This is a genomic window from Adhaeribacter terreus (assembly GCF_042657365.1).
Taxonomy (GTDB): domain Bacteria; phylum Bacteroidota; class Bacteroidia; order Cytophagales; family Hymenobacteraceae; genus Adhaeribacter_A; species Adhaeribacter_A terreus.
Window position 1 is genome coordinate 1 of the sequence record NZ_JBHSKT010000005.1, and the last position, 230,686, is coordinate 230,686.

General features: G+C 44.7%; 206 protein-coding genes, 2 tRNA genes and 1 pseudogene (1 of these 209 cut by a window edge). 86 read left to right on the forward strand and 123 right to left on the reverse strand.

Going from position 1 to position 230,686, the window contains the following annotated elements:
* Positions 1 to 240 precede the first annotated feature (240 nt).
* Positions 241 to 792, forward strand: a complete 552-nt coding sequence (locus tag ACFPIB_RS09495; protein WP_378017214.1) for a DUF1697 domain-containing protein — start codon at positions 241 to 243, stop codon at positions 790 to 792.
* Positions 792 to 1,391 carry a YdeI/OmpD-associated family protein gene (locus ACFPIB_RS09500; RefSeq protein ID WP_378017215.1) on the forward strand — a complete coding sequence of 200 codons (600 nt, stop codon included), beginning with the start codon at positions 792 to 794 and terminating at the stop codon, positions 1,389 to 1,391. Before ACFPIB_RS09495 ends, ACFPIB_RS09500 begins: the two co-directional genes overlap by 1 nt.
* Before the next feature lie 273 nt (positions 1,392 to 1,664).
* On the opposite strand, the gene ACFPIB_RS09505 is transcribed toward ACFPIB_RS09500, so the two are convergent.
* Positions 1,665 to 2,606, reverse strand: coding sequence for a MauE/DoxX family redox-associated membrane protein (locus ACFPIB_RS09505; RefSeq protein ID WP_378017216.1), 942 nt, complete (start codon positions 2,604 to 2,606; stop codon positions 1,665 to 1,667).
* Positions 2,607 to 2,673: 67 nt separating this feature from the next.
* Complete coding sequence (locus ACFPIB_RS09510; protein WP_378017217.1) at positions 2,674 to 2,898, reverse strand: hypothetical protein; 225 nt, start codon at positions 2,896 to 2,898, stop codon at positions 2,674 to 2,676.
* A gap of 458 nt (positions 2,899 to 3,356) precedes the next feature.
* Between ACFPIB_RS09510 and ACFPIB_RS09515 the strand changes: the two genes are divergently transcribed.
* The 3 genes from ACFPIB_RS09515 (at position 3,357) to ACFPIB_RS09525 (ending at position 5,868) form a co-directional block, all read left to right on the forward strand.
* A complete protein-coding gene (locus ACFPIB_RS09515; RefSeq protein ID WP_378017218.1) occupies positions 3,357 to 4,268 on the forward strand; it encodes a bestrophin family protein in 912 nt (303 codons plus the stop codon).
* 54 nt (positions 4,269 to 4,322) lie between these two features.
* Positions 4,323 to 4,952: a carbonic anhydrase family protein gene (locus ACFPIB_RS09520; RefSeq protein ID WP_378017219.1), complete on the forward strand. Its 630-nt coding sequence runs from the start codon at positions 4,323 to 4,325 to the stop codon at positions 4,950 to 4,952.
* 151 nt (positions 4,953 to 5,103) lie between these two features.
* A complete protein-coding gene (locus tag ACFPIB_RS09525) occupies positions 5,104 to 5,868 on the forward strand; it encodes a PH domain-containing protein (protein ID WP_378017220.1) in 765 nt (254 codons plus the stop codon).
* A gap of 122 nt (positions 5,869 to 5,990) precedes the next feature.
* Here ACFPIB_RS09525 and ACFPIB_RS09530 read toward each other — a convergent pair whose 3' ends face one another.
* Positions 5,991 to 6,923, reverse strand: coding sequence for a hydrogen peroxide-inducible genes activator (locus ACFPIB_RS09530; protein ID WP_378017221.1), 933 nt, complete (start codon positions 6,921 to 6,923; stop codon positions 5,991 to 5,993).
* Between the two features lie 358 nt (positions 6,924 to 7,281).
* On the opposite strand from ACFPIB_RS09530, the gene ACFPIB_RS09535 reads away from it, so the two are divergent.
* The 5 genes from ACFPIB_RS09535 to ACFPIB_RS09555 all read left to right on the forward strand — a co-directional run bounded on the left by ACFPIB_RS09535 (position 7,282) and on the right by ACFPIB_RS09555 (position 11,866).
* A complete protein-coding gene (locus tag ACFPIB_RS09535) occupies positions 7,282 to 7,836 on the forward strand; it encodes a peroxiredoxin (RefSeq protein WP_378017222.1) in 555 nt (184 codons plus the stop codon).
* A 220-nt stretch (positions 7,837 to 8,056) separates the two neighbouring features.
* Positions 8,057 to 8,641 carry a carboxymuconolactone decarboxylase family protein gene (locus tag ACFPIB_RS09540; protein WP_378017223.1) on the forward strand — a complete coding sequence of 195 codons (585 nt, stop codon included), beginning with the start codon at positions 8,057 to 8,059 and terminating at the stop codon, positions 8,639 to 8,641.
* Between the two features lie 86 nt (positions 8,642 to 8,727).
* The gene (locus ACFPIB_RS09545) at positions 8,728 to 9,780 is read left to right on the forward strand and encodes a DUF6929 family protein (protein WP_378017224.1); all 1,053 of its coding nucleotides are present in this window, start codon (positions 8,728 to 8,730) and stop codon (positions 9,778 to 9,780) included.
* An 86-nt stretch (positions 9,781 to 9,866) separates the two neighbouring features.
* Positions 9,867 to 10,370, forward strand: coding sequence for a hypothetical protein (locus tag ACFPIB_RS09550; protein WP_378017225.1), 504 nt, complete (start codon positions 9,867 to 9,869; stop codon positions 10,368 to 10,370).
* 143 nt (positions 10,371 to 10,513) lie between these two features.
* On the forward strand, positions 10,514 to 11,866 hold the full coding sequence (locus ACFPIB_RS09555) for an HTTM domain-containing protein (RefSeq protein ID WP_378017226.1): 1,353 nt from the start codon (positions 10,514 to 10,516) through the stop codon (positions 11,864 to 11,866).
* A 708-nt stretch (positions 11,867 to 12,574) separates the two neighbouring features.
* Here the strand turns inward: ACFPIB_RS09555 and ACFPIB_RS09560 are convergent.
* The gene (locus ACFPIB_RS09560) at positions 12,575 to 13,660 is read right to left on the reverse strand and encodes a DnaJ domain-containing protein (RefSeq protein ID WP_378017227.1); all 1,086 of its coding nucleotides are present in this window, start codon (positions 13,658 to 13,660) and stop codon (positions 12,575 to 12,577) included.
* Between the two features lie 159 nt (positions 13,661 to 13,819).
* Between ACFPIB_RS09560 and ACFPIB_RS09565 the strand changes: the two genes are divergently transcribed.
* The 3 genes from ACFPIB_RS09565 to ACFPIB_RS09575 are packed head-to-tail and all read left to right on the forward strand — an operon-like array spanning position 13,820 to position 15,643.
* Positions 13,820 to 14,206: a phage holin family protein gene (locus ACFPIB_RS09565; protein ID WP_378017228.1), complete on the forward strand. Its 387-nt coding sequence runs from the start codon at positions 13,820 to 13,822 to the stop codon at positions 14,204 to 14,206.
* 2 nt (positions 14,207 to 14,208) lie between these two features.
* Entirely contained in the window at positions 14,209 to 14,889 is a 681-nt protein-coding gene (locus ACFPIB_RS09570) for a hypothetical protein (RefSeq protein ID WP_378017229.1), read from the forward strand.
* Positions 14,870 to 15,643, forward strand: a complete 774-nt coding sequence (locus tag ACFPIB_RS09575) for a phosphoglycerol geranylgeranyltransferase (RefSeq protein WP_378017230.1) — start codon at positions 14,870 to 14,872, stop codon at positions 15,641 to 15,643. Before ACFPIB_RS09570 ends, ACFPIB_RS09575 begins: the two co-directional genes overlap by 20 nt.
* A gap of 51 nt (positions 15,644 to 15,694) precedes the next feature.
* On the opposite strand, the gene ACFPIB_RS09580 is transcribed toward ACFPIB_RS09575, so the two are convergent.
* The 8 genes from ACFPIB_RS09580 to panC all read right to left on the reverse strand — a co-directional run bounded on the left by ACFPIB_RS09580 (position 15,695) and on the right by panC (position 23,439).
* Positions 15,695 to 16,525 (reverse strand): hypothetical protein, encoded by an 831-nt coding sequence (locus tag ACFPIB_RS09580; RefSeq protein ID WP_378017231.1) that lies wholly within the window; start codon positions 16,523 to 16,525, stop codon positions 15,695 to 15,697.
* A gap of 187 nt (positions 16,526 to 16,712) precedes the next feature.
* Positions 16,713 to 17,639 carry a helix-turn-helix domain-containing protein gene (locus tag ACFPIB_RS09585; protein ID WP_200506246.1) on the reverse strand — a complete coding sequence of 309 codons (927 nt, stop codon included), beginning with the start codon at positions 17,637 to 17,639 and terminating at the stop codon, positions 16,713 to 16,715.
* Positions 17,640 to 17,804: 165 nt separating this feature from the next.
* Positions 17,805 to 18,947, reverse strand: a complete 1,143-nt coding sequence (locus ACFPIB_RS09590) for an acyl-CoA dehydrogenase (protein WP_378017232.1) — start codon at positions 18,945 to 18,947, stop codon at positions 17,805 to 17,807.
* A 349-nt stretch (positions 18,948 to 19,296) separates the two neighbouring features.
* Entirely contained in the window at positions 19,297 to 19,974 is a 678-nt protein-coding gene (locus ACFPIB_RS09595; RefSeq protein WP_378017233.1) for a zinc metallopeptidase, read from the reverse strand.
* Positions 19,975 to 19,983: 9 nt separating this feature from the next.
* Positions 19,984 to 20,472 carry a D-glycero-beta-D-manno-heptose 1-phosphate adenylyltransferase gene (gene rfaE2, locus ACFPIB_RS09600; RefSeq protein WP_378017234.1) on the reverse strand — a complete coding sequence of 163 codons (489 nt, stop codon included), beginning with the start codon at positions 20,470 to 20,472 and terminating at the stop codon, positions 19,984 to 19,986.
* The gene (locus ACFPIB_RS09605; protein ID WP_378017235.1) at positions 20,456 to 21,511 is read right to left on the reverse strand and encodes a lysylphosphatidylglycerol synthase transmembrane domain-containing protein; all 1,056 of its coding nucleotides are present in this window, start codon (positions 21,509 to 21,511) and stop codon (positions 20,456 to 20,458) included. Before ACFPIB_RS09605 ends, rfaE2 begins: the two co-directional genes overlap by 17 nt.
* 144 nt (positions 21,512 to 21,655) lie before the next feature.
* Positions 21,656 to 22,540: a T9SS type A sorting domain-containing protein gene (locus ACFPIB_RS09610; RefSeq protein ID WP_378017236.1), complete on the reverse strand. Its 885-nt coding sequence runs from the start codon at positions 22,538 to 22,540 to the stop codon at positions 21,656 to 21,658.
* A 50-nt stretch (positions 22,541 to 22,590) separates the two neighbouring features.
* A complete protein-coding gene (gene panC / locus ACFPIB_RS09615; RefSeq protein WP_378017237.1) occupies positions 22,591 to 23,439 on the reverse strand; it encodes a pantoate--beta-alanine ligase in 849 nt (282 codons plus the stop codon).
* A 142-nt stretch (positions 23,440 to 23,581) separates the two neighbouring features.
* Here panC and ACFPIB_RS09620 point away from each other — a divergent pair, with 142 nt between their 5' ends.
* From ACFPIB_RS09620 to glmS, 3 genes are read left to right on the forward strand one after another with little or no spacing between them, the layout of a single operon-like run.
* Positions 23,582 to 24,394: a glycogen/starch synthase gene (locus tag ACFPIB_RS09620; RefSeq protein WP_378017238.1), complete on the forward strand. Its 813-nt coding sequence runs from the start codon at positions 23,582 to 23,584 to the stop codon at positions 24,392 to 24,394.
* Positions 24,378 to 25,784 (forward strand): DUF4270 family protein, encoded by a 1,407-nt coding sequence (locus tag ACFPIB_RS09625; RefSeq protein WP_378017239.1) that lies wholly within the window; start codon positions 24,378 to 24,380, stop codon positions 25,782 to 25,784. Before ACFPIB_RS09620 ends, ACFPIB_RS09625 begins: the two co-directional genes overlap by 17 nt.
* A gap of 59 nt (positions 25,785 to 25,843) precedes the next feature.
* Positions 25,844 to 27,679, forward strand: a complete 1,836-nt coding sequence (glmS, locus tag ACFPIB_RS09630) for a glutamine--fructose-6-phosphate transaminase (isomerizing) (protein ID WP_378017240.1) — start codon at positions 25,844 to 25,846, stop codon at positions 27,677 to 27,679.
* 406 nt (positions 27,680 to 28,085) lie between these two features.
* On the opposite strand, the gene ACFPIB_RS09635 is transcribed toward glmS, so the two are convergent.
* Complete coding sequence (locus ACFPIB_RS09635) at positions 28,086 to 28,760, reverse strand: 3-hydroxyacyl-CoA dehydrogenase family protein (RefSeq protein WP_378017241.1); 675 nt, start codon at positions 28,758 to 28,760, stop codon at positions 28,086 to 28,088.
* A 134-nt stretch (positions 28,761 to 28,894) separates the two neighbouring features.
* Between ACFPIB_RS09635 and ACFPIB_RS09640 the strand changes: the two genes are divergently transcribed.
* Entirely contained in the window at positions 28,895 to 29,275 is a 381-nt protein-coding gene (locus tag ACFPIB_RS09640; RefSeq protein ID WP_378017242.1) for a RidA family protein, read from the forward strand.
* Positions 29,276 to 29,449: 174 nt separating this feature from the next.
* On the opposite strand, the gene ACFPIB_RS09645 is transcribed toward ACFPIB_RS09640, so the two are convergent.
* Positions 29,450 to 30,430 (reverse strand): YihY/virulence factor BrkB family protein, encoded by a 981-nt coding sequence (locus ACFPIB_RS09645; RefSeq protein WP_378017243.1) that lies wholly within the window; start codon positions 30,428 to 30,430, stop codon positions 29,450 to 29,452.
* Positions 30,431 to 30,658: 228 nt separating this feature from the next.
* Here ACFPIB_RS09645 and gltX point away from each other — a divergent pair, with 228 nt between their 5' ends.
* The 6 genes from gltX to ACFPIB_RS09675 all read left to right on the forward strand — a co-directional run bounded on the left by gltX (position 30,659) and on the right by ACFPIB_RS09675 (position 40,182).
* Positions 30,659 to 32,206 (forward strand): glutamate--tRNA ligase, encoded by a 1,548-nt coding sequence (gene gltX, locus ACFPIB_RS09650; RefSeq protein WP_378017244.1) that lies wholly within the window; start codon positions 30,659 to 30,661, stop codon positions 32,204 to 32,206.
* A 730-nt stretch (positions 32,207 to 32,936) separates the two neighbouring features.
* A complete protein-coding gene (locus ACFPIB_RS09655) occupies positions 32,937 to 33,536 on the forward strand; it encodes an RNA polymerase sigma-70 factor (RefSeq protein WP_378017245.1) in 600 nt (199 codons plus the stop codon).
* Positions 33,537 to 33,643: 107 nt separating this feature from the next.
* Complete coding sequence (locus tag ACFPIB_RS09660) at positions 33,644 to 34,666, forward strand: FecR family protein (protein WP_378017246.1); 1,023 nt, start codon at positions 33,644 to 33,646, stop codon at positions 34,664 to 34,666.
* A 197-nt stretch (positions 34,667 to 34,863) separates the two neighbouring features.
* Positions 34,864 to 37,500, forward strand: coding sequence for a carboxypeptidase-like regulatory domain-containing protein (locus ACFPIB_RS09665; protein WP_378017247.1), 2,637 nt, complete (start codon positions 34,864 to 34,866; stop codon positions 37,498 to 37,500).
* A 4-nt stretch (positions 37,501 to 37,504) separates the two neighbouring features.
* Positions 37,505 to 38,395, forward strand: coding sequence for a DUF4249 domain-containing protein (locus tag ACFPIB_RS09670; protein ID WP_378017248.1), 891 nt, complete (start codon positions 37,505 to 37,507; stop codon positions 38,393 to 38,395).
* Between the two features lie 149 nt (positions 38,396 to 38,544).
* Positions 38,545 to 40,182, forward strand: coding sequence for a T9SS type A sorting domain-containing protein (locus ACFPIB_RS09675; RefSeq protein ID WP_378017249.1), 1,638 nt, complete (start codon positions 38,545 to 38,547; stop codon positions 40,180 to 40,182).
* Between the two features lie 57 nt (positions 40,183 to 40,239).
* Here the strand turns inward: ACFPIB_RS09675 and ACFPIB_RS09680 are convergent, their stop codons facing one another.
* Both ACFPIB_RS09680 and ACFPIB_RS09685 read right to left on the reverse strand, forming a co-directional pair.
* The gene (locus tag ACFPIB_RS09680) at positions 40,240 to 41,127 is read right to left on the reverse strand and encodes a DUF4249 domain-containing protein (RefSeq protein ID WP_378017250.1); all 888 of its coding nucleotides are present in this window, start codon (positions 41,125 to 41,127) and stop codon (positions 40,240 to 40,242) included.
* A 200-nt stretch (positions 41,128 to 41,327) separates the two neighbouring features.
* Positions 41,328 to 43,613 carry a TonB-dependent receptor gene (locus ACFPIB_RS09685; RefSeq protein WP_378017251.1) on the reverse strand — a complete coding sequence of 762 codons (2,286 nt, stop codon included), beginning with the start codon at positions 43,611 to 43,613 and terminating at the stop codon, positions 41,328 to 41,330.
* Between the two features lie 268 nt (positions 43,614 to 43,881).
* Between ACFPIB_RS09685 and ACFPIB_RS09690 the strand changes: the two genes are divergently transcribed.
* The 4 genes from ACFPIB_RS09690 (at position 43,882) to ACFPIB_RS09705 (ending at position 48,192) form a co-directional block, all read left to right on the forward strand.
* Positions 43,882 to 45,531 carry a T9SS type A sorting domain-containing protein gene (locus ACFPIB_RS09690; protein ID WP_378017252.1) on the forward strand — a complete coding sequence of 550 codons (1,650 nt, stop codon included), beginning with the start codon at positions 43,882 to 43,884 and terminating at the stop codon, positions 45,529 to 45,531.
* A 161-nt stretch (positions 45,532 to 45,692) separates the two neighbouring features.
* Positions 45,693 to 46,790, forward strand: a complete 1,098-nt coding sequence (locus ACFPIB_RS09695; protein ID WP_378017253.1) for a hypothetical protein — start codon at positions 45,693 to 45,695, stop codon at positions 46,788 to 46,790.
* Positions 46,791 to 46,936: 146 nt separating this feature from the next.
* Positions 46,937 to 47,341, forward strand: coding sequence for a hypothetical protein (locus tag ACFPIB_RS09700; RefSeq protein ID WP_378017254.1), 405 nt, complete (start codon positions 46,937 to 46,939; stop codon positions 47,339 to 47,341).
* 86 nt (positions 47,342 to 47,427) lie between these two features.
* Positions 47,428 to 48,192, forward strand: coding sequence for a TIGR00266 family protein (locus ACFPIB_RS09705; protein WP_378017255.1), 765 nt, complete (start codon positions 47,428 to 47,430; stop codon positions 48,190 to 48,192).
* Between the two features lie 102 nt (positions 48,193 to 48,294).
* On the opposite strand, the gene ACFPIB_RS09710 is transcribed toward ACFPIB_RS09705, so the two are convergent.
* The 7 genes from ACFPIB_RS09710 to ACFPIB_RS09740 all read right to left on the reverse strand — a co-directional run bounded on the left by ACFPIB_RS09710 (position 48,295) and on the right by ACFPIB_RS09740 (position 54,777).
* Positions 48,295 to 48,546, reverse strand: coding sequence for a hypothetical protein (locus tag ACFPIB_RS09710; RefSeq protein ID WP_378017256.1), 252 nt, complete (start codon positions 48,544 to 48,546; stop codon positions 48,295 to 48,297).
* Positions 48,536 to 50,062 (reverse strand): GH3 auxin-responsive promoter family protein, encoded by a 1,527-nt coding sequence (locus ACFPIB_RS09715; RefSeq protein WP_465251496.1) that lies wholly within the window; start codon positions 50,060 to 50,062, stop codon positions 48,536 to 48,538. The genes ACFPIB_RS09710 and ACFPIB_RS09715 overlap by 11 nt, the downstream gene beginning before the upstream one ends.
* Positions 50,063 to 50,103: 41 nt before the next feature.
* Entirely contained in the window at positions 50,104 to 51,252 is a 1,149-nt protein-coding gene (locus ACFPIB_RS09720; RefSeq protein WP_378017258.1) for an acyltransferase family protein, read from the reverse strand.
* A gap of 17 nt (positions 51,253 to 51,269) precedes the next feature.
* On the reverse strand, positions 51,270 to 52,001 hold the full coding sequence (gene lptB / locus ACFPIB_RS09725; RefSeq protein WP_378017259.1) for an LPS export ABC transporter ATP-binding protein: 732 nt from the start codon (positions 51,999 to 52,001) through the stop codon (positions 51,270 to 51,272).
* A 248-nt stretch (positions 52,002 to 52,249) separates the two neighbouring features.
* Positions 52,250 to 53,338 (reverse strand): sensor histidine kinase, encoded by a 1,089-nt coding sequence (locus ACFPIB_RS09730; RefSeq protein WP_378017260.1) that lies wholly within the window; start codon positions 53,336 to 53,338, stop codon positions 52,250 to 52,252.
* Positions 53,339 to 53,633: 295 nt separating this feature from the next.
* Positions 53,634 to 54,095 carry a YybH family protein gene (locus ACFPIB_RS09735; protein ID WP_378017261.1) on the reverse strand — a complete coding sequence of 154 codons (462 nt, stop codon included), beginning with the start codon at positions 54,093 to 54,095 and terminating at the stop codon, positions 53,634 to 53,636.
* A 148-nt stretch (positions 54,096 to 54,243) separates the two neighbouring features.
* Entirely contained in the window at positions 54,244 to 54,777 is a 534-nt protein-coding gene (locus ACFPIB_RS09740) for a YMGG-like glycine zipper-containing protein (RefSeq protein WP_378017262.1), read from the reverse strand.
* A 372-nt stretch (positions 54,778 to 55,149) separates the two neighbouring features.
* Between ACFPIB_RS09740 and ACFPIB_RS09745 the strand changes: the two genes are divergently transcribed.
* Positions 55,150 to 56,427, forward strand: a complete 1,278-nt coding sequence (locus ACFPIB_RS09745; protein ID WP_378017263.1) for an acetyl-CoA hydrolase/transferase family protein — start codon at positions 55,150 to 55,152, stop codon at positions 56,425 to 56,427.
* A 233-nt stretch (positions 56,428 to 56,660) separates the two neighbouring features.
* Positions 56,661 to 57,245 carry a TMEM175 family protein gene (locus ACFPIB_RS09750; protein ID WP_378017264.1) on the forward strand — a complete coding sequence of 195 codons (585 nt, stop codon included), beginning with the start codon at positions 56,661 to 56,663 and terminating at the stop codon, positions 57,243 to 57,245.
* A 28-nt stretch (positions 57,246 to 57,273) separates the two neighbouring features.
* Here the strand turns inward: ACFPIB_RS09750 and ACFPIB_RS09755 are convergent, their stop codons facing one another.
* From ACFPIB_RS09755 to ACFPIB_RS09765, 3 genes are all read right to left on the reverse strand, one after another.
* Positions 57,274 to 58,113, reverse strand: a complete 840-nt coding sequence (locus ACFPIB_RS09755; RefSeq protein WP_378017265.1) for a hypothetical protein — start codon at positions 58,111 to 58,113, stop codon at positions 57,274 to 57,276.
* Between the two features lie 163 nt (positions 58,114 to 58,276).
* Positions 58,277 to 59,203 carry a T9SS type A sorting domain-containing protein gene (locus ACFPIB_RS09760; RefSeq protein WP_378017266.1) on the reverse strand — a complete coding sequence of 309 codons (927 nt, stop codon included), beginning with the start codon at positions 59,201 to 59,203 and terminating at the stop codon, positions 58,277 to 58,279.
* A 41-nt stretch (positions 59,204 to 59,244) separates the two neighbouring features.
* Positions 59,245 to 59,871: a hypothetical protein gene (locus ACFPIB_RS09765; protein ID WP_378017267.1), complete on the reverse strand. Its 627-nt coding sequence runs from the start codon at positions 59,869 to 59,871 to the stop codon at positions 59,245 to 59,247.
* 333 nt (positions 59,872 to 60,204) lie between these two features.
* Here ACFPIB_RS09765 and ACFPIB_RS09770 point away from each other — a divergent pair, with 333 nt between their 5' ends.
* On the forward strand, positions 60,205 to 60,723 hold the full coding sequence (locus tag ACFPIB_RS09770; RefSeq protein ID WP_378017268.1) for a GreA/GreB family elongation factor: 519 nt from the start codon (positions 60,205 to 60,207) through the stop codon (positions 60,721 to 60,723).
* A 117-nt stretch (positions 60,724 to 60,840) separates the two neighbouring features.
* On the opposite strand, the gene ACFPIB_RS09775 is transcribed toward ACFPIB_RS09770, so the two are convergent.
* Positions 60,841 to 61,221 (reverse strand): VOC family protein, encoded by a 381-nt coding sequence (locus ACFPIB_RS09775; RefSeq protein WP_378017269.1) that lies wholly within the window; start codon positions 61,219 to 61,221, stop codon positions 60,841 to 60,843.
* A gap of 57 nt (positions 61,222 to 61,278) precedes the next feature.
* Complete coding sequence (locus tag ACFPIB_RS09780; protein ID WP_378017270.1) at positions 61,279 to 62,334, reverse strand: hypothetical protein; 1,056 nt, start codon at positions 62,332 to 62,334, stop codon at positions 61,279 to 61,281.
* 206 nt (positions 62,335 to 62,540) lie between these two features.
* Between ACFPIB_RS09780 and ACFPIB_RS09785 the strand changes: the two genes are divergently transcribed.
* The 4 genes from ACFPIB_RS09785 to ACFPIB_RS09800 all read left to right on the forward strand — a co-directional run bounded on the left by ACFPIB_RS09785 (position 62,541) and on the right by ACFPIB_RS09800 (position 66,992).
* The gene (locus tag ACFPIB_RS09785) at positions 62,541 to 63,248 is read left to right on the forward strand and encodes a YebC/PmpR family DNA-binding transcriptional regulator (RefSeq protein WP_378017271.1); all 708 of its coding nucleotides are present in this window, start codon (positions 62,541 to 62,543) and stop codon (positions 63,246 to 63,248) included.
* 418 nt (positions 63,249 to 63,666) lie between these two features.
* Positions 63,667 to 64,590, forward strand: a complete 924-nt coding sequence (locus tag ACFPIB_RS09790) for a hypothetical protein (protein WP_378017272.1) — start codon at positions 63,667 to 63,669, stop codon at positions 64,588 to 64,590.
* Between the two features lie 130 nt (positions 64,591 to 64,720).
* The gene (locus ACFPIB_RS09795) at positions 64,721 to 65,602 is read left to right on the forward strand and encodes a T9SS type A sorting domain-containing protein (RefSeq protein WP_378017273.1); all 882 of its coding nucleotides are present in this window, start codon (positions 64,721 to 64,723) and stop codon (positions 65,600 to 65,602) included.
* A 172-nt stretch (positions 65,603 to 65,774) separates the two neighbouring features.
* Positions 65,775 to 66,992, forward strand: a complete 1,218-nt coding sequence (locus tag ACFPIB_RS09800; RefSeq protein ID WP_378017274.1) for a right-handed parallel beta-helix repeat-containing protein — start codon at positions 65,775 to 65,777, stop codon at positions 66,990 to 66,992.
* Positions 66,993 to 67,709: 717 nt separating this feature from the next.
* On the opposite strand, the gene recJ is transcribed toward ACFPIB_RS09800, so the two are convergent.
* The 11 genes and pseudogenes from recJ to ACFPIB_RS09855 form a co-directional block, all read right to left on the reverse strand.
* On the reverse strand, positions 67,710 to 69,428 hold the full coding sequence (recJ, locus tag ACFPIB_RS09805; RefSeq protein WP_378017275.1) for a single-stranded-DNA-specific exonuclease RecJ: 1,719 nt from the start codon (positions 69,426 to 69,428) through the stop codon (positions 67,710 to 67,712).
* Between the two features lie 972 nt (positions 69,429 to 70,400).
* Positions 70,401 to 72,233 (reverse strand): tetratricopeptide repeat protein, encoded by a 1,833-nt coding sequence (locus ACFPIB_RS09810; RefSeq protein WP_378017276.1) that lies wholly within the window; start codon positions 72,231 to 72,233, stop codon positions 70,401 to 70,403.
* Between the two features lie 176 nt (positions 72,234 to 72,409).
* A complete protein-coding gene (locus ACFPIB_RS09815; protein ID WP_378017277.1) occupies positions 72,410 to 74,518 on the reverse strand; it encodes a peptidylprolyl isomerase in 2,109 nt (702 codons plus the stop codon).
* An 89-nt stretch (positions 74,519 to 74,607) separates the two neighbouring features.
* The gene (locus ACFPIB_RS09820; protein ID WP_378017278.1) at positions 74,608 to 75,888 is read right to left on the reverse strand and encodes a hemolysin family protein; all 1,281 of its coding nucleotides are present in this window, start codon (positions 75,886 to 75,888) and stop codon (positions 74,608 to 74,610) included.
* 15 nt (positions 75,889 to 75,903) lie between these two features.
* Positions 75,904 to 76,092: a hypothetical protein gene (locus tag ACFPIB_RS09825; protein WP_378017279.1), complete on the reverse strand. Its 189-nt coding sequence runs from the start codon at positions 76,090 to 76,092 to the stop codon at positions 75,904 to 75,906.
* Between the two features lie 202 nt (positions 76,093 to 76,294).
* A pseudogene (gene lptC, locus ACFPIB_RS09830) lies at positions 76,295 to 76,747 on the reverse strand (LPS export ABC transporter periplasmic protein LptC); the annotation flags it as partial.
* Positions 76,748 to 76,948: 201 nt separating this feature from the next.
* On the reverse strand, positions 76,949 to 78,229 hold the full coding sequence (locus ACFPIB_RS09835; protein WP_378017280.1) for a hypothetical protein: 1,281 nt from the start codon (positions 78,227 to 78,229) through the stop codon (positions 76,949 to 76,951).
* A complete protein-coding gene (locus ACFPIB_RS09840; RefSeq protein WP_378017281.1) occupies positions 78,222 to 78,941 on the reverse strand; it encodes a type III pantothenate kinase in 720 nt (239 codons plus the stop codon). The genes ACFPIB_RS09835 and ACFPIB_RS09840 overlap by 8 nt, the downstream gene beginning before the upstream one ends.
* A 91-nt stretch (positions 78,942 to 79,032) precedes the next feature.
* Complete coding sequence (locus ACFPIB_RS09845) at positions 79,033 to 80,976, reverse strand: pseudouridine synthase (protein ID WP_378017282.1); 1,944 nt, start codon at positions 80,974 to 80,976, stop codon at positions 79,033 to 79,035.
* Between the two features lie 59 nt (positions 80,977 to 81,035).
* Positions 81,036 to 81,602 (reverse strand): SMC-Scp complex subunit ScpB, encoded by a 567-nt coding sequence (gene scpB, locus ACFPIB_RS09850; protein WP_378017283.1) that lies wholly within the window; start codon positions 81,600 to 81,602, stop codon positions 81,036 to 81,038.
* 120 nt (positions 81,603 to 81,722) lie between these two features.
* Positions 81,723 to 82,106 carry a TraR/DksA family transcriptional regulator gene (locus tag ACFPIB_RS09855; protein ID WP_200506294.1) on the reverse strand — a complete coding sequence of 128 codons (384 nt, stop codon included), beginning with the start codon at positions 82,104 to 82,106 and terminating at the stop codon, positions 81,723 to 81,725.
* A 506-nt stretch (positions 82,107 to 82,612) separates the two neighbouring features.
* Between ACFPIB_RS09855 and ACFPIB_RS09860 the strand changes: the two genes are divergently transcribed.
* Positions 82,613 to 83,527, forward strand: a complete 915-nt coding sequence (locus tag ACFPIB_RS09860) for a hypothetical protein (RefSeq protein WP_378017284.1) — start codon at positions 82,613 to 82,615, stop codon at positions 83,525 to 83,527.
* A 679-nt stretch (positions 83,528 to 84,206) separates the two neighbouring features.
* Here the strand turns inward: ACFPIB_RS09860 and ribH are convergent.
* From ribH to pdhA, 3 genes are all read right to left on the reverse strand, one after another.
* The gene (gene ribH, locus ACFPIB_RS09865) at positions 84,207 to 84,683 is read right to left on the reverse strand and encodes a 6,7-dimethyl-8-ribityllumazine synthase (protein ID WP_378017285.1); all 477 of its coding nucleotides are present in this window, start codon (positions 84,681 to 84,683) and stop codon (positions 84,207 to 84,209) included.
* 207 nt (positions 84,684 to 84,890) lie between these two features.
* On the reverse strand, positions 84,891 to 85,637 hold the full coding sequence (locus tag ACFPIB_RS09870) for a tetratricopeptide repeat protein (protein ID WP_378017286.1): 747 nt from the start codon (positions 85,635 to 85,637) through the stop codon (positions 84,891 to 84,893).
* Between the two features lie 65 nt (positions 85,638 to 85,702).
* Positions 85,703 to 86,734, reverse strand: a complete 1,032-nt coding sequence (pdhA, locus tag ACFPIB_RS09875) for a pyruvate dehydrogenase (acetyl-transferring) E1 component subunit alpha (RefSeq protein WP_378017287.1) — start codon at positions 86,732 to 86,734, stop codon at positions 85,703 to 85,705.
* Between the two features lie 134 nt (positions 86,735 to 86,868).
* Between pdhA and recF the strand changes: the two genes are divergently transcribed.
* The 3 genes from recF to ACFPIB_RS09890 all read left to right on the forward strand — a co-directional run bounded on the left by recF (position 86,869) and on the right by ACFPIB_RS09890 (position 89,979).
* Positions 86,869 to 87,969, forward strand: coding sequence for a DNA replication/repair protein RecF (recF, locus tag ACFPIB_RS09880; RefSeq protein WP_378017288.1), 1,101 nt, complete (start codon positions 86,869 to 86,871; stop codon positions 87,967 to 87,969).
* Between the two features lie 789 nt (positions 87,970 to 88,758).
* Positions 88,759 to 89,088, forward strand: a complete 330-nt coding sequence (locus ACFPIB_RS09885; RefSeq protein WP_378017289.1) for a DciA family protein — start codon at positions 88,759 to 88,761, stop codon at positions 89,086 to 89,088.
* Between the two features lie 111 nt (positions 89,089 to 89,199).
* On the forward strand, positions 89,200 to 89,979 hold the full coding sequence (locus tag ACFPIB_RS09890) for an energy transducer TonB (protein WP_378017290.1): 780 nt from the start codon (positions 89,200 to 89,202) through the stop codon (positions 89,977 to 89,979).
* 6 nt (positions 89,980 to 89,985) lie between these two features.
* On the opposite strand, the gene ACFPIB_RS09895 is transcribed toward ACFPIB_RS09890, so the two are convergent.
* Positions 89,986 to 90,381, reverse strand: a complete 396-nt coding sequence (locus ACFPIB_RS09895; RefSeq protein WP_378017291.1) for an SET domain-containing protein — start codon at positions 90,379 to 90,381, stop codon at positions 89,986 to 89,988.
* A 292-nt stretch (positions 90,382 to 90,673) separates the two neighbouring features.
* On the opposite strand from ACFPIB_RS09895, the gene ACFPIB_RS09900 reads away from it, so the two are divergent.
* The 4 genes from ACFPIB_RS09900 to ACFPIB_RS09915 all read left to right on the forward strand — a co-directional run bounded on the left by ACFPIB_RS09900 (position 90,674) and on the right by ACFPIB_RS09915 (position 96,139).
* Positions 90,674 to 93,604 (forward strand): T9SS type A sorting domain-containing protein, encoded by a 2,931-nt coding sequence (locus ACFPIB_RS09900; protein WP_378017292.1) that lies wholly within the window; start codon positions 90,674 to 90,676, stop codon positions 93,602 to 93,604.
* Between the two features lie 78 nt (positions 93,605 to 93,682).
* Complete coding sequence (locus ACFPIB_RS09905; RefSeq protein WP_378017293.1) at positions 93,683 to 94,237, forward strand: acyl-CoA thioesterase; 555 nt, start codon at positions 93,683 to 93,685, stop codon at positions 94,235 to 94,237.
* Between the two features lie 160 nt (positions 94,238 to 94,397).
* Positions 94,398 to 95,381, forward strand: a complete 984-nt coding sequence (locus tag ACFPIB_RS09910; protein ID WP_378017294.1) for a T9SS type A sorting domain-containing protein — start codon at positions 94,398 to 94,400, stop codon at positions 95,379 to 95,381.
* Between the two features lie 149 nt (positions 95,382 to 95,530).
* Positions 95,531 to 96,139 carry a hypothetical protein gene (locus tag ACFPIB_RS09915; RefSeq protein ID WP_378017295.1) on the forward strand — a complete coding sequence of 203 codons (609 nt, stop codon included), beginning with the start codon at positions 95,531 to 95,533 and terminating at the stop codon, positions 96,137 to 96,139.
* Between the two features lie 585 nt (positions 96,140 to 96,724).
* On the opposite strand, the gene ACFPIB_RS09920 is transcribed toward ACFPIB_RS09915, so the two are convergent.
* From ACFPIB_RS09920 to ACFPIB_RS09930, 3 genes are all read right to left on the reverse strand, one after another.
* On the reverse strand, positions 96,725 to 97,186 hold the full coding sequence (locus tag ACFPIB_RS09920; RefSeq protein ID WP_378017296.1) for a fasciclin domain-containing protein: 462 nt from the start codon (positions 97,184 to 97,186) through the stop codon (positions 96,725 to 96,727).
* A 108-nt stretch (positions 97,187 to 97,294) separates the two neighbouring features.
* Positions 97,295 to 97,918 carry a rhomboid family intramembrane serine protease gene (locus ACFPIB_RS09925; RefSeq protein WP_378017297.1) on the reverse strand — a complete coding sequence of 208 codons (624 nt, stop codon included), beginning with the start codon at positions 97,916 to 97,918 and terminating at the stop codon, positions 97,295 to 97,297.
* A 441-nt stretch (positions 97,919 to 98,359) separates the two neighbouring features.
* On the reverse strand, positions 98,360 to 99,331 hold the full coding sequence (locus ACFPIB_RS09930) for a polyprenyl synthetase family protein (RefSeq protein WP_378017492.1): 972 nt from the start codon (positions 99,329 to 99,331) through the stop codon (positions 98,360 to 98,362).
* A 176-nt stretch (positions 99,332 to 99,507) separates the two neighbouring features.
* Here ACFPIB_RS09930 and ACFPIB_RS09935 point away from each other — a divergent pair, with 176 nt between their 5' ends.
* The gene (locus tag ACFPIB_RS09935) at positions 99,508 to 99,813 is read left to right on the forward strand and encodes a GIY-YIG nuclease family protein (RefSeq protein ID WP_378017298.1); all 306 of its coding nucleotides are present in this window, start codon (positions 99,508 to 99,510) and stop codon (positions 99,811 to 99,813) included.
* A 128-nt stretch (positions 99,814 to 99,941) separates the two neighbouring features.
* Here ACFPIB_RS09935 and ACFPIB_RS09940 read toward each other — a convergent pair whose 3' ends face one another.
* From ACFPIB_RS09940 to ACFPIB_RS09980, 9 genes are all read right to left on the reverse strand, one after another.
* A complete protein-coding gene (locus tag ACFPIB_RS09940) occupies positions 99,942 to 100,361 on the reverse strand; it encodes a hypothetical protein (RefSeq protein ID WP_378017299.1) in 420 nt (139 codons plus the stop codon).
* Positions 100,362 to 100,455: 94 nt separating this feature from the next.
* Positions 100,456 to 102,912, reverse strand: coding sequence for a ribonuclease R (gene rnr / locus ACFPIB_RS09945; RefSeq protein ID WP_378017300.1), 2,457 nt, complete (start codon positions 102,910 to 102,912; stop codon positions 100,456 to 100,458).
* A 231-nt stretch (positions 102,913 to 103,143) separates the two neighbouring features.
* On the reverse strand, positions 103,144 to 105,105 hold the full coding sequence (locus ACFPIB_RS09950; RefSeq protein WP_378017301.1) for a hypothetical protein: 1,962 nt from the start codon (positions 105,103 to 105,105) through the stop codon (positions 103,144 to 103,146).
* 108 nt (positions 105,106 to 105,213) lie between these two features.
* Positions 105,214 to 107,022, reverse strand: coding sequence for an ABC transporter ATP-binding protein (locus tag ACFPIB_RS09955; protein WP_378017302.1), 1,809 nt, complete (start codon positions 107,020 to 107,022; stop codon positions 105,214 to 105,216).
* A gap of 36 nt (positions 107,023 to 107,058) precedes the next feature.
* Complete coding sequence (locus tag ACFPIB_RS09960) at positions 107,059 to 107,475, reverse strand: hypothetical protein (protein WP_378017303.1); 417 nt, start codon at positions 107,473 to 107,475, stop codon at positions 107,059 to 107,061.
* 409 nt (positions 107,476 to 107,884) lie between these two features.
* Entirely contained in the window at positions 107,885 to 108,505 is a 621-nt protein-coding gene (locus ACFPIB_RS09965) for a lipoprotein signal peptidase (RefSeq protein WP_378017304.1), read from the reverse strand.
* 171 nt (positions 108,506 to 108,676) lie between these two features.
* Positions 108,677 to 112,024: an isoleucine--tRNA ligase gene (gene ileS, locus ACFPIB_RS09970; RefSeq protein ID WP_378017305.1), complete on the reverse strand. Its 3,348-nt coding sequence runs from the start codon at positions 112,022 to 112,024 to the stop codon at positions 108,677 to 108,679.
* Positions 112,014 to 114,503 (reverse strand): efflux RND transporter permease subunit, encoded by a 2,490-nt coding sequence (locus tag ACFPIB_RS09975; protein ID WP_378017306.1) that lies wholly within the window; start codon positions 114,501 to 114,503, stop codon positions 112,014 to 112,016. Before ACFPIB_RS09975 ends, ileS begins: the two co-directional genes overlap by 11 nt.
* 242 nt (positions 114,504 to 114,745) lie before the next feature.
* Positions 114,746 to 116,245: a glycine--tRNA ligase gene (locus ACFPIB_RS09980; RefSeq protein WP_378017307.1), complete on the reverse strand. Its 1,500-nt coding sequence runs from the start codon at positions 116,243 to 116,245 to the stop codon at positions 114,746 to 114,748.
* 206 nt (positions 116,246 to 116,451) lie between these two features.
* On the opposite strand from ACFPIB_RS09980, the gene ACFPIB_RS09985 reads away from it, so the two are divergent.
* Complete coding sequence (locus ACFPIB_RS09985; RefSeq protein ID WP_378017308.1) at positions 116,452 to 117,855, forward strand: inorganic phosphate transporter; 1,404 nt, start codon at positions 116,452 to 116,454, stop codon at positions 117,853 to 117,855.
* Positions 117,856 to 118,102: 247 nt separating this feature from the next.
* On the opposite strand, the gene ACFPIB_RS09990 is transcribed toward ACFPIB_RS09985, so the two are convergent.
* The 10 genes from ACFPIB_RS09990 to ACFPIB_RS10035 all read right to left on the reverse strand — a co-directional run bounded on the left by ACFPIB_RS09990 (position 118,103) and on the right by ACFPIB_RS10035 (position 129,846).
* Entirely contained in the window at positions 118,103 to 118,561 is a 459-nt protein-coding gene (locus ACFPIB_RS09990; protein ID WP_378017309.1) for a hypothetical protein, read from the reverse strand.
* Between the two features lie 520 nt (positions 118,562 to 119,081).
* Complete coding sequence (locus ACFPIB_RS09995; RefSeq protein ID WP_378017310.1) at positions 119,082 to 120,686, reverse strand: Ig-like domain-containing domain; 1,605 nt, start codon at positions 120,684 to 120,686, stop codon at positions 119,082 to 119,084.
* Between the two features lie 229 nt (positions 120,687 to 120,915).
* Positions 120,916 to 121,803, reverse strand: a complete 888-nt coding sequence (locus ACFPIB_RS10000) for a class I SAM-dependent methyltransferase (RefSeq protein WP_378017311.1) — start codon at positions 121,801 to 121,803, stop codon at positions 120,916 to 120,918.
* The gene (gene mnmG / locus ACFPIB_RS10005; RefSeq protein ID WP_378017312.1) at positions 121,804 to 123,666 is read right to left on the reverse strand and encodes a tRNA uridine-5-carboxymethylaminomethyl(34) synthesis enzyme MnmG; all 1,863 of its coding nucleotides are present in this window, start codon (positions 123,664 to 123,666) and stop codon (positions 121,804 to 121,806) included. It lies immediately after the preceding gene.
* Between the two features lie 50 nt (positions 123,667 to 123,716).
* Positions 123,717 to 124,148: an rRNA maturation RNase YbeY gene (gene ybeY / locus ACFPIB_RS10010; RefSeq protein ID WP_378017313.1), complete on the reverse strand. Its 432-nt coding sequence runs from the start codon at positions 124,146 to 124,148 to the stop codon at positions 123,717 to 123,719.
* A complete protein-coding gene (locus tag ACFPIB_RS10015; protein ID WP_378017314.1) occupies positions 124,141 to 124,548 on the reverse strand; it encodes an ATP-binding protein in 408 nt (135 codons plus the stop codon). Before ACFPIB_RS10015 ends, ybeY begins: the two co-directional genes overlap by 8 nt.
* A gap of 42 nt (positions 124,549 to 124,590) precedes the next feature.
* Positions 124,591 to 127,911 (reverse strand): DUF4175 family protein, encoded by a 3,321-nt coding sequence (locus ACFPIB_RS10020; protein WP_378017315.1) that lies wholly within the window; start codon positions 127,909 to 127,911, stop codon positions 124,591 to 124,593.
* Positions 127,912 to 128,064: 153 nt separating this feature from the next.
* Positions 128,065 to 128,829, reverse strand: coding sequence for an exodeoxyribonuclease III (locus tag ACFPIB_RS10025; protein ID WP_378017316.1), 765 nt, complete (start codon positions 128,827 to 128,829; stop codon positions 128,065 to 128,067).
* On the reverse strand, positions 128,810 to 129,181 hold the full coding sequence (locus ACFPIB_RS10030) for a hypothetical protein (protein WP_378017317.1): 372 nt from the start codon (positions 129,179 to 129,181) through the stop codon (positions 128,810 to 128,812). The genes ACFPIB_RS10025 and ACFPIB_RS10030 overlap by 20 nt, the downstream gene beginning before the upstream one ends.
* A 323-nt stretch (positions 129,182 to 129,504) precedes the next feature.
* Positions 129,505 to 129,846, reverse strand: coding sequence for a carboxymuconolactone decarboxylase family protein (locus tag ACFPIB_RS10035; RefSeq protein ID WP_378017318.1), 342 nt, complete (start codon positions 129,844 to 129,846; stop codon positions 129,505 to 129,507).
* A gap of 104 nt (positions 129,847 to 129,950) precedes the next feature.
* Here ACFPIB_RS10035 and ACFPIB_RS10040 point away from each other — a divergent pair, with 104 nt between their 5' ends.
* The gene (locus ACFPIB_RS10040) at positions 129,951 to 130,640 is read left to right on the forward strand and encodes a ComF family protein (RefSeq protein ID WP_378017319.1); all 690 of its coding nucleotides are present in this window, start codon (positions 129,951 to 129,953) and stop codon (positions 130,638 to 130,640) included.
* A 147-nt stretch (positions 130,641 to 130,787) separates the two neighbouring features.
* Here the strand turns inward: ACFPIB_RS10040 and gldJ are convergent, their stop codons facing one another.
* Both gldJ and ACFPIB_RS10050 read right to left on the reverse strand, forming a co-directional pair.
* Positions 130,788 to 131,972 (reverse strand): gliding motility lipoprotein GldJ, encoded by a 1,185-nt coding sequence (gldJ, locus tag ACFPIB_RS10045; RefSeq protein ID WP_378017320.1) that lies wholly within the window; start codon positions 131,970 to 131,972, stop codon positions 130,788 to 130,790.
* Positions 131,973 to 132,038: 66 nt separating this feature from the next.
* Positions 132,039 to 133,055, reverse strand: a complete 1,017-nt coding sequence (locus ACFPIB_RS10050) for a PorP/SprF family type IX secretion system membrane protein (RefSeq protein ID WP_378017321.1) — start codon at positions 133,053 to 133,055, stop codon at positions 132,039 to 132,041.
* A 232-nt stretch (positions 133,056 to 133,287) separates the two neighbouring features.
* On the opposite strand from ACFPIB_RS10050, the gene ACFPIB_RS10055 reads away from it, so the two are divergent.
* Positions 133,288 to 136,263, forward strand: coding sequence for an AsmA family protein (locus tag ACFPIB_RS10055; protein WP_378017322.1), 2,976 nt, complete (start codon positions 133,288 to 133,290; stop codon positions 136,261 to 136,263).
* Positions 136,264 to 136,748: 485 nt separating this feature from the next.
* Positions 136,749 to 137,561, forward strand: a complete 813-nt coding sequence (locus tag ACFPIB_RS10060; protein WP_378017323.1) for a DUF4382 domain-containing protein — start codon at positions 136,749 to 136,751, stop codon at positions 137,559 to 137,561.
* 170 nt (positions 137,562 to 137,731) lie between these two features.
* Here the strand turns inward: ACFPIB_RS10060 and ACFPIB_RS10065 are convergent, their stop codons facing one another.
* From ACFPIB_RS10065 to ACFPIB_RS10075, 3 genes are read right to left on the reverse strand one after another with little or no spacing between them, the layout of a single operon-like run.
* Positions 137,732 to 138,205 carry a DinB family protein gene (locus ACFPIB_RS10065; protein WP_378017324.1) on the reverse strand — a complete coding sequence of 158 codons (474 nt, stop codon included), beginning with the start codon at positions 138,203 to 138,205 and terminating at the stop codon, positions 137,732 to 137,734.
* A 5-nt stretch (positions 138,206 to 138,210) separates the two neighbouring features.
* Positions 138,211 to 138,612 (reverse strand): DUF6970 domain-containing protein, encoded by a 402-nt coding sequence (locus ACFPIB_RS10070; protein ID WP_378017325.1) that lies wholly within the window; start codon positions 138,610 to 138,612, stop codon positions 138,211 to 138,213.
* Positions 138,613 to 138,658: 46 nt separating this feature from the next.
* Positions 138,659 to 139,060: a diacylglycerol kinase family protein gene (locus tag ACFPIB_RS10075; protein WP_378017326.1), complete on the reverse strand. Its 402-nt coding sequence runs from the start codon at positions 139,058 to 139,060 to the stop codon at positions 138,659 to 138,661.
* Between the two features lie 317 nt (positions 139,061 to 139,377).
* Between ACFPIB_RS10075 and ACFPIB_RS10080 the strand changes: the two genes are divergently transcribed.
* Complete coding sequence (locus tag ACFPIB_RS10080) at positions 139,378 to 140,046, forward strand: alpha/beta fold hydrolase (protein WP_378017327.1); 669 nt, start codon at positions 139,378 to 139,380, stop codon at positions 140,044 to 140,046.
* A gap of 77 nt (positions 140,047 to 140,123) precedes the next feature.
* Here ACFPIB_RS10080 and ACFPIB_RS10085 read toward each other — a convergent pair whose 3' ends face one another.
* Complete coding sequence (locus ACFPIB_RS10085; RefSeq protein ID WP_378017328.1) at positions 140,124 to 140,804, reverse strand: hypothetical protein; 681 nt, start codon at positions 140,802 to 140,804, stop codon at positions 140,124 to 140,126.
* Here ACFPIB_RS10085 and ACFPIB_RS10090 point away from each other — a divergent pair.
* Positions 140,782 to 141,375 (forward strand): hypothetical protein, encoded by a 594-nt coding sequence (locus ACFPIB_RS10090; RefSeq protein WP_378017329.1) that lies wholly within the window; start codon positions 140,782 to 140,784, stop codon positions 141,373 to 141,375. The two genes, ACFPIB_RS10085 and ACFPIB_RS10090, sit on opposite strands and share 23 nt — an antisense overlap.
* A gap of 441 nt (positions 141,376 to 141,816) precedes the next feature.
* Here ACFPIB_RS10090 and fumC read toward each other — a convergent pair whose 3' ends face one another.
* The 9 genes from fumC to ACFPIB_RS10135 form a co-directional block, all read right to left on the reverse strand.
* On the reverse strand, positions 141,817 to 143,211 hold the full coding sequence (fumC, locus tag ACFPIB_RS10095) for a class II fumarate hydratase (protein WP_378017330.1): 1,395 nt from the start codon (positions 143,209 to 143,211) through the stop codon (positions 141,817 to 141,819).
* A gap of 201 nt (positions 143,212 to 143,412) precedes the next feature.
* Positions 143,413 to 144,201, reverse strand: a complete 789-nt coding sequence (locus ACFPIB_RS10100) for a hypothetical protein (protein ID WP_378017331.1) — start codon at positions 144,199 to 144,201, stop codon at positions 143,413 to 143,415.
* Positions 144,202 to 144,303: 102 nt separating this feature from the next.
* Entirely contained in the window at positions 144,304 to 145,143 is an 840-nt protein-coding gene (locus ACFPIB_RS10105) for an outer membrane beta-barrel protein (protein WP_378017332.1), read from the reverse strand.
* A 271-nt stretch (positions 145,144 to 145,414) separates the two neighbouring features.
* The gene (locus ACFPIB_RS10110; RefSeq protein ID WP_378017333.1) at positions 145,415 to 146,203 is read right to left on the reverse strand and encodes an outer membrane beta-barrel protein; all 789 of its coding nucleotides are present in this window, start codon (positions 146,201 to 146,203) and stop codon (positions 145,415 to 145,417) included.
* Positions 146,204 to 146,329: 126 nt separating this feature from the next.
* Positions 146,330 to 147,181 carry an outer membrane beta-barrel protein gene (locus ACFPIB_RS10115; RefSeq protein WP_378017334.1) on the reverse strand — a complete coding sequence of 284 codons (852 nt, stop codon included), beginning with the start codon at positions 147,179 to 147,181 and terminating at the stop codon, positions 146,330 to 146,332.
* Positions 147,182 to 147,292: 111 nt separating this feature from the next.
* Positions 147,293 to 148,126, reverse strand: a complete 834-nt coding sequence (locus tag ACFPIB_RS10120; protein ID WP_378017335.1) for a hypothetical protein — start codon at positions 148,124 to 148,126, stop codon at positions 147,293 to 147,295.
* A gap of 221 nt (positions 148,127 to 148,347) precedes the next feature.
* Positions 148,348 to 148,875 carry a hypothetical protein gene (locus ACFPIB_RS10125; RefSeq protein WP_378017336.1) on the reverse strand — a complete coding sequence of 176 codons (528 nt, stop codon included), beginning with the start codon at positions 148,873 to 148,875 and terminating at the stop codon, positions 148,348 to 148,350.
* Between the two features lie 113 nt (positions 148,876 to 148,988).
* Positions 148,989 to 150,092 carry a hypothetical protein gene (locus ACFPIB_RS10130; RefSeq protein WP_378017337.1) on the reverse strand — a complete coding sequence of 368 codons (1,104 nt, stop codon included), beginning with the start codon at positions 150,090 to 150,092 and terminating at the stop codon, positions 148,989 to 148,991.
* 220 nt (positions 150,093 to 150,312) lie between these two features.
* Positions 150,313 to 150,624 (reverse strand): YMGG-like glycine zipper-containing protein, encoded by a 312-nt coding sequence (locus ACFPIB_RS10135; protein ID WP_378017338.1) that lies wholly within the window; start codon positions 150,622 to 150,624, stop codon positions 150,313 to 150,315.
* 715 nt (positions 150,625 to 151,339) lie between these two features.
* Between ACFPIB_RS10135 and ACFPIB_RS10140 the strand changes: the two genes are divergently transcribed.
* On the forward strand, positions 151,340 to 152,557 hold the full coding sequence (locus tag ACFPIB_RS10140; protein ID WP_378017339.1) for a T9SS type A sorting domain-containing protein: 1,218 nt from the start codon (positions 151,340 to 151,342) through the stop codon (positions 152,555 to 152,557).
* A gap of 634 nt (positions 152,558 to 153,191) precedes the next feature.
* On the opposite strand, the gene ACFPIB_RS10145 is transcribed toward ACFPIB_RS10140, so the two are convergent.
* The 4 genes from ACFPIB_RS10145 to ACFPIB_RS10160 all read right to left on the reverse strand — a co-directional run bounded on the left by ACFPIB_RS10145 (position 153,192) and on the right by ACFPIB_RS10160 (position 155,884).
* The gene (locus ACFPIB_RS10145; protein ID WP_378017340.1) at positions 153,192 to 153,383 is read right to left on the reverse strand and encodes a cold-shock protein; all 192 of its coding nucleotides are present in this window, start codon (positions 153,381 to 153,383) and stop codon (positions 153,192 to 153,194) included.
* Between the two features lie 263 nt (positions 153,384 to 153,646).
* Positions 153,647 to 153,718: transfer RNA gene (locus ACFPIB_RS10150), tRNA-Glu, on the reverse strand.
* Positions 153,719 to 153,794: 76 nt separating this feature from the next.
* Positions 153,795 to 153,867 (reverse strand) — tRNA-Met (locus tag ACFPIB_RS10155).
* A 70-nt stretch (positions 153,868 to 153,937) separates the two neighbouring features.
* Positions 153,938 to 155,884 (reverse strand): POTRA domain-containing protein, encoded by a 1,947-nt coding sequence (locus tag ACFPIB_RS10160; RefSeq protein WP_378017341.1) that lies wholly within the window; start codon positions 155,882 to 155,884, stop codon positions 153,938 to 153,940.
* A 250-nt stretch (positions 155,885 to 156,134) separates the two neighbouring features.
* Here ACFPIB_RS10160 and hemW point away from each other — a divergent pair, with 250 nt between their 5' ends.
* The 5 genes from hemW (at position 156,135) to ACFPIB_RS10185 (ending at position 160,234) form a co-directional block, all read left to right on the forward strand.
* Entirely contained in the window at positions 156,135 to 157,271 is a 1,137-nt protein-coding gene (gene hemW, locus ACFPIB_RS10165; RefSeq protein ID WP_378017342.1) for a radical SAM family heme chaperone HemW, read from the forward strand.
* 31 nt (positions 157,272 to 157,302) lie between these two features.
* Entirely contained in the window at positions 157,303 to 158,055 is a 753-nt protein-coding gene (locus tag ACFPIB_RS10170; RefSeq protein ID WP_378017343.1) for a hypothetical protein, read from the forward strand.
* Positions 158,056 to 158,117: 62 nt separating this feature from the next.
* Positions 158,118 to 158,876, forward strand: a complete 759-nt coding sequence (locus ACFPIB_RS10175; RefSeq protein WP_378017344.1) for a cyclase family protein — start codon at positions 158,118 to 158,120, stop codon at positions 158,874 to 158,876.
* 524 nt (positions 158,877 to 159,400) lie between these two features.
* Positions 159,401 to 159,874, forward strand: coding sequence for a hypothetical protein (locus ACFPIB_RS10180; protein ID WP_378017345.1), 474 nt, complete (start codon positions 159,401 to 159,403; stop codon positions 159,872 to 159,874).
* 12 nt (positions 159,875 to 159,886) lie between these two features.
* The gene (locus ACFPIB_RS10185; RefSeq protein ID WP_378017346.1) at positions 159,887 to 160,234 is read left to right on the forward strand and encodes a hypothetical protein; all 348 of its coding nucleotides are present in this window, start codon (positions 159,887 to 159,889) and stop codon (positions 160,232 to 160,234) included.
* A gap of 326 nt (positions 160,235 to 160,560) precedes the next feature.
* Here ACFPIB_RS10185 and rpmA read toward each other — a convergent pair whose 3' ends face one another.
* Complete coding sequence (rpmA, locus tag ACFPIB_RS10190) at positions 160,561 to 160,833, reverse strand: 50S ribosomal protein L27 (protein ID WP_150903174.1); 273 nt, start codon at positions 160,831 to 160,833, stop codon at positions 160,561 to 160,563.
* Between the two features lie 75 nt (positions 160,834 to 160,908).
* Positions 160,909 to 161,214 carry a 50S ribosomal protein L21 gene (rplU, locus tag ACFPIB_RS10195; RefSeq protein WP_378017347.1) on the reverse strand — a complete coding sequence of 102 codons (306 nt, stop codon included), beginning with the start codon at positions 161,212 to 161,214 and terminating at the stop codon, positions 160,909 to 160,911.
* A 379-nt stretch (positions 161,215 to 161,593) separates the two neighbouring features.
* Here rplU and ACFPIB_RS10200 point away from each other — a divergent pair, with 379 nt between their 5' ends.
* The 9 genes from ACFPIB_RS10200 to ACFPIB_RS10240 all read left to right on the forward strand — a co-directional run bounded on the left by ACFPIB_RS10200 (position 161,594) and on the right by ACFPIB_RS10240 (position 168,217).
* Positions 161,594 to 162,553 carry a ribonucleoside-diphosphate reductase small subunit gene (locus ACFPIB_RS10200; RefSeq protein WP_378017348.1) on the forward strand — a complete coding sequence of 320 codons (960 nt, stop codon included), beginning with the start codon at positions 161,594 to 161,596 and terminating at the stop codon, positions 162,551 to 162,553.
* Between the two features lie 276 nt (positions 162,554 to 162,829).
* Complete coding sequence (locus ACFPIB_RS10205) at positions 162,830 to 163,009, forward strand: hypothetical protein (RefSeq protein WP_378017349.1); 180 nt, start codon at positions 162,830 to 162,832, stop codon at positions 163,007 to 163,009.
* Between the two features lies 1 nt (position 163,010).
* A complete protein-coding gene (locus ACFPIB_RS10210) occupies positions 163,011 to 163,343 on the forward strand; it encodes a hypothetical protein (RefSeq protein ID WP_378017350.1) in 333 nt (110 codons plus the stop codon).
* On the forward strand, positions 163,340 to 163,681 hold the full coding sequence (locus tag ACFPIB_RS10215; protein ID WP_378017351.1) for a hypothetical protein: 342 nt from the start codon (positions 163,340 to 163,342) through the stop codon (positions 163,679 to 163,681). Before ACFPIB_RS10210 ends, ACFPIB_RS10215 begins: the two co-directional genes overlap by 4 nt.
* Before the next feature lie 199 nt (positions 163,682 to 163,880).
* Entirely contained in the window at positions 163,881 to 166,274 is a 2,394-nt protein-coding gene (locus ACFPIB_RS10220; protein WP_378017352.1) for a ribonucleoside-diphosphate reductase subunit alpha, read from the forward strand.
* 155 nt (positions 166,275 to 166,429) lie between these two features.
* Positions 166,430 to 166,906, forward strand: coding sequence for a hypothetical protein (locus tag ACFPIB_RS10225; protein WP_378017353.1), 477 nt, complete (start codon positions 166,430 to 166,432; stop codon positions 166,904 to 166,906).
* A 4-nt stretch (positions 166,907 to 166,910) separates the two neighbouring features.
* Positions 166,911 to 167,300 (forward strand): helix-turn-helix domain-containing protein, encoded by a 390-nt coding sequence (locus tag ACFPIB_RS10230; protein WP_378017354.1) that lies wholly within the window; start codon positions 166,911 to 166,913, stop codon positions 167,298 to 167,300.
* 8 nt (positions 167,301 to 167,308) lie between these two features.
* Positions 167,309 to 167,782 carry a hypothetical protein gene (locus ACFPIB_RS10235; RefSeq protein WP_378017355.1) on the forward strand — a complete coding sequence of 158 codons (474 nt, stop codon included), beginning with the start codon at positions 167,309 to 167,311 and terminating at the stop codon, positions 167,780 to 167,782.
* 153 nt (positions 167,783 to 167,935) lie between these two features.
* Positions 167,936 to 168,217 (forward strand): hypothetical protein, encoded by a 282-nt coding sequence (locus ACFPIB_RS10240; RefSeq protein ID WP_378017356.1) that lies wholly within the window; start codon positions 167,936 to 167,938, stop codon positions 168,215 to 168,217.
* Positions 168,218 to 168,304: 87 nt separating this feature from the next.
* Here ACFPIB_RS10240 and ACFPIB_RS10245 read toward each other — a convergent pair whose 3' ends face one another.
* Positions 168,305 to 168,643, reverse strand: a complete 339-nt coding sequence (locus ACFPIB_RS10245; protein WP_378017357.1) for a type II toxin-antitoxin system HicB family antitoxin — start codon at positions 168,641 to 168,643, stop codon at positions 168,305 to 168,307.
* A 35-nt stretch (positions 168,644 to 168,678) separates the two neighbouring features.
* Positions 168,679 to 168,924, reverse strand: coding sequence for a type II toxin-antitoxin system HicA family toxin (locus ACFPIB_RS10250; RefSeq protein WP_378017358.1), 246 nt, complete (start codon positions 168,922 to 168,924; stop codon positions 168,679 to 168,681).
* A 249-nt stretch (positions 168,925 to 169,173) separates the two neighbouring features.
* Between ACFPIB_RS10250 and ACFPIB_RS10255 the strand changes: the two genes are divergently transcribed.
* Positions 169,174 to 170,454, forward strand: coding sequence for a T9SS type A sorting domain-containing protein (locus ACFPIB_RS10255; RefSeq protein ID WP_378017359.1), 1,281 nt, complete (start codon positions 169,174 to 169,176; stop codon positions 170,452 to 170,454).
* Between the two features lie 86 nt (positions 170,455 to 170,540).
* Here the strand turns inward: ACFPIB_RS10255 and ACFPIB_RS10260 are convergent, their stop codons facing one another.
* From ACFPIB_RS10260 to ACFPIB_RS10295, 8 genes are all read right to left on the reverse strand, one after another.
* Positions 170,541 to 171,440, reverse strand: coding sequence for an SdiA-regulated domain-containing protein (locus tag ACFPIB_RS10260; protein WP_378017360.1), 900 nt, complete (start codon positions 171,438 to 171,440; stop codon positions 170,541 to 170,543).
* 88 nt (positions 171,441 to 171,528) lie between these two features.
* Positions 171,529 to 171,966 (reverse strand): PepSY-like domain-containing protein, encoded by a 438-nt coding sequence (locus ACFPIB_RS10265; protein WP_378017361.1) that lies wholly within the window; start codon positions 171,964 to 171,966, stop codon positions 171,529 to 171,531.
* A 798-nt stretch (positions 171,967 to 172,764) separates the two neighbouring features.
* The gene (locus tag ACFPIB_RS10270; RefSeq protein ID WP_378017362.1) at positions 172,765 to 174,051 is read right to left on the reverse strand and encodes a sensor histidine kinase; all 1,287 of its coding nucleotides are present in this window, start codon (positions 174,049 to 174,051) and stop codon (positions 172,765 to 172,767) included.
* A 9-nt stretch (positions 174,052 to 174,060) separates the two neighbouring features.
* Complete coding sequence (locus tag ACFPIB_RS10275) at positions 174,061 to 174,738, reverse strand: response regulator transcription factor (RefSeq protein WP_378017363.1); 678 nt, start codon at positions 174,736 to 174,738, stop codon at positions 174,061 to 174,063.
* A gap of 413 nt (positions 174,739 to 175,151) precedes the next feature.
* On the reverse strand, positions 175,152 to 175,982 hold the full coding sequence (gene ygiD / locus ACFPIB_RS10280) for a 4,5-DOPA-extradiol-dioxygenase (protein WP_465251497.1): 831 nt from the start codon (positions 175,980 to 175,982) through the stop codon (positions 175,152 to 175,154).
* Between the two features lie 259 nt (positions 175,983 to 176,241).
* The gene (locus ACFPIB_RS10285) at positions 176,242 to 176,895 is read right to left on the reverse strand and encodes an NAD(P)-dependent oxidoreductase (protein ID WP_378017365.1); all 654 of its coding nucleotides are present in this window, start codon (positions 176,893 to 176,895) and stop codon (positions 176,242 to 176,244) included.
* 94 nt (positions 176,896 to 176,989) lie between these two features.
* Positions 176,990 to 177,397, reverse strand: a complete 408-nt coding sequence (locus tag ACFPIB_RS10290; protein WP_378017366.1) for an RrF2 family transcriptional regulator — start codon at positions 177,395 to 177,397, stop codon at positions 176,990 to 176,992.
* Between the two features lie 204 nt (positions 177,398 to 177,601).
* Positions 177,602 to 178,072: a thioredoxin family protein gene (locus tag ACFPIB_RS10295; RefSeq protein ID WP_378017367.1), complete on the reverse strand. Its 471-nt coding sequence runs from the start codon at positions 178,070 to 178,072 to the stop codon at positions 177,602 to 177,604.
* A gap of 205 nt (positions 178,073 to 178,277) precedes the next feature.
* On the opposite strand from ACFPIB_RS10295, the gene ACFPIB_RS10300 reads away from it, so the two are divergent.
* From ACFPIB_RS10300 to ACFPIB_RS10315, 4 genes are all read left to right on the forward strand, one after another.
* The gene (locus ACFPIB_RS10300; RefSeq protein WP_378017368.1) at positions 178,278 to 178,658 is read left to right on the forward strand and encodes an Hsp20/alpha crystallin family protein; all 381 of its coding nucleotides are present in this window, start codon (positions 178,278 to 178,280) and stop codon (positions 178,656 to 178,658) included.
* A 299-nt stretch (positions 178,659 to 178,957) separates the two neighbouring features.
* Positions 178,958 to 179,440 (forward strand): Hsp20/alpha crystallin family protein, encoded by a 483-nt coding sequence (locus ACFPIB_RS10305; protein ID WP_378017369.1) that lies wholly within the window; start codon positions 178,958 to 178,960, stop codon positions 179,438 to 179,440.
* Positions 179,441 to 179,597: 157 nt separating this feature from the next.
* Positions 179,598 to 179,903 (forward strand): hypothetical protein, encoded by a 306-nt coding sequence (locus ACFPIB_RS10310; RefSeq protein ID WP_378017370.1) that lies wholly within the window; start codon positions 179,598 to 179,600, stop codon positions 179,901 to 179,903.
* Positions 179,876 to 180,283 (forward strand): hypothetical protein, encoded by a 408-nt coding sequence (locus ACFPIB_RS10315; RefSeq protein ID WP_378017371.1) that lies wholly within the window; start codon positions 179,876 to 179,878, stop codon positions 180,281 to 180,283. The genes ACFPIB_RS10310 and ACFPIB_RS10315 overlap by 28 nt, the downstream gene beginning before the upstream one ends.
* A gap of 9 nt (positions 180,284 to 180,292) precedes the next feature.
* On the opposite strand, the gene ACFPIB_RS10320 is transcribed toward ACFPIB_RS10315, so the two are convergent.
* The 4 genes from ACFPIB_RS10320 to ACFPIB_RS10335 all read right to left on the reverse strand — a co-directional run bounded on the left by ACFPIB_RS10320 (position 180,293) and on the right by ACFPIB_RS10335 (position 182,241).
* On the reverse strand, positions 180,293 to 180,559 hold the full coding sequence (locus tag ACFPIB_RS10320; RefSeq protein ID WP_378017372.1) for a hypothetical protein: 267 nt from the start codon (positions 180,557 to 180,559) through the stop codon (positions 180,293 to 180,295).
* A 95-nt stretch (positions 180,560 to 180,654) separates the two neighbouring features.
* Positions 180,655 to 180,879 (reverse strand): hypothetical protein, encoded by a 225-nt coding sequence (locus ACFPIB_RS10325; protein WP_378017373.1) that lies wholly within the window; start codon positions 180,877 to 180,879, stop codon positions 180,655 to 180,657.
* Between the two features lie 212 nt (positions 180,880 to 181,091).
* Complete coding sequence (locus ACFPIB_RS10330) at positions 181,092 to 181,358, reverse strand: hypothetical protein (protein WP_378017374.1); 267 nt, start codon at positions 181,356 to 181,358, stop codon at positions 181,092 to 181,094.
* 598 nt (positions 181,359 to 181,956) lie between these two features.
* On the reverse strand, positions 181,957 to 182,241 hold the full coding sequence (locus ACFPIB_RS10335; RefSeq protein ID WP_378017375.1) for an SH3 domain-containing protein: 285 nt from the start codon (positions 182,239 to 182,241) through the stop codon (positions 181,957 to 181,959).
* 405 nt (positions 182,242 to 182,646) lie between these two features.
* On the opposite strand from ACFPIB_RS10335, the gene ACFPIB_RS10340 reads away from it, so the two are divergent.
* From ACFPIB_RS10340 to ACFPIB_RS10355, 4 genes are all read left to right on the forward strand, one after another.
* Entirely contained in the window at positions 182,647 to 183,150 is a 504-nt protein-coding gene (locus tag ACFPIB_RS10340; protein WP_378017376.1) for a thioredoxin family protein, read from the forward strand.
* 55 nt (positions 183,151 to 183,205) lie between these two features.
* Positions 183,206 to 183,586, forward strand: a complete 381-nt coding sequence (locus tag ACFPIB_RS10345; protein WP_378017377.1) for a septal ring lytic transglycosylase RlpA family protein — start codon at positions 183,206 to 183,208, stop codon at positions 183,584 to 183,586.
* Positions 183,587 to 183,753: 167 nt separating this feature from the next.
* Positions 183,754 to 184,119 (forward strand): hypothetical protein, encoded by a 366-nt coding sequence (locus ACFPIB_RS10350; protein ID WP_378017378.1) that lies wholly within the window; start codon positions 183,754 to 183,756, stop codon positions 184,117 to 184,119.
* A gap of 218 nt (positions 184,120 to 184,337) precedes the next feature.
* Positions 184,338 to 187,910, forward strand: coding sequence for a DUF7948 domain-containing protein (locus tag ACFPIB_RS10355; protein WP_378017379.1), 3,573 nt, complete (start codon positions 184,338 to 184,340; stop codon positions 187,908 to 187,910).
* A gap of 228 nt (positions 187,911 to 188,138) precedes the next feature.
* Here the strand turns inward: ACFPIB_RS10355 and ACFPIB_RS10360 are convergent, their stop codons facing one another.
* The 9 genes from ACFPIB_RS10360 to nadC all read right to left on the reverse strand — a co-directional run bounded on the left by ACFPIB_RS10360 (position 188,139) and on the right by nadC (position 196,951).
* Positions 188,139 to 188,867: a hypothetical protein gene (locus ACFPIB_RS10360; RefSeq protein WP_378017380.1), complete on the reverse strand. Its 729-nt coding sequence runs from the start codon at positions 188,865 to 188,867 to the stop codon at positions 188,139 to 188,141.
* A gap of 154 nt (positions 188,868 to 189,021) precedes the next feature.
* Positions 189,022 to 190,941 (reverse strand): hypothetical protein, encoded by a 1,920-nt coding sequence (locus ACFPIB_RS10365; RefSeq protein WP_378017381.1) that lies wholly within the window; start codon positions 190,939 to 190,941, stop codon positions 189,022 to 189,024.
* Positions 190,925 to 191,425 carry an RNA polymerase sigma factor gene (locus ACFPIB_RS10370; RefSeq protein ID WP_378017382.1) on the reverse strand — a complete coding sequence of 167 codons (501 nt, stop codon included), beginning with the start codon at positions 191,423 to 191,425 and terminating at the stop codon, positions 190,925 to 190,927. Before ACFPIB_RS10370 ends, ACFPIB_RS10365 begins: the two co-directional genes overlap by 17 nt.
* An 848-nt stretch (positions 191,426 to 192,273) precedes the next feature.
* Positions 192,274 to 193,050 carry a ZIP family metal transporter gene (locus ACFPIB_RS10375; protein WP_378017383.1) on the reverse strand — a complete coding sequence of 259 codons (777 nt, stop codon included), beginning with the start codon at positions 193,048 to 193,050 and terminating at the stop codon, positions 192,274 to 192,276.
* Between the two features lie 86 nt (positions 193,051 to 193,136).
* Entirely contained in the window at positions 193,137 to 193,871 is a 735-nt protein-coding gene (locus tag ACFPIB_RS10380; RefSeq protein WP_378017384.1) for a class I SAM-dependent methyltransferase, read from the reverse strand.
* A gap of 125 nt (positions 193,872 to 193,996) precedes the next feature.
* Positions 193,997 to 194,284, reverse strand: coding sequence for a heavy metal-binding domain-containing protein (locus tag ACFPIB_RS10385; RefSeq protein WP_378017385.1), 288 nt, complete (start codon positions 194,282 to 194,284; stop codon positions 193,997 to 193,999).
* Between the two features lie 96 nt (positions 194,285 to 194,380).
* Complete coding sequence (locus tag ACFPIB_RS10390) at positions 194,381 to 194,728, reverse strand: hypothetical protein (RefSeq protein ID WP_378017386.1); 348 nt, start codon at positions 194,726 to 194,728, stop codon at positions 194,381 to 194,383.
* A gap of 41 nt (positions 194,729 to 194,769) precedes the next feature.
* Entirely contained in the window at positions 194,770 to 195,213 is a 444-nt protein-coding gene (locus ACFPIB_RS10395) for a YcxB family protein (RefSeq protein ID WP_378017387.1), read from the reverse strand.
* Positions 195,214 to 196,087: 874 nt separating this feature from the next.
* A complete protein-coding gene (nadC, locus tag ACFPIB_RS10400; RefSeq protein ID WP_378017388.1) occupies positions 196,088 to 196,951 on the reverse strand; it encodes a carboxylating nicotinate-nucleotide diphosphorylase in 864 nt (287 codons plus the stop codon).
* A gap of 179 nt (positions 196,952 to 197,130) precedes the next feature.
* Between nadC and ACFPIB_RS10405 the strand changes: the two genes are divergently transcribed.
* The gene (locus ACFPIB_RS10405; protein ID WP_378017389.1) at positions 197,131 to 198,525 is read left to right on the forward strand and encodes a T9SS type A sorting domain-containing protein; all 1,395 of its coding nucleotides are present in this window, start codon (positions 197,131 to 197,133) and stop codon (positions 198,523 to 198,525) included.
* 118 nt (positions 198,526 to 198,643) lie between these two features.
* Here ACFPIB_RS10405 and ACFPIB_RS10410 read toward each other — a convergent pair whose 3' ends face one another.
* Positions 198,644 to 199,048 (reverse strand): DUF4783 domain-containing protein, encoded by a 405-nt coding sequence (locus ACFPIB_RS10410; RefSeq protein WP_378017390.1) that lies wholly within the window; start codon positions 199,046 to 199,048, stop codon positions 198,644 to 198,646.
* A 140-nt stretch (positions 199,049 to 199,188) separates the two neighbouring features.
* On the opposite strand from ACFPIB_RS10410, the gene gpmI reads away from it, so the two are divergent.
* From gpmI to ACFPIB_RS10435, 5 genes are all read left to right on the forward strand, one after another.
* The gene (gene gpmI / locus ACFPIB_RS10415; protein WP_378017391.1) at positions 199,189 to 200,715 is read left to right on the forward strand and encodes a 2,3-bisphosphoglycerate-independent phosphoglycerate mutase; all 1,527 of its coding nucleotides are present in this window, start codon (positions 199,189 to 199,191) and stop codon (positions 200,713 to 200,715) included.
* A gap of 117 nt (positions 200,716 to 200,832) precedes the next feature.
* Positions 200,833 to 201,423 carry a hypothetical protein gene (locus ACFPIB_RS10420; RefSeq protein ID WP_378017392.1) on the forward strand — a complete coding sequence of 197 codons (591 nt, stop codon included), beginning with the start codon at positions 200,833 to 200,835 and terminating at the stop codon, positions 201,421 to 201,423.
* A gap of 209 nt (positions 201,424 to 201,632) precedes the next feature.
* A complete protein-coding gene (locus ACFPIB_RS10425) occupies positions 201,633 to 204,752 on the forward strand; it encodes a PKD domain-containing protein (protein WP_378017393.1) in 3,120 nt (1,039 codons plus the stop codon).
* Between the two features lie 181 nt (positions 204,753 to 204,933).
* Positions 204,934 to 206,427: a M43 family zinc metalloprotease gene (locus ACFPIB_RS10430; protein WP_378017394.1), complete on the forward strand. Its 1,494-nt coding sequence runs from the start codon at positions 204,934 to 204,936 to the stop codon at positions 206,425 to 206,427.
* A 38-nt stretch (positions 206,428 to 206,465) separates the two neighbouring features.
* Positions 206,466 to 207,005, forward strand: coding sequence for an O-acetyl-ADP-ribose deacetylase (locus ACFPIB_RS10435; protein ID WP_378017395.1), 540 nt, complete (start codon positions 206,466 to 206,468; stop codon positions 207,003 to 207,005).
* A gap of 88 nt (positions 207,006 to 207,093) precedes the next feature.
* On the opposite strand, the gene ACFPIB_RS10440 is transcribed toward ACFPIB_RS10435, so the two are convergent.
* The 7 genes from ACFPIB_RS10440 to ACFPIB_RS10470 form a co-directional block, all read right to left on the reverse strand.
* Positions 207,094 to 210,084 (reverse strand): InlB B-repeat-containing protein, encoded by a 2,991-nt coding sequence (locus tag ACFPIB_RS10440; protein ID WP_378017396.1) that lies wholly within the window; start codon positions 210,082 to 210,084, stop codon positions 207,094 to 207,096.
* Between the two features lie 452 nt (positions 210,085 to 210,536).
* Complete coding sequence (locus tag ACFPIB_RS10445; protein WP_378017397.1) at positions 210,537 to 213,299, reverse strand: InlB B-repeat-containing protein; 2,763 nt, start codon at positions 213,297 to 213,299, stop codon at positions 210,537 to 210,539.
* Between the two features lie 622 nt (positions 213,300 to 213,921).
* Complete coding sequence (gene rpiB / locus ACFPIB_RS10450) at positions 213,922 to 214,359, reverse strand: ribose 5-phosphate isomerase B (RefSeq protein WP_378017398.1); 438 nt, start codon at positions 214,357 to 214,359, stop codon at positions 213,922 to 213,924.
* Positions 214,349 to 215,161, reverse strand: a complete 813-nt coding sequence (gene tatC / locus ACFPIB_RS10455; protein ID WP_378017399.1) for a twin-arginine translocase subunit TatC — start codon at positions 215,159 to 215,161, stop codon at positions 214,349 to 214,351. Before tatC ends, rpiB begins: the two co-directional genes overlap by 11 nt.
* Before the next feature lie 181 nt (positions 215,162 to 215,342).
* A complete protein-coding gene (locus ACFPIB_RS10460) occupies positions 215,343 to 216,617 on the reverse strand; it encodes a serine hydroxymethyltransferase (RefSeq protein ID WP_378017400.1) in 1,275 nt (424 codons plus the stop codon).
* Positions 216,618 to 216,802: 185 nt separating this feature from the next.
* Positions 216,803 to 218,863, reverse strand: coding sequence for a T9SS type A sorting domain-containing protein (locus tag ACFPIB_RS10465; RefSeq protein WP_378017401.1), 2,061 nt, complete (start codon positions 218,861 to 218,863; stop codon positions 216,803 to 216,805).
* Between the two features lie 457 nt (positions 218,864 to 219,320).
* Positions 219,321 to 219,557, reverse strand: a complete 237-nt coding sequence (locus tag ACFPIB_RS10470) for a hypothetical protein (protein ID WP_378017402.1) — start codon at positions 219,555 to 219,557, stop codon at positions 219,321 to 219,323.
* Positions 219,558 to 219,768: 211 nt separating this feature from the next.
* Between ACFPIB_RS10470 and ligD the strand changes: the two genes are divergently transcribed.
* Positions 219,769 to 220,680, forward strand: coding sequence for a non-homologous end-joining DNA ligase (gene ligD / locus ACFPIB_RS10475; protein WP_378017403.1), 912 nt, complete (start codon positions 219,769 to 219,771; stop codon positions 220,678 to 220,680).
* 37 nt (positions 220,681 to 220,717) lie between these two features.
* Here the strand turns inward: ligD and ACFPIB_RS10480 are convergent, their stop codons facing one another.
* The 3 genes from ACFPIB_RS10480 to ACFPIB_RS10490 form a co-directional block, all read right to left on the reverse strand.
* Positions 220,718 to 221,299, reverse strand: coding sequence for a sugar O-acetyltransferase (locus tag ACFPIB_RS10480; protein ID WP_378017404.1), 582 nt, complete (start codon positions 221,297 to 221,299; stop codon positions 220,718 to 220,720).
* Between the two features lie 116 nt (positions 221,300 to 221,415).
* Positions 221,416 to 221,808, reverse strand: a complete 393-nt coding sequence (locus tag ACFPIB_RS10485; protein WP_378017405.1) for a hypothetical protein — start codon at positions 221,806 to 221,808, stop codon at positions 221,416 to 221,418.
* Positions 221,809 to 221,953: 145 nt separating this feature from the next.
* Positions 221,954 to 222,811 carry an SDR family oxidoreductase gene (locus ACFPIB_RS10490; protein WP_378017406.1) on the reverse strand — a complete coding sequence of 286 codons (858 nt, stop codon included), beginning with the start codon at positions 222,809 to 222,811 and terminating at the stop codon, positions 221,954 to 221,956.
* Between the two features lie 325 nt (positions 222,812 to 223,136).
* On the opposite strand from ACFPIB_RS10490, the gene rsmI reads away from it, so the two are divergent.
* The 6 genes from rsmI (at position 223,137) to ACFPIB_RS10520 (ending at position 228,860) form a co-directional block, all read left to right on the forward strand.
* Positions 223,137 to 223,817, forward strand: coding sequence for a 16S rRNA (cytidine(1402)-2'-O)-methyltransferase (gene rsmI, locus ACFPIB_RS10495; protein WP_378017493.1), 681 nt, complete (start codon positions 223,137 to 223,139; stop codon positions 223,815 to 223,817).
* Positions 223,795 to 225,450: an apolipoprotein N-acyltransferase gene (gene lnt, locus ACFPIB_RS10500; RefSeq protein ID WP_378017407.1), complete on the forward strand. Its 1,656-nt coding sequence runs from the start codon at positions 223,795 to 223,797 to the stop codon at positions 225,448 to 225,450. Before rsmI ends, lnt begins: the two co-directional genes overlap by 23 nt.
* Complete coding sequence (locus ACFPIB_RS10505) at positions 225,428 to 226,219, forward strand: inositol monophosphatase family protein (protein ID WP_378017408.1); 792 nt, start codon at positions 225,428 to 225,430, stop codon at positions 226,217 to 226,219. The genes lnt and ACFPIB_RS10505 overlap by 23 nt, the downstream gene beginning before the upstream one ends.
* A gap of 604 nt (positions 226,220 to 226,823) precedes the next feature.
* Positions 226,824 to 228,092, forward strand: a complete 1,269-nt coding sequence (locus ACFPIB_RS10510; RefSeq protein ID WP_378017409.1) for a carboxypeptidase-like regulatory domain-containing protein — start codon at positions 226,824 to 226,826, stop codon at positions 228,090 to 228,092.
* A 46-nt stretch (positions 228,093 to 228,138) separates the two neighbouring features.
* Positions 228,139 to 228,312 (forward strand): FeoB-associated Cys-rich membrane protein, encoded by a 174-nt coding sequence (locus ACFPIB_RS10515; protein ID WP_378017410.1) that lies wholly within the window; start codon positions 228,139 to 228,141, stop codon positions 228,310 to 228,312.
* 212 nt (positions 228,313 to 228,524) lie between these two features.
* Complete coding sequence (locus ACFPIB_RS10520; protein WP_378017411.1) at positions 228,525 to 228,860, forward strand: hypothetical protein; 336 nt, start codon at positions 228,525 to 228,527, stop codon at positions 228,858 to 228,860.
* A 198-nt stretch (positions 228,861 to 229,058) separates the two neighbouring features.
* On the opposite strand, the gene ACFPIB_RS10525 is transcribed toward ACFPIB_RS10520, so the two are convergent.
* From ACFPIB_RS10525 to ACFPIB_RS10535, 3 genes are all read right to left on the reverse strand, one after another.
* Positions 229,059 to 230,060: a mechanosensitive ion channel family protein gene (locus ACFPIB_RS10525; RefSeq protein WP_378017412.1), complete on the reverse strand. Its 1,002-nt coding sequence runs from the start codon at positions 230,058 to 230,060 to the stop codon at positions 229,059 to 229,061.
* A 147-nt stretch (positions 230,061 to 230,207) separates the two neighbouring features.
* Entirely contained in the window at positions 230,208 to 230,444 is a 237-nt protein-coding gene (locus ACFPIB_RS10530; protein WP_378017413.1) for a putative signal transducing protein, read from the reverse strand.
* 173 nt (positions 230,445 to 230,617) lie between these two features.
* Positions 230,618 to 230,686, reverse strand: partial view of an SPASM domain-containing protein gene (locus tag ACFPIB_RS10535; RefSeq protein WP_378017414.1) — the final stretch only. 954 nt of this gene lie beyond the right edge of the window; 69 of the gene's 1,023 nt are visible here — the last part of the coding sequence; the start codon falls outside the window, past its right edge — the gene reads right to left on this strand; its stop codon occupies positions 230,618 to 230,620.

Consider the following 230,686-nt stretch of genomic DNA (forward strand, 5'->3'; position numbering starts at 1 on the left):
CAGCCGTTTTTGCTCAGATCGCTTGGATATCTCTTCCGTTTTTCTTTCTTTTGATGGGTACTCACCGAGGTTTTGAATAGTTGGTCGAATAACTTTCTTAACCAAAGTGGGTACTTTTTTTATCCCGATAATTCACTTTTAAAACAGTTTCTAAGGAAGGTTTGCCTTTTTAAAAGACAGCATTTGCGTTTCAGGTTTTGTTTCGGCAATTTCAAAACCGAAAAAAATGGTTCTGAATTTATGCAAACTTATATTGCCTTGCTGCGCGGCATAAACGTGAGCGGCCACAAAAAAATAAAAATGCCCGAACTGAAAGCGATGTTCGAAGAGCTCGGTTTTACGAACGTACGAACCTACATCCAAAGCGGCAACGTAGTTTTTGAAAGCGAAACTTCGGAAGATCTGGAAAGTAAAATATCGGCCAAAATTCAGGAACAATTCGGCTTCGAGGTTTCGGTTATTTGCAGAACTTCGGCTGAAATGAAACAGGTAATTGCGCGCAATCCTTTTGAAAAAATGGTAGGGTTTGAGCCCGAAAAACTCTACATTACTTTCTTACAGCAAACGCCTTCCGCAGAAAAACTCGAAGCATTGCAAGCCTTTACTTTTGAGCCGGAAATGTATACCGTTTCGGGCAAAGAAATTTACGTGTATTGCTTTAATGGTTACGGCAACACCAAACTGGAAAATGCTTTTTTCGAGAAGAAGCTGAAAGTGGCTGCTACCACCCGCAATTGGCGCACAGTAAATAAATTAATTGAAATGAGCCAACCCGAAACTACCGCTAACTGATGGAAAAAGTATTTGCTAAAAACCGGCAGGAATGGCGCAACTGGCTGGAACAAAACCACGATAGCGCGTCGGAAATTCACCTGGTTTTCTACAAGCTCAGCACTAAAAAGCCAACGGTTACTTACGAAGAAGCTGTGGAAGAAGCGCTTTGTTTTGGCTGGATAGACGGCGTGCGCAAAGGCATAGACGAGGAAACTTACATGAACCGTTTTACGCCGCGCAAACCCAAAAGCACGTGGAGCGTGGTAAACAAAGACCGCGTAGAAAAGCTGTTGGCTGCCGGAAAAATGACCGAAGCCGGACTGAAACTGGTGGAAATTGCGAAGCAAAACGGGCAATGGGATGCGGCTTACCAACTCAGCGCCAAACAGGAAATTCCGAAAGACCTGGACGATGCTTTGGAAGCCAACGAAGCAGCCTTGATTTTCTTTAGAAGTTTGAGTAATACCAATCAGTTCACCTACATCCGGCAAATTGAAAAAGTAAAATCTCCGGAATTACGGGCCGCACGGTTAGCCCGCATCATCAAGCTTTGCGAACGGGAATTAAAACCTTACGCCGACGGCAAAAAAGTGCTTTCCGATTCTATTAAACTGTGAGTTTTTCAGGCGAAAAGCATAGCGTTTTTCATCGGGGAAATCGAATCAGAATACGTGGATCCTCCCCCTACCCCCTCCAAAGGGGGACAATCAGGAATGCGTATTTTAAATTCCGGGAATACATTATCTGATAAAAGTACCCCTTTGGAGGGGGTTAGGGGAGGACTTTTTCTGCTGAAAACTATACCGTTTAAAAATCCCTTCTCTTTTTCGGGCAAAAAACGGTAGCATTTCAGGTCCAAAAAGTGGCAGTTAAGATATTCGCAAAGCAGATCAGGGTTTCTTTAACCAGGCCTCGATCTTAGTCTGGTTCAGAGTGAAGTAAGAACTTTTATTTTCTACTACTGAGTTATTTACCCAAAAGATCTGCGGAAGGCTGGCGCCGGCCATTTTCATAAACTTATCAGCACCGGTAAACATCGACCAGGAAATATCGGAAGCGCGGGTATTATCGAAGAATGGCTGCAGGTTTTCATCGTCGCCGTTCAATATCATGTGTACCGGCAGGCCTGGATTTTGCTGTTTCATTACGTGCAGCTTTTTTGCGGCAATTTTACAATGCGGGCAGGTTAAGCTGAAATAAGCAATTATCCACTTTCCTTCGCGCAACGCAACTTTTGGCGGTTCATTTGTAGCATCTTCGTAAAGCAATTCCAGGGGAAGTTTGTAATGCAGTTTGCCGCTGTAGTTATTCTCGGAGACCTGCAGATCTACAGGATTCAGAATAAACGGCAATGCAAGCGAAACAATTACCAAAGCGCCGGTAACCAGTTTAATTTTCCGGAAAACAAAACCCCGGTGATAACGATAAATAAAAGCGGCCGCAACCAGCATCGCTACATTTTTTAAAATGCCTTCGAGCGGTGTAAACTTAAAAAATTCGCCGAAACAACCACAATTACCCTGGTTCCCGAATTTAAAGATCTGAATAAGCAGGTAAATATTAAACAGCACCAGCACCAAAGCTACCAGCGGAATGGTAAACCGTTTGAGCCACAGATTAAAAAGCAGCAGCACGCCGCAGGCAAACTCAAACCCAATAAACAGCCGTGCCACAAAACCCGAAAATTGCCAGTTGGTAATACCAAATTCCACAAACGTGTATTCGAAAGGCTCAATGGGGTAAAGTTTGGTATAAGCCGAAAGAAGAAAGATAAGGCCTAATATTGCCGATAAAATTATAGCCGGTATAGCAGTTTTTTGTTCAGAAATCATAATAAAAAAGCAGGGCGACAAGTATTTTGTCGCCCTGCCGGAATAATTGCAACTAAAGTAAGCCTACTTATTTAATTTTGCAAGAAGCAGTTACGGTAGTACCGCCAGAAGTAGCGCTAGATTTACCAGAGCAAGCACTTTCAGCATCTTTTTTAGTAGAGTGGATTGTTACAGAAGATTTGTAATCGCCGCCTTGTCCATCAGAAGTAGTACACTCGCAAGTATAATCTTTTTTACATGCGCTAAAAGCAACCAGCACTACAAGTGCACTTGAGTAAAGAACTTTTTTCATTGTGTTGAGATTTTTGAATGATTTAGAGTCTCAATGTTATAAAATATTATCCAATTCTAAAAGGCGCTTACTGCGCTTAACAACCAGAAATATTTTTCCACACTATTGTTAAAACATCAAAAATTACAGGTCAAAACAAGAAATAGCAGTTATTTACTGATAGTAATGACCAAACCCATTGACTATGGAAATCAATCATTTCTTTATCAATCACTTATAATTTACACCGGCAAAAGTCGCCTATTTCAGCACAAATTATTTAGAACTTTTATAAATTATAACACCTAAGAAAGCAGCCGCTCAACCATATAATTATTCAAATACTTTATTTCACCAATATCCGTATTTTCAGGAAAAGTCTGAGGAACTTCAGGCGAAGCAATTAGAAATCTGGTTCAACATATTTTCCCGGCTACCGTTTTATCTATCCGGATCAAAATTAACCAGCCAGCTCCTTTATGCTCGTAAAACAGAAACTTCCCTTAAGCTACCTCTTCAACATGATAAAAGTAGATGTGGTGCGGGTGTTTTTCTTTTCTATAACCTTCAACATTTTCAAGTTCTTTTTCAGCGACTACCTGCCTTCTATGCCAGCGCAGCTGCCTACGGTTTTGGGTACGGCTATTTCGCTGGTACTGGCTTTTAAACTGAACCACTCTTACGACCGCTGGTGGGAAGCCCGCAAGATCTGGGGCTCCATTGTAAACGATTCGCGGACGTTAATTTTGCAGTTGAAAACTTACATTCAGACCGATGTGCTGGGTTATGATGAAACGGGAAAGTTTATTCAGAAAATGGCAAACCGGCAAATTGGCTGGTGCTACGCGCTGGGCGAATCGCTCCGGGGCCTGGACAATCAGGCTACGATACACCAGTATTTAATTCCCGCCGAAGCCGGTTATGTGTTGCCGCAAAATAATAAGCCATACGCCATTCTCGCACTACACATGCGCGACTTTAAAGAGCTACTTAACAAGCAAGCCCTGAATCCTTTTCAACAGGTGCAACTCGATAGCACGGTTTCGCGGCTTGTGGGTTATATGGGCATGGCCGAACGTATAAACAGCACCGTTTTTCCGGTTACGTACCGCGTTTTCGTGCATTTTTTCATTTATCTGTTCCTCATTATTTTATCGCTTGGCCTGGTAGAAACGTTGGGCCCGCTGGAAATTCCGATCCTGATCGTGATTGCTTCTACCTTCTTTTTAATTGAGAAAACAGCTACTTATTTGCAGGATCCTTTCGTGAATATGCCCACCGATACGCCGGTAACCGCCATTGCGCGCACCATCGAAATCAATATAAAACAACTTCTGGAAGAGCCTGATGTGCCGGAACCGATAACGCCGGAAGATTTTTATTTAAAATAAAAACCCCAAATTTGTCAAATCAAATCTTCGAAAACCAGCAAAAAACTAATCTTAATGAGAACACATACCCTGGAATCGCAAAGCAGCTTAACGCCTGAAATGGCTATTACTTTTTTGCAGGAAGGCAACGAACGCTTTGTAAATAACCTGAAGGCGAACCGCAATTTGCTGCAGCAGGTAAACGAAACCGCCGCCGGCCAATTTCCTTTCGCCGCCATTTTAAGCTGCATCGATTCGCGCACTTCTGCCGAATTAATTTTCGACCAGGGCCTGGGCGATATTTTCAGCATTCGGATTGCAGGCAATATTCTGAACGAAGATATTCTGGGCAGCATGGAATATGCCTGTAAAGTAGCTGGCTCCAAGCTGGTGGTGGTGCTGGGCCATACTAATTGCGGCGCCATTATAGGAGCCTGCAATAACGTAGAGATCGGCAATATTACCACGCTGCTGCACAAAGTAAACCCCGCCATTGCGCTCGAAACCCAAACCACCGAGAACCGCACCGGCAGCAATACGCCTTTTGTAAACCGGGTAACGGCAAATAACGTGCACCTTACCATGGCGCGCGTACGTAAAGAAAGCCCGATCTTAGCCGAAATGGAACGCAACGGCGAGATCCGGATCATTGGCGGCGTGTACGATGTAGAAACCGGCAAAGTAGATTTTTACCTGCAAGATTAACGCTACTTTTTACGCCCGAAACCCTACCGTTTTTTCAGCTAAAAACTTCCGGCGGCGTTGTTTATTCGTCAGAAAAACGCGCTGCCGGCTAAGGGTAAAGCTGCGGCGCGTTGTCTTACAATTACTACTACTAAAAACGGTAGCCTTTTGTATGAAAAAAGTAACGCTTTATCTGTTGGTTTCGCTTGCGGTTTGCAGCTGCACTTCTTCCGTTAAAATGGCTCTGAACGAAAGCCAGTGGCAGCAGAAAAAGGAATATGCCGTTGTAAACCAGAAACCTTTATTCAAACAGCAATCGCTGGCTTTTGCCCAATATAAAACGCAGGAAGTAAAACGGTCCTGGACGAAAGGCACCAAAGGTTCGAGCGGTTTTAGTGTGGGCGGCGCCAGCATTTACGTAGATCATTTAACCAAAAAACAAACGTTCCGGTTTAAGCTGCAGGATGGTTCACAGATTTCTGAAGCTTATTGCGCCACCAATATTAAAGCCAAAGACCTGGTTTTAGGAAACAGCAATTCCGGCTTCAACCAGGTTTTAGATCTGCTCAGCATTGGCATTGAAACCGACAATCAGTTCTACGCCAAAATTATTCCGGAAACCAACACCCAACCCTGGGAGCTTTTCTTCGACAACATGGCGGCGCAACGTTCCAAAACCTATGCCGGCTCGCTGGTTCAAAGCCCCGATAATTACTACACCATTGTGCCCATAAATAAACTGCAAGGCAAAAACGGACCAGTTGCGTTACCTTTCGGCGCCGTTGGTTTTGAGTTCCGCAACATGCAGGGGCAACCCGTAGCCGCCATTTCAACCATCAACAAAGGCATGGTTTATATGAGTGAAGTACCGCCCGCAGAAAAATTTTTATTAGCCAACGCCTGCGCCGCCCTGCTTTTACAAGCGAATGACCTGTAATCTGAATTTGAGTTTTCAGGGCAAAAAGCATAGCGTTTTTTTTAATGATTGAATGTGAGACTGACTGAATGCGAGAATGAAAATGTTGAAATTATTCTCTAATTCAGTCGTTCAATCATTCGCTAAATCTCCAGTACACTTTTCTTTTTACGGTCCAGTTCAAACGGAATTACGGCCATGATTTCGGTTTTCAGGTTCTGAAGCATTTTCTTGCGCGGATACGATCTGGCTACTACCAAACTGATCTCGCGCACCGGTTTTGGGTCGGCAAATTCATGGATGTTTTCTTTCTGAAGCGGCGTTAAATTGAGCGTGGCAAAATGCGGAATAATGGTCAGACCTTCGTATCTATCTACCAAGTTTATAAGGGTTTCGATGCTGCCGGCTTCGTAGTGTAAATTATCGGCTACAGCCTCCTGTTTCTTGAGTTCGCAAAGGTTAAAAACCTGGTTACGCAGACAATGCCCTTCTTCCAAAAGCCACAAATGTTCGAGGTTTATTTCTTTTGGCGCGAGGTATTTTTTCTTACCTAGTTTCTCGCTTTTAGAGGCATAAGCAAAGAATTCTTCGTAAAAAAGCGGGTGTTCGGCAAGTTGAGGTTCGTGGATTGGTGTGGCTAAAATTCCCATATCCAAGTCGCCGGTTTTCAACTTCGCAATAATATCATTCGTTACCATTTCCTTGATGTAGATCTTCAGGTTTGGGTATTTCTGTGAGAACGGTTTCAGGAAAAGCGGCAGTAAATAGGGCGCCAGCGTGGGGATAATTCCCAAATGCAGTTCGCCGGTAATTTCACCTTTCAGTTCGACCGCATATTCTTTCAAATACCCAACTTCGGCCAACACCTGTTTCGCGCGCAGAATAATTTCCTCTCCTTCTCTGGTTGGTTCTACGGGTTGCTTTTTTCGATCGAAAATTTTCACGCCCAGTTCATCTTCCAGCTTCTGGATCATCATGCTGAGCGTAGGCTGGGTTACAAAACTGGCATCGGCGGCGCGCGCAAAATGCCGGTGTTTTTCTACTGCTACGATGTATTCTAATTGCTGCAGGTTCATGTTTTGGTTTTTGGTTGTTGGTTAAACTCAGACCAGATATTTTAATCGGGAATGCTTGAAATAACCACCCCAACCCCTCCTTGAAAAAAGGAGGGGAGCTGCTGCATTGCTCATTTTTAGCTTTAGTTGTTAATAGCAAGCTTTCTAAAACGCTATACCTACAGGCTCAAAAACTCAAATACAGCAGAAAAGAAAAGCTCCCCTCCTTTTTTCAAGGAGGGGCCGGGGGTGGTTATTTTACATATTCCGATTGGGTCTAATAAATTTCATCTATACAAAGATAGAAAATATCAGTTTGATTGATAAACGTAATCGCCGCAACTTTGCATCATCAGAAACCAAAAAACATATATAAACCATGCAAAACAGAATCTTATCTATCGGCTCAACTTTTCCGGATTTCAAAAAAACGGCAGCAGTTTCTATCGAGAAGGGCAAAGAATTTTACGAACTGAATTCCGAAGAAATTAAAGCTTCCGGCAAATGGCTCGTGATGTTCTGGTGGCCGAAAGACTTTACGTTTGTTTGCCCAACCGAAATTGCCGAATTCAACAAGCATTATCTGGACTTCGTAGATCGCGATGCACAATTAATTGGGACTTCTACCGACAACGAATTTGTGCACGTAGCCTGGCGTAAAAACCACGACGACCTGCGCGACCTGCGTTTCCCGATGCTGGCCGATACTTCTAAAAGCTTAGCTGAAGAACTGGGTATTTTAGAGCAGAACGAAAAAGTAGCTTTGCGCGCCACCTTCATTGTTGATCCGCAAGGTATTATCCGTTGGGTATCTGTAAACGACCTGAATGTAGGCCGCAACGTGAACGAAGTGATCCGCATTCTGGATGCTTTACAAACCGATGAGCTTTGCCCTTGCAACTGGCAAAAAGGCGAAGCGACGATTGAAGTTTAATTCAATTTGAAGATTTGGAGATGTGAAGATTTGAAAATGATTCTTCACATCTCCTGATTTCAAAGCAAATTTTAGCTTCAACTTGAACTTATCCTCCCCCTACCCCCCTCCAAAGGGGGACTTTTATCAAATAACGCATTTTGCGATTGTCCTCCTTTGGAGGGGGGTAGGGGGAGGATTTTATCATCTTCAAATTTCCAAATCTTCAAATCTGAAAAAAATGTTAGAAATAAAAAACGAAACGCTGGATCGGTTGCTGACCGATTACAATTTAACTGAAGCGCCACTGAGCGAGGGCCTGCAACTGCTCGCCGATAAAGACCACCGCTACCTGAAAGACCTGCGCATTAACTTAAACAACGCGCTTGCTTACCAGAATTTAACCAGAAAGGAAAGTTATTTGCTGGCTTTGGCCGTAGCTATAAACGAAAAACACGAAAACGTAAAACTGGCTTTCACGCAACTGGCCGCTACCGAAGGCGCTACGCCGGAAGAAATTACGGAGCTTCATGCGCTCGTTTCTTTAATGAACGTGAACAATATTTTTTACCGTTTCCGTCATTTCACCAATAAAGAATATTACAACAACACGCCGGCCGGTATCAAAATGAGCATCATGATGAATCCGGTTTTAGGCAAGGAATTTTTTGAGCTGGCAAGCCTGGCAATCAGCGCGGTAAACGGTTGCGAAATGTGCGTAAATGCTCACGAAGAATCGGTGCTGAAACACGGCGCCACTGAAGCCCGCATTTACGATGCCATTCGTTTAACGGCTGTAGTAAAAGGTTTTATTAACCTGATGTAAGTTTTTGCTCTCACCTTAAAAGTGCTGCTGGTGCCTGTGGTTTCCCATGGTTTCCGGCGGCACTTTTTGTTTTATAGCTTAGAGCCGTGGCAAAACCCGTTTCAGAAAATGGCGTTAGCTTTTCCATGAACCCGAAACATTTACTTTTTGCGGCCATTACCCTAGCGTTTTTAAGTTGCCAGTCCGAAAATAAATCCCGCGAAACCAAATCTGCGGCAACAGCCACAACTGCATCCGGAAAAATGAAAGCTATCGTAGAAAAGGCCATCGAACTCGATTCCATTCCTTCCGGCTCCGGCCTGGTTAAAACAGGCGAAAACTTCTACCTCATTTCCGATGATTCGCCATACTTTTTCAGGCTCGATTCTAAATTCAATTTGCTCGAAAAAAACGCTATCCCCCATTACCAAAAAAGTCAGGATTACCGCATTCAGAAAGCCATCAAACCCGATTACGAGAGCGCCGCAACCGGCGAAATGAACGGACAGGAATATTTACTGGCTTTTGGTTCGGGCTCTAAATCGCCGGAGCGCGATTCGCTGTTGCTGATAAATTTAAACGATCTGAAAAGCCCGCAAACGTATTCCCTGAAACCGCTTTACGACCTCATAAAGCAGCAAGCCAACCTGCCCAGTGCCGAACTAAACATGGAAGGCAGCGCGATAATTGGCGAAGAACTTTACCTTTTTAACCGCGGGCAAAATGTGCTGGTGCAAACCAACTGGCCAAAAACGCTATTGTTTTTAACTCAAAAAGCCGCGGAACCGGAAATAAAAACTTACCGCGTACGGCTACCGCAAATAAACGGCATCGCCCCCGGTTTTTCCGGTGCCTGCCGGCTAGGCAACGACAACAAAATCCTGTTCACGGCTTCGGTAGAAAACACGAAAAACTGGATAGAAGACGGTGAAATACTGGGCAGCTTTATCGGTATTTTAGACGTAGAAAAACTTGCTGAAGATCCGTTGGAAAACGTAGCTTTATTAACCAATAAAAACGGCGAACCGGTTATAGAAAAAGTAGAAAGCGTAGAATTTCTGCAGCTCGAAAATAACGGCAATTTAAAAGCGCTTTGCCTTACCGACGATGACCAAGGCGGCTCGAAAGTCCTGGAAGTAACCTTGCGGCAAAGCACCTAATAAACGCCGGTAACAAGCTTTATTTATCCGGCAATTTTCGTATCTTCAACTGAAAGCAATTTTTCCGTCCTCTAAACCTTACAACTATGGCAAACAATATCCTCTTCTCCGAAAAGCAACGCTTTACGCAATGGTGGCTCTGGCTTATTTTGCTGAGCACTTTCGCCATGCCATCTTATCTCATGTATGAGCAACTCCAGGAACCCGCGCCTTTCACCGATCCGGAAAAGAACACCGCGATTGTTTTGCTGGTTGTAATTATGGTGCCCGTAATGCTCTTGTTTGCCCTGATTAAACTCGAAACGCAGATCAGCGAAGACGGCATTTCGGCGCGCTTATATCCGTTGCATTTAAAATGGCGGCATTATTCCTGGCCCGAAATTGAGGACGTGTACGTGCGCGAATACAGTCCGTTGAAAGAATTCGGCGGTTGGGGTTTACGTTATGGCTTCGGTGGCATGGCTTACAACATTTCCGGCAACCAGGGCATTCAGATCGTATTCAAAAGCGGCAAAAAACTCCTCCTCGGTACCCAAAAACCCGAAGCAGCGACCAAAGCATTGAAGCAGGCGCAGGTTCTGGCGCAGTAGTTTCCTGAATTCCTGATTCTCTAAAGACCTGACTTTTCCGGCTTCGGCACATACCATTTTCAGCGCAATCCATAAAAAACAATTGTCCTGAAAATCTTTGAATCTTTAAAATCCTGATCGAAAACTGGTAACTTAGGCCGCGTATGCAGCGCCTGAAACAACAACTTTTCAAACCGATCGATATTGCTTCGCTGGTCTTTTTCCGGATCGTGGCGGGCATTTTGCTGGCAGGTGAACAGATAAACCAGTTCCTTACCGGCGATTATCTGAATTATATTCAGCCCAAATTCCATTTCTCGTACCTGTTCTTTCCCTGGCTCAAACCGTTTCCGGAAACCGGCATGTATGTGCTCTGGGCGGCAACGATCCTGGCTGGTTTGCTGGTGGCAGCCGGCGCATTTTACCGCATTTCCGCTACGGCTCTTTTCCTCGGATATTCGCTCCTGTTCTTAATGGAGGAAACCGAATTTGTGAACCATTTTTACCTCTATTGCCTGCTTTGTTTCTGGCTCATATTTGTTCCGGCGCACCGGGCTTTTTCAGTAGATGTATGGCGCAAACCTGAACTAAAACGCAGCTACACGCCAGCCTGGACGGTTTATTTGTTCGTTTTCCAGATCAGCCTCGTTTATTTTTATGCGGGTTTAGCCAAACTTCACACAGACTGGCTTTTAGCCAAACCCCTGAAGATCTGGATGAGCTACAAAGCTTCCAAACCGGTTATCGGGGGAATTTTAGGGAATGCATTTACGCCTTGGATCATGAGTTACGCCGGCCTGCTTTTCGACCTGCTTTTTGCACCGCTGTTACTTTACCGCCGCACGCGCTGGCTGGGCTTCGCGCTGGCGGCAATGTTCCATTTATCGAACGTTTTCATCTTCGGGCTGGCTACTTTTCCGTGGTTTTCGCTTACGCTTACGAGCCTTTATTTCAACCCCGGCTGGCCGCGCAAACTTCCTTTTTTCCGCCGTTTCATTCCGGCATTTGTTCCCGAAAAAGCAGCTGCAGAAACGGTATCAAATCGGCATCAAAAACTCGTTATGTATTCCGTGCTTACTTACGCAGCCTTGCAGATACTCATTCCATTCCGGCATTTCCTCTACCCCGGCAACGTGAACTGGACCGAAGAAGGACATAAATTTTCGTGGCACATGATGCTGCGCGCCAAAGACGGCATGGTCAATTTTCAGGTAAAAGCGCCAAAAACCGAAGGCCAGGAAGAAACACGTTTTTCCATTCATCCGGAAGATTATCTAACCCAAAACCAGATCAACAAAATGGCCGACCAGCCGGACCTTATCCTGCAGTTCGCTCATTTCCTGAAAGCCGAATACGAGAAAAAAGGCTATAAAAATCCGGAAGTGTACGTAGGCAGCCAATGCAGTTTGAACGGCCGCGCCGCCCAACCACTCATAAGCCCGCAAACGGATTTAGCCGCGCAGGAAAGAAGCTTAAAGCATTACGATTGGATCTTGCCTTTGCAGGAAAAATGGTAGGGTTTGGCATAGAAAAAGTATGCACCCTTAAACGGATTGTCTGAATTGGGATTCGTCCGATTTGGGGATGTCTTGAACAGGATTTATATGATTTTTGGGATGGACAGGATTTGATTTTCAATCAGGTTTCATTCTTAAAGCAAGCTATACAGCTGTTCAACCACCCCAACCCCTCCTTATCAAGGCGGGAAGCTTTAAAACCGTTAGCTAAAGCAAACGGCAATGAAATTAGTCTGAACTGTGATTTATTTGATTCTTGTGATTTCCTAAACTATGATTTCACGCATTCCGCCAGCGCAGCGTCCATTGAAACGCTACAAAAGATAAAAAGCCCGCTACGGAGGAAAGCCATACCAGTTTCTGTGAGAGCGGCCTCCGCACTTTCCGACTTTTGCTTTAGCAAAATTGCGTAAGCAAAGGAAAGGGTGCAGCCGCGAACGCAGAAACTGAAGCCGCCCGGCTTGAGGGAATAAATTGCCGATGGAAGTAAAAAAGTCAGATGTTTAGCAGAAAAGGTGTTTCAAAAAACGGTATCCTTTTTAGTTGAAAAACTACTTCCCGCCGACAAGGTCCTTCGCTAGTGCTCAGAAAGACATAAAAACGCTATCCTTTCAGGCTCAAAAAGTCAATAGCAAATAAGATTACCAACTTGAAGATATCTCACCTATCGAGATGACGAACTAAGGACGAAAAAAATTCAGGTAAAAACTATTTTCCCCTGCACAAAGTCTCCCAATCTAAAATCGCCGGTTCATACCCTAATTTATACGCCTGCATAAAACTAGAACACGCCGAAACCTCATCGTGCTGCGAAAATTTTGCTTTCCCTAATAAATAATACAAACGCCCGTTGGCCGCATCGGTTTTTAAAGCTGCATCATAATCCTGAATGGCGGCATTGTAATCATCGAGCAGGTAGAAAGCGAAACCACGGTATAAAAGCGCTTTGTTCTTTGCGTCTTTTTCAGCTGGTCTATTCAGGAAAACGGTCAGATCGGTTACGGCTTTTTGCCAGGCATTCAGCTCCAGTAAACGCAATTCTCCGCGGCTAAAATAAGCAGCCTGGTAATTTTTATCTAAACCAATGGCGGTGGTAAAATCAGCTTCGGCCTGCCGGAAACGATGCAGACTGGAATGGCATTGTCCGCGCATAAAATAAGTTTCGGCCTGTGGAGCATCCCCGAATCGTAAAGCTGCGCTGTAATCATAAATAGCAGCTTCGTAATCGCGGTACACATTCTGGTTTATAAAGCCGCGTTTGGCGTACGCTTCCGCAAATTCGGGTTCAAATTCAATTGCCTCTGTAAGTAAACTATGCGCTCCAGACCATTGCGCTTGCTCCATAAAAGCCTCCGCTTTGCGGTAACGGGTTTTTGCGGTTATAAAATCCATGGTAAATTTTACGGCCAGGCTAAAAAGAATTAAAGCCACAAAAAAACCAATGGTGATCTGCCAGTCGCGGCGCGAAAACCGGCGTTTTTTAGAAATGGTGCGGTAATAGCGTTCGTTTACTGAAGCCGGCCGGCGCTGCTGCGTATGATAGGCCCGCTGCTGTTGCTGCACGCGTTGCTGTTGCACCACGTATTCCAGTTTCAGATCGTAAAGGCGGCGTTTCTGCGGATTGCTTAATATCTGGTAGGCTTCGCTAACCTGCTTGAACTGCTCTTCGAAATAAGTGTTGCCCTGGTGCTTATCGGGATGGTACTGAATAGCCAGTTTTTTATAGGCCGACTTTATTTCCGGCAGCGTTGCCGTTCGTTTCAGGCCAAGTATGGAATAGTAATTCAGTTGCACCAGGTTTCCCTTTATTAAGCTTTAAAATTAACAAAAAATGGTATCGTTTCAGCCCTAAAAACTTAAACTTCGTAATTCCTTCCGAAGCCGCCATTTAAGGTTATCATTTTTCTTTCCGGAACCGTATACTTTGCTCAACCAAAACTATGAAGCTTTTTTATGACCAACACCGATAACCCGAACGATAATTCCAGATCTGGTCGCCCGGCCGATATGATCAGCAACCTGATGGGGTATATTGATACCCGCATCGATCTGATACGGCTCGATATTCAGAATAAAATGAAAGCGGGCTTTGTGGGAATTCTGCACGCCTTAATGCTGGGTTTTACCGCATTCATGGCCCTGATCTTCCTCAACATTTTTCTGGGTCTGCTCCTGAACGATCTCCTCGACAGCCAGTTCTGGGGCTTTGGCATATTAACCGCTTTTTACATCATTCTGTTCCTGATCTTTTTCTTCGGGCTCGATAAAAAAACGTTCCAGGGCGTGGCCGATAAAACTTTCGAAAATACCATTTACAAAAACGATAAAACCGCAAAATAAATATGAGCGATTTGCAGAATCCGATCTTTGATGATGAAAAAGAATTTCTGGAACGCCAGAAGCAGGAATATAAAAATGCGTTGCTGAACGATGTAGAAGGCTTAAAAGAACAAACTACGCAACTTGGAAAAGGTGCGCTGCTGCTGGGTGGCGCGGTGGCCGGCGTCTGGATGATCAGTAAATTAATTTCCGGCGGCAGCAAAAAGAAAAAAAAGAAGAAAAAGAAAGCCGCTATAAAACTGTTGCAAAGCCAGAGCCACAACCCGCGTTCCGGTTTTTATTTAGAAAATCCCGCCCCGCAAACGTTTCAGCAGCCTGACGATGAAGTGAATTTTGGCTCGCCCTTAGATTTCAACCAACCCGTTACCGACGAAGGCGACAGCACATTATACAATACATCGGCTAAATACTTCGACCCGAACAAGCAGAGCATGCCTTCGCATTATGCGCTGCACCAGCATTACCACGCTCCCAACGGAAACGGGGAGAAATCCGGCTCTTTCTTGGAATCTGATTTTGTAAAATCGCTGGCTACGCAGGCTATGGCTTTTCTTTTGGTGTATCTGAGTAAAAAAGCCGAAGAATTTGTGCTTAAAAATGTCGATATTGCTACGGAAAAGGGTAAATACGCCCAGGATGTTGACTATACCGACCTGAACTCCGATGCAGGCACGCATTTATAAGAACCAGCTGTTAAAAACCGAAAGCAACCAAAAGGCCTTTGCCGTTTTGCTCGATCCCGATAACCTGACCCGCGAAAGCTGTCTGGAAATTCTGGCTTTGAGCGAAGCGCACGCGGTAGATTATTTTTTCATAGGCGGCAGTCTGGTTACCACGCAAAACCAGGCCGCGCTCATTCAGCTTATCAAAGAAAATTCGCAGATTCCGGTCATCCTTTTCCCGAGCAACAGCCTGCACATAGATCACCAGGCCGACGGCATTTTACTGCTTTCGCTTATTTCAGGCCGTAATCCGGAGTTTTTAATTGGTCAGCATGTTTTAGCCGCGCCGCTTTTAAAAGAAAGCCCGCTGGAAGTTATTCCTACCGGTTATATGCTGGTAGATACCGGTCGCCAAACCACCGCCAGTTATATGAGCGGCACCACGCCTTTGCCTTACGATAAACCTGCTATTGCCGCCTGCACTGCCATGGCCGGCGAATTGCTGGGCATGAAATTCATTTACATAGACGGCGGCAGCGGTGCACAAAAACCCGTAAGCCCCGAAATGATTGCTGCGGTAAAGAAATCCATCGAAATTCCGTTAATAATTGGTGGCGGCATCAATACTAAAGAAAAAGCGGAAGCTGCTTTAAAAGCCGGCGCCGATGTAATTGTAATTGGTAACCAAATCGAGAAGGATTCAAATTTCTTAGCTGAAGTTTCGGAAGTGGTGAGAAGTTTTGCCGTGACAGAAATCCAGCACCTGGAGCAATAGGTTTTAAGTGCTTAAAACTGTATACGCTTTTTATAGAAATCTGGAACCAGCTTAAAAATACTGATAAGTGATCCTGGTAGTCTGACCCAATCTTCCGTCTGAGAAAGCAGATATTTTAATTGGGTAATCATGGGCGTTGTATTCATACTGATATGTAACTTGTAATACTGAGCCGTTGTTTTTTGTTTCTTTTATTGAAGTAATATTGTGTTTTAAAGGAGAAAATAAATACACATAACCAGTCCTCCAGTCACGGCTAAGACCAAATTCATTCACCCCCTTCTTAGCATCGTATTCATATTCTATTTTCCCTCCATACCAAGGCTTGCCATTGCCAGTACTTTCAGCTGCTATAAACGAGCTATCTATAGCGATCAGACCTGCTGCATAATAAGTGAATGTATTAAGGGTATGGTAAGGAGGATTTCCAAAACGATTATCGAATCGAATACTATGGATTTTAATTAGTTTCCCGGCAGCGTCATATCCAAATATCTCTTCACCGCTTTTAAAATTAACATCATCCGGATTATAATACAGGTGAATTTTATAAAGTTGCCCTTGCACATTATACTCCCTTTGTTCTAAAACCCTTTGAGCAGTCATAATTTTAAAAACCCTACCCAGATTATCGTAAACTAAATCTATAGGATAGCCCGGAGAAGTTCCATCGGAACGAATGAACTGAACCAATTTCCCGCTATTGTCATAAACATGCCTAGTAGAATCGGTGATCTCGTTATAATACGAATCCCGCGATGTTGAGCCGACAGGCAAGTATATTCCTAACTTCGGATCAACTTTTGGCTCTCTCTCTTTATCACATGAAAGAAGAAGCATACAGCCTAAAACTGCAGATATAATACCGTAAAACTTATTCACAGCCCAGTGATTAACATAGGAGGAAGTTATAAATAATTTTCTAATTCTAAGACTTACTGTAACAATTTTTACCCACCCACCCACACATCATCACGACTTTTCAGCCCGGAACCCTACCGTTTTTACAAAACAAAAAACCCTGACTTCTTCCGAAATCAGGGCTTTTTTAATTTCATTATAAGTTTGCTTAGCTGTTCTGAGCAGATTCGCGGCGGCGCATTTTACCGGCCGGAATACCGAACATCATTTTGAAACGACGGCAGAAGTAAGCAGTATCTTTGTAACCCACATCTTTACCAATTTCGCGGATGCTTTTCTTGGTAGTTCTTAGCAAGAATACAGCACGCTCCATACGCTGGTATTCGATATAATCCTGCGGGTTGATACCAGTCAGCATTTTGAAATACTGGCCAACGTAATCTTCCGAAACGTTCGCTACGTTAGAAAGCACCTTGTTCGACAGATCGCCGCCCAGGTTTTCTTTAATGTAGTTGAACAGATCGATCAAACGCGGATCTTTGAAGTAAGTAGAGTTGGTTGCCAGCTGCTCCACAAACATCTTGTTCTTTAAGATGTAGCGGATAATTTCAACCACGATCTGCTCGGTGTAAAGCGTAATTACACGCTCTTTGCCCGGCAGGTCCTGCATGGTTTCTTCCACCACTTTAATGATCAGGTTCGCCAGTTTCGAGTTGTTCGAGATCAGGAACGCCGGAACATCCAGGGAAGCAAAGAAGTTAACAGAATCAAAAACTTTGGCTTCGAAACTTACAAAACTGTGGCTTTCGTCAGCTTCGCCAATGGCATCCAGATCGTTGTTGTTGCGGAAGAATTTATCGCGGTTATTGATCAGGTCATCATTGGAGATCGGCTTCGTAGTTTCTGCGTTACCGTAATAAATTTTGGTGCTGCGGCCACCCGGAATGAAAAGTAATTCGCCTTCCTCTACTACCTGCTGGTCATCGCCGAACGCTAATTTACCGTTGTGAAGTAAAATGATATTATTGCCAACATCGTAAAAATTGCGCACACCAAACGGTTGCTGCAATACCTGATTTTTGGCTTTGATGTAACGAACGCCGAGCGATTCAATTACCTTATTGTAATCTTCCATGATTCTGAAGAATTAAGTAGAACGTCTGCAAATGTAAAAATCTGCCCTAAAACTAATTATATTTCGTTAACAATGCAAAAACTATTAAAAAATAATTATAATTGCAAATTAACAATATAACTGCTTCAAGGCAGATTTACAGGATTTTAAGCCCTAAAGCCGCAATTAAGCTTTCAAAAGCTCTCTCGAAATTACTATTTTCTGTATCTCGGAAGTACCTTCATAAATTTGTGTTATTTTAGCATCGCGCATTAAACGCTCTACATGGTACTCTTTCACAAAACCGTAACCACCGTGGATCTGAACAGCTTCAACGGTAGTGTCCATCGCGGTTTTAGAAGCAAATAACTTCGCCATCGCGCCAGATTTACCGTAATCGCGGTGGTTGTCTTTATCGTCGGCAGCCTGCAAGCAAAGCAAACGCGCCGCATCGATATTAGTAGCCATATCCGCCAGTTTGAACTGAATAGCCTGGTGCTGCGAAATCTCTTTACCGAACGCTTTACGCTCTTTCGAATATTTCAAAGCCAGTTCAAAAGCACCGGAAGCAATACCCAACGCTTGCGCAGCAATACCAATTCTACCGCCAGAAAGCGTGCTCATCGCAAATTTGAAACCGAAGCCATCTTCGCCGATGCGGTTTTCTTTCGGCACTTTCACGTCGGTAAACATTAATGAGTGCGTATCAGAACCACGAATACCCAATTTGTTTTCTTTCGGACCAACCACAAAACCTTCCATGCCGCGCTCTACAATCAGGGCATTAATGCCACGGTGACCTTTGGCTACGTCGGTTTGCGCAATTACCAAATACACAGAAGCAGTGCTACCATTGGTGATCCAGTTTTTGGTACCGTTCAGCAGGTAATAGTCGCCTTTGTCTTCGGCAGTGGTGCGCTGGCTCGTAGCATCAGAACCGGCTTCCGGCTCAGAAAGACAGAACGCACCGATGATCTCGCCGGTAGCAAGTTTAGTCAGGTATTTCTGTTTTTGCTCTTCGTTACCGTATTTTTCCAGACCCCAGCAAACCAGCGAGTTATTCACGCTCATTACCACCGAAGCCGAAGCATCTACTTTGGAAATTTCTTCCATGGCCAGCACATAAGAAACGGTATCCATGCCGCTGCCGCCGTATTTCGGGTCTACCATCATGCCCAGGAAACCCAGCTCGCCTAATTTCTTGATTTGTTCGGCCGGAAATTTCTGGTGCTCATCGCGCTCAATTACGCCCGGCAGCAATTCGGTCTGGGCAAAATCGCGGGCCGCAGCCTGTACCGCCAATTGCTCTTCGGTTAAGTCAAAATTCATATTCAGATGCTTATAAAATTTTCAGAATAAATTCGATGTGCAAAAATAGAAATTTTCTTCAGAAGAAACCCGATTAAATGCATTTGCCGAAATCACGACTTTTTAAGACCAAAACCATAGCGTTTTGGACAGGGAATCTCAACGACAAAAAATTGTAGAGACGCAATACGTTGCGTCTCCATCTGGGCAGAAAATTCCCAAACCCACAAGAAGCATTACAGAAAGATGAAAATGAGACGCAGAAAATATACCGCAAAAAAAAAAGAGACGCAACGTATTGCGTCTCTACAAAGGAAAAATCTGTAAGGTTAACAGCCAGAAAACGCTATGGTTTCGGGCCGAAAAAGTCTTAATCGCGGCGACCGCCTAAGAGCATAGAAGCATAATAAAGCAGCGTTGCCAACGAACCTAAAGCCGCAACTACGTAGGTTAAAGCTGCCCATTTCAAAGCATCTTTGGCCATGCCGTGTTCCTGCGTCGTTACGATGCCTTTCTGATCGATCCAAGCCAACGCGCGGCGGCTGGCATCAAATTCTACCGGCAGGGTTATAAAGCTGAATAATGTAGTCATTGCGAATAACGCTACACCAATTGCCAACGGAATTGGGGTGGTTTGCAGCATAAAGATACCAATCAGGATGATCCATTGCATGTAACGCGAAGCCACACTTAAAGCCGGAACCATTGCCGAACGGAATTTCAGCATACCGTAAGCCGTAGCGTGCTGCACGGCGTGGCCGCATTCGTGGGCAGCAACGGCAGCGGCAGCTACACTTCTGGAAGCATAAACGCCTTCACTTAAATTTACCGTTTTATCGGCGGGGTTGTAATGGTCGGTAAGTTGGCCTTCGGTGGAAATTACGCGCACATCGGTAATGCCATTATCGGCAAGCATGTGTTCGGCTATTTCTTTACCGCTCATGCCATTCTGAAGCCCCACTTCGGAGTATTGAGCAAATTTGGAACGCAAACGCCACTGAACCAGGGCGCTGGCACCAAAAATTACGATCATTAAAATAATTGCCATGTTCTGAAATTAATTGTTTACCTGTTTTTTGATCTTCGCAACAATGTTGCTGGTTGAATACCCTTTTACGAGTGAAACGGTTTTTACGTCTCCGCCTTTCGCTTTAACGATGTCGTAACCCACAATATTTTCCGGAGCATAATCATCGCCTTTTACTAAAATATCGGGCTGCACCAGTTTTATCAGGTTGTAAGGCGTTTCCTCGTCGAAGAGTATTACTGCATCTACGAACAACAAGCTTGCCATGATGCGGGCACGTGCCATTTCGTCTTGTAACGGCCGCTCCTCCCCTTTCAGGCAACGGATAGACCTGTCAGTATTGAGGCCTAAGATCAGTTTATCGCCTAAAGCCCGGGCTTTTTCCAGGTAATCTACATGGCCAAGATGCAAAAGATCGAAACAACCATTGGTAAACACAATTTTCTGGTTTTCGGCCCGCCATTTTTGCAGTACCGGCTCCAGCGTTTCAGTTGTATAAATTTTATCCGCGGAATTCATGAGCAATATTGAGTTCGTTTGCATCGGTTTCTAAAGTTTCCTGCGGCTGCCGCCGGCTTTTCAGCATGCTCATTACAAAACTAATGCCGCCCATTATTACTACCAGCAGCGTTTGCGAAGTATGTACAATCAGAGCATATGCCATACCGGCTTCTTTTCCAATGCCATAAAGCAGCAACGTAGATTGTACCATCAGGTGAAAAATCCCGATACCGCCCTGCACCGGCGCCGCCATACCCAGACCACCGATCACAAAGAGCGCCAGCGCCACATTCATACCCAGACCGTTGGTAGCATCGAGGGCAAAGAAAGCGATGTAACCCATTATATAATAGGTAAACCATACAAAAAGCGTATGGAATACAAATTCGCCTTTGTTTTTGAGTTTAGCAATGCTGAATACGCCTTCCAGAATTCCACGCACAAACGTTACCATTTTCATAAAGAAAACATTCTGGCGCAGGCGGTTTAAATAAAGGATCAGTAACACTACAGCCACCAACGTAAGCAGCAGCATAATTCCTAAAATACTGTAGATCAGGAAGCTGTTTTGCTCGAAAGAGGCATATTTATCGTTGAAGTAGTTCAGGAAAAAATCGTGCAGCTTATCGAATTCCACGAAAAATGTAAGCGTAACCAAGCTCAGCAAAATCACCAGGTCAATAACGCGCTCGGTAATTACGGTGCCCAAAGAAACTTTTACCGGAATTTCGTCGGTACGTTTTAAAACGCTGCAACGCACTACTTCTCCGGCGCGCGGCAAAACCAAATTGGCCAGGTAACCAACCATCATGGCATTATAAACCGACCAGAAACCAACTTTATGCCCGGTAGGCTCGATCTGCATTTTCCAGCGGTGCGCCCGGCTGAAATAACCCAACGTTGCAATTGCTAAAGAAATACCGATCCAGAAATAATTAGCCTGTTTTAACTGAACCAGAACCAGCTGAAAATTGATGCCTTTGAGCGCGTACCACATCAGAAACATGGATAAAGCAAAAAGCAGAAAGTATTTAATAATGTTAAGCAGCTTCTTCATGCAAAAGGCAAAGTAATAAAACGGTAGGCTTTCAGCCCGAAAAACTCAGAACGCTTTTCTGGTTAAAAACTTACAAAGATAATTATTTTAAAAGAAACCCCGTTTTAGTGGAATTTTCAGTGAGTAAGACCGGATAAACAGGTTTTAATGTTGCTTTACAAACTTTTGCCGAAACACTTTCCCGTTATTGACCTGAAGCTGCAAAACGTACAACCCGGCCGACAATGCACCAATATCGATCGAATTATTAATTTGAATTTCCGGCTCCGCAACTACTTTCCCGAGAGCATTCATAATCTGGCAGGTTTGGACTTTTGTTTTGGAAGCTAATTTGAAGCAAAGCTGATTTTGAGCAGGATTTGGGTAAATTGAAATGCGACCATCGGGTACATCTTCTGAAATTCCAGTAACTGAACAATTTCCCTGAAAAGCTTTATTGTCGTAAGACGTTTTGACTCCATCCTTATAAGAGCAAAGCAAATATTGATTCGTTAAGGCTCCATTATATTGCTTCCAGATCACGCCATATGTCCCACCAATTCCTTCTATCATCGTAAATGGCTCTATTAGCGGCCCCTTAAATTCAATGTGCTTTTGGTCATTCTGGTAATATACCCGTTTCACCACGTTAAAGGAGTCTTGAAAACTTACATTCAATCCGTAGCCTGCACCAGAAATATCAAAGGCATCCCCAACGGCCAAGCTATAATCGAACGCCAGGAATTCTGTAGTATCAGGAAACATTGGATTTCTTGGGAATATACTTTTAAACCAGACTTTGCCGGTAATAGTATCTTCTCTCAACAATCCGCCTTTATAAGTCCAATTATTCGAAAGAACTTTCTTATATAGTAAGCCGTTTACTATGGTATCCTTTTGCACCATAATAGTACTTTGTGTCCATCCCCATAAATTGTTCGAGGCTATCTCCCAAGAAGTGGTTTGCTTTCCAAAAATGGATTGGTAATGCTGCGCCTGAACGGTGAAGTGCAGAAATACCAGCAAAACAATGATGAATAGTCTTTTCATAGATTATATTCCAGCTATTTGATTTGCAGATATTCCTCAGACACAATCTCTTATTTCAAAACCAGCACCAGATTATCGATCAACCGCACTTCACCCAGAAATGCCGCCAGACACAAAGCTACTTCCTGTTCCAGCTTCAGTTCGGTTAACGGTTGCAGCGTATTGGCATCGGCAATTTCAAAGTATTCCAGCTTTACTTCCGGGTAATTTTGCAGATGCGCTTCCGCGGCACTTTTTGCTTCCGAAAGACTACCATTTTGCAGTTTTTCGGCAGCTAAGCATAGCGTTTTATAAAGTTGCGGCGCAATTTGCAATTGTTCCGGAGTTAAACGGCGGTTGCGGCTGCTCATGGCCAATCCGCTTGCTTCGCGCACGATCGGAAAACGGACCAACTTCAGGTTAAAATTCAGATCTGTAACCAATTGCCTGATTATTGCGTACTGCTGCAGGTCTTTCTGTCCGAAATACGCCTTGTGCGGTTGCACCACATGAAAAAGTTTGCTCACAATTAAAGCCACGCCGTTAAAATGGCCCGGCCGGTGCGCACCTTCCATTACGGTTTCCAGCTCGCCGAAATTAAAATTGGTTTTGGCAGGCGCGGGGTACATTTCAGCGGCAGAGGGCAAAAACAAATAAGTGCAATTGGCATTTTCCAGCAAAGCGGCATCTTCCTGCTCAATTCTGGGGTAAAGCCGGAAATCTTCTGCGTTGTTGAATTGAGTGGGGTTCACGAAAATACTGCAAACCGTTACATCGTTTTCTGCTACCGAAGCCCGGATCAGTTCCAGGTGGCCTTCGTGCAGCGCGCCCATGGTGGGTACAAAGCCAATTGTTTTACCCGCCAAACGCAACTTTTCTGCCTCGGCGCGCATTTCATTAATGGTAGTAATTTGTTTCATTTAAGATAAAACGGTACCTAAAACTGCATAAAAAGTCATATCTACACTGTTAAGAATACCAAAATTTGAATTTCAGAGATTTTTTTTGTAATTTTGCCTTACCAATACTATTGCCCAAAAGTAATTTAACCTTTCAAAGCCTATGTCGAAACTTAGAATCCTTTACGTCGCTACAGAAATCAATCCGTTCTTACAGACTACAAAAGTAGCAGACTTTCTGAGAATGTTGCCGCAGGCCATGCAGGAAAGAGGAATGGAAATCCGGATTTTTGTGCCACGTTTCGGGGTAATCAACGAGCGTAAGAACCGTTTGCACGAAGTAGTGCGTCTTTCCGGGATCAACATTGCCGTAGGTGAAGAAGAAAAACCGCTTGTAATTAAAGTGGCTTCTATTCCGAATGCCAAATTACAGGTTTATTTTATTGATAACGACGATTATTTCCACCGCAAATCTGCGCTGGTAGATAAAGACAATAAATTCCACGCCGATAACGACGAACGCGCTATTTTCTTCTGCAAAGGCGTACTCGAAACCGTCAAAAAGCTGGGCTGGTCGCCGGACATTGTACATTGCTATGACTGGATGACAGGCCTGATTCCGATGTACTTAAAATCGACTTACAAAAAAGACCCGATCTTTAAAGATGCGAAATCTGTATTTACGGTTTGCAACAACGAATTTTCTCATAAATTTGAGGGCGATTTGCTGGAAAAAGTAAAAATGCTGGATATTGAAGACAGCATGCTGGGCAACCTGCAATCGGCCGACTGCGATGCTTTCGTGAAGATTGGTATGGAATATGCGGACACGGTATTAAAATCGGACGATGATTTCAGCGATAACATGAACGCTCTTTTCAACGAATTCCAGCTAACTAAAAAGATCAATGATATCGGGCAGAACGAAAGCCAGCTCGATTCTTACTACAACCTGTATAATGAGCTTGCGAACTAATTCCCTGTATTTAAGCTTTTTTTTTCTACTTACTTTAGTTTCCTGCGAAAAACCTTCTGATATCGGCTTAGGCCTGCAAGGCGAAAGCAATCTGCTTGGCACCACGTTCGAAAAGATGAACGTGGAAGCCAGCACGGTTGTGCAACCAGATTCTATTGTGGCTTTCAAAAACAACCCGGTTCTGGTAGGTAAAGCTGCCGACGGTGAATTTGGAACGATTTCCGCCGCGCATTATACCGAAGTTGGCCTGAACGGCACCGGCGTTTCTTTCGACATTGCCCCCAATACTCCAGCCGATTCTATGGTTCTGGTTCTGGCTTATACCGGCTATTACTACGGCGACACCACCACTACCATGAAGGTAAACGTGCTTAAACTGGATGAGAATTTCAAAGACGCACAAACTTACTTCACCACAAGCACTATTCCTGGCAACACTGTTTTAGGCAGCCTTGATTTTAAGCCGCGCTACCACCGCACCAAACTGAAAGGCAAACCCAGCAGCCGCCTGTTGCGCATTAAGCTGGACCAGAATTTTGCTTCTCAGGTATTAGCCAAATCAGGTCAGAATGATTTAAGCACGCAGGAAGAATTCAGAAAATTCTGGCCGGGCATTGCCATTGTACCAGCTTCGAATTCCGCAACCGGCAGCTTGGTAGGGTTCTTTACCAAACCAGATACTGCGGGCACTCCGGTAGTTAGAGTAGCGGGCATTAATCTTTATTATAAAGACAAAAAAGGCGAATCTAAATTTCACAACTTCTCTTTAAGCGGCAACTACTATTTCAACGCCATGAAAGCTGAAGGACCGGGCAAGTTACCGGCTTTAGCTAAAGGCCAGGAATTGAAAAGCACCGACAGCAACAACGAAGTTTACATCCAGGAATTCACCGGCGTAAAAACCCTGATCACTTTCCCGGAAATTGAAACTTTCAAGAACGGCAAAGGCAATATTTACATTAACCATGCAGAGTTGGTAATTCCGGTAAAAGCAGGAACAATAGACCCTGCCGGTAAAATTGCAAAAGCCCCGGAAAGCATTATTCTTTACGAAAGCACCAAAAATAAACGCGTAGCAAAAACTGCCGCCGGCGTATCTTACACCGTGCAACGCGGCGATGCTTCTGCCTTTGGCATTTCCCGCCCGGCCCGTGCCCTTTACGAAGCCGACAGCGGTTTTTATAAAGTAAACATTACTTCTCACGTACAAGCCCTGCTCGACGGTAAAAAAGCAAATCACGGCATTCTTGTTTCTCCGGTAGCCGAAGATGCTTTTACTGCCACCGCATCAGGTCTTACCTTTCCGGGAACTATTACTGCCAACCGAGCGATTATAGATGCCGGCGCCGGCAAAATAAAACTCCGGATCTATTACTCACAGTTAAAATAACCTTTAACACATTTCATAATCAATACCTGAAAAACGGTATCGTTTAAACACGAAAAACTATGTGCGGAATTGTAGCATATATCGGTCACCGCGAAGCGTGTCCGATCATTTTAAAAGGACTTAAAAGATTAGAGTACCGTGGCTACGACAGCGCCGGTATCGCGTTGCTGAACGGCGACCTGAAAGTTTATAAAAAGAAAGGCAAAGTTAGCGACCTCGAAAATTTCATTGGCGACCAGGCAACCCATTCACATGTTGGCATGGGCCATACGCGTTGGGCAACCCACGGCGAACCAAACGACTCGAACGCGCACCCGCATTATTCAACTTCCAAGCGCATTGCCATTATTCATAACGGCATTATAGAGAATTACGCCGCTCTAAAAACAGTTTTACTGAGCCGCGGCTACGAATTCCACAGCGATACCGATTCTGAAGTTTTCATCAACCTGATCGAAGACATTCATACGAATAATAACTGCTCGCTGGAAGAAGCTGTTCGCCTGGCGTTACACGAAGTAGTAGGTGCTTATGCAATTGTGGTGCTTTCAGAAGATGACCCGAATCAGTTGATTGCAGCCCGTAAAGGCAGCCCAATGGTAATTGGCGTTGGCGAGAACGAATTTTTCCTGGCTTCCGATGCTACTCCGATCATTGAGTACACGAACGAAGTGATCTATGTAAACGATTACGAGATCGTGGTTATTAAGGACGGTAAACTCGATATTCAGACGAAAGAAGCCGTTCGCACCACACCTTACATCCAGAAACTGGAGCTGAAACTCGATGCCATTGAAAAAGGTGGTTATGAGCACTTCATGCTGAAAGAAATTTTTGAGCAGCCACGTTCTATCATGGATAGCATGCGCGGCCGTTTAATTGCCGACCAGAATCACTTGATGATGGGCGGGATTCGGGAGTATGCTAACAAATTTGTAGCAGCCGATCGTATTCTGATCGTAGCTTGTGGTACTTCGTGGCACGCTGGTCTGGTAGCTGAATATTTATTTGAAGAATTTGCACGCATACCGGTAGAAGTAGAATATGCTTCAGAATTCCGTTACCGGAACCCGGTTATCCGCGAAACCGATATCGTAATTGCTATCTCTCAATCAGGCGAAACGGCAGATACTTTGGCAGCAATTGAACTGGCTAAATCGAAAGGCGCTACTATTTTCGGGGTTTGCAACGTGGTAGGTTCTTCTATTGCGCGAGCTTCTGATGCCGGTGCTTACACGCACGCTGGTCCGGAAATTGGCGTGGCTTCTACCAAAGCTTTCACGGCGCAGGTTACCGTTCTTACCTTAATGGCTTTGATGGTTGCTGAAAAACGCGGCACCATTGAAAACAGCAAACTGCGCCAGTTAATGGTGGAAATGGAAAACATTCCGGCTAAAGTGGAGCAGGCGCTGAAATTAGATGCCCAGATCCAGCACATTGCCGATGTTTTCAAAGATGTGCCAAACTTCCTGTATTTAGGCCGCGGTTACAACTTCCCGGTTGCTTTGGAAGGCGCGCTTAAACTGAAAGAAATTTCGTACATCCACGCAGAAGGTTACCCGGCAGCAGAAATGAAGCACGGCCCAATTGCGCTGATCGATGAAAACATGCCAGTGGTGGTTATTGCTACCAAAGACAGCTCTTACGAGAAAATTGTATCGAACATTCAGGAAGTAAAAGCCCGTAAAGGCCGGATCATTGCTATTGTAACCGAAGGTGACGACGTAATTCCGGAAATGGCTGAATTCGTAATTGAAGTACCAGCCGCAGACGAAGCCCTGGTTCCATTGGTATCGGTTATTCCATTGCAGTTACTTTCTTACCACATTGCTGTAATGCGCGGTTGCAACGTAGATCAGCCGCGTAACCTGGCAAAATCGGTAACAGTAGAATAAAAACGATATCGTTTCAAGCATAAAAAGTAAAGGCCTCCGAAGCAATTCGAAGGCCTTTTTTCTTTTCAGAGGAATTTGAATTCGTATTAGAATGAAAAACGCTAGGGTTTGAAGCGGAAAAAATCAACAAATATGTCGCAAGTTTAGGCCTAGCGTAACTTGTAACTTTATACACATAGCAAGTTTGCAACTTGCAGAAGGTTTGCAACATTCCTATTGCGACTTTTATTAGGTTATTTCCTACCGTTTTTATAGCAGGCATTTAGGTTGCCTTGTAGGCAAGGTAAGTTACAAACTGACTGGATTCTTACCCACAAGTTACGGCTACGCCTAAACTTGCGGGATGGTTTTGGGACTCTCTCCTATTCAGAATAACTAAAAAACGATATGCTTTTCAGGTCAAAAACTACGCAAACGTTTCGTTTTTCAGGTACATGGTTTTGAGCAGCGGGCAGATCTTGTAGCGTTCGTCTATGGTGTCTTCGTAGATGGCTTGCAGGGTTTCGTACACGTTTTGAGTACCGATCTTGGCAGCCCACTCAAACGGGCCGTGCGGATAGTTGGTGCCGAGTTTCATGCCTAAGTCAATGTCTCGAACGGTGGCCGTGCCTTCCTGTAAAGTATAGCAGGCTTCGTTAATGATCATGCAAACGATGCGCGGCGTTACCAAACCAACCCGGTCTTCTACAACTAGATATTCGGTGCCGAGGGCTTTGCAGACTTCTTCCAGTTTGGTTACGGCATGAGCGTGCAACAACGAAACTTCCAGGTATTGGCGGTTGATCATGGTTGGCAAGCCGTTGAAACCAACTAAGTTACAAGCTACATTTTCGACAGTTGAGGCGAGTTCGGCGAGTTGCTTTTTAACGGCGTGGCAGAATACAGTCAGGCGACTTTTATGGGCGTAATGGGCCAAGCGCAGCGGTTCATCCTGCAGCAAAAAATCGAAAACGACTTCGGTTTGCGGCAGATGCTTTTCCAGTTCGTCGTAATTCTGAATGAAAACGTATTGATTTTCGGAAGTGAATTTTTGTTTGAATTCGGCGGCAATTTCCGGCGTGCTTAAAACGAGTACCTGCATATTTCTGCTTATATTTGGCCGTAAAGATAGCTTAAATGTGGAAATTTGGAGATTTGAAAATTTGAAAATTATCTTCCATTCACATCAAAACTGAAATTTAAGTCCTGAAATTCAACGCTAAAAACATATAATTTATGGCCAATATCATTGTAAATTCGCCTAATGCACCGGCTCCGATCGGGCCTTACAGCCACGCCGTAATGGCCGGCAACACGCTTTATATTTCCGGACAAATTGCGCTCGATGCCGAAACCGGCAACCTGATAAATGAAAGCATTGAAGCCGAAACGCACCAGGTAATGAAAAACATGCAGGCCATTTTAGCTACTGCCGAAATGGGTTTTGCCGATGTAGCCAAATGCACCATTTTCGTGAAAGACATGAACAATTTCGCCCGTATCAACGAAATTTACGGTAGCTATTTTTCCTTCAACCCGCCCGCCCGCGAAACCGTGGAAGTAAGCCGCTTACCAAAAGATGTGAATGTGGAAATTTCAGCTATTGCGGTGAAGTAAGACGTAAGTATCAAGATTTTAACCTCACAGGTTTCGGAAACCTGTGAGGTTTTTTATGGACTTTTTGCGCTGAAAACCCTATCATTTTTCATTGCAGGTCGAACGAATAAAAACCCGTTTGCGGACTTTTAGATGGAAAAACGATAGCGTTTACGGGTGAAAAGGTGTTTGCTACTAATCGACGTTGTGGTGGCGGTAACCTTCTTCTTCCAGATCGTATTTGCCTTTATCGGTGTTCAGGGCGGTGTGGCCGGCTTCTACTTCGGTGCGGCGCACGTGCACGGCGTAACGGCGCGGATAAATATTGGCGCCGTATTTCCGGGAATAAACCAGCGTGAAAACCGCCCCGAAAAACAGGATCTGCGACGAATAAAAAACCCATACCAGCAAAATAGCAATAACCCCGGCCGCGCCGTAAACCGAAGCAATGTTGCTGTTGGTAACGTAAGCGGCAATCACAATTTTACCGATGGTGAATAGCGCAGCCGTAACGCCGGCGCCAACCCGCACATCGCGCCAGTGAATGTGGGCATCGGGTAAGAATTTATAAACTGCCGCAAATAAAAACGCAATTACCAGCGTAGAAACTACCAGATTTATGACGCTCGCTAAAAAAATATCATGTGCCGAACCATCGGCGAAGATCTGATTTCCGAGCCACGACAATGCGCCTTGCACCAGCACGGTAGTAAGCAAAAGCGGCGCAATACCCAAAATCATGGCAAACGAACGAAGGCGGTCGCGGAGCAGTTTTAGGTATTCGTTTTTAGGTTTCGGCTTTACGCCCCAGATAAAATTCAGCGAATCCTGCAGCGAAATAAATGCCCCGGTAGCCGCGATCAGCAAAGCGCCCACGCCAATAATAGTGGCAAGCGTAAGGCCTTGGTTCTGGCTAATGTTCTCTACCATTTTCTGCACCTCCAACGCCCCGTCGGCGCCTATGTATTCGCGCATGAAAACGTAAATTTCGCCTTCCACAGCTTTTTTGCCATAAAAAAGACTGGCCGAATTCAGAATAATAATGATCATGGGGGGCAAAGCAAAAACGGCATAGTAAGCCAGGGCAGCGCCCATCTGAAACGGGTTCACATCCATAAATTCCAGCCACGATTCGCGAAACAGGCACCAGATCTTATGCAGTATTTTCTTAAACATCAATTTTATAAACGAACTTCCATCGGTTTTTCAGACCGGTAAAGCTGCCGGATCAGGAAAGCCTTTGGTAAAACGAGAGCTTCAGGCAAAAGTTAGCTTTCGGGAGCGGTAGTTTTTTGATTTAAAACCCTACCGTTTTGTTCAATTGCTGCAATTAAAAATGCCATTGGCCGCAGATTTTCGTAACTTGCGGCGTTTTTCAAATCCGTATTTATAAGAGCATATTTCATGGAAAGAGAAGTTAGAGTTCGCTTTGCTCCCAGCCCCACCGGGCCTTTACATATTGGCGGCGTACGCACCGCTTTATATAATTATTTATTCGCGAAGAAAATGGGCGGCAAAATGCTGCTGCGCATTGAAGATACTGATCAGAACCGCTTTATTCCGGGCGCCGAAAACTACATTTTTGAAGCCTTGGAATGGTGCGGCATTAAGCTGGACGAAAGCCCGATAGTAGGTGGTCCGCATGCGCCTTACCGCCAGAGCGAACGCAAACCGATGTACATGGATTACGCCATGAAACTGGTAAACGAAGGCAATGCCTATTATGCGTTCGATACGGCCGAAGAACTGGATGCCATGCGCGAGCGCCTGAAAGCTGCCAAAGTAGCCACGCCGCAGTACAACAGCATTACCCGCAACACCATGAAAAACTCGCTGACGCTTCCGGAAGACGAAGTAAAGCGCCGTTTGGAAAGTGGTGAACCCTACGTAATTCGTTTGAAAGTGCCGCGCAAAGAAGAGATTCGTTTGAAAGACATGATCCGTGGTTGGGTGATGGTACATTCTTCGGCGATCGACGATAAGGTGCTAATGAAATCTGACGGCATGCCGACTTACCATTTAGCGAACATCGTGGACGACCATTTAATGGAAATTACGCACGTAATTCGCGGCGAAGAATGGTTGCCAAGCGCGCCGCTGCACGTATTGCTTTACAAATATTTAGGCTGGGAAAGCACCATGCCGGAATTTGCCCACTTGCCACTTTTACTGAAACCCGACGGCAACGGCAAACTCAGCAAACGCGACGGCGATAAGTTAGGCTTCCCAGTTTTCCCGCTGAACTGGGTTGATCCTTTTACCAGCGAAAAATCGAGCGGCTACCGCGAAAACGGTTATTTGCCGGAAGCATTTGTAAACTTCCTGGCTTTCTTAGGCTGGAACCCGGGCACGCAGCAGGAAATTTTCTCGATGGACGAACTGATCGACGCGTTCTCAATTGAGCGCATCGGTAAATCCGGCACCCGTTTCGACCAGAACAAAGTGAAGTGGTTCAACGAGCAATACCTGCGCGCCAAACCCGACGAAGAACTGGCCGTGTATTTACTTGATGCCCTGAAGGAACACAATATTGATTGTTCGCCGGAGAAAGCTGCGAAGATTGCTTCGGTAATGAAAGAGCGCGTAACGTTCCCGCAGGATTTCTGGCGCGAAGCCCAATACATGTTCATTGCCCCGGAAACCTATAACGAACAAGTGGCAGCCAAGAAATGGAATGCCCAGGCCGTAAACATCTTCGAACAGTTCAAAAATGAGCTGCCAACTATTGAAGTTTTCATTGCCGCCGAAGTTAAAAACCTGCTCAACAGCATTCTGGAACGCAACGGCGTGAAATTAGGTGCCGTTATGCAAGCGCTTCGATTAGCCGTAACCGGCGTAGAAGCCGGCCCGGATCTGATGGACATCATCGAGATCATCGGCAAAGAAGAAACCGTGAAACGCTTAGGAACTGCTATTGAAAAACTGCAGCCGTTTGTTTTGAAAACGGTATAGTTTCAGGCTAAAAAAGTAACCTCAAGCCCTCTCCTGATTCAGGGGAGGGCTTTTTTTTTGATCAGGATTTTCGGAAAAATTGTCTGAACACGATTTTCAGGATTTTTAGGATGGACAGAATTTTAAGATTTCCCTGTTTCATAATCTCCATTCTCTCAGAGAGCTTTTCTGCTCTGAAAATCAACCACCCCCAACCCCTCCTGTCCAGGCGGGGAGCTTGCTTTCTGCTTTATTCAATCCTTTCACTCGAACGCGCAGCGGAGTGCGATTAACAAAAGCGAAGAATTACCAGTCAAATCTTCGCTACCAGCGAAAGATTTGGCCGTTTGCAAGAGCACTACCATTTACTATCCAGGCACTGTTCAGCTCACTACGAAGAAGATATCTACCACGGTGGTTATTTGTCAAGCGCACTGTTTGAGCGGTCAGCGAGTTTGCGCTTGACTTAACTTTTTTGGTTCTTTTTGTGTCAAGACAAAAAGAACACTAAAGTTTACTATGAAACAGAAAACCTATCTTATAAAAGGCAAAAAGCTAACTATGAAAAAACGATATGCTTTCAGGCAGAAAAAGTCAGTAGCTTATATTCTACCAACTTGATGAGATCTCTCCTGACGTCGAGATGACCAAATAATTTAGAATCATAAAAAAACAAACATTTCGCTTCAAAAACACTTTTAATAACATTAATCTGAAAAAATTGTAATTTTACCTTTCAGAAAAGCAATTTATGTCTGCCAGCACTGCCACGTTAAGCCCGGAAGAAGTTTGTCGCCAGCTCGCAGCCGGCGACCAGGCTACGCTGCAGGCGCTCATAAGAACGTATTACTCCGATCTTTACAAATTCACCTGGAAATTTGTGCGCAGCCAGGAAATTGCCGAAGAACTCACGCAGGACATTTTCATTTACCTCTGGGAAAACCGCGAATCGCTGACCATTAATTCGGCGGTGAAACCGTATCTGTACACCATGGCGCGCAACCGGGCTTTCAATTACCTGAAAAGCCGCGTGGCGCGCATGAGCGTGGTTTCGGATGAAGTGCCGGAAACCTATGCCGCCAATGCGCAGACACCGGAAGAGGAAATGAACCAGCAGGAGCTGGAAAAACTGGTGGCCGAAGGCATTGAACAATTGCCGGAAAAATGCCGCATCGTGTTCACGTTGAGCCGCCACGAAGGCATGTCGTACCAGCAAATTGCCGACGAATTACAGATTTCAGTAAAGACCGTGGAAGCGCACATGGGCACGGCGCTGAAAAAACTGCGCACTTTTTTAAGAAGCTGCTGGAGCGAAGCATTGGTTTTGCTAATTTTAATCCTGAGTCGCTAACCAAAACGATATGCTTTTCAGCCAAAAAACTATAGAAATTAAACGAAGCACTAAGGGTAGCGCCGCTGTGAATTGTCTTACCAAAAACGGGAATAAATTTTAGAACCATGCTGCCACCAACCGTTGACTGGGAAGTACTTACCCGCTATTTAGCCGGAGAAACCACCGAAGAAGAAAACCGCGAGGTGGAACTTTGGGAGGCTTCGAGCGCAGCAAACCGCCGGCAGCTAGGCCAGCTGCGCAAGATCTGGCAGGCCTCCGGCTCACAAACCGAAGCGCCGGAAACCAACGTAGATCTGGCTTTGCAGGAAATCACGCGCAAACTCAACTTCCAGCCAACCGAATATACTTTACCGAAAATCGAAGCCAAAACCGATTATAGCTGGGTATGGAAAGTGGCGGCTGTTTTAGTGCTTTCGCTGGGCGTAGTTTTCGCAATTTTCCGGAATAAAACGGCCGTGCAGGATCTGGGCGTAGCGTATGTGAAATACGAAACCAAAACCGGCCAACGCAGCAAAATTACGTTGCCCGATAATTCTACGGTGTGGCTGAACGGCGGAAGCTCGCTGCGTTACCCAAAAACCTTTGCCGCCAATTCCCGCGAAGTACAATTAGCCGGCGAAGCTTTTTTCGATGTAGCCAAAGACCCGAGCAAACCTTTCCGGATCAGCGCCGCCGAAACCGTAACCGAAGTAAAAGGCACGAGTTTTAACGTAGAAGCGTACGCGGAACAAAAAGCTGTAATTGTTTCGGTGGTAACCGGGAAAGTGGAATTGCGCGAAGAATCTAAACCCGAAAACCGTGTATTGCTCACGCCCAACCAAACCGGAAAATTCAACGCCGAAACGCATAACGTAATTGCTGAACCAACTTCCGACCTGAATTTCCTAGCTTGGCAAACCCGCATTTTACGCTTCCATAACACCGATCTGAAAACTGTAGCCCACGATCTGGAAAAAGTGTACGGCAAGAAATTCCGCTTCCGCAACGAAAAACTGGAGGCTTGTCACTTTACCGGAACATTTGAAAAGCAGACGTTAACGGAAATTCAGGAAGTGCTGCACTTAACTTTGAACCTGACTTTTGAGGAAGAAAACGGTACCGTTTGGATTGATGGCCCGGGCTGCTAAAGAATGTAAGGGTTTTTATAGTCCCCCTTTGGAGGGGGCAAGGGGAGGACTTCACGCATTTCAGAAAATCAGATAATGTAAAATCCTCCCCCTACCCCCTCCAAAGGGGGACTTTTCTCGGCTTGCTAAAACCTGCTGACAAACCACTGATTTTCATTATTTTTGCGCATTGTTAAAAGCGTAACCAACGGGTTTTAGTGCGGCAAATTCTTCTCTGTTTTTTACTTTTTCTGTGCTTTTCGCTACCGTTTTCCGGAAGTGCGCAAATTGCTGCTTCTCATGGCGAACAAACCGTAAAAATTCCGGCTAAAACGTACACCGTAGAAGAAATTCTGAAGGAACTTGAAGCGCAAACCAAAATCCCGTTTTCGTATAGCAACGAGGCGCTGCCGCTGCAGAAAAAAATTACCCTTACCGGCCGCGAGCAGACTTTAGAGGCCGTTTTGCATACCGTTTTCAAAGGCACTTCCATTGCCTGGCTTTACCGTTCAGACCAAATTCTGCTTTTCGATAAAAAACCTGCTGCCCAAAACGATACTAAAACCGGCGCAAAAAGTGGCAAATTTACCATCAGCGGTTACGTGCGCGAAGCCGGCAGCAGCGAGCCGCTTATTGGCGTTACGGTTTATGCGCCGCAATTCAAAGCCGGCATCAGCAGCAATAATTACGGGTTTTATTCGCTTACGTTGCCTGCAGATTCGGTTGTATTGCAATTCTCATATGTGGGTTATAAATCCCAAATTCAGAAAATAAACCTGAATGAAGACCAGACTTTGCACGCATTTCTACAACCGGAAGCGGCTTTGCAGGAAGTGGAAATTGTGGCTGAAAAAGAAATTCGCAGCACGCAAACTACCCAGACGAGCCAGGTAAATATTCCGGTGGAAATGGTGAAAGATATGCCGGCGCTTTTCGGGGAAAAGGACGTGATAAAAACGGTGCAGATGATGCCCGGCGTGCAAAAAGGAGGCGAAGCCAGCACCGGACTTTACGTGCGCGGCGGCGGACCCGATCAGAATTTAATTGTGCTCGACGATGCCACGGTTTACAATGCCAATCATGCACTTGGTTACTTGTCTTTATTCAACGGCGACGCGTTGAAAAGCATTGACCTGACGAAGGGCGGTTTTCCGGCGCGTTATGGCGGCCGGCTTTCTTCGGTGCTGGAAATGAACATGAAAGAAGGCAACCGCGAGGAATTTGCGGGCGAAGCAGGCATTGGCCTGATCTCTTCGAGGATGGTGGTGGAAGGTCCGTTGAAAAAAGACAAGGCTTCGTTTTTAATTTCGGCGCGGCGCACGTACTGGGATCTGTTGCTGAATTCGTTTTTGCAGGAAGGAACCGGTTTCGGGTACTTTTTTTACGATGCGAACGCCAAAATAAACTACGATCTGGGACCGAAAGACAAGCTTTACCTGAGCGGTTATTTCGGGCGCGATAAATTTTACGTGCATTTAAAAGACTCCGAAAACAAAGACCAGTTCAATACGGCCTGGGGCAACGGCACGGCCACCTTGCGCTGGAATCACCTGCTCTCCGACCGGCTTTTTGCCAATACCTCGTTCATTTTCAGCCAGTATCGCTTCGGAATAGATTATGATTTTGCTACGCCAGATGTACAAACGAACTTTCAGTACATTTCCGGCATCCGCGACCTGAGTTTAAAAACCGATCTTGATTATTACCTTTCCACGTCGCATTTTCTGAAGATCGGTTTTATTTCCACGCACCATTATTTTACGCCGAATTCCGTGCGCGCTTCCGATTCTAACACCAACCTGAATTTTGAAAAACACGAAAATATTTCGAACCTGGAAAGCGCGGTTTACCTGGAAGATCATTTTACGGTTACGCCTAAAATATTGCTGAATTCAGGTTTGCGGCTGAGCCATTTCTTTTCGGAAGGCAAGCATTATTTCAACCCGGAACCGCGTTTCAGCGCTGCGTATCGTTTCACGCCGAATGCTACTTTAAAAACTTCGTACGCGGCCATGAACCAGTACGTGCATTTGCTGAGCAGCATCGGCACGGGCCAGAGCATTGACCTTTGGTTGCCGGCCACGAATAAAGTGAAACCGCAAGCTTCGCACCAGGTGGCTTTGGGCGTGGCGCAGGATCTTTTTAAACGGAAAATTCTGCTGGAAGTGGAAGGCTATTACAAAAAAATGGACCGCATTATTACCTACCGCGACGGCGCCAGTTTCTTTACCCTCAACGACCCGACCGCCAAAGAAGGCATGGACTGGGAAAGCAACGTAGTTTCGGGGCAGGGCTGGAGTTATGGGCTGGAATTTCTGCTGCAAAAGAAAACCGGAAACCTGACCGGCTGGCTCGGTTACACGCTTTCGCGCACGCAGCACCAGTTCGATTCCATAAACGGCGGCCGGAAGTTCGATGCGCGCTACGACCGCCGCCACGATGTTTCGGTAATTCTGGCTTACGACGTTTCGGAGAAAATAAAGCTTTCGGCCAACTGGATCTACGGTACCGGGAATGCCATTACGCTGCCTTTAGCCGAATATTCGGTACCGTACCACAACCCCGATTCCGAAGCGATCACGCCGGAAGAATTACTGGGCGGCAACACGATAATTGGTGAATACGGCGAACGCAATAATTACCGCATGCCGGCTTACCACCGTTTGGATGTGGGCATTCAGTTCCGGAAAGAATTAAGCTGGGCCGAACGCACCTGGGATCTGAGCGTTTACAACTTGTATAACCGCAAAAACCCGTTTTTCTACACCTTAGCTACCAAAAACGGGAAACGCGAATTGCGGCAGACTGCCATTTTTGGTTTCATTCCGTCGTTCAGTTACAATCTTAAATTTTAGGAAGATGGCCGGTTTCAGAAAATATTTCCCGCGACTTTTTAAGCTGAAAACCATAGCGTTTTGGTGCGTAGTTTTCCTGTTTTCTGCCTGCGAAAGCGTGGTGGATATTCCGCCGTTGCCGGAACTTCCTCCGAAGCTGGTGGTGGTTTCGTTTATTTCGCCGGAAGCGGAAGAAGTGCAGGTTTCCGTGTCGCGAACCGTGCCTTTGCTGAGCGCCGAAAATAACGGCCAGCCGGTTTATGTGCCTGATGCGCAGGTTACTTTTTCCGATGGAATTGATACCGTTTTGCTGGCTTACGATGCTGCCAAACAGCTTTACACCACAAAATCATTACCTGTTCAGCCCGGAAAAACCTACTGGCTGCACGTGCAAAATTCAGATGGTTTGCAGGCCGAAGCCAGTTGCACCGTTCCGCAGAAAATAAATACTACGCTTACCGCGCGCCTCGATTCTTCGGAACGCAACCTGGAAGAAGGCGGTCGGAATTACAAACTCGAAATGCGCTGGCAGGATCTTCCCGGCCTTGGCGACAACTATAAAATTGACGGCAACCTGTTTTTTCTGGCCAATCCCGGTTCTTCCGACACCACTTTCCGCAGCCTGGAATTTGAAAGCGAACCGCTCTTTGAAGACACCGATGAAGACGGCCGCCTTTGGGCAGAACGCAGCCTGACAATCACTGATTTTGCGCAATTAAAAAACACGAATGCACTGCTGCGGATCAATGCATTTTTACTCACCACCGATGCCGCTTACCTGAAATACCACCGTTCGTTGCGGCAATACCAGCTCAATAACAGCTTCACCAGTCCGGGAAAATTGTATACGAATGTGCAGGGCGGTTTCGGGGTGTTTGCGGCTTATAGGCTTTATGAGGTGAAGATTTTGTTTTAGTAGTTTTTAATGGGAAAAGGATAGCGTTGTGGAAGAAGGAAAAGTAGATTTTGTGAAATGCGATATTTTTTGAAAGCAATTAAGATAACATAGCATTTGTCTTTCAAGCAGAAAGCTCTATATTTGAAAATCACTCCACAATTAAAACTATGAAAAAACGCTATACTTTTCTGCCTGAAAACTGGTTTCGTGTTGGTTTGGGTGTGGCTATTGTAGCTTCTTTATCTTTGAATACTTCGGCACAAAATGGTCCAACAATTCAGTGGGATAAGTCTTTTGGTGGTAGCGGCAATGATTATCTAAGATCATTAAGACAAACTACCGATGGTGGATATTTTCTTGGTGGATACTCAAACTCAGGTACAAGCGCTGATAAATCTCAGGCATCTAATGGGCTATCTGATTATTGGTTTATAAGGCTTACTGCTAATGGCATTAAAACGATGGATAAAACCATCGGCGCTGGAAATGATGATCTCTTTTCCAGCGCACAACAAACTTCAGATGGAGGTTTTATTTTAGGTGGTTCATCCAACTCTGGTATTAGTGGAGATAAAAGCCAGGCAACAAACGGAGGCTTTGATTACTGGATAGTAAAACTTGATGCTAATGGAATTAAAACCTGGGATAAGACTTTTGGCGGAAGTGCTAGAGATGAGTTGTACTCTTTAGAGCAAACCTCTGATGGTGGTTATATCTTAGGTGGAACATCTTATTCTGGAATAAGTGGTGACAAAAGCCAAGCATCTTCAGGTCTTAATGATTTCTGGGTAATAAAGATCGATGCTAATGGAAATAAACTTTGGGACAAAACTTACGGAGGTAATGATGGAGACCTGCTTCGTTCTCTAAAGCAAACTTCAGATGGCGGTTATATATTAGGCGGAACTTCAAGTTCCGGAATTAGCGGTGACAAAACCCAGGCATCTAGAGGGAGTAGTGATTATTGGGTTGTTAAATTAGATAATAACGGAAATAAAGTTTGGGATAAAACCATCGGCGGCAGTAGTGCAGATGCAATCACAGCACTCCAACAAACTGCCGATGGTGGATATATTTTAGGAGGCTATTCTAGTTCTAATATAAGTGGTGACAAAAGCCAGAATTGCCAGGGGGGATACGACTTTTGGGTAGTAAAATTGAATAGCAGTGGGGGAATAATCTGGGACAAGACAATAGGTGGTAATGGCGAGGATGAACTTTATTCTATACAGCAAACCTTGAACGGCAGCTATATATTAGGTGGGTTTTCTGAATCAGGCTTAAGTGGCAATAAAACACAACCTTCTCGGGGTGGCGCTGATTTTTGGGTAACAAAGTTAGATAACAACGGTATTATGACTTGGGATAAATCTTTTGGCGGTGACAATCATGACGGTATTTTTTCTGCTCAACAGACTGTTGATGGCGGGTTTATATTAGGCGGATATTCACTCTCTAGTTTTAGTGGCGATAAAAGCCAAACCTCCCAAGGAATGTCAGATTACTGGATCGTAAAATTAGGCACCGATGTAACCGGCCTAAAGGAATTCGAAGCCAGCTTCACCGTTTCCATTTCCCCAAACCCAAACCAAGGCAAATTCACCTTACAACTCAACAACCTTACCGCACCAAAAGCCGAAGTAACCGTTTCCGATCTTTTGGGCCGCGTGGTTTTGCAGCAGCCATTAAACGTAAGCAACAAGCAAATTTCCGAAGAACTGACATTGCCGCAGGCAAAAGGAATGTATCTGTTGCAGATAAAAGCCGGCAAGCAAATCATTCCCCGGAAAATTGTAGTAGAATAAAAGCTGACCTTAGAAAAACGCTACCCTTTCGGGCATAAAAAGTAAATCGGGGCAAACCTAGCGTTCACTGATCTTAAAAATCTGCACCATAGGGTTGTGTGCACTGAAAAAACCGTAGCCGTTCTGAATGTTGGTGGGTAAGTTGATCGGTTCGCCGGTGAGCTGGTTCATGAGGCTGTTCGATTTCTGGTAGAGTTGCAGGTAATTGTAATACGGTTCGCTGATATTCGATAAAGAAACCACGAGCGTATCGGAGGTTTCGAGCGTAAGCTTTTCTTTTCCTTCGTATCTGCCATTTTCAAAAGTGGCGTCGTTTACCAGAATGATCTGCTCCTGCACCGCATTAAAAGTCCCGATCCTGTTTTTCGGCAGCAGATTTTTGCGGTTCGCCCCTACCAGGCTGATCAGGAAAAAATTGCGTTTAGGGCCGGGATCGGCGAGAGTAAAATGCAGCGTTACGGTGGTATCTTTTTCGGTGCGTTTCACTTCCGGTTCCAGTTTTTCAAACCTTACCGGCGCCAGCATTTCCGTAGCTGCCGAACATTCCAGCCCCGAAACCGAATCGCGCACCAATAAAGTATAGCGCTGCTGAAAGTTCTGCGGGATATTCCGGCTTACATAAAAACCGTTGCGCAGGTGTTTCAGCGTTTCGGTTTGCCCGTTAAAGGTAATTTGCACCAACGCATGCTCTACCACCAGCGTTTTCAGAAATGTGGTATCGGTGCTCAGATCGGTGCCTTCTCCTGCCAGTGAACTGAAGCTTTTGGAAACCTGCACCGCCAGATATTTATCCGGAAAAACCTGCGTGGCAATTACCAGTTTCGGTTCATGCGCGGGCAATTCAATTTCGATCGGGTCGGGTTCGCAGCTGAACAAGCCAAGCCCTAAAAGCAGCCATATGATTCCGAAACCGAGTTTTTTGGTTAAAAAGGATAGCGTTTTCATATTGAGAATGATAGAATTTTTGAATGATGGGATGAGAGAATATTTTTCTTCGCAGGTGTAAGTCCTCCCCCTACCCCCTCCAAAGGGGGACCTTCTGTACGAGTGTAATTACTATCCCCTTGAGGGGATTATAGGGGTGTTTAATTTATCTGATAAAAGTCCCCCTTCGGAGGGGGTTAGGGGGAGGAAATTTCTGCTGATCAAAACTTAAAATTATAAGCCACAGCAGGAATGAAACCGAACAAACCGACCTGCGAATATTTGTAGCCGCCTTTGCCGTTATCCTCTACTTTCACCCGATACGGTTGGGTTTGGTTGTAAACATTGTAAGCCCCGAAGCACCATTCGCTTTGCCATTTCTTATGCGGCTTGTTTTTCAGCACCAGGTTCAGATCCAGGCGGTGCGAAGGTGAGAATTTCAGGGCGTTGCGATCGGTGTAAACCGGTAAAACATCTACTCCGGAATAAGAAGGTTTCGGGGTGAAGTATTGGCCGAGGCGGCCGGTTAAGCGCTGGCCGGTGCCGTAAACCCAGACTGCCGAAATGCTTAAACGCTTTGAAATATCGTAGTTCGTTACAATAGAAATATCGTGGCGGCGGTCGTATTTGGCGTAGAACGTTTTGCCGTTGTTCAGCCCGTCGAACTGGCGGGTGGCCCAGCTTAAGGAATACCCGATCCAGCCGTTGAAGCGGCCTTCGGTTTTGTGCAGGAAAAGTTCGGCGCCGTAGGCCTGGCCGTTGCCGCGCAAAAGTTCGGTTTCGTAATTGTCGTTCAGCATGAGTTGCGCGCCTTCTTTGTATTCCATTAAACGGTAGAGTTTTTTGTAGTAGATCTCGGCACTTAAAAGGGTGTTCCGTTTCGGGAAATGATGGTTGTAGCCCAACGCAACCTGGTCGGCGTATTGCGGTTTTACATGTTTGGTAACCGGGTACCAGAGGTCGGTGGGCAGCATGAGCGAGGAATTGGAAACCAAATGTAAATATTGGAACATGCGCGAATAACCGGCTTTTAAAGAACTGTTTTCGGTGAGCTGCAACACGGCTGAAGCGCGGGGTTCGAGGCCGGCGTAGGTTTTGCCGGAAGTAAGCAAACCGGAAGCGCGCAGGCCGTAGTTCAGGGTTAAACGCGACGTGGCTTTGAATTCGTTTTGCGCGTAAGCGGCCATTTCCTGCGGGTTCAGTTTGCGGCCTTCATGCGATTTTACGTAGTCCGAAATTTCGCCTTGCGTAGCTACAATGTTGGGCCGGAAACGGTGGTTGGTAACCGACAAACCGTAGCGCAACTGGTTCCGGGAATTATGGTAATAATCGTAGTCGAGTTTCAGTCCGAGGTCTTCGATGTACGAACCGATGAACAAGCTATTCTGCTCGAAACGGCCGTTTACCTGGTAGCGGAAGCGGGTGTGCAAAAGCGTTAAGCTGGAAAATAATTTATCGGAATACTGGTGCTGCCAGCGGAGCGTGTTGGTGAAATTGCCGAGCGTAAACCCGAAATCCATGCCCAGGTCTTCGCCGTTGCCGGGTTTTGGTTCGCTTAAAACATCGTTGCCGTAATAGCTGCTGAAGGAAATTTTATCTTTGTCGGAGAGCTTGTAATGCAGTTTCAGGTTGGTGTCGTAGAAATAATACGGAATTTTCAGGCCGGCTACGCCCAGCACTTTATCTAAATAAGAACGGCGCGCCGAAACCAGGAACGTGAATTTATCTTTTTGAATGGGGCCTTGCACGGTTACGCGCGACGAAAGCAAACCAATGCCGCCTTCCGCTTTTATTTTTTCTGCATCGCCGTTCTGGGTTTTAATGTCGAGCACCGAAGAAATGCGGCCGCCGTACTGCGCCGGGAAACTACCTTTTATCAGCGAGACATCCTGCAGGGCATCGTTGTTGAAGACCGAGAAAAACCCGAATAAATGCCCCACGTTGTAAACCGGCGCATCGTCTAAGAGAATTAAGTTCTGATCTACGCCGCCGCCACGGACGTACATGCCGGTCTGGCCTTCGCCGCCGCGTTTTACGCCGGGCATGAGTTGCGCCACTTTTATAATATCCACTTCGCCGCCCATGCTGGGTAAGTGTTTGATCTGCTGCGGCGAAATCTTAAGCGTGCTCATTTGCGGCATAAAAACCTGGTCGCGGAGCTCGTTTTTCTTCGCCGAAATTTCCACTTCCTGCAGTGTGTTCGCATCCTGTTGCAGCGCGATATTCAGTTCGGTATTTCCGGTCAGCGTTACTTCTTTTTCTACTTTCTGAAACCCGATGAGCGCACAAACTACTCTCACTTTTTCGCCGGAAATTTTGAGTTCGTATTTTCCTTCGGCGTTGGTAATGGCGCCGGTTTGCAGCTCCGGCACATAAACCGATACGCCGGGCAGGGTTTCGTGGGTGGTGGCATCGCGGATGGTGCCGCGCAGTACGGCAGTTTTTTGGGCTAAAACGCTACCGTTTATCAGCAATAAAAGGCAAAGCAATACCAGGCTGTTTTTCACGACAGTTTAAAAATTAGGTTAAAAAATACGTTCAGCGGAAGCCGGAAAAGCGGGATTCAGAAGTTAGCGGCAAGCTGCTTTCCGGCGGTTTCAAAACTATAGACAAGATGCAAAAGGCTGCCCCTTAGTTGCATGGTGAAAAAATTATGGTTAGCGGATTTGGGATAGGAAGAAGTTAGAAAAATATTTTGCACAAAGCAGCGAAACAGGTATTTATTATGTCAGGTAGATAGTGCAAATTGTTATCTTTCTGTCGCAATAAAACCCTATGAAAAAACGCTATACTTTTATGTTTAAGAATTGGCTGCGATTTGGCTTACTTACTGCTTTTGCAAGTATTTTTTCATTGGATGCATTTGCGCAGACTGCTCCAGCAAAAATATGGGATAAAACTTTTGGCAGTACTGATATAGACCATTTGTATGCAGGGCAGCAAACTAAAGATGGGGGTTATATCATTGGTGGAGGTTCCAATTCAGGTATTGGTGGTGATAAGAGCCAACCTCATATTGGGGGAAACTCCGACTTCTGGATCGTTAAAATGGACAGGTTTGGTAATAAGCAATGGGATAAAACTTACGGTAGTTTAGACAGCGAAGGAATATGGTGCATTAAACAAACTAAAGATGGGGGTTATATTATTGGTGGCTCAACACATGACTTACCAATCAGTGGCGATAAAACTCAGTCAGGTTATGGATTAGAAGATTACTGGATACTTAAATTAGATTCAAATGGTATTAAGCAATGGGACCGTACCTATGGAGGGGCTCATGATGATCATTTTCGTTCCTTAGGCCAAACCTCTGATGGAGGCTACATTCTTTCCGGTGTATCAAATTCCGGAATTGGCGGAAGCAAATCACAACCAAATAAAGGAAATTTAACCACTTGGGATTATTGGGTAATAAAAACTGATGCCAATGGAAATAAATTATGGGATAAAACTATTGGAGGTACTGGTAATGAAGTTTTCAAAGAATTAGCTGTTACAGCAGATGGAGGCTCCATACTTGGGGGGTATTCAAAATCAGGAATGAGCGGAGACAAAAGCCAGCCAGCTAAAGGAAACTATGATTGTTGGATTGTAAAGTTAGATTCACTTGGAAGCAAACAATGGGATAAAACCTATGGAGGAACTAATAATGATTTTTTATGGAGGATTAAGCAAACCTCTGCAGGAAACTATATTGTTGGAGCCTATTCTAACTCAGATGCAAATGGAGACAAGAGCCAACCCTCAAAAGGGGCTGAAGACCTCTGGCTTTTAAAATTAGATCCTATTGGCAATAAAATTTGGGACAAAACATATGGTACTTCATTATATGACGGTATTGGAGATTTTGTAGAGGATCCAACTGGAGGGTATCTTGTTTCAGGTTATACTGTATCAGGCATTAATGGAGATAAAAGTCAAGCTGCTATGGGAGGCGCTGATATCTGGATATTAAAATTGGATATCAATGGCGTAAAGATTTGGGATCAAACTTATGGGGGGACAGATAATGATTGGCCAACTGATATTTATGTGGAATCGAATGGCAGTTTTTTAATAGCGGGTGAATCAATGTCTGGTTTAAGCGGAGATAAATCTCAGGCTTGTTGGGGAGTGACAGACCAGTGGGTAATAAAAGTTGGAGAAAGTCCAAATGGAATTAATGAATCCCTTCTTACGCAAATTTCATTATACCCCAACCCGAACCAAGGCAAATTCATCTTAAAACTCAGCAACCTTACCGCACCAAAAGCCGAAGTAACCGTTTCCGATCTGCTGGGCCGCGTGGTTTTACAGCAGGAATTAAATGTGAGCAACAACCAGCTTTCCGAAGAACTGAATTTACCAAATGCGAAAGGGATGTATCTGTTGCAGGTTAAAGTTGGCGAGCAGATCATCACCCGGAAAATTGTAGTGGAGTAAGCCAACGCTTCAGGGAAAACGCTTACGGATATTTCCGCAGAACTTGCTTAAATTATTTGCAATCTTCAGGATATTCAGCTTAATTAATATTGGTATTTAATTATATTTAAACCAGCGTTTTAATTAACCTGAATATATCTCCTACTTAATCTAAAAAAGCCATGTTGCACCTGAAGTTGCCCTTTGCCAAAACTGCCAGCGCAAAACGCAGTAAGTTGTTTTTATTAGCGCTTGCCATAAGTGCCCTCACGCCGCTCGCCGGCATTGCGCAAAAAGTTGACGCCAATAAAGTTTGGTCTACTTTAAAAAAAGCGCCGGTCATGAAATTAAAGCCCGAATTCAACACCTATTCGGTAAGCTACGATTTTGGTACCTTGCCTGTTCAGGCCAAAGAAAAGCCTGAACTGCAGGATCTAAAATTACAGGAAGCTGACGGCGATCTGAACCTGAAAATTACCTTCAACAAGCTTTTTATTGTAGATAAAACCCAGAAAACCGAAGGTACTGTTAAAGCTCCCGCCCGGCCGGGCACCAAACCGCAGAAAGCTGAAGGCCCTGTGGAGCCACCTAAATTCTATTCACTTGTGAATTACATGGCCAATTACGGATATGACCTGCTCGATAAAAAATCGGGAACAACCCTTTACGCTTTCAAAAAGAAGAACGACATTTTTACCACGCCTGCTTTTAACACTGTTTCCGAACTGAATACTTATCTTAAAAATTCTCTGGAAACCGACCTGCAGGCGCATATTCTGGACAAAATAAACAAGCGCATTAAATACGATTTTGCCGCACAAAACTTCGAAGTAAGAGTAGCCGTGAATTCAGTTACGGGTCCTTCGCCGGCATTTGCCGAAATCAATAAGGCCAGCACCGATTTTGCCGCCCTCGCTTCTGAAAAAACACCAAGCAAGGAAGCTGTTCAGGCACAAATTGCCGTTTGGGAAAAGCACCTGGCCACCGCCGACTGGAAAGGCAAAGGCGCGATCAACAAAAAAGTGGCCAATGCCCTGATTGAAAACCTTTGCGCTGCTTATATGCTTACCGGCGATTTCGCGAAGCTGAAAGAAAAAGTAGATCTTTTTGAAAAGAACAACCTTGGCGCGGCCGGCAATGCCTCTACGTTAGCCTTTGAAGCAGACCAGAACTACCCTGGCTCAAACCCTTCGGTTCAGGCTATTAAGAGAAAAGACAAAATGCAGAATTACATAAAGTCTAATTACCATGAGTTCTCTTACGATTTAGTTGGGGCTTAATTAATTGTTAAAAACATTAAACTTTAAATTCCGCTTTATAAAACGCTATCCTTTCGGGTAGAAAAAGTAAGAGGAAGCGCAGCAGGATCTAACCTTGCTGCGCTTTTTTTGCGTATTGGGTTAAAGCTATTTAACCCAATACGGCCATGAGCAAAAAGAAAAAGAAAACCGACAAAGCCGAGAAAAAAGCCAAAGTGCATAAAGAACTCGAAGGCTTCGAAATAAAGATCAACCCACTGGGCGAAATTACCTCCAGCTACAGCATAGACCAGCTCAACGAGTTTCTGGACAAGAACGTGTACGATAAAAAACTTACCGATAAAGGGCTGGAAAAACCGGGCGGCAAAGCTGCTGAAGATGATGACTACCATGTAGAAGAAACGCAGGAAGAAGAAGAGAATCCGGAAGATTTTATTGCTTCTGCGCCGCGCGCCAAAAACGGTAAAACTCCAGCAAAAAGCGAAGACGACGAGGAAGATGAAACAGACGAGGACGAAGACGATCTGGATGATCTGGACGATGACGAGGAAAGCCGTCCGAAGAAAAGATAACCCATCTGCGACTTTTTAAGGCCGAAACCCTACCGTTTTTTGCCGGAATTTTTGCAATTTGGCTACGCTAACCAACCCTTATTTTTATGCGATCGCACGAAATTGATTATAAAATTTTTGGCAACGATATCCAGGTTCTGGAAGTAGAGCTGGACCAGAACGAAACCGTAATAGCTGAAGCCGGCGCCATGGTTTACATGGAAGATGGCATTCAGTTCGAAACTAAAATGGGCGACGGCTCCGACGCGAACCAAAGCGTTTTAGGCAAACTGTTTTCCGCAGGCACCCGCATGCTTACCGGCGAATCGTTGTTTATGACGCACTTTACACACCGCGGCCGCAACATGAAAAGCCGCGTAGCGTTTTCGGCGCCTTATCCCGGCACCATTATTCCCATAGATCTGGCTACTATTCCGCAGGGTTTAATTGTGCAGAAAGATGGTTTTCTGGCAGCAGCGCTTGGCACTAAAATGAATATTCACTTCAACCAGCGTTTGGGTTCGGGCTTTTTAGGGGGCGAAGGTTTTATTTTGCAGCGTTTGCAGGGCGATGGGCTGGCTTTTATTCACGCTGGCGGCACCGTAATTGAAAAACAACTGAACAACGAAACGCTGCGCGTAGATACTGGTTGCGTAGTTGCTTTTGAACAAGGCATCGACTTCGACATTCAGCGTTCCGGCGGCTTAAAATCGATGATCTTTGGCGGCGAAGGGTTGTTTCTGGCTACTTTGCGCGGCACCGGCCGGGTTTGGATCCAGAGTATGCCGGTGAAGAAACTGATCCAGGCGCTGATGCCAACAGGCGGCAACCAAAACAAGGAAGGCGGCTTTATGAGCAGTTTTTTAGAGTAAAAGCATAGCGTTTTCGGATTCTATTCCCTTAACCAGAAACAGGAAAGGCGGCCTTTTTGCAAAGGCCGCCTTTTATATTTTTATAAAAATGTGCTTCTGAAATTAAACCGGATAAGGAACTTGTTCCGGTGCAGGCGCTTCTACCCCACCGTACTTCAGGAACAACAATACCGCAATAAAAGCCAGCACCAGCATGATCAGGAAAAATAGAACAATGCGCTCCTTTCGTTTCTTTCGGGCCTTTTCTTTTCTGGTATCGATCTTAATGCGCACGCGCATTCTCTTTTTTACCCGAACGCGATGCGTCTTCCGTACGCCGTCCGAGAAATCCTGGTTTAGTAGTTCAGCTTGCATGGTAGTTTTCCTGGCATAGCACCAGAAGTTCTTCTAAGTATTCTCTAGTATTCGATAAACGAGGCACTTTGTTCTGGCCTCCCAGCTTATTTTTCCGCCGTAGCCATTCCACAAAAGTGCCGGTTGGTGCCACGTGAACTTTCGGGGCAACCAAAGCAATATCCTGGTAGCGCTTGGCATCGTAATCGGAATTTATTTCCCGAAGTTTCGCATCTAATATAGCGCTAAACTTGGATAAGTTATCCGGTTTTTGGTTAAATTCTATTATCCACTCGTGGCCGCCTTGTTTTTGGCGCTGAAAGTAAACAGGCGCCGCCGTAAAATTGGACAGTTTTGCATTCGTTTGCTTGCAAGCCTCGGTTAAAGCCACTTCCGCATTTTCAATAATCACTTCTTCGCCAAAGGCATTTATGTAATGTTTCGTGCGCCCGCTTATCCGGAAACGGTATGGTTTTGTGCTCGAAAACTTAACCGTATCGCCAATTTTATAGCGCCATAAACCGCCATTGGTTGAAATAACCATAGCATAATTTTTCCCGACTTCCACATCCGAAAGCGGAATGGTTACCGGGTTTTCATCGTCGAAATGGCCGGCCGGAATAAATTCATAATACACCCCGTAATCAAGCATTAACAGCAAATCTTCCGAATCGGCCTGATCCTGAATGCCGAAGAAACCTTCCGAGGCATTGTATAGTTCCAGGTAATTCATTTTTGCTGAAGGAATAATGGCTTTGAAGAGTTCGCGGTAAGGCCCGAAAGCTACCGCGCCGTGCCCGAACAATTCGAGGTTCGGCCAGACTTCGGGAATAGTTTTGCCGGTTTTTTCCATAATGCGCTGCAACAACACATACGTCCAGGTAGGTACGCCGGCTAGACTGGTAATATTTTCGGAAATGGTTTCTTCGGCAATGCGCTCTATTTTTTCTTCCCATTTATCCATCAGAGCAGTTTTCAGTTTCGGTGCTCTGATGTATTCGGCCCAGAAAGGCAGATTCTGCATAATTACCGCCGAAACGTCGCCGTAAAAGGAATTGCTGTTCTGTTCGTTTACCTGAAAACTACCGCCAATGCTTAACCCTTTGCCGGTAAAAAGTTTGGTTTCCGGGTAGTTATTCACGTAAATAGACAGCATATCTTTACCGCCTTTGTAATGGCAATCTTCCAGCGATTCGGGCGAAACGGGAATGAATTTGCTGCGGGCGTTGGTGGTGCCGGAAGATTTGGCGAACCAGGTTACTTTGCTGGGCCACAGAATATTCTGCTCGCCCTTCATCATGCGGTCTATTTCCGGGAAGATTTCTTCGTAGCTCGAAACCGGCACGCGCCCCTTAAACGTTTCCCACGACTTTATTTCCTCAAAACCATAGCGTTTTCCCCATTCGGTATGCTTGGCCGTAGCCAGCAAATTCCGGAATGTTTCGGTCTGCACTTCAAGCGGATTTTGCCGGAACCGGTCTATCTGATCGATCCGCTTGCGCATAGCCCAGGATAATATGCTGTTGAGAATTTCCAAGAGTTAATTGTTGATTTGCAAGAATGAGCTTAATACGGTTTTTACACGGCAGGTTGCAGCTGCAATCGCGCTTTAAGGTTTAAAAATCTTTTTTCTATTAACTGGTAAGAAAGCCAGGCTACCAATACGGTTGCACAAAAATTAACGATCGAAAAAAGCAGGTGATGAAAACCAGTATTGAATTTCAGGTGCAATACGTCTTTATACACATGCATGCACAGCTTTATTACAAGAAGATTGTACATATAAATACCATAGGAAATATTCCCTAAAAACCTGCAAAGCTTATTTTCAAGTAACAAATTTGCTTTGCCCATTCCAATATTGGCTATTAAAATAATAAACAGCACCGAATAAACCTCTGTATTGAAATATGGAATTTTAACAGCAAAATAAAACAGCAAGCAAATAATAATTACCGCAGCCAGAAAACTCCAGCTATTGATTAAAAACCGCAGGACAAACTCTTTCCTAAAAAATAAACAGTAAGCTCCCAAACCCCCAATTGCCATCGCGCCAAGACTGGTCATTTCGAAGAATTCGGCTGCGTGCCGTAAATATTGATCAATTATCGGATTCCCGAAATAACCAGAAATATACTGGCTTCCGTTTCTGAGCAAAGCAAAAGCAAATACAACGGCTACGCTAAGACCAATGAATTCTTCCTTTATTTTCATGATCCAGGGCCATACCAGATAAAATTGTTCTTCCACCCCAACAGACCACATCATAAAGGCATTGGGCAACCCAAACCCAAGCGCCAAAGACAGATTCGGCAAAAATAAAGCATATAAGAATATAGTCCGAAGCATATACTTATCGTAGATCTCCACAGAAAATACGCCTATAAGAAAGAAGAGGAAATATAAAGGCCAGATTCTTAAAACCCGCCTGGAATAAAACTTCTTAATACTTATTTCTCCTTTTTGGTGCTCCTGAAATAATAAATAGGTTATAAGAAAACCACTCAACACAAAGAAAAAAGTAACGGCCCGCTGCGCCATTACAATAGCAACATCGTTCCAGAAGTTAGGGAAGCCATTCATCATTTTATACAGCTCCACATGCACAAACAGAACTGTTGCCGCCGCAATTGCCCGCAAACCACTTAGCCCGGGAAAATAAGTAGGCTTCAAGATATTACCAATAACTGCATTTTCCACAACACTTACCTGAAGCACCTTTGGCATAAAGCGTTCAAAAACCCTTAAATCTTCCGTTTCAATTCAAAATGCTTGCCCAGGTACACGCGGCGCACCTGTTCATCGGCGGCCAGATCTTCGGCAGAACCGCTTTTCAGGATCTTACCTTCAAAAAGCAAATAAGCGCGGTCTACAATGGAAAGGGTTTCGTTTACGTTGTGGTCGGTGATGAGAATGCCGATATTTTTGGTTTTGAGCTTGGCTACAATGCTCTGAATTTCTTCTACGGCAATAGGGTCTACGCCGGCAAAAGGTTCATCCAGCAATACAAAACTTGGATCTACAGCCAGCGCGCGGGCAATTTCCGTTCTGCGGCGTTCGCCCCCGGAAAGTACCATGCCTTTATTTTTGCGCACGTGCGTTAAGCTGAATTCTTCGAGCAGTTCTTCCACTTTCTCTTTTTGCTGCTGGGCAGTTTTACCCGTCATTTCCAGCACTGCCAGAATGTTTTCTTCTACGCTCAGATTCCGAAAAACAGATGCTTCCTGCGCCAGGTAACCTACACCACGCTGCGCCCGGCGGTACATCGGCAAGGTAGTAATGTCTTCGGAATCGAGGTAAATCTGGCCGGAATTGGGTTTTACCAAACCTACTATCATGTAAAAAGAAGTGGTTTTACCGGCACCGTTCGGGCCCAGTAAACCCACAATTTCGCCCTGATTAACTTCCACGCTCACGTCGTTTACCACCGTGCGGGATTTATATTTTTTAAAAAGATGTTCTGCGCGCAAAATCATAGGCCGTGAAGTTAGCGAATTATGCTTAAATCGGGAAATAGCGGCAAAATGTTTGGCAAAACTCCATTTATTCCCGGATTTTAAAACCCGACTTTTTCAACCCGAAAGCATAGCGTTTTTTGCCTGAATTTTCTGTGTACCGGAACTTCTTTTTACAGATTGCCTGCGGTAGTTTTAATACTTAAAGCATAGCGTTTCCGGTGGTTTTAAGCCGGACTTTATACATGCGGTTTTGCCGTTATTTCCGGTCAACTTTCTTCGCCTTGGGCAGGCCAGCTGAAAACGAAATTGGCGCCGCCTAACGGACTGGAATCTACCATGATATGCCCGCCGCGGTCTTCTATTATTTTCTTTACTACGGCCAGCCCAATTCCCTGCGAACCTTCTTTTTCGATGGCGCCTTTCCGGAAAAGCTCAAAAACTTTACCCCTCAATTCGGGCAATACACCGGGGCCGTTATCGGCTACGTTTATCAGGCATACTTTATCGCTGGCTTTCGCCCCGATCTCGACCAGGCCTTCGGGTTTGTCGTTATACTTTACGGCATTATTTACCAGGTTCAGAAATACCTGCAGAATTTTGGTTTTGTTGCCCCGGATAATGGGTAGCTTACCTTTGACTTCCATCTTAAAACCGGGAGGGAAATTAACCAGCTGCCGCACTTCGTTTACAATATCGTTCAGGTTTACGTCTTCTTCGCTGGTATCTTTAAAACTGGTGGTGGAATATTGGGTAACACCGTTTATCAGGTTCATCATAGAAATAGTTACCACGTCGAGCAATTTGGCATAACCGGCAACTTTGGGTGGCAGATCGTTACCCAATTCCCGTTTAAGCAAGCTAATAAGCGCCTGCAGGTTTAGAAGCGGCGATTTCAGATCGTGCGCAATTACATAACCCTGGCGCTCGAGCTTAGTATTTGTCAGGCTTAATTCTTCATTCTTTTTAAGCAGCTGCCGGTCCAGTTCTTTCAGGGGAGTTATATCGCGGATGATAGCCATAACCATGAGCTGCCCGCTTATATTTACCGGCGCCAGGGCAATATCAACATCCAGTTCTTTGCCGTTTTTCCGGAGCCCGAAAAGATCGAAACCGGAACCCATACGGCGTTTGGCAGGCGCTTCGAAATAATGCCGGAAGTGCATATCGTGGCGCACGCGAAACCTTTCGGGAATAAGCAGATTTAAATTTTGCTGCTCTAGTTCCTGAGGGTGATAACCAAAAATTTCGAAAACCTGCGGATTGGCGGCCACTATTTTAATATCTTTATTTACCACGATTACGGCATCGGGAAGCAGGTCTATGGCTGCTTGCAGGGTAGTATTGATGCTTAGCATTGGGCTGGGCTTTTTAGCCGTTTGAAATTCAGGAGTTTTGATATGGCTGCTATTTTATAGATATTAAAATACGAATAATATTATTCCTCTGATCCAGCTATGCAACAGATTTTCAGGCAAAACTATTTCTGTCACATCAAAAGACTTCCTGCTGAACAACATTTTCAGGCTTCTTTAGTTTTCAGCCTTATAACCATAGCGTTTTTACAGAGTAATACTTTATAAGATATTGAAATAAAAACGGCCCGCATTAATTAAAATGTGGGCCGCTTGGCAGTTATTCAGGTGGCGAAAATTATTGTTTCACCTGCAAGTTATGGTCTTCCAGTTGGGCATAGCTTAATTTCCATTTGCCGTCGGTCCCTTTTTTCCAGAGCAGTATAAAATTACCTTCTCCGTAAGCATTTGGTTCGTCGGGGCTTTGGGCAGGCACATCTACCGAGAACGTTCCGGCTTCGTAAGCCATATTTACATCAGAACCAGAACTTACCGTACTGGTTTTCAGATTATTGATCGTGCCCATGGTTTTTCTTACCCAATTATCAGCTACCTGGCTTTTGCCGTTATAATGTACATTGCCTTGCAGGAAATGGGCATCTTCGGCGAGCAGGGCAATTACAGAGTCCTGTTGTTTGGCGTTCCAGAAACCGATGAATTTACTATTCAGCTGCGCCGCGTTTACGGTTGGTTTCTCTTCGGTTTTGGTACACGAAGTGAACACGAAAAGCGCAATTAAAAATGAGAATATAGTTTTCATAAAATATAAATTTCGTTTAATATTTATTTTCCTCCGCACTAATACTGCTTTAACCAAAAAATAGTTGGATTTTATAAGAAACCCAGGCTTACGGGCCTGGGCTTTTTATTATTTCAGCAGAACCGGAAGTAATTCCCGGAAGGGTTATTTACCAGCTTTTACGTTTGTATTCTGAGTTTGCATACGCTACGGTCGGGTCGCCTTCGCCATCGTTCAGTATCCAGCCCATTTGCATATAAGCAGGTTGCACGGCGGATACTTCTTCTACCGGGGCAGCTACTTTAGCAGTAGATTTTTTAGCGGCGTAGCTCTTTTTAGTAGTAGAACGGTAAGTACGAGCGTCGCTGCTGGTATACGTTGGCTCCGGATTATTCGCGGCTACCTGGTTCAGCTGTTCCATACGCTGTCTTTCTTCGGCAGCTTTCTTCTCTTGCTTGTTCTGAACCACTTTACCAACACCGGCACCTACGGCACCACCAACCACACCACCTACTACGGCACCGGCCGCACGGTTTTTCTTGTTAATAATAGCACCCGCAGCAGCACCTGTACCGGCTCCAATTACGGCGCCTTTAGCAACCGGGCTCCATTTCTTTTTTGGCTGATCCTGGGCTTGCAGCATGCTGCTTAAACCTACGCTTAAAATAAGCACTAACGTGAAGATATAATTTACCTTTTTCATAACAATTTTATTTTAATTTCCAAATTTTAACATTGATAATACCCATCTTGCAATTGGTGTGCCAGAAATTTATTTCCTTTTACCAACAAGGCTTCATACGTAGAAAAAGGCAAAAAGATAGTGCTATTTTAAGCATAAAAAATATGCGATTACATGCACAGAAAGCAGTTTTTATCGCTAAAACCATAGCGTTTTCAGTTATAAGCGCCACGAATAAAGAAATTTAATTTTTACTTCCGAAGGAAGGTGAAGCAGCTTAAAAAAAGAAACAAAAAAAAATCAGGAGTTAAATTTTTAGGCTTAAATATGCCGGAAAAAGGCACGCCGGTTCAGAAATTTGTATCTTAGAGCAACCAAAATACATTAAGCTTTATGCCAAATTACAGAACCGCCGAAGAAGCCTTAAGTATCATAAAATCGGGCGACCGGGTTTTTGTGCAAGGCAGCGCCGGCACGCCGCAATACCTGGTGAAAAAACTGGCCGAACGCGCTCCTGAACTCCGTAACGTAGAAATTGTAAGCATAAGTACCTACGGCGAAATGCCGCTGGCTGAAGAACAATACAAAGATTCGTTCTTTATTAATTCGCTGTTTGTTTCGGCTAATGTGCGCGAGGCGGTAAATAGCGGCCGCGGCGATTATGTGCCGGTTTTTCTGAGCGAAATTCCTCATCTTTTCCGCTCCGGTATTCTTCCCATAGATGTTGCCATTGTACACGTTTCGCCGCCCGATAAACATGGTTTCTGCTCTTTAGGCGTTAGTGTAGATATTGCCCGCGAGGCAGTTTTGAGCGCCAAACACGTAATTGCGCAGGTAAACCCGCAAATGCCCCGCACCCACGGCGACGGCCTGATCCAGGCAAACCGTTTCGATGTATTGGTGGAAGTTGATGAAGCGATACCAGAAGTGGATTACAGCCTGCGGATGACGGAAAAAGAAAAAACCATTGGCCGCTACATTGCTGAAATGATCGAGGACGGCGCTACGTTGCAAATGGGCATTGGCGGCATTCCGGATGCGGTACTGAGTTGCCTGGGCAGCCATAAAGAACTGGGCATTCATACGGAAATGTTTTCGAATGGAGTGATGCCGCTGGTAGAACAAGGCGTAATTACGAACGAACATAAATACCGCCATCCGGGCCGCATTGCTACCGGTTTTATTGTGGGCAACCGCAAACTCTACGATTTTATAGACGACAATCCGCTGATCTTAATGCAACGCACCGATTATGTGAACGATGTGCGCATCATCAGCTCTAACCCGAAAGTAACAGCCATAAATAGCGCCATAGAAATAGACCTGACCGGGCAAATTGTTGCCGATACGATTGGCACCATGCAGTTTTCGGGTATTGGCGGACAGATGGATTTTATGCGCGGTGCGGCTTTATCTGAAGGCGGTAAACCCATTATTGCGCTGCCTTCTACTACCAACAAAGGTATTTCCAGAATTACGCCCTTTATAAACGAAGGCGCTGCCGTAACAACTACCCGCGCGCACGTGCATTACGTGGTTACCGAATATGGCGTAGCTTATTTATACGGCAAAAATCTGCGTCAGCGGGCAACGGCGCTTATTAATATTGCCCACCCAGACCACCGCGAACGCCTGGAAGCTGAAGCTTATAAGCGGTTCAAGCACGCCTAGTTTTTCAGGTTAAAAGCATAGCGTTTTCGCCGGTTGGAAATGGGATTAAAACCAAGGCTGGCCGGCGATCTTGCTTTTAGGGTTTTTGAGGTGAAAAGGATAGCGTTTTTAAGGCGGGCAATTTAAGCGGGCAGCTTGTTTCTTAAGTGGCAATTCAATGCGCTATAAGTAGTATTCATTACATTTACACCCATCGGGGGTTTAATCGCGAAGAAATTCCCAGGCCAGTAATTATGACCAAACACAGACTAGAAGCATTCAGCGACGGGGTAATAGCCATTATTATTACCATTATGGTGCTGGAAATTAAAGTGCCGCACGGCCAGGATTTTCAGGCGCTAAAGCCGCTTTTGCCGATTGTTTTAAGTTACGTTTTAAGCTTTATTTACCTGGCCATTTACTGGAATAACCACCACCACATGTTCCATACTATAGAGAGGGTGAGCGGCAGCATTCTTTGGGCCAACATGCACCTGCTTTTCTGGCTATCGCTAATTCCGTTTACTACGGGCTGGATGGGCGAAAACCATTTTGAAGCCGCGCCAATGGCATTATATGGTGTAGTGCTGTTTATGTCCGCGGTAGCTTATACGATCCTCCAACGAACCTTAATTGCTAAACACGACCACCATAATTTACTGGCCCGGGCTGTTGGCAAAGATTTGAAAGGTTATGCTTCGCTGGCGCTTTACCTGGTGGCAGTTCCGAGCGCTTTTATACATCCCATAATTTCAGGTTGCATTTACATTTTTGTAGCGCTAATGTGGCTTATTCCGGATAAACGCATTGAACGGACACTGGAAAAGGATGAGGTTTGAGGCAATTTTTTAGTTGAAAAGGATAGCGTTAGTTACAGTCGTAAATATATTCAATAGAATAATTATGGTTCGCATATTTTGTCTCCGCCAACAAGCTATCTGCACGGTAAGTATGAGTTAAGATTTCCTGATCCTCGGATGGCGAAATCATAATAGTAGGACTATTTAGGGTAAAGAGGCGTTCCGGATTTAATTGCCTTAAAGTAAAATATTTCTGACCTAAAGGGGTTTTAAAGTTGTCATGATTCAGATATTGTTCTGTTCCCTGTAAAGTAAACATCAGACCATTGTCTGATTTCACACTGACATGATGCTTCTTAGTTAAATTACCTTTATTGTCATAATCGTAGGTATAAAGCCATTGTGGCTTTGCAACACCATTTAGAACAACAAATGCCCAAGAAGAATCAACTTTGCCGCTTGCATCATAAAAGTATTTATTTTCAGTGCTTAGTGCAGCATAGTTGGGCCCGTTATAGGTACGCTTAGAAATAAGCATATCCGCATTATTATACTGATATATGGATAGCTGAGAAGATGTATCAGGACTACCCAGATGGATATGATATCTGCTTGAGATTATTCGCCCTTTTACATCATAATTATAAAGCTTATACGTTCCAATTCCACCAGAAATTTCCCCTGAAGTTTCTTTTACAATATTGTTATTGCTATTATAAAAATATTCCGTCAAACTATTAGTAGCTGGATTTACTATCTTAACCAATCTACATCCGGTAAACGTTTTCTTCGCTTCAGGTTCCGGATCTTTTGAATCGTTATCGGAGCAGCTGCTAAAACCTAAAACTGCACAAATAGCCAGGAACAGGAAGCAAGATGATATCATAGGAATATGATGTTTTTCCAAAGATAGAAAATTACCCCATGTTTAGTAACAAGGCACTTTTAAAAACATCATACCTCAGAAGCACAAAGCTTAAAACGCTACTAAAAAGCACTGAAAAACTATTAAAAAACAAAAAGAGGCTCTCCAAACGGACAGTCTCTTTTCATTTAGCAGCAAAAGCGCTTTACCGGATTACCAGTTTCTCCACGGTGCGTTCGCCGTTGGAAACCAGATTTACCAGATAAAGCCCGGAACTGAGTTTTCCTTTCAGTTCCAAAGCAGCTTCACGCTGGCCTTCCGGCATTTCGGTTTCATATACTATGTCGCCTAAAGCGTTGGTAATGGTTATTTTGGCGGCGGTTGTAGCATCATCCTTACGCAGCAATTGAAAAACACCGTCGGTTGGGTTCGGGTAAATGCTTACGTTTTGGGCTATTACCGGATCGTTGGTTATAACCGGGTTAGAAGTTGTTGGGCCGGCAGTGCGCTGCGTAGATCCTCCGTTCATGGCAATAGAGTGCGTCCAGGTGCGGCTCGAGTTCGATTTGAAATACGCGTACGATTCGGAAGTTTTGGAACCACTGGCCGGATTAGCGTAGCGTACATAATCGGTGCTCAGCGAAGTATAATTTCCATAGATCACCACAAAATGTCCGCCGCCCGAAGTCCAGCCCCAGCGCGCTACCATCATTCTTTTATTACCCAGGTTGCTGCGTACCGTACTGTAAGCCAGAGAACTGGAATACGAAGTATTAGAGCCAGCATAATTGTTCAGCAGCCAGCTTAAAGAACCGTTGCAACCATACATACTGTTCGGGAAATTAGAACCCAGCGGATCGGTGCAGGCGCTTGGGCGCGAACCATTCAGGGTATTGCAGCACACATTGAACCAACCATCGCAGGTATTGTTGGCCGCATTTACAATAGAGCACTGTGAAGGCGGCGTAGTGGAGCTGTAAGCCCAGTCTACCATGCGGGTAGTAGCGGCCCAGCACCATTGCGTTTGTTCCTGTTTGTAGGCCGTAAGGTTTAAGGTATAGCTTTGAGCCGAAGCCAAGGAAGCAGAAAGGCACAGCAAAGCGCCCAGTATAAAAGTAAATGTTCTTTTCATATCGGTTTCTTTTTAGAAATGCTTGAATGGGAAAACCTGGGTTAATCGAACTGCACGATCATTTTGCTGATGCGGGTTTCGAGCTCGCGGTAAGCCAAAGGTTGCTGAAACAAGGCACGTTGTGCAGTAGAAAGCGGCGCAAACTCGATCCTGGCTTCGCTTAAAGCCGGGTTGGCTTCTGCAATAAAGTCGGCGGAGTGGTTCAGGTTTTTCAGCCATACAAAGCGGCTCGTTTCTTTGGCCCGGCTCAGGTACGGCGCGGTTTCCTGCGCCAGATGCATTTCGCCCACGGCCACCACCTGCCAGCGGTTCTCGAAATGCGCTACCGTAAGAAAAACTCGGGGCTTGCCATCGAGCAGCAGCGGCACCAGAAATTCGCCGGAAGGATGCGCCTGAATTACGCCGTTAAAATCGCGGTACATGGCATACACTTCAATGGGTTTGCCGGGCAGCGCCTGATTCATTTCCGCAGCATTCCGGAAACCATAATCGGGCAGTTCCTCTGCGGGAAACATGTTCTGCCAAACAGTGCGGGAGTTTCTCACTACTTGCTGCACTTCCTCTAACTGTGCCGGCTCGGGTTGAAAACGGTTTTGTGCCTGAGCAGCCACGGAAATGCCGAGTATGCAAAGCATGCACACCCAGATACGGGTAAGATTTTTTCTCATAATGTGTTGGTTTTTAGGTGAGTTAAAAGATCGCTAAATATATATTATGAGATATAACACTTCAAAACAAATTGCACTATATTTTATAAAATAAAACTTTCCCTATTTTATTTCATCCGTAAATTTCTGATGTGCGTTTAACGCCGGGCCGATTCAATTTTGCTTTTCAGCCGAAAATCCCTAAAAACCACTGCTTTACCCAGATAGAAAAATATAACCCCAAAAAATTGCTTTCAGAAAAAACGGTAGCGATTTCGGATAAAAAAGCATGGGTTAGTCCGTCGGTACGTTGGAGAAAAACCTGATCTTTCAGCCTGCGTTAAAAGCGGAACGATGAGCAGAGCTTTTACCAAAGAAGAAGATGCGCAGGAGCAGCCCATAATTCCGCCGCGGGCTGCGTTGCCGGCCGGCGTGCCGAATTACGTGACGCCGCGCGGCCTGGAATTGCTGCGCGAAGAACTTATAACGCTGGAAACTGAAAGGGCAAAAGCCGAAGCCAACCGCGAAAATGAAACCGACCGCACCCGCCAGCTCAGCATTTTTAACGGCCAAATAAGTGCCCTTACTTCCCGCATTGCAAGCGCCAAAGTGGTAGATCCCAAAAATCAGCCGGCAGATGAAGTTCGTTTTGGCGCTACTGTAACCCTGAAAACCAAAAGCGGCGGCAAGCCTGGCACGATCCGAAAGTTTTCGATTGTGGGCGTAGATGAAGCTTCGGTGCCGGAAGGGAAAATTGCTTTTAATGCGCCAATTGCCCGGGCGGTGCAAGGCGCTAAAAAAGGCGACCAGATCACGCTGCAGCTGGGCCGGAACACGGAAACCGTGGAAATTACGGAGATCGCTTATAATTGACCTTGTTTTCGAAACAGCCGGAAAATAAAAAAGCCCGGCTTCGAGCCAGACTTTTTATACGCAAAAAGATAGCGTTTTTCGGAGTTAAATAGTTTTAAAACCGCTTTAACTCAAATCTCAGGCTGGCTCCCAAAGCTCAATTTTATTTCCCTCCGGATCCATGATCCAGGCAAATTTTCCGAATTCTTCTTCTACCATTTCGCCAACCATTTCCACCCCTTCGGCTTTTAAAGCTTTTACCAGTGCTACCAGATCGGCTACTACATAGTTGATCATGAATGGTTTTTCGGAAGGCGCATAATACGTAGTGTTTTCTGGGAATGGGTTCCAGGCGGTTTGAAAGTCTTTGCCTTGCGCTTTAATTTCCGGAGAATCCCAGTTAAAAGTGGCGCCCCAGGTTTGAGAATCGATGCCTAAATGTTTCTGATACCAGGCCCGCAATGCTGCCGGATCTTTGCTTTTGAAAAATACGCCGCCAATGCCGATTACACGTTTCATAATTTTAGAGTTTTTGGGTTGAAATAGATACCGTTTTGAAAGAATTGAAATATTTGATCACAAGCTGCTTTGCTGCTTCGTTAATTGATCTGCTGCCTTTAAAGAACTTTGCGGTTGGTGGAAAACCGGCGCTAATAATCTGTGGGTAGTAAGGGCTACGGCAATGGCAAAAACGGGAGCCGCTAAATACCACATGCGCCCGATATCGCCAGAAAGCAACACGTGTGCGGCAATTATCAGCAGAAATAACAGTTGCATTTGCGTAAGCCGCTGACTCATTTTTAACCGGATATTTCTGGTAAGCCAGCCGGCCAGCACAACAAAATTAAAGATCCCGAAGGCGCTGAACCAGCTCATTAAACCACTAAGCGAAAAGAATTTCCGGACGGTGCGCCAGGCATTATGAATGTGCTCCACGGCATTTGCCGCCCGCGCAGTTACCGGTAAACCGCTCAGCGAATCGATGAGGTTATTAGTGGCTATAAAAACGCAGCCGGCCAGTATTATGTAAAAAATCAGGCGATGCAAGGTAATGAACCGGCCGAAAAGCAAGATAAAAGGAACGAATAACCAGAAAGATTCTTTAGCCAGCGAACCGATGATCAAACAACAGAAAAGAGCATCTTCGCTTTTTGCAACCAGGCTGTAAAACAGCAGCACCAGCATTAAAAAATATAAACTATCTACCAGCGCAATGCCGCTCAGGTAACTGCAATAGCCGCTGCTAAGCACCGCCAAAACTGCCATAAAACGGCCCGCAACATTTGCCCCAACCACTTTCGCCAGATAATAAATTACCGTTCCGGCCAAAGCCATGATCGTGCTGTTCACTATAAAAAAAGAGAAACCCAAAGGCAACGCATCGGGTTTCCCGCTTAGCAGGCCTAATATTTCAGCTAAACCCCGGGCCAGAAACGGAATAATAACGCGGTAGCGGTGAGTAATATTTACATTCCAGTTGCCATTGCCAAGCGCCAGGTAACTGGCTTCGTCGCTCGAAAAACTGGCATCGTGGTTTACTAATATCAGGTAGGCATTGCCAAACACAATAGCCGCCGAAAACGCAAAAACCAACCAATATTCTTGCTGCGCCCGGCTCAGGTTCAATTTCATTTCAGGATCAATATTTTCAATAAGATTAAGCAATAACCCGCAACTCACAAAATTTACCCGTACTTTCTGCCGGCTGCATTTTTCTATTAACCGGCGAAAACGGAATAACGGTTAAATTTATAAAGCGCTATTACTTGACCAATAAAGCAAAATGAACGTAACTTGCACTTTTTAGAAAGAAATAAACCTCCAGGAAGTATATAGCAATGGGAAGAGCATTTGAATTCAGAAAAGCCCGCAAATTTAAACGCTGGGATAAAATGTCGAAAGCGTTTTCGCGCTTGGGCAAAGAGATTGTGATGGCGGTAAAAGAAGGCGGCCCGAACCCCGAAGGCAACGCCCGTTTACGCACGGCTATTCAAAATGCCAAAGGTGTAAATATGCCGAAAGACCGCGTAGAAGCCGCCATTAAACGCGCCAGCAGCAAAGATGAAGGCAACTACGACGAAGTGGTGTACGAGGGCTACGGTCCGCATGGCATTGCTATTTTAGTAGAAACCGCTACCGATAACCTGAACCGCACCATTGCCAACATGCGCGTTTATTTCTCGCGGTCGGGCGGCGCGGTAGGCAAAACCGGTTCGCTGGATTTTATTTTCACCCGCAAAGGTATTTTCCGTTTACCGGCCGAAGGTCTGAACCTGGAAGAACTGGAACTGGACCTGATCGATTTTGGCGCCGAAGATATTTACGAACACGACGGCGAGATAATTATTGAAACCGCCTTTGCAGATTTCGGCCCGATGCAGAAAGCGCTGGAAGAAAAAGGCTTGCCGGTAACTTCCGCCGAACTGCAGCGCATTCCAAACACCCGCACCGAATTAACAGACGAACAGGCTGAAGATATTGAAAACCTGATCGAAAAAATAGAGGAAGACGACGACGTACAGGCCGTTTACCACAACATGGCTTAATCTATTTTCCGGCCTTCCAGCCAGCCTAAGCACTTTTTCAGTTAAAAATCATAGCGTTTCCGGTAGCTTTTGTAAGCTGCGGAAACGCTTTTTTTTGCCCTTCCCTTCTTAGTTTTTCACCTGTTTCCCCTACCACTTTGCAATTTTTTATCAGGCAAGGCAACCAACGAAACTGCTTCAGCATCTTATAACTAAATCCGGAAATTTTTGTGCTTTAAAACTCTTGATGTACGTCAATGTTTGCAGGAACCGGTGATGTTACTTTTGCAAAAGCATGGCTTCAGAACAATTCAGGCCGTTTTAAAAAAATGTTAAAAAAAATTTACTGCGGACTAAGGGTTGATTTTCTTTTGTATGTCTTAGCCTCATAAACCTGAATAAGGTAGTTTGTTCCGGCCTTAAAAGTTGAATGCAGAAAATGAAAAGAGTTTTGTTGAGCGCCTTGTTAGTTTGCAGCATTGCATTTTCCGGATTTGTGGGTTTAGATCTGCGGCAGTCTTTTTCCTACGAAATTTTCAGTTCGCCTTATTACAAAACACTGAAGAAAAATCTGCCGGCTGCAAACGCAAAAATTGGCTACGTAGCGGTTACTTTAGACAGCCGCGCCCGGCAGAACCCAACGTTTACCGATGCCAGAATGCCGCAATTGCAGCAGGCGATCAACAAATTTCTGAGTGATAGCCTGCAAATGCCAGCGGTACAAATGCCGGTTTACAACGAACTTTATAACGCAAAATATTTCCCGGATCTGTTTTTAGGTTCGGTGCTTGGCCCGCAAAAGCCGATGTATGTGCTGGCAGATTGTCCGCAGGAAAAGGAGTTTCCGGAGTATTGTGTGCGGCTGGCCGGGCAAATGGGGAGCAAAGCCTGGATGCAGCAACTCAAAAACCTGATGGCTACGCAAAAGCTCGATTACGTGATCGTGTACCAGTTAGGCGAAGGCTATCTTTATCCAAACGGGAAAACGAAGAAAGTGAACGCTTTGGTAGAAACCCGCAAATCGCCGCCGGCCGGGCTGGATATGGGCACCGATTTCTGGCTGCCGATGTCGCAAAAACTGGTGGCTACCAACAAACCGATCGACGTGCTTTTTCTGAAAGGGCTGCTGATCGATAAAGAAGGGAAAGCAATTCGTTACGGAGCCGAAGGGATTACGGCAGCTTCTAAAGCCGGTTTTCTGGAACAGACCGTGAACATTGCGCACGAATTTTCAGAAGCCGAACTGAACGCCATAGAAAACGACTTGCGCCGTACCGATCTACCAGCCCAACCGCTTAACTGGCAGGTTGCCGCCCAAAACCTGACGCGCATGCTTACCAGTTCCAACGCTGGCCTGCAATAAAAATGCTATGCTTTTGCCCTTAAAAAGTAATCCTTGATTAAACTCTTCCGAAATCAAAAAGCCATATTAGTCAACAGTTTTTCAATCTTTTACAAATTCCAATCACCAATCTCATTAGTCTTATAAAACCATGAAAAAACTATTTACCCTCGCAATCGCAATGGCGTTTGCCGCAACTTCTTTTGCCCAAATTCAGAACAGCAGCTTAGAAACCTGGCAAACTAAAGCCGGCGTTGGCATAACCGGGCCTTATACTTATGAAATTCCGCAGAACTGGAACCTGGGCTTTATTTCAGAATTGCTGGCTGGTTTCGGCATAAAACCCAGTATAGGCAAATCTACTACCGCAAATACCGGCAGCTTCTCCCTGAAACTGTCCAGCACCGCCGATACCATTGGCGCCGACGCAATGGCCGCTTTCAGTCTGGGCCCGAACAACCGCCCGCAAGCATTTACAGGCCACTTTCAGACTTCCGGCGTAGTTACTGACCCGAATGATTATGGCCAGGCTATCGTTTTCATGACCAAATGGAACGGTACCAAAACTGACACCATTGGCTATGGCATGACCGACCTTGACAATGCACCAAACGGATTTAAACCTTTTACGGCAAACATTCAATATTCCAATAATCTAACGCCAGATTCTGCCATTGTTTATTTCCTGTACTTACCGGAAGAAGGCAACACGCACGTACTCATCGATGATCTTGCGTTTATAACCACGGTTGGTATCAAAGAAAACATCACTTTCCCGGAGCTTACTTTTTATCCGAACCCGGTTTCCGGCAACCAGAAAGCCACTTTAAAATTCATCGCTCCTAAAGCTGAAAAAGCCACTTTAACCATTCACGATGTGGTTGGCAAAGCGGTTAAAACCATTCCGCTGCATACATTACTTGCTGGCGCAAATACCGTTGAAATTGCTACCGACGAACTGAAAAACGGTTTATATACCGCAACCCTGCAATCCGCCAGCGGCAGCCAGACTTTCCGGTTTGTAAAACGCTAGACTTTCCGGCCTGAAAACTCAACACAAAATTTTCCTGCCTCTCCACTATTCCTCTTTAAACTTCTGAATCAGTACCAAAACAGCCTGCCAATTGCAACTACGCATTTGGCGGGTCCGGTACCCCTTTTTGCTTTTTTTTCAGTGTTTTTATTCTACCCCTTAATCAAAAACTATGTTTTCCTTAAAAAAATTAGCATTATTCGTAATTCCTGCCGCCTTCATTTTAACCTCCTGCAACAACGAAGAAGATCCGAAACCAAGCCCAAATCCAGGTAACCAGCCGGTAAATAACTTGCCCGCGCTGGTGCTCACCGATGTGCTGGCCGACACCGTACTACAAGACCGCAACACCGACCCAACCAAAACCGATTACCTGGTAAACAGCAACATTCGGGTGAACGCTAAACTAACAATAAAGCCCGGGGTGGTAATTGCTTTTGCGCAGGATACCCGCCTCGATCTGAACACAAACGGAAGTATGGTGGCCAATGGCACTGCCGAGAAGAAGATCCGCTTTATTGGCCAAACGGATCAGAAAGGCTTCTGGAGCGGCATTATTATCTATTCAGCAGCCAGCACCAACGAATTTTCGCACGCTGAAATACTCCATGCCGGCAGTAAAGCTATGCTTGATAACCAGAAAACTGCTGTTGCTTTATTCGACAATGCCCGGGTTTCGGTAAGCAATACAACTATTTCGCAGAGCGGCGGTTTTGGCATGTACCTCCGCGATAACAGCATTCCGGTTGCGTTTGCCAGCAATGTTTTCAACAACAACCAGGAAGCGCCTCTGCAACTAGCCGCTAACCACGTAGCCACCCTCGACGAAGCCAGCATTTATACCAATAATAACGGCCGCAACGCGGTGGAAGTGCGGAGTTCACTTTTAACCGGAAACAACGAAGTTACCTGGCCAGCCTTTACCGACAATACCCCGATCCGGTTTTTAGGCACTATAGGCATTCGTACCGGCTGGAAACTGAAACCCGGCACTATTATAGAAATGGCCGAAGACAAACAAATAAATATTGAGACTGGTGGATACCTGAACGCCGTAGGCACTGCTGCCAAAAAGATCGTATTTACGGGTACTGTAAAAGCCACCGGAACCTGGAATGGCCTTGTGGTTTACACTCGCAGCGCGCTCAATGTTTTAGATAACGTTAAAGTTCAGTACGCCGGCGGAAAAGCGTTATTTGGAGGGACAAAAGCAGCTATTGGTCTTTTTGGAACTACCGCCACCAGCCTAGAAGTGCGCAACTCCGAGATCAGCAACAGCGGCGGCTATGGCATTCACGTGTTCGGCAATAAAGGTGTACTGAATGCAGATGTGGAAACTGTAAATACTTTTACGAGCAATACCCTAGGCAAAATTTATTACGAGAACTAACCACTACGAAACTGACTTTCAACTGAAAAAGCGGGCTTTCTGAGCCCGCTTTTTGTTTTATCTGAAGAGAGGATTTTGGGATGAGCAAGATTTTGAAAGACCCCACCTAAATCCTCCCCTATTTCAGGGGAGGACTTTTCTTCGCAGGTGTAATCCGTCAATGAAAGCAGACGGCAATGAAATTAGTCTGAACTGTGATTTATTTGATTGTTGTAATTCTTGTGATTTCCTAAACTATTATTTCACACATTCCGCCAGCGCAGCGTCTGTTGAAACGCTACAAAAGATAAAAAGCCCGCTACGAAGGGAAATGATACCAGTTTCTGTGAGAGCGGCCTCCGCACTTTCCGACTTTTGCTTTAGCAAAATTGCGCAAGCAAAGGAAAGGGTGAGACGCGAACGCAGAAACGAAGCCACCCGGCTTGAGGAAATAAATTACCGATAAAAGTTAAAAGCCAGACGTTTAGCAAATAAGCCAGCTATGAAAAACGGTATGCTTTCAGGCTTCAAAAGTCTAGTTTCTACCAAGCCGATGAGATCTCTCCTGGCGTCGAGATGACGAATAAAACGGTATCCTTTGTAGCTAAAAAACTACTGTCCGCCAACGAGATCCTTCAGAGCTACGCTCGCAATCTTCGCGCTCCCGCGCTCAATTGTGCTCAGGATGACAAAAAAGGGAAACGCTATGCTTTTTACCCTGAAAACTCAGGCAGAAAATCAGCTTTGAAAACGAATATCTTTAATCCGCAATTGCAACGAAATAACCCCTCTGAAAACATTCTGCTCTACGCAATAGCAAACATCAAACGGAATACCTTTTAGGATCTTCGGATAAAAATCGGCCATACCAAAAGCAATGGCATCGAATTCAGTAAAACCATCCTGCGTAAGCCGCAGCTTTAAATGCGTATCCCCAACCACGCGGCAGCTACCCGTATCATACACACATTCCGAAGAAAATACCGGCGCCATATTTCCCGGCCCAAAAGGTTGCATCTGGTTCAGAATACTAAAAAACTTCGGCGTGATCTGGTTGAAATTTAAGGTCGTATCGATCTCTACCTGCGGCGTTTCCTGCTCTTTAGTTATGGTGCGGGCTACAATTTCTTCGAAACGCTCCCGGAACGCAGGCACATTTTCCACTTTCATGGTTAAGCCTGCCGCGTACATGTGGCCGCCAAACTGCTCTAACAGATCCGAACATTCTACAATGGCGCTATGAACATCAAAACCATGAACGGAACGCGCGGAGCCGGAAGCTAGGCCATCGTTGGAAGAACCGGTAAGGATAATGGTTGGGCGGTAATACCGGTCTATGCAGCGAGAAGCCACAATGCCTACCACGCCTTTATGCCAGTTATCTTTGAAAAGTACCGTAGATTTCGATTTCCGCAAAACCGCATCCTGATCGATCATTTCCAGCGCTTCTTTGGTAATGCTGGTGTCGTGCACGCGTCGGTTCTGGTTCGATTCGTTTATGCTTTTAGCTTCCTCAAAGGCTTCTTCCTTGGTTTTAGCCAGCAACATGGCCACCGAACGCTTGGCATCGCCCATCCGGCCGGCCGCATTAATACGCGGTGCAAACCCGAAAACAATGCTGTTAATATCGAGGTCTTCTTTCAGCGCCGCCAGTTCTTTCAGCGCTTCCAAGCCCGGCCGTAACGGTGCCCCGGAATTGAGCAAACGCAAACCGAAATAAGCCAGAATGCGGTTTTCGCCGGTAATTGGCACAATATCGGCGGCAATAGAAATTACGCAGAAATCGAGCAGCGCATAAAGTTCGTCTGTATCTAAATTATTCTGCATGCTGAAAGCCTGCATGAGCTTGAAACCAACACCGCAACCCGAAAGATGTTTGTAAGGATAAGGGCAGTCGCTTTGTTTCGGATCGAGCACGGCTACGGCCGCCGGAACCTGTTCGTCGGGCAAGTGGTGGTCGCAGATAATAAAATCGATGCCTTTTTCTTTGGCGTAAGCAACTTTATCTACCGATTTTATGCCGCAATCGAGGCTGATGATGAGTTTAAAGTTATTTTCCGAAGCCCAGTCGATGCCCGCAGAAGAAACGCCGTAACCTTCTTTATAACGGTCCGGAATGTAATAATCTATTTTCCCCTGGAAATACGGCTGCAGATATTTGTAAGCCATGGCCACGGAAGTGGTGCCGTCCACGTCATAATCGCCGTAGATGAGGATCTTTTCGCCGTTGTGAAGCGCATCGTTGAGCCGGTTTACGGCCAGATGCATATCCTTCATCAGGAACGGATCGTGGAGGTCTTCTAAAGAAGGGCGGAAATACGCTTTGGCTTCATCGAAGGTACAGATGTCGCGCTGGCAAAGAATGGAAGCAAGTTTTTCGTGAATAGACAGACTTTTGGCCAGACTTTCCACTTTTTCAGGCGCCGGTGTCGCTTTAAAAACCCATCTTTTCTCCATCCTTCCGTTGTTTTATATATGCTATAGAATACAAAAATACGGAAATAGTTCCGGAAACATCAATCCGGTTTTTGCGGAAGGTAGACTTTGCGGTAAAATGTGCGTATTTTTGCAGCCGGTTAAAGGAAATTTGAAGTGAAGAAGCTGAAAGATTTTTACAACAAGTATAAGGATTATGCACAGACCGATGTGCTGATGTACCTGGCTTTTATCATTTTCCTGATTATGCTTTTTGTTTTCTTCGGTTAGTTTTTCTGAGTTTTTGAGCTGGAAGGCATAGCGTTTCCTTTTTAGTCATCCTGAGCACAATTGAGCGCGGGAGCGCGAAGATTGCGAGCGTAGCTCTGAAGGATCATGTCGGCGGACAGCAGTTTTTTAGCTTAAAAGGATACCGTTTTTGCGGTCATCTCGACGTGAGGAGAGATCTTCTCGGGCTGGTAGTGTTGCTTGCTATTGAGTTTTATGGCTTGAAAGGATACCGTTTTTCATAGCTGGCGGCGTTTTTGACCGTTTGCTTTTAACTTTCATAGTTAACTTTCTCCCTCAAGCCGGGCGGCTTCGTTTCTGCGTTCGCGGCTGCAACCTTACCTGCCCTACCGGGCTGGCTAAAGCCACCGGTAAGCTTGGAGGCCGCTCTCACAGAAACTGGTATCATTTTCCTTCGTAGTCAGCTTTCTTTTATTTTACTTTCTTTGAAGACCTTGATTTTCACGCGACGCTGCGCTGGCGAAATGGGTGAGAATTCGATAAATAAGGAATTCTGGAAATCCTGTCAATTCTGAAAATTCTGATTCAGACAATTGTCCTGAACATTCTCTAATTCTGTAAATTCTGATTCAGATAAAAATCCTGGTCATTAATTTAATCCTTGAAATCGTGTTCAGACAATCCATTAATCCCTGAATCTGACGAATCCCAATTCAGACAATATTCATTGCCGTCTGCTTTAGCTGACGGATTTATGGAAGAAGTTTAATTCACTACCGCATCGCCGCGTAATTTCCGGAAACGCTTGCGGGCTTCTACGGTATAGGTGCTTCCCGGGAATTTCAGGAGCAGATCGTTGTAGAGTTTCTGGGCCGTGGCTGTATCTTTCAGGTTTTCTTCGGTGATTTTTGCGGTCAGGAACAAGGCGTCGTCGGCTAAGATATCGTCACTGTAGTTGGCTGTAATTTTGGCCAGGTTGAAAAGCGCGTCGGTATAATTTCCTTGGCGCAGGAAAATTTTCGCTTTCTGGTAATAGATCTCGTCGGCCAGGTTGTGGTTCGGGTATTGCTTCAGGATCAGGTCGAGTTTCTGAATGGCTTGCGCAAACTTATTCTGGAACAGCAACAGATCGGCTTCCGCGTAGGCTTCCATGGCGGCGGTAGAAGTATCGAGGCCGGTATTATCGGTTATCAGTAAACTCAGTTCCATGGCATCGTTGGCAATTTCGCGGCTGGTAGCCAGTTTCAGAATATCGAGGTGCGCCTGCGCCAGCTCAAAATCGCCTTTGTAGTAACTTAAGCGGGCATTCCGGAGCTTTGCTTCGTGCCCGATCGTAGTTTCCTTATGCGATTTTTCTACCTGCGAATAAAGTAATGTAGCTTCCCATGGCTCGCCTTGCAGTAAATAAATATCGCCTAAACTGATCTTGGCCTGTGCTACCAGATCTGCATTGGCGCGCGGCGTATTGATCACTTCTTCCAGCAAAACAATGGCTTTCTCTTTCTCGTCGAGGTAAAAAGCGTGCAGCATCGCCTGGTTTTTCATAGCTTCGGCGGTCTGGTTATTTTTCCCGAATTCGGTCAGTAATTTCTGATACTCCGTTATCAGCGTCCGGATATTTTCGGTGGAAATGGGGAAGGTATTTTTCACCTGTTCTTCCCGTGCATTCAGCAGGCGCTGGCGGGCCATGGCATAATGCGGGCCGGAAGGATATTCTTTCGTGATGTATTCGTACGCTTCAATGGCAGTTTCGTAATCGCCGTTTTTCAGACTGATCGAGCCAAGTTCAAAAATGCGCACCCCGTTTTCGCGGTTACGACGGTCCATGGCCCGCGCCTGAATGAGCGCACTGCCAAAATCTTTCCGCTGAATATAAACCCAAAGCAAAAGCTCGCTCAATACGTTCTGATTCGGGTTTTTCTGCACTCTCGAAATCAAAACCCGTTCCAGCGCTTCAAATTCTTTTTCATCTTTCAGGCTGTTTTGCAGCATGTTCTGCGCATATCCAATTTGTCCCGGATTCACTTCTACCAGACCAAGCACCTCTCCCATTACTTTATCGGTCTGGTGCTGCACGGTATAATGCTGTATCAGTTCGCCGTAGTAAGCCAGCGGGTTGTTTTCCAGTTTACGCCCCTGCAAATACGTTTTCTCTACGTAATCAGGCAATTTCTTCTCGTTGAAAGCAGCCGCTGTAGCCCGCACTTTAGGTGCTGTAAGCTGGCTTATCATTTTATCGAAATGCTTTTGGCTGTCTTCGGTTTTACCGGCGGCTTTATACACCAAACCCAGATCAATTTCATAATCCGGATTATCCGGTACTTTTTTCATGGCTTTTTTAGCCAGTTTTTCGGCGGGCTTAAATTTCTTAAGTGCCAGCAAGGTTTGCAGGTAATTGGGGTACACGTAAGCAAACCGCGCGTTATCGTCTATCAGCTTTTCGTAGATCACTTCGGCTTTGGCAAACGCGCCCTGCTCAAAATATTCTTTGGCCAGTTTTTCTTCGCTGCGGTTCTTTTGCTGCGCAACCGAGCTGAAACTACAGATCAGCAGCAGCAAAAACGCTATGGTTTTCGGGCAAAAAAGTGCTCGCATCATTTTTCGTTGTTCGTTATTCGTTGCTGGTTGTTAGTTTTTGAGGAACTGAAACCCCGGCAGTTTTACTTTTCAATATAACGCAATTTCTTCCCAAACTATGCAGGCTGTAAGCAAATAAAAAAGCTGCTCCTTTTCGGGAGCAGCTTTTTGAGGTAAAATCCATACCGTTTTCTGGCTTAGAAGAATTTTACGCGGGAATCTTTAATATCGGCACTTGCTTTAATGGCTTCGTAAACAGCGTTGTCTAAACGGCCTTTGCGGCTAACCAGCATTTGCTGTTTCAGCATGTTCAGATCTGCAGGAGCCTGAGCCGGGTTAATTTTCTGCAGTTCCATCATCATTACACCAGCCTGGCCTTCAATAGCAGCAGTACGTTTGCCTGGTTTCAGACCAAATACCTGACCAACTGCTACCGGCTCCAGACCAATACCTTCAATAGCTCCAGGGCCAAAGGTTACGTTTTCAGAAGTACGAACCTGCGCTTCAGGACCGTATTTAGAAGCGATCTGCTCTAAAGAACCACTGGCACCTTTCAGTTTTTCTATGATCTGCTGCGCTTTCTTCTCGTTGCGAACCGCAGCGGTCAGTTCTTCGCGGCGGGCATCTATGCTGGCTTCACCTTTTTTAGTCTTGCCGGTTAAAACAGCTACTACAAATTGGTTGTCCACTTCAAAAGCTGGCGAAACTGCACCTACTTCTGTGTCTTCGCGGAAAGCCCAACGTACTAACTCACGGGCATTAGCCAGGTTATTTACGAAACGATCGTTCGCCCGAATGTTTTTCGCTTCTGCTTTCATCAAAGATTTATCTTTCTCGATGTTAGCTTTAAAGTCTTCCGCAGATTTGCTTAAACCGGCCAGCTCATCGGCTTTGCGGTAAGCGGCATCGCGGGTATCGTCAGAGGCAGAAATATTGCGGGTAATGGTTGCGATCTGGTAGCTGCGCGTAGTTTTTGGTTCGGTAATTTTTACAATGTGGTAACCGAAGCTGGTTTCTACCAGGGTTGGCAGTAAGCCGGTAGATTTAGCGCCAAAAACAGCTTTCTCGAATTCAGGAACCATGTTGCCTTCGCGGAACCAGCCTAAGTCGCCGCCCTGTGAAGCTGTACCATCGGAACCGTGCTGACGGGCCATTGCTGCGAAATCAGCGCCGCCTTTAATTTGTTTCAGCACATCTTCGGCCTTTTTCTTTGCTTCGGCTTTCGCTTCCGGACTTTCACCAGCTGGCTTGAAAAGAATATGGCTCGCGCGAACAGATGCAGCACCACCATCTTTAATATCAGTTACTTTATGGATCGTGTAAACGCCATTCTCTTCATAAGGACCGAAAACCTGGCCTTCAGTCAGCGTTTCGTTTTTCAGTTTTTCAGGAAGCTCACCAATATTTACATAGGCCGGGTTGAAAGGCGCATCGGAGTTAGCAACTGCAAAAGCAGAATCGTTGGTTGAAGCCTGGAACTGCTTGGTAAGGTCAGCAATTTCTTCTTTCGCAACTTTCGCATCTTCTTCCGAAGCACGCACCGGAATGGTTACGTACTCGAAGCTGCGCGCATCTTCCGTTTTGTATTTGTCTTTGTTTTTATCCAGGTAAGCTTTCAGCTCCTCGTCGGTTACTTTAAAAGCCGAATCTGACAAAGTGAAGTATGGAATGTAAAGGTATTTTACGCTGGCAGTTGCATTCTGCTCTTCGTTGAAGTTCTTTGCTTCCTGCGTGGTTACATAAGCCGATTGTTTGATCAGGTTATCGTATTTGATCCGCATACGGTCAGGGCCTAAACCCTGCTCGAACTGGTGCCATGCTGCTTGTTGTTCGGCTGGCTGCTGATCTAAGTTGCTCAGGTAATTGATAACTGAAGCACGATCGAACTGCTGGGTCTGCGGGTTTACGAAAGCCTGCTGAATGGCCGGGTGAATATGATTACCCTGTACCATATCTACTAACTCATCTTCCGAAACAGTTAAGCCTAAACGCTCAAATTCTTTCTGAAAAGCTACTTTAAAGATCAGCTGGTTCCAGGCTTGCTCGCGCAACGGTGCCATTTCTTCTTCGCCCGGCTGTTTGCCATTCTGGGCAACGTAGTTCCGTTTAATACCTTCCAGCGTTTCGTCAAATTCCTGAATGGTGATTTCCTGACCGGCTATTTCGCCCACGATGGTATCGCCACGCCCGAACAATCTGGAATTAGGGCCGAGCAAATCGCCTAATACCATGAAAATAAGCAAGCCTAAGGCAATAGCACCTACTGCCCAGCCAGACTTCTCCCTGATTTTGTTAATTACTGCCATTGATAAGTTAAATTGTAAAAGAATTGCAAAATAATGAGAATATCCCGTAAGTTCAAAATTTTGCGAAATTTCCCCGTAAACGCTGATTATCAGGCTTCGGTCTGCTCCGGGTGCATGGTGAACTGTACGGTGTTTATGCGGTTCTCATCCATGGTTAGAACTGTTATGGTGAAAGGTGGCACCTGAATAACATCACCGGCCTGCGGAATATCTTCGTGAACGGATAAAATAAAGCCGCCCAGAGTTTCATAATCGCCGTAAGGAAGCTGGAAACCGTAATTTTCGTTCAGGTAATCTATTTCGTGGCGCGCACTGAAAAGATACGTATTCGGTTCCGGCAACACTTGTTCCACGAGTTCGTCTTTGTCGTATTCGTCCTCAATTTCCCCGAAGATCTCTTCGATTACGTCTTCCACGGTTACAATGCCGGAGGTTCCGCCAAACTCATCTACCACTAAAGCCATGCTGCGATGGTCTTTAATAAATTTTACGAGCAGCTCATTCGCCAACATGTTTTCCGGAACTACGGTTACCGGCGTCAGAATTTCTTCAATTTTTGCGGGTTTGCGGAAAAGTGAAAGCTGGTGGCAATAGCCAATAATATTATCGATGGTTTCTTTATAGATCAAGATCTTGGAATGGCCCGATTCTATGAACAGGTTGCGCAGGTTTTCGAGGCTGTCGGAGATTTCGAGCGCTTCAATTTCGGTACGGGGCACCATGCATTCGCGCACTCTTACGGTCTTAAATTCCAGGGCATTTTCCAGGATCCGGGTATCAATTTCCGGCATTTCTTCGGTTTGGGCCGGGTCGGCGCTGCGGCGAATGTGCTCTTCCAGGTTGGTGGCGGCAAAAGCAGGTTTTTCTTTGGAGTAATTTACCCGCGCTATTTTTCCGGTTACAAAGCGGTTAAAACCGGTTACGAACTGCACCAACGGATAAAACAGGTAATAGAAAATGGTTAATGGCAGGGCAAATACCCGAAGCAATTCGTGGCCGTAAATACCAATAAAAAGTTTAGGAATAAGCCACCGCGACAGGAAAAGAATGATTGCCGCCACAATTACCGCTACTACCGAATAACCAATTGCCGAAAGTTCGGGGTTTTGCCACAAATGGTAGTAGAGCCACGAAGCCAGAATAACGCCGGAGCCTACCATAGCAATTAAACGGCCCACCAGACAAATAGCAGCTACGCGTAAACGGTGCTCAAGCAGCCAGTCGGTAAGGCGCTCGGACCAGGAAGTGCGTTTTGCGCCCAGATCGAAGGAAAATTTTGCCGGCCGCAGATAAGCAACTTCGGCGGTAGTGAAAAAGCTTATCAGCAGAAAGAAAAAAATCAGCAGCAAAATGGGGCCGGGGTCGCTCATAAATTATAAATGGGCTTAAGAATTCTGTTTTTTTCTGTTGTAACGAAACACCGTAATAAAGGCAATGGAGATCATAAAGATCCAGTAATTATACCCGATTGCTTCTGAAATGGATACCGTTTGCATATCGATCAATACGCGATGCACCCCGATTATAAAAGAAACAATGGTTAAAGATATTAATATAGTTTGTTTAAGCGACACGGTTTTAGGTAATTGTTTAATAGTAATTGGTTGCCAGCTTTACTTTTTTAGTGAAAAAGGATAGCGTTTTTTTAAATGGTTAAATTGCTGATTGGTTGAATGGTTTTCTTAATTGATTTTTTGAAAGGGAGGATTTATGCATAAGAGAATTATTAAATCTCAAACCTCCCCTATTTCCTGATTTAACAATTTAACAATTAACTTACTCTTTCACAGAGAAAATTCCGGCTGGTTTTAAAATTCGGTAGCGCGAAAAATCCTGGTTGGCTTCGAGGCCGTGGCCGGTCAGAATTTCATCGGCGGTACGGATCTTTACAAATTTATTGGTGCGGATCTTCCGTTGTTGCTTGTACCAGCGCAATTCTTCGGTCTCCAGCGTTTCTTTTTTAGCAATGTTTTTAACTACAACGTTGCCACGGGCCAGGTAAGAATCGGTGTTTTTATCGTATTTGCCATAATTGGCGCGCAGCGTGGTAGTTATGCAGCCTAACTCATCCAGAAAAGTAAGGTTAAAGCCTTTGGGATAAATACCGTCGCCGTTTTCGTACTGCTGTTGTAAAGGCGCATTGAGCTTAATTTTCAGGCGCGCCGAATCGGAATAAAGCGTTTTTACATCGGCCGTTTCCATGATCGGGCCGGTGTATTTGGGTTGCTTATCCGGATCTTGCGTTGCCGGTCCGCAACCGGCATTCAATAGCAAAACCAGGCTCAACAGCCAAAAACCAATCTGCCAGCTTTTATCCGGAACGTTTTTCTGCATCAGGCCAATTTAATTTTTACGGGTTCGTTCGTTCAGGTTTTCTGTCTTAAAAATCTTTCAACCTGACTTTTTAGTGCTGAAACCCTACCGTTTTTTCTAATCTAATTTACGCTGAATGAACCACTTATTGTTCAACGAAAGCCCAACCTGCGCCCGGATAAAGTTTTCCTGCACCAAGCTATTATCGGTAGTTCCGCGTTTACCCAGCGCAAAACCCAGGTTCAGGAACGAACTTTCGGTAATAAGCGAACGGCCCAGCGGGAAAGTAAAGCCCCAGGTCAAAGCCGCTTCTTTCAGTTGCTCGTTATTAACTACGTATTGCGTTTGTCCATAGCTGAAACCGGCCCGATAGGTTACGCGGCGCAGGTATTTCGGCGAAGCAGGTTCCGGCACAAACTCACCTCCCAAACCAAAGCGCGTGGTATTTTCGAACGGAGCATTGCCTTCAAAGCTTTTGAATTCCGACCAGTTTTGCAGCGCAACATCGGCATTTACGCTCCAGTTTACACCATTATCCAGGCTTAGGCCCAATTGCAAACCACTCGGCACCGTTACATTTTTCTCGGTGCTGTCGGCTTGGGTTTGGTCCAGGCCGGAAGTATTCAGGCGCTCAATAAACGTACGGCGTTCGGCTTTCAGATCGGTAGCCAGGTTATAAACCCCGCCAATGCCCACGTTATATTTACCCATTTTGCGGCGGTAAGCCAGACCGGTTTTAAAAGTAAAATCGTTGTAATTAGTTTCGTGCCGGATGCGCAACTGCTGCGTAGTAAGAGTTTGGGAACCGCCTGGTTGTTGCAGCGCCGTTGTGTACATATTATCTATAGTACCAAAAACGTAAGATGCGGTGGCGCCAATGGTCAGGTCTTTTAAAACTTTAACGCCGTGGCCGAAATAAACTTCCGATAAACCGCCTTCGCCGCTGTATTTTACCAAAGCCTGCATATTCGGGTCGTTGGTTACCGGTTGCACCGCGTTGGTTTCGTATTGCACGGTGCTGTATGGTTTCAGGCCCAAAGCTGCTGACCAACTTTTATTTACAGGAATAGCCAGGCCAATAGTACCTAAATTAGTGCTGCCAACGCGTTGCGAGCGGCTGTCTTCTTTCAGGGTTTTAAGCTGGCTGTTTACGTTAAATTCAAAGATTACATTGTTGTTGAAGTAAAGCAGCGCCGGGTTCAGTTCATTTATCTGGTAGCTGTTTGGTGAAACAACACCGCTGCCGCCCATGCTGAAATTGCGAATACTACCGTTGTTTGTATTCATATCACCGATGCCAAAACGCGAATAAGGCGAATTGGCCTGGCTTTGCGCCGAAACTCCGTTGGAAGCCAGCAAACCCGCCGACACTAAAAATATCGTTAAAAACTTATGCATGTTCGATCAATAAACTATTCAGCCCGAGCAAAACCAATTCAGGAATTGCAAAGATGCGTCCTTTTAAGTTAGTTTCAAAAAAAGCAGCGTCACCGCCGCAAAGGAGTACGTTCAGGTTTTCGGCCTGTTTTTCATAGCGTTTTATAATACCTTCAGCTTCGGCCAGCGTTCCGTTATACACGCCGCTTTGCATAGCCTGCGCCGTAGTTTTGCCCGAAAGCTCCGGCTCAAAAGCGCTTTGTTCCAGAAACGGCAAACGGCTGGTAAACGTATGCATGGCCTTAAATTTCATAGCCAACCCCGGCGCTATCAGTCCGCCATGATAATTCCCTGCAGCATCCAGAAAATCGTAAGTTATGCAGGTTCCGGCATCTATTACCAGGCAATTGGTTTTTGGAAATAGAAATACAGCGCCTAAAACGGCAGCTAATCTGTCTTTCCCTAAGGTTTCCGGCGTTTCATAAAGGTTAGAAATCGGCAACTCAGTTTTATGCGTGAGCTCAACTTTTTTACCCGGAATTGATAGCGTTTTCAGCACTTCTTCCCCCGAAATTCCTACCGAAGCCAGCGCCACATTTTCTGGGTTTTCTTCGGCTACAATTTCCTGCAAAGCCGCAATTCCCGAAACTACGCCTTGCTTTTCAAGCTTGTTGTTTTCGAAAATGCCGTATTTGGTATTGGTATTCCCGATGTCTATGATCAGGTTGCGCATGAGTTTTTAAGCAGAAAATGATACCGTTTTTAAAAAGAACCAGACAAAAAAATTCCGGCAATGCTTTTCAACATTGCCGGAAAATTAAATGCTATAAGAAATATTTCAGGCGGATCACTTCTTTTTCGTTCAGGAAACGCCAGTTGCCGCGTGGCAGGTCTTTTTTGGTTAAACCGGCGTATTGCACGCGGTCCAGGGTTACCACTTCGTAGCCTAAGCTTTCGAAAATACGGCGCACAATGCGGTTGCGGCCAATGTGAATTTCGATGCCTAAGAACTTGTTCGTATTACCAATTAAAGCTAAGTCGTCTACAATGGCTTTGCCGTCTTCCAGTTCCAGACCTTCGGAAATTTTCTGGAAATCGTCTTTCGTGATCGGTTTATCCAATTCAACCTGGTAGATCTTCGAATTTTTGTGGCTCGGATGCGTTAATTTCTGCGCCAATTCGCCATCGTTCGTGAAAAGCAGCAAACCAGTAGTGTTTCTGTCTAAGCGGCCAACCGGGAAAATACGTTCTTTCGAGGCATTTTTAACCAGGTCCATTACCGTTTTGCGGCCTTCCGGATCTTCAGTAGTCGTGATGAAATCTTTTGGTTTGTTCAGCAGAACGTAAACCAGTTTTTCACGACTTAAGTTTTTTTTTCCGTATTGAACGCTATCCGTCGGTTTTACTTTGTAGCCCAGTTCAGTAACCACTTCACCGTTTACCCGAATTTCTCCGGCGGCGATCAGCTCATCGGCTTCACGGCGCGAGCAAATACCAGCGTTGGCAATGTAACGGTTCAAACGCAGCTGACCATCGGCTGAAAGATCTTCCGAACGGTTTTTATCGCGGTTTGCATAGCGTTTCAGGCCGGAATAGTTTGGTGCTTCGCCTACCGATTCTCTTGAAATACGGTTCTGGCGCTCAGCATAACGGTCCGGACGGCTACCACGTTCTTCGCGCGGTGCACGCTCGTTTCTGGCCGGACGCTCTTCTCTTGAGGGGCGTTCGTCGCCAAAACCGGTATCGTTTTTAGGGCGGTACGGACGGAATTCGCCTTCGCTATCTGCTGCATTAAAGTTCTCTTCTTTATTGAAACGGTCTTCGCGCGGCGCACGGGTTTCACGCGGAACAAAACCTTCTTTCCTGCCCTGGCCTTCGCGGGATGCGCGCATGCCTGGCGTAAAGCGGTTGCCTCCACGCTCTTCTTTATTGAAGCCACGGTCTTTAGAAAAACCTCTTTCGGAAGAACCAAACGACTTTTTATCGTCAGAATCGTAGCGTTTTTTTACGTATGGCGTACGTGCGTCGCCCTGCATATCGGCTGGGTTCGGCTTCTGGCCATAGTAGCTTTTTTTGCTGCCAATGTGCGGAACGGCCCCTTTTTCTTCCTGCCGCTTGCGGTATTCTTCTTTCTCTGGTTTAAAGCTGCGGTTGCGTTCGCCTTTACCACCACGTGGCACAGAACCCTGACCCGATCTTTCGGCACGCGCTACCCACGGACGATCGTCGGTTGGTTTGCGGGTTGCCGGGCGGTAAGGGCGGAATTCTTTATCGCCACCTTCGCTACGGCTCGGGCGGTCGGAAGAACGGTTTTCATAAGGACGGTCGCTTTTGAAACCGCGGTCTTTATTATAAGGGCGGTCTGAACCAGATGCACGTTCTTTATTGTACGGACGATCTGAGCCCCGATCTTTATTGTAAGGACGGTCGGAACCAGCACCACGCTCTTTATTGTAAGGGCGATCTGAACCGGAAGAACGGTCTTTGTTGAAGGAACGATCTGCATTATACGGACGATCGGAACCGCGCTCTTTGTTGTACGGGCGGTCGGAACGTTCGGCATTGTAAGGTCTTTCGGTGCGCGGTTTGCCGCCATAATCACCTCTCGGGCTGTCGCCGTAAGGGTTGCGGTCGCGGCTATCGGAGGAACGGCCTTTGTCGTTGCGGTTGAAGATCTTTTTGCCTTCGCCGCTGCTGGCGCGGTCGGAACCGAATGAACGCTTAGCCGGTCTGTCGCCGGAGCCGCCTCTTGAATTGTTGTATGCCATCTAAATTGGATTGGTGATGCAGTATCGCTACTGGATCGGTATATAAAAATTGTGAAATGCTAATTATCGGAAATTTCGCCGATGGTGTTCTCTTCCAGGGCAAAATCTTTCAGTTGCGGGAGGTCGCGGAGGTGGTTGATGCCAAAATATTCCATGAACTTCTGGGTGGTGCAATACAAAACGGGGCGACCAATGGTGTCGGCTTTGCCTTTAATTTCCACCAGTTCTTTTTCCAGAAGCTTGTGCAGGGCATAATCGCAGCTTACACCGCGGATCTGCTCTAATTGGGTACGGGTAACGGGTTGTTTATAAGCTACAATAGCCAGCGTTTCTAAAGCAGAAGCCGAAAGTTTGCGTTTCGATTTCTGCTTTAGAAACAAGGCTAACGTATCCTGAAAATCGGGTTTAGTTAAAAACTGGTAACCGCCGCCAATGGCGTAGATCTGGAAAGCAAAAGCTTCGGAAGCGAATAACTGGTGAATTTCTTCAATTGCTTCCAGCACATCGCTCACGCTAACTTCCACCTGCAGGGCTTCGGAAAGGCATTTATGCATTTCTTCGATAGCCACAGGAGCCTGGGCGCAAAAAACCAGCGCCTGAATATGCGATACCAGTGGATTCATCATAGATGTTCGTATTTTCGATGTTCGATTTTTCGACAGATAAATGCTAAAACCTTACATTTACCGGTAATTTAAAGTTCCCAAAATCGAACGATCGAATCTCTAACGATCGAATAATCGCGCTTAGTCTATGCGTTGGTTTTTAGCTTCGATGGTGTGCTGGGTATGCGGCACGGCACGCAGACGCTCTTTCGGGATCAGTTTGCCGGTGGCAATACACACGCCGTAAGTTCCGTTCTTAATGCGGATCAAAGCATTTTCGAGCTGCTGAATAAATTTCAGCTGGCGGGAAGCTAACTGGTTCAGGCTTTCTTTTTCGGCAGTATCGGCGCCGTCTTCCAGCAGTTTAGAAGAAGAGGCAGTGTTGTCGGTTCCGGAATCGTTGCGGCGGCTCAGGGTTTCTTTAATAAAAGCTACTTCTTTTTTTGCGTTATTAAGTTTCTCGGTAATCAGATCTTCAAACTCGATCAACTCTTCACGTGAATAGCGTAGTTTTTCCTCGCTCATTAGGGTACCCTTTATATTATTTTAAAATTTCTTTTAACTCGTATTGGCAGTTTACGCCCGCATTAAATTTTGGGCTGCATTTCAGTTTTGTAACAACCGTTTTTAACAAATAGTTTATAAACGATATCGGCTTCGGAAACACCAACTTACGCAATCTGAAATTTGGCACAAAATTAACGGATTAATCCTGAAGTTGCTACGCAGCTTTGTTTATTTTCCGTTTTTTCTTCCGAATAACCTTTTTTACACCGGTGAACCTGCCGGAAAATTAAGCCGGAGTTCACACACAACCGCCTTTAAGCAATTTTCAGGCGCTATTTTTTCCCAGTTTGCCTGCAGGCTTTCCGAATAAAATTGCACCTTCCTAAACATGCGTTGCTTCTGCATGATACGAACAAACAGTTTTTTCGCCTGAAAGCATAGCATTTTTTATTGCTTTTTATTAAAACCGGAAGTCTGGAACTATCTTTGAATAGCCGTTAACGGTTTCATTTATATTTGTGTTTATGCAATTTGTTCGTACTTTTTTTTGGGCTGGCCTGTTGGGTTTATTATTAACTGCTGGTTGCACGGCGCCGCGTTCCGTTATTCATTCTGGAAAAGTTACGCCGAAAGGTGAATTTAAGGTTGGCACCAATTACGCGTTTAACGTTGCTACCCAGCCTATTGGCGCTCTTTCTGATGTAACGCTGGGCCTGGTAAACGACCTTAAAAACCGCGATACCGTTGTTTTAGACGATCAGGTAAACGGCGTTTCCAGAGCGGCGCTGGCTTATACCCTAGATCCGGTTTCGCCGAGCTGGGATTTTTATGTGCGATATGGTTTGGTGGAGCGCGTGGATGTAGGTTATAAATATGCTTTCGGGTCGCACGTTTTCGATGCCATGTACCAGTTTATGGGTTCTACCGGCACACCAAAAAATCCGGGTAAACCTGGAACTTACGGCAGCATTGGCTTACAGTATTCCAGCCGCGATTCTAAATTACCAGGCAAAGTGCTGTGGCAAAACATAGACGATCTTCTGCAATACAACGCTTCGCGCACCGATATTCTCGTTCCGTTGGTTTTCAGCACATCGTTTGGGCCGGAAGAGGAAATAGGCAATATTTCATACGGCGTAGCTTACTCGCATACCTGGATCAATTATCATTTCAACCCGTCTAATTTCGTGCAAAAACAGGCTGATCGGCAAGATGTGATTCCAATCCGACCGCTTTCGGCCAAGAATAATTACGGGGCTTTCGGCGCTTTTGTAAATGCGAAGATCGGTTTTAAATATGCTTATATTTTACCGGCGCTATCTATTTATTACCAGAATTATGGCAAGTATGAGTTACTGGGTGGTAAACAAACCGAGCTTAAAGGCTTGACTTTTATTCCTTCTTTAGGGTTGCAGTTTCAGTTTGGTAAAGGAAGGTAGTTTTTGCGCTTAAAAGCATAGCGTTTTTTACAGTCATCTCGACGTGAAGAGAGATCTCTTCGGGTTGGTAGTTTGGTTTGCTATTGACTTTTTGAGCTTGAAAGGATAGCGTTTTTGATTTCATCCTGAGCACAATTGAGCGCGGGAGCGCGAAGATTGCGAGCGTAGCTCTGAAAGACCTTATCGGCGGCTAGCAGTTTTTCAACTAAAAGTGCTACCATTTTTATAGCCAACTTTTAACTCATAACTATTAACTTTTAACTTTCATCGGCAATTTTCACCCTCAAGCCGGGCGGGCTTCGTTTCTGCGTTCGCGGCTGCACCCTTTCCTTTGCTTGCGCAATTTTGCTAAAGCAAAAGTCGGAAAGTGCGGAGGCCGCGCACCCAGAAACTGGTAACATCTTCCTTCGTAGTCGTTTTTTTTTAGTTTAGTTGCTCTGATAATGTGATTTTCTTGCGACGCTGCGCTGGCGATATTGTGAAATGTGGTTTGTTGAAAAGCTCCCCTCCTTTTCAAGGAGGGGCAGGGGTGGTTGAATCCTTTAATCCCTAAATCTGACGAATCCCAATTCAGACAAATTTCATTGCCGTCTGGTTTAGCTGACGGAACTGGTACAAAAAAAGCCCTCCTCTTTTTTAGAGGAGGGTTGGGTAGGGGTAAACAATATCCTTTTCCAGCTTAGAAACTCAGCATATGAATAGCCGCTACCGCTGCTTCCACGCCTTTGTTGCCATGTTTGCCGCCTGCGCGGTCTAAAGCTTGTTGCAGATCGTTGGTGGTTACTACTCCAAAAACTACCGGCTTATTGAATTTCAGGCTTACATCTATCAGGCCTTTGGCTACGGCGTGGTTAATATAATCGTCGTGTTTGGTATCGCCTTTAATTACTACGCCTAAGCAAATAACGGCATCAATTTCCTGGCTTGAAGCTAAGAACTGCGCGCCAAGCGGTAATTCGTAACTACCCGGCACGGTATTGCGGTGAATATTTTGCGGCAAAGCGCCGTGCTTGATCAGAGTGTCGTAAGCGCCTTTGCACAGGGCATCGGTAATTTCCTTGTTCCATTCGGCTACAATTAACCCAAAACGTTTGCCGGAAGCATCGATCAGTTTATCAGAATTATATTCGCTTAAATTTTTGAGGGCGCTGGCCATAAGTAATTAATAATTGATAATTAAGAATTAATAATTGGTTTTACGAAGGTGTGCATTAGATCTGGAAAACGCTATGCTTTTGGCATAAAAAAGTGGAACCAGGCGCATTATATAAAATCCGCTAAAACAAAAACGGCGCATCGGCCGGAAAGTTTTCCAACCCGAGCGCCGTTTAAGACTTTCGGAAGTTTAATAGATTAAGAGTAATTAGTTTGAAGCCAGGGCTTCGGCGCGGGCTTTGTATTTTTTGGCATCATTTACTTCCATAGCTGCTGCGTAAGTAGTAATGATCTTGTTGTAGGCATCGGCAGCTTCTTTATAGTTTTTAGCAGCTTCGTATGCTACACCGGCTTTCATTAAATATTGCGGCGCAAAAAATTCGTTGGCTTTATAGTTAGCGGCTTTCATGTACATGTCAGCAGCTTCGGCCGGCTTATTCAGTTCCATGTTCGCATCGCCGATCAGGCAATACGCACGGCCCTGCAGAATCAGGTCATCGGAGCTGAAATCTTCCAGTTTATCAATGGCTTCCTGAAATTTACCTTGCTTTAAAAACGCAACGCCAGCATAGAATTTAGCAAGGTTACCGGCTTTGGTGCTGCTGTATTCTTCGGCAATGTAGTTCAGGCCTTTGTAGCGGGCATCGCCGTTCAGAGCTTTGTTCAGAGAATCGGCTTCGAAATCGTAAACCGCCGGATATAAAGCGATCTGGGCTTCTTCTTCCTGGCTCTTTTTGAAACCGTAGTAAGCAAAACCACCGGCAATAACCAGCGCAATAGCTACAAAAGCGCCGATCAGGGTATTTTTATGCTTTTTAACGAAGTCTTCCGAGCCGCTGGTTAAACGATCTGCTAACAGATCCGGATCTTGCAGCAGATCGAACTCGCGTTGTTTTGCTTCCTGGGCCGCGTTCGGTTTAGCCGCGTTCGGGTCGGTGGTATTCTTGATTGCCATTTAATATAAAAACTGAAATAAAAATTCGAATATAAGGGTTTTGTTCTGGAAATGCTACCGTTTTGTTACTCCATTAAGTAAGGGTAGTCTTTTTGCACGTAAATATCCGTAAATAATTCGCTTGGCTCCGGGTAAGGCGAGTTTTCAGCAAATTCAACCGATTCTAAAACCTGGGCTTTAATCTTTTCGTCAATCGCCTGCAGTTCTTCTTCCGTGGCAAATTTACTTTCCAGAATGGTGTGGCGCACGCTTTCTATCGGGTCCTGGTTGCGGTAATCTTCTAGTTCTTCTTTGGTGCGGTATTTCGCCGGGTCACTCATAGAGTGGCCTTTGTAGCGGTACGTTTTGAATTCCAGGAAAGTAGGTCCTTCGCCGTTACGGGCACGCTCGGCGGCACGAGCCACAGCTTCGTGAATATCTTCGCAACGCATGCCGTTTACCGGCTCGCTTGGCATATCGTAACCCAAACCAATTTTATACAGATCGGTTACGTTGGAAGTACGCTGCACGGAAGTGCCCATGGCGTAACCGTTGTTTTCTACCACAAAAATCACCGGCAGCTTCCACAGCATGGCCATGTTAAAAGCTTCGTGTAAAGCACCCTGACGTACCGCGCCATCGCCCATGTAGCAAATGCACAGGTTTTTAGTACCGTTGTATTTTTCAGCAAAAGCAATACCCGCGCCCAGTGGCACCTGGCCGCCTACAATACCATGACCGCCCACAAAATTTACGCTCTTATCGAAAATGTGCATGGAGCCGCCTTTGCCTTTGGAGCAACCGGTCGCTTTCGCAAACAATTCGGCCATAACCGCGTTTGGCGAAGTACCTAAACCCAGCGGATGCGCGTGGTCGCGGTAAGCGGTGATCCATTTATCGTCTTTGGTAAGGGCGGTAATGGCGCCGGCAGCACAAGCTTCCTGGCCGATATATAAATGGCAAAAGCCTTTAATTTTCTGCTGACCGTATAACTGGCCGGCTTTTTCCTCGAATTTGCGCATGAGAACCATCATCTCATACCAGCGCATATAGGTTTCCTTTGAAAATTTTGTTTCAGCCTTTACCTTTGTTTCCTTCGCTTCTTTCGTAACTGCCATAGCTGGAATTGCTCGTGTTTTCTTAGTTTTGGATCGCTAACCACCGCCGGAACAAGCTGAAAACAGCCAAAACGGTTCCTGACAAATGGTTACAACACGCGAAATTAACTAAAAAGAATTTTACAACGAAATTAATGACGCTCGAAAATCTGCAGGTGCTCTTTTTTAAGAATTACGAAGAAGCGGACATTACTTTCTCTCCTCACATAAATTGCTTTATCGGCCCGAACGGCTCCGGCAAAACCAACCTGCTCGATGCCATTCATTATTTGGCCTTAACCAAAAGCGCTTTTTCCGGCTCCGATCTGCAAAACGTTAAGCAAGGCGAAGATTATTTTATGGTGAAAGGCCGCTTTGTGCAGGAAGCCCAGAAAAACGCTATCCAAATTACGTTCAAAACCGGGCAGAAGAAAATTGTAACCAACAACAAAGCGCCCTACGAAAAAGTAAGCGAGCACATCGGCCGTTTTCCGGTAGTTTTAATTTCGCCCTACGATACCGACCTGGTGCGCGAAGGAAGTGAAGAACGCCGCAAGTATTTCGACAGCCTTATTTCGCAACTGAACCACGATTATTTAGACAACCTGCTGCGCTACAATTATTTACTGAAACAACGAAACAGCCTGCTCAAGCAATTCGCCGACCGCAACTATTATGATTCGGATTATTTAGGAGTTTTAACCGAAGAAATGATACCGTTTGCGGAGAAAATTTCGCAGGTACGGTTGAAGTTTCTACAGGATTTCGAACCGGTTTTTCAAAAGCAATACCGGTTTTTGTCTGAAAGCTCCGAAGAAGTAAATATTGAATATAAAAGTCAACTTCCCGGTCAGGATTTAGCTTTTTTGCTGAAGCAAGCCGAACGCAAAGACAGCATTTTGCAACGCACCACCGTAGGCCCGCACAAAGACGATTTCGTGTTTTTAATGGATGAAAATTCGGTAAAGAATTATGGCTCGCAAGGCCAGCAGAAAAGCTTTGTAATTGCTTTAAAGCTTGCGCAGTTCGAATTATTTGCCGCTGCTAAAAATCAGAAACCTCTACTGCTTTTAGACGATATTTTTGACCGGCTCGATGAAAAACGCATTGCGAAACTTCTGGAAATGGTTGCGAATCACACCTTCGGCCAGCTTTTCATTACCGATTCGCATGCCGAACGTACGCAGCTTTTTCTGAAAGATCTTGCGGAGGATATCCGCACTTTTTTGGTGAAAAATGGTAGTGTTTCTGTCTGAATTGGGATTCGTCTGAATTGGGAATGTCTTGAACAGGATTTATAGGATTTTTGGGATGGGCAGGATTTTTTATTAGATAAAGTAGTCAACCACCCCCAACCCCTCCTGTCCAGGCGGGAAACTTTAAAACCGTCAGCTAAAGCAGACGGCAATGAAATTGGTCTGAACTGTGATTTATTTGATTCTTTTGATTCCCTAAACCAAGATTTCACGCCTATCGCCAGCGCAGCGTAGCACGAAAATCACGTTACCAAAGAAAGCTAAACTAAAAAGAAGCAGACTACGAAGGAAAATGATACCAGTTTCTGCGTGCGCGGCCTCCGCACTTTCCGACTTTTGCTTTAGCAAAATTGCGCAAGCAAAGGAAAGGGTGCAGCCGCGAACGCAGAAACGAAGCCACCCGGCTTGAGGGAGAAAATTGCCGATAAAAGTTAAAAGCCAGCTGTTTAGCAGAAAAGGTGTTTCAAAAACGCTAGCACTTTTAGTAGAAAAACTGCTGCCCGCCGACAAGGTCCTTCAGAGCTACGCTCGCAATCTTCGCGCTCCCGCGCTCAATTGTGCTCAGGATGACAGAAATGGTATGCTTTTCAGCCTGAAAATTCAATAGCTAACATTTCTACCAATCCGAAGACATCTCTCCTATCGTCGAGATGACGATAAAAACGCTATCATTTTATCCACAAAAACTCAAACTTCTCCTGTGGACAAATTGCCGATAACTTCTGCCAAAACCCTTTTACCTTTGCCTCACTCCCATTTCCCACGTACAACCATTTAACGTTTACTCATATGCTCAGACCACGCTACAACACTGACAAAACCCTGAACAGCCGCAAAGCCGATATTCAACCGCTGAAGGAAACGTTGCAGGCGCTGGTAAATGCTTATAAACTGCAGGGCAAGCTCAACGAAGTAACCATTGTAGAAAGCTGGGAGAAAATAATGGGCCGCGCCATTGCTCTCAAAACCCAGGAAATTTACTTCCGGAACGGGAAATTATTTGTACGTATTTCTTCGGCGCCGCTTAAACACGAACTGGTAATGGCCAAAACCAAAGTAATAGCTCTGATCAACACGGAAGTGGGTGTGCAGGCTATTTCTGAAGTGGTGTTTCTATAAAACAGCATTTTACTACTGCGCATTTTTATTGCGGTAAAATTTCAGAACAAATCTTATACTAAAGCATAATTCTTTTGCATATTTTGTTATTTTTGCCGCAAAATCGCAATCATGAAATTTACGCTTACCGTTCTGCTTACACTTTTATCATTTGTTGTTTCTGCGCAGAAGATCAATTATTTAAACGAGCATTTCACCAAAATAAATTTCAAAGAGAAAGCCACTTATTACACAGAAACCACTAAAACCGGCCCTTCCAGCGGAATTGTAAAAACATTTTTCATGAACGGACAGCTGGTTTCGGAAGAATCTTTTTCTAACCTACGTTACCAGCGTCGCGACGGGCTTACCCGGAATTATTACAATGATGGCAAGGTTAAATCTGAAATAGCTTTTAAAAACGGCGTTTTTCATGGCCCGCTTAAAACCTATTACCCTAGCCAACGCCTGAAAAGAGCCGAGCTTTATGAAGACGGCAACTTTGTAACCGGCAAATGTTTTACCCCGGCCGGTATCGATACGACATTTTTTGCTTTTCAGACCGAACCGCATTTCCCGGGTGGCAAAGAAGCAGTTGTGCAATACCTGATCAATAACAGTCGCGTCGCCATCACCCCAATAGATTACATGCTCATTAAGCGCGGTTTCAACAAATATGTACTGGTGAAATTTGTGGTTACGGCCGAAGGCGACATTACCGACGTAATGATAAGCCGTTCTCTGAGTGAATATTACGACCGGGAAGCCAACGTAATGATAAGCCGTTCTCTGAGTGAACCTTACGACCGGGAAGCCCTGCGTCTGGTCAGCAACATGCCCAAATGGAATCCGGGTTTGCAGGATGGCGAAAAAGCCACCATCGAGTATACCCTGCCGATCGGGTTTAAATAGTATTTCCTACATCAGCATCTCCCTATACTTCTCAAAATCCTTATCAAAACCATTATAATCCGAGGTGATTTCTTCGTCGGGCTGAATATCGCGGGCAGCAACGGTAAAACCTTCGTCGTCTTCGGAAGTATCGAGGGTATTTGGTTCGAAAGAATGGTTAATGAAACGACCATCGTCGCCGCAAAGAATGTGCAGGTTGCTCGATTTGCTGCGGTATAAATATTTTTTCAGGCCTTCCAGCGGATATTCTTTTTCAAGTTCGGCCAGTTTCTCATCCGTAATCTTCACATCCACGCCTTCGGTATATTTCCAGATAATAGTGTCTTTGGGAATAAATTGATCGGCGAATAAACCAATTCCACTGATCTTGCTCAAGCCGAGCTTCGTTTTTACGAGTAACATATTCAGGTAATAAAGCTTACTGCCCTTACGCAATTCCCAAGTCAAAAGCTGAACCTTCCGCAGTTAATATTTTTGGCAAAATGCCTTCTGAATTCTACAACTCATTCCTGAAATAACCCAAATTACTCCTTTCTGAGAGTTTGCTGAAAAACAGAATTTCGGGCTCCGGGCAAACATTTTTAAAACGGTAGGGTTTAGTGCATAAAAAGTAGCATACCAGCAAAATACATTTTCGAACTCTTTCATAAACGTTGCTGTTCGACTGTGAAAACGTAGCCTCTAACGTGTTTTTATGCCTCTGAAAATTTTTACCAGACTGAGTTTTTTCCTGTTTTTATATAGCGTTTCGGCAAACATCTTTGCGCAGGGCAGCTGGCAACCCAGCGCCGCCGATCTTAGTTTTCCGCGCACATTAATGAAAGCATCCGAAATTCCGGGTGTAAAACAATCTTTACAGGATCCGGCGCGGCTGGAAATTTATACCTCCGTTTACAACTGGGCAATGGTAACGCCACCCGCTTCAAACACTACCGATACTGAACGCCGTTTACGTGCACGATCTGCCAAAAACGCCGCTTTCGTTCGGATCATGAATCTAAAACCTTCCGCAAATAATACCTTAGATACTTTAACAGCCCCGGAAAGAGCCCAGCTCGAAACCAATATTATTGCCTTGCTTAATAGCCTGAATACCGCCGCAGATCCTTTCTGGAGTTACGAAAAATGGCAGTGGCGCAGCAAAGAACTGATAGATTATTTAATTGCTTACGACCTTTTGCGCGGCGCCGGAGTCCCGGAAACGAATTTGTCTACAGCTAAAAACCAACTGCAGCAATTTGCCGGCAACCTTTACAAAAACGGATCCGGGTTTGTAGGCAATATCAACAACAACCATTTGTTTATGACAGCGGCGGCATTGGGCATGTCGGGAATTGTACTGAACGATATGAACAGCGCCAATGCGTGGCAGCAACCGCTCAACTGGATAAGTATTGGTATCTACAACATAGATAACGCCATGTGGCGGAACGCCGCGCGGCAATCGGAGCCGGGAATTGTGGCGGGATATGCCGAAGGACCATATTATTTTAAATATGCTATGGAAAACTGCCTGCCTTTTTTCCGCGCTTTCGGTAATTTCCTGCCCGACAGCACTTATAGCTTCACGTGGAACGGTTCTACCCGCCAGATTCGTAACCCTTACTTCGACCCGAATTACGATTTGCTTTACCAATGGATGACTGATATTGCCATGCCTGACGGCCGCTTGCCGGCGCTGGAAGATTCGTATATCGATATGGCCATGCCGGAACTGGCACTTACCGGCAAACCTCAATTTGTAAAAGATTTCTACCCGCAAAACATGGAGCCTGCGCAGCTGAAAAGCCTGAACCAGCAACTCGATGGAACGGTAGATCTACGCGCCAATTATTTAGCGGCCAACATAAACCCGGCTCCGCAAACAGAAAAAACATTAACCTCTTTTCCGGAGGCCGGCAACCTGGTTTTCCGTTCAGGAAGCGGTTTTACCGGTAATTACCTGCACCTATACGGGAAAAATGGCAGAGCGCTTTCTAACTCCGGCGGCCATAACCACGGCGATGCCAGCAGTTTTATTTTATATTCCCAGGGCCAGCTTTTAGCCTTAGATGCCGGTTATTTAAATTATAATCGCCGCGCGGAAGTAGGCAATGCCAGCAATCACAACCTTATTTTAGTAGATGGGAACGGGCCGCAGATCGGTACTTCAGGCGCACCCAACGATGCCGAAGCTTTTATAGAAAACACTTTCGAAACCCAGGCGCTGGGTTATGGCGAAGTAAGAACTACTTATTCCGGCGCTAATATTACCCGCAAAACCATAAACGTGCGCGGCGAATATTACCTGATGGCCGATTTTATTTCCGCCGCAGCGCCTCACAATTTTACCTGGCAACTGCACGGTTTCGGGCTTGAAAATGGTGCGGCGGCTCAAGGCACTTTTACCGAAAATGCTGCCAACCACGAAGGAACCTGGCAAAAGAATGGCGTTTCGCTGAAAGCCCACGTAACAGCCAGCGGCGGCGCAACAACGTACAGCAAAACTGCTTCCGCGCACGAAATAACGTACAACCAGGCGCAAGACCACACCGCTTTTTTAGTGCAGAAAGATAACGTTTCTGCTACCCAGTTTTTGGCTGCGCTGCAACCTTATACCGTTTCTACAGCCGCTACTTCTACCCTGTCGTTACCCAATATGGCGGGTTTAACCAACGTTTCAGCTGGTTTTACCGATATTGCTTTTACGCAGGCCGATACCGTTTTGCAAACCGTAACCACAAATATTCTTCCGGAGCCGGTAAAAGCTGACGCCAATTTCACGCTCTTTTCGGTAGATAATGCCGGGGCTTTTGCGCAATTGTTTTTACAGAATGGCACCACGCTTTTCTACGGCACCGAAAAAATTATTGAAAGCAGCAGACGCGCCAATATTACCTGGTCGCAAAATGCACCGAACGAATTTCAGGGGTATGTAAATAAAGCGGCAACGTTAAACGTAAGCGTGGCCCAGCAGCCCAATAGTGTTTCCGGCCAGAACCTTACTTCCTGGACGTATGATGCTACAAACCAAACCCTGCAGGCTACTTTTTCCCAACCTTCCGATTTTCAGTATAAAGTAGCGCCCGCGCCGCTGCCGGTAGAAATGGTAGGGTTTTGGGCCGAAAAAGTAAACAATAAAGTAAAACTCAGCTGGCAAACCGCTTCCGAAAAAAACAGCAAATTATTCCGGGTGCAACGTTCCGCCGATGCCAGAAACTGGAAAACCATTGGCGAAAAAACGGCGCAGGGCCACAGCTCCAGCCTTACAACTTACGAATACATCGATCTCCCCGACTTTTCCGGCTTGGTTTACTACCGTTTGGCGCAGGAAGATCTGGACGGAACGCTATCGTTTTCGGCAGTAAAAGTGGTGGCATTCGAAAAACCAATTTCCGGAACGCTGCAGCTTTACCCAAACCCGGCCGCGCAGCAATTATTCCTGAAACTTGAAACGCTTGAAACCGAAACCGCGCAGATCAGAATTTCGGACCTGGCCGGCCGCGAAGTTTTGAACACAAAGAAACAACTACAGGCCGGAGAAAATAAAGTAAGCTGCGGAATTGAAAAACTGCCGGCCGGCTTTTACGTGCTTTCTGTGCAAACAAAAAACCAGACCCAGCAAGCCAGATTTGTAAAACGCTAGGAAAACCGGGGTAAAAAGTACTTCAGGAACAGCTTTTTACATACTGGCCCGTATAGTATAGCCAAAAAGCAAACGCCTATGCAACTCCCTGATTTCCGCCCTGTTTCGCATTCCCGCACCACCATTACCGAACTCATGATTCCGGCTTACGCCAATTTCGGAGGTAAAATTCACGGCGGTATTCTGCTTTCGCTTATGGACAAGGTAGCGTACGCCTGCGCCGCCAAACATGCCGGTAATTACTGCGTTACCGTTACCGTAGATGGCGTAGAATTCAAGCAGCCGGTAGAAGTCGGCGAACTGGTTTCGTTAATGGCTTCGGTAAATTATGTAGGCACTACCTCGTTAATGGTGGGCATAAAAGTAATTGCCGAAAACGTGAAAACCGGCATTATGAAACATACCAACACGTCTTATTTTACCATGGTAGCCAAAGGCGAAGACAATAAACCTGCAAAAGTACCTGGCCTGATCCTGGAAAACCGGGAAGATGCCCGCCGCTTTCTGGAAGCTAGGATACGGCGGGAAATTAAAACCGAAAACGAGCAATACTTCTTACAACAAAAGAACAAATATCCGGTAGAAACCGCGCTGACAATTCTGGCCAATGAGCGCTGCAAACTTGCCTTCTGAAAACGCTAGGGTTCATGCCCTGAAAAGTGGTTTAGGCTAAATTTATACAACCTGGCTTCCCCCAATCAAGCTGATATCCGTAAAATATTTTCCGGCGCTGAAAGTTTGATTAACAGATAGTTACCGGGTAGTTATCCTTCAATCCTAAACCAGAAAATCCATGAAAAAAATTTTACTCATTTTAGCCGTTGCTATTGCTGCACAAGTCAGCGCTTTTGCCCAGGGTTACACCGTAACTACCACCACCGGCACATACACCGACCTTACCGGCGCAACGGTAGTCAGTACATTTGGCTGGGAACCAAACACTGCCAATTTCACGATCCCGATCGGCTTTAATTTCGAATTGGACGGCACTACGTACACTTCACTGGAAACAGATGGTTTAGGCGACCTGTTTTTTACCGATGGCACCACTGATAAATATATTTACCCGTTCGATGCCGTTATAATAGACAAAGCCTATCCTTCTACTACCAGCACATTATCGCCGATCAGTTATCTGCTTACAGGTTCAGCCGGTAGCCAGATTCTGAAGATCGAGTTCAAAAACGTAGGTTTGGTCATAGACCCCCTCGGAACTCCGATCATTAACCCGAACGATGTAGCAAATTACCAGGTATGGCTTTACGAAGGCTCGAATAAAGTGGAAGTGCATTACGGTACGGTAACGGCATCAGATGTACAAGGCATTTTCTTCGGCGAAGATGGCCCTTCAATCGCAATTGTTACCGGTTTATCCAGCACCGGAATTTCCGGCTTTTTCCTGGAAGGTCTGGCTACTGCACCTACACTTACGGTACTTAACCAGTCCGGCACTTACATGGGCCTGGACAGCATACCAGCTTCCGGAACCATCTATGCGTTTAACCGCGTAGTAAGCGGCGTAGCCAAAGAACTCAACAAAGCCAATATTGCCGTTTACCCTAACCCGGTTGCCGATGTAATGACCATTGAAGGCTTAAAGGCCAAAGGCAACGCAACGGTAACCATTACCGATGTTTTAGGCAAAGTAGTTTTAACCCAAACCGTAGCCGCAGCAAATAACGTTTCGGTAAATGTAAGCAGCCTGAAGCAAGGCACTTATTTTGTAGCGATCACTTCGGAAGAAAGTCGTTTCGGGAAGCAGATCATCAGGCAATAAACTTATTTTAACGCACTTCCGGAAAGTCCCGGTCGTTTCATTACGGCCGGGCTTTTTTTATTTTCCTGAACCGATTCTCAACCGTATAAAACCCAGACTGCTAAACTTCTGATACAGGCAGTTTTTACCTCGGAATTAATAGCGTTTTTATGAAGAAAATTTTACTTATCGGTTTGGCGCTGGCCTTGCTGCTCGGCTACCTGTATTTCCGCAGTTTTACTTCAGGGCCTAAATATGCTTTACTGCAAGCTAAAGAAGCGGCGCAAAACCACAACATGGCCGAATTCGAGAAATATGTGGATGTAGAATCCTTAACCAACAGCCTGGTAGACCAAATAACCGGATCGCCGGGCCTGACCGAAAATTTTATTCCGGGCTTACGTTTGAGCAAAAGCGTTATCGATCTTTTTAAACCAACTTTAGCCAGAGCCGCCCGCGCCGAAGTAAAAAACTACGTAGAAACTGGCCGCATAAATACCCGGCTTGAAGGCAACGAAATGCTTTTCTCCCTGGCTGCTATTATCGGCACCATTGTAAGCGACGATAGCCAGTTTAAAAGTATTGCTTACGTGAAGGAAAATGGCGGTGAAGCCCTGGTTGGTTTAGAATTTACCCAGCCAAAATTCGATACTACGGTGGTAGTAGAAATAAAAATGCTGGACAAAGGCGATTATTATCAGGCAACAGACTTTACAAATGCCGGCGAATTGTTGCAACACTTAATCAATATGCAAAATAAACAAGCTGCAAACCGTTAACTTCAGCAAAAATCGCAATTAAGCCTGCCACTTGTTTTGTTAAGGCCGTTTTACACCTGAATAAATATTGATCTGCAAAAAGCTATTGTTCAGAAATTCAACTTCAATTTACAGCCAACAAAACGCTGCCGAAAAAAAATGCATTTTTTTTTAGTAGCTCAGGCAACGAATTGCACTAAAATAACGACCTATACTTATTAAATACGCAAAAAAAATTTTAAAGAACCGTTAACCTTTTCAATAAAACGGATATTAAGAATTTGGTAACGATCCCGGAGAGTTAGATCCGGGTCATGTTGTTTGTTTTGTACGTTGTTTTTTTAAAAGTTTGACTAACCCCCTGGCCTCTTACAATACGGAGGTGAGAATTGGGTGAGAGCATTTTATCCTTCTGCTATTTGAGCGTCAGGGGCTTAGTCAAACATTTAAATGCTTCCGGCAGCGCAAGATTGCAAGCAAACTGCCAGAGCTTTAAAGTTAAAGCGAATCTTTAAGCGTTATTTATTCTTGTAAAATATAAAGCCCGGCCTGAAAATTTCAGGCCGGGCTTTTTTATTGAAAAACCATAGCGTTTTAAGCTGAACCTTAATTTGGCGTTACAAGCCAGTTTTCTACCTGGTGCATTACCCCGTTCTGAGCCATCTGGTTGCCACTGGTAAGCCGCACACCGTTTATGAGCAATTGGTCTCCTTTCCTGAAAACCGTAAGTTCTTTGCCACTTAAAGTCGTTATTTTGGAGCCGTCTTTAAAATCATCCTGCAGCAGGCGACCGGGCACAACGTGGCTCATCAAAATGTTTTTTAACTTACCAGGGTCGGTGTTCTTATATTTTCCCAGCGCCGCATCCGAAGGGGCAAAAAAAGTATAAGGGCCAGTATCCATCAGCACCCCAGAAAGTCCGGCCTGCATCAGGGTTTCTTTCAGCAAAGGGCGCGAATCGCAGATCTGCTCCATAAGCATTTTGCCGGCGGCCGGTTTTTGCACCGTAAAAGCCGAAACAAACAACAGCAGAAAAGTTAAAGTAAAAGCATGTAGCGTTGTTTTCATAGCCGGGTTTTAATTTGTGGTGAGTCCTTTCTAAATATACGAATACCACTATAAACCTGCTAATTTTAACAATAAATACTTTAGGCTTTTACCCTGAAAATGATAGCATTAAAAAGGCAAATTTGCCAGAATTTCACCCATAAAGTTACCGGCTGCCTGAGGCACCAAAATCAAGCCTAAAACAATACCCACCACAGCCCCATAAAAGTGCGCGCTGTGGTTCACATTGTCGCAGCTTTTTTTGGCTTCGTAATACGAATAAATGAGGTACAGAATTCCCAGCACAATGCCCGGCATACAGATAATTCCATACAAACAGATCTCATTCATAGGGCTATACAAAATACTCGCGAAAATGATAGTAGAAACCCCACCGCTGGCACCTAAAGAGTAATAACCATGGTCGTTCTGGTGCTTTAAATAAGTAGGGATATCCGAAACAATTACCCCAATCACGAACAAAGCCAGAAACCAGACCGCGCCCATTTCCGGCCCGAAATACGCTTTATACAAACCTTCTACCGCCGCACCAAAAAAGTAAAGCGAGAACATGTTGAAAAATAAATGTCCCCAATCGGCATGCAGAAAGCCGGACGTCAAAAACCGGTACCACTGGTTATTCCGCTTCACGCTTACCGGATGAAAAACCCAGCTCTGCATAAATTCCGGACTTTTCCAGGCATAAAGCGAAATAACAACGTTCAAACCAATCAGTATAAAAGTTAAAGACATGTTTTCTTAAATGAGGAAGTTAGAAAATAGGGAAATGAGAAAATAGGGAAATGAGAAAATAGGAAAATGAGAAAATTAGTACATGATGCAATCTAATTTAACCATTCCTGTCATCCTGAGCACAATTGAGCGCGGGAGCGCGAAGATTGCGAGCGTAGCTCTGAAGGACCTTGTCGGCAGCTAGCAGAATTGTTCCTACAAACTGCAAACGAGTTATTTAGCTACTTATTTAGTTGTGGAAAACGCTATGCTTTTCAGGCCAAAAACTCATGAATACGGCTTTATAAGTTCAGCTGCTGGTGCGAGCTTGCAGCCCGTATCAATTCAGATATTGTAAAAGGAACGAGCTACAAGCTCGCACCAGCAATACAGGAATTTATAAAACGCTATGCCTTTCGGGCAAAAAACTCAATTAACAATTAGCAATCAGCAATTCAACAATTAACTAGTCCGCTCCATCAAACTCAAAGCCAGCGCCCGCAAATATTCCTTCCGTTCCGAAGGCGCATTCACTTTTTCCAGATGCGCTAACGCTTCGTGGAAATACTGGTTTATCTTGGCTTCGGTTTTGGTTTTAATATCCAGTAGATCGTAAATAGCGGTTACCGCCTGCACTTTTTCCCCCGAATTTGCTACTGTTTTTCCGAGCCAGTTTTGCAGTTCGGTGCGGTGCATGTCGTTGGAATCTTCCAGAGCCGTTAAAAGCAAAAAGGTTTTTTTATCGGAAAGAATATCGCCACCCACTTGTTTCCCGAATTGTGCTGCATCGCCATAAACATCCAGCAGATCGTCGCGGAGCTGGAAAGCAATGCCGGTTTTAATGCCGAATTCCTTCAGGTTATTTCGGTCTTCTTCCGAAGCATTTCCTAAAACGGCACCCAGTTCCAACGCAAAACCCAAAAGCACCGCCGTTTTCAGCGTGATCATTTTCAGGTATTCCGGAATGCTCACATCGGTACGGGTTTCGAAATTCATATCTAGCTGCTGGCCTTCGCAAACTTCGGCCGCGCATTTGGAAAATAACTTCAATATCACCGGCAAATGAATGGGCTGCACCCCGAAGAATAATTCGTAAGCTTTCACCAGCATCACGTCACCGCTCAGAATGGCCGTATTGGCGTTCCATTTTTCGTGCACGGTCGGCTGCCCACGACGCAACGGCGCCTGGTCCATAATATCGTCGTGCATTAAGGTGAAGTTGTGGAAAACCTCTACCCCTGCGGCCGGCAGCAACACTTTATCTACTTCATCTTCAAACAGATGGTGCGCCAGCACGGTAAGCAACGGACGAATTCGTTTGCCGCCCAGCGCCATCATGTACCGGATGGGTTCGTAAAGTTCTGCCGGTTCTTCGCCGTAATTTATGGTGGATAAGGTCTGCGCGATCTTCTCCGAAAAAGTAGCTATTGGAATCAAAACGTAAGTCTGAATTGTGCAGCTGCTAAATTACAACAGCATTCTCAGATTTCCGGAATTCTTTTGGGAGGAATGAGGTAAATTGGAGTATTAGATTTGGGAATAAAATTATTGCGTCATCCCGAGCGAAGCCGAGGGAACTTATAAAGCCGCATTGCAGGTTTACCGGCATAATGTTCAACAACAATTACTTCGTTTACATAACTACAAACCACACCCGCTCCACTTTCTACATTGGAGTGACCAACGATCTGCGAACCAGATTACGCCAGCATTTTGAGAACAGCGGAAACAAAGCCTCTTTTGCCGGAAGGTATTACTGCTACAACCTGCTTTACTACGAACGTTTCGATTCGCCGACGCATGCCATAGAAAGAGAAAAGCAATTAAAGAACTGGAGCCGGAGTAAAAAGGAAGCTTTGATTAAAAAGTGGAATCCGTTGCTTAAGTTTTTGAATGATATAATTGAGGAGGAGTAACTTTTGCAATGCGGCTTTATAAGTTCCCTCGGCTTCGCTCGGGATGACGCAAAGGATTGAAAAACGCTATGAAAATCAGCCTAAAAAGTGCTTTAATATATTAAAGCACTTTTAAAAATTCAGACTAATTAACTTTTTTTGGGTTTAACCATTTCAGAGATATAGTTTGCTAATTTGTCAGCTTCCTCTTCTTCGAAAACTAGCGGTTCAATTAATTCAGTAGCAAATTCCTTCAATTCATCTTTTCCTAAATCCGCTAAATTACTTTTAGAAGAATCAGACAAATGTTGTAAGCGTTTTACAATTGCACGGCCTGTTTCACCTTCAAATTTAAACGCTGTATTTTTTAACCAATTTTCAACTAAGGTTTCGTGCCCTTCTTCCTTTAGATTTTTGATAAGCTCCTCTCTTGCTCTAACAAGAAGCCTGGTAATAATCGGACTATTAGCTAACTCATTTAAATCATAGCTATCTATTTCAGCTGAAAACTTCACTTTGGCCAACACCTTATGAAGAGCCAGGATTTCAGTTTTATCAATAATTTCCATATCTCATTTTTATCAATCCCAATATACAAAAAAAACCAGCCCCAGAACTCCGGAGCTGGTTTTTCAGCATTAAACGATACCGTTTTCCACAAACTTAAAACCCGTAGAAATCCCGGATATTCCGCTTCGTAATCGGAACGTGCGGCGATTCGCTGCTGTCCGGGGTTTCTTCGTTGGCGCTGGTGCGTTCCGGGCCTTCGTGGGTAATAACCGGTTTATCCGGAATATAGCCGCTTTTGCCTTTTCGTGGCTTCGGCGGAACTTTGGCGCGGTCTTCCTGTTTGGCACGACCACCTTTTTCGGCTTTCTTTTTCCGGGCCCGGCTTTCGTAAACATCCTCCTCTTGCGGCAGACCGTAGCGGCTGGAGTTGGTTTCGGTTACCAGATACAGGTCAATATTGCGGTCCATCAGGTTTACGGCTTTCACTTCCACGGTAACTTCGTCGCCGAAGGTGATCATCCGTTTGTTTTTCTGGCCGATAACCCGGAAATTCTTCGCATCGAGTTCGTAGAAATCGTCTTCCAGGTCGGTGAGGCGTACCATTCCTTCGGTGTTGGTTTCTTCTATCAGTACGTAAAGTCCCCACTCGGTTAAGCCGCTTACAATACCTTTGAACTGACGGCCGATGGTATCCTGCATATACTCCACCTGTTTGTACTTAATGGAAGCACGTTCGGCATCGGCGGCGCGTTTTTCCATATCCGAAGAATGTTGACAACGTTCCTCAAATTCCTCTTTCGGGGCCGAAACTGGTTTAGCCAAATACTGCTCAATGAGGCGGTGCGCCATCATATCGGGGTACCTTCTGATTGGGGAAGTGAAGTGCGAATAGTGTGGAAAAGCCAGACCAAAGTGCCCTTTCGGCTCGGTGGTGTAAATGGCTTTTGCCATTGTTCTGATGGCCAGGTTTTGCAGGATGCTTTGCTCCGGTTTGCCTTCCATTTGTTCGCCCAGGCTGTTTAAGCTTTCGGCTACGTTGTTTTCCTGGATGTTCAACCGGTAGCCAAAACGGCCGGCAAAGTTCGAGAAGTTCTCCAGTTTTTCCGGGTCCGGTTCGGCGTGCGTGCGGTACACCATCGTTAAGCGTTCGCCCTTCTTTTTCATATTGAACACAAACTCGGCCACCTTGCGGTTAGCCAGCAACATAAACTCTTCGATGAGCTTGTGCGCGTCTTTGCGTTCTTTTACAAAAACCTGGGTTGGCTTGTTGTTTTCGTCGAGCTTGAATTTTACTTCTACTGTTTCGAAACTGATGGCGCCGTTTTTAAACCGACGTTCTTTCAGGATTTTAGCCAGGCGGTTCAGCGTCAGGATCTCTTCCACGAAGTCGCCTTCACCGGTTTCGATGCGTTCCTGGGCTTCTTCGTAGGCAAATCTGCGGTCGGAATGGATAATGGTTTTACCGAACCATTGCTGGTGGATGCCGCCGTTATCGTCCATTTCGAACACCGCTGAAAACGTTAATTTATCTTCGTTCGGACGCAGCGAGCACAACCCGTTTGAGAGCCTTTCCGGCAGCATCGGGATGGTGCGGTCTACCAAATAAACCGACGTGGCGCGGTGGTACGCTTCTTTTTCGAGGCGCGTATTGGGCTGCACGTAGTGGGTAACGTCGGCAATGTGCACGCCAATTTCCCAGTTGCCGTTCTCCAGTTTGGTTATGGAAAGGGCATCGTCGAAATCTTTGGCATCTACCGGGTCTATGGTGAAGGTGGTAATGTGGCGCATATCGCGGCGACGGCCAATTTCTTCCTGCGTAATTTCCTCCGGAATGGCTTCCGATTCGGCTTCCACTTCTTTCGGGAATTCGAACGGCAAACCAAATTCGGCCATAATGGAGTTAATTTCGGCTTCGTGCTCACCCGCCTGGCCAAACACGCGAATTACTTCGCCAATCGGTTTTTTATCGGGGTGGCTCGGCCATTCGGTAACCTGCACCAGCACTTTATCGCCGTTTTGGGCATCTTTAATGCCGTCCATCGGGATAAATACATCGAAGTACAGCTTTTTATAATCGGGCACCAGGAACGCAAAACGGTCGGAAACCTCAATGCGGCCTACAATGTCTTCGCGTTTGCGCTCCAATACTTCCAGCACTTCGCCTTCCATTTTGTCGCCGCGGCCGTAGCTTACTTTTACCTTCACAAGGTCGTCGTCCATCGCGAATTTCAGCTTTTCGGTGAAAACGCGCACGTCGGAGCCCAGCTCTTCGCTCACCACGAAAGCGTATTTCGGGGTGGCCAGGTCAACTTTGCCGGTCACGATTTTGGTTTCCGGGTTAAAAATGTAATCGCCGTTTTCGAGCAGCATAATATCGCCTTCTTTGCGCAGCTGCTTTAAATGGTCGTATACCTGCTCGCGGCCGGCCTGCGTGGTTACGCTCAGGCGGCGCAATATTTGTTTCGGGGAAAATACCTTGCCTAAGTTCTTGGCGAAGATCTGGTTAACCCGTTGTTTGCTTATATCTTCAGACAAGCCGCCTTTTTTCTTGCGTCTTGAATCTTCTTTTGGTTCTTCGGAAGCGTTTCTTCCTTTTCGGTTTCTTTGCATCTACTAAATGTATCTATACTTTTTAATCTCTTAAGTATACTGTTTTTTCTATAAAGGTTACGGTTAAGAGAACGTTAAATTAAATTGTTTGTTAAAAATTGCGGTGAAAGGGGATTTTTAGGCCAATAAAGCCTGAAAGAAAGGAGTTTTGGAAATAAAATTAATAGCGTTTTCGCCAAGCCTGCTGCCGTTTGGGATGGGGCAGCATTGTATAAGGTTTTGGAGGGGGTTTTAGTTCAGATTTGGGGTTGTTTCTTGTGAAATCAATAAATCATCCTCAATCTTTAGCAAAGTCATAAATAGTAATCTTAAATAGGTGAAGTACGCGTACTGGTGTTTCTGTACTTCGTCTGGCTTAGCTTGCGTACCGTGTAAGTAACTATTCCTTAAATCTAAACCATTTGTAAATTCGCTTTTATTCAGGAAATAATTGAGATATGATTGCTCAGGCTTAGAAAACAAGGTACTCTCAAAAAAAACGATATTATCCGCTGCCATTCGGTTAACTTCCTCTTGGAAATTGATTGGGTAATGATGAAATGAGGCAACTTCATTGAAGTACAAATCTTTCAATATTATAAGTCTTTCAGGATTTGTGATTTGAATCACACCTTTTTCATCAATAGAAATAAAACCTTTTTCTATAAGATAATCTATTTTTGGCTTCTGATAATCTTCATAATTGTCAAAATATACCACCTCATTCTCAAGCAAATCAAAAAAACTAGCGTAATTCTTATTCTGGAACGGTTCAACATAAGAAAGACCAGTTTGATCGGAGAAAAACAAATTTGCACAACCAACAATTATTTCATTATCCTCATTAAAATAAATATACTTTTTTTGATTAAGGCTTGGAATGTCTTTTATAGCAGAAGGAGAAGAAGATATTTGTAGAAGCTCAAAATCAATGTATCCATCTTCTACAAAAAGTTTAAATTGCTTTAATACAGACTCAAATTCAGGAGCTAACAATCTCACCTTTTCAAAGAAAGAGTTTGTTGCTGACGGAATTGATAAATGGGCATTATCGGCATAGCCATATATTTCTTGGAACTTTGATGTATAGACGTAGTGTAAAATATCTTCTAATGATTTATTTAAATCGCTAACGACTTTGTCATAAGCAACTATCTGGGCTTGAGAAGTCATTTCACTTAATTGAAATACGATACCTACCCTATATTCATTTTGGGAATGGACGCCCATTAACATTTCCATTACGCCCATTTGACCTCTTTTACTTACAAGGGTAATCCTGTTCTGAATATCAAGATATTCGAACAAAATTTTGAAATTCTCAAATAAGGAATAATTATCGTTATGCTGTTTTATGTAGTCTAAACTATATGAATAATTTGCTACAAGATTATCCATATATCCGTCTTTTATTTTAGTGGCGTTATCAATAAAACTGATTGAAACACCATATTTCATTCCATTATTCTCCGAAAAAAATTGTTCTGTTTCTAATTTCTGTAAACGCTTGGCTTTCAAACGTATCTTATCAGAAACTTTAAAATCAGTCTTATTTCTAATGTTCTGAATCAAACCAACATAGTTTAAATTAACATTAGAGGATTCTAAATAATTTGAGATAATAGTTTCCTTGTCTTCGATAGTTAAACTTTTTGGAAGATACTTTTGCTTTGTTCGAAACTCCTGTTTCACTTCATAAATAGAAAGTAGAATTTCAGCTGATTTAGGATATGTTAATAAAAAGGTCTTTAATTCTGAATTATATTGGTCAACGATACTTCTATGTGTTAATATAGTATATATCAGGTGTGGTTCATCTGTTAAAATGGTACTAAAATTAACTTTAGAAATTCGCTTAAAAATGGCTTGATTATTTACTAACTCCCAAAATGAATCAATGTATTCACGAACCGTTAAGCTATACTGTTGAAGAACATTATTATCATCAATTGTTGACATAAACTGACCAACAATTTTACCAAACTCATTAACTTTCTGTTTGAAAGCTATAATGTCTTCTGGTGTCCAACTATTTAAAAATAAATCGTTATCAATGTATTTCTTAATATTATAAAGCTCTAAAACGTCATTAATATCAGTGTAATTAGATTTTGTTGAGCTCCTAAGTATACTTTCTCCTTTAGTTAAATGAGAACTACCAGCCAAATCATCTTTGGAATAATATACTACTCTATTTAAATCAGCTGCGTGCATATCTACTGTGTCTGTGTTCCAGTGAATATTAGTACTATTTTTTTAAGCTATTTTGGAAAAGCGTTATTTAAAAAAACGCTATCCCTTCAGCCCAAAAAACTTTCAAGCTTACAAACCCTTCCTCCGCTCCTGCGCCTTCCGGATATCTTCCACATCGCCTTTGGGAATGGCTGCGATCAGGTCGCGGGTGTAATCGTTTTGGGGTTGGTTGAAGATCTGCTCCGGCGTACCGCTTTCAATGATCCGGCCTTGGTTCATCACAAAAATGCGGTCGCTCATATATTTGGCTACGGAAAGGTCGTGCGTGATGAACAGGTAGGTTATACCCATTTCGCGCTTTAGTTTGTTCAGCAAATTCAGCACCTGCGCCTGCACCGAAACATCCAGCGCGGAAACCGATTCGTCGCAGATAATGCATTTAGGACTAAGCGCCAACGCCCGGGCAATGCTGATGCGCTGCCGCTGTCCGCCGGAAAACTCGTGTGGATAACGATCGAAATGCGCAGCCGTAAGTCCAACGGTTTCAAGCAATTCGTTTACTTTTTCGCGCCGTTCCTTCCCGTTTTTCAGGATGTTGTGCACCTTCATCGGCTCCATAATGGTTTCGCCCACGGTCAGCATCGGGTTCAGGCTCGCGTACGGATCCTGGAAAACCATCTGGAAATTCTTCCGGCTCTGGCGCAGCGCTTCCTGGCTTAAACCGGCAATATCTACATCGTTAAAAATAATGCGGCCTGAAGTAGGTTCTACCAGTCGTAAAAGCGTGCGCCCCAAGGTCGTTTTTCCACAGCCTGATTCGCCCACCAAACCCACCGTTTCGCCGGGAAAGATCTCGAAATTTACGCCGTCTACGGCCCGCACGTATTCTTTTACCTTCCCTAAGAAGTTCTTTTTAATGGGGAAATGTACGCGCAGGTCGTCTACTTTTACCAGCGGTTTCGTGCTTTGCTGAATGGCCTGTTTCCGCTTCAGCTCCGTCATCGTATCGATGTAATTATTGACCACGCCCGGCAGCGAATCGTCTTTTACAAAAGGCTTTTCCACAATTTCGCCGGTCGGCAAAACCTCCATAAAATCGGAAACGGTAGGCAAAACAGGCTGAAAAGTATTGATCTTCGGCCGACAAGCCAGCAAGGCTTTGGTGTACGGGTGCTGCGGATTGGTAAAAATATCAAGCACCTTGCCCTGCTCCACAATATTGCCTTTGTACATCACCATCACGCGGTCGGCAATTTCGGCCACCACGCCCAGATCGTGGGTGATGAATAAAATGGAAGTGCCTTTGCGTTCGCGGAGTTCGTTCAGCAGTTCCAGGATGTGCGCCTGCACGGTAACGTCCAGCGCGGTGGTCGGTTCGTCGGCAATCAGTACCGAAGGTTCGCAGGCCATCGCCATCGCGATCATCACGCGCTGCTTTTGTCCGCCGGAAATTTCGTGTGGATAAGCCTTCAGCATTTTCTCCGGCCTTGGCAATTTTACCTGTTGAAAAAGCGCCAATGTTCGGGCTTCTGCTTCTTTGCGGCTCAGGTTTTCGTGCAGTTGCAGTACTTCCATCACCTGTCGTCCACAGGTATAAACCGGGTTAAGCGAAGTCATCGGCTCCTGGAAGATCATCGAAATTTCCGAACCGCGCAGCTTTTCCATCTGCTTTTCCGGCAGCTTCAGCAAATCCACTTCCCCAAATTTCTTTGACTGCAAAACTGCTGAACCACCCGTAATCTTCCCCGGCGGATCGTTGATCAGCTGCATCAAAGAAAGCGAAGTAACCGATTTCCCCGAACCTGATTCGCCCACGATCGCCACCGTTTCGCCAGCCATCAGATCGAACGAAATATTGTTCACCGCTTTCACAAAACCGTGCTGCGAACGGAATTGCGTTTCAAGGTTACGGACGCTTAAAAGGGGCTTAACAGACACGGAAAACGGTATGGTTTAGTGTGGAAAAACTGGGGCTTATTCTTCTGGCGCTTCGTAAGGCTTCAGCACTACTTTCACTTCCTGGCGCTTATACGTTAATTCAACCTGGTCATCGTCGGCATTGCGCAATTCGAATTTCAGAGGTTTGTAACTACCAGCATCGATCACAACGGTTTTGCCGTCTTTTGCTACTTTGTAGCTGGCCAGGCCATAATACGTGCTGTCGTTGGCGCCTTTGCGGTTAGCAATTAACTCGCCGGCGGTAAAATCGAGCTTATTACCAACACTCCAATGCAAGAGCAAATGGCTTACACTGTCTTTCGCCACATCAGCTTTAGGGCCACTTACCTGCGCGATTTCCCACCGGCCTTCTAAATTAACTTTTTCACGGTTACAAGCAAAGGTGATGGTGGTTAGGAAGAAGATGAAGATTAGAAGGTTTGGATTGCGCATTGGGTTGGGGTTTGAATGGAAGTTGCTGGTGAAAACACCAACAACGGCGGGTTTCTCTTTAGATTTTGAGAATTAGTGTATTTGGTCATTCCGAGCGAAGCCGAGGAAACTTATGAGGCTTAGTTCAGAAAACGGCATTATAAGTTTCCTCGGCTTCGCTCGGGATGACGCAATAATTTGTCATTTCGACTAGAGGGAGAAATCTCTCCAAGTTTGCAGTAACTTTTATTCTAGCTTTCTACCTAATTCCGGAGATCTTTCTTGGCGTCGAGATGACCGCTCTTATTGAATGAAGGTAATAAGAAAAACGCTATCCCTTTCTGGGAAAAAAGTCGCGATACGTTTGCGGACAGGTCAAGCCCTGTCCCTACGGCAATCCTGTAAATCTTTAAAATCCTTAAAATCGTGTTCAGACAACCGGTCTTTCGGTATGAATTTCGTCTTTCTCCTTCACATCGTGGCCGAAAAACTTATTTTGGTTGAACAGGATAAAGACTACGCCCATAAAAATTGCTGCATCGGCGACGTTAAAGATTGGCCACAACGACATTGGTTTTCCACCAAGAATCGGGATCCACTTTGGCAGAATCCCTTCCCAAAGATCTACAAAGAACATATCAACTACTTGTCCGTGAAACCACGGGGAATGCGCGCCATAAGGAGCATTATCAAACAGGACGCCATAGAAAATACTGTCGATTAAGTTACCAATGGCGCCACCTAAGATCAAAGCAATGCACCAGATGAAACCGGAATGCGCGCGGGTTTTAACCAAGTGGTACAGGTAATAACCAATACCAAACATCGCTACCAAACGGAAAAGCGTCAGGATAATTTTGCCGTAATCAGAACCGAGTTCTACACCGAAAGCCATTCCCGGATTTAAGGTATAGTGCAGCTTGAACCAATCGCCGAAGATCTTGATCTCACCTGGCAGGCCCATTTCCATATTGTAATGTACCGCAAACTTCACCGCCTGATCGACGATAATAACCAGCAAAGCAGCCAAATAATATTTCCAGTATTTCATAATTCGTGTTTCAATGTTTGTGTCTGAATTAGGATTCTTTGGATTAAGGGATTTAAGGATTGATAATTTTTAAAATCAAGTAGCGTAGGGTTTAAACCCTACGCTACCTTGAAAATTCGATCTAATCAAAAATCCTTTAATCCTCTAATCCTACAAATCCCAATTCAGACATTATTTCGCTACCGTCAATCCAAGCTTCAACAGCATACCATCCAGGTCAATTTCAGTAGCATTTTCGATACCGTTTTTCACTTCAAAGTTTACCGCCTGGGTTTCTTCGCAGATGTAATTCCGGAAGTAATCCACAGAGGCAATTACGTCGGTGTTCTGGCTTTCGATCTGCAGGCTGATTTTATCCTGAACTTCCAAACCGGCATCTTTGCGCAGATTCTGGATCCGGTTTACCAGGTCGCGGGCAATGCCTTCCTGCTTCAGTTCTTCTGAAATGGTGGTATCTAAGGCTACGGTAATTTTTCCTTCCGAAGCTACGAGCCAACCAGGGATATCTTCCGAAGAGATTTCCACATCTTCCGGCGAAATGATTACCGGCTGTTCATCGCCCATATCAAAAGCAAAGCCGTTTTCGCGTTCCAAAGTAGCAATATCTTCCTGGCTCATTCCTTGAATGGCGGTAGCTACTACTTTCAGTTTCGGACCGAAAACCTGGCCTAAGCGTTTGAAGTTTGGCTTGATCTTTTTCACCAGCACTGCCGAAGAATCATCCATAAATTCGATATTCTTCACGTTTACTTCGGTCTGGATCAGGTCGGCCACGGCGGCAATCTGTTCGCGCATTTTGTCGGTAAGCACCGGCATCATAATGCGGCTCAGCGGCTGACGCACTTTAATGGTATGTTTTTTCCGAAGTGAATGCACCAGTGAAGAAACCGTTTGTGCCAAAGCCATCCGTTCTTCAAGATCTGCATCGATCAGGTTTTCCACAGCTTCCGGATAGCGTTCCAAATGTACTGATTGCGAAGAACTCTTGCCGGAAACCTTGTTCAGGTCCAGGAATAGCTGATCCATATAGAACGGCGCGATCGGCGAAGCCAGTTTAGCCACAGTTTCCAGACAAGTATAAAGCGTCTGGTAAGCCGCCATTTTATCTTCGTTGTATTCACCTTTCCAGAAACGTTTGCGGTTCAGGCGCACGTACCAGTTACTCAGATCGTCGGTTACGAAGTCCTGAATGGCGCGGGCAGCTTTAGTCGGGTCGTAATCGTTGAAGTAGTTTTCCACAACGTTTACGAGCGAATTCAGCTTCGAAATAATCCAGCGGTCGCTTTCCGTGCGGCGTTCTACCGGTACTTCGGCTTCGGCAAACGTGAAGTTATCCAGGTTGGCGTAGAGCGCGAAGAAGGAATAGGTGTTCTGCAGCGTGCCAAAGAAACGGCGTTGTACTTCAACTACGCCATCGGTGTTGAATTTCAGGTTATCCCAAGGTGGCGCATTCACGATCATATACCAACGCGTAGCATCCGGACCAAATTTGCCAATGGTTTCAAACGGATCCACAGCGTTGCCTAAGCGCTTGCTCATCTTGTTGCCGTTCTTATCCAGCACCAGACCGTTGGCAATTACGTTTTTGAAAGCTACGCTGTCTTCCAGCATTACGGCCAGCGCGTGCAGGGTAAAGAACCATCCGCGGGTCTGGTCCACGCCTTCCGCAATGAAATCGGCGGGGAAGTTTTTTTTGAAAAGTTCTTTGTTCTCGATCGGGTAATGCCATTGCGCATACGGCATCGCACCGGAATCGAACCACACATCGATGAGATCGGTTTCGCGGTACATCGGTTTGCCGTGGTTGCTTTTCAGCACAATATTATCCACAAACGGACGGTGTAGGTCGTAGCTTTCCGGCAGCGGCGCATCCATTAAACCGGCGTCAACGGCGCGGTCAATTTCTTCAGCCAGCTGTTCGATGGAGCCAATGCAGATCTCTTCGGTACCGTCTTCGGTGCGCCAGATCGGCAGCGGCGTGCCCCAGTAACGCGAACGCGATAGGTTCCAGTCCACCAGGTTTTCGAGCCAGTTTCCAAAACGACCAGAGCCAGTACTTTCTGGTTTCCAGTTAATGGTTTCGTTCAGTTCAATTAAGCGTTGCTTTACAGCCGTAGTTTTGATGAACCAGCTATCCAGCGGATAATATAGGATCGGTTTATCGGTTCGCCAGCAATGTGGGTAAGTATGCTCGTATTTCTCTACTTTAAAGGCCTTATTTTCTTCCTTTAGTTTGATAGCGATCTGAACGTCAACGGATTTGTAATCAACGTGCGTTTCATCCTGACCGTCGTAGTTCTTCACGTATTTGCCCGCAAAGTCGGTAACTTCCGGCACGAAACGGCCTTGTCTATCCACTAGCGGAACGGCTTTCCCCATATCGTCAACTACCGTAATTGCCGGGATATTTTGCTGGGTAGCGGTTCTAAAGTCATCCGCTCCGAAGGTTGGCGCAATGTGGACAATTCCTGTTCCGTCTTCCGTGGTAACGAAATCGCCGATGATCACGCGGAACGCCGGAGTATCCGGTTGGACGTATGGCATTAGCTGTTCGTACTCAATTCCGTTCAGATCAGCGCCGGTATATTCAGCAACCACTTCAAAAGGAATTTGCTTGTCGCCGGCTTTATAAGCGGCGAAATCTAAGCCTTTACTTTTTTCGGAGAAAAACCTACCGATCAAGTCTTTCGCCAGAATTACCTGTACGGGAAGATGCGTGTACGGATTAAAGGTTTTTACCTGTACGTAACGAATTCCTTTACCAACAGCAAGAGCGGAGTTTGAAGGAAGCGTCCAAGGCGTAGTTGTCCATGCCAGGAAGTAAACGTCGGCGTCGTTGGAAGCTGTGAATAACTTCTCCGAAACATCGTTGCGCTTTACTTTGAACTGGGCTACGATGGTGGTGTCTTTTACGTCTTTGTAAGTTCCGGGCTGGTTAAGTTCGTGGGAACTTAAGCCGGTACCGGCCGCCGGGGAAAACGGCTGAATGGTGTAGCCTTTATAGAGATACCCTTTGTCGTAGAGTTTTTTGAGCAACGCCCATACGCTTTCGATGTAGTCGTTCTCGAAGGTGATGTATGGATCGTTGAGGTCAACCCAGTAACCCATTTTTTCGGTCAGATCGTCCCACTGAGATTTGAAACGCATTACGGTTTCGCGGCAACGGGCATTATATTCTTCCACCGAAATTTTCTTGCCAATGTCTTCTTTGGTTATGCCGAGCTCTTTTTCTACCTGAAGTTCTACCGGCAAGCCGTGCGTGTCCCAGCCGCCTTTGCGGTTCACCTGGAAACCCTGCAGTGTTTTGTAGCGGCAGAAAATATCTTTCACGGCGCGGGCCATTACGTGGTGAATGCCGGGCGTACCGTTTGCCGAAGGCGGACCTTCATAAAAAACGAAAGTGGGCTGGCCCTCGCGGGTTTCTACCGATTGTTCAAAAATGCGGTTCTCTTTCCAGTACTTCAGGATGTCTTCGCCAACTCTGGCGTAGTCGAGGTTTTTGTATTCGTTATACTTCACGGCTATCAGTTTGCTCTAATTCTTTTTTAATTTCCAACAGTTCCGGGTCTTCGTCAGCATTTTCTTCTTCGCTGAATTCGTCGTAGTCTTCTATTGGTGCGTTCGGCTCGTAGGTGTATCTTCCTTTATCGAAGGTTACGAGCAAGGCCGGCAGCACGATCAGGTTGGTAAACATAGCGATCAATAAGGTCAGCGACATTAATATACCCAGTGCCTTTGTTCCGCCAAACTCCGAGAACGCGAAGATAACGAAACCAAAGAATAAGGTAACAGTTGTGTACATCATACTTGTACCGGCTTCGCTGATTGCCGAAGAAATTGCTTCGCGTACTTTAAAACCATTAGCCGCCAGATCGTGGCGGTATTTGGCTAGGAAATGTACAGTATTATCCACGGTTATCCCCAGCGCAATGGTAAAGATCAGGGCGGTGCTTGGCTTAAGCGAAATACCGAAATAACCCATTAACCCACCTACCAATAAAAGCGGTATAATATTGGGAATGAGCGTTATAACTACCGCACTGGAGCTCCGGAAGAGGAAAACGATAATTAAAGTTACCAACACAAAAGCCTGCAGCAAACTCATACCGAGGCTGTTGATAAGGTATTCATTTCCTTTCAGGAAAAGCAGCGTGGTTCCGGTTAAACTTATAGATTGTTTGTTGTCGGCGCCTTCGCGCTGAAAGGTCATGGTATTGCCTTCGTCCGTTTCCTTAACTTCTTCACCACCCCAGATCTTCCTGATCTCCGGTTTCAGTTTGGTGTTCAGCAGCACATCTAATTCGCGCGAACCTACATCGGCTACGCGCAAAGAAATGCGGGTACGCTGGCCGGTAGTATCTACGAAATTTCGGAGCAGCCTTTTATTTTCGCCTTTGCCTTGCTTGGCCAGGTAACTGAAAATGAAATTCCGCTCAGTATTGTCCGGTAAGCGGTATGATTTCGGGTCGCCGTTGTAAAAGGCCTGCGTAGCCGTTTTCACCAAACCTCCTACCGAAATAGGTGCCGATAAAATAGGTTGGGTTTTCAAGAACGCTTCCAGCTTATCGAGTTTCTTGAGGTTGTTCAGTTTTAAAACGCCTTGCTTCACGCCGGTATCGATCACGATCTCGAGCGGCATTACGCCATTAAAGTGATGCTCGAAAAATTTGAGGTCGGCGTTTACACTGCTTTCTTCCGGAAGATCATCTACCATAAACGCTACGGTTTTCATCTTCGAAACTCCATAAATTGCCAGTCCGGAAGCCAGAATGGTAAAGAAATAAATAAGATGACGCTTTTTCAAAACGATAAAACTGATGAACTCCAGCAGTTTGGAAAGCTGTTTGGCATCAAGGTGTTTGAGCTGTCTGGGGCTTGGCGGCGGCAAGTAGGTGAACACCGTCGGAATAAGGATAATGCAGACGAAAAACGTAACGAAAATGTTAATACCGGCAATTATTCCGAATTCGTAAAGCAGCGCAATGTTGGTAAATGTGAAAACGATGAAGCCGATTGCCGTAGTAGCATTGTTGACAAACGTTACCAGCCCCAGCTTGCTTACTACGCGCGCCATTGCCAGCACCTGGTTGCCATGCTTGCGGTATTCCAAGTGATAGTGCGTTAATAAGTAAGTAGAATTCGGGATGCCGATAACTACGATAATGGTTGGTATTAAGCCAGTTAGCAACGAAATTTTAAATCCGAAGAGTGCAATTGTCCCCATTACCCAGATAACCGCCACGCTGATTACCAACAGCGGAAAAATTACCGCAGACCAGCTCCGGAAGGTCAGAAATAAGGTAATGGCCGTTACTAAAAGCGCCAGGCCCAAAAACATTTTCATTTCGCTGGCAACCTTGGTCGTCATGATGGCGCGCACGAAAGGCAGGCCGGCGTAATGCACTTTAATATTGGTCTTTTCGGCGAAGGCTTCGGTTTGGGCCGTAATGTTGTCCATTACCTCTACCCTTCTTGCCGAATTCAGGTAGGCCGGATCTACAGTTACGGCCAGCAGCGTAGCCCCGGTTTGTTCGTTTATAATTAAGCCTTCGTAGAATTTCTGGTCTTTAACTTTTTGCAGCAGCGTGTGCAGTTCTTTCTGAGTTGTCGGAAAAGGCTCAAAAATTTTCTTCGGGGTAAAGGTCCGTTCGGTAGTGTCTTTTTCAATGCTTACCAAACCCGGCAAAGAAATCACGGCTTTTACGCCTTCTACTTTGGCAACGGCATCGGAAAGATTTTTGAATTCGCGGAAATTACTGAGATTGTAGATCGCACTGTCGTGCATGCCGATTACCAGCACGTTGCCGTCCTCGCCAAACGTTTGCCTGAAACGTTTGAAGTAGATCATATCTGGATCGTCCTGCTGCACCACATTGGCAAAATCGTAGGACATTTCCACTTCCCGGGCTTTCCAGGCCATAAACGCCGTAGCCAGCGCCAAAACAATTATTAGCGAAAGCCGGTTCTTAAGAATAAAAAGGGCAATTTTCTTCCACATGGGTTGCTACAATTGAGCAAAGGTAAGGTTTACGGTTCAGAAATATGAATTCTGAAAGGAGAAATTGGTTTGGGCGCGGGCTTTAATAAGGTATTTGGGTTTTCAGGCCAAAAACCATAGCGTTTTGGAAGTGATTTGAAGAGGGTTTTCCGGATTTAATTCCCGTAGGGAGAGGGCTTGACCTGTCCGCACGTTAATATAAAAAAAAGCCCTCCCCTGAATCAGGGGAGGGTTGTGTGGGGTTACAACTTCTCGAAGATCCGCTTCATACTCACGGCATCGCCGATATACTGACGCAGTTCAGAAATCGGCATCCGTTTCTGTTCGCGGGAATCGCGTTCACGTACCGTAACGGTGTTATCTTCCATGGTCTGGTAATCCACGGCAATGCAGAACGGCGTTCCAATTAAATCCTGGCGGGTGTAGCGTTTACCAATGGCGTCGCGTTCTTCGTAGATCATGTTGAAATCGTATTTCAGGTCGTCGAAGATCTCCATGGCTTTTTCCGGCAAACCGTCTTTGCGAACGAGCGGGAAAATGGCGGCTTTTACCGGGGCAATGGCCGGGTGGAATTTCAGGAAGGTACGGGTTTTAGTTTGCTCGTTTTCAGTAATTTCTTCTTCCTGGTAAGCGTTGCAAAGTGTCATTAAAAACAGACGGTCGGCGCCTACGGAAGTTTCAACCACATAAGGCACGTAATTTCCGAATGGTTTTCCTTCTTCGTTCAGGTCGTTGTCGAAGTACTGCATTTTTTTGCGGCTCAATTCCTGGTGCTGTTTCAAGTCGAAATCAGTACGCGAGTGGATGCCTTCTACTTCTTTGAAACCGAACGGGAATTCGAATTCGATATCTACCGCGGCGTTGGCGTAATGCGCCAGTTTTTCATGGTCGTGGAAACGGAGTTTTTCGGCCGGAACGCCTACCACTTCGTGCCATTTTTTGCGGCTTTCGCGCCATTTATTATACCATTCCATTTCGGTGCCAGGGCGAACAAAGAACTGCATTTCCATTTGTTCGAATTCGCGCATCCGGAAAATGAACTGGCGCGCTACAATTTCGTTCCGGAAAGCTTTACCGATCTGCGCAATACCGAAAGGAATTTTCATCCGGCCGGTTTTCTGCACGTTCAGGAAGTTTACGAAAATACCCTGAGCCGTTTCAGGTCTTAAATAAATAGTAGTGCTGTCTTCCGCTACCGAACCAACCTGGGTAGAGAACATCAAATTGAACTGACGCACTTCGGTCCAGTTGGCGGTGCCGGAGATCGGGCATTTTATTCCTTCGGCAATTATTAATTCCTGAACGCCTACCAGATCTTCTTTTTCCAGCAGGTGGCCCATCAGTTTTAATAAAGCATCAGCTTTTTCCTTGTCGCCGGCTTTTTCGTATTCGGCAGCTTTATCTTCAATTAAAACATCGGCGCGGTAGCGTTTTTTCGAATCTTTGTTGTCGATCATCGGATCGTTGAAAGAATCGATGTGGCCGGAAGCTTTCCAGGTATCGGGCTGCATGAAAATGGCCGAATCGATGCCCACAATGTTCTGGTGCAGCTGCGTCATGCTTTTCCACCAGAGCTGCTTCAGGTTGTTTTTCAATTCCACGCCCATCTGGCCGTAATCGTAAACGGCCTGCAAACCGTCGTAAATTTCCGAGCTCGGGAACACGAAACCGTATTCTTTGGCGTGCGAAATAATATCTTTTAACTGGGTGTTTTCGAGGGTATTCTTTTCTTCTTTTGCCATGGGTGCAAATATAGGTATAGCTTTTAAATTAAAGGCAACCGGCATTTTATACTTTTTCAGTTAAAAACCCTACCGTTTTTTAGCCAGAGTTTTGTTCTTTTCCGTAGGCAGCGTACTTTGCGTTACATTAATTTAACAATTCGTTAACATTGGCGCGGGGCAATAGCCGTAATTTTGCCTGATTTTTTCATTTTATCATAAATTTTATGTTTGGACTAGATCCACAACTATTATTCCTGCTCATTTTGTGCCTGCTGGCGGCTTGCGCGTTTGAGTTTGTGAATGGCTTCCACGATACGGCCAACGCGGTAGCAACCGTAATTTACACCAACACGCTCCGGCCCTGGATCGCGGTGGTCTGGTCGGCCTTCTGGAATTTTATTGGCGTATTTGCCGGCGGAATTGGGGTGGCCATGGGTATTGTTTATTTATTGCCCATCGAAGCACTCATCGATCAGGACGTCTATCATGGGATAGCTATGATCGGAGCCCTCCTATTAAGTGCAATTATCTGGAATCTTGGAACCTGGTATTATGGCTTACCTTCTTCCAGCTCGCATACGCTTATCGGCGCCATTCTGGGCGTTGGTATTGCTTTTTCAGCCCTGCCAGATGGCGGCGGCGCGGCAGTTAACTGGGGTGAAGCCGGAAAAACCGGGATGTCGCTCATCGTTTCGCCGTTATTGGGTTTCACGCTTACGGTTATGCTTATGTTTGTGCTGAAGCGCTTCGTTAAAAGCAAAACCATTTTTAAAGAGCCGCACAAACGGAAACCACCTCCCCTCTGGATCCGCTTAATCCTAATCTTTACCTGTACCGCGGTTAGCTTTTTTCACGGTTCCAACGATGGTCAGAAAGGCGTGGGTTTAATTATGCTGATCCTAATCGGAATTGTGCCGGTTTATTTTGCCTTAGATCATACCAAAGATCCTTTCGAAATCCAACATTCGCTGGCCCGCACGGAACAGGTGATGAACCGTATCGATGTTTCCGTTTTATCGAAAACTGATGCCGAAACGGTAAGCCGCATTAAAGCTGAAGCAGCCGATATGCATAGTATTTTTGAAGGAGCGAAAACGTTGCATGAGCTGGAAGACAAAAGCAAATTCCAGTTGCGGAAAGATATTCTACTCCTTAATAAAGATACCGAAGCCTTGTTGAAAAGCCCGGATATCTCTTTAAGCCAGAACGACCGCGAAGAAATTCATGCCAGTATTGCTACCATGCGCAGTTTTACAGATTACGCTCCGAATTGGGTAGTGATGATCGTAGCGCTTTCGCTGGGTATTGGTACTATGATTGGGTGGAAAAGAATTGTTAAAACCATAGGTGAAAAAATCGGTAAAGAACATTTAACTTACGCACAGGGCGCTTCTGCCGAATTAATGGCTGCTGGCGTAATTGGTTTTTCCACATTTATTTTCAAGCTGCCGGTAAGTACCACCCACATTTTATCTTCGGGTATTGCGGGTTCTATGGTAGCTAACCGCGGTATTAAAAACCTGAATGCCGGCACCATCCGGAATATTGCATTGGCTTGGGTACTTACTCTCCCGGTATCTATGTTCCTTTCCGGTACGTTGTTTCTGTTATTCCGCTGGATGATCTGATACTGAAAGAAATTAAATTGAAAAGCCCCGGAAATATCCGGGGCTTTTTTTATGTGGAAAACGCTATGCTTTCAGTATAAAAAAGTCATTTTAAGGCCTTTTAAGCGTATTTCAGTAATTCTAAGGTACAATCCATCTTTTAATTTTAAACGCTTTCTGCCTGCCTTAGTAAAAGAAAAACCGCCCTGAAATTCTCAGGACGGTTTTCGGTTTTCAAATGGTATGGTTTTATTCTTAAAAGTCGGGATTACAAATTTGGCCATTGTACTTCCAGATCATCACTTACAAATACACCGAATTTAACGGTCACCAGCGCATCTTTATCGAAATACATATCCAGCATCTCTTTCTCGTAAGTTACGTGCTTCTCGCCTGTTTCTAACGTGTCTTTATCCGGGTTCGATAAGCCTTTGCTTTTAAGTAACGCTTCCACTTCAGCTTGCTTCATCTGGAAGATCTTCTGGCCGAACATAGTCACTTCTTCATTTGCCGTTTCGATTAGGCCCAAGCGGTAGTCATCATCTTCGTCGAAATAAAAGGAATAACCTTCCTCCCAGTAATTCCAGACCTCGTATTCAAATTCTTCATCTTCTTCTGAAGTTTCAACTTCTTCCGGTTTTCCCATAATGGTTTCAACCTCGTCCATAGTTAAACCGAATTTTATATCGCCAATTCCCTGGCCTAGTACGATTTCGTTTTCCTGCATCTTATTTACGTGTTAGTTTTTCTTTCTTACTTTTTGCGGTCTCAAGTATACCGTTTTCTTTTTAAAATTTTTCCGGCTTCGCCGTTTTTCAGATTTAAAAATTTTCGGTCGCCAATTCACATTTCCACAGCGCTAATATTTTAAATAAAAAAAAATTTAAAGCTTAAATATTTTCTTCTGTTTGTTAGGGCTGTTTATAAGTGAATAAGTTTTTGTTTTCCATTGCCTGCTCATATTTCTGTGCATTATTCTTTCGGTATTCCACATAGAAATGTTGCTATGTTCATTTCTGATTTCTGAAAAACAAGCACTTATGCGAGTTTTCCACTTTTATGGATATGTGAGCTGAAATTTTAATTTGGTTTATGAACTCCGTGGAAAAGCATTTTCGGTATATAAGTTTTTGAACCGGTATTCACATTTTTCCGAAGCTCTGATCTGAAATTTGATTTTTAAGCTTCATTTCCGAAATTTTATGCACGTTCTTCCACATTTATCCACAGGTTATGCAGCGTTTTGGTTAAAAAGTGAGAATAAGATCTGCAATTTCCCAGTTTGCCCGCACACTAATCGGTTTCGGGTAAACGTAAATTTTTTCAGGATTGGTTGTCAGACGTTTATCTCCTAATTCCCATTTCCCGTCTCTATCCTCATCTATCTTAACCCTGATATTATAATTGCCAGGTACTAATTGCGGATAATTTACTCTACGAGCATTTTGTTTAATATCTATTACTTTGCCTTGTTCGTTGAGCAATTCTACGCTGTATTCTTGGTAATTCGTTTTTATTATGGCCGAAATGCTACCTGTAGTAGCCTTGCGACTGATAGTAAAGCTAACTTTCTGCTTCTGGAATGCTTTACCGTTTATTGCCCTTATCTGAGTGGTATCTAATTCTAAATCAACTTGTTTCAGAGCTTTTGGACTATAATTTAGTGTAAGTACCGTGTTGTTCTGGCTGAGTTTATAGCTTTTAGGAAAATCTGGCTTAACTTTTCGTATGGTATCTTCTATTAACGTAAAAGGTTGTGTGCCAGTAACTTGAACTGGAATTGGGAATATTATCTTAATTTCATTTTCTGCTTCCGCCTCAAGTTCATTTTGATAAATTTTAAAATTTAAGCGATCAGGAATTCCTTTAGAACCAGTTAATTTGAATTTAACGGTATCCACACCAGCATTTCCGGAGCTATCAGTAGATAACGCTATTAATTGGGTTGCTAAAGATCCTTTTTCCGGATAAACAGTAATTTTTTTCCCATCCTCCGACTGCAAATAGGTTAGTTTAATTTCTTTTTGCGGCCGTGACATTGTTCTGAACAAAAGCGTTTTAATGCCTTCGTTGAAATCGATCGTATTTTGGTCAAGGAAATTTTCGGTTTTTAAGACAAAGGGCTTTTGCGTGTCCAGTAATACCGTTTTTAAAAGAACCGAATCTGCTTTTGGATTTACTGTTATGGGTTTTAACAGATATCCGATCTTTTCTTTTTCCTGATCATAGTATTCATTGGCATTTTTATCGGCGTGCGCAAATATCCAATAATTGCCTGTTTTTATGCTTTTCAGTTCAAAACTGCCGTCGGAATTGGTTTTTGTGAAATAGTATGGTTTGTGGTCACGGATATTGTTGGTATCACTCTCTGGGTACATCGCAATTGTCACATCACTTTCCGGGTTTGAACTAATGTAATCTATTACTTTACCCGCTACCCTACCCGTATCCAAGAATGCTCCTGTACTGAACGATAATGTAATAGGCTCGGCCTTATTACTTTCCGTTATATCTTCTACAGCCTCCCTGAAATTTAGAAAGTAGGTCGTATTTTCTTCCAGGTTTTTATCAAATTCAAGGGTAATGGTTTTCCGGTCGTTGCTTACCGAGTAAGTATTTGCAGTATTCGGACTAATGATGAGTTGCTTATTTATATCGCTTGGCCTTACGTCCTCATCAAAAGTCATGGTAATGGTTTTGCCTTTAAAATTGGTAGTACCATTTGCTGGCGAAATATTGGTAAGGGTTGGTTTCTTTTCATCGCGAGGGCCACCTTCAGGGGCGTTTATGGCAGCACACCCGCTTAAAAACAGTAGGGAAAAAGCGGCTAAAAGTCTATTTTGAGCGCACATTGTATAGTAGTATGGTGGTTAAAACAATAAAGAGGCACGAAACGAAAACTAATTTCTCAGTTCTGTTCTGCCTCTTTTTATCCTTCTCCAGTTTCAGATCAGGTTGTTGGGGTAATATTACGGCTTCGGTTTTTACCCGGGTTGTATCAGTTTGCGCCTCTATTTGAAAGAACGAGGTGCTAAAAAGCAGCATTCCTGCAAGCGCGAACCTTTTTATCCGGAGCATATTTTATTTTTTGCGTGCTATATAGATCAGGCTTGAATAATCTTTATTGTTTTTACTGGCGTAACTATTTGATTTATAACCGTTTAAAACACTGTTGAACATTTTTGTTTTACCTGCTTTATACTTTTCGCTCAGCATGCTTACATAGTATGCATCGTATTTCATAGGTTTGGTATCTTCCAGGGCCAGTTTATGCTTCTTCAGGAACCGCTTCATGGTAGCTTGGTTGAAGTGATACAAATGACGTGGAACATCATAAGCTGCCCAATTTTCCCCGTATTTCTGTGCATCTAAAGAATCTGCATTAGGAACGGCTACCAGCATAACTCCACCTGGTTTTAATAAAGAAAGTAATTCCTGAAATGTTTCATTCAAGGTGTGCACATGCTCTAATACGTGCCACATTGTAATTATTTCGAAGCTTTCTTCATCGAAGCGCTCAAGGCTTACTTTTTCAATGTATTTCCCTAGCTTTTCTTCTGCTTGTTTATTAGCCGTTAAGTTTGGTTCAAAGCCTTCTACTTTCCAGCCATCTTTCTGACAAGCCGCCAATACATATCCGGTACCGCAGCCATAATCCAGAATTGCTCCTTTCGGCGCCAGTTTATTGATCAGCTCCAGTTTATCTTTTACCGCAATAGAACGCACTACCTGGTACGCTTTATTGATAATGCCTTTGTTGGTATTGCTGTGCGAAATATAATCTTCCGATTCGTAATACGCGCCAATGCTTTCGGCATCCGGACGCGGATTCGTGAATTTGAAGCTGCAGTTTTCGCATTGCACAATTACAAAGCTTTCCTGCGAAACCGATTTATCTTTTACAACTAAGAAGTTCTTAAACTCTGATTTCCCGCAAACCGGGCAATTCTCAAGGCGTTCGTAGGCCATCTATTTTCCGAGGTATACCATTAAGACTGAAATATCGGCTGGCGATACACCGCTGATGCGGGAAGCCTGGCCAATTGTTTCCGGGTTTATTTTAAGCAGCTTCTGCCGCGCTTCGTGCGACAAGGCTGGCATTTTGGTGTAATCCAAGCGTTCGCGGATCACGTAGTTTTCGAGTTCCTTCATCCTGTCGGCGTGCTGGTTCTCTTTTTCAATGTAGCTTTCGTATTTAATTTCGATGCTGGCTTGTTCAATGCTTTCCGTGCTGTAGTTGCTCAGGAAGCTGGCCAATTCCGCATCGCCTTTGGCAATATGTTCGATCTCAATATTCGGACGCTTTAGCAGGTTAGAGGCTTTGGCTTTCTCTGAAATTGGCGCCGATTCTAAAGCCAGCAAGATCGTATTTACTTCCGAAGGTTCCACACTTTTCTTACGCAAATAGGTAGCGATTTCGGAAGTCTCTTTGATTTTCCTTTCTACTTTTTCTAAACGCGACGCATCGGCTAAACCAAGGTCGTAACCAATTTTAGTAAGACGAATATCAGCATTATCCTGACGTAATAAAATTCTGTGTTCTGCGCGGGAAGTAAACATCCGGTAAGGTTCGTCGGTACCTTTGGTTACCAGGTCATCAATCAGTACACCAATGTATGCTTCGGAACGGCTCAGAATTACCGGCTCCTTTTCCTGAACTTTCTGGTGCGCATTTATCGCAGCCATTAAACCCTGGCAAGCGGCTTCTTCGTAACCGGTGGTGCCGTTAATTTGTCCGGCAAAATATAAGTTCTCTACCAGCTTTGTTTCTAAGGTATGGTTCAGCTGCGTTGGCGGGAAGAAATCGTATTCAATGGCGTAACCCGGACGGAACATTTTCGCGTTTTCGAAACCGGCAATTTTACGCAAAGCTTTGAACTGAACATCTTCCGGCAATGAGCTTGAGAAACCGTTTACATAAATTTCTACCGTGCTCCACCCTTCCGGTTCCACAAAGATCTGGTGACGGTCTTTATCGGCGAAGCGGTTGATCTTATCTTCTATAGACGGACAATATCTTGGACCTAAACCCTGGATTCTTCCCTGGAACATTGGCGATTTTTCGAAGCCGGTTTTCAGGATTTCGTGAACTTCAGAATTGGTGTAGGTAATGTAGCAGCTGCGTTGTTTGGTTAATGGCTGGGTATCGGTGTAAGAGAATTTCGAAGGTTCAGCATCGCCAAACTGTTCTTCCATTTTAGAGTAATCCAGTGAACGACCATCGATGCGTGGTGGGGTTCCGGTTTTCATCCGGCCGCTTTCGAAACCTAAAGAAACTAACTGCTCCGTGATTCCTTTTGCTGAACGTTCGGCAGCTCTGCCCCCACCCAGTTGCTTTTCGCCGATGTGAATGATACCGTTCAGGAAAGTGCCGTTGGTTAAGATCACCGCTTTTGAACGGATCTCAATTCCCATACTAGTTTTTACGCCGCAAACCCTACCGTTTTCTACGATCACTTCAGAAACCATATCCTGCCAAAAATCGATGTTCAGGTTGTTCTCTAAAGCGGTACGCCATTCTTCGGAAAAACGCATCCGGTCGCTTTGCGCTCTTGGGCTCCACATTGCCGGGCCTTTGGAACGGTTAAGCATCCGGAATTGGATCATCGTTTTATCGGTGATGATTCCGCTCATTCCACCCAAAGCATCTACTTCTCTTACGATCTGGCCTTTCGCCACTCCTCCCATTGCCGGGTTGCACGACATTTGCGCAATGGTGTTCATATTCATTGTAACCAACAAAACTTTAGAACCCATTGTAGCTGCTGAATGTGCAGCTTCGCAACCTGCGTGACCGGCGCCAACTACTATAATATCGTATTCTGTAAACATTAAAACTGTAATGGTTAAAAGTGTTTCACGTGAAACATTCTTAAGTTCCCTTAAAAACTACGCAAAGATAAACATTTATCTTCTTCCTTGCGCATAGCTGCTTTCAATTCTGGTGTAGTATCGTCGTGCCCCAAAAGGTGCAACACGCCGTGAATCAATACCCGGTGAAGTTCATCATCAAATGGTACTTTCATTTCTTCAGCATTCTCTTTCACACGTTCCACGCTAACAAAAATATCACCTTCAATAGTGCCCTCTTCGTCGGCATTATCAAAGGTGATAATATCTGTCAGGGTATCGTGATCGAGATACTCCAGGTTTATTTTGTGCAGGTAATCGTCGGAGCAGAAAATGTAAGTTAGTTCTCCAAGCTCGTAATTGTGGTTGTGGATAACTTGCTTTATCCACGCTTTTACCTGTTGATAATTCGTTAATTCGAAGTGGATATCTTCCGTTTCGAAACTAATGTTTTCCTCAAGCATTGTTTAGGAAAAACGTTAATTGCACGGTCTTACCATTGTTTGAGAACTTAACTTCATCGCAAAGGTTACGCATTAAAAAGATACCGCGCCCTCCAGGATTTTCCAGGTTTTCCACAGCCGTTGGGTCTGGTAAAGATTCGGTATCGAAACCGTTTCCTTCGTCTTCAACTTCAAACTTTAAGTGGTCGTTATTTACCTGAAGCGTGAGATAAACGTTCTTGTCTTTATCGAATTTGTTGCCGTGACGGATAGCGTTATTTACAGATTCCGTTACAGCAACCATAATGTTACCATAGATATCGTCCTCGATCTGGAATTTATCTTTAGAGTTGTCGATAAAGCTTTCCACTATGCGGATGTTTTCGATAATGGAGGGAATCTGAATTTTAACCTGATTCATAATTTTTTGGGAGTTGGTATTAAGCAGTACTGGGTTTTAATATTAGTTTTTGCCAAGTTTCTGAAAGTATTCGTTAACCTCTTGCTTGTAATAAGGCGAAAAAGCCGGCGAAACGGTTTTCAGAATTTCGGTTTGTTTTTGTTTTTGTTTCAAATATTTCTCGAACGAAGGCGGAACCGGGGTTTGTCTTTCCTGCGCCGTCTGCGATTCGCGCTTGTTATCTAGTTCTCTTTCACGGGCCGACTTTTCTGCTTCCAGCAAACGGGTCATAATTTCCCGCTGGCGCATGATAGTTTGTTCTGTAAGTCGTTTATTAACGAGATCGGTTTCGGTTTGTTCCATCATTATCGCCAGATCTCCGAGTTTTCCGTTCCCGGGCTTTTCGCCTTTCTCCTGCCCTTGCTTTTGCAGCTCTTTTAAAGCCTGGCGCAAAGCTTCCTGTTGGGCAGCCAATTTAGCTAATTCTTCCGACATAGATTTGCCCTGCCCCTGTCCTTTTTTCAAATCTTCGATCTTTTGATTCAATTCCGACTGCATTTGGGCCATATTTCCCTTCTTCGGCTTCTTACCACCCGGTTTGCTGCAGGTCTGGTCGCCTTTCATTTGCTGGGCCATCTGCTGCTGCATTTGCTTTAAGGCATCGTTTAGCATAAGCGCCAGGTTATTTATAGAGGTCATTGCCATTTGCTGGTGGCCGGTAGCTTTGCCCACGTTGCGTTCCTTGATCTCCTGCACCGCCGAATTGATGTGCTGGTTCATATTGCCCACTTCGCGCGTTACAAAGCTCTGGATCTGGAATACCCGTTTGGCCAAGGCATAAAGACTATCCTGGATCATTTTAGCGTCGTCTTTCAGCTTTAATTGCTGCTGCCCCAGCGCCACGAAACGCGGATCGGATTGGTTTACGGCCCGGAAATCTTTCATCAAAGCTTCTTCATCGAAAGAGAGTTTCAACAGGTTTTCCAGGATGGCGCGCAGGTCGTCGAGGTTTTCCTGGGCTTCTTCCATATCCTGGCTTTTTTTGCTTTGCTCCATCTTCTTAGCCAGTTTTTCCATTTTCTGGGCCGCGCTTTTCTGCGATTTCGAAGCTTTCTTGCTTTGGTTTTTCTCTAACGATTCCTGCGAATCCTGCTGGTCTTTTTCAATATCTTCCTGATCCTGGTCGGACTGGTCCATATCGTTTTCGCCTTTCAGATCTTTATCCAGCTTCTGCAGTTCGTCAATATCTTTCTTTACATCCTGAAATTCTTTATTCAGTTGCTCCTGCTCTTTCTTTAATTGCTCTGAATCAGCTTTCTTTTCTTCGGTTTTCTCCGCAAGCTTTTCCTGCTCTTTAGCTATTTGCTCCAGCTGTTTCTGGGTAGTTTCCAGTTTCTGCTCAAATTGTAATTGCTTGAAAAGCTCTAAAGCGCGTTCCAGTTCTTTCTCTAAGGTATTCTCTTTATTATTGAGCTTGTCTAATAACTTCTGAAGTTCCGGGTCGTTCTGGCGTTTTTCCTGAAGCAGTTTTTCGAGCTCTTCGTATAGCTTTTTCGTTTCCGGATCGAGCAATTCGTTCATCAGCTTCTGCAGTTCTTTGCTTTTTTCGGCTAATTCCTGGCTCTTTTCGTCGAAACGGTTTTCCTGCTTGTTCAGCTGGTCGTTCATTTGCTGCAGCGCTTCCAGATCCTTCTCAAGCTGTTTTTTCTTATCAACCAGATCCTGAAGCTGCTTTTTATCCTGCCAGGTAAGTTCTTTTTTAAGTTTGAATTTATCTTCGGTCTTGTTCAGTTCTTCTTTCTGCTTCAAGGTTTGCTCCAGCGTCTGAGAAAGCTGGCTTTGCACCGATTTCGCGTTGGCGGCCAGTTCCTCTTTCATATCCTGACGGCTCGGCAGTTTAAAGGTCTGCGTACGCGTTTTTGCCGATTTGCTGCCGTGCAACCCATCGTTATCCCAAACCTGCACAAAGTATTCTAACTGGTCACCCGGCTGAAGTTTTAGGTTTGTAATATCCCACTTATGGAAATATGTTTGGCTAACCTGCTGCGGATCGAAATGAATGGCTTTCGCTTTATAAGCCGAATTGGTTTGGCCGTTGCGCGGATTGGTTATGCGATAATTCAAATTCAAGCGAGTTAAACCATAATCATCGGAAATGCTGCCGCCCACCACTAAGAATTGGTAAAGCGTGGTATCGTTGAAATTCTCCAAAGAAATATCCGGCGCCCGATCTGGAATGGTCGTTAACTGGTAGCTGATCTCATCTTTATTCTCGCCGTATTGATTTTGCAACTGAACCTGGTAAGCCTGGCTTTGCATTATCTTTTTCGAAACCTGAAACTGGTCATCGTCTTCTTCGGCCGTTACCACCTGGTCCGGATTCTGGAAAGCTAAGGTTAGTTTCTCCGTTTCATCCGCATCGAAATTCCACGTTAATAAACTGCCTTCCGGAACGGTTAAATTGCCGGAATTTTCTACCGTTTCCGAAGCTTTTTTGAGGTAAGTTGGGTAGTTGATAACTACTTTGAAATCTTTCAGGTTTGGCCTTGCAAGTAATTCCAGCGCATATTCATCGGAGAAAAACCCGGATCCAGCTAACTGAAAATCCACAGGCTTTTGTAGGTTCCGGAAGTCGAAAACGTATTCGTCGGCGCTAACCTTTTTCAACAGCTGTTCCCGGCCATTATACACAATCGAAACCTGGTTCGGCAGCGTTTTTCCCTTCACGTTTACCTTCAATTGAAAGTCTTCATTCTTATACGCTTTCAGGTCTTCATTTTGAATTACGAATTCAAACGGAGCCGGCGGCGCATAGAATTGCTTAAAATTCACGATGCGTTCGGTGCCCTGCACAAAGATGCTTGGATAGATCAACAGAATGCCTAACACTATTGCCATTGGCACCAACACATATTTCAGCAACGGCCGGTTTTCGCTCAGCTTAATGCTTTCCTTAAATTCTACTCCCCGGAACTGCGAAGCTTTCTGGCTTAAACTGGCCGCAATAAGATCGTTGGTCATGCTTAAATTCCGCAGCTGAATAGTGTTTAACAGTTTGTCACGGATCTCTGGATAAAACCCTCCCACTTTCGCCGCCGCTTCTTCATCCGATAAAACTTTCTTCAGATCGGCCAACGCTAATACCGGAACCCAAAGCCAGTGCCACGCCGAGTAAAACGCTATACCTATGAAGCTAAAAAGTAAAAACGCCCGGACAACGTTGGGGAAATAGAAATAATATTCGAGCAGGTTATACAGCAGGAAAAAGGTAGCCAGCAAGCCCACCGAAAAGATCGCACCCTTTATCAACAGATTCAGGTAGAATTTTTTCTTAAAGGCCTGCAGCTGAAACAGGAGATTGTTCAGGCTTTCTTCAGGTTGCATAACTGTATGAATTCAAATCGTTGAAGTAATAATTTAAAGCTGATTTTCAAGTATTTGCTACTTTCTGATTTCTCAGTTTTCGGCTAATTTCCCACGTTAATTAAAACGACTTTTAAGCCCTTAAAGTATAGCGTTTTCCACAGCTCAGTTTTCTTAGTGTTCCAGCTCCAGCATTACCGGACAATGGTCCGAATGCTTGGCTTCTGGCAAAATTGCGGCGCGTTTCAGCTTTTCTTTCAGGTTATCGGTAGCCAATAAATAATCGATGCGCCAGCCTAAATTCTTGCCTCTGGCGCCGGCGCGGTAACTCCACCAAGTATAATTATGCGGCTCTTTGTTGAAGTGCCGGAACGTATCGGTAAAGCCCGTTGCCAAGAATTTCGAAAACCAATCGCGTTCTTCCGGTAAAAAGCCCGAGCTGTTCGCGTTCGATTTCGGGTTATGAATATCGATCGGTTGGTGGCAAATGTTGTAATCGCCGCAAATAACCAAGCCTGGTAATTCGGTTTTCAGTTTGTTCGCATATTCGTGGAAATCGGTTAGCCAGCGCATTTTAAAATCCTGGCGTTCATCGCCGCTGGAGCCCGACGGCATATATACGTTCAGAACGGAGAAACCATCGAAATCGATACGCAGCACGCGGCCTTCGTTGTCGTAAACTTCCATTCCGCAGCCAACTTCCACTTTCTTCGGCGCCACTTTAGAAAGAATGGCCACACCGCTGTAGCCTTTTTTCACTGCCGGGTGCCAGTGTACTTCATAACCCAGCTTATGGAAAATGGTTTTGTCGATCTTGTCGTCGCAGCATTTAATTTCCTGCAGACAAACCACATCGGCGTTGGTGGCCTGAAGCCATTCTAAAAAACCTTTGCTCAACGCCGAGCGAATTCCGTTTACGTTATAACTGATAATCTTCATTTAACTGATCAAAATATTCTACAATATGCCATTTGAGCATCCGCTCCTGAGCTTTTAAATGTCCCGGCGGAATTGGCTTCACCGATTTGTAATGCGGCCAGCCATCTTCATCTACGCGCTCTAATTCATAAAATCCCGACAAGCTGAAAACCTTGCAGGTAGCAATGTGCATCAGGTCCTGTTTTTGTTCTTTGGTGAATTCGGTTATCCCCTGCCCTAACTCCTGAATGCCGATCAGAAAAAGAATCGCGTTCAGGTCCGGACGTTTACCGAATTTCTGTTGCAGATCGAGCCGCAGGTCCTGCCAGCGCACATCCAGATCTACATCTGATTTACTTTCGAAAAAGTCCATTTTGTTTTAATTTGAAAATTTGAAGTTGTGGAGAATTGAAATTGTTTCTGTTGAAATACTTTTCGATTTCCACATGTTATATTGAGTTTTTAGGTTGAAAACTATAGCGATTTTTATATTATATCTATCATGTTTAGCTTTCTACTTATCTATTATTCTGAAAGAACCTTGTGATTTCTGTGCTCCTAAGTCAGAAGTTTCTTTCAGAATGACATTCTGGGTAGTGGTTTATTATATTTGAATTTGATCCTCAAAAACGCTATGCTTTCCACAGTAAAATGTCGAGATACTAATATCTAAATACCAGTATCTCTTTAATGCTTTTAAGCCGTTTTTAATTCCTCCCAATACTCCACTGCTCTCCGGAAATGCGGAATCACAATGGAGCCGCCAATAAGGTTTGCAATGGCGAAAACTTCGTACACTTCGTCGTCGGTTAAACCGCATTCGAAGCATTTGCCTAAGTGGTATTTAATGCAATCGTCGCAACGCAGAACCATAGAGCAGGCAAGGCCCAGCATCTCTTTGGTTTTAACATCAATGGCACCTTCGGCGTAAGCATTGGTATCTAAGTTGAAAAAGCGTTTAATAACTTTATTGTCGGCTTGCATGATTTTTTCATTCATTTTCTGCCGGTAATCGTTGAATTCTTTAACCTGACTCATGTAAATCTTAAAATTTGAGGTTGAAGCGGATGGAATTCCGCTAACTAATAAAGATACGTTAAAAAAGTTGTTTTTCAGAAACGAAACAGATGGGAGGATATTTTATGAAGGCTATTTCTGATCTTTTAGCGCTGGTTTATCCGGAGATCTGCTACGCGTGCAGCGAAACGCTCTCGCACGGAGAGAATATGGTGTGTACTTCCTGTCGCCTGAAACTTCCCTACACCAATTATCATTTGCTTTCTCCCTTAGAAAATCCGCTTTCGAACCGTTTCTATGGCCGGATCAATATTGAAAACGCGCTCTCTTACTTAACGTTTGTACGGGCCGGCCGGGTACAGAATTTATTGCATAGTCTGAAATACAAGAACGTTCCGGAGATCGGGCAATTGCTGGGAAAATGGTATGGTTTTGAGCTTCAAAAGTCGGGCTACAACCAGAAATTTGATCTTATTGTGCCGGTGCCTTTATACTACCGGAAACTCAAAAAAAGAGGTTATAATCAATCTGATAAATTTGCGAAAGGCTTAAGCGAAGCACTGGAAATTCCCTGGAATAATCAGGTGTTGAACCGCGTTGCCGAAAGCAGTACGCAAACCAAAAAAAGCCGATTTGACCGTTGGGAAAACGTAGATAAAATTTTCAGCGTTTTAAAGCCTGAAGAAATTAAAGAAAAAAGGATCTTGCTGGTAGACGATGTACTTACTACCGGTGCCACCTTAGAAGCTTGCGGACAGGAGTTAATAGAGCATGGCTGTAAGAGTTTAAGCATAGCAACTATTGCAGCTGCTTAGAACGGTAGGGTTTTATGCGTTAAAAGGCAGAGTAAATTAATCGCCGTAGTCGTAGGGTTAAACCCTGCATTACAGAATTTCCAAACTAAAACCCATAAAAAAAGCCCGACCAATTGGCCAGGCTTTTTTATTTATGAATGCTTTTAATTACTTGTTAGAACCAGCGTTGATCATCGCGCAACGGAAACCGATTGTTGCAGTAGCTGAATCCTGGGCCATGAAACGACGGGTACCTGGAGATAACCAGTAAGCTACGTCTTTCCATGAACCACCTTTGTAAACGCGAACTTTATCATCTACCAGTGACTGGAAACCAGCTTTATCGTAGTTTTTGGCTTCATCTAAGTAACCATTACGACGGAACGGGTTCAGGTCTTCCATATCCTGGAATGAGTTTGGACGGTATAAATCCTGTACCCACTCGTTTACGTTACCTGCCATATTGTACAGACCGTAATCGTTTGGAGGGTAGTTGTAAATATATTCTGTGATCATCGCACCATCGTTCAGGGAACCTGCAATACCAGCATAGTCACCACGACCGCGTTTGAAGTTTGCTAAGAACTGACCCATGTTTTTGCCATATGGGTTACGAACCTGGTGGCCATCCCAAGGATAGATACGTTTATTCGCCTGGTTTTCATCGTCAGTATATTGGGTACCGATCATCGCGATTGCAGCATATTCCCACTCCGCTTCTGTAGGGAGACGGTAGTTTGGAAGCACTACGCCAGATTCTAATGGAATACGGCCTGTTCCTTCCGGAATTTCTACACCAGCTTCTTTCGCCAGGTTCTGGTTAACTTTAGCCGTTCTCCAGGTACAATAGTCGTTCGCCTGTTCCCAGCTAACACCTACAACCGGGAAGAAACGGAAACCTGGATAACGCAGGTAATGATCTACGTAAGGATCGTTAAAGGATAACTGACGGGCCCAAACAGTAGTATCTGGTAAAGAAGAACGATAGAATTCTTCTGAAGAGTCTTTCTTGATGAAATATAGATATTCTAACCAGTGAATGTTCGCAACTTCTGCTTCATCCATGTAAAAAGATGCAATCGTTACGGTTCTTTCCAGGTTGTCGCGGGTCATACCCATGTCTTCTTCCATGGAACCCAGCGTGGTACGGCCGCCTTCAATGAATACCAGACCCGGGCCTTCAGGCTGGCCGGAATAATCTGCTACCTGGAAGCCTTCATCCTCGTTATACGCAATACCGGTTGCGGTACTGGCATCACCCGGGTTGGTGCTGGTCGGATTGCCGCCTTTGTTGCAGGAAGACAACAGCACTACGCCGGTCGCTGCGATGGTTAGATACTTGAAAAGATTCATAAAATTAAAGGTACCTGATAATAAAATGGTTTTCTAACAGAATATAATTTGCAATAATACAAAAAATCAAAACGCCGGACAAGCTATTTGAAGGTATTTTTTATTTGTTGCTCTTGCCCGGAATATTTTTGTGAGATCGTTCTGCTCAAATGCCAGAGAAATTTCGTGCGTACCACCCGAACTGGAACTTAAACCGCTCAATCCGAGGTCATAACTGTAAGCAAACTTAAATTGGTTCAACTGCAGGCCGGCAATAAAAACTGCACTTTGCTCATATTGTCCGCCAAATTCTAAACCGCGGTATAAAATACCAACGGTAACCGGCGTATATAAAGTATAAAAGCCCAGGTCTATTTTGCTGAAAGGGTCCTGGCGGGTGTAAGTAACGGTTGGCGTAAAACTTAATTCGTAAAACTTATTCTGCGAAACCCGCGTGCTGGCGTAGAATTTATAACCCGTGTTTACCACTACTTTTAAGGGCAACCTTGATTCCTGCGTAAAGCCCAGATCCGGTTGATTCATGTGGAAAGTACTTATGCTGAGCCAGAGCTGGTCGTTATACAAAACGCCGCCGGCTGCTAAACTCACATATTTCACCGGGTCGAAATAAATATTGCTTTCCTGAGATGTTTCACTTTGTAAACCGTCGTCAGAAAGCTGATCGCCGAAAGTTAACGAGCCAAAATCTATTTTCCGGGAACCATAGGTTGCCTGCATACCCGCACTTACCGCAAAGTTTTTCGAGATCTTCGTATGATATCCGTAAACGCCGCTTAACTCGAATGTTGTAAAGGCAGAGCTTCCGGCTTTGTCGTGCATCAATAAAATGCCGCCCGAACTTTTGCTTTCGCCAAACCGCATTTCGCCGGAAAGGTGATTGGTAATATAGGCGCCGGGCAACGTGGACCATTGGCTGCGGTACGCGGCAGTTATATTATTTTCGCCGGTTAAACCTACAAAGGCCGGGTTCAGTCTAAGCTTAGTAGCGTATTGCTGCGAGAAATGCGCATCCTGGGCGTAAGCGGCACTGCTCATAAAAAGCAGGCTACCCAGAAAAAATTTCACCTTCCGCCAAACGCGCATACTAAAACCAGCTAAAAAACGGTATATAAATTGATTGAAAAACTCTGAAGCAGAAGATCTGCCCGGAAAGAACTACAGAAAAACGCTAATAAAACGCCAGCCAAAAGTAGTTTCGTATTTAAAACCCGAAACAAAACTGGTTTTTTTCGTAAGGCTTCCGGATAAATTGTTGTGCTAAAATTTTAGCTAATTTCACACTTTCGCAAAGTATAAGCAAACGCTATCTAAAAAGATGAAAAAAGTATTTATTGGTTTTGCCATTTTCCTGGTTGTCTTAATTGCTGCCGCCGCGCTAATTCCGGTGCTTTTTAAAGACAAGATCAAGGAAATAGTAGACAAGGAAATTGCCAAGAACGTAGACGCCAAAGTAATTTATAAAGCCGACGATATTGGCGTTAGCATTTTCAGTACGTTCCCGAATTTAGGGCTGAACATCGATAATCTGGCCGTTGTGGGTGTAGATTCTTTTCAGCGCGACACGCTGGCTTATCTGCCACAATTCCGCATGGGCCTGGACCTGATGAGCGTTATTTCCGGCGATCAGTTGAAAATAAAATCTATAAAACTCACCGAACCGAACATTAAACTGAAAGTTCTGAAAAGCGGCAAAGCCAACTGGGATATTTACAAAGCTATTCCAACCGAAGGCGAACCCGACACCGCAACTTCCGATTTCAGCATGGCTATGGAAAAATGGGAAGTGGAAAATGGCAAGTTAGTTTATGAAGACTTAAGCCTACCATTTTCGGTGCAGCTGCTTAAAATGAACCACACCGGCTCCGGCGATTTTGAGAAGAGCGTGTTCGATATGGTTTCTAAAACTACTTCCGAAGGCTTTACCATGACCTACGACGGGGTGAATTACATTACAAACAAAAAACTGGATGCAGATGTAACGCTGGCCATGGACCTGGATAAATCGCTTTACACGTTCAAAGACAATAAATTCAAGATCAACGATTTTGCGATGGATTTTGCCGGTTCTATTCTCATGCCGGGAAGCGACATTGACCTTGACCTGACATTCAAAGCCTTGGATACCGATTTCAAGACCATTCTTTCTTTGGTGCCGGGTATGTACACGGAACAGTTTAAAGATGTGAAAACCGATGGCAAGCTGGCGTTTGATGGTTATGTAAAAGGCCGCTTCAACGAAACTTCAATGCCGGGTTTTGGTACGAATCTGAAAGTTACCAATGCCATGTTCAAATACCCCGATCTTCCGCAGGCTGCTACCAATATTAACGTAGACATGAGTGTGGATAATAAGGACGGCATCATCAACAACACCAACGTGCAAGTACGTAAGTTTCACTTAGATCTGGGTAAAAATCCGGTTGATGCCAAAGCGGTTATTAATGGCTTGGACCCGATGAAAGTAGACGGAAATCTGAAAGCGAACATCGATCTGAACGAAATGACCAAAGTGTTTCCGGTGGAAGGCATGACGTTGCGCGGTTTATTAAAAGTTGATGCAAACGCCAAAGGAACCTATTCAGCCAAGCAAATGCCGGTAATGACTGCCAACCTGAACCTGGCCAACGGCTACGTAAAATCAAAAGACTTCCCCGCTCCTATCGAAAACCTGAACGCGCTGGTAAATGTGCTGAATGCCACCGGCAACACCGACGATACCGAGATCAAGATCGAGAACTTTAAAATGCTGCTGGAAGGCGAACCGCTGGGCGGCCGCGTGTACGTGAAAGGCATTGACAAGCCGGTTTTCGATGCGGATGTAAAAGGAACGATCGATCTGACTAAGATGACCAAAATTTTCCCGCTGGAAGGCATGACTTTAACCGGTCGTATAAAAGCCGATATCAAAACCAAAGGAAAGATGGCTGATATTGAAGCAGAAAAGTACGGTAACATTGTTTCCAGCGGCTCCATGCATGTGGATAAACTTACGTTCGTAAGCAAGGATCTGCCTCAGGGTATGAAAGTTACCACCGCCGATGCCAGCTTCAACAATGAAAAGATAAACGTGCAGAACATGAGCGGCTTTGTGGGGAAAAGCGATGTGCAGGTAAACGGTACCATTTCAAACTATATGGGTTATATGTTTGCCGAAAACCAGCCTTTGCGCGGAACCATGAACGTTTCTTCCAAGCGTTTCGATGTAAATGAGTGGATGGTAGATGAATATTCCGGTCAGCCGGTAGCACAGCAATCGCCTACGGAAGCAACGGGTGTGGTAGAAGTGCCGGGCAACATCGATTTTGTGCTGAATGCTACAGTAAATGAAGTGCTTTACGACAACCTGAAACTGCAGAACATGAAAGGCGGCGTAATTATTAAAGACAAAACCGCGAAACTTCAGAACCTGGCTTTCAACACGCTTGGCGGCGCGTTTGTAACCAACGGTTCTTACAATACCCAAAGCCTTGCCCATCCGAAATTCACCTTCGACCTGGATATTAAAAACCTCGATTTCAAAGAAGCTTTCAACGCCTTCGAAACCATTCAGAAACTGGCGCCTATTTCCAAATTCCTGGAAGGTAAATTCTCTACAAACTTTGCTTTTGCCGGCGAACTTGGCCAGGATATGATGCCGGTGATGGGAACCATGACTGGTAAAGGCGTTATTGAAGTGGTACGCGCGGTAGTAAAGAATATTAAAGTGCTCAACAAGATCGGCGAAACGACCAACTTCAAGGAAGTGCAGAATTTCGTGGTGGAAAACAAAGACATTGCCGCCGAGATCCTGAACGGAAACCTGGTAGTGAAGCCTTTCGATATTAAAGTAGGCGATATGAACATGACCGTAGGCGGAACGAACAACCTGAGCGGCATCATGGATTACGGCGTGGCCATGGATGTGCCAACCGGAAAAGTAGGCAGCGCCCTGAACCAGAAACTTTCTTCGTTTGCCGGCATGAAAGATTACAAAGGTGCCGAACGCGTAACGCTTAACCTGAAAGTTGGCGGAACCATGGACGATCCGAAAATAGCTTTAGCCGGCGGCAGCGCAAAAGCTCAGGCTAAAGAAATGGTGAAAGACGTGGTAACTTCCCGCCTGAATACAGAGAAAGAAAAGCTCAATGTAAAACGTCAGGCTGCGCAGGATAGCTTACAGCGCGAACTGGACCGCCGCAAGCAAGAAGCCGAAGAAAAAGCCCGCCAGGAAATGGAAAAGAAACGCAAAGAAGCTGAAGATAAACTGAAGAAAGAAGCGGAAAACAAACTGAAAGGTATCTTCAAACGCTAAGTTTTCCACATAAAAACGCTATTGTTTTTGCCTCAATAAGTAAAGGTTCCGGAAGAAATTCCGGGACCTTTTTTTATTGGTTTTCCACAATCATTACATTCAAAAACGCTATAGTTTCAGGCTTAAAAAGTCCGAAATTATTATTGCATCAGAAAAGCCTTATTTTAGAATTTCTTTCTTGTAGTTTGTAAAGATCAGGCCAACTTCAGAAGTCTGGGTTAATGAAAACGCTATTCTTTTAGGTCTAAAAACTCATATATTCAATAAATAATATTGTAGTCTGAATACTTTGTTTTGCGGCTTTTTGCCACGTTCACAAAAAAAAAATTGCTACTGAAACCATTAGATACAATTTCGGCTGAATTTTTGTTTTGGTTTTATTTCATAGATCAAGGGAAATGTAATTGGATGCGTTTATAACCTTTTGCTGGTTTCACGTATAGCGGTTATTTCCCGAAATCTATTTCACCCAAACAAACTGAGAAATGAAGAAAGCAAAATTTATGTTGCCAGCATTGCTGCTGGGTTTAACTTTAGGCTTTAGCGCCTGCGACAAAAACGACGATGATAAAGCTACCGGAACTTCCCGCATGGAAGTACGCCTGACCGATGCTCCCGGCGATTACGATAAGGTTCTGATTGATATTCGTGGCGTAGAAATTCATACCGATGCCAATGCTGACAATAACTCCAATGGCTGGACTACGCTAAGTAATATTAATCCGGGCGTTTACAACCTGCTTGATTTTTCCAACGGAAAGGATACCCTTTTAGCGGCTTCCAATCTTCCTGCCGGTCATATTTCGCAGATCCGTTTAATTCTGGGCGAAAATAATACCCTGGTACTGAAAGACGGTTCCTCGCATGCTCTTAAAACGCCTAGCGGCCAGACTTCCGGCCTGAAAGTAAAAATTGATGCTGATCTGGTTCCGGACGTAACGTATGTGGTTTTATTAGATTTCGATGCAGCTAAATCTATTGTTGCTAAAGGAAACGGTGGTTATAACCTGAAACCGGTAATTCGTACCATTACGGAAGCTATAGCCGGCGGCATTCGCGGGAATGTAACACCTGCAATGGCTGACAACGAGATCCATGTGATAGAAACTGCTCCGGGTGCTAATGGCGTAATCGATACCATTGGTGGCTTTACCGATGCCAATGGGAATTACCTGATAAAAGGCCTGACCGGTGGCATTTACAATGTTGATTTCTACGCACCAAACCAAAAGAAAACCATTGGAGGTGTGGTAGTTACGAATAACGCTGTTACTACTGTAAATGTAGATATGAACTAGGAAACGCTATCGTTTTCCACATAAAAAGTGCCCGTTTTTAGACTGTTTGAATTTTCGAGTTTCGATTGTTCGATAACCAGATAAATATAAAAATGCCGCTCCGAAATAATTTCGGAGCGGCATTTTTATTTATTGAAATTCGAACATTCGAAACTCGAAAAATCGAAAATCTAAACCGGTTGTCCGGTTTTTATGCGCACATAAGTAATGTAATCGGTGTTGATCGGTTCGAAACCATTCTGGCGCAAGTTGGTAGCAACCTGCGCGCGGTGGTACGTGCAATGGTTGAAAACGTGCGTAAAAATGTCGCAGACGCGGTTGGTATAAGCCATTCCCTGCGAATTAGTGTATTTTATTTCCCTATTAAATTCTTCCAGATCGGCATCTTTCAACAGGTCGTAAAGTTTATGCGAAGTGTCTTCGTGCAAAGTGCGGAGTTCTTCCAGGGTATGTTCCTGCCAGACTTTTACCGGGCAAACCGTATCCGTCATGCGTGCGATCCAGATAGCCTGGGCATTCAACACGTGGCTGAAAAGTTTCAGGGCTTGTGCGGGGGCTTCACCGGGCAGTTGGTTTATATGATTCAGCAGGCGGTCGTTTGCCCAGATGTTGTATTCAGCGTATTTTTGTAAGGTACTCCACATAATTTTTACTTTCTAAGATCTTCCCAGATCAGTTTTTCCTCGCTTCGGTTGGTAAAAAAGTCAGCGCATTTTCCATCGCCGCGACCGGTATATCCGCCATCGGGCTGGCAAAGCTGCTGCCCTTCTACGGAATAAACTTCGCTCGGTATGTCGCAGCAGCGGCCCGTTATAAAATAAACCTGCTGGTTCTGGTATTGGTAGCTATAAATTTTAACCGGCGGGTTTGCGGGTTTATCCTTTTCAAATGCCGCTATTTTTTCTTTCAACCAGGCTGGCATTCCTGCATCATGAGTTTTTACGTCGGAAACCGTACCGTTTTGGGTAGCAATTGGTTTCTGACAATTCGTGAAAAACGCTATAAAAACTAGCAGAAAAAGTGGTCGGATATTTTGGTATGCAAGCATCATAATTCAGGGCAAAAGTAACAAACCATTTAAATTTCAGAAACGGTTTTTACAGATATTTTTGCAGTAGTTCGTCGTAGCCCGGCAGCTTTTCCACATGAGGCCAGAAAACTAATAAACCTATTACCAGCGCTGTAATAGCCGAAATGAGCACTGCGCCGGCGGCCAGATCTTTCACTCTGCCAGCCAGTTCGTTGTATTCCGGGCTTACCAGATCGGTGAGTTTTTCCACAGCGGTATTGAAGATCTCCGCCATCCAAACCAAGCCTATTGCCAAGGTAATCCAGATCCATTCAGCATTATTTATTTCGAAAAACCAACCCAGAAAAATAGCTTCGGCGGCGCCCAACAGGTGCAGTTTCATGTTTGGCTCATACCAGAACGCAGCCCAGATACCTTTAAAAGCGTAGCCAAAACTGTTTATTCGTTTTTTTATGTATTTGCGCGGCATCTTCGGAAATATATTTAATGCTTAATTCTAATTTAAACGAATAGTTGAACGCTATATTACGGCTTTTGAATTTTCCCGGCCAAAACTTCATCCGAAATCCATTAATTTGCCTGTACTTAGCTATGGGTTGAATGCATGATCTAGTAAAGAAAAATTGCCCGGGAATCTATTCATAGAACAAATAATTTTGAAAAGCAGAATTGCGTTTTAAGCTTGCTCTCGTACTTTTTAACTTATTTTCTATAGCGTTTTCCACAGTCCCGGAACCAATTATACTGGCTTACTATTTTAAGATAGCTACGCGCAAATTTCCTGAAATGTCTGATCTCCGCAACGTATATTTTATCAGTGGTCTGGCTGCCGATGACCGCCTTTTCGAAAATCTGGTTTTGCCGCCTGAATACAAGATAATTCATGTGAAATGGATCGATCCGGTGAAACAGGAAGACCTGGAAAGTTATTGCCACCGGTTAGCTGCCCAGATCGATACTTCGGCGCCTTTTGTGCTCGTGGGTATGTCGTTTGGCGGTATGGTAGCCGTAGAGTTAAACAAATTCCTGAAGCCGCAGCAAACCATTCTTATTTCCAGCATTACTACCCGCTCCGGACTTTCCTTGCTTCTGAAAACGGTAGATAAGCTGCAATTGCATAAACTGGTTCCCGGGTTTATTTACACGAATTTCTATCCTGCCGCGCATTGGTTTTTTAACGCCCGCACCAAAGCCCAGAAAAAACTGGTAAGATCGTTTATGGAGAAAGCTTCCCGGAAACTTCTGGTTTGGTCTATAGATCAGGTTGTTGGCTGGAAAAATGAATTCGTGCCGGAAAATATTTTTATCATAAATGGCCAGGACGACCGGGTTTTTCCACACCAAAACACGAACGCACAGGTGTTGATAAATGGTGGCGGGCACATGATGGTTCACAGCAAAGCAGCCGAAATAAGTACTGTTTTAGCAACCCAACTGGCAAAAGTAAATTGGTAGCAACTTCCGGCCTCAAACTTATTGCTGTTATAAAAAACGGTAGGGAAAAGCGCCTAAAAAGTCGCGGCTTTAAAAATTTACAGCTTTTTCAGATCTGAACTTACCGCCGAATAAACTTCGAAATTTGCTTTTCCGGGCTCCTGAATACCAATCCCAACGCATTTGCCGGCCTTATTTATTTCGAAAGTAATGCCGGCTACGGAGTCGTGGTAAACATCGATCTTTTGCTTTGTTCGGGCCGAAGTGTACGTAGCTGCTTTTTTCATCTCCGGAAAGCTTGCCTGAATAGTTTTCAGATCTGAATTTATAGCAAGGCCGTTTCCCAGTTTATATTGTTTCGCTGTGATCCTGATCTGCTTGGCTAAAGCGCTTTCTTCGGCGCTGCCCATATTCCGCACAAAGAAAATATTGGTTTGATAAGCCGTTGTATCCGGGTCCGAAAGGTTGGCCTCGGTAAACCAGGTAGCCAGCATTTTCCCCATGGCAGCATCGGTTAAGTTGGGTTTTCCCAGAAGCTTATAAACCACTTCGGCTTGTTCGTTCAGCTTTATCAAGCCAATACTTTTGCCCGGAACGATCGTTTCATTTTTGCCTGAAACTTCCTGGCTGGTTTCTTCCGAAGTGTTTTCCGGTTTGCTTTTCCCGGTCTCTTTTATGATGCTTTCAGAAGCGCTTCCTAATACGGCCGCTTCTTTTTCGGGTTGATTACAGGAATTTAAGCTGAGAAATAAAATTATGGCTAAAGCAACGTTTTTCATTAGAGTATTTTTTAGCTGTCGGTACCTACCCTTTTCGGGAAGTGTCTGGAATAGTTGTTTGCTGTTATTATTTACTATTATCTTTGGCTACGGAAGAAATGCTTTTTCCGGTTCTTTAAATCTAAATTTAATGTTAAAGTTTAATTTCTTTTTTAGCCTAATCTTATCATTGGCCCTTTTCTCTTCCTGCGACAAAGAACAGGAAGAGCCACAAATCCCGGAAGTAACACAGCAGGATTGTTTGCTAAGCAAAGTACTGGATCAAAATAATAACGTAATATTAGAAATTATTTATAACTCTTCTGGCCAATTCATTGAATATAAAGACTTTGAATATGGTGATTCTTATGCTATTACCTATAGTAACGATAAAATTACATCAGCTACCCATTCATATAATCGGTCTGCTTCTTCTAACTACTCTCAAAAACTTGAATTTAATTCTATTGGGTTCATTACTAAATCAACATATAACCATGTCACATCCGGTGATGTTTTACTTTCTTTTCCTGTTCACTATAACAATGACGATCAATTAGAGAATATTCATTATTGGGAAAAATTCCGTTAATCAGGATAGGCCCCGTGCTATTACTTACTATACCTTCGGAAACAATAATCTGGTAGAATATACTGATATTCAATATTCGAATCCGGTAGATACAACAAAACATTTATATACTTCAGAGTTTGATACTTATAAGAATCCACGATTTATGTTTCGAGCACTTACTGCATCTGGCTATGACTGGTCCGTTAATAACGTAACAAAAACTTTTTATACAGATAAAAGTCAGGGAATTACACGCCCTAAAGTGCTTTTAAGAACAATGAGCTACGAATATAATAAGGAAGGTTACCCTATTAAAATAACTACAAAAAAGCCAGATGGAAGTATTGAGTCAATTAAGAAATACGAATACATCTGTAATTAATTAATCCTTAATCCCAACCAAACAAAAAAGCAGCTCCGAAATCCGGAGCTGCTTTTTTGTTACAGAAGTTCTGAAGCTTACTTCAACGAACCGATCATATCTTCCGGACGAACCCATTCGGTAAACTGCTCATCGTTCAGTAAACCAAGTTCCAATGCAGCCTGACGCAACGTTGTTCCTTCTTTGTGGGCTTTCTTCGCAATTTTAGCGGCATTGTCGTAACCTACGTGCGGGTTCAAAGCCGTTACCAGCATCAAAGAATTCTCCAGCTGACGTTTAATTACTTCGTAGTTCGGCTCAATACCAACGGCACAATGCTTATCGAAAGAATCACAAGCGTCACCTAATAATCTTGCACTCATCAGTAAGTTGAAGATCATTACCGGTTTGAATACGTTAAGCTCGAAATGGCCGTTCATGCCACCAACGGAAACCGCAACGTCGTTACCCATAACCTGCGCGCAAACCATCGTCATAGCTTCGGCCTGGGTTGGGTTTACTTTGCCCGGCATAATAGAAGAACCCGGCTCGTTTTCCGGAATGATAATTTCGCCAATACCAGAACGCGGACCGGAAGCCAGCAAACGGATATCGTTGGCAATTTTCATTAAGCTAACCGCCAGTTGTTTCAAAGCGCCGTGGGTTTCAACAATAGCATCGTGGGCCGCTAAGCTTTCGAATTTGTTTTCGGCGGTACGCATTGGCAGGCCACTGAATTCAGCAATTTTCTTCGCAACCAGTACATCGTAACCTTTCGGTGTGTTCAGACCAGTTCCTACCGCCGAGCCACCAAGAGCAAGTTCGCTTAAATGGTCCAAGGTGTTTTTAATGGCCTTCATGGCGTGATCCAACTGCGAAACGTAACCGGATAATTCCTGACCCAAAGTAAGCGGCGTAGCATCCATTAAGTGCGTACGGCCAATTTTTACCACATCCATGTACTGCTGAGATTTGGCGTGCAGCGTATCGCGCAGCTTTTTCACCATTGGCAAAGTAGTTTCGGTTACAGCTTTGTAAGCCGCAATGTGCATCGCCGTCGGGAAGGTATCGTTAGAAGACTGGCTTTTGTTTACGTCGTCGTTCGGGTGGATCTTTTTCTTTTCGTCCATCAGGTCGCCGCCCAGTAACACGTGCGCGCGGTTGGCTACTACTTCGTTCACGTTCATGTTGCTTTGCGTACCCGAACCGGTTTGCCAGACTACCAGCGGAAATTCATCGGCTAATTCGCCGGCTAAAATTTCGTCGCAAACTTTACCGATGATTTCTGCTTTATCTTGTGGCAATACGCCTAATTCTGCGTTGGCAAACGCCGCTGCTTTCTTTAAAATGGCAAACGCCGAAATAACTTCTTTAGGCATCAGCTGACCGCCGATGGTGAAATTTTCTTTAGAACGTTGGGTCTGGGCGCCCCAGTAACGATGCGCTGGAACCTCAACCGGCCCCATAGTGTCTTTTTCGATCCGGATACTCATAATTTTAATGTGCTAATTTATGAATGTGCTAATGTGATAATTTCCTTTGAAAAGCCGGTCGTAAAACGGTAGGCTTTTCAGGCGTAAAACTAAGCAATTATTTAGAAAGCCGCTTAAAAACCAAAAGCTTTGCACCGTTAAGTACAAAGCTTTGGCAACATTTTCCACGTGGAAAAATGCTATAGTTTAAGCCCGAAAAACTCAGAACGTACGTTTTAAGCCGATATTGAACCCTGCACTGCTGAATGGATGGTTGAATTTTGGTGCCTGGGCAGGCGTATCGTAGTTGCCGTAGCTGTTATTCGGGCTTTTTACATATTCTACTTCCCGGCCGCGCACGCTCATATCAGCTGTCCGGTCTTTTCCGTTGCTGAGTAATTTCACCACCTCGCCATGGGTGGGTGAATACCAAAGTAATTTTAAATTCGCTTCTGCAAAAAGAGAGGTTTTGGCTTCGGCATTAAAATTTACACCAAACGTAGTCTGACCTCCCAGTGCTGCGCCACCTTTTAGCTCAAGATTCCGTTCAAGCGGGCTGCCATCTCCATCTTCATAATATTTTTCATATATTTTACCAAACCCAATTACTGGCCCGAACTTCGCATAAATATTTGTGGAAGGGCTATTTCCGGAAACTACAAAAGCTGGTTCTAGCAAAAGCATTCGGCTATACTTGGTTACTTCCGCATTCATTGTAATAGGGCCATATCCGGAAGGTATCTGGTAGGTATATGAATATTGATCTTTGCTACCCAATAAATACCGAACGCTTAGTTCAGCGCCTATTTTATCTGTAAACATTCTTCCAATTGTAATACCTGGAGTTACTCCTTTCCCATAAGACATTTCTGTATCATCGATCAGGCTGGCAAAGTTAAAGTTATAACCAGCGCTTAATTGCAGATAATTGCTCTGTGAAAAGGCTGATAAAGCGGTACATAGAAAAATACCTGCTAATAATGTGCATCTTAAAAGATTCCGGAATTTCATAAAGGTTTTGTTAGTATAAGTCAGATAAAGATAAACGGTATTGATAGCACGATCTATTCACGATCTGTTCTGCAGAAACGGTAGGGTTTAAGCCTGAAAAACTCAGAAGCTGCGTTTAAAACCAAAATGCAGCCCCACATACCCCAGGGCGAAATCGGTTCTCAGCTGCACATGCTGCTGGCCGTTAATATTGGTGTATCTTTCTTTCAGCGCAATATCGCGGACCTGGGAATTCGTAATATCTTCGCCGTTGTAAATAAATTTCTCTAAATGCAGGTTCTGGGGCGAATAAACCAGATTGCACATTTTCAGTTCGGCATATAAAGCGAATTTGCTGGCAATTTTAGCGTCGAATCCCAAAGCGGCCTGCAGACCATAACCCCAGCCGTCTTCATATTTTTCTTCGATATAAGAATCTGTGGCGCCAATGCGTTCGGAAGTAACAATAATAAATCCCTTCGATATGAGTACCCCGAATTTGCCGTACAACGCCACTTTATCTGAAATGCGGCTGTTAAAGACCAGCGAAGGTTGCACCAGGATCATGCGGGCATATTGGTACGAACTGGTAATGGCAGAATCGTAGCCAAAGCTTGAGCTCTGCGAAAAAGTTTTGAACGTGGTTTTGTTGTTGCCTCCCCGCAGGTAACTTACTTCCAGTTCCGCCCCGAGCAGATCGGTAAACATATAACCTGCCGCAACATCGCCAACCAGGCCTTTCCCGTATTTGATCTTTACCCGTTCCGCTTCTTCTACGGTTGTTAAAGTGCCGTTCTGCGGATTTCCGGTGCGGGTGATGGTAATATTAGCGCCATGCCCTGAACCGATGCCAATATTATAACCGCCGCCAGCTTTGGTGTAAAAGCCCTGCCCATAACCCGGCACCGAACTAAGGAAAATGATACCGGCCACCGCCAGCTTTAACAGGTTGAAAAAGCGCATAGATCGTTTTAAAACTTTCAAGCTGCAAAAATGCTAACAGAAATTGCAGACTCCAATTTTACTATCAACTATTTTTCTGTTTGCTCTGAAAAATGCGATGCACGCAGGCCGGAAAACCCGAAATGCTATGGTTTTGGCCTGAAAAAGTCTTTATCCAGGTTTTCGGCTTTAATCAGAACCCTTAACGGCCAAACAAAACACCGGCATAAAAAAAGCTTTGCTCCTTTTCAGAAACAAAGCTTTTAAAACGGTAGGGTTTTCACCCGAAAAACTAAAAATTGTATTTAACGCCCAGGTTTATGCCTACACTGCTAAAAGGAACGTTTTCTTTCAAATGTTCTCTTGGCATTGCTTCGCCTTTGTTGCTATCTATATAACTATCTACATAAACCGTTTCGCGGTCGCGGACTGTAAGATGGTGCAACACATCGGCGCCATTATAACGGTAAGCCACTGCTTCAGACCGTTCGGGTGCGTAGCTCAGATTACTCATGCTCAGCTCAGAAAAGAAAGCCAGCTGATCTGACAGGCCAAATTCAACCCCCAGAGCACCTTGCAAACCGATTCCCCAGCCGCCTGTATGTTCAATTTCCATTTCGGCTACCCCGTTTTGCGTATATTCCAGTTCGTGCACCAGTTTACCTTTGGCAGCCACCAGACCAAATTTAGCGTAAGGGTTCAGGCCTTCTTTCCCGGCAGATATTACAATGGAAGGCTGAATTAACAGCATCCGCGAATAATAAGTATCATCTTCTACCCGGTTGCCATACACATTTTTGGTTTCGTTTTTTGCGCCGGCCAGGTAACCTAGACCAAGTTCAGCGCCAATATTAGGGTTAAACATATAGCCTAAAGCTAAATTGCCTGCCACTCCTTTGCCGTAATTCAACTTAATTCGCTCGGTCTGGCTGCCTGTAACCTGCATTTGCGTGGCCGAACCCATTCCAAACTGATAGCCAGCGCCTAACTTGGCATAAGCTCCCTGCGCATTGGCAGCCACCGATAATCCTAAAGAAAGTGTTGCAGCCAGGGCTACTTTTTTAATGTTACCTAATTTCATAAATGGTTAATTTTTTAACTGAAGTAAGAAGCATACGCAAGCCATACAAAAAGTTGCGCCGCTGTTTTTTCCCGCTTCTTCAAAAACCAGGCCTGAAAAAATGGTAGGGTAAAGAGGCCGGAAAACTCAGAAGGTATATTTCAAACCCAAGTTAAGACCAACACTGCCGAATGGAAATGCTTCTTTGATATTTACAGAAGGTTCGCCGGAATAACTGGTGGAGTAAGAATTAACCAGTTCGGTATCTTTTTGTCTGAAAGCGGTTATATCTTCGCCATTAATAGTTTCCTTTTTTAAACGATACCATTTCGGCGAATAAGAAAGGTTGCTCATTTTAATTTCAGAGAAAATACCGCATTTCTCCGTTAGCTTATAGGAAAACCCTAAACCCGCCATTAAGCCAAACCCTAACCCACCGTCATACTGCGCTTCTATAGTTCTTTCCTGCCGATCCTGATCGTAGTCTAAAATATATGCATTTGTGAAGATCTGACCAGTTGCAACCACAACGCCAAACTTTCCATAAAGCTCAACCTTTTCAGTTACTTTGTTGGAAGCAATAAGCGCAGGCTGAAGCAAAAGCATGTTTGCATAAGAGTTATATTTCCGGATATAAGGCTTATCCGGATCAGTATTAAACGTTAATTGATACCGGCTATTATTTTCTCCGCCGGCTAAGTAACTCACTTCAACTTCTGCTCCAAAATGGCTGTTAAACATGTACCCAAAAGCCGCGTTACCGATCAAGCCTTTCCCGTAATTTAGTTTTACCCGTTGTACTCTTTCAGAGATCTTTGAAGTATTGGTTTGAGGATCGAAGGTATGCGTTCGGGTTACGTTTGCCGTTGAAGCAGACCCAATTCCAAAATTATATCCGCCGCCAAGTTTTACGTAAGCGCCTTGTGCATAAGCAGATAAAGAAAGCAAGGAAACAAAACCTGCCAGACAAGTTGATCTCAATAATTTTCTGAGTTTCATAATAAAGTTTATGATTCTGAACTGAATAAAGCGGAAGATGCTTCGCGCCGTTTTAAAAATATGCTTTTGGGAATGTAGTTGCTGAAAACGCTATACTTTCAGCCTGAAAAACTAAAAATTCGCTTTCACACCAAAGCCAATACCCATGGTGCTCATAGGTAAATGAATGCGGTGGCCTTCCGTTACTTTAACAGGTTCGCCTTTGGCGTTATAATCCTGGAAATACTCATCGCTGAACGTTATTTCCTTTTCGTATTTATACATCACATCGCCGCCGTTTTCTTTTGCTCCGGTTATGGCCCATTTCTCAGGCGCGTAGCTCAGGTTATTCATCGTAAATTCCATAAAAAAGTCGAGCTTGTCGCTGGCCTGCAAAGTAAGCCCGGCCGCACTCTGGAAACCAAAACCATAACCGCCGCTATATTCCGCCGAGATCTCCCGCGAAGCACTGTAAAGCGCATCCGCCTGTTTTTCGTAGATCGTGCCAAAGGCCAGCAAAATACCCAGTTTGGCATAAGGCTTCAATTTGCCGCTTTCCGTGATAAGCACAACGGCCGGTTGTAGCAGGGTCATCCGCGAATATGTTTCGTAGTTATTGGTTTCGGTAATGTAATATTCCGGATAATAGTAGCTGCTTTCCGTGGTTATTTTTCTGCCTTTTAAATAGCCCAGACCCATTTCTACCCCAATATTGCCGGTAAACATATACCCGAACGCGGCATTAAAAACGGCGCCCTTGCCATAATTTATGCCTACGCGTTCGTTTCTGGTTGAAAAACCTCCACTGTTAATATTGCCCGAACCTGAATTTACCGGATTAGAACCCAGCCCTGCATGATAAGAACCGCTTAGTTTTATGTACTTGTTTTGGGCCTCCGAAGAAATTGCAGCAAGAGAAAAAAAGGTGGCAAAGCAGGCCAGTTTGAATAAAGGAAAGGAACGCATAAAATGTGTTAGAAGAATTTTGAAGCCGCAAAGATGTTAACAGAAAATGCAACCTCCAATTCTGTTTTCAACTATTTTTCAGGAACAGCTTGCTAAAAAGCTATGGTTTCCGGCCCGAAAACTCGTAAAACGCTAGGTTTCTGACCTTAAAAAGTAAAGAAAGGGCATAAAAAAACGGCTGCCAGAATATAGCAGCCGTTCTCTTAAATATGTGCTGGAGCTTATAGCGTTCCCAGAATGAGCAAGATCAGACCAATTACGATCAGGATCACGCCAATGTAACCGATGATCGGCACGATGATACCAAGTAACAGGAAGATCAGACCTAAAACGATCAGCAATTTTACAGTTGCATCGATCTTTACGTCTTTGCCGTCTTTAATATCTTTTTTCAGTTTCTTCAGATCAGCTTTGGCTAATTTCAGGGCTTGCTTAGCAGCTTTTTTATCGGTAACCGTGGTGTTTGCAGTAGCTTGTTCTGTAGATTTTGCAGCAGGAGCCTGGGCTAAAGCAGCGGCAGCTTGGGTGTGGGCGGGAGCTAAATTTGCAGGTTCATCGCCAATGCTGGCAACCGCAGTTGGCTCAGCAACCAAAGTATTTTCAGCAATTGCTACTTCCGTCGGTTTTTTCTCAGTACCGTGGTAACCGCCGGTATTTGGGGTAAACGTGTACATCTGGCTGGAGCAGGAACCTAAAAATGCCATGCTAAGCGTAGCCAAAGCCATTTTCAATTTGGTAAATTTTCTCATAGTGGAGTTAAAATAAAAAAATATAGATACAAAGATAGCAATTCCCTATACTGGCTTGCCGTTATCGGGTTGCTTTTCTGAAAAAAAAAGGCGCTCCTGCAAAATGTTTGCCACTAATTACCAAAAACCGGAACACGCGTGCGATTAATTTTAGCGATCTTCTTCACCTTGCGGGTTTCGTATTTATAATCAGGCTCAAAGGCAACAATTTTTACGGCCACATCCAATCCGGTTACGGTATTATGGTTTTCCACCCCCAGGTAAATTTCGCCATCGGCCGTTTTGGGCACCTGCGAAGCCGCAATTTTTCCGTAGGCATTTATAATCGCATCGCCTTGCGCAAAGCTGAACGGTTTGCGTTCGCCTTTCTCTTCAAAAGGTTTCACGGCCTGCTTGTTCATAAACAGAAAATCAATATACCCGCTCGATTTAACCTGCGGAAGTTCCGGCAGTAAACCCATGCCAAAGGCCACCACCGGATTTATGCCCGAAGCTACCGCCGCGCCGCCTTTTGCCAGTGTTTTGGTAAGTGCTTCCATTTCCTTCACGCTCTCCTGCCCTACGCCCAGCCAGTAAACCCAGTGCGCCGTGCGCGGAGGCAGTTTAAAAGGTACCGTAACGCGGCTCGGTTTGCCAATGCTGGTCTGCGAAAATACCCGGAACGTTTTATCTACCAGAATCTGCGGAATAAAATCAGTTTTCACCAGCACTTTCTCGTTTGCAAAAGTAAACACGGTGTCTTCCAAAGTTTTCCAGGTTACGTTGGCATTAAAACGCGCCGTAGCCACCGAAGCCGGAATCCGTTTGATGGTCATTTTGCAGGTGCTTGGCTCTTCGTGCGTGCTCCGGATAATAAATTCGTAAACGGCTTTGGTCGGGATCTGGAATTCCTGCTTCTTAATTTTAGAAATATTCCGGCCCGCATACAGCACCGAGCCCGAAGTAAATTCTTTTATATCAACCTCGTATTTGCCTTTGCCCTCTTCCATTTTCAGCTCCACGATCATTTTGTCGCCTTCCTGGAAACCATAAAAGTAATTTGGCCAGCTATAGCTTTTCCCGGCATTGTTTTTCTCCCAGGCAGTAGCCGCGCGCGTTCCCGGCACTGGAAAAGTAAGATCGGCCACGGTTATGGCATCTTGGTCGGCAAAACCCGAAACCGGCAATAGCCAGGCAATAAAAAATAAGGTAAACAAAAACGAAAAGCGTGTTTTCAAAACGGTAGGGAAATGGTGCTAAAAAGTATTAACGCAGGAAAATAAATTAAGCTGCAAATATATCAGGGAAGTTCTATGTTTTGCTAAGTTTCGAAAGCCGATCCCAGTCGTGAGTTTTTATAACCAAAACGATACCGTTTTTACACCAACGCTGCGATATAAAAAAGAAGCCCTACAGTTATTTCTGTAAGGCTTCCAGATTATTAGGTCAACTTCTGAATTAATCTTTCTTTTTCTTATCGGAATACTGCTCGTAGCGTTCCGGGTCTTTTTTCTTGTCTTTTTTCCGGCCTACCGCAGCTCCGCCCACCGTACCAGCAGCGCCACCAATTACGGCACCTTTCTTACCGCCAATAATAGCACCGCCTACGGCCCCGGCTCCACCGCCAATTAAAGCGCCTTTGCCTTTTTTGCTTTTACCGTTTTTCTCCTGTTTCGGTTTGTCGTCGTCTTTGCCTTGCGCCTGTACCATGCCGGCATTCAGAAACAGAACGGTAAGCAGCAGCGAAAGGCATATTTTCAGGTTTTTCATAGCTTTGTTATTTAATTGATAATTAGATGTTTACTAAGCTATTAAACGTTTGGCAAAGGCTACTGGTTTTAGATCTTACTTTCAGAATAGCTGGAAAATGGTAGGGTTTTGAGGATAAAAAGTAAGAACAGGTAAAGTATGTATGTATTGGCAGTTATTTGTGCTATTTATGTTAATATATATTGTTAAGGAAATAATTCTATATGTAAGTATTAATTGTTATTGACCAGTTGATAAAAACAATTGGGCCACTTGTGTAATACGTTAGCCATTTGCACACTTAAATTAGTAACCTACCAGAGAGGGTAATGTATAATAATTATAAAAAATATTATTCGCTGAAATTTTACATTGTATTTCAGATGTAGGATCTGAACAAAATTAGAACAGAATAAATCTTTGCTCCTTTGACCAAGTGGAAATGTTTATTTGATCCACTTTCTTAACGCTAATATTTTACCCATGCCTCTTTCGGGTAAGATAAATTTTTGCTCCCCTTTACAATGCTGCGAAATCATTTAATTACATGATTTTAGCCTTCTCACTAATTTAACTGCAATCAAGTCATTCCTTAAAACTTCTGATAACAATATTATTGTCTGAGGTTTTCTAACGTCAGCTTTTCCCTGTCCAATCGCCGCTTTTCTTTCGGCGCTGCCTTCACACCAATATTTTTCAAAAGCATCTTATCAATATTCTTAAAGCATTTTTACTTATGAAAAAATTTACCCTTTTATGTTTTTCAGTAGTTTCTGTACTGCTGGTATTTCCTGTTTATGCGCAAACTGTAGTTACCGAAACCGATATAACGCGCCAGGCCGAAAATACACCGCCAACCAATAATTGGGTTGGGTATACAAGAAATGCCGGTACGCTTGTTTTTGTGCAAGGGCCGGGCGTTCCGCCACTTGGTTGCGGTAGTTTACAGTTTACAACGCCAGCCGGAACCGATAAAGCTTTCCTTTATAATTATGATCATATTGGCACCGAGCTTTCAGATATAAGTGGTCTGGCATATTCAACTTATAGAACCGCCGGCAGCGCAGCGCAGGTAGCTTCCATTAATATTGAAATAGATTATAATGGTGCAGATCCCGGTGGTTATGCTGTTTTGGTTTTTGAACCTGTTTATAATACCGGCCAGGGAACAGTAACCAATAATATTTGGCAAACCTGGGATGCTTATGATGGTGGAAACGCTATTTGGTGGTCTTCCAGGGCAATTAATGGAGTGTGTGCTTCCAGCTGTTTTGTAACCTGGAACTATATTCTTGCTAATAATCCGGAGACAGTAATTCTGGGTGGTTTTGGGGTAAACCAGGGTTCTGGCAATCCTGGTTTAGTAAGCGCTGTAGATGCCTTAACTATTACCGAAAACGGGAACACAACCACATATGATTTTGAAGCTACTCCGGCCGTAACTTATTATGCAGATGCAGATGGCGATGGGTACGGCGACCCGGATAACGCGATCACGAGTTGTTCTGCTACCCCGCCAACCGGTTATGTAACCAATAATTATGATTGTGACGATACCGGTGCTAAAAACAAAGTAATAGTATGTCATAACGGAAAAGCATTATGCATAAGTGAGAATGCGCTGCAAGCCCATATAAACCATGGCGACCAAGCCGGCCCTTGCAGCAACAGCACCAGAACTAATTTGGCTCTAATAAACTCAACTTCTCTTGAGAATAGTAAGTCTCTGGCTTATCCAAATCCTTCCCATGGTGAAGTAAACCTTCAGCTCTCTCAACAATCTTCCAAAGCCGAGATCATTATTATGAGATCTAATGGCGTTATTGTAGCCAGACAAAATACAATAGGAAGGAAACCGGAAAGCTTTGATCTGCGCAGAAACGGCCCGGGAGTTTATTTTATTAAGGTTATTACTGATAACGGCGTAGAAAATATGAAAGTAGTGATTCAATAATATTCCTTAATAAACTATTTCAGGTATCAGGGTAAAGCTGATATTTGGATATAAATAAAAGAACCGCTCAGATTTAATTCTGAGCGGCTCTTTTCAGTATACCAAAGTAGTGAAATATCGAACTTTATCCACCAGGATTTTACATGTTTAAGCGATATTTATTTTAGAAAACTTGCTGAGCTATAAGGTCATGTAGCTGTTCTAAAGGCCCGGCTGTATGCTTTTATTTTTTAACGCCCAACACTTAAATCTAAGATTAAAGTAATAGAATGTTATTCTTTAATAATTGAGCTAGTATTTGAATATAATATTGGTACCGTTCCGGATCCACTTTTCATAAAAGGCATTGTCCTGAAATTCCCCTGAAACTAATACGGAACCGCTTTCTGTAACAGGTGTGCGGGTGCTCATAAAGCCTGCAAGCAGGTTTTGATTATTAGGTACCCAATCCTGCCCCTTTTTAAGAGCAATGCATAAGTACTCATGGGTTAAGGTATCAACTAAATATTTCCTGTTCATCTTTCGCGTGGTAAAATTAACATTTATGAATGTGCTGTTAAGGCCTGGATAGCTGTAGCAGCATAAAAAAAGCCTTACCGGGAGTAAGGCTTTTTCATATAATTATATTTTAAAACTAAGCGCGTTTTACGTTCACTGCGTTTAGTCCTTTTCTTCCTTCCTGCAGGTCAAAGCTCACTGCGTCATTTTCTCTGATCTCATCTACAAGGCCAGATACATGTACAAAGTATTCCTGATCTGAATTTTGCTCTTTAATAAAACCGAACCCTTTCAGGTCATTAAAGAATTTTACTGTTCCGTTATTCATATGGTGTTTCTTAATGTATACCTATTACAAACCTGCAAAGATATACGTTCATTATTTTTTTACAATTTACAATAAATATTTTACAATTGATGTATTTTGTCGTTTTATAATTTGTAGCATTAGATCTAATTTATAAAAAACTTGATCTGAATCGCTGGTAAAGTTCTAAGCGAAGATGTCAAATATTCTTGCTTTTGCAGAAATAGCGTGCAGTCGGAACAAAATAAAAAAAGGCCTTCCGTTTTCACAGAAGGCCTTTTTAGTAGTCCATAGGGGAATCGAACCCCTGTTACCAGAATGAAAATCTGGTGTCCTAACCCCTAGACGAATGGACCATCAAAACGTTCAAAACCAAAACGTTTTTGGGGAAAATAAAACCTCACCACTTTCGGAGTAAGGTTTTACTTTAGGTAGCGGGAACAGGACTCGAACCTGTGACCTTTGGGTTATGAGCCCAACGAGCTACCAACTGCTCCATCCCGCACTGTTTGGTGATGCAAAAGTAGATAAAGATTTTGACTTTGCAAATTTTTACGAAAAAATATTTCAGAAAGTTAGAATTTACTTGCCAAACCAAAGTGCACCCGCGAGTTACTCAGGCTCAGATTCGGCTGTACTTCCGATCTTCCCACCGAATAAATAAACTGAAAAACCCCCGCAGGCGTGCCAAAACTCACTCCAGCGCCCAATCCCAACGGCAGATCCTCGTTAAAAGAACCCGGTAATTTACTTTGGTAATACGCCTGGTCGTAAAATAAAAGTAAGTAAGAATCTTCGGCGGTAAAAAAACGGTATTCCAGCGTGCCTAAAAAGTACGTGGAAGCATAAAACTCGAAATCGTTGAAACCGCGCAGCAGATTCAGGCCACCCAGCCGGAACATATCGTTGCGGAAGATCTGGTCATTCTGCACGGTTTCGCTGCGAAATCTGGTTAGTAAAACGCCGTTCTTGCCAATCGGGAAATAATTTTCGAGGCGCAAACTGCCCGTAAATTGCGTGCTTCTAAGTTTCAGGCTGTCGTAAACGCTTTGCGGCTCAATGGCGGCGTTCCGCGAAATAACTTTGTTGCCCAGTGCTACCTGCCCGGTAGCCAGAAAACCTTTCCTGGGGAAATAAAAATCGTCGAGGTTGTTCCATAAATAAGCGCCGCCCAAAGCCGTATATTTCACGTCGGCAAATTCCGGAATGGCGGTCAGGTTTTTCAGGTTTTCGGTGGAAAGCAAACGGGAGTTCCGGGTTTCGCCGAAGAACGTGATCTTGCCGTAGCGCGTGGTGTAATACGAAAACTGCAGCCGCGGCTTGATGTTGATAAACGTGGTGTCTTGCTTATACAAATTGAAATTAAAGCCCATTTCCAGCGGCGAACCCAGAATATTGGGTTGCAGATAATTCGCGTCCAGGATCTGCGAATTGCGGTCAACTTTGCGCGCCTGCAAACCCAGCTGAATGCCCGTGCCCTTAATATTCCGGATGTTGATATTGCCTTCCCAGATCAAAAGTGGTTTCTGGTTGGCCGCACCTTCGTCGGGTGGCAACACGCCAATTAAAGCATCTATCTGGTTGGCGTTGCGGTCTTCAATAAAGTAATACAACCGCGCTTTATTTTCAGCAAAACGCACCTGCGGCCTTCTGCTTACGTTTAAATAAGGCAACTGACGCAGCAACTGAAACGAACTTTCCACTTTGCGATGCTCATAAGGCTGACCCACCCTGATCTGTAAATACCGGCTCAGGAACTTCGATTTCGTTTTGGTCTTGCCTTCCACAATTATAGAATCGAAGGTTATAAGCGGGCCGCGTTCTACTTTGGCAATGGCCGCAATTTGCCCGTTATAAAGCTGAATAGAATCGAGGCGAACGGCTGCAAACGGATAACCGCTGTCTTCGGCATATTCTACCACGCGCTTCTGGAGTTTTACAAAATCGTCGGGCTTGAAAGGCCGGTTGCGGTAGAATTTTTCTTTGAAGCCCGCTTTCTGCAGCAAACCTTCGCTTAAATTTCCGTTCTTCAGCGCCACCCAGTTAAACTGCTGCCCCACGAACATATCCACAAAAAGGGTATCGTTTTTCCGGAAAAAAGTATCGGCCGAAGCCGTTAAATAGCCATCGTCGTGCAAAGCCAGAATCAGTCCGCGAACTTCCTGAAGCGCCGAAATGGAATCGGGTGCATCGCGTTTAAAACGGTATTTCTTCAGAATAACTTTATCGGTTTCCGAAGCACGCAGTTTCAGCGGAACTTTCTGCTGAGCAATTTTAGAAGGTTTGGGTTGTGCAGGCGGTAAACCGGAAGGCTGCGTGGGTAAACTGACCGGGTTCTGCGCCTGCGCCGCCTGTAGCACGAACGCAAAAAACAGAAACGCCGCAATTAGTTTGTACCTTTGTCTGAATTCGTTGTTCGTTGTTCCTTGCTGGTTGTTCGTAATCGGGAATTTCAGAAATGCGGCTTTTAGCTTCCGGAAAGAAGTTTGGTTTGAAAAGAAAAACAAAGAAAAAGCCTGCATTTTTAAACGAACGGAACCAACAAGCAATTAAACGATAAAAACCGTAGTTTTCGTTTTCCGGCAGCTGGTTTTTGAAAACCCGGCCTGAAAACGCTATACTTTTGAGCTGAAAAACTCAGAAAAACGCTATGATTTTCAGCCGAAAAAGTCAAAGCACAGAAACGGTATTCTTTTTAGCCTGAAAAGTCGTTCGTTCATTGCTGTTTAATAGAAATAGCACATTAGCACATTAAAAAATTAGCACCTTAAAATGGCCGGTATTTACTTTCACATTCCGTTTTGCAAGCAAGCCTGCCACTACTGCGATTTTCATTTCAGTACCAATACCAGCGCGTTGCCGCAAATGGTTTCGGCTATCTGCAAAGAGCTGGAATTGCGCAAAGATTATTTACAAGGCGAAGAAATACGAACGATCTACTTTGGCGGTGGCACACCTTCCCTCCTACCCGCCTCGAGTTTACAAGCCATTTTCCATACCGTTTTTCAGCATTACAACGTAATTCCGGAAGCTGAAATAACCTTAGAAGCCAACCCCGACGACCTTACAACGGAAAAGATTCAGGAACTAAAGAAGCTGCCCATAAACCGTTTAAGCATTGGTACGCAGTCTTTTCACGGGGAACATTTACGGTTAATGAACCGCGCACACAATTCCGAAGAAGCCCTGCAAAGCATCCGTGAAGCGCAAAAAGCCGGTTTCAACAACATTTCCATCGATCTTATTTATGGCATTCCGGCGCCCGATCATACGCTTTGGCGAAACGACCTGGAACAACTTTTTGCTTTGAACGTGCAGCATATTTCCTGCTATGCCTTAACCGTGGAACCGCAAACCGTATTAGGAAACTGGACCAAAAAAGGCAAATTCAAACCCGCCGAAGATGAATTCACCGCGCAGCAATTTGAGATTTTGCTGGCAGAAATGAAAAAGCACGGCTACACCCAGTACGAAATTTCCAACTTCTGCCAGCCCGGTTTCGAATCGAAGCACAACAGCAGTTACTGGCAAGGCGTGAAGTATTTAGGGATTGGCCCCAGCGCGCATTCGTTCAACGGCGTTTCCCGACAATTTAACGTAGCGCACAACTATCAATACATCGCCGCTTTAGAAAAGAACGAACTTCCTTTTACGCTGGAAGATCTTTCCATAGAAGACCAGGCCAACGAATACCTGCTCACGACTTTGCGCACCATTTGGGGAACCGATCTGGGCTATTTAAAAAACCAATTCGGCCTCGATCTTCTTGTTTCGCAAAAGGCATATTTAGCCGAATTGCAGCGAAAAAAATTAGCCGAAATTTCCGGAAATACTTTGAAATTAACCGATGCCGGAAAGTTACTCGCCGATCAGATCGCGTTAGATTTATTTGTGTTACCGGAAGAATAAGCTATTTTAGGAGCTTAAATCTTCTAAATATATGAAATTTCTCCGCACACTTATTTTAGCTTGTTTTATTGGCTCTCTTTCTGGTTGTGGAATTATGCTTGATGGGATAAATGCTTATGGATTAAAACATTATCCTGACGATTATATATTCACAAAACCAGACGGCACCACTTATCGGGAGTGGAATCTTGCCAAAGACCGCCGGAGCAAGTTAAAAGAAGACAGCATTTATCTGCGGAAATTTGAACTGAATGCTTTTACGATGCGCGATACTGCTTCTCGCCGCCGTACGCATATGGCATTAACAGCTGCTAACTTAAAGCAGATCGCAAGCCGGAATCAGCTTACTATTTTTACTACCTGGTTTCCAACTTGCGGGCCAAGTTTAGAAGCTTATACCATTCCAACGCTTAAAATGCTCGGCCAATTGAAAAAGCAAGGTATAGCTTTCAATACAGGACAAGTTGCTTTTGTTTTTGGTAGTGTATCTTATGATCTGGCTTACATGGATTATCGCTTAAACAAATGGAAGTTTCCTTTTCAAAGCTATATTATCCCATCGCCATTTTATTCAGAGAAAATCATCCTAAAAGAAATTGGCTTAAATCGTGAATTATTGCCGGAAGACTATGAAAAAGTAAAAGATGATATTAGTAACTATAAAGTTTTCCTGCTCGATAAAAATGGAAATGTAATTGATAAAGTAGTTGCAAATTATGATGATGCAGCTTTTGCCAAAGAGCTTGACCGGTTCGCAAAAAATATAAAAGCTTCCATTCTTTAAAATTCTTCTCCATCTTCACATTCTGTCATTCACGAATTCAATAATTCTCACATTAAAGAAAAATGCAAGCCATCATCACGCACGCCGGAAAACAGTATCAGTTTTCGCCTGAAAACCCCTTGGATATTTCGCTGCCCTTAAAACCCGGCGACGATACCGTAAATTGTTTCTGGGCCGAACCGGTGCAATTCGATACAATAAGAATTGGAAGCTTTGTAGGCAGCGTGGCTGAAGGCGGTTGTACCAATTACCAGCGCGTGCACGTAACCCCGCATGGCAACGGAACCCACACCGAGTGCTACGGCCACATTTCTCCCGACCCGGAAGCTACTATTTACAATTGCCTGAAAAAATATTTGTTTGTAGCGCAGCTAATTTCCGTAACGCCGCAAACCAAAGAAAACGGCGACCATGTAATTATGCTGGAAGATGTAAAGCCACATTTTAGTACCGAAAAACCGGAGGCCATCATTCTCAGAACCTTAGCTAATTCCGAAGCCAAGAAAACCGCGCATTATTCCGGTACCAACCCGACTTATTTAGAACCTGCTTTGGCGCAATTCCTGGTAGAAAATAACGTGGAACATTTGCTCGTAGATCTGCCCAGCGTAGACCGCGAAGAAGACGGCGGCGAACTTTTGGCGCACCACGCTTTCTGGCAATACCCGGAAAATATCCGCAAAAGCGCCACCATTACCGAACTCATTTTTGTGCCGGATGTAATAAAAGACGGGCTGTATTTACTGAATATTCAACTAACCAGTTTAACCCTGGATGCCAGCCCGAGCAAACCGGTTTTATACGAATTACAAGCGGTTTAAGCAGGTTTTAAAAATATAACTTCCGGCAAGCGCTATGCTTTAGCGCCTCAAAACTACTTTTAGACTCAATGCAACATCTTGTATATGAGTGTGTTTTGAAAATAAATTTGGAAGTTAGTGTAAAAGCGCCTTACCTTTGTAGCGAAATGAAATACAACACGCAAAATATTTTCTCTGTGAACTGCATGAAGCGCCACTATCTGGCAGCCGAAGGGAACCTTATTGCGTAACGAAAAAAAGAACGAATTCGATAAGCATACAGAAGCCCTTCGGTAAACCCGGAGGGCTTTTTTTATTCCTGAAATTTATAATGAAGAATTACGCAATTACGGTCTGTTCCCGCTTTAACGGCAAGCAAATACATTGCATGTATAAACGCTGTTGCCCGGCCCGAAGCGCACACTGGCATATTTGTAAGTAATTAAGCATTGCTGCAAAAACCATTCAAAGCCCTTCGAGCCAACCGCCGGAGGGCTTTTTTATTTTTTTAATCAGATTTTTTTAACCCTTAACCAATTACCATTATGAACACTACAACCATTATCAACCAGTCGTATCCGCAAGCTTTAGTTGCCATAGAGCATAGCAATTCATGTAATAAACAGGTAGAAGCCAGGCATATTATGGTGCCCGAAATTGCTAAAACACGTCTCTTCCGCCTGCACGAAGCTCCGGGCAAACCACCTTTTCTTGAACAGGTTATAAAACTGCTGCGGAGCCACGGGTTTGCCGAACGGGATTTCCGGATCGGAATAACTGGTTTCGGAGAAGTAAAAACCCACTTAGCTGAAATTGGTTTGGTAAGCACCACGCCCGGCTTTTACAACCTGCACATCGGCGGTAACCGCGCCGGCAGCCAGCTGAATAAAATTTACAGCATTCATGTTCCGGAAAGTACCCTGCTGAACGAACTGAACGAATTGCTGTTGATGTATAAAATTGCCCGCCAGCCGGGAGAAAAGTTCGGTGAATTCGTTAACCGGAAACAATTAGTTTAACCAAAGAATATCATGAAAATAGCCATAGAAGAATTACTGGAAGCTTTAGACAACGCCGCCGCCAAAACCCTGGGCCGCCAGCAACTAAATCTAAAGTACGCCGGCCTGAACCTCAAAGACTCGCAGGATAAAGCAATTTTGAAGCTTTCCGGCAACACGCTTATTATAGAACCGCAGATTCTGCAAGTGCATGAAGCCAATGTAGATATGAAGATCACGATCAGGCAACGCAGCTTTTCCGGGGAAGTCTCGGGCGTGCTAACCGCACAACTCAGTTTTATCCGGATGCCCATCAGCAGTTTTCTTCCCGAAGAAATTGCTGAAAATATTGCCGTGTTCACCACACTTTCGTTGAATTAGAATCAGGGAAAACGCAGCAGATCAGGCATAAAAAGTCTGCTGTTGACAACAAAAGTCAATAAACCAAAAAAGGAGAGCTTACAGGCTCTCCTTTTTCTTTCTATCCTGCCACTTACGGCAGAAACGAATATCTATTAAGTAATTATAAATGGCTATACTGTTTTATACGGTCATGTTACTTTTTCAGTTACAAACGCTATGGTTTTCTTAAAAAAACAATCAGAAACCCCTATAAATTGAAAAAGCCCTACATTTCTGCAGGGCTTTCTCTGGGTAATTTAATCAGCTCGAAAACCGGTTTAAATTACTTGCAATAGGTTATACGACTAAGCTTGTGCTTCGGTTTCAAACGGAATTACAGAAACGTAAGAACGATCTTTTCTTCCTTTTTTGAATTCTACTACACCATCAACCATTGCAAATAAAGTATGGTCTTTGCCCATGCCTACGTTCAGGCCCGGGTGGTGCGCAGTACCGCGCTGACGAACGATGATGTTACCAGCAATAAGCGGCTGACCACCGTAAATTTTAACGCCTAAGCGTTTGCTATGCGACTCACGACCGTTGTTCGAACTACCAGCTCCTTTTTTGTGTGCCATTTTCTTTTACAATTTATTCCAACCTGAAAGGTAAGAAAGGTTTTTAAATTTTTTAACTGAAAGATTTCCGGAAAATTAACCGATCTTATCGATCATTACTTTAGTGAAGTCCTGGCGGTGGCCATTTTTCTTCTTGTAACCTTTACGGCGCTTCTTCTTGAAAACGATAATTTTATCGCCTTTCACGTGCCCTAAAATTTTGCCAGTTACTTTCAGGTTCAGGAATGGTGCACCGATGCTCAGTTTACCATCATTGTCAGTAAGTAATACATTGGCGAACTCAACGGCGTCCCCTTCATTGCCGGAAAGCTTGTTAGTGTAGATGAACTTACCGCTCTCTACCTTGGTCTGGCGACCTGCGATTTCTACAATTGCGTACATCAGCTTCTATGTAATTTTGTTTAAGACTGCAAAAGTACGCACTCAAAACCACTTTACCAAACCCCGCCCATTATATTTTCTTCCGCCCAAATTATATAGCCGCCATGCTATATACCCAAGCCCCGAAACTATCCACAAAGTTGTATTAAAACGCTGTGAATAGAACTTTAATTAGCTGAAAATTAAGCGCCTGAAAGTTGTGGAGAAATACTGCTTTTTGTGGATAAAATTCGGGCGCTTCTCCCCTATATTTGAAACAGTTTTTCATAGAACCATTACCCAGTTTAAGAAAAACGAACTACTGCCAGCGAGAGAACCGTGACGTTGAAAGGCAATTATTTCTTATTGCAATTTGTTGAATACTAAATCTTTACCCATTATGGAGCCAATCTTAAAAGAAAACCCGAACCGCTTTGTGCTGCTGCCCATTCAGTACGATAACGTGTGGAAGATGTATAAACAAGCCCAGGCCAGCTTCTGGACTGCGGAAGAGATCGACCTCTCGGCCGACATCAAAGATTGGGAAAATCTGAACGACGGTGAGCGCCATTTCATCAGCCACGTGCTGGCTTTCTTTGCCGCTTCCGATGGCATTGTGAACGAGAACCTGGCGGTAAACTTTATGCAGGAAGTGCAGATCCCGGAAGCCCGCTGTTTCTACGGTTTCCAGATCATGATGGAGAACATCCACTCCGAAACCTACTCCCTGCTCATCGATACTTATATTAAAGACTCGAACGAAAAGACCCGCCTGTTCAACGCGCTGGAAACGGTACCGTGCGTGAAGAAAAAAGGCGAGTGGGCGTTGCGCTGGATCGAGAGTGAAAACTTTGCCGAGCGTTTAATTGCATTTGCTGCGGTAGAAGGCATTTTCTTCTCCGGTTCGTTCTGCTCTATTTTCTGGCTGAAAAAACGCGGTTTAATGCCGGGCTTAACCTTCTCTAACGAACTTATTTCCCGCGACGAAGGACTGCACTGCGATTTTGCCTGCCTGTTATATTCTATGATGGAAAACAAACTGCCGGAAAGTCGCGTGCGCGAGATCATTCAGGATGCCGTAACCATTGAGCAGGAATTCGTAACCGATGCCCTGCCGGTAGCTTTAATTGGTATGAACGCCGCCTTAATGAACCAGTACATCGAGTTCGTAGCCGACCGTTTATTAGTAGCCCTGGGTTGCTCTAAGATCTACAACTCCACCAATCCATTCGATTTCATGGAAATGATCTCGCTGCAAGGCAAAACCAACTTCTTCGAAAAACGCGTGGGCGAGTACCAGAAAGCCGGCGTAATGACCGAACGCAACGACAACGTTTTCTCCCTGGACGAAGACTTTTAATCTCGGATTTTCGATTGTTCGAGATTCGAATGTTCGATAAGTAAAGCACAGAAGTTGCTCTTCCGGATTTGAAATCCAAAAGCACTTATCAGGAGGATTTGCAATCCGACTTTTTAAGCTGAAAAGGATAGCGTTTTATAGCTGGCTGTAGAGCAAGGCGGATCACAGATCCGCAGCTATAAACCTCCGGATTACAAATCCGGAAGAGCGACTTTGAAAACGCTATGCTTAAAGCCTGAAAAACTACTTTCCAAGAAACGCTATAAAAATAAAGCCATGAATAAAGCCAAAGTAATAGCCAGCCTGATCAGCCTTCCGGAAGAATTCAAAACCGAAGAACTGATCGAGAAACTTTTATTTCTGGAGCAGGTGGAGAAAGGCGTGCAGGAGGTAAAAGAAGGTAAAACTGTGCCTTTTACTGATATAAAGAAGCAATTTAATTTCTCTTTAAACTAAGATGAAAGCACTGAAGAAATTTGCCTTACTTGGTTTGGTAGCGCCGCTGCTTTTCTCGCTGCTGTCTTTTACAAATGTTGGTGGCGGGGAAATTGTAACGATACGCATGTATGGACTTGGCTTTAGCGACCCACGAATCGTTGTTTCGTCAAAAGAAAAATCTACCGAAATTCAACTTGAGCGATTTAAAAATAACGCAGCCGAAAACAAGAATATGGAATTACTATCCAGAACGCTTGAGCAACATTATAAAGAAGGTTATAAAATAGAAACTTCCGATGTCGCTTTTATTAATGGCACGGGATTAATTTCCACCTACATCCTAACCAAATGAAACTGCTGAAGAAATCGATACTTCTGAGCTTAATAGCGCCGCTGCTTTTCTCCCTGCTGTCTTTTAAAAATGCAGTAGCCGGAGAAGGGAAAGTAGTAACTATTAGAATCTATGAATGCACTTATGGTTGTGAAGCTAAAATAATTATATCTACAAATGGTGAGCAAAAGCAAGTCACTCTAGAGAAGACAAAAGGGAAAGTTGACACTAACATTGACATCATAACTAATACGTTTGAGCAGTACTATAAAGAAGGATATAAAATAGAAGCATCAAACTCTATTTCTTCAACAGGCGCTAATCTTTTCAGTATAACCACCTACATCCTAACCAAATAACCCACCACTTTTCAACCCAAAAACGCTACCGTTTTCCGCAGAAAAATTGCACCAAAAATGGTAGGGTTTTAAAGCTAAAAAGTAAAATCTCCGTAAAAGCATTTAGCTATATAGCAAGCTGCTTTTAAAGAATAAGAACCGAAAATTAAGACAGAAACAGGCCTTTCCAGCCTGCGAGAACCATTAACTTAGGAAAAACATGTTAGTAGTAAAAAGAGACGGCAGACGCGAGTCGGTGAAGTTCGATAAAGTTACGGCCCGCATAGAAAAACTGTGCTACGGCCTGCACATGACCTATGTGAGCCCTATTGAAGTGGCCAAAAAGGTTATTGATGGTATTTACGACGGCGTTACTACCGTGGAGCTGGATAACCTGGCTGCCGAAACCGCCGCATCGCTAACCACCAAGCACCCCGATTACGCCATTTTAGCGGCGCGCATTGCGGTTTCCAATTTGCACAAGGTTACCAGCAAATCGTTCTTCAACACCATGAAGCAGCTCTACACCTACGTAGACCCGAAAACCGGCGAAAATGCCGCGCTGCTTTCCCGCGAAGTGTTCGAAGTAATTAAGAAACACGCTGCCGTTTTAGATTCTTCCATCCTTTACGACCGCGATTATTCTTACGATTATTTCGGTTACAAAACTCTGGAGCGTTCTTATTTATTGCGCCTGAATGGCAAGATCGTAGAGCGTCCGCAGCACATGCTTATGCGCGTGGCCGTGGGCATTCACAAAGACGATATCGATTCGGCGATTGAAACTTATAACCTGATGTCGGAGCGCTGGTTTACGCACGCTACGCCAACCTTATTCAACGCCGGCACGCCAAAACCGCAGCTTTCTTCCTGCTTCCTGTTAACCATGAAAGAGGACAGCATTGCCGGTATTTACGACACGCTGAAAAACTGCGCCATGATCTCGCAAAGTGCGGGCGGTATTGGTTTAGCGGCCAGCTCTATCCGGGCAACGGGTTCTTACATTAAAGGCACCAACGGCACATCCAACGGTTTGGTACCAATGCTGAAAGTGTTCAACGACACGGCCCGCTACGTAGACCAGGGCGGTGGAAAACGCAAAGGCGCTTTCGCTATTTACCTAGAGCCGTGGCACGCCGATGTCTTCGAATTCCTGGATCTGCGTAAGAACCACGGCAAGGAAGAAATGCGCGCCCGCGATCTTTTCTATGCCCTCTGGATCCCGGATCTTTTCATGAAGCGCGTGGAAGCCAACGGCGACTGGACCCTGATGTGTCCGCACGAATGCCCGGGTCTGGAAACGTCGCACAGCAAAGAATTCGAGCGTTTGTATGAAAAATATGAGCGTGAAGGCCGCGGCCGCAAAACCATTAAAGCGCAGGAATTGTGGTTTGCTATTTTAGAAAGCCAGACCGAAACCGGTACGCCGTACATGCTGTTTAAAGACCACGCCAACGCGAAATCGAACCAGCAGAACCTGGGTACCATCAAGTCTTCGAACCTGTGTACTGAAATTATTGAGTATACTTCTCCGGACGAAATTGCGGTTTGTAACCTGGCTTCTCTGGCTCTGCCGCGTTACGTGGTGGAAGATGCGAACGGTAAAAAACATTTCGACCACAAAAAACTGTACGACGTAACTTACCACGCTACCAAAAACCTGAACAAGGTTATCGATATTAACTATTACCCGGTAGAAGAAGCGAAAAACTCGAACCTGCGTCACCGCCCGATCGGGTTGGGCGTGCAGGGCTTAGCCGATACGTTCATTCATTTGCGCATGCCTTTCGAAAGCGAAGAAGCCGCGCAGCTGAACAAAGACATTTTCGAAACCATTTACTTCGCGGCCATGACGGCTTCGAAAGATCTGTCTAAGAAAGAAGGTCCGTATTCTACCTTCGAAGGTTCGCCGATTTCCCGCGGTATTTTCCAGTTCGATATGTGGGGCGTAACGCCGAATTCCGGTCGTTGGGATTGGGAAGCGCTGCGGAACGAAGTAATGGAGCACGGCGTGCGCAACTCTTTACTGGTAGCGCCAATGCCAACCGCTTCTACCGCGCAGATCCTGGGCAACAACGAAAGCTTCGAGCCATATACGTCTAACATTTACGTGCGCCGCGTACTGAGCGGGGAGTTCATGGTGGTAAACAAGCACCTGCTGAAAGACCTGATCAAACTCAACATCTGGAACGACAACATGAAAAACCAGATCATTGCGGCCAACGGGTCGATCCAGAACATTCCGAACATTCCGCAGAACATTAAAGATCTGTACAAAACGGTATGGGAGATCAAGCAAAAAACCATCATCGATCTGAGTGCTGACCGCGGCGCTTACATCTGCCAGAGCCAGAGCTTGAACCTGCACGTACAGAACCCGAACTTCGGTAAGCTGACCTCCATGCACTTCCACGCCTGGAAACGCGGCCTGAAAACCGGTATGTACTACCTGCGCACCAAAGCCGCCGTAGATGCCATCAAGTTCACGGTAGAAAAACAAGCCGCCGAAACGCTGGAGCCGATGATAAACGCCAAAGTTGAAGCTAATCAGGGGTATTCTGATATGCAATGTAGTTTGGATAATCCGGACGCTTGCGAGGCTTGTGGTTCGTAATTTTAGAATTGATTAGAAATAGAAAAGGGAGCTCAGAAATGGGCTCCCTTTTTTGTTTGATTAACTCATGTTAAACCAAGTATTTTATTTATTTTTAATGAAATATTGGAAATTGAATTTCAAGTTATACCTTTGAACTTAACTTATAAGTGAATTTGTTCGTACATATAGAAGAGTTCTGGGATTCAGAAAAGGTAAAATTTTACTCTTTACGAATTGAAGATGCTGATTATTTTGAAACTGATAATTTTATTGAGCGATTTTCAGATAGTGAACATAAAAGAGACTTAGAAGTTATTATAGAAGCTCTTCAAACAATTGGAGGAAAAAGAGGAGCTGAGGAAAGATATTTTAGACCTAAAAAGAACGCAAGAGCTTTACCTCAAATTAAAGGAGCCAAACTAAGGCTCTATTGCATAAGAGTTAGTAATGATATTGTTATCTTAGGGAACGGAGATATTAAAACTGCAAGAACCGATCAGGAATGCCCTAATGTAGGACCAATTTTTGAATTCATGAATAAGCTGGAAGCAGCATTCACAAATAAAGTAAGAGAAAAAGAAATTATCGTTGGCAATAAAAATCTTATTGGAGATCTAATTCTGGAAATCCATTATAACAGAAAGGCATAAGATTATGAAGAGCAAATTTTTTGACAAAATTGTTGTTTCAGAAGAAACAAAAAGGTTTGTGTCGAAATCGTTTGAAATTGGGGATGAAATTTTACGCATTCTCAAAGAAAAGAATATGACACAAAAAGAGTTAGCTGAAAAACTTGGGAAGAAAGAATCCCAGGTAAGTAAGTGGTTAACTGGAACTCATAACTTTACTTTAAAGACAATATCGCAGATTGAAGCAATTCTTAATGCTGATATAATTTTAGTACCTAAAACCTTTGAAATACACCTGAATATGGAGGTTCAGGCAGACAATCCAGAAAGCAATCTAGAAGAGAAAGATTTTGTAAATGTTTCCTTTAATAAAAGAGCTCTTCAGCTTACAGAAACTGAAGAGCTCTTTTCATAATAATAGAAATGGAAAAAAAGATTCCTTTTAAAACAGAACATATTGAAATCCTTGAGGCTAAGCTTACTCAATTCAATGTAAATGATATATCGGAAGAATCTTTTACTGTAAAAGATATTGAAACTTATAACTTCAATATTAATGCTGAATCTAGCATGACTGAAAAGCATTTGATTCGCATTATTATGGATGTAAGTATTTCAACTAATATTAAAGGAATTGATTATCCTTTAGGTAAAATGAAAACTCAACATATATTTCAAATTAAGAATATTGAAGAGTTACTAAGCTTAAACCAAGATTCTGAAAAAGCAAATAAAAGCCACGTGGACTTGCCTGATGTTATAGGAGCGACCCTGATTGGTTTATCTTATTCAGATACACGAGGGATGCTTATTTCAAGAGCTGCCGGCACAATTTTATCTAAAGTTATTTTGCCAGTTATTAATCCAAATCGCTTAACCGAAAAAGTAAGTCTTTAATCAATTTATATAAAAAAGCCCGGCGTATCTGCACCGGGCTTTTACTTTTTCAGGCCAAAACCATAGCGTTTTCCTTCCCACAAAAGCCCAATTATTTTTCGTTAACTTTATTACCGGAAAGGCGGTAAATTTAAAAGCTCCTTTTCTCTCTTTATGCCAGCCCAAAGCCTAAAAGACATTCTGATCCAACGCATCCAGTCCATCAACGACGAAGCTTTCCTGAACGCCCTGAAAGTTTTGACCGATGCCAAAATTGAGCATGATAATTACCAGCTAAGCCAGTTCGAGCAGGAGAAGATCAAAAAGGCCCAGCAGCAATACGCCCAAGGCGAAACTTCCAGCCACGATGAAGTAAAAGGCGAAATAAAGGAATATGTTTCCTTTGCTAAGGAAGTAAAACCTGAGAAAATACAAGGTTATACTTACGCTTTTTAAAAAACCGTAATTCTTAAATTTAACAACTTAAAAAGCCCGCTGCCACCGCACCGGGCTTTTACTTTTTCCACCCAAAACCATAGCGTTTTAATAAGCGGCCACAAACTTGCTGATCGCTTCGGCAACCACCTGGTTTAGCGTGGTATGTTTCTGAATGGCAACTAAAGCGGCTTTCTTATGCAGCTCCGGGTTTATGCGCACGTTGAAGGTTCCTTTAAAAGCTTTCTGGGGTTCTTTGCCTACTTCTTTGCATAGCTCAAGATAACCGTCTACGGCTTCGCGGAAGGAGTTTTCCAGTTCGTCGGGCGTGGTGCCTTCGAAGGTAACTACATCGGTAACCAGTTCTACTTTGCCAAAAAAGATGCGGTCTTCGGCGCTGTATTCTACGCTGCCGATGTAACCGTTATAGTTTAAAATATTGCTCATTGTTTCTTTCCTTTCTTCCTGAATTTCGTTGCTGCTCAAATTTTCAGGCTTTCCATAATTATTTTCAACTGGTAGGCTTTCAGAATGCTTCCCGGGTGCGGTTCGTGCAGGTAAATGATTGTTTTGCTTTCGGTATGCACAAATGCCCTGCGGCTACCACCCGTTTTTCCACCGGCTTTTAATTCGTAGCCATAAGCATTCATTAAGGTAGTTGCTTCTTTCCAGGTAAAATCCTTGGGCTTCGACTTAATGCGGGCTATAAGCTTTTCCAGTTTGCTCATATTACCTTTTACAATTGCAACTGGTTTTTAGTTGCTAAAAATAGTCAATATTATTCTAAGAAAGCAATTTCTAGTTACTAACCGCAAAAAAGCCCGCTGCCACCGCACCGAGCTTTTGACTTTTTCAGGCCAAAACCCTATCGTTTTAGCTAGAGCAAATCTTAAGGAATTGCCGGAAAATCAATTTTTTTTGATGCAAGTAACTATTGTTGTATATTGGCAGCGTTACTTTATACTCATCCTTTTTCTATGAAAACAATAATTACGCTTTTAGTTAGTTTCTTCGTTGCCATTACCGCAACTCAGGCACAGTGGGTTCCGCAAACCGTTCCGGCTAATGTTGACCTGGTCAGATATATAGATATTGTTGATCCGAATGTAATTTGGGCGTACCACCTCGATGTGGCGCCTAATATTTTGCGTACCACGAACGGTGGCGGTACCTGGTCTACAGTAACCGTAAATATTCCCAATGCAGCCGGCAAGACCTTCGATATTTTTTCGCTGGAAGCGATTGATGCGAATACGGCTTACATTGCTGGCGCGCTTGGGGGTAGTGTGGGGCCACGGCTTGCTCAGGTATATAAAACTACTGATGCCGGCATAACATGGACTTTAATTCCCGGTATTTACACGTCCCAGAATTCATACGTTAACTTTGTTCAGTTTTTTGATGCGAGTAATGGTGTGATAGTCGGCGATTTACAGGAAATTTACACGACGAATGATGGCGGAAATACCTGGACCATTGTTCCGCAAGCGAATTTACCGGCTCCGACAGCAGAAGATTACACCCTGGAAAGGAGAGTTGTTTTAGGCGATACGATCTGGGTTACGGCTGGAGGTATGCGGATCTATAAGTCGATCGACAAAGGATTGCATTGGACGGCTTCGAGCACCAATATAGTTGCGAATACTCCTGGTTTCGGGCCGATTCCGGTTGGTTTAGCCTTTCAGGATGGAAATATTGGCTTAGTCAACCATGGCAATAATTTAAGCCGGACTACCGATGGTGGCCAAACCTGGACCCCGGTTACTTATTCCGGCCCGTTCTTTAATTATGGAATTACTCATGTAACTGGTACTCCCCAAACGTATGTAAGTTTTACCCCTGTAAATACTAATCCGGGCATTTCTATTACCCACGATGGTGGTTTAACCTGGAGTCTGATGGATAATAATGCACATTCGAGCGCGGCCTTTATTAATAGCCAGACAGGTTGGAGCGGCGGAATCGGGACTATGTATAAATTAGCCGCTAATATTTCAGGCACTACCAAAGAATTATCTTCCGCAAACAATTTTGTGATCTATCCGAATCCGAGCCAGGGCCTGTTTACTATTATTCCAGCTTCAGCCAAATCTTTTAATTTAGAGGTCTATGACCTTGCCGGGAAAAGAGTAATGCAGCAGGAAGGTAATCGTTTCGGTAAAAATGCACTTGATCTTTCAGGGCAGAAAAAAGGTATTTACCTGCTTCATATTTTAAGTGGTGAGCAGCAGATCATAGAGAAAATCGTTTTGCAATAATGCCTGTTTATTCCAATAAAAAAAGCCCGATGCAGCTGCACCGGGCTTTTGACTTTTTGGGGCTGAAGCCCTACCGTTTTTAGAACTTACAAACCCGCAATATTAACTCTTAAAATATTGCCTTTGGTTTTCTTGCCTTCGTTGGAAATGAAGAGTTCGCCGGCGGGGCTGAACGCGATGCCCTCAGCTTTGTAGAACTCGTTTTTGCTGAACGGGAAGCGGTTTTTGATTTCGCCGTTGGAGTCTAAAACCACGATCTGGCAGTTTTTGGCGTCGGTTACGTAGATGTTGCCGGTTTGCGGGTGTACCTGCACTTCGGAGGGCATCATGGTTTCTTCGTTATCGAAAATGCTGGCAAAAACCTGGTGACTGAAATCGATCTTATAAACCGGCGTTGGGTTCAGCTTTTTGGTGCTCAGATCGAAGCTGTAGATGCCTTTATAAGTCTTGCTGTTGGAATCCTGGTCTTTTACGGCCAGCAGCAGGCGGTTATTTTTGGCATCGTAACCCAAGCCTTCGATGTTGTTGTCTTCGGTGAAAGCGGTTTGGTGCTCGGTAACTTTCGGGCGGTTGCTTTCAAAATCGGCTACTTCAAACAAACGGCCGTCGGAGCGAACCACGTAGGCGGTTTTGCCTACCACGGTTATGCCTTCAAAATCGCCGGGATCGGTAAAATCTACTTCGCGCTCTATTTTAGCGGTGGCGGTGTTGTAAATGAAAATGGTGCCCAGTTCGTCCTGCACGCAGGCAAAGCGGTTCGGGCTCAGGTAAGCAATGCCGGAAACTTCGCGGAGCACATCGGGTACTTCCCACTTGGCAACCACCTGAACGGCTTTGGAAGCGGGTTCTTTGTCGGCTTTACTTTTTTTGCCTTTATCGGTGGCGATCTCGGTTAAAAGTTCCGGTTTCAGCATTTCCGATGCTTCGGTTACCAGGAAAAAAGCCGATAATCCTAACCCTACAATGCCTGCTGCTATCTTTTTCATCTTGGTATCTCCTTTATTTGAAAGCCCGGCGCAAACGCCTTTGGTGGCTCGAAATTTATTTAATTACGCGGTACAAAGCCTTAACCCGTTAAAACGGCAAGGTAGTTTCTTTGCCATCGACGGTGAAGATCAGCTCTTTGCTTAAAACATACCACCGCGTAAGCTCTACTTCATAATACGTTTGACCGTTGTATTCGATCTTTTCAGCTTCGTCGAGCTCGTAGCCGCTGTATTTTTGCTTAATGGCATTGGTTACGGCCGCCGGAACTGCGGAATTTTCAATCTCCTGTTTCTGCATAAGCACTTTGCCCGAAGCATCTAAAACTACCGAACGTTCGGCGGTGCCTTGCTCAAATTCCACTTCGTATTTGTCGTTCAGTTTCTCCCATTCAGGTTTCTGGGCATCGGAGAACTGGCTTTTAAAGCTGTTCATCACGACGCTGGGTACTTCGGTTTCTTTTATGTCCTGCGCTACGGCGAAAAGGGAAGAGGTGCTTAATGCAATGGCTAAGATTAATGGTTTCATGATCTTATTTTATGTTTTAGATTATTTCTGATGTAAAGTTCGGGAGGGATTTGGGAAGGAATTGGGAATGTTAAGGTTTTTTTGAGTTTTGTTTTTGGGTTTTAAGGGGTTAAACCATACCGTTTTTCGTCAGCTCGACGTCAGGAGAGACCTCATCAGGTTGGTAGTAACTTTTGCTTGTGCCTAGGATATTCTTTTTTCTTTGTATCCTGAGCACAATTGAGCGCGGGAGCGCGAAGATTGCGAGCGTAGCTCTGAAGGACCTCGTAGGCAGATAGTCGTAATGACTTTTAAGGCACTAGATCATAGCGTTTTCCTTTTACGTTATTTGGTCATCCCGAGTGAAGTATAAGGAACTTATGAGGCCTCACAAATGACTTTTAAGGCATAAAGGGATAGCGTTTTTGAAAAATATTTTCTACTAAACTTCTGGCTTTCAGTTTTTACCGGCAATTTTTTTCCTCAAGCCGGGGGGCTTCGTTTCTACGTTCGCGTCTCACCCTTTCCTTTGCTTACGCAATTTTGCTGCGCAAAAGTCGGAAAGTGCGGAGGCCGCGCACGCAGAAACTGGTAGATTTCCCTTCTTCGTAGCAGGCTTTTTATCTCCTGTAGCGTTTCAACTGACGCTGCGCTGGCGATATCGTGAAATCATAAATTTAAAATCGAATACATGAAAGGGCACCTACAAGGGATGCCCCTACTTTTATTGGATTTCTAAATCCTGCCTATCTTTTAAATCTCAAAAATCTCAGTTGAGACGAAATCACATAAATCATAATAATCAAATGAATCAACGGTTCAGACAATTCCCGCCAGGGTGGGGTAAACCGAAAACCGGTGCTTGCCTTCCTCGAAACTGTATTCGATTCTGAAATTATATAAATCTGCAATGGCTTTCACGATAGCCAAACCCAGGCCGGTGCTGCCGGAATTTTGTTCGCCTTTGTAGAAACGTTTGAAAAGATGGTCTGTATCTAAAGCTTTTCCGGGGCCGGTATTTTCTACGGTTAAGTTATCCGGATTTATAAAAACAATCATAGAGCCGCTGGGAATGTTGTGCGTGATGGCATTTTTGAGCAGGTTCGTAAGCAGGATGTTCGCCAGATCGGGGTTCATTTGTAGGTTTAGCGTTCCGGTTTCTTCCAGGTGTAACGTTACTTCGCGGTGTTCTGCCAAGGCTTCGAAATCTTCGAGTTGCTTTTTGGTGAGTTCGTTGAAATTGGTTGCGGAAACTTCCGGGAACTGGCGGTTTTCTATTTTGGAAAGTTGCAGCAAGGATTTATTCAGGCGGGTGGAACGCTCGAGGTTGCTTATGACCGAAGCCAATAGCTGCATTTGTTCTTCGGTTAAGTGGTTGCTTTCTACCAGTAATTCGAGTTTGTTCAGGCTGATTGCCAGCGGCGTTTGGAGTTCGTGGCTGGCGTTTTCGATGAATTGTTTCTGGCTGGTGAAGGTGGCGAGGTTGCTTTTGATGAGCTTTTCTACGGTTTCGTTCAGCAGCTTGAATTCTTCGATGTTGGTGGGCGTGGTTTGCAGCGGTTGCTGGTCTTCGAGGCGGAATTTCTTAAGGCGTTCCAGCAGGCGGTAAAACGGTTTCCAGATCTTTTTCAGCAGGTAATTATTCAGGAGTAAAATACTGGCTACCAGACCTAAATAAAGCCAAAGGAGGGAATAAAGCAGGTCTTCGATAAGGTCGTCTTCTTCTACCATACTGGTTATAACCTGCATTTCGTAATAGCGACCGTTGGAGTGGATGAACGCGGTTTTGAGCAGGCGCACTGGCTCGAAATCTTCTTCGTACTCCATGTACATGAGCGTGTCCTGGTAAGTATCGGTGTAAGATTGCGCTCTGGCCAGCGGAATTTCCTTGATGGTGAAATAGCCGGCTTCGAATTCGGGTTGGTTTAGAATGGTGGTATCGGCGGAAGCTTTGCGGATAACGAGCAATTTCTGGTTTTCGAGGCCGTCGTCCATGCTGTCGTAAATTTCGTCGAGCATGGAATAGTAGAACAGGCCGGCCCAGATGGAAATAATGAGCAGCAAAATGCCAGCAAAGTACGCCGAGGTGTAGTTGAGCAGTTTCATGTGCGTAGTTTAGTCGGCCACCAGTTTGTACCCGATGCCGTAAATAGCCTGAATTTCGATCTCGGCCTGGCTGTCTTTCAGTTTTTTGCGCAGGTTTTTGATTTGGGAATATACGAATTCGAAGTTATCAGCCTCGTCAATCTGGTCACCCCACACGTGTTCGGCCAAGGCAGTTTTGCTTACCAGCCGGCTTTTATTTGTTACTAAATAAAGCAGCACGTCGAATTCCTTGCGGTTTAAGGGCAGATCTTTGTTGTTCACTTTTACGGTGTGGCTTTCCGGATCTATGGTTACGTTATTGAGCACAACTTCGTGGCTGCCTTCAAATTTCTTGCGCCGCAACACCGATTTTACCCGCGCGTGCAGTTCGGCCATGTGAAATGGTTTCGGCAGATAATCGTCGGCGCCGAGGTTTAAACCGGCAACTTTATCGTCTATGGAATTTTTAGCGGAAACGATGATCACGCCGTCGGTTTTCTGAAGCTTTTTGAGTTCCTGCAGAATTTCCAGGCCGCTGCCGCCGGGCAAACCAATATCCAGCAAGATGCAATCGTACTCGTAAATGCCGATTTTATCTAGAGCCTCATCGAAATTAGTGGCGGTTTCTACGCGGTATTTCTCTTTTTCCAGGGAAGTTACTACGTTGTGCAGCATATCGGGCTCGTCTTCAATTACCAGGATCTTCATGTCAGTTCAGGCGTTCAGTTTGGGTAAAGTAAACGCAGAAATCGGGAAAGATGTGGGAATTTTATTTTTTTAGAACAGGTATTAGGACACAAGTATTAAGAATTGAAATGTTTCTATATGTAAAACGATAGGATTGTGGTATGAAAAAGTCCGCATCGGAAATTTCCGATGCAGACTTTTGTGTTTTCTTTGACTTTTTGGGATGAAAAGGATATCGTTTTGGCCTCGGCTTTTTTTTCTGGTTTTCGCCTGAATCTGCGTTTTGTAGTTTGCTTATCGTAGTCAGTTCACCTCGGTCTGTGCGCCACAGACCGAGGTGAAGGTAGAAACGTTTCTGCAAACCGCCAACAAGGTCCTTCGCTGGCGCACAGTATGACAATATCTTGACTTTTTCCGACCTAAACCCTACCGTTTTACCCGATCTTCACCGAAGTCATGGTAAGCGAACCGGCCATGGCTTTGTCGTTGAAAAAAGATACAGAATCTTTGCTGCCTTTTAAGCCGAGCGTGTAAAGCAGTGGCAGGTAATGATCCGGAGTTGGAATGGCTAGCAGCGCTTCTTTGCCTAAATTCTTATAATTGATGAGCGGTTTATGGTCGCCGTTGGCAATGAGTTCTTTGAATTTGGTATTTAGCGTTAAAGCCCAATCGAAACCGAATTCAGAATCGAGTTTATCCCAGGCTACCATGCCGAGGTTGTGCACCATATTGCCACTGCCGATTATCAGAACGCCTTTTTTGCGGAGATCGTAGAGTTCTTTGGCCAGGTCGTAGTGGTATTGCGGGTCTTTGTAATAATCTATGCTGAGCTGTAAAACCGGGATATTTGCTTCCGGGTACATGTGGCGCACAATGGTCCAGGTGCCGTGGTCGAGGCCCCAGTCGTGGTCCATTTCTATTTGCGTGTTTTTGAACAGCGCTGCGGTTTCTTTTGCTAATAGCGGATTGCCGGGCGCGTTGTATTGCACGTTGAATAATTCCTGCGGAAAGCCGCCAAAATCGTGAATGGTTTTGGGGAAATCCATGGCGGTAATTCTGGTGCCGCGGCTGAGCCAGTGCGCAGAAACTACTAAAACGGCTTTCGGAACGGGAATTTCCTGCGCCATTTTCTTCCATCTTCGGCTGAATTCGTTGTCCTGGATGCCGTTCATGGGCGAGCCGTGACCAATAAAAAGCACAGGCATTAAGTTGCCGTCTTCTTTAAGCTCGCCGGTAAATTTATTAAATGCTGAAAAGCCGGTTATTCCCACGGTTCCTAAAAGTAAAGTTTTAATAAAATGTTTCCGATCCATGACTTTGTTCGGTTAATGGTTGCTGCTTGTTAGTGAAAACAAGGGCAAGAGTACTATTGTGCCCGCTTGGGAGGGGTGAGGCAGGATTGAAACTTTCGCTGATCAGCTTTAAATGCCGTAAGCATACGCAATTGGCAATGAAATTTTCAATAATTGAATCCTCCCTCTATCCCCTCCGAAGGGGGACTTTTTTTGTTGCAACGCCTATCGTTTAATAAGCAATGGTAAAGCGTTGACGGATGTGCTGCGGGTTTTCCAGTTCGTCTACAATGGCCAGAGCCGTGTCTTCTACCGAGGCTACGCTGCGGCTGCTTTCATCGAACACCGGATTTTCGAGGCCTTTTCGGTAGGTACCTTTGCGTTGGCCGGAAGTTCCCGGGTGCATTTCTAAGGCCGGGCTCAGGAAGGTCCATTCGAGGTCTTTTTCTTCTTTCAGGTGGTTCAGGTAATCGCGGGCAGCGGTTGCGCCGGGCTTGATCTGCTCGGGGAATTCCGGCGTGTCTACAAACTGGCCACCATCTGGCGTGTATAAACTACCGGCGCCGCCAACAAAAATGAAACGCTTCACGCCTGATCTTTTCACGCCTTCCTGAATAGCCTTAGAACCGTTCAGGAAATCGTTGTACAGGTTTGGGTTGGTCCAGCCGGCATTAAAAGCGCTGATCACAGCATCGTAGCCTTTTATTTTTTCGGCAAGTGCTTCAGGTTGGGTAACGTTGGTTTGTACCGCGGTTACATTCGGGTGCTGCTTTTTAATATTGGCTGCGTTGCGGGTTAAAGCGGTTACTTCGTGGCCACGTTCTACTAATTCGTTTAAGATTGCAGTGCCTACAAAGCCGGAGGCGCCTATTAATGCTACTTTCATATCTGATATTTTTCTGTTTAAAGCAAATGTGTTTTTTATTATGCAGTCATTTATAAATCTGTAATAATTTAGCTTACAGTTATGGAGAAAAAAATTAACTGAACTGGCTGGCAAAATCGGCTAAGGTTTTCTTACCCAATTTCTGCAATACAAAAAATTCAGCTTCAGAATACAGTTCGTCTAAGCGCGTGTTAATTTCTTTGCCCACCGGGCAGGCCGGGTTTGGGTTGTTGCTTTTGCCTAATAACGCATGTTGCTTCACGGCCTGGTAAATATCGGAAAGCAGTATTTCGGAAGCCGGTTTTGCCAGGGTGCTGCCGCCACCTTTGCCTTCTTTGCTTTCCACCAAACCACAATTCCGCAGGTTACTTAATTCTTTGCGCACAACGGCCGGATTCAGGTTTATGCTGCCGGCAATGTATTCGGATGGCAACAATTCGCCCGGCTGCAGATGAAGCAGGGTTAGAATGTGCAAAGCCGTAGCAAACCGGACGTTATTCATAACTGTAATTGTTTTTATTACAGTACAAAGAAAAGCAAACCGAAGTTCAAAAGCAAGTCTGGTTTAAGAAATTGTAGTTCAAGAATTTAGAAAGCGACTTTAGGAAACAGCAGTTTTCAAGCCGAAAAGCATAGCGTTTTACAAAGAAAAAGCCGGCAACTTTATGGCCGGCTTTGACTTTTTTGGGCGAAAATACTACTGTTTTTATTGCAGCAGTTTGAGCAGATCCGCTTCTATGCTTTGGCGCACATTTTCTACCACGCGGCCTTTTTCTTCGCCGTTTTGCATGATTATAAACGTTGGCACATTGTTTACGCCATATTGCTTTTCCAGTTTATCGGGCGAATTCTTTTGCTCATCTACCAGGTAAAGTTTTACGCTGCTTTGCGGTATGCCGGCTGCTTCCAGTGTTTTAAAGAATTTCGGAAGCAGGTTCTGCGTATCGGAGCACCACATACCGCCAAAAACCAGGAACGTAGCATCTTTAGACAACGCTTTATTGAGTTCAGCAATTGTGGAGGCGTCGGGTTGGTAGCTTGCATAAGTAGGGTTGAACCAGGTACAGGTAGATTCTAGGGTTAAAAGTTTGGCATCGGTGGTGCCTAAAAGCGGGGCGGTTTGGGCCATAGTGGCAAAAGTTATAAACGTGAAAAGAATGGCAAGTAAATGTTTCATGGTGCAAAGATACGGGTTTGCCTTATATCGGTTCAATCGGCAATAAATTGACCTGAAACAAGACATTTTGACTTTTTTATCCTGAAATCATAGCGTTTTTGCTGCCTTTCTGTCGCAAAAAAGCCGGAATTTGAATTATGGCTGCATGCAGCGTGTTTGGTATATAGTTTGTAATACACAGGCAAACAGAAAGGAAGAATAAGCCATGAAGCTTTTTAAAGATAAGAAATTTTTACAAACCATTGCCCGCCAGATAGACATCTGGAATACCCTTGGAGGTGGTGTGGTTCAAACGGAAGTAAACGTTGAAAAACGTAAAAAAGGCGCCATTATTCACGTTTCGGCACCGTCAGTAAATCCGGAAGCGTTCCAGATCTTGCTGAACCAGAACAAGCTTACCGTTTTTGCGGCTTTGCCAAATACAGAAGATAACGATGTGCAGATCCCGCTTTTTTACCAGGAATTCATTTTGCCGCAACATGTAGCTCTGGACCGGATAAAAGCAGTTTACGAAGGCAATGAACTTCAGGTGCGCCTGCCGTATCTGGAAACCTATACCCGCCAGATAGATATAGAATTTGAGTAATTTTTTGATTGTTTAAAGTGAAAAAAGAGGCGTTGTTTTGCAGCGCCTCTTTTTTTTGTGCAGTATAAATGCAGTTGTTCTGAATGAGCATTTTCAGGGAGAAAGGATGCTTCGCTCAAAATTTTGGATGGTTCACAAATTGTTGCTATGCAAGGCTTTATGTAGTGTATTCGAGCTGAAACCTTAGATTGGTGGAGTGGGTATAAAATTTGTTCCGGGCAGAAGGCCAGGATTTTTTTCAGTTAATTATACCAAGAAAGGAGAATGTAATTATGGCAATTCAAAAATTTCGAAACCCTTTGGCCGACGAAACAACGCCGTCGAGCTTTAGCTCCATGCTGGATCGGTTTTTCAACGATTCCTTAAATTCCCGCAAGGCTATGGCCAGCTTTACGCCCCACGTAGATACTTCAGAAACCGACGAGGCTTACGAGATCGAAGTTTCGTTGCCGGGGCTGAAAAAAGAAGAGATCGATATCGATTTTCAGGATGGCCGCCTGACCATTTCCGGCGAACGTAAATTCTCGGACGAAAAGAGAACCAAGAAATACCACATGCTCGAAAGCCAGTATGGTTCATTTATGCGGTCTTTCTATTTGCCAGATACCATAAATTCTGAGGCAATAGATGCCGAGTTCGAAGATGGTGTTTTGCGTATTAATGTTCCGAAAGAGACCCGCAAAATTGCCCGGAAGCAGATCCAGATAAAAGGTGCTTCTGATAAAAAGAACGCTGAAAATGCAACTAAAAGCAGTTCCGGCAACGGCAAGCAAAAACGCTAGGTTTTTCGGGTTAAAAACTACTTAAAATGGAAAAGCGCTGCAAAGCGCTTTTTGTTTTTTAGTTTAACAGGCAGGCCGCAAAAGTATTCTGCTAAAATTCAGGTAATCTGGCTTTTCGGTTTTACTTTTATACCTGAAAATTATTCCCTTTTAAATTATGGAACCACTTACCAGTTCCAGGAAATGCCCCGGCTGTGGCCAATGGTCGGCGTGGCAACAGCACCCCGACGACAGGTGCGAACATTGCGGAAACGTGCTCGACCCGCAGGGATTAAAAGCCCGGCAAATGCGCGAACAAGATGAATTCCGGCAAAAAGATCAGTTCAACATCAGCTTGATTGAGATCTATCCCTACGATTCGGGGTTTACCCGTTTCTGGAAACGCATTGTGCAGGCTTTTCAGATCTCGCTGATGGCTATCATTTCGTTTATTATATGGGTGGTTACAATTTTGGCCGGCTGAATTTTGCTGTTTTCCGGAATCCGCTTTTGCAGATATGCAGTTTTTTATACGTTTTGCATACCGTTTTGCGGCGCGTAGTACCCATAGAAAATGGCTTTCTGAATAATTACCTGAACGACCTGCTTTGTTTACCTTTGGTTTTAGGTGCCGCCGTATTTCTGCAACGCAATATGGTGCTGCGCCAGGCAGATTATGCCCTTACAGGCTGGCAGATCGGGTTGGTGGTAATTTACTTTTCGTTAATGTTTGAAGGCGTGATTCCCTTATTTGTAAGCCGCTATACCGCCGACTTTTTTGACGTAATCTGCTACGGTTTGGGTGGCTGGGCTTTCTGGTTTTTCGGAAATGCCAGAGGAAGTGAACTGGTGCGAAGTGCTTAAAAAGAGCCTTTAATCTTTCAGGAAACGGGCTTTAATAATGGTGGAAAGGTAATCGTAAACTTCGGTAACTTCTTTATCGAACATAAAAACGTTGTAAGCGTCGGCGGTGGTTTTCATTACGCGGCAGCCATTCTCTATCATCATAAAGATTACTTCGCGGATGCGTAAAGGGTGTCCGGCCACATTCAGCATACAGATCGAGTCGCTGCTTTCTACCTGCAGAAACATGTGCTGGATATCGTTCTCGTTATATATGTATTCTGAAGTTGCTGACATTGCGAGCTAAATTTATTGTTAACAGATCGGTTCGTTCTGCCGAAACAATGCTGAAACCTTCAAAAGAGATAACGGCACTTACTTGGGAACAAAAATTAATTACGCGTATTCATAATGTGAAAGGCTTGCGCCCGCGAAATTTCTCTGGTTAATAATACTTCTTCCCGGCACTGGACATCGCGGCAGAGTTGCAGCTGAAAAGTGTTCCGCTGATCGTAAAAGATTTGAGCAGACAGGTCTTCGTAGCTTATCTTGAAAATACGCTTTGCTTTTTTGCGTATCCGGGAAAGTTGGGAAGATATGTTATTGTTGATTTTCATATTCTTTGCACATATTCACTTACAGGGATATACGGCTTTAACGGTTATATGCTACAAATAAGTTTCTAATTCAATATAAATCAAACAAGTTGCTTTAAATAGTGCAATTATTGCCACTGTTTTAGAAGATAATCTGACTAAAAAACGGACAAAGAAAAGCCGCTTCTGGTAGAGGCGGCTTTTCGGAATCTGTTTTCCCAATGGGCAAAAATTTATTTGTATTGGTAGAAAATGCGCGGCATAGGTGTTTTTGCTCCCCGTGATATTGGCTGACGATCAGGCAGCCAAACTTCTTCCTGATCGGAAATAATAAACCAAAGGCGATTCGCTTTCTGGGTAGATTGAGCAGTATTTTTTAAGCAAGGCTGCGCGCTGTTCGGCTTTGATTTTTGCTCCAGCATTTGCTGTTGGGGCGGTTGCTGTGCCATAACGAGGGCAGTTTGCAATAGCGCGGCGAAAAGAAATAAAAGCTTTTTCATAGATGTGAACTTTAAAAGGTGTAAAAAAAATGAGAGCTCCTGATATCTGGAACTGTTACTTATAAGATGCAAAGCAAGCAGCCCGGGTTGCCTCCAGTAAAATTTTATTTCTTATTTTATTTATAAAAAATATTTTCAACAGTGCTTCGGGTTTTTCTGCCAAAAAGCATAGCGTTTTACAGATAAAAAAAACTTGGCCGAAAATCTTCCTGCGAATTAAAAGGGCTGGGCTTTCCGTTGCCAGATCTTCCGGTTAATTATATTCAAGCGCTGTGCCAATAAAATTAAAATGCGACAAATAGCTTGTTTAGTGCGTTTTGGCGGATTTTTGAAAATTTACTGTGCTAAAAACAGACAAGGAGTGTGCTCTTCCGATACACTTTATCATGCTGCGTTTCCGGAGGTGAAAATAGGAAGCGCGCTTGATTGGGAATAGAGAATAAACCTATTGGAAACAGAAGCGTTTAAAGTCGTTTCGGTATAGATAAAGTTATATATTTATATCTGTGAAAGTTCTGGTGTTTATAAATGAGAAAGACCATTCTTTTTAGAATGGCCTTTGCTTTCACCCACTACTAACTGTTCATCGCCGGGCTGCTTATTGTTTGGCAGCGGTGGCGGTAACTGGTTGTTTCTTTATTTTTGGCAAATGCGTATTGTGAATATAGCCGCTTTCTGAGCCGGCCGTTACAATAGACCAATTCGCATCAAACTTGCGCACCAGCATTACATCTTCGGTGCTGTTCAAAACCTTTACCACTTCCCCTTTGGTTGTTGGCTGGCGATAAAGATTTACATTGTCCGATTTTAATTTTACCGGCTCCTGAGCAAATACAAAAGCGGCTTGTAATGATAATGCGAAGGCTAAAACTAACTTTTTCATAATTTCCTGAATTTAAATTTTTTTATAATACTTATGTTTTGTTTTCTGTATCTGGTAGCTGAACCGGGTGCTGCTTAAAAGATGCCGGCGGCTTGGTTCAGGTTGCCCGGGATTCTTAAATTTTTCTGAAATATTTTCTCCGGAAGAATTATGGATTGAAAATTGCTGAGCCATTCTGGTTTTGCCCGTTTTTTGGCCCGGCCTATATTCAGAAACCTGATACCAGAAATTCAACCATTGTGCCAGTAGCTAAAAATGCCCTAAATAAGCTGGAAAAGCGCTTTTTTTATTTTTAGTAGAATATATTTGTAATGTTTGCGTACAAAGCTGTGTCCGGAAACAAACACCCAGAAGGAATGAATTATGCGGGAAGGGCACAAAACGGAACTGAAATTTTAAAAGACTATGCATTTGCAACGAATATTATTTGCTTCCTTATTTTTCCTGCTGATCGGTTTCGGTGCTTCTGCCCAAGCTACAAAGCCTAATATTTACAACCCGCAGGCAAACGCCGCCGCCGAAATGCAGCAGGCTATTAAAACCGCCAAAGCGCAGAATAAACATGTGCTGCTGCAAATTGGCGGAAACTGGTGTTCCTGGTGCATTAAATTCCATAATTTCACCACTACCGATGCGCAGTTAGATTCGGCGCTGCGGGCAAATTATGTAGTGCTGAAAGTAAACCACAGCAAAGAGAACCAAAACCTGGATGTATTGCAGAAACTCGATTATCCGCAGCGGTTCGGTTTTCCGGTTTTCGTGGTTTTAGATGGCGAAGGCAAGCGCTTGCATACTCAGAATTCCGCTTACCTGGAAGAAGATAAAGGTTACAGTAAAAAGAAGATACTGGAATTTCTGGGCCATTGGTCTAAGCCGGCTTTGAATCCGGAAAACTATAAAAAACGCTAGGGTTTACGCCTTAAAAAGTCATTAACCCACACGCTAAGACCGAACAAACCAACTTATGTATTTTTTGAGATCGCTTTCTTACACTGTTTCCCTGTTCTTAATATTTCTGCTGGCAGGCTGCGCAAGCACTTATACCGAAACCGGCAAAGCATCTTTTTACAGCAATAAACTGAAAGGTCGGAAAATGGCCAACGGCGATAAATACCGGCCGGGCAAACTAACCGCTGCGCACAAAACCCTGCCTTTCGGAACCCGCTTAAAAGTTACCAACCTCGATACCCATAAATCGGTGAAAGTGAAAGTTACCGACCGCGGACCTTTTGCCCCGGGCCGGGTGGTAGATCTTTCCTATAAAGCTGCTAATAAAGTAGATATGATAAAGGCCGGCGTGGCGCCCGTAAAAATTAAAGTGATCGGGAAAAAGAAAAAGCCCTGAACAGGAAAGCATGAGACTTTATGAATTACTGTGTTTTTCCGGAGCGTTGGTTTTCTTAAGGTTTAAAGAAATTCAGTATAAAAGTTAAAATATTTTAAAGGTCGGGCAACTGCCGGAAGTTAAAAGCTGTCTTGCCGGTTATGTTATTTCAATCAGGAGGTTGGTATATGAAGAAGTTATTTACGTTATTTTTTTTAGGAATGGCCTTTGCTGCAACGGCACAATCCAGAACTTCAGAACCCGAATTGGCAAATAATGCTGCCGCAATCAGCCGGGTAATGGCCCACGATCTGCAACTCAACGAGCAGGAATATATTCAGATCAAAAACCTGACGTTTGAAAAGCTTCGGACAATGGCCGAAATACAGGATAACTATGCTTATAACCCCAGGCTGCGTAACCTGAAACTGGAAGAAACAGAAAAAGCTTATCAGTGGCAGGTACGGCATGCGTTAAACGCCAAACAGGTAGAGCAATATTTGGCCTGGCACGAAAGTGCAGAGGCGGTTTTAACCAGTGTGCATGTGAAATAGATTGGCAGCAGTAACCGAAAATGGTGTAAAAGCCGGACCGTAAAGGGCCGGCTTTTTTTTATGGTTTTCAGTAAAAAACGGTAGGGTTGAGGCCAGAAAAAGTGTCTTGGTTTGCGAAGGCAGGCAACGGTTAAGGCTAAACCTGCGAATTGTAAGTATTTACCTGGAAATTCTATAAAAAAAACGCTATCTTTAGTTGTTACAAAACTGCCTGCTTTATGTTTCAAACACTTACACGCTTAAGTTTTTTGCTGGTCTTTTTGCTGGCTGCATTTATTAACCCGGCTGCCCGCGCCGCCAATCCTCCTTCTGGCGATTTCGGCGAAAGTAAAAGCCTGGAATTTATTCAGAACCGTAACCAGTGGAATGCTGCTATAAAATACCGGGCGATGCTCAGAGGTGGCGACTTGTATCTGTTGCAAAACCAGTGGGTATATAGTTTTTACGATGCTTCTGAAGCAGGAAACCACATTCACGGAGCACCTAAAAATGAAAAACCAGCGCAGACCAGCCAATATATGCGGGCGCATGCTTATACCGTTTCGTTTCTGGGCGGCAATGCAAGTCCCGTACTGGCAACGGAACGGCCTACGCCGGGCTTCCGCAACTATTTTATCGGCAACGATCCTTCGCATTGGGCTTCTGAAGTAAAAGCGTTTGAAGAAGTGCAGTATCAGGAAATTTATAAAGGCGTAACCGCAAAGATCTACGAGCATGAGCAGAAGCTGAAATACGATTTTGTGCTGGTACCCGGCGCCGATCCGAAACAGATCCGGATGCAGTACGATGGTCCGGAAAGCATGCAACTGGTAAACGGCGACTTAGTTATTAAAACCTCCGTGAATACCGTAACCGAGCAAAAGCCTTACGCTTACCAGATCGTAAATGGCAAACAGAAAGAAGTAGCCTGTAAATTTCAGCTGAAAGGCAATATTGTAAGCTTCGTTTTCCCGAAAGGCTACCGCAAAAAACTCCCGCTGGTTATTGACCCAACACTGGTTTATTCTTCCTATACTGGCTCTACTACCGATAACTGGGGCTTTACGGCAACTTATGACAATGCCGGCAATATTTATTCCGGAGGCGTAGCTTTTCACGTTCTTCCATTTGGTCAGGGGCCTAGCCCGGGTAATTACCCGGTAACTACGGGCGCCTTTCAGGTAATTAAATCCGGTATGTCAGACATTGGCCTTATGAAGTTCAATCCTACTCTTTCGGGGCCAGCCAGCCGGGTTTGGGCTACTTATTTAGGCGGTAACGGTATAGAAGCGCCGCATAGTTTGGTGGTGAACAATCAGAATGAGCTTTTGATTCTGGGTACTACCAGTTCCAATAATTTCCCAACACCAAATGGTTTTGATAGTGGTTACAATGGTGGTACGTTCATAGATCCGTTGAATGATGGCTTTGCCGAGTATCTGCAATATCAAACCGGTTCCGACCTGTTTGTTTCCAAACTGAATGCCACCGGAACAGCGTTGGTGGGTTCTACTTACCTGGGTGGCAGCGGCAACGACGGTTTGTTGACCATTACTTCTCCGTTGGTTAAGAATTATGGCGATCAGTTTCGCGGCGATATTACGGTAGATGGTTCAGACAACGTTTATATTGCTTCCTCTACCAGTTCCTCTAACTTTCCTTTACAGAATGCTTTCCAGAGCCTCCAAAGCGGTGGTGTTGCCGATGCGGTAGTATGTAAACTTTCGCCTGGGCTTAATAACCTGCTCTGGAGCTCTTACTTGGGTGGCTCTGGTGCCGATGCTGCTTATTCTATTCAGATCGACAATCAAAACAACGTGTATGTTTGCGGCGGAACCTCCAGCACAAACCTCGCACAAACGGCCGGCGCCTGGAAAACTACCAATGCAATGGGCTTTACGCCGGTAGATGGATTTGTAAGTAAAATTACAGTGGCTGGTAATGTGCCTTCGTTGTTCCGTACTTCTTACATTGGAACCACTGTGGGGCAAACTGGATCGTTTTCCGGTTACGATCAGGCTTATTTTTTACAGCTCGATGCTTCGAATAATGTGTACCTGCTGGGGCAATCAGCCGGAAGTTATCCGGTAGTGCCGCCAACACCGGCCCCTCCTACGTTCTTCTCTACGCCTACCGGCCACCAATTCATTCAGAAATTATCTGCCGATCTTACCACTTCTATTTTCTCCACCCGGTTTGGTTCGGCAAACGGTGAATTCAATATTTCGCCAACAGCGTTTCTTGTAGATAATTGCGAGCGGGTTTTTATTTGCGGTTGGGGCGGAGGCGCTAATCAGGAGCTTAGTTATGTGTCCGGAACTACTGTGGGTTTACCAGTAACCCCGAATGCCATGAAAGGGAACACGGATGGAAATGACATATACCTGGCGCAGTTTTCTCAGAATCTTGGACAGTTAGAATACGCTACTTTTATGGGCGGCACGCAAACAGGTACAGGAGGCGAACACGTAGATGGTGGAACCTGCCGTTTCGATAAGCGGGGCATTGTTTATCACGCGGTTTGTGCCGGTTGTGGAGGCAATAACAGTTTTCCTACTACTCCTAATCACTGGTCGTTAAATGGTAGCCCCAACTGTAACAATGCGGCTTTCAAGTTTGATTTTGCGGTAACCAGTGCCATAGCCGGTGGTACGCAAAAAATTTGTGCCAATGCGGGCCCAACGCAGATAACCGGCGCCAGCCCGGCGGGCGGAGTGTGGAGCGGAACAAGTGTTACGCAAGGGGGTATTTTTACGCCTTCGCAGGCCCTGATCGGAACGCATGTTTTAACTTATACCACAACTGTGGGTGCCTGCGTGAGTTTTGCCACTAAAACGGTTACGGTTGTGCCACCTCCATCAGTAAGTATAAACCCGATAGATACAGTTTATTGTATTTATTCGCCGGATATTACACTAACCGGCAACCCGACCGGCGGTAGCTGGAGCGGAACCGGCGTTACAAACGGAAACCAGTGGTCAGCGGCAACAGCCGGGCCCGGTAATCACTTGATCACTTATTCATTTACTGATACGGTTGGCTGCGTTTCTACCGCTACAAAAAATGTGCGGGTTGCGCTGCCGGTTACACCAAACGCCGGGCCTGACGAAGGTATTTGCGCTATTTCCGATCCGTTCCAGTTAACCGGTGCTACGCCGGCAGGTGGCGTATGGAGCGGGAATGGGGTTACGCCAACCGGAATTTTTACGCCAAACCCGGCTTTGATCGGCACGCAAACACTTACCTATACAGTTAATTTGGGTAGCTGTAAATACACCGCTACAAAAAATGTGCAGGTAGATCCGGTTCCGGATGTATTTGCGCGGCTTGAATTCGGGAATTGCGGCACCGATACTACCGCCCAGGGTTTTGCACCACTAAAAATAAACTTCCAGAATAATACCCCGATCGGGAAGAAATATACCTGGGATTTTGGCGACGGAACCAAGTCTTCGGAACCAAATCCGGAGCATGTTTATACCGAGCCGGGTACTTACACGGTAAAACTCACTACCGATTTTGGCCGGGGCTGCGTGCGCGAATCTACGGTAAACACGGTAACGGTAATGAAAGAAAAGATCCCGAATATCATTACACCGAATGGCGATAGACTGAACGATAATTTTGTGCCGCTGGTAAGCTGTAACCCAACAAAACTAACCATTTACAGCCGTTGGGGCCATGAGGTTTATAAAAACGAAAACTACAACGGCGAATTCAAGGCAGATAATATCAGCAGCGGCACGTATTATTACCATATCCTGGATACCCAAGGTCGCAACTGGAAAGGCTGGCTCGAGATCGTGAAATAAGCTTTAAAAATGGTAGGGTTTTCAGGCGAAAAAGTGCAGAGAAAGTGTAAAGTCTGAAACTCTGACCAGCTGCGTTCAGGTTGGCGCAAGATCGTAACTCAGCTATAAAAACGCTATGGTTTTCAGCCTAAAAACTAAAAATGCGGCACCTGTTTGAAAGGTGGAAAACATAAAAAAGACCTCCGGCAGATCTTTGCCGGAGGTTTTTTTATGGAATAATTAAAGCTGTTATTTGCCTGCCGTTGAATTAGTAAGATCGGCCTCTATGCAATGAATGCGTGCCGCTTCAGCCATTGGTGGCACCGCCTGGCAGATAACGGCATTCTGGTAACGGTTGTCGCGTTGCATCAGGTCGTAGCCAATTTTGTAACGTTGCCCGTTTACGAGTTGCAAACCTTGTACATTGCTTTCCCAGGGTTGCAGCAGCGTGCCATCGTCGAGGCGCAGCCAGATGTTTGCCCAAACGCCCATGCCGCAAATTACCGTTTCGGCCGTGGCAAAAGTGTTGCAGTTCTGCGGGTTAGGTTCGGTGCCGCAAAAACCAAGCGGCTCGGCGCAGGTAATTTTTATGGCTTGTTCAGGCAATTCGGGAACAACCAGGTAATTGCAAGTAACAGCATTTTGCGGGTTTTCTTCTATCACATCGTACGCAATTTTCAGGCGCATGCCGTTTTGCAATTCCGGCAGGTTAACCAAGCTGGCTGTTGGCATTAATAATTTGCCCTGGCTGGTCCGGAACCAGAAATTGCCTTCAGAACTTTGCCAGCACGAGTTTTCTTCTACCGTTACAATAGTGTTGCAAACGCCCTTCGGCTCCGGGCCTTCGGTGCAATTGGTTACGTCGCAACCTGAAATGCCAAGCACCATTAAAGACAGGAAACCGGAAATTTGGCTTTTCAGGCGAAAGCCACGCTGTAATTTTGCCACGTTCCCACGCAGCCATTCATAATTTTTCATAGTAATTCCGTTTTAAGTTTATAAAAAACGCCACCCGGAACCAAAGAAAGCTGCAGTCTTTTTAGCGTCCGGCGGTTATTAAGAAGACTTCGGGAAGTTTACGGGCGTTGCAACGCAGGCAGAAATTTAAAAAAAAAATGCTAGGGTTTCCGACCTAAAAACTATAGCCCAGTTTCAGCGAGGCGCCCACATTCCGTGGATTTTCCTGTTTTGCGCCGGCAGTTTTTTCAGCCTGAATGAGCGGTTTTAAATATTGTTCGCCTTCCAGCGCCATTTCAAGTTGCCAGTGTTGGGAAAGCTGGTAACCCACGCCGGTTTGTAAGCCCACGGCCGGCAACCAATTCCGGAAAGTATTTCCCTGTGGAGCATGGCTTAAGCTTTGCGCCTCATTTTTGGTTGGGGAATTGGTATAAACCGTTTGCTGGTGCTCGGTTTCTATGGTGGCGGAAGTAAGCAGATTCATAGAAAAACCGGCAGCACCAAAGTAATAGAGCGCTTTGGCGTTGGTCTGGTAACGCAGGTTCACAGGCACGCCGATCTGCTGAAAAATGTAGCTGGTTTTGCTTTCCGGAGTCTTCAGGACTTGCGTTTCATCCGGATCGAAGTTGTTTCCCAGCACCGTTACAAGCGTAGTTTGGGCAGTATTGGGTTGCATAGCTGACGTACCCGTTCCGGTGTTGCCAAATTGCGGGTTCGAAAAAGCATAATGCGAAGCCGTTTGCGCCTGATTCCGGAAGTATTTGAAACCGCTTTGCAGCAGCCAGTTTTTGGTTAGTTTATAAGCCACCTGCAACACGCCTCCCTGCGAGTAACCCGACTTGGTTTCCTGGTTGAATTCCTCAATGGCGGCATTGTATTGGGAAATATTTTCGGACTGGTGCTGGTAGCTTATCAGGCTGCCAGGTTTTGTTTCGGCCTGACTGGCTAATTGCATCCCAGTCTGAAAATTACTGCCGGAATAGCCAAGCGCCAAAACCCACTTGCCGGTTTGCGGTGCTTTTTTCGTTTGCGTTGCTGTTTCAGATAAAGTTTCGGCTACCGGAATTGTTGCCAGCATGTTTGAATCCGGAAGCATTAATTTCTGGTGTTCAGCGCTTTGCAGTTTGGTATTGTTTAGCTTTAAAAAAGGCAACGGCTTGAACTTCTCTTTTTTAAGGGAAACGCTATGGTCTTGGCTTGAAAAAGTGTTTGTTTGGGAAACCGCCGGCACTTCATCAGCAGCAGAATTATTTCTGAAAGCCGCCGCAACAGCCGCATTTTTGGCTGTTTGTTCTGTTTCGGAAACAGGCATTTTACTGGCTGTCGAAGCTTTTTGGCTGGCTACTGCTATATCCGGGGCGTTTATGCGGGCTGTATTTACCGGTTCTGAAATGGCTGCAATGGTTACATCGGGAGTAGCAATGTCCGGTTCAATAGCAGCAATTGTTTCGGAAAGATCGGTTGCAGCCCGGGCAGTTTTTGCCGCTGAAATCATAGCGTTTTCCGAAGTTTCAGTAACGGAAAGATCAGGCTGTTGCGCTTTCGGTTTTGCATTTGGCGCGTTAAAAGCAATTGTTTTTCCGGCGGTAGGATTTCTTGTGACAAAAGCATTTTCAGCTTTCGTATTGGAAACAGTTTTAGAAGTTGCAGCAAGTTGTTCAGTAGTTTCTAAAGCTTCTGTTTCTGAATTAGCGGTTGCAGTTTTTTGTTCCGAAACCGTAGCGTTTTCCGGGGTTGTTTTAGCCTGTGCAAGCGCGGCTTCTGTTGCAGGGTTTTCAGATTGCTGGACTTGCGAGCTGGAATTTCTCTTGGTTTCCGGGGTTTGCGTAATTGCTAATTCCGGGCTTTCGTCTTTTAGTTGCCTGAGTTTATTTGGAATAAAAAACGCACCGAAAGCCAGTAAAAGCAATAAACACGCCGCCGCCAGCCTGGAATAGATCCGGAAACGGTTTTTGTAAACCAACGCTTCTTCTTTGTCGAGGCTCAGTTCAATTTTATCCCAGAGGTTATCGGTAGGCGCAGCTTCGTAATTTTCCAGCTTTTGCCGGAACTCCGCCTTCATTTTATCGGAATTTGGGTCAGCTGATCTTTTCATGATAAATTCTATTAGATTTTTCCACCATTTCGCGCAGCATATTCCGGGCCCGCATATAGTGCGAGCGGCAGGTTACTTCAGGCACGTCCAACATTTCCGAAATTTCCTTGTAAGAATAACCTTCTATGGCTTGTAAGTTGAAAACGGCCTGGTATTTGGGCGGCAGGCTGCGCACCAGTTCCATCAGTTCTTCGGCGGCAAAAGCGCTGAAAGTGGTTTCGGGTTCGGCAATTTCTATGAGTTCGTCGGTTTCGGAAGCTTCGGTTTTGTGCAAACGGCTCCGTAAATGCGACAGCGCGGTGTTTATGGTAATGCGGCGCACCCAGCCTTCAAGCGGGCAATCGCCTTTAAATTTGTCGATGTTTTTGAAGACCTTCAGGAAAGCATCGTGCATGATGTCTTCGGCTTCGAAGCTGGTTTTACAGTAACGCAGGCAAACTCCTTTCATGGCGGCGGCAAAGCGCTCATAAAGTAGTTTCTGCATTTCCCGGTTCCCAGCCACGCAGCCTTGTATCATTTCAGCTTCGCTAACCGATTTTTTCCTGAAGATCCGCAAAAGGTTATCGTGGTTTTTGTTCGTTCACAGGTATGACTACCGGAAATTACGGATTGTTGCAGGGTTTTGGAAATTATTTTAGGGAAGAGAAGCTTTAGTTGGTTTAAGTAGTTTTTGCGTTGAAAAGTGTAGCGTTTTTTTGACTTATCGAGTGTTAGTTATGGGAATTTAAAATGCTGTTATTCTGAGTTTTTCTGCTTGAAATGATACCGTTTTTTTTTCGTCATCTCGACGTCAGGAGAGATCTCATCGATTTGTTAGAAACTTTACTTTTTAAGCTCAAAAGCATATCGTTTTATTCGTCATCCCGAGCGTTAGTCGAGGGAACTTATGATGCCGCATTCCTGAGTTTCCTGCTCCAAAATTATATCATTTTTCATCGTTAACATTCTATCATTGATCAGGAATAGGCTTCTTTCATAGCTCACTTCTGTGTTCTTTTTGCCTTGATGCAAAAAGAACCAAAAAGATCAAGTCAAAGCGGAACTCGCTGACCGCTCAAACAACGCTTTGACAAAAAGCCGCTGTGATACATTCTTTTCTTCGTAGTTAACTGAATAGTGCCTAGATAGTAGGTTACAGTGGCTATACAAGCGGCCAAATTTGCTGCCGTAAGCGCAAATTTGGCTTGTAGTTCTTCGACTTTCGTTGACGACACTCCGCTGCGCGTTCGAGTGAATTAAGTGTGAAATTAGCAGGAAGTAAAAGTCCTCCCTGTTTTTAGGGGAGGATTTAGGTGGGGTCTTTCAGTACACGAAACGCAAAATCTGGTAGCGTTACACAAAATTACTGGCCAATGCGAGCAGCGTGCCGGCAACGGTGGCTATAATTTTATTTTTGTGGAAACGGTGGTCGGGGCTGGTTTCGAAGAGAATGGTGGTGGAAATGTGCAGGAAATTACCAGCTACCAAGCCCGAAAGGATCATGAAAAGATTGGTGTTTTGCAACTGGTCCAGAATAATGTAATTGCTGAATAAAATACCGAGCGGCGAAGCAATGGCAAACAGAAATAAATAAGCAAATGCCTTCTTGAAACTATTGAGCCGGAACATTAAAACCGACATTAACGCAACTGCGGCCGGAATGTGATGAATGGCAATACCAGCTAAAACACTGTAAAAATTGTTGCCTAATAAAGGTGCGTGATCATGCCCGTGCCCATGTCCTTGTCCTTGTCCGTGGCCGCTTTCTACCAGGATGCTGCCTTCTAAAAAGGAGTGCAGAATGAGCGAAAAAAGCAGCATGAACGGAACGTAACCGGTATTTTTATCGTGGGCATGTTTGTGTACGTGGCCGTGCTCAATGCCTTCGGAAAAAAGCTCTAAGAGTAGTTGCAGGAAGAAACCAGCCAATACATAATACCCAACCTGGTGCGGATCGTCGGTGCTGAGCAATACATCGGGCAGAATATGCAGAATGGTAATAGAAAACAGGTAAGCGCCGCTGAAAGCAAGTAAGATCTTCAGGAAATACTGGTTGTCTTTTGGCAGAAAGCGTACGAGCCAGCCCGCAAAAAGCACCGTGAAAAACAAGATCAGAATGGCTACGATCATAAGGTTAATTTAGATACAGGTATCAGCGCACGCGTATCAGGACAAAAATAAATGAATTTTAACCGTTAAGCAGCAATTATGCTTGGCTATTTCTTCAGAATGAAAATGAGGCGGTCGCTGGTTTTGGCGTCGAAAGGCTCAAGCTTATAGCTTCCGAAGCATTCGTGCAAGCGCAGGTCCGTCATTTTAAAATATTCCAGGAAATCTTCGGCGGTAAGTGCCCACACTTTTTCCTGAAAATGATATTGCCTGCCTTCGGCTTCAAATTCGATGGTTTTTACGATCAGCTTGCCTTCCATGTGTTTGGTTATGTGAAATGTTACGCCTTCTAAAACCTTGGTTTCCTGCGGTACTAAATTAGCCACCACTTTTTCGGCATTCAGAAAATCGATAACCAGTTTTCCACCCGGTTTTACCGATTCGGCAATGGCTTTTAAAGCAACTACGTTCTCGGTTTCGGAAGCAAAATACCCGAAGCTGGTAAACAGGTTGAGCACAAAATCGAACTGGTTCGGTTTAAAAGCCTCGCGCATGTCGTGTACTTCAAAGTGCAGCTTTTCATTCTCGAATTGTTTGGCGTAGGCAATGCTTTGCGGCGAAAGATCTACCCCGGTTACGTTGTAGCCCTGCTGGTTGAGGTAAATGGCGTGCCGGCCTTTGCCACAGGCCAGGTCCAGAATTTTAGCGTCTGGTTTTGGATGCAGGTGCTGGAGCAGGTTTCTCAGAAACTGTTCGGCTTCGGTGTAGTTGCGGTTGCTGTACAGAATATGGTAATACGGCGAATCGAACCAGGTGCTGAACCATTCTTCGGACTGGGACATAGCTTGCAGTTTATAGTGCGTTGCAAAAATACGCGAATTTCTAAGCGTAAAAAGGCTTTACGGAAGGCACAAAAAAAGGCAGATACTTTTTCTGCCTTTTTCTATAGCGTTTTCCGGAAAGGAAATTATTTGGTAGCGGCAGTATCGGCAATTGTGCCTTCCTGTGTAATATCTGCCGAAGGCGAAACCGGCGGTACGTAATCCGGGTTTTTCTCCAGGTCCATTTCGCAAACCGGGCATTTGCCTGGCTCATTACTGGCGCTGCCTTCGCAGTGCATTGGGCAGGTATAAGCCTTGTCGGTTACTTTGCGGGTGGTTTCGGTAGTTTCTTTGCTGGTTTGCTCGGTGCAGGCGGCAAAACCTGCCAAGCTCAACACTAATGCCAGCGCGCTGAAAATATTTTTGATCTTCATGTTCTTTTCCGTTTAATAAATTGGGCAAAGCACTTTTCAGGCCGTTTTACCTACCGTTTTTCAGGAGGAGCTGAACAAAAAAGCGCTGTAACCGGCTTATTCGTGGTTTTCTACGTGCTCAGCGTCTGTGGTTTTTTCTTCCGCCGGAACCTGATCGTTGCCGCCAATATCGTTTTTGTGCTCATCATGATTCGGCATTACGTCAGGGCGGGTAGTATTGGTGCCGCCGGCATCTGGGGCAGTGGTTTGGTGACCAGTTGCTTCATGGCCGTGCTCCGGGTGCGGGGCAACCTGACCGTCCAGGTTATAAATATCGGTTTCGCGGGTTCCAGGGGCTACCTCGTCTACAGATACTTTGCCGTTTGGGCGGAAATCGGAAGGATGGCTGCTGCAAGCAGAAAGAATACCTGCGAAAGCGAAAGCGGCTAAGATCGATTTATTCATGATGATAGGTTTTATAGCGGTTTTAATACGTTTTTCAGAGATTAACCAACGGTTGTTTTTGAAGCACTGTCAGCTAAAAGGTTTTTGCGTTTCAGATACGTGTCCATCATTTTCAGGTCGTTGGGATTCGTGAAAATATTGAATGGCAGGAAAATGAATTGCGCTTTTGAAAGACTTAATAAATAATGGTCTTTGGTTTTCTTTGCGTTCTTGATCATGTCCCAGCTTACCGGCATGCCTTGGCGCTCGTTTATTTTCATTAAGATCTGGCGGCCATCAATCTCGTAAGCCATTTTCTCGAAAAGCATTTTGTTTTGCTCTACCTGGGTTACGCCAGCAAACTGCACGGCCCAGAAAAGCAGGTACAGCACTACAATTAAAATAGCAATGGAAATGAACCACCAGCTTGGCCAGATAAACGCTAAACACGCCAGCGCAATTGGCCCGAAAATGAACCACCACTGTTTTTTCAGTAGCTCCAACATGGCGGTTTTAATATAAAGCGACGGTTCTAATTTGTACTTTTTGGTTTTGATCAGCACGTTGTAATAAATCTAAAATTTGGGGCACGAAGTTCCGGCTGCGGAAATTCAGCGCACAAAAGTAGCTAAAAATTTTAAGGGAATAAAAATAAGGTGTTTTTCGTTGTTGTTTCTTTTTGATTGAAGGGGTTTGTTTATTTAAAGTGGTTTTTAGGTTTGAAAGCATAGCGTTTTTTTGTCATCTCGACGAGAGATCTCTGCGGCTTGGTAGTTTTGTTTGCTATTGAGTTTTTCTGCTTGAAAGCATACCATTTTTACTGTCATCCTGAACATTAGCGAAGGACCTCGTTGGCGGGCAGCAGTTTTTTAACTAAAAGTGCTAGCGTTTTTGAAACACCTTTTCTGCTAAACGTCTGATCTTCTAACTTTTATCGGCAATTTTCACCCTCAAGCCGGGCGGGCTTCGTTTCTGCGTTCGCGTCTCACCCTTTCCTAGCTGCAGGCGGCTTTTCTGACGAAACCGGAAAGTGCGGAGGCCGCGCACGCAGAAACTCGTATCATTCACCTTCGTAGTCAGCTTCTTTTTAGTTTAGCTTTCTTAATAGCGTGATTTTCGCGCGACGCTGCGCTGGCGAAATGCGTGAATTTAGGATAGCAGGAAAAGAAGCTCCCTGCCTAGACAGGAGGGGTTGGGGTGATTTTCCTGCTCTGCTGCTTGCTTTAAAGTATTAATGTCTGTTTGAAATTCAGAAGTCCTGCTCATCCCAAAAATCCTGAAAATCATTTTCAAAGACAAAATCAATTTCCGTCTGCTTGAGCTGATGGATCTAATACAAAAAAAAAGCCCTCCCCTGAATTAGGGGAGGGTTGGGTGGGGTTAAACCTTTACGGCTTTCAAACTCAGGTCTATGCTTTTAATGGAATGAGTAAGCGCACCTACGGAAATAAAATCTACGCCGGTTTCGGCTACTTCTCTAATGGTTTGCTCCGTTATGCCGCCGGAAGCTTCCGTCTCGAAACGACCGCCGATCATGGCAACTGCTTCTTTCATGGTGGCCGGGGTCATGTTGTCGAGCATTATTCTGTGAATGCCGCCAACTTCCAGGGCTTGTTTTACTTCTTCCAGGTTGCGGGTTTCTACTTCTATTTTCAGGTCTTTGCCGATGCGTTTCAGGTATTCGTGGGTGGCTTTTACTGCTTTTTCGATTCCGCCGGCATAATCTATATGATTATCTTTGAGCATGATCATGTCGAACAAGCCGTAGCGGTGATTCATGCCGCCACCAATTACAACGGCCCATTTTTCGCAGATGCGGAAGTTGGGCGTGGTTTTGCGGGTGTCTAAAAGCCTGGTTTTTGTGCCCGCCAGCAAATCCATAATTCTATGCGTGTAGGTTGCAATGCCGCTCATGCGTTGCATGCAGTTCAGAACCAATCTTTCGGAAGTGAGAATGGATTGTGCTTTGCCGGTTACGGTTAAGGCTACATCGCCGATCTGCACTTTTTGCCCGTCTTTTAATAACGTTTCCACTTTCAGGTCTGCGTCAACTTCGCGGAAGATCATTTCGGCCAGTTCTACGCCAGCTAAAATACCGTTGCCTTTTACGAGCAGGCGCGCCTGGTTTTGGGCATCGTTCGGGATAGAAGCTAATGATGAATGATCGCCGTCGCCGATGTCTTCGCGCAGCGCTGCCTGAATAAAGTTTTTCAGGTTTTCCGGGGTTAGGTAGAAAGGTTTCACGGGGTAAAGATATTAAAAGCTACAGGTTTATAAAGCAGTTTTCCGGAATTTCCGGGCAACGGGCTTTTATACGGGAAAATTTTGAATTTCAGTGAACGGCCAGGCAACGGTTTGCAAACATTTTGCGACCTGCTTATACGATCCTTCACTTTTTAACTATGAAACTATACCGTTTTACAATGCTGCTTCTTGCGCTGTTCTGTTTTTCCGGCTTTTATGGAAATGCGCAATCCTGGAATTGGGTAAGCCACAACAATTTCGGACCACGGGAACTAATAAATGTGGTTGCTGACCAGAATGGCTATATCTATGCATCGGGGTTTGATGGCGTGGGAAATAAATTAACGAAATATAAGCCGGACGGAACAATGATCTGGTCTAAGGATTCGGTTGGGAGAATACAGGAGTTATCTGTAGATACTGCCGGTAATTTGTATATAGTTGCTGGATTTGGTTGCGGTTACGGATGCGCTGTTTTAGGTGCTGCCAAGTTAGATAGTGCCGGCAACGCCTTCTGGACCAAAGGAATATTAGCAGGAATTGCTCCTGCAGATGGGTTTACTGATTTTCTGTTTGCAGGCGCTACAGATTCTGCCGGTAATACTTATGTGTCAGGCAGCTTTGTTCCCCGGCCGGAGTACGATACAATTTCCTTAAGCAACTTGGCTCCTAATAATTACTATTTAGCGAAATATAACAGTGTTGGCAAAATTCAATGGCTGAAGTTCTTCAACGATCCGATTTATGCAATTGCATGTGGACCGCAGGGAAGTTATTTTATAGAATGCGGAACATATTTCCAGAAATATGGCGGGAATGATTCCTTGATCTGGCAACAGAACTTTTCCGGAACATTTAATCCATCTGTTCCATATATTTTTCACAATAAACTTGTAGCTGATGCCCAGGGCAACCTGTTTGTAGTTGGGAATAAGCTGGCAAAATATAACAGCAATGGCACATTGGCCTGGATAAAGAATGTTGCAGGAAAGGATCTTGCATTAACGCATTCAGGCAATATTGTTGTAACCGGTTCCTTTAATGGTAGTTTAATTTTAGGAAATGGCGTGCCAGATCTTACGGCTGTTACAGCAAACCAAAATCTTTTTGTAGCCCAATTTTCAGAAGTAGATGGAAGCGCCAATTGGGCAAAACAAGCTGGTACTTCCGGGTGGAATTCCGGTGACGCCATTGTGAGTTTACCGAACGGGAATTGTGTGATTGCCGGTGATTTTAACTCCGGAAGTACGTTCGATCAGCATACCTTTACCGGGAATGGTTTCTTTGTGGCTGAACTTAATACTACGCTGCTGGGCATTTCTGAAAACAACTCAAAAACGAATTTCCAGCTTTATCCAAACCCGGCTACTTCAGAAATAACCCTTTCAAACCCCGATTTCCGGAATGCAACGGTTCAGTTATTTAATGTTGCCGGGCAAAAAATGCTGGAAATAAATTATCCGGCAGAAGGAAATTTGAAAGTGGCGACTGAAAACTGGCCGGCTGGTTTATATGTGGTGAAAGTAACGGCGAAAGGCAAAAGCTATCATCAGAAATTCATGGTTCAGCACTAAGAAAAAACGCTATCCAAAACCACAAAAAAAGTCGCTCCGAAAACTTCGGAGCGACTTTTTGGCCTTAAAACGATACCGTTTTTATCTTGTTTTCATAGCTTCAGATAAGGCAGCGTCGTTATTCGCGGGTAAAATCTATGGTATCGATGCGGTAGCTGCCGCCAAACTGTTTTACTACTACAAAAACGCGGTACGAACCGGCTTTGGAAGTGTATTTGCCGATGGCGTATTTCTGCCCTTCGTTAGAAGAACCCTGGTGCAGGTATTCGAAGTTAGCGGGCGGAGTTTTGCTGAAGAAATCTCTTAAAACAAACTCGGCCTGGGCCTGGCTGTAACTCGCTTTATCGCCGTTTAAGCCAACTTCTACGGAGTTATTGAAGTAGCGCGCCACTTCTTTGGCCGAACCTACTTTTATGGCAGATCTCACACCGTTCAGAGCATCGTCGCCGGATTGGGCAAAGGCAAAAACGGTAGCAAAAAAGGCCACCAAAGTGGTTAAAAATATAAACTTGAAAACTTTCATCTTATTTAATAGCGTGATGTTGAATGGCTTAATACCAAAATGATGCCAGTCTTTTGTTCGGAGCCCGGCAAGTTTACGCTAATTGCAGGCCGAAACTAATAATAATTCCGCTTAATTCTGAATTTGCCTATCTTTGTTTCATGAATAAAAAAGTACTGCTCGTTATTCTGGACGGCTGGGGAATTGCCGCCGACAAAAACGTTTCGGCTGTAGATAAAGCCAACACTCCTTTCATCGATTCGCTTTACACCAAATATCCGCACGCCAAACTGCAGGCATCCGGCGAAGCCGTGGGTTTGCCGGAAGGACAAATGGGGAATTCAGAAGTTGGTCACATGAATATTGGCGCCGGCCGCGTGGTTTACCAGGACCTGGTGAAGATCAACAAATCTATCCGCGATCGCCAGCTGAACAAAAATCCGGTGCTGGTAGAAACCCTGGAATACGCGAAGCAGCACAAGAAAAATGTACACCTAATCGGTTTACTTTCCGATGGCGGCGTGCACTCCCACATCGACCATTTAAAAGCGCTTTGTACTATTGCCCACGAAGAAGGCGTGCATAATGTATTTGTGCATGCTTTTACCGATGGCCGCGATACCGACCCGAAAGGCGGCGTAAAATACATGCGCGACCTGGAAGAGCACATGGATAAAAATTCCGGCAAAATTGCCAGCATTGTGGGCCGCTATTACGCCATGGACCGCGATAACCGCTGGGAACGCGTGAAAATTGCTTACGACGCCATGGTAAACGGTATCGGTTTGCACACGCAAAGTCTGATGAATGCCGTGCTGCAAAGCTACAACGAAGGTGTAACCGACGAATTTATCAAGCCGATCATAAAAGTAGATAACGACGGCAACCCGATCGCTTTGATTAAGGAAGACGACGTGGTGATTTGCTTTAACTACCGTACTGACCGCGGCCGCGAAATTACGCAAGCTTTAACGCAGCGCGATTTCCATGAGCAGAACATGCACAAACTGAACCTGCACTACGTAACGCTCACCAATTACGACGATACTTTTGTAGGCGTAAAACCGATCTTCGATAAAGATAACCTGAACAATACACTAGGCGAAGTTTTAGCGAAAGCCGGTAAAAAGCAGATCCGCGCTGCTGAAACCGAAAAATACCCGCACGTTACGTTCTTCTTTTCCGGGGGCCGCGAAACGAATTTCGAAGGCGAGAAACGCATTTTACGCGCTTCGCCGAAAGTAGCAACCTATGATCTGCAGCCGGAAATGAGTGCCTTTGAATTGCGCGATGCGCTGGTACCGGAACTTGAAACCCAGGAACCGGATTTTATAGTGCTGAACTTCGCGAATCCGGATATGGTAGGCCACACCGGTGTGTTTGAAGCGGCCGTAAAGGCCTGCGAAACGGTAGACCAATGCGCCGAAAAAGTGGTAACCACTGCTTTAGAACACAATTACGCATGCATTATTATAGCCGACCACGGCAACGCCGACTGCATGATAAACCCGGATGGAACGCCGAACACTGCGCATACTACCAGTCTGGTTCCGTTTATTGTAGCCGACAACGATTTTAAAGGCACGCTCAAAAACGGTAAACTCGGCGATATTGCGCCAACGGTTCTGGAACTGATGGGCCTGGAAAAACCCGAAGAAATGACCGGCGAATCGCTGCTGGTGGTTTAAATTATTGAATGTGAGAATTTTTGAATGAGAGAATGAATTATATCTGATTCTTATTCTCTCATTCACTCACGCAATAATTCAATCATTTTCTCATTCAATAATTCACTCATTAAATATATGCGCCTGCGGAAACTACTTTTTAGCGGCATTTTTATACCGTTTTTAGGCTTGACCGGTTGCGGAGATTCCGGGCCGGTTAAACCTGTTTCCGGGGAAGCATATTTTGATGTGCCGGGTTTCATGCAGCAGCAACTTGCGGCTCTGAACAAGCAGCAGCCGGCGTTGCAGAAAACGGTATGGGTAAACCAGGAAAAACCCGAAACGCAACAAGTACAAAACATTAACTGGGAAGAAGAACTGCAACATTTCCTGGAAATTGACCTGAATAAGAAAGCGTTGCAAGGCGCTTACGCGGTTTCTGAAGAGAATACGGCTGCAGGCAAACGTATTACTTACAATCGTAAAGCCGCTATTAATACCCCGGTTCGAATGCTGGAAATTCTGACGGATAAAGGCAATGCTGTAAAACAATTACGGGCGGTTTCGGAAGAAAAAAATGCGCTCTTTTATAACCGTGAAGAACGTCTCCTGACGATCGGGCCGGATCAAATATTGCAAAAATATTATGTTTCCGGCGTGCAGAAAGTGATTTTATTCGATTCTTTGCATTATACCGCTAAAGCTGCCGCTGTCAGGGAACTTAAATAGCATATATTTCCTTTCCTGTTTTCTGAAAATCTGTTGCTTAAGCTTTAGTATTTTTTTATTGGCAATTTGCTTATATTGCATGCTATCAATGGCTTAATAGCACTTTAAACCTGATTTATTTGTATTGTTACTTGTAAAAAGGGGAAATTGCTGCAACAGCTGAAAAATTTTTTAACAATTATAACTTTCACCCTAACCTTTATCTCAAAATGAGGAAAACTTTTACGCTCTGGGCCGCGCTCAGCGCTTTGTTTTTTTCTTCGGTAAACGCGCAAACCCAAATTAAGCGTTGCGGTACCGCAGAAATAGAACAACAAATGCAACTGGCTGATCCGGCTTATAAAGCCAAGAGAGCGCAAAACGAACGGGCTATTCAGCAATACCTGAGTAACCAGGCGAATGCCAGAACCAACGTTACCCGCACCATTCCGGTAGTGTTCCACGTGGTTTATAATAATACTACCCAGAACATCTCGCAGGCGCAGATCATGTCGCAGCTGGATGTTTTAAACGATGATTTCCGCAAAATGAATGCGGATACAACTTCAATTCCCGGCCCGTTCAAGCAATTGGCCGCCGATACTGAAATTGAGTTTTGCTTAGCGAGCGTAGATCCGAATGGTCAGCCAACTACCGGTATTACCCGTACTTCTACAACTACTTCGGCATTTACGATGGCTGCTCCGCATGCTGTAAAAGCAGGAACAACAGGTGGGAAAGATCCATGGCCAAATACGCAATATTTAAATATCTGGATCTGCAACATCGCTCCTGATGCAAATGGGCAAACTCTGGGCTATGCCATGTCTCCGGGTGCCTCTCCGGCTACTGATGGCGTGGTGCTGCTTTATACTACAGTAGGAAAAGCCCCTCATAATCCATTCCCAGGATCGGTTAATTCCGGCCGTACCGCTACACACGAAGTTGGTCATTATCTTGATCTGAGACACATCTGGGGTGATGAACCTGGCTGTGCTGCTGACGATCTGGTAACTGATACGCCACAGCAGAAGGCTGAAAATCAAGGCTGCCCTACTTTTCCGCTACTTACCGGAGCTGGTGCTTCCTGCGCTACAACCGGCCCAGGTGCCATGTTCATGAACTACATGGATTATACCAATGATAACTGCATGCACATGTTTACCCACGGGCAAAAAGCCCGCATGATTGCAGCTCTTACAACGGCGCGTTCGGGTTTATTAACTTCTATGGCTTGCTCCAATACCCTGCGGGCTAATTTCTCGGCTAACAATACTACTATTACAGCAGGTAACGCAGTAAACTTCTTCGACAATTCTACCGGTAGCCCTACTGGTTGGTCGTGGTCATTCCCGGGTGGTACGCCAAATATTTCTACCTCGCAAAACCCGGCCAGCATTCAATATAATGCGCCAGGAACTTACAACGTAACGCTTTCGGTAACCAAAGGAACTGCCACTGATACGCGCACTATTAACAACTTCATTACTGTTGGCAGTGCTGTTGCCTGCGCAGATACACTGAATCAACCATTCCCAGGTCCGGGGGTAATTTATGTAAGCCAAACCTCTACCGGAACTAAAAACGGTTATGTTTCAGGAAATAATGCTTACGGCCATAAAGCCAAAGCTGAAAAATTCGTGAGTGCTTCTACAACTATTAACGGTGGTTTATTTGCTTTTGGCCGCGCTAAATTTGCAAGTCCTACTTCTACTGTAACGGTTGCTGTTTGGAATGCTACCGGTACGAATGGCGCTCCGGGCACGATCATCGCCTCTAAAACTGTGCTGATCAATTCTATTGCCGCTAATGTTGCTGCAGGCCAGCTTACCAGCGTAGCGTTCAATTCGCCGGTAGCTGTAACAGGTAACTATTATATGGGTATTGTATTGCCTACTACTGCCGGCGATACCGTTGCTTTGATTACCAATACCCACAGCGCCTCGGCACCAGCAGGTAAAGGTTGGGAGCAATTGTCTACCAATGCCTGGCAGCCTTACTCAAACGCAACAAGCGGTTGGGGCCTGAATATTTCAAATGCTGTATTCCCGATCGTAGCTGGCGGTGCGCCGGTGGTGAGTTTTACCTCTAATTTGAATACCGTTTGCACTGGCAATACGGTAACCTTCAATAGCAATGCTACCACAGGTGCCAATACATATAACTGGAGTTTCCCGGGTGGTACGCCAAGCACTTCTACGCAGCCAAACCCTACCGTTACCTACAACACACCGGGTAACTATAGCGTGTCGCTTACTGCCAGCAATTCTAACTGTAATCTTACAACTACTGTAAATCAGGCAAATGCAATTAGTGTAGTTGCGCCGCCTCCAGGTCCGCCGGTTGCTAACTTTACGGTTGCCAACACTACGGTTTGCGTAGGCAGCCCGGTTACTTTCAATGGTAGTTCAACTACGGGTGCAACTGCTTATGCCTGGTTCTTCCAGGGTGGTTCGCAAACCAGCTCTACATTACAGAGCCCGGTAATAACCTACAATAACCCGGGTACTTACAACGTAACATTAACGGCGCATGCCGGTACTGGCCCGTGTGCATTAAGCAATGCGAAAACCATTACCATAAACGTGGTGGCGTTACCAAATGTGAATGTTACTCCGGCTTCGGCTGTAGTTTGTAATACACCTAAGCAGCTGACTGCGAGCGGCGCTTCTACGTATGCGTGGTCGCCGGCTACTGGTTTGAGTGCTACTACTGGTGCTACTGTAACTGCCAACCCAAGCGTAACTACGCTTTATACTGTAACCGGTACAACTTCTGCGGGCTGCGTTTCTACTGATACCGTTCGCGTAATTGTGCCAAACGTTACAGCAGATTTCACGCCGAGCGGCAAGTATTTCGATTTCCGTAACGGTGCAGCTACCGTTACTTTCACCAACCATTCAACTAACGGAACGTTCTTCCTGTGGAACTTTGGTGAACCAGGGCTGAGTACTGCCAATACAGATACACTGCATACCCCACTGCCGGTTACGTATCCTTACACCGGTACTTTTATTGTAACCCTTAAAGTTTCGGCAAATGGTTGCACCGAAATTCATAAAGATACCATTGTGGTGCGGAATACAACCGGTCTGGATGAAGCTTTCGACAGAGGTCTGATCAAGATCTATCCTAACCCGGCTAAAAATTACCTGCAGGTTGAAATTCCGGCTACTGAAAAAGTAACGACTATTCAGCTTATCAATTCTATTGGCCAGGTAATTGCGAAACAGAAACCGGATGCCGGAACAACCCGCTTAAACGTGGCAAACCTGCCGGCTGGTATCTATTTCGTGAAAATTACGAATGCCCAGGGCAGTATAATTAAGAAAATAAGTATTGAGCAGTAAAACGCTATTGTTTTTTAGTAAAAAAGGCAGCCATTTGGCTGCCTTTTTTGTTTTAAGTAAACACTGTTTTTCCGGGAGAAAATACAGGAATATTTTGCGGCTTTTTTTGAAAAGCATTTCAGCTAAAGCCGTAATTTTCGCGTATCAAAACCGGTGGGAGCCAACCAATATTGCTGCAACTATGATAAAGACTTTTACGCTGCTTTTTGCTACCGTTTTTTGCCTCTGTTTTACCACGCGCGCGCAGGAAACGATGCAAAGCCGCAATTGCGCTACCGATGAAGTAAATGCGCTACTTGGGCAAAACCAACCCGAATATAAAAATGCGTTGCAGGAAGTAGAAAAGGCGGCGGCGCTTTATTTGCAGAACCGATCAGGCCAGCGCACCAACAGTTTAGGCGATACCATTCCGGTGGTTTTCCATGTGCTGTATAATACGGTGCAGCAAAATATTTCTGACCTGCAAATACAATCGCAGCTGGATGTTCTGAACGAAGATTTTAACCGCCGCAACCCCGATGCCAGCAATACGCCGGCCGCTTTTCAAAGTGTGGCTGGTAACCCGCAGGTATATTTCTGTTTAGCCTCGCTCGACCCTGAAGGCAGACCAACCAACGGCATTACGCGCACCCAAACCTCCCAGACTTCCTTCGAATTTACCGAGAATAAGATGAAATTTACGGCGCAGGGCGGCCACGATGCCTGGGACCGGAACTTGTACCTCAATATCTGGATCTGTAACCTTGCCAACAACATTTTAGGTTTTGCGCAATTCCCCGGCGGGCCGGCGAATACCGATGGCGTGGTGCTTTTTTACCGAACCGTAGGCCGCACGCCGCTGAATCCGTTTCCTGGTCCCTATAATCGAGGCCGCACCGGTACGCACGAAGTAGGCCACTGGCTGGGATTGCGGCACATCTGGGGCGAAGCCGATAAGAGTTGTACCGATTCCGATTTTATTACCGACACTCCAAACCAGGATGGCCAATCTTCAGGTTGCCCGGCTTTCCCGAGAATTTCCTGCAATAATGGCCCGGCCGGCGATATGTTCATGAATTACATGGATTATACCAACGATGCCTGCATGAATTTATTTACGGTCGGCCAAGTAGAGCGAATGAATGCGGTGCTGCATACTTCACGCGCAGCCCTGCTGCAATCTAACACCTGTAGCAATGTTCTGAACGCAGATTTCAGGGCAATACCCGATGCTATTTTCCCCGGCCAGACCACCGATTTTTTCTATTATTCCAACGGCCGCCAACCTGCCACATTCAGCTGGGTTTTTGAAGGCGGCACACCGCGAACTTCCACGCAGAAAGATCCGCAGGATATTCACTACGACGCACCGGGAGCCTATACGGTTACGCTCACCGTTACAGATGCGCGCGGCTCCGATACTGAAACGAAGATCGGTTATTTGAAAGTAACGGAAAACGAACTGCAACTTTATCCGAACCCGGCCGACAGAATACTTACCATTGGCGCCCCAGCCGATCAGAAGCTTACAGAAGTGGGTATTTTTAACTCCATAGGGCAACTGATAAGAAAGTATCCGGCGGAAGAACGCACGCTTACAGTAGAAGTACGCGATCTGCCCAAAGGTTTATACGTAGTACGCGGTATTACGAACCGGAACGAAAACTTTGGCCAGCTTTTACTGATCTTTCACTAAGCCCCACTTTTTAAGCCTCAAACCCTACCGTTTTTTGTATGGAGAATTCAGTTAGAGACCGGATAAATGTTATTCAGGGCGATATTACAAGGTTGCAAACCGATGCCATTGTAAACGCCGCGAACACTTCTTTGCTGGGTGGTGGCGGCATAGATGGCGCTATTCATAGGGCTGGTGGTCCGGAAATTCTGAAAGCCTGCCGGGAAATTGTGGATAAGCAAGGCTGTTGCCCCACCGGAGAAGCTGTAATTACCACCGCCGGAAACATGGCTGCCAAATTCGTGATCCATACGGTTGGGCCGGTGTGGCATGGCGGCGACCGGAACGAAGCAGAAAAACTGGCAAGTTGCTACCGGAACAGTTTAAAACTGGCGCAGGAAAATGCCTGTAAAACCGTTGCTTTTCCAAATATCAGCACGGGTGTTTACGGTTATCCAAAAGCCGGCGCGGCCCAAATTGCAATGAAAGAAACGGTAGCCTTTTTACAGCAAAATCCGCAGCCGGAAACCGTTACCTTCGTTTGTTTCGATGAAGAAAATTTACATTTATACCAGGATCTGCTGCAGAAATTGCCGTAAAAACGCTATGGTTTTAGCCTTAAAAAGTAAAAGCCCGACGATTTATTGCCGGGCTTTTTTGTGTTTCTTATTAAATTTCAGGACTGAATTATTTATTCAATACGATCTTCACCTGGGTAACGTCCTGGGCGGTAATCAGGCGCACGAGGTAAACGCCGGCCGGTAAATCTCTGCCATCAATTTCATAAGCGTGTTGTCTTTCATCCATGTTAAGGCCTTCGTCAATCACCTTTATTAAAGATCCTTTCATATCCAGCAATTCCACTTTGTAATTCCCGGCATACGATAGGGTAAAGCTCAGATTTGTAATGGAGCCAAACGGGTTGGGCTGTACTTTTATACCAGATACCAGCAGGTGTTTATCAACCCTTGTTGCTGTTTGCGAACCGAGGTATTTTTTGTTGGCAAAAACGATCAGCACATCCTGGTTGAACCGAACTGCATTGCCAGCGGCATCGGTAATGGTCTGTGTATTATCTGAACTTGGGTTTTGAATGGAAATAAAGCCATACCGATAATCAGGGCTAAAAGTAAGGCCGGTTGGTTCGGCTTCAAACGGAGTGGTCATAAACAATTCTACTTTTGGGTTTGCCGGCGTATGGTCCGGGCGAACCACCCACAGATTGGCCCGGTCAGCATCCTGCATTACCCATAAGTTACCGTCGCCATCAAAAGCCATGTTGTCTACACCTACTCCCCAATCTTCCGCCTGCACGCCACTGCCATAATTAATATTATAGAATCTCCTGGTTACCCATGGTTCCAGTTCAGATATGGTTGAGCCATTATCTTTGAACCGCCAGATAGTGCCTGATTTTGTTTCGGCAAAATAGATTTTACCATCCCGGCTAATTTCAAGTTCTTCCAGTCCATTCCACTTTGTTCCTCCCAGGTTATAGGCAGTAGTTGAAACATTGTTCCTTTCGGCTTTTGTAGCATTTGGCACTTTGATCCAAACTCCGGTTGTAAGTGAATTATTATCTCTGTCTAATACAAAAAGATCGCCGGCAGATAAGTTGCCGGCCTGGGTGGCCACGAACTTATAAACGCATTTGGTATTGCCATCTTCGGTAAAATAAGCCGTTTTTCTATCGGGCATAAGCGCCATGTTTTCGTGCCGCATACGGCCCATTGCCCAAAGCTTATCGCGCGAACCATTGCCGTCGTAATCGGGTATCAGGCCGGTTGCCGGGTCTATTTCTACCAGCCATCCCACATCCTGGTAACCATCGTTATTATTATCGCCGCTGGAAGTGCTTTCTTCTGCTGTAATTACAGTACCCCAGGGAGTAACCATGCCGCTGCAGTTTCTTTCGCTGCGCACCACCACCGGGGCAAAACTAATTCTTTTTGTGCCGGTAACGTTCCAGAGCATAGAGGTTGCATTCAGGTTAAGATCTAAAACGGAAACTTCTCCCGGCGTTCTTTCGTGGTTTAGGGAAAGATACCCCAGGGTGCTGCTGCCGTTTATGGGTACGTAGCCCGCAAAGTCGAAATTACCCGGAATTGTGCCGGCCGGACCGGTTGTATAAGGCGTAATTCGCTCTTTGGCTAAAAGCTGAAATCTATGCGTGGCAGTAGGGTATGTAATTACCTGGGTCTGGCCAACCGGCCTTACCGAAGTAAAGCAACCAATATTATCTGAATTGTTCGGGCCGCAATAGCCATTAATAGGAATCTGGCTGAAAGTAGCGGTAATGTTCTTGTTGCTGTTCATTTTTACCGTCAGCGGATTAGCAGTTTCTGTTGTATCGCCGCTCCAGCCATCGAACTGAAAGCCAGGGCTTGGGGAAGCTGTAACCGTTACGGTTGCACCGGGCGCGTAAGAAGGCAGATCCGGATTTTTAGTTACGTTACCGCTGCCAACCACTGAAACATTTAAAAGGAACTGCCCCGGTATTTGTATAAAGTTCGCCGTAATGTTTTTATTGCTGTTCATTTTTACGGTGATCGGATTTGTTGTTTCAGTAGTATCACCTGTCCACCCATCGAACTGGAAACCCGGAGCCGGCATGGCAGTGAGCGTTACCGTAGAGCCGGCATCGTAAGTAGGCTGGTCCGGACTTTTTGTAACGTTTCCGCTACCGTTTACGGTAATGTTCAGGTTATATTGAACCGGCAAAGCTGAAAAAGTAGCCGTAATATTTTTGTTACTGCTCATGGTAACGCTGAGCGGGTTGGTTGTTCCGGTAGCATCGCCACTCCAGCCATCGAACCGGAAACCGGGATCTGGCGTGGCAGTGAGCATAACCGTAGAGCCACTGGTATAAGTAGCCTGATCCGGACTTTTTGATACTGAACCGCTACCGTTTATAGTTAAATTCAGATTGTACTGAATGGGTATTAGCGAGAAATTAGCTGTAATATTCTTAGTGGTATTCATGGTAACCGTTAGCGGATTGGTCGTTCCGGTAGCGTTGCCAGACCAGCCATCGAACTGGTAACCCGGATCTGGAGTTGCAGTTAGCGTTACGGTAGAGCCGGTAGCATAAGAAGTCTGATTCGGATTTTTAGCAACATTTCCGCTGCCGTTTATGGTAACGTTTAAGTTTACCTGGGTTTGGTTTATTACAGAAAAAATTATTGTTAACGGCGTGCCTGGGGTTCCTTGTCTGTTTTTACCTGTATAGGGCTGTGCTGTTAAGGTATATGAACCTAATGGCGGTGTCCAGCTGCTATAGTTGCCGCTATTATCGCCTTGTAACGAATAATGCGGGCCGCTTTCATCGGAACGGGTTTTTGATTGCGCGCCGGTAAGCGTAAAATAAACACTGCCTACTATAGAAGGATTGGTTACCGCCTGAACATTGAGTTTTTGAGTAGGCAGCGTAGCCAGGTTCACTACCGAGCCTGAAGTTAATGGTTGAATAATGTTATCTGCCGAGGCATTGATAAGATTGAAACTGGTTACACTTTGGGTTTGTGCTTTACAAGTTTCAGGTTTTAGAAAGGTGCATAATAGGAAAAATAGTAGAATAGGAACTGGCGATGAATAATCTGGAAGTTTTTTGCCTGTAAAATTGTTGTTATTTAATGTTTTATTGGCTGTTGATTTTAATTTGTACTGTAATTCTTGCATAAAAGTAGGAGTAAAAGAACTGAAGAAAACCTAAGCATTAGTGATTCACGATAAAGAAGGGCGATAGCGAAAAATGTCTGTTGGGCCAAAGCATTGCTAAAGCACAGGCAGGAGAATACTAACTGATCTCGTACAAGATTAAGATTTGGAAGGGAAGAGGGAAAAAGTACTGCGTAAAATAAGAAAATAATGCTTTGTGAATGGATGCGACTGAAACTGAATACGTTCCGGAAATGGATTATGATAATTTTTTATCCGTTTATTTCAGATAAAATGGTGAATCGCTCAAAAGTAACCGAGAGGAGTATAGAAATTTAAGTGGTCTCATCTAATACCAAAAACGCTATGTTTTTTAACCAGAAAAGTGGAGTAACCTTCATGTTGCTCCACTTTTCTGGTTTCCATTTCTTATAAATAAAGCTGCTGGAATTCCTGTAAAGGCTATCAATAAGTTATTCGCGCAAATGCAGGAGTTTTGTAGTATAGTGTTTATTATTTACTTGCAAACGCACTAAGTAAATTCCTGTAAAGCGGTCAAATTCTTTGGGTGGCGTAAATTCGAATGTTTGCTGACCTGCTTCCAGCGGGCCTTCAAAAATATTGATGGTTTGGCTCACATGCGTGAACATATTGTAAGCCTCAAGTTTCACATCGGCGTTGGCTGGTAAATTTATTTTAATGTTTGTAGAGGAATTAAAAGGATTTGGGAAAACTTCTATGGATGGTGTTGCATTGTTTTGCGCCATTTTTGAGGCAGTTTGTGTACCGAGGTACTTTTTATTGGCAAAAACGATTAGCACATCCTGGTTAAAGCGCACCATATTGCCTGCTGCATCCTGAAGGGTTCGGGTAGTTTTGTTGTTAGAGCCTTGCAATGATAAGAAGCCATACCGGAAATCTGGGGTAAATGTTAGCCCCGTTGGTTCCGCTTCGTCAGGCGTGGTCAAAAACAACTCTATTTTTGGGTTTGCCGGCGTATGGTCCGGGCGGATTACCCATACGTTTGCGTGGCCTTTATCCTGCATAACCCACAGGTTGCCGTCGCCATCAAAAGCCAGGTTATCTACACCTAGGCCCCAGTCTTCGTTTTGTACGCCGCCATTATAGGTTATCGGGTACGATTTTTTGGTAACCCATTCCTCAATTTCAGATACGGTTGCGCCATCGTCTTTAAACCGCCAGATCGTTCCTGTTTTTGGGGTTCCGAAATATAGTTTACCGTCGCGGCCAATTTCAATTTCTTCCAAAGAGCCCCAGTTAGTGCCTCCTAAAGAAGCTGCTAAGGTAGAAGTAGTGTTCTTTTTGGTTTTTGTGTTGTTCGGCACCTGTATCCATTGGCCGGTAGTCGGGTCATTGGCATTGCGTTTTAATACGTAAAGAGTGCCGGAAGAAAGATTGCCATACTCTTCGGCCACGAATTTATAGACGCATTTTGTGCCGCCATCTTCGGTCTGGTAAGCTGTAATGCCATCAGCCGCAATGGCAAGGTTTTCGTGCGACATGCGGCCAAGCGCCCAAAGTTTATCGCGCGAGCCATTGCCATCATAATCCATGATCAGACCGGTAGCCGGATCGATCTCCACCTGCCAGCCTACATCCTGATAGCCATTGTTGTTCGCGTCGCCGGTAGAATATGTTTCTTCTGATGAAATTACAGTACCCCAAGGAGTTACGGTTCCGGCGCAGTTGCGTTCAGATTTTACTACGGGCCCAAAATCTACCTTTCTTACTGCATCAACTTCCCAAAGCATGGTAGTATCATTCAGCTTCAGATTCAAAATGGAAACCCGGCCCGGGGTTTTTTCATGGTTCAAAGCAAGATACCCTTCTGTGCTGCTGCCATTTTTAGGTACATAGCCTGCAAAGTCGAAATTAGAAGGCAGCTTTCCCCCAGAGCCATCAGTAAAAGGAGTTTCCCCTTCCTTGGCTAATAACTGGAAGGTGTGGGTTGCAGTTGGGTAGGTAATTAAAGGTGTTTTGCCAACCGGTTTTACAGATACAAAGCAACCAATATTATCTGAATTAGTAGGGCCGCAATATCCGGTTGGCGAATATTGGCTGAACGTGGCCGTAATATTCTTGTTATCGTTCATGGTTACTGCCAGCGGATTTGTTTTGTCGGTAACATCGCCACTCCAGCCACTGAAACTCGAGCCGCTATCGGGCGTAGCCGTTATATTTACCACAGAATTGATCTGGTAGCTTGCAGAATCGGGCGTTTTTGAAGTTGTTCCGTAGCCGGTATTGGTTATGTTTAAAGAGAACCGCTGAGAAGAGGCTGTAAAAGTAGCGGTAATGTTCTTGTCGCCGTTTATAGGCATCGTAAGCGGATTGGCCGTACTGCTGGTGTCGCCGCTCCAGCCACTGAATACAAAGCCGGGAGCAGGGTTTGCAGTTAGCGTTGCAGTAGAGCCATAATCATACGTTGCCAGATCCGGATCTTTGCTAACGGTGCCACCACCTGTCTGTGAAACATTTAAGTTGTATTGAAGAGCCGTAAAAATAGCAGTAATGTTTTTGTTATCGTTCATGGTAATGGTTACCTGGTCGGTTGTATCGCTAACATCGCCGATCCAGCCGCTGAACAAGTAACCCGGATCTGGTGTGGCAGTAAGGGTTACATCTGTTCCGCTGGTATAGGCCGCCAGGTTAGGATTTTTTGTGATAGTGCCGTTGCCTGACGTGTTTAATTGCAGGGCATAACCATTCTGATTTACAACGCTGAAAGAAATGGTTAGGGGAGTACCGGCGATGCCTGTGCCATCATTGTCTGAATAGGGCTGTGCCGTTAAAGTATAATTGCCCAGCGGAGGATTCCAAATGTAATAATTGCCGTTATTATCATCGCCCTGTAAAGAATAAGGCGATTGGTTGTCTATCCGGGATTTTAGTTGCGCACCGGTTAAGGTAAAGATCACGCTGCCTACATTTGTGGAACCTGTAAGTGCACGGATATTTACATTGCCGGTCGGCAAAGTATTTAAATTCAGAATTACGCCGTCGGTTAAATGCTGGATTGGTTTATCGGTGCTGGAATTAATGAGAGTAAACCCGGTTATTGCCCCCTGCGCCCTGCAAAGCACAGGAGTTACAAAATATAAAAACACTGAAAGGGCTAATATCTTTGCTAATGAGCAGTAGCTTCTGAAAGCTTTATTCCTGTTTAATGGGTTTTGATAAGCGAAAGCCAGATCTATTCCGTAATTGTTTTCCATAAAGAAACTTTTAAAAGTAAAACACGCCAGCGAAGTTGTAAATGCATTTTCAATAAATATGAGCGGGGCATAGCATTCTAAATTTCAGATATTTACTGCCAGGCATTGCGCATAGTAATGCATAGAGCAAGAGAAAATCCTGAAATTCTGTTAATCAGTTTCGGCAGAACCTGCCAGCAACTTTTGTGTTTTACTATATATTGAAGGCTTTTATTACTAATTCAATATATAGTTCAGCATGGTGTGCTGTTCGGAAGTGAAAAAAAGAGAATAGGGTATTTGATAATAGGTGTAATTCGTAAGTTATATACAGGGAAATCATTAAAAAGTTATAAGGTATATTGAAAAATACATGGATTATACACTGTATTTTTAAGAAAATTCAGAATTGTTATGAAAATAATATGATTTAATAAGTCAACGGTTTCGCTTATAATGCTTTTGCTGAGTTGTCTTTAGGTTTCGGACAGCGTTAATTCCAGATGAAAACTGCTTTTTTATTTCCCTGATAAGCTGACTACTAAAAGAAAAACGCTATACTTTCAGGCACAAAAAGTCAATAAAAAAGCGGAGCTACCTTGTTGGTAACTCCGCTTTCTTCGTTTCAGCTTGTTTCGTACTATTATTGGCAGGCAATTTTGTTTACCCGGTTTTCGTGGCGGCCGCCTTCAAAATCTGTTTCTAAAAAGAGCTTCGTCATTTCCGAAGCCATTTCTTCAGAAACAAAGCGCGCCGGAATACAGAGAATATTGGCATTGTTGTGCTCGCGTGAAAGTTTAGCCAGTTCCGGTAGCCAGCATAAAGCGGCGCGCACCTGCGGATATTTGTTGGCCGTCATGGCTACTCCGTTGCCGCTGCCGCAGATCAGAATTCCGAAGTTAAATTCCTTTTCGTTTATGGCTTTGGCCAGCGGGTGTACATGGTCTGGGTAATCTACCGAGGCATCGGAAAAAGGACCAAAATCCTTTACTTCGTGGCCTTTTTCTTCCAGCTGTTTGGTAAGCAGTTTTTTGTATTCGAAACCGGCGTGGTCGCCGCCAATGGCAATTTTAAGCTTCATTTCGGGTAAGGTTTTTATTTAAACGATCTGTATCGCGTTTTCTAACGGTTTTGGCAATAATTATACTGGCTTCGTAAAGCAAATAAAGTGGTATAGCAAACAAGCTCATGCTTAATACGTCGGGCGGGGTAACCACGGCCGAAATAATAAGGATCACCACAATGGCGTGCCGGCGGAAAACAGAAAGTATTTCGGAAGAAATTAAACCGGCTTTGGCCAGGAAATAGATCACCATTGGTAATTCGAACATAAGGGCGCACGCAAAAACCATGGTGGTGAGCGTAGAAATGTAAGAATTCAGGTCGAACTCGTTGGTAATGCTGGGGTCTACCTGATACGATGCCAGGAAGTTGATGGAAAGCGGCGCAGCGCCGTAATAACCGAACAGCAAACCAATAATAAACAGCACCGAAACGAAGAATACCGCTCCGCGCGAGTTTTTCCTTTCTTTCGGGTACAAGCCGGGTTTAATAAAACGCCACAATTCCCAAAACGCGTACGGAAACGCCAGGATCAAGCCAATGGTAAACGAAACCGACATGTGCGTAGTAAACTGCGAACTCATTTCGCGGCTCTGCAACGTAAAATTTATTTTATCGATGCAGATCTCCGGGGCATGAACCAGCTCGCCGAGCTTGCACCACATGCGGTAGCTCCAGAAATCGGGCCGGCTTGGCGCCAGAATAATATCGTGAAAGATAAAATCCTTCGAAAAAAATGCTATCAGGCCAAAGACCACAATAGAAGCCACAGCCCGGATAATATGCCACCGGAGCAGCTCCAGGTGGTCAACGAAACTCATCTCCTGCTCTTCCCCTGTGCCTATTCGTTTTGCTTCCAACCGACTTTCTTAATAATGATTAATGAATAATTATTAATGATGATGAATAGTTAATGACTAATAAATAATGATGAATTAAAACGTTATCCGGATTCCGGTTTATTTTCAATTAATCATTATTCATTAATCATTCATCATTAAATTAGTTGTTGAAAAGCGGGAATTGCTCCATCCAGGTGTTAATCTCCTGTTTCACGGCGGCAATTTTTGCTTCGTTTTCGGTGTTCATTAAAACCTCATCTATCAGGCCAACAATGCGCTCCATATCGGCTTCTTTTAAGCCACGGGTTGTTAAAGCAGCCGTGCCTACGCGCATACCGGAAGTAACGAACGGCGATTTATCGTCGAAAGGCACCATGTTTTTGTTGATGGTGATATCGGCTTTTACGAGCGTGTTTTCGGCAACTTTACCGGTTAAACCTTTAGAACGCAGATCGATGAGCATTAAGTGGTTGTCGGTGCCGCCGGAAATGATCTGGTAGCCTTTAGAAACAAACGCTTTGGCCATAGCCTGCGCATTTTTCTGCACCTGCTCGATGTAGGTTTTGTATTCAGGAGAAAGCGCTTCGAAGAAAGCAACTGCTTTAGCAGCAATTACGTGCTCCAAAGGTCCGCCTTGTGAACCCGGGAATACAGCGCCATCTAATACCGCCGACATCATTTTCAGTTCGCCCTTCGGAGTTTTAAAGCCAAACGGATTTTCGAAATCTTTAGGCAGCATAACCATACCGCCACGTGGGCCACGCAGGGTTTTGTGCGTGGTAGTAGTTACAATGTGGCAATGTTCGAACGGATTATTCAGGAAGCCTTTGGCAATTAAACCGGCCGGGTGCGAAATATCGGCCATTAAAAGCGCGCCAACCTGGTCAGCAGCTTCGCGCAGCGCTTTGTAATTCCAGTCTCTTGAATAAGCCGAAGCGCCGCAAATGATCAGTTTCGGTTTTTCGCGTTCAGCGGTTTCCGCAATTTTTTCCCAGTTAATTAAACCGGTTTCCTGCTCTACACCATAAAAACTTGGCTGGTACAATTTCCCCGAATAGTTAACCGGCGAGCCGTGCGTTAAATGTCCGCCATGCGCTAAGTCGAAACCTAAGATCTTATCGCCGGGATTTAAAACGCCCAGCATTACCGCCGCGTTGGCTTGCGCACCGGAGTGAGGCTGCACGTTTACCCATTCAGCACCGAATAATTCTTTGGCTCTGTCAATGGCTAATTGTTCGCTTTGGTCTACCACTTCGCAGCCGCCATAATAGCGTTTGCCCGGTAAGCCTTCGGCGTATTTATTGGTCATGATGCTGCCCTGGGCGGCCATTACCTGCTCGGAAACAAAGTTCTCGGAGGCAATAAGTTCGAGGCCGTGCATCTGGCGTTCTTTTTCCTTCTGAATAAGGTCGAATATAGCGGTATCTTTCTGCATGATAAGTCTGTACACAATTTGTGCAAAATTACGGGAATTTGCTGAAATTGCTAAACTACTTTTTGAAGCTGAAAGGATAGCGTTTCAGCGTAGTTAAAGACTTCTTTGCACGATTAGAGCGCTACGCGGTAGGGAAATAAAAAAGGGAAGCAAAACTTCCCCCCTTTATAGTATTAAACTTCCGATTATTGTTTGATAAGCCGGGTACTTGTAGTGCCACTGCTTGTTTGAGTGCGTAGCAGGTAGAAACCTGCCGGGTGTTCCTTATCAAAATTTATTTGTAAGGAATTGTTGCCTTTTGTGAGTTTTTGCGTGTTTTGGTATACCGTTTTGCCAGTCAGGTCTATGACCTGGTAGCGCAGTTCGTCGTTGCTGTTGGCCACAATGTTGAAAGTAAGCTCGTTCTGGAACGGGTTCGGGTAAACGAGCGGCGCATTTGGTAGATTTTCGAATTGTACCACTTTTATGTCCGAAAACGATACCGTTCCGTCGAAGTCGGTTTGTTTAAGGCGGTAGTAGCGCATGCCGGTTCCGGTAGTTGTTTTATCCAGGAAGCTATATTGCAGCAGCGTAGCTGAATTGGAATTTTTGCTGGCTACAAAACCAATATCCTCGAAATTCCGGCCGTCGGCGCTGTACTGAATGTGGAAGCCCTGGTTGTTTTTTTCAGAAGCTGTGGCCCATTGCAGTAAAGCCGCATTGTCTTTTTTAATGGCTTTGAATGAGACCAGTTCTACTGGTAGCGGGTTATTGGGGTTGACAACGCCAAAGGGTGAAAAACTTGTAATGCCTTCTAACGTAGCGCTATAAGTTAAGCTGCCGTCTGTGAATGTGTTTAAAGGCGGCTGTTCCCAGGTTCCTCCTGTAAAGTGAGCAATACCTACGTTGGTACGAACAAAGTTGGTTCCCTCGTCTTTAGTAGGATCCCATCGTAAACGAAGCGATATGCTTGGTGAGCCTGTGCCAGTAACTCTATCCACGTTCCAGGTTCTCATTGCAACCAAATTTGTTACAGGCTGCCCGCTAGTGCCCTTTATTCCATTCGTTACAAGTACTGAGTAATTCCCTGTGCCGTTGATGTCGCCGGTGTTTTTGATATATGCTGGTGTATAAGAACTTGTTGTTCCAACAGGAAATATTGTCTCAGGAGTTGTAGTAGTTGCCCCTCCAGCTATTCCCTCAATAATCAGCTTGCCGGAACCGGTTTGCTTAATGTAATTCGTAGCACTTGGGTTTGAAATGGCGCCGCCTTGCTGAACTGTAAGATCATAATTACCGAGTGTAATACTTCCATTGCTAAGACTCAACGTACTACCATTGCTAATGCTCATGGCTTGCTCCAGAGTAATGGGGCCGCTAGGAGTTTTAGTGCCTGTTCCACTTATTTTTAAATTGCTGTAAGGTAGCACGGCAATGGTTTGGTTGCCGCCCGCATATTCAACGGTACTGCCTGCATTCAAAACATTAGTGAAGCCTGTTGGAAAGGAAGAGCCGCTTAAAATAAATGTAGCACCATTTTTAATTTCAAATGTTTTACCGGTTGTGCATTGAATGCTTTTACCGCCATTATCAAATTTACCACCTAATACGACAATATTCCCCGTAATTCTAGATGAGTTGATAGATAAGTCTGGCGTTACGCCAGCGCTATTATTAATATGAACATTAGGGTAAGGTAAGTCTGCATCTAAGTTTAAACTTTGAGGGGATGTGCCATTAAATTCAATAGTGCTGTTAGGGGTATAAACAAGTGTTACGCGGCTTTTTTGGCCGTTCAGGATTATCGCTCCGCTAACCTTTAAAGTTCCCGTACCAAAATCTAACTTCACTTTTTCATTACCGTTACCTCCCGGGTTAAATGTGATTGTTCCTAATGCTAGTGTGTGCGTGCCTAAATTAAGAGTCGATTCGGAGCTTGTGGTATTCTTTATAGTCAAAGAGGAGCAATAAGCATTAGAGCCAAGCGTGATGTTATGGCCATTCTGAATAGTAACAATATCTCCCGGACCAGGTGAAGTATTGGAGTTTGTTGGATTGGAGAGATTCCAGCTTAAAGCACTGTTCCAACTTGTGCCATTGCCATTTGAAGTGAACTCAGTTGCCCAAGCCTCCTGCACAGCAGTAAAGCCTAAAAACAGACATAGTAACAGATAAATTCGATACGGGAACCGCATATGTTTTTTCTGTTGGTAATTGTGCGCGTTGCACTGATAAATTTTTCTCGGACGTTTGGTAGATTTTTGCATAATGGTAATTTTTAAAGGTTTTAAGACACGTATTGGCCGCCATTATGCTCACCCGTGCGGCAAATTCCAGAAGAACTGCAGCATTACAGCATAAAATGGAAGTTTAGTAAGGTTTGTGAGATTGTGATTAAGGTAATTGCTAGAAAAAGGCTTAAGTTTTATCAAAATAAACCAGAAGACAATGTAAAGAATATGAATATTATGCAATAAAATATCCTTATTTTTATCTTTATAAACTCCAATACTGTTATGAATTTAAAAAGTTACAATTTATTATACTTTTATTTATAATTATTTTAAATATATTGCTATTGGTCAGATTTTATGGGTGAATTGCTTTTAATATGAATATTTTTAGATATGTTCGTTTGATGAAAATCTGGAGCTAAAAAGAAGGGAAATAAAAAAGCACCTCTTTACGAGAGGTGCTTTTGTTTATAAACTACTATGTGATATTTTAACTATAGCGGGGTTTGTCGATATTAGGTTTGTTGGTGTTGCGGTTCGGGTGGCTGCCTAAGCGCGTATCGATGGTAGGTTCATCTACGTCATCGGTATACCGGGCTTCCAGGTCATTATATTGATCATCAAAACTCTCGATGTGTGCATCTTTCATTCCGCCAATGCCTTTTCCGGCAGGGTTGCCTGAGTGGCTGCGTGATTGTTTGTTGGTTGAATTGCTTTTGTATGGCATGATAACCTCCTTTTTTGTGAAACAATAAATTAACAAATTTCCCTCTGCCATACTCTTTTAGCTTAGGCTGGCAGGGCTTCTTACATACTCGTTTTCAGGATTTTGAGTTTTCTATATTTAGATTTATGTAGTTTTTTCATGGTAAAGCATAGCGTTTTTAACTGAAAATTCCCATTCGACGTAAAGTCGCCTGAACCATGCTTGTTTATAAATGAACGCCAGCCAGAAGGTAATTATTACGCACCCCGAAAAAATGCTTTTCCCGGAACAGGGTTTCACGAAGCAGGACCTGATAAAGTATTATGAAGCTGTTTCCGGTCATTTGTTGCCATTCCTGAAAAACCGGCCGCTAATGCTGCACCGTTTCCCGCAGGGCATTAAAAAGCAAGGCTTTTATCAGAAAGATATCGGCGCTTCTTTTCCGGATTGGATAGGCCGGGTAAGCGTGGCGCGCGAAAAGCAGGAACCCATTGACCAAGCCGTTATCAATACGAAAGCTGGGTTGCGCTTTGTCATAAACCAGAACACCATTGTGCTGCACCCCTGGCTCAGTACGGTGAAAGATCTGCACAAGCCCGATAAAATTATTTTCGACCTGGATCCGGCGGAAGGCGGTTTTAAAACGGCGGTGAAAGGTGCATTACTGCTGCGCGAATTGCTGGAAAAGAAATACGGGCTAACGTGTTTTGTAATGACTACCGGTTCCAGCGGCTTGCACGTTACCATACCTGTAAAACCCAATCACGATTTTGACATGGTGCGACCGTTTGCCTTGGCCATTGGAAATGAACTTGCGGCCATGTATCCGGCAGAATTTACCACGGAGCAACGCATTGAAGACCGGAAAAGCCGGTTATTTGTAGATTATATGCGGAATTCGTACGCGCAAACTGCCGTTGCGCCTTATTCGGTAAGAGCTTTGCCGGGAGCGCCGGTGGCCGCGCCGCTTTTCTGGGAAGAACTTCTGGATAAAAACCTCAAAGCGCAAATGTACACCATAGAAACGATGCCCGAACGTTTGAAAAAAGCCGGGAATCCGTGGCAGGATTTTCGGAAGCAGGCAAAAAGCTTAACCAGAGCACTGCAAAAGCAAAAGGCTGAACTTCAGAAAAGACAGGTGTAAAAAACGGTAGGGTTTTGAGCAAAAAAAGTGTGAAGCGTTAAACAGTCAGGATGCGTTTTTCGGTGCTGAGATCGCGGATTACGCGGCAGGGATTTCCGGCGGCAAAAACATCTGCCGGAATATCACGGGTTACTACGCTGCCGGCACCAATTACGCTTCTTTCTCCAATAGTTACGCCCGGGCAAACAATAACGCCCCCGCCAATCCAGACATGCGAACCAATATAGATAGGTTTCCCGGATTCAAGGCCGCTTGCGCGTTCCTGCCAGTTTAACGGGTGGGTGACGGTATAAAGCTGCACGTTCGGCCCGAAAAGCACGTTGTTGCCAATAGTTACCGGCATTACATCCAGAACCACGCAGTTAAAATTGAAAAATACATTTTCGCCAATGGTAATGTTATAGCCATAATCGCAAAAGAACGGTGGTTCTATCTGCAGGCCTTTGCTGCATTTACCCAGAAGTTCCTGTAATAGAAAAGAGCGCAGATCTGTGTTTCCGGCGGCGGTGTTGTTGTATTGCTGCAGCAGATCCCGGGCTTTGTGTCTTTCGGCGGTAAGTTGCGGATCGGTGGCGTTATACAATTCGCCGCGGAGCATTTTTTCTTTTTCGGTTTGCATGGCTGCCGGTTTTTTTCAGGTTGAAAACGCTATGGTTTTACGGGCAAAAAGTATAATAAGCAAAAGGCCATTCAGCGAACTGAACGGCCTTTTTTGCGCAATACAAAGATGAAAATTTAGCGGTTCGGTTCTTCGTCGTTGCGCAGCATTTCGTCGCTGATATCGGAAACGCTTTGTTGCATGTTTTCTGTAGAAGGCAATTGCACTACCGGGTTATCTACCTCCTGCTCGTGTTCGGCCGTCGGAATTCCATCCGGAATAATGTTGCTGCTTTCTGCAGAATCGTCGTTTACGGTTACCGCGCTCGGGCCATTGCCGGAATCGGAGCCGAAACCGGTTTTACCGTCGCGGTCGCCGAAACCACCGCGGGCGTGTTCGTTCTTCGGAGGATCGGCGCCGGGTACCAAATGTCCGGCATTCATTTCAGCCATGTCTTCGCCGGTGCTGTCAATTATCCGTACCGGGCGTTCTTTACCCGTTTTGTCGAGGTCTTTTTTATCGGTTGCCATAATACTGCTTTATAGTAAATAAAAATTGCGTAAAACTAAAATTGCCGGGCTTCGGGCTGCTGAAAATCGTTCAGAAATTCACTCAGAGTTTTTAACCCCGAAACCATAGCGTTTTTAGCTTGTACTGAATTTTTGATAAAGTAGTTTAACCGCCCACCATTTCGCCGCCATTTACATGTATTACCTGGCCGGTTATGTACGAGGCATCTTCGCAGGCCAGGAACACAAATGCCGGCGCTACTTCGGCCGGTTGCCCCGGGCGTTTCATGGGCGTGCTTTTACCGAATTTGCTCACCTGTTTGGCATCGAACGAAGCGGGAATAAGCGGCGTCCAGATCGGGCCGGGAGCCACGGCATTCACCCGTATTCCTTTTTCGGCTAAATTCTGCGAAAGCGAACGCGTGAACGTAGTAATAGCGCCTTTGGTAGCCGAATAATCCATTAAATGATCGGAGCCGCGAAAAGAAGTAACCGAGGTAGTATTAATAATGCTGTCACCTTTTTTCATGTTATCGAGCACCGCTTTGGTCAGAAAAAAGTAGGAGAATATGTTGGTCCGGAACGTTTTTTCGAGTTGCTTTTCCGTTATATCTTCCACGCTTTCCTGTTCGTGTTGTTCGGCGGCATTGTTTACCAGAATATTGATGCGCCCCATAGCCCGGATGGTTTGCTTTACGGCCTGCTGGCAGAATTTTTCATCGCCCACATCGCCCGCAATTAACAAACATTCGCGGCCTTCGTTTTCGATCATTTTCTTGGTGTCTTCGGCGTCTTTGGTTTCGTTCAGGTAAATAATGGCCACGTCGGCGCCTTCGCGGGCAAAATGTACCGCCACCGCCCGGCCAATGCCGCTATCGCCGCCGGTTATCAGGGCAATTTTATTTTCGAGTTTGCCGCTGCCCCGGTAATTCCTGCGGATCACTTCCGGCTCCGGTTCCATTTTATATTCTTTGCCGGGCTGCGTTTGCTGCGTCTGTTTAGGAATGGATTTAGGTCTGGCCATAACGTAGTTGTTGGGTGTTATTTACAAGAAAGGTGCATCTGCTATACGAACCATTTTAAGTCGTGTTTGTTTCAGGCTTCGAATAGAAATATATAAGAATCAGGATTTTCGGAAATCGAATTGCCCGCGAAGGGAAAAAGGATTCAGGTTCTGCCACTTGAAGTAATCAGTGCATTGTTCTGACAGACAAGATTTATTTATTGCGCCTACCCTTTCTTTTGGTGTCTGGAATGTTCTTTTAAATGAAACGCGAGCGAAAAACGCTATACTTTTGGCCCGAAAAACTCCGGAACGCTTTGCCACATATTTCGTAACTTTGGCAGCTATGCAGGAAGAAACCAGCTTATTTTTAGTACCCACCCCCATTGGCAATCTCGAAGATATAACCTTGCGCGCCATTCGGGTTTTGAAAGAAGTAGATGTAGTGCTGGCCGAAGACACGCGCACCAGCGGCAAACTTTTGCACCACCTGGGTATTGACAAACGCATGCACAGCCACCATCTGCACAACGAACACAAAGCCGTGGCGCATTTGGTTGAACGTTTAAAAGGCGGCGAGAAAATGGCCCTGGTTTCCGATGCCGGCACGCCGGGCATTTCCGATCCCGGGTTTTTGCTGGTGCGGGCTTGTTTGCAGGAAGGTATAAAAGTAGAATGTCTGCCGGGCGCAACCGCGTTTGTTCCGGCGCTGGTAAAATCAGGTTTCAGTTCTGAGCGGTTTACGTTCGAAGGATTTCTGCCCGTGAAAAAGGGTAGGCAAACGCGCCTCGAAAGTCTGAAAAACGAAGAACGCACCATGATCTTTTACGAATCGCCGCACCGCATTTTAAAAACCTTAACCCAGTTTGCCGAGTATTTCGGTCCGGAGCGCCAGGCTTCCGTTTCCAGAGAGCTGACTAAAATGTTTGAAGAAACGCTGAACGGCAGTTTGGAAGAACTGGTTAAAATTTTCACCACTAAAGCTATAAAAGGAGAGTTTGTTCTTGTTGTGGAAGGCCGCAAATAACCGCAAATATTTACCGCTGCTGGCTGTGCTGGGCGCATTTCTGCTCTGGCTCGGGTGGCCCACCAAACCGTTACCGCTCTTGCTGTTTTTCGGATTGGTGCCGCTGTTCTTAATTGAACGCATTATTGAGCACCCGTCATTCACGCGGCCGGCGGCTACGTTTTTCAAATACGCATACCTGCTTTTTGTGCTCTGGAATGCATTTGCAACGTATTGGGTATCTTATTCTACCTTGCCAGGCGGTATTGCGGCGGTGCTGTGTAACGCGCTGCTCATGTGTATTCCGGCCATGCTTTTCTTTTTTACCAAGCGAAGATTAGGCCCGAAGATTGGCTACGCAAGTTTCATCGTTTACTGGCTGGCGTTCGAATATTTTCATTTGGGCTGGGACTTAACGTGGCCGTGGCTTACACTGGGAAATGGTTTTGCGCAGCGGCCGGAATGGGTGCAGTGGTACGAATTTACCGGCCATTTAGGTGGTTCCGTATGGCTGATCCTGGGGAATATCCTGTTCTTTAAAGCTTTTGCTGATAATCCTGAAAAAAGCTGGAAGCCTTATCTGGCACCTGCACTTTTGGTCGTAATTCCCATAGCGATTTCCTATGGTATGTATTTCAGTTATGAGGAAAAAGGCGCGGAAGCGGAAGTGGTGGTGGTGCAGCCGAATATTGATCCGTATGAAGAAAAATTCCGCGATGGTAAAAATTACCTTCCCACTGAACAACAATTAGCGCGTTTGCTTACACTTTCGGAACAAACCGTTACACCAAAAACTAAATTATTAGTCTGGCCGGAAACTGCGATCGGTGAGAATTTTCAGGAAGACCAGATCCATAATTACCCGGATATTGCCACGCTGAAAAGTTTTGTTGCCAGCCGCCCCGGATTAGATCTTTTAACCGGCATCAATTCGTACGCACTTTATCCGGATGCAAAGTTGGCTACCCCATCGGCCCGTTTTCGCGAAGACCTGGGTTATTACGATGTCTTCAACACGGGCATGTACCTGACGAATAAAGGTGAAATTTCGCTTTACCATAAATCGAAACTGGTGCCGGGCGTGGAGAAATTGCCTTATCCGCAGTTTTTCAAGTTTTTAGGTCCGCTGGCCATTGACTTAGGTGGCATGGTGGGTACGCATGGCACGCAGGAAGAACGCTCCGTTTTCCCGCATTCCGGAACCGGGCAACCGGCTTCAGCGCCCGTGATCTGCTACGAATCTATTTACGGCGGCTACGTGAGCGAATATATTCGGAACGGCGCCACCCTCATCTGCATCATTACCAACGACGGCTGGTGGAGCGACAGCCCAGGTTATAAACAACACTTGCAATACGCCACGTTACGCGCTATCGAAAACCGCCGCAGCATAGCGCGTTCGGCCAATACCGGCATTTCGGGCTTTATAAACCAGCGCGGCGATTTTCTGCAAAAGTCGGAATGGTGGAAACAGGCTGCCTTGCGCGAAACCGTAAAACTGAACACCGAATTAACCGTTTTCAGCCGCACCGGCGATCTGATCGGTCCGGCGGCGCAATGGCTGGCTTTGGCGCTGATCATTTACGTATTGCTGCATAAAATTTTACTTCGCAAACCGCATCACCCGCACTATGAACCTAGAAAATCTTTGTAAGCAAGTTGTTTCCGAAACCCGTTGCGTAGGCGCTTTTATAAGAGAAGAAGGTCAGAAATTCGACGCTTCCAAGATCGAGCACAAAGGCTTCAACGACCTGGTTTCGTACGTAGATAAGGAGGCGGAAAAGCAGTTGGTAGATGCCCTGAAAAAACTGTTGCCCGAAGCCGGCTTTATTACTGAAGAAGGCACTGAATCTACGCGCAAAGAAATCTACAACTGGATCATCGATCCGCTGGATGGTACCACCAATTTTATGCACGCGCTGCCGGTTTTTTCTATCAGTGTGGCGCTTATGCAAGGCAATGAAATTGTGCTGGGCGTGATTTACGAAATAAACCGCGACGAAACCTTTTCTGCCTGGAAAAACGGCGGCGCCTTCCTGAACAATAAACCGATTAAAGTTTCCAAAGCCGAAAAACTGGCCGATTCTTTAGTAGCAACCGGTTTTCCGTACACTACTTTCGGAAAAATGCAGGATTACCTGAAAATTCTGGGTGCGTTCATGGCAAAATCGCATGGCGTACGGCGCTTGGGTTCGGCAGCAGTAGATCTGGCGTACGTGGCTTGCGGCCGGTTTGAAGGTTTCTTCGAATTTAACCTGAATGCCTGGGATGTGGCTGCTGGCGTTTTAATTGTGCGCGAAGCAGGCGGTAATGTTACTACGTTTAAAGAGGCTGGTGACCCGGTTTTTGACCGGGAGATTGTGGCGAGTAACAGTGCCGTTCATGCGGAAATGCTGGCGGTTATTAAAGAGTGTAACTGGTAGTTTTTATGCTGAAAAGCATGCCATTTCTGTCATCCTGAGCACAATTGAGCGGGGGAGCGCGAAGATTGCGAGCGTAGCTCTGAAGGACCTCGTCGGCGGTAAGTAGTTTTTCAACTAAAAGTGCTAGCGTTTTGAAACACCCTTTCTGCTAAACAGCTGACTTTTAACTTTCATCGGCAATCTTCTCCCTCAAGCCGGGCAGGCTTCGTTTCTGCGTTCGCGTCTCACCCTTTCTTAGCCGCAAGCGGCTTTTCTGACGAAACCGGAAAGTGCGGAGGCCGCGCACCCAGAAACTGGTATCATTCACCTTCGTAGTGCACTTCTTTTTAGTTTAGTTTCCTAGCAAATGTGATTTTCAGGAAACGCTGCGCTTGCGTTAAGAGTGAAATTATAGTAGAGAAAAGCTCCCCTCCTTTTCAAGGAGGGGTTAGGGGTGGCTAAATCCCTTAATCTTCAAATTTGACGAATCCAAATTCAGACAATTGACTTTTTTACTTCAAAAACATAGCGTTTTTATTTCCCGGATCGTAACTTAACACGGTTCTGATATGAAGAGGCAATGCCGGTTTTAAAAAGCAGTTTTTTTCTGGTAATATTTACTTGTTTGCTTTTGGCGGTACCGGTTGCTTTTGCGCAACAAAAAGTGCTGAATGGTAGGGTTTTAGATACAAAAACTGCTTTGCCCATTGAAGGTGCGGTCATTCAGTTCAGCAATGCTGAAAAAGCTATTGCCACAGATGCTAAAGGTAGTTTTTCGCTGCCAATCGATACCGTTTTTGCGGGGCAAATGCTTATTATTTCGCATTTGGGTTATGAGAAATTTACACTTAAACTAAAGCCTGGCCAAGCTAATATTACAGTTAGTTTAACACCTAAAACAAATACGCTTTCGGAAGTAAGAATTACAGCATCTAAAAAACTGAAACCGGCCAAAGTTCGTCCGGAAACGGTTTTGGATTTTGGCATTACGAATGACCGGCTTTTTGTTTTGGGCTGGGAAACCGGGCAGAAAAACCCTACCCTTCAGGTGCTGAATTTATACAACGACAGCCTGCTGATGAATTGCCGGTTACCGGTTTACGCCGAAAAGCTCTACGTAGATTGCCTGGAAAATCTGCATTTACTCACCGCGAACCATGCTTTTCAGATTTATTTAGATTCTGTTTCTTTAGCCTTGTACCCGCCCGAAACCAAAGCTACTTTTGAACAACATTTGTTTCCCTGTCTGACAACTGATAATGAAAATGCGTACTTCCGGCGGAATATCAACAAAGGCATTATCGTTTCTTTTTACACGGTAAACCGGCAAAGCCACGAAACAAAATTATTTCGTATGGTGGCAGATGAAGCCGTTCTGACCATGCAACAAAGTGAAGCCAGGTTTCAGTTTTTCAGAAGCGGACAAAATGGTGCAGATCCTGAAATGAATATGAACCGCACCGCACATACGTTAGAAAATAATATTGCTTTCGCCCAAAAAGTCATGTTCGAAGCGCCATACGTACCCTTGCTAAAAATCGGTAAAGAAATTTGTTTGTTCGATCATGTGAACGGCGAAATTGAATTTTATGAGCGCGATAGCCTGCGAAGAGTTTTACCGGTGAATTACCATTTGCAGCCGAATTGGGACAAGCAGATCTTGATAGATGCGCCGCAGGAAAAAGCGTATGTTTTATTCCGTAAAAACGGGCTTCCGGAGTTAAGGCTTTTAGACCTGCAAACCGGCGAACTGTTGAGTACTTATAAACTGGGGCATCCGTTTGCGGAAAAAATTTCGGTACATAACGGTCAGGTTTATTTCCTTTATAAAGATCCGGCTAAGAATTTCCGGCAGTTTTTATACAAGGCGCCGCTAAACGCACTGCAAAATTAATCCGACCATAAACTTTTTGTACCTTTGTAAACGTTAAAGCATTACGATGCAGGAAATTCTGATCCTTCTTATTTTTGTGGCGGCGGTTGCTTACCTGGGGCGCATGTTCTGGCGGCAGGCTACCAGCAACGAGAAAAGTTGTGCCAAAGGCTGCGGCGGTTGCTCCACCATAAATCCGGATGCGCTGGAAAAGCAGATAAAAGCGGCGCAACGCAAATAATTTATTCCCTTCCTCTGATTTTTTTAAGCTTTTTCCCTGCCGTTTTTTTCGGTTTTTTGGGCTGAAAACCTGGGGTTTTTCAGGTTCCGGATGCAAAATGGTTTTTCTTATTTTTTAGTTTTTTTCTTTTCAGGTCAACACATTGGCGGGCTTTTTACGTATAGCTTTCATACTATATTTTAACGCTGTAAAAACTAAAAAGCTATAAAACTATGCAAGACAAAGAAGAAGAACGCTCGCTGATAAACGTAGAAAAACGCCTCGACCGGGAAGGTTTTACCGCCGATTTTAAAGTATCGCAAGGCAAATTATGCGTAATGGGCACCGATAAAATGTATAATGCAGAGGATGTGCAGATCGTAGATTTTTACCGTTTTGAAGGCGAAAGCGACCCCGATGATATGTCGATCTTATATGCCATAGAAACCACCGACGGTGTAAAAGGTACCATTTCCAACTCCTACGGAACTTACGCCGACAGCAACGTAGACGCTTTCCTGAAACAGGTAGAAGACCTTGGCAAAAACCTCGATAAGAAGAATAAGTAATGTGTTGATCGTTTAACGTGTTATTAATTTCAGTGCTTAAAAAAAACCGGTTTGGCGAAAAGCTGAACCGGTTTTTTTATAACTGAAACGCTATAGTTTTCGCGCTTAAAACTCAGATTTCTGTATAGTGCGCTTTAAAGTTTTTCACCCTGACTTCAACTCTCGTTCAGCAATTCACTCATTCTAAAAGAAAGCGCATCAATTCCCGTTCGGTTTTTCGGTTTCTTCTTCGAAAGTAGTAGTAGTTTGGCTGCCGGTTTTTTTGCTTGCATCTGGCGTTGGGAAAGGTTCGATGGTAGGCGGGATTGGTGTGGGCGTAAAAGCTGCCAAAGGCGACGCACCCTGTTGCCGGCTCGAATCGAATTCGAAGGTTTGGATCGGGAACGGAAATTTGATATGGTGTAAGTCGTAAGCTTTTTTGATCTTCATAATGGCTTCGCTGCGGGCCGTTACATAATCGGTTTGGCGCGTATAATGCACCCAGAACCGCACTAGCACAATAATGGCGCTTTCGCTGAATTCCTCGAAAAACACTTCCACTTCCTTCGAATCTATCTGGCCGGTAATGCCTTGTACGGCTTCTAAGGTAACGGCCACCACTTTATCGAGATCTTCCTGGTAAGAAACGCGGTAGTTCAGGTCAATTCGCCGCAAGCCATAATAAGTGAAATTGATCGTGGCGCTTTCAAAAACCTTGCGGTTAGGTACTTTTACCAGTTCGCCGGTTTGCCGCCGGATGTCGATGGTGCGCATGTTTATGCGTTCTATGGTGCCGAAATGTTCGTTGGTTTCAATTACATCGCCCACGCCAAAAGGCTTGCGCACGGCAATAATTACCCCGGAAATAAAGTTGGCCGCAATATCCTGAAAAGCAAAACCGAGCGCTAAACCCAAAATACCAACCCCGGCCAGCAACGAAGTAACCGTTTTATCGAGTTTCAGAATGCCAAGCGCAAAGAAGATCCCCATTAGAATTACGCCCGTGTAAACCAGCGTAGCAATAAGGTTATTCAGCGGCACGCTGTGCGAAACTTTAACCAGTAATTTTTCGGAGCCTTTTCTGAACAACCGGGCTACCAGAAACGTGACGATCAGTACCAGAATGGCCATGATCAGGTTGGGCAGCATTAAAATAAAATACTGCAGCCACATTTCCAGCTTTTCCGATACCAGCTTTAAGGCGTTGTTAATTTCATTCATAAAAGCGCGAATTTTCCCGCGAAGTCGGTTTTAACTATACGGCAATTTGCAAATTGGTTTTGTTGTATAGCAAATTGGTGAGCAATTAGCCGGCCACTTTTACAGGCAAAAACGCTACCGTTTTTCTGCTAAAAACTGCCGTTTCATTTATTGTTCTTCCGAAAGAAAAGGTTTATCGGCCAGAATCTCCTTTGCGCGTTCCAGATCAGTAGCGGCTACTTTCAATTTTACACCGCCGGTAAGCTGCGCCGCAAACGGGTATATGGTCGAAAAATTTTCCCCGATCACATACGCCGGAATTCCCTCCGACTCCAGCCGCCCTTTCAGAATATGCGCCTCTACCGGCATTAAATACGCTGCCAGCGTAACCAGTTCATCTTGCATTTTAAATTGTTTAATGGCTGAATTGTTAAATTGTTAAATTGTTAATTGCTGATTGGTTGTATAACTAAAAACGGTATGCTTTAACGCTGAAAAACTGCCTAATTGTAAATGGATAATTCATTCGTAAATCCTGATCAATCAACAATTAACAATCAGCAATTAAACAATTTAAATCAGCCCCAAACTTTAGTGCCTTCGGTGCAGTTTTTACACATTTCTATCTGGCTGCGGCCTTTTAAAAG

Excerpts from the sequence above, each read along its gene's own strand:
- ACFPIB_RS09495 (WP_378017214.1), top strand. The coding sequence starts at position 241 with ATGCAAACTTATATTGCCTTGCTGCGCGGCATAAACGTGAGCGGCCAC.
- ACFPIB_RS09500 (WP_378017215.1), top strand. The coding sequence starts at position 792 with ATGGAAAAAGTATTTGCTAAAAACCGGCAGGAATGGCGCAACTGGCTG.
- ACFPIB_RS09505 (WP_378017216.1), bottom strand. The coding sequence starts at position 2,606 with ATGATTTCTGAACAAAAAACTGCTATACCGGCTATAATTTTATCGGCA.
- ACFPIB_RS09510 (WP_378017217.1), bottom strand. The coding sequence starts at position 2,898 with ATGAAAAAAGTTCTTTACTCAAGTGCACTTGTAGTGCTGGTTGCTTTT.
- ACFPIB_RS09515 (WP_378017218.1), top strand. The coding sequence starts at position 3,357 with ATGCTCGTAAAACAGAAACTTCCCTTAAGCTACCTCTTCAACATGATA.
- ACFPIB_RS09520 (WP_378017219.1), top strand. The coding sequence starts at position 4,323 with ATGAGAACACATACCCTGGAATCGCAAAGCAGCTTAACGCCTGAAATG.
- ACFPIB_RS09525 (WP_378017220.1), top strand. The coding sequence starts at position 5,104 with ATGAAAAAAGTAACGCTTTATCTGTTGGTTTCGCTTGCGGTTTGCAGC.
- ACFPIB_RS09530 (WP_378017221.1), bottom strand. The coding sequence starts at position 6,923 with ATGAACCTGCAGCAATTAGAATACATCGTAGCAGTAGAAAAACACCGG.
- ACFPIB_RS09535 (WP_378017222.1), top strand. The coding sequence starts at position 7,282 with ATGCAAAACAGAATCTTATCTATCGGCTCAACTTTTCCGGATTTCAAA.
- ACFPIB_RS09540 (WP_378017223.1), top strand. The coding sequence starts at position 8,057 with ATGTTAGAAATAAAAAACGAAACGCTGGATCGGTTGCTGACCGATTAC.
- ACFPIB_RS09550 (WP_378017225.1), top strand. The coding sequence starts at position 9,867 with ATGGCAAACAATATCCTCTTCTCCGAAAAGCAACGCTTTACGCAATGG.
- ACFPIB_RS09555 (WP_378017226.1), top strand. The coding sequence starts at position 10,514 with ATGCAGCGCCTGAAACAACAACTTTTCAAACCGATCGATATTGCTTCG.
- ACFPIB_RS09565 (WP_378017228.1), top strand. The coding sequence starts at position 13,820 with ATGACCAACACCGATAACCCGAACGATAATTCCAGATCTGGTCGCCCG.
- ACFPIB_RS09570 (WP_378017229.1), top strand. The coding sequence starts at position 14,209 with ATGAGCGATTTGCAGAATCCGATCTTTGATGATGAAAAAGAATTTCTG.
- ACFPIB_RS09575 (WP_378017230.1), top strand. The coding sequence starts at position 14,870 with ATGCAGGCACGCATTTATAAGAACCAGCTGTTAAAAACCGAAAGCAAC.
- ACFPIB_RS09585 (WP_200506246.1), bottom strand. The coding sequence starts at position 17,639 with ATGGAAGATTACAATAAGGTAATTGAATCGCTCGGCGTTCGTTACATC.
- ACFPIB_RS09590 (WP_378017232.1), bottom strand. The coding sequence starts at position 18,947 with ATGAATTTTGACTTAACCGAAGAGCAATTGGCGGTACAGGCTGCGGCC.
- ACFPIB_RS09595 (WP_378017233.1), bottom strand. The coding sequence starts at position 19,974 with ATGGCAATTATTTTAATGATCGTAATTTTTGGTGCCAGCGCCCTGGTT.
- rfaE2 (WP_378017234.1), bottom strand. The coding sequence starts at position 20,472 with ATGAATTCCGCGGATAAAATTTATACAACTGAAACGCTGGAGCCGGTA.
- ACFPIB_RS09605 (WP_378017235.1), bottom strand. The coding sequence starts at position 21,511 with ATGAAGAAGCTGCTTAACATTATTAAATACTTTCTGCTTTTTGCTTTA.
- ACFPIB_RS09610 (WP_378017236.1), bottom strand. The coding sequence starts at position 22,540 with ATGAAAAGACTATTCATCATTGTTTTGCTGGTATTTCTGCACTTCACC.
- panC (WP_378017237.1), bottom strand. The coding sequence starts at position 23,439 with ATGAAACAAATTACTACCATTAATGAAATGCGCGCCGAGGCAGAAAAG.
- ACFPIB_RS09620 (WP_378017238.1), top strand. The coding sequence starts at position 23,582 with ATGTCGAAACTTAGAATCCTTTACGTCGCTACAGAAATCAATCCGTTC.
- ACFPIB_RS09625 (WP_378017239.1), top strand. The coding sequence starts at position 24,378 with ATGAGCTTGCGAACTAATTCCCTGTATTTAAGCTTTTTTTTTCTACTT.
- glmS (WP_378017240.1), top strand. The coding sequence starts at position 25,844 with ATGTGCGGAATTGTAGCATATATCGGTCACCGCGAAGCGTGTCCGATC.
- ACFPIB_RS09635 (WP_378017241.1), bottom strand. The coding sequence starts at position 28,760 with ATGCAGGTACTCGTTTTAAGCACGCCGGAAATTGCCGCCGAATTCAAA.
- ACFPIB_RS09640 (WP_378017242.1), top strand. The coding sequence starts at position 28,895 with ATGGCCAATATCATTGTAAATTCGCCTAATGCACCGGCTCCGATCGGG.
- ACFPIB_RS09645 (WP_378017243.1), bottom strand. The coding sequence starts at position 30,430 with ATGTTTAAGAAAATACTGCATAAGATCTGGTGCCTGTTTCGCGAATCG.
- gltX (WP_378017244.1), top strand. The coding sequence starts at position 30,659 with ATGGAAAGAGAAGTTAGAGTTCGCTTTGCTCCCAGCCCCACCGGGCCT.
- ACFPIB_RS09655 (WP_378017245.1), top strand. The coding sequence starts at position 32,937 with ATGTCTGCCAGCACTGCCACGTTAAGCCCGGAAGAAGTTTGTCGCCAG.
- ACFPIB_RS09660 (WP_378017246.1), top strand. The coding sequence starts at position 33,644 with ATGCTGCCACCAACCGTTGACTGGGAAGTACTTACCCGCTATTTAGCC.
- ACFPIB_RS09670 (WP_378017248.1), top strand. The coding sequence starts at position 37,505 with ATGGCCGGTTTCAGAAAATATTTCCCGCGACTTTTTAAGCTGAAAACC.
- ACFPIB_RS09675 (WP_378017249.1), top strand. The coding sequence starts at position 38,545 with ATGAAAAAACGCTATACTTTTCTGCCTGAAAACTGGTTTCGTGTTGGT.
- ACFPIB_RS09680 (WP_378017250.1), bottom strand. The coding sequence starts at position 41,127 with ATGAAAACGCTATCCTTTTTAACCAAAAAACTCGGTTTCGGAATCATA.
- ACFPIB_RS09690 (WP_378017252.1), top strand. The coding sequence starts at position 43,882 with ATGAAAAAACGCTATACTTTTATGTTTAAGAATTGGCTGCGATTTGGC.
- ACFPIB_RS09695 (WP_378017253.1), top strand. The coding sequence starts at position 45,693 with ATGTTGCACCTGAAGTTGCCCTTTGCCAAAACTGCCAGCGCAAAACGC.
- ACFPIB_RS09700 (WP_378017254.1), top strand. The coding sequence starts at position 46,937 with ATGAGCAAAAAGAAAAAGAAAACCGACAAAGCCGAGAAAAAAGCCAAA.
- ACFPIB_RS09705 (WP_378017255.1), top strand. The coding sequence starts at position 47,428 with ATGCGATCGCACGAAATTGATTATAAAATTTTTGGCAACGATATCCAG.
- ACFPIB_RS09710 (WP_378017256.1), bottom strand. The coding sequence starts at position 48,546 with ATGCAAGCTGAACTACTAAACCAGGATTTCTCGGACGGCGTACGGAAG.
- ACFPIB_RS09720 (WP_378017258.1), bottom strand. The coding sequence starts at position 51,252 with ATGCCAAAGGTGCTTCAGGTAAGTGTTGTGGAAAATGCAGTTATTGGT.
- lptB (WP_378017259.1), bottom strand. The coding sequence starts at position 52,001 with ATGATTTTGCGCGCAGAACATCTTTTTAAAAAATATAAATCCCGCACG.
- ACFPIB_RS09730 (WP_378017260.1), bottom strand. The coding sequence starts at position 53,338 with ATGCTAAGCATCAATACTACCCTGCAAGCAGCCATAGACCTGCTTCCC.
- ACFPIB_RS09735 (WP_378017261.1), bottom strand. The coding sequence starts at position 54,095 with ATGAAAACTATATTCTCATTTTTAATTGCGCTTTTCGTGTTCACTTCG.
- ACFPIB_RS09740 (WP_378017262.1), bottom strand. The coding sequence starts at position 54,777 with ATGAAAAAGGTAAATTATATCTTCACGTTAGTGCTTATTTTAAGCGTA.
- ACFPIB_RS09745 (WP_378017263.1), top strand. The coding sequence starts at position 55,150 with ATGCCAAATTACAGAACCGCCGAAGAAGCCTTAAGTATCATAAAATCG.
- ACFPIB_RS09750 (WP_378017264.1), top strand. The coding sequence starts at position 56,661 with ATGACCAAACACAGACTAGAAGCATTCAGCGACGGGGTAATAGCCATT.
- ACFPIB_RS09760 (WP_378017266.1), bottom strand. The coding sequence starts at position 59,203 with ATGAAAAGAACATTTACTTTTATACTGGGCGCTTTGCTGTGCCTTTCT.
- ACFPIB_RS09765 (WP_378017267.1), bottom strand. The coding sequence starts at position 59,871 with ATGAGAAAAAATCTTACCCGTATCTGGGTGTGCATGCTTTGCATACTC.
- ACFPIB_RS09770 (WP_378017268.1), top strand. The coding sequence starts at position 60,205 with ATGAGCAGAGCTTTTACCAAAGAAGAAGATGCGCAGGAGCAGCCCATA.
- ACFPIB_RS09775 (WP_378017269.1), bottom strand. The coding sequence starts at position 61,221 with ATGAAACGTGTAATCGGCATTGGCGGCGTATTTTTCAAAAGCAAAGAT.
- ACFPIB_RS09780 (WP_378017270.1), bottom strand. The coding sequence starts at position 62,334 with ATGAAATTGAACCTGAGCCGGGCGCAGCAAGAATATTGGTTGGTTTTT.
- ACFPIB_RS09785 (WP_378017271.1), top strand. The coding sequence starts at position 62,541 with ATGGGAAGAGCATTTGAATTCAGAAAAGCCCGCAAATTTAAACGCTGG.
- ACFPIB_RS09790 (WP_378017272.1), top strand. The coding sequence starts at position 63,667 with ATGAAAAGAGTTTTGTTGAGCGCCTTGTTAGTTTGCAGCATTGCATTT.
- ACFPIB_RS09795 (WP_378017273.1), top strand. The coding sequence starts at position 64,721 with ATGAAAAAACTATTTACCCTCGCAATCGCAATGGCGTTTGCCGCAACT.
- ACFPIB_RS09800 (WP_378017274.1), top strand. The coding sequence starts at position 65,775 with ATGTTTTCCTTAAAAAAATTAGCATTATTCGTAATTCCTGCCGCCTTC.
- recJ (WP_378017275.1), bottom strand. The coding sequence starts at position 69,428 with ATGGAGAAAAGATGGGTTTTTAAAGCGACACCGGCGCCTGAAAAAGTG.
- ACFPIB_RS09810 (WP_378017276.1), bottom strand. The coding sequence starts at position 72,233 with ATGATGCGAGCACTTTTTTGCCCGAAAACCATAGCGTTTTTGCTGCTG.
- ACFPIB_RS09815 (WP_378017277.1), bottom strand. The coding sequence starts at position 74,518 with ATGGCAGTAATTAACAAAATCAGGGAGAAGTCTGGCTGGGCAGTAGGT.
- ACFPIB_RS09820 (WP_378017278.1), bottom strand. The coding sequence starts at position 75,888 with ATGAGCGACCCCGGCCCCATTTTGCTGCTGATTTTTTTCTTTCTGCTG.
- ACFPIB_RS09835 (WP_378017280.1), bottom strand. The coding sequence starts at position 78,229 with ATGCATAAGTTTTTAACGATATTTTTAGTGTCGGCGGGTTTGCTGGCT.
- ACFPIB_RS09840 (WP_378017281.1), bottom strand. The coding sequence starts at position 78,941 with ATGCGCAACCTGATCATAGACATCGGGAATACCAATACCAAATACGGC.
- ACFPIB_RS09845 (WP_378017282.1), bottom strand. The coding sequence starts at position 80,976 with ATGGCATACAACAATTCAAGAGGCGGCTCCGGCGACAGACCGGCTAAG.
- scpB (WP_378017283.1), bottom strand. The coding sequence starts at position 81,602 with ATGATGAATCCACTGGTATCGCATATTCAGGCGCTGGTTTTTTGCGCC.
- ACFPIB_RS09855 (WP_200506294.1), bottom strand. The coding sequence starts at position 82,106 with ATGAGCGAGGAAAAACTACGCTATTCACGTGAAGAGTTGATCGAGTTT.
- ACFPIB_RS09860 (WP_378017284.1), top strand. The coding sequence starts at position 82,613 with ATGCAATTTGTTCGTACTTTTTTTTGGGCTGGCCTGTTGGGTTTATTA.
- ribH (WP_378017285.1), bottom strand. The coding sequence starts at position 84,683 with ATGGCCAGCGCCCTCAAAAATTTAAGCGAATATAATTCTGATAAACTG.
- ACFPIB_RS09870 (WP_378017286.1), bottom strand. The coding sequence starts at position 85,637 with ATGGCAATCAAGAATACCACCGACCCGAACGCGGCTAAACCGAACGCG.
- pdhA (WP_378017287.1), bottom strand. The coding sequence starts at position 86,734 with ATGGCAGTTACGAAAGAAGCGAAGGAAACAAAGGTAAAGGCTGAAACA.
- recF (WP_378017288.1), top strand. The coding sequence starts at position 86,869 with ATGACGCTCGAAAATCTGCAGGTGCTCTTTTTTAAGAATTACGAAGAA.
- ACFPIB_RS09885 (WP_378017289.1), top strand. The coding sequence starts at position 88,759 with ATGCTCAGACCACGCTACAACACTGACAAAACCCTGAACAGCCGCAAA.
- ACFPIB_RS09890 (WP_378017290.1), top strand. The coding sequence starts at position 89,200 with ATGAAATTTACGCTTACCGTTCTGCTTACACTTTTATCATTTGTTGTT.
- ACFPIB_RS09895 (WP_378017291.1), bottom strand. The coding sequence starts at position 90,381 with ATGTTACTCGTAAAAACGAAGCTCGGCTTGAGCAAGATCAGTGGAATT.
- ACFPIB_RS09900 (WP_378017292.1), top strand. The coding sequence starts at position 90,674 with ATGCCTCTGAAAATTTTTACCAGACTGAGTTTTTTCCTGTTTTTATAT.
- ACFPIB_RS09905 (WP_378017293.1), top strand. The coding sequence starts at position 93,683 with ATGCAACTCCCTGATTTCCGCCCTGTTTCGCATTCCCGCACCACCATT.
- ACFPIB_RS09910 (WP_378017294.1), top strand. The coding sequence starts at position 94,398 with ATGAAAAAAATTTTACTCATTTTAGCCGTTGCTATTGCTGCACAAGTC.
- ACFPIB_RS09915 (WP_378017295.1), top strand. The coding sequence starts at position 95,531 with ATGAAGAAAATTTTACTTATCGGTTTGGCGCTGGCCTTGCTGCTCGGC.
- ACFPIB_RS09920 (WP_378017296.1), bottom strand. The coding sequence starts at position 97,186 with ATGAAAACAACGCTACATGCTTTTACTTTAACTTTTCTGCTGTTGTTT.
- ACFPIB_RS09925 (WP_378017297.1), bottom strand. The coding sequence starts at position 97,918 with ATGTCTTTAACTTTTATACTGATTGGTTTGAACGTTGTTATTTCGCTT.
- ACFPIB_RS09935 (WP_378017298.1), top strand. The coding sequence starts at position 99,508 with ATGTTCAACAACAATTACTTCGTTTACATAACTACAAACCACACCCGC.
- ACFPIB_RS09940 (WP_378017299.1), bottom strand. The coding sequence starts at position 100,361 with ATGGAAATTATTGATAAAACTGAAATCCTGGCTCTTCATAAGGTGTTG.
- rnr (WP_378017300.1), bottom strand. The coding sequence starts at position 102,912 with ATGCAAAGAAACCGAAAAGGAAGAAACGCTTCCGAAGAACCAAAAGAA.
- ACFPIB_RS09950 (WP_378017301.1), bottom strand. The coding sequence starts at position 105,105 with ATGCACGCAGCTGATTTAAATAGAGTAGTATATTATTCCAAAGATGAT.
- ACFPIB_RS09960 (WP_378017303.1), bottom strand. The coding sequence starts at position 107,475 with ATGCGCAATCCAAACCTTCTAATCTTCATCTTCTTCCTAACCACCATC.
- ACFPIB_RS09965 (WP_378017304.1), bottom strand. The coding sequence starts at position 108,505 with ATGAAATACTGGAAATATTATTTGGCTGCTTTGCTGGTTATTATCGTC.
- ACFPIB_RS09975 (WP_378017306.1), bottom strand. The coding sequence starts at position 114,503 with ATGTGGAAGAAAATTGCCCTTTTTATTCTTAAGAACCGGCTTTCGCTA.
- ACFPIB_RS09980 (WP_378017307.1), bottom strand. The coding sequence starts at position 116,245 with ATGGCAAAAGAAGAAAAGAATACCCTCGAAAACACCCAGTTAAAAGAT.
- ACFPIB_RS09985 (WP_378017308.1), top strand. The coding sequence starts at position 116,452 with ATGTTTGGACTAGATCCACAACTATTATTCCTGCTCATTTTGTGCCTG.
- ACFPIB_RS09990 (WP_378017309.1), bottom strand. The coding sequence starts at position 118,561 with ATGCAGGAAAACGAAATCGTACTAGGCCAGGGAATTGGCGATATAAAA.
- ACFPIB_RS09995 (WP_378017310.1), bottom strand. The coding sequence starts at position 120,686 with ATGTGCGCTCAAAATAGACTTTTAGCCGCTTTTTCCCTACTGTTTTTA.
- ACFPIB_RS10000 (WP_378017311.1), bottom strand. The coding sequence starts at position 121,803 with ATGGCCTACGAACGCCTTGAGAATTGCCCGGTTTGCGGGAAATCAGAG.
- mnmG (WP_378017312.1), bottom strand. The coding sequence starts at position 123,666 with ATGTTTACAGAATACGATATTATAGTAGTTGGCGCCGGTCACGCAGGT.
- ybeY (WP_378017313.1), bottom strand. The coding sequence starts at position 124,148 with ATGCTTGAGGAAAACATTAGTTTCGAAACGGAAGATATCCACTTCGAA.
- ACFPIB_RS10015 (WP_378017314.1), bottom strand. The coding sequence starts at position 124,548 with ATGAATCAGGTTAAAATTCAGATTCCCTCCATTATCGAAAACATCCGC.
- ACFPIB_RS10020 (WP_378017315.1), bottom strand. The coding sequence starts at position 127,911 with ATGCAACCTGAAGAAAGCCTGAACAATCTCCTGTTTCAGCTGCAGGCC.
- ACFPIB_RS10025 (WP_378017316.1), bottom strand. The coding sequence starts at position 128,829 with ATGAAGATTATCAGTTATAACGTAAACGGAATTCGCTCGGCGTTGAGC.
- ACFPIB_RS10030 (WP_378017317.1), bottom strand. The coding sequence starts at position 129,181 with ATGGACTTTTTCGAAAGTAAATCAGATGTAGATCTGGATGTGCGCTGG.
- ACFPIB_RS10035 (WP_378017318.1), bottom strand. The coding sequence starts at position 129,846 with ATGAGTCAGGTTAAAGAATTCAACGATTACCGGCAGAAAATGAATGAA.
- ACFPIB_RS10040 (WP_378017319.1), top strand. The coding sequence starts at position 129,951 with ATGAAGGCTATTTCTGATCTTTTAGCGCTGGTTTATCCGGAGATCTGC.
- gldJ (WP_378017320.1), bottom strand. The coding sequence starts at position 131,972 with ATGAATCTTTTCAAGTATCTAACCATCGCAGCGACCGGCGTAGTGCTG.
- ACFPIB_RS10050 (WP_378017321.1), bottom strand. The coding sequence starts at position 133,055 with ATGCGCGTTTGGCGGAAGGTGAAATTTTTTCTGGGTAGCCTGCTTTTT.
- ACFPIB_RS10055 (WP_378017322.1), top strand. The coding sequence starts at position 133,288 with ATGAAAAAAGTATTTATTGGTTTTGCCATTTTCCTGGTTGTCTTAATT.
- ACFPIB_RS10060 (WP_378017323.1), top strand. The coding sequence starts at position 136,749 with ATGAAGAAAGCAAAATTTATGTTGCCAGCATTGCTGCTGGGTTTAACT.
- ACFPIB_RS10065 (WP_378017324.1), bottom strand. The coding sequence starts at position 138,205 with ATGTGGAGTACCTTACAAAAATACGCTGAATACAACATCTGGGCAAAC.
- ACFPIB_RS10070 (WP_378017325.1), bottom strand. The coding sequence starts at position 138,612 with ATGATGCTTGCATACCAAAATATCCGACCACTTTTTCTGCTAGTTTTT.
- ACFPIB_RS10075 (WP_378017326.1), bottom strand. The coding sequence starts at position 139,060 with ATGCCGCGCAAATACATAAAAAAACGAATAAACAGTTTTGGCTACGCT.
- ACFPIB_RS10080 (WP_378017327.1), top strand. The coding sequence starts at position 139,378 with ATGTCTGATCTCCGCAACGTATATTTTATCAGTGGTCTGGCTGCCGAT.
- ACFPIB_RS10090 (WP_378017329.1), top strand. The coding sequence starts at position 140,782 with ATGGCTAAAGCAACGTTTTTCATTAGAGTATTTTTTAGCTGTCGGTAC.
- ACFPIB_RS10085 (WP_378017328.1), bottom strand. The coding sequence starts at position 140,804 with ATGAAAAACGTTGCTTTAGCCATAATTTTATTTCTCAGCTTAAATTCC.
- fumC (WP_378017330.1), bottom strand. The coding sequence starts at position 143,211 with ATGAGTATCCGGATCGAAAAAGACACTATGGGGCCGGTTGAGGTTCCA.
- ACFPIB_RS10100 (WP_378017331.1), bottom strand. The coding sequence starts at position 144,201 with ATGAAATTCCGGAATCTTTTAAGATGCACATTATTAGCAGGTATTTTT.
- ACFPIB_RS10105 (WP_378017332.1), bottom strand. The coding sequence starts at position 145,143 with ATGCGCTTTTTCAACCTGTTAAAGCTGGCGGTGGCCGGTATCATTTTC.
- ACFPIB_RS10110 (WP_378017333.1), bottom strand. The coding sequence starts at position 146,203 with ATGAAATTAGGTAACATTAAAAAAGTAGCCCTGGCTGCAACACTTTCT.
- ACFPIB_RS10115 (WP_378017334.1), bottom strand. The coding sequence starts at position 147,181 with ATGAAACTCAGAAAATTATTGAGATCAACTTGTCTGGCAGGTTTTGTT.
- ACFPIB_RS10120 (WP_378017335.1), bottom strand. The coding sequence starts at position 148,126 with ATGCGTTCCTTTCCTTTATTCAAACTGGCCTGCTTTGCCACCTTTTTT.
- ACFPIB_RS10125 (WP_378017336.1), bottom strand. The coding sequence starts at position 148,875 with ATGAGAAAATTTACCAAATTGAAAATGGCTTTGGCTACGCTTAGCATG.
- ACFPIB_RS10135 (WP_378017338.1), bottom strand. The coding sequence starts at position 150,624 with ATGAAAAACCTGAAAATATGCCTTTCGCTGCTGCTTACCGTTCTGTTT.
- ACFPIB_RS10140 (WP_378017339.1), top strand. The coding sequence starts at position 151,340 with ATGAAAAAATTTACCCTTTTATGTTTTTCAGTAGTTTCTGTACTGCTG.
- ACFPIB_RS10145 (WP_378017340.1), bottom strand. The coding sequence starts at position 153,383 with ATGAATAACGGAACAGTAAAATTCTTTAATGACCTGAAAGGGTTCGGT.
- ACFPIB_RS10160 (WP_378017341.1), bottom strand. The coding sequence starts at position 155,884 with ATGCAGGCTTTTTCTTTGTTTTTCTTTTCAAACCAAACTTCTTTCCGG.
- hemW (WP_378017342.1), top strand. The coding sequence starts at position 156,135 with ATGGCCGGTATTTACTTTCACATTCCGTTTTGCAAGCAAGCCTGCCAC.
- ACFPIB_RS10170 (WP_378017343.1), top strand. The coding sequence starts at position 157,303 with ATGAAATTTCTCCGCACACTTATTTTAGCTTGTTTTATTGGCTCTCTT.
- ACFPIB_RS10175 (WP_378017344.1), top strand. The coding sequence starts at position 158,118 with ATGCAAGCCATCATCACGCACGCCGGAAAACAGTATCAGTTTTCGCCT.
- ACFPIB_RS10180 (WP_378017345.1), top strand. The coding sequence starts at position 159,401 with ATGAACACTACAACCATTATCAACCAGTCGTATCCGCAAGCTTTAGTT.
- ACFPIB_RS10185 (WP_378017346.1), top strand. The coding sequence starts at position 159,887 with ATGAAAATAGCCATAGAAGAATTACTGGAAGCTTTAGACAACGCCGCC.
- rpmA (WP_150903174.1), bottom strand. The coding sequence starts at position 160,833 with ATGGCACACAAAAAAGGAGCTGGTAGTTCGAACAACGGTCGTGAGTCG.
- rplU (WP_378017347.1), bottom strand. The coding sequence starts at position 161,214 with ATGTACGCAATTGTAGAAATCGCAGGTCGCCAGACCAAGGTAGAGAGC.
- ACFPIB_RS10200 (WP_378017348.1), top strand. The coding sequence starts at position 161,594 with ATGGAGCCAATCTTAAAAGAAAACCCGAACCGCTTTGTGCTGCTGCCC.
- ACFPIB_RS10205 (WP_378017349.1), top strand. The coding sequence starts at position 162,830 with ATGAATAAAGCCAAAGTAATAGCCAGCCTGATCAGCCTTCCGGAAGAA.
- ACFPIB_RS10210 (WP_378017350.1), top strand. The coding sequence starts at position 163,011 with ATGAAAGCACTGAAGAAATTTGCCTTACTTGGTTTGGTAGCGCCGCTG.
- ACFPIB_RS10215 (WP_378017351.1), top strand. The coding sequence starts at position 163,340 with ATGAAACTGCTGAAGAAATCGATACTTCTGAGCTTAATAGCGCCGCTG.
- ACFPIB_RS10220 (WP_378017352.1), top strand. The coding sequence starts at position 163,881 with ATGTTAGTAGTAAAAAGAGACGGCAGACGCGAGTCGGTGAAGTTCGAT.
- ACFPIB_RS10230 (WP_378017354.1), top strand. The coding sequence starts at position 166,911 with ATGAAGAGCAAATTTTTTGACAAAATTGTTGTTTCAGAAGAAACAAAA.
- ACFPIB_RS10235 (WP_378017355.1), top strand. The coding sequence starts at position 167,309 with ATGGAAAAAAAGATTCCTTTTAAAACAGAACATATTGAAATCCTTGAG.
- ACFPIB_RS10240 (WP_378017356.1), top strand. The coding sequence starts at position 167,936 with ATGCCAGCCCAAAGCCTAAAAGACATTCTGATCCAACGCATCCAGTCC.
- ACFPIB_RS10245 (WP_378017357.1), bottom strand. The coding sequence starts at position 168,643 with ATGAGCAATATTTTAAACTATAACGGTTACATCGGCAGCGTAGAATAC.
- ACFPIB_RS10250 (WP_378017358.1), bottom strand. The coding sequence starts at position 168,924 with ATGAGCAAACTGGAAAAGCTTATAGCCCGCATTAAGTCGAAGCCCAAG.
- ACFPIB_RS10255 (WP_378017359.1), top strand. The coding sequence starts at position 169,174 with ATGAAAACAATAATTACGCTTTTAGTTAGTTTCTTCGTTGCCATTACC.
- ACFPIB_RS10260 (WP_378017360.1), bottom strand. The coding sequence starts at position 171,440 with ATGAAAAAGATAGCAGCAGGCATTGTAGGGTTAGGATTATCGGCTTTT.
- ACFPIB_RS10265 (WP_378017361.1), bottom strand. The coding sequence starts at position 171,966 with ATGAAACCATTAATCTTAGCCATTGCATTAAGCACCTCTTCCCTTTTC.
- ACFPIB_RS10270 (WP_378017362.1), bottom strand. The coding sequence starts at position 174,051 with ATGAAACTGCTCAACTACACCTCGGCGTACTTTGCTGGCATTTTGCTG.
- ACFPIB_RS10275 (WP_378017363.1), bottom strand. The coding sequence starts at position 174,738 with ATGAAGATCCTGGTAATTGAAGACGAGCCCGATATGCTGCACAACGTA.
- ACFPIB_RS10285 (WP_378017365.1), bottom strand. The coding sequence starts at position 176,895 with ATGAAAGTAGCATTAATAGGCGCCTCCGGCTTTGTAGGCACTGCAATC.
- ACFPIB_RS10290 (WP_378017366.1), bottom strand. The coding sequence starts at position 177,397 with ATGAATAACGTCCGGTTTGCTACGGCTTTGCACATTCTAACCCTGCTT.
- ACFPIB_RS10295 (WP_378017367.1), bottom strand. The coding sequence starts at position 178,072 with ATGAAACATTTACTTGCCATTCTTTTCACGTTTATAACTTTTGCCACT.
- ACFPIB_RS10300 (WP_378017368.1), top strand. The coding sequence starts at position 178,278 with ATGAAGCTTTTTAAAGATAAGAAATTTTTACAAACCATTGCCCGCCAG.
- ACFPIB_RS10310 (WP_378017370.1), top strand. The coding sequence starts at position 179,598 with ATGGAACCACTTACCAGTTCCAGGAAATGCCCCGGCTGTGGCCAATGG.
- ACFPIB_RS10315 (WP_378017371.1), top strand. The coding sequence starts at position 179,876 with ATGGGTGGTTACAATTTTGGCCGGCTGAATTTTGCTGTTTTCCGGAAT.
- ACFPIB_RS10320 (WP_378017372.1), bottom strand. The coding sequence starts at position 180,559 with ATGTCAGCAACTTCAGAATACATATATAACGAGAACGATATCCAGCAC.
- ACFPIB_RS10325 (WP_378017373.1), bottom strand. The coding sequence starts at position 180,879 with ATGAAAATCAACAATAACATATCTTCCCAACTTTCCCGGATACGCAAA.
- ACFPIB_RS10330 (WP_378017374.1), bottom strand. The coding sequence starts at position 181,358 with ATGAAAAAGCTTTTATTTCTTTTCGCCGCGCTATTGCAAACTGCCCTC.
- ACFPIB_RS10335 (WP_378017375.1), bottom strand. The coding sequence starts at position 182,241 with ATGAAAAAGTTAGTTTTAGCCTTCGCATTATCATTACAAGCCGCTTTT.
- ACFPIB_RS10340 (WP_378017376.1), top strand. The coding sequence starts at position 182,647 with ATGCATTTGCAACGAATATTATTTGCTTCCTTATTTTTCCTGCTGATC.
- ACFPIB_RS10345 (WP_378017377.1), top strand. The coding sequence starts at position 183,206 with ATGTATTTTTTGAGATCGCTTTCTTACACTGTTTCCCTGTTCTTAATA.
- ACFPIB_RS10350 (WP_378017378.1), top strand. The coding sequence starts at position 183,754 with ATGAAGAAGTTATTTACGTTATTTTTTTTAGGAATGGCCTTTGCTGCA.
- ACFPIB_RS10355 (WP_378017379.1), top strand. The coding sequence starts at position 184,338 with ATGTTTCAAACACTTACACGCTTAAGTTTTTTGCTGGTCTTTTTGCTG.
- ACFPIB_RS10360 (WP_378017380.1), bottom strand. The coding sequence starts at position 188,867 with ATGAAAAATTATGAATGGCTGCGTGGGAACGTGGCAAAATTACAGCGT.
- ACFPIB_RS10365 (WP_378017381.1), bottom strand. The coding sequence starts at position 190,941 with ATGAAAAGATCAGCTGACCCAAATTCCGATAAAATGAAGGCGGAGTTC.
- ACFPIB_RS10370 (WP_378017382.1), bottom strand. The coding sequence starts at position 191,425 with ATGCAGAAACTACTTTATGAGCGCTTTGCCGCCGCCATGAAAGGAGTT.
- ACFPIB_RS10375 (WP_378017383.1), bottom strand. The coding sequence starts at position 193,050 with ATGATCGTAGCCATTCTGATCTTGTTTTTCACGGTGCTTTTTGCGGGC.
- ACFPIB_RS10380 (WP_378017384.1), bottom strand. The coding sequence starts at position 193,871 with ATGTCCCAGTCCGAAGAATGGTTCAGCACCTGGTTCGATTCGCCGTAT.
- ACFPIB_RS10385 (WP_378017385.1), bottom strand. The coding sequence starts at position 194,284 with ATGAAGATCAAAAATATTTTCAGCGCGCTGGCATTAGTGTTGAGCTTG.
- ACFPIB_RS10390 (WP_378017386.1), bottom strand. The coding sequence starts at position 194,728 with ATGAATAAATCGATCTTAGCCGCTTTCGCTTTCGCAGGTATTCTTTCT.
- ACFPIB_RS10395 (WP_378017387.1), bottom strand. The coding sequence starts at position 195,213 with ATGTTGGAGCTACTGAAAAAACAGTGGTGGTTCATTTTCGGGCCAATT.
- ACFPIB_RS10405 (WP_378017389.1), top strand. The coding sequence starts at position 197,131 with ATGCTGCTTCTTGCGCTGTTCTGTTTTTCCGGCTTTTATGGAAATGCG.
- ACFPIB_RS10410 (WP_378017390.1), bottom strand. The coding sequence starts at position 199,048 with ATGAAAGTTTTCAAGTTTATATTTTTAACCACTTTGGTGGCCTTTTTT.
- gpmI (WP_378017391.1), top strand. The coding sequence starts at position 199,189 with ATGAATAAAAAAGTACTGCTCGTTATTCTGGACGGCTGGGGAATTGCC.
- ACFPIB_RS10420 (WP_378017392.1), top strand. The coding sequence starts at position 200,833 with ATGCGCCTGCGGAAACTACTTTTTAGCGGCATTTTTATACCGTTTTTA.
- ACFPIB_RS10425 (WP_378017393.1), top strand. The coding sequence starts at position 201,633 with ATGAGGAAAACTTTTACGCTCTGGGCCGCGCTCAGCGCTTTGTTTTTT.
- ACFPIB_RS10430 (WP_378017394.1), top strand. The coding sequence starts at position 204,934 with ATGATAAAGACTTTTACGCTGCTTTTTGCTACCGTTTTTTGCCTCTGT.
- ACFPIB_RS10435 (WP_378017395.1), top strand. The coding sequence starts at position 206,466 with ATGGAGAATTCAGTTAGAGACCGGATAAATGTTATTCAGGGCGATATT.
- ACFPIB_RS10440 (WP_378017396.1), bottom strand. The coding sequence starts at position 210,084 with ATGCAAGAATTACAGTACAAATTAAAATCAACAGCCAATAAAACATTA.
- ACFPIB_RS10445 (WP_378017397.1), bottom strand. The coding sequence starts at position 213,299 with ATGGAAAACAATTACGGAATAGATCTGGCTTTCGCTTATCAAAACCCA.
- rpiB (WP_378017398.1), bottom strand. The coding sequence starts at position 214,359 with ATGAAGCTTAAAATTGCCATTGGCGGCGACCACGCCGGTTTCGAATAC.
- tatC (WP_378017399.1), bottom strand. The coding sequence starts at position 215,161 with ATGAGTTTCGTTGACCACCTGGAGCTGCTCCGGTGGCATATTATCCGG.
- ACFPIB_RS10460 (WP_378017400.1), bottom strand. The coding sequence starts at position 216,617 with ATGCAGAAAGATACCGCTATATTCGACCTTATTCAGAAGGAAAAAGAA.
- ACFPIB_RS10465 (WP_378017401.1), bottom strand. The coding sequence starts at position 218,863 with ATGCAAAAATCTACCAAACGTCCGAGAAAAATTTATCAGTGCAACGCG.
- ACFPIB_RS10470 (WP_378017402.1), bottom strand. The coding sequence starts at position 219,557 with ATGCCATACAAAAGCAATTCAACCAACAAACAATCACGCAGCCACTCA.
- ligD (WP_378017403.1), top strand. The coding sequence starts at position 219,769 with ATGAACGCCAGCCAGAAGGTAATTATTACGCACCCCGAAAAAATGCTT.
- ACFPIB_RS10480 (WP_378017404.1), bottom strand. The coding sequence starts at position 221,299 with ATGCAAACCGAAAAAGAAAAAATGCTCCGCGGCGAATTGTATAACGCC.
- ACFPIB_RS10485 (WP_378017405.1), bottom strand. The coding sequence starts at position 221,808 with ATGGCAACCGATAAAAAAGACCTCGACAAAACGGGTAAAGAACGCCCG.
- ACFPIB_RS10490 (WP_378017406.1), bottom strand. The coding sequence starts at position 222,811 with ATGGCCAGACCTAAATCCATTCCTAAACAGACGCAGCAAACGCAGCCC.
- rsmI (WP_378017493.1), top strand. The coding sequence starts at position 223,137 with ATGCAGGAAGAAACCAGCTTATTTTTAGTACCCACCCCCATTGGCAAT.
- ACFPIB_RS10505 (WP_378017408.1), top strand. The coding sequence starts at position 225,428 with ATGAACCTAGAAAATCTTTGTAAGCAAGTTGTTTCCGAAACCCGTTGC.
- ACFPIB_RS10515 (WP_378017410.1), top strand. The coding sequence starts at position 228,139 with ATGCAGGAAATTCTGATCCTTCTTATTTTTGTGGCGGCGGTTGCTTAC.
- ACFPIB_RS10520 (WP_378017411.1), top strand. The coding sequence starts at position 228,525 with ATGCAAGACAAAGAAGAAGAACGCTCGCTGATAAACGTAGAAAAACGC.
- ACFPIB_RS10525 (WP_378017412.1), bottom strand. The coding sequence starts at position 230,060 with ATGAATGAAATTAACAACGCCTTAAAGCTGGTATCGGAAAAGCTGGAA.
- ACFPIB_RS10530 (WP_378017413.1), bottom strand. The coding sequence starts at position 230,444 with ATGCAAGATGAACTGGTTACGCTGGCAGCGTATTTAATGCCGGTAGAG.